The 201,891-nt window shown below is 68.6% G+C and carries 177 protein-coding genes, 7 tRNA genes and 1 pseudogene; 73 read left to right on the top strand and 112 right to left on the bottom strand.

Annotated elements, in window-relative coordinates:
• Nucleotides 1-151: 151 nt before the first annotated feature.
• The 5 genes from era to J2X34_RS20520 all read right to left on the bottom strand — a co-directional run bounded on the left by era (nucleotide 152) and on the right by J2X34_RS20520 (nucleotide 4,886).
• Nucleotides 152-1,069, bottom strand: coding sequence for a GTPase Era (gene era / locus J2X34_RS20540; protein WP_114719099.1), 918 nt, complete (start codon nucleotides 1,067-1,069; stop codon nucleotides 152-154).
• Between the two features lie 2 nt (nucleotides 1,070-1,071).
• Entirely contained in the window at nucleotides 1,072-2,397 is a 1,326-nt protein-coding gene (locus tag J2X34_RS20535) for a hemolysin family protein (RefSeq protein WP_174911300.1), read from the bottom strand.
• A gap of 24 nt (nucleotides 2,398-2,421) precedes the next feature.
• Nucleotides 2,422-2,964 carry an rRNA maturation RNase YbeY gene (gene ybeY, locus J2X34_RS20530; protein WP_429519459.1) on the bottom strand — a complete coding sequence of 181 codons (543 nt, stop codon included), beginning with the start codon at nucleotides 2,962-2,964 and terminating at the stop codon, nucleotides 2,422-2,424.
• A gap of 59 nt (nucleotides 2,965-3,023) precedes the next feature.
• Nucleotides 3,024-4,115 (bottom strand): PhoH family protein, encoded by a 1,092-nt coding sequence (locus J2X34_RS20525; protein ID WP_114719096.1) that lies wholly within the window; start codon nucleotides 4,113-4,115, stop codon nucleotides 3,024-3,026.
• Nucleotides 4,116-4,211: 96 nt separating this feature from the next.
• Nucleotides 4,212-4,886 (bottom strand): TetR/AcrR family transcriptional regulator, encoded by a 675-nt coding sequence (locus J2X34_RS20520; protein WP_114719395.1) that lies wholly within the window; start codon nucleotides 4,884-4,886, stop codon nucleotides 4,212-4,214.
• A gap of 185 nt (nucleotides 4,887-5,071) precedes the next feature.
• On the opposite strand from J2X34_RS20520, the gene J2X34_RS20515 reads away from it, so the two are divergent.
• The 4 genes from J2X34_RS20515 (at nucleotide 5,072) to J2X34_RS20500 (ending at nucleotide 9,379) form a co-directional block, all read left to right on the top strand.
• A complete protein-coding gene (locus J2X34_RS20515; RefSeq protein WP_429519456.1) occupies nucleotides 5,072-6,691 on the top strand; it encodes an MFS transporter in 1,620 nt (539 codons plus the stop codon).
• 173 nt (nucleotides 6,692-6,864) lie between these two features.
• Nucleotides 6,865-7,515 carry a DMP19 family protein gene (locus tag J2X34_RS20510; protein ID WP_429519454.1) on the top strand — a complete coding sequence of 217 codons (651 nt, stop codon included), beginning with the start codon at nucleotides 6,865-6,867 and terminating at the stop codon, nucleotides 7,513-7,515.
• A complete protein-coding gene (locus tag J2X34_RS20505; protein WP_114719093.1) occupies nucleotides 7,512-7,772 on the top strand; it encodes a hypothetical protein in 261 nt (86 codons plus the stop codon). Before J2X34_RS20510 ends, J2X34_RS20505 begins: the two co-directional genes overlap by 4 nt.
• Complete coding sequence (locus J2X34_RS20500; RefSeq protein WP_429519452.1) at nucleotides 7,769-9,379, top strand: hypothetical protein; 1,611 nt, start codon at nucleotides 7,769-7,771, stop codon at nucleotides 9,377-9,379. Before J2X34_RS20505 ends, J2X34_RS20500 begins: the two co-directional genes overlap by 4 nt.
• Nucleotides 9,380-9,413: 34 nt before the next feature.
• Here J2X34_RS20500 and J2X34_RS20495 read toward each other — a convergent pair whose 3' ends face one another.
• The 4 genes from J2X34_RS20495 to hrcA all read right to left on the bottom strand — a co-directional run bounded on the left by J2X34_RS20495 (nucleotide 9,414) and on the right by hrcA (nucleotide 13,267).
• Nucleotides 9,414-10,193, bottom strand: coding sequence for an alpha/beta hydrolase family protein (locus J2X34_RS20495; protein ID WP_174911318.1), 780 nt, complete (start codon nucleotides 10,191-10,193; stop codon nucleotides 9,414-9,416).
• Nucleotides 10,194-10,195: 2 nt separating this feature from the next.
• Complete coding sequence (locus J2X34_RS20490) at nucleotides 10,196-10,957, bottom strand: 16S rRNA (uracil(1498)-N(3))-methyltransferase (protein WP_429519451.1); 762 nt, start codon at nucleotides 10,955-10,957, stop codon at nucleotides 10,196-10,198.
• An 18-nt stretch (nucleotides 10,958-10,975) separates the two neighbouring features.
• Nucleotides 10,976-12,127: a molecular chaperone DnaJ gene (gene dnaJ, locus J2X34_RS20485; RefSeq protein ID WP_114719089.1), complete on the bottom strand. Its 1,152-nt coding sequence runs from the start codon at nucleotides 12,125-12,127 to the stop codon at nucleotides 10,976-10,978.
• 96 nt (nucleotides 12,128-12,223) lie between these two features.
• The gene (gene hrcA / locus J2X34_RS20480) at nucleotides 12,224-13,267 is read right to left on the bottom strand and encodes a heat-inducible transcriptional repressor HrcA (protein WP_114719393.1); all 1,044 of its coding nucleotides are present in this window, start codon (nucleotides 13,265-13,267) and stop codon (nucleotides 12,224-12,226) included.
• A 241-nt stretch (nucleotides 13,268-13,508) separates the two neighbouring features.
• Here hrcA and J2X34_RS20475 point away from each other — a divergent pair, with 241 nt between their 5' ends.
• A complete protein-coding gene (locus tag J2X34_RS20475; protein ID WP_031938276.1) occupies nucleotides 13,509-13,820 on the top strand; it encodes a type II toxin-antitoxin system VapB family antitoxin in 312 nt (103 codons plus the stop codon).
• An 18-nt stretch (nucleotides 13,821-13,838) separates the two neighbouring features.
• Here the strand turns inward: J2X34_RS20475 and hemW are convergent, their stop codons facing one another.
• Nucleotides 13,839-15,047, bottom strand: a complete 1,209-nt coding sequence (gene hemW / locus J2X34_RS20470) for a radical SAM family heme chaperone HemW (protein ID WP_258557639.1) — start codon at nucleotides 15,045-15,047, stop codon at nucleotides 13,839-13,841.
• Nucleotides 15,048-15,167: 120 nt separating this feature from the next.
• Between hemW and J2X34_RS20465 the strand changes: the two genes are divergently transcribed.
• The 6 genes from J2X34_RS20465 to J2X34_RS20440 all read left to right on the top strand — a co-directional run bounded on the left by J2X34_RS20465 (nucleotide 15,168) and on the right by J2X34_RS20440 (nucleotide 20,908).
• Complete coding sequence (locus J2X34_RS20465) at nucleotides 15,168-15,266, top strand: Ms4527A family Cys-rich leader peptide (RefSeq protein ID WP_397484320.1); 99 nt, start codon at nucleotides 15,168-15,170, stop codon at nucleotides 15,264-15,266.
• 169 nt (nucleotides 15,267-15,435) lie between these two features.
• Nucleotides 15,436-17,151: a nitrite/sulfite reductase gene (locus J2X34_RS20460; RefSeq protein ID WP_114719087.1), complete on the top strand. Its 1,716-nt coding sequence runs from the start codon at nucleotides 15,436-15,438 to the stop codon at nucleotides 17,149-17,151.
• Nucleotides 17,148-17,891 carry a phosphoadenylyl-sulfate reductase gene (locus J2X34_RS20455; protein ID WP_114719086.1) on the top strand — a complete coding sequence of 248 codons (744 nt, stop codon included), beginning with the start codon at nucleotides 17,148-17,150 and terminating at the stop codon, nucleotides 17,889-17,891. Before J2X34_RS20460 ends, J2X34_RS20455 begins: the two co-directional genes overlap by 4 nt.
• On the top strand, nucleotides 17,888-18,829 hold the full coding sequence (gene cysD / locus J2X34_RS20450) for a sulfate adenylyltransferase subunit CysD (protein WP_114719085.1): 942 nt from the start codon (nucleotides 17,888-17,890) through the stop codon (nucleotides 18,827-18,829). Before J2X34_RS20455 ends, cysD begins: the two co-directional genes overlap by 4 nt.
• A 2-nt stretch (nucleotides 18,830-18,831) precedes the next feature.
• Nucleotides 18,832-20,127, top strand: coding sequence for a sulfate adenylyltransferase subunit 1 (locus tag J2X34_RS20445; RefSeq protein ID WP_114719084.1), 1,296 nt, complete (start codon nucleotides 18,832-18,834; stop codon nucleotides 20,125-20,127).
• 28 nt (nucleotides 20,128-20,155) lie between these two features.
• The gene (locus tag J2X34_RS20440; RefSeq protein WP_429519467.1) at nucleotides 20,156-20,908 is read left to right on the top strand and encodes a sirohydrochlorin chelatase; all 753 of its coding nucleotides are present in this window, start codon (nucleotides 20,156-20,158) and stop codon (nucleotides 20,906-20,908) included.
• A gap of 38 nt (nucleotides 20,909-20,946) precedes the next feature.
• Here the strand turns inward: J2X34_RS20440 and J2X34_RS20435 are convergent, their stop codons facing one another.
• Nucleotides 20,947-21,219 (bottom strand): hypothetical protein, encoded by a 273-nt coding sequence (locus tag J2X34_RS20435; RefSeq protein WP_429519445.1) that lies wholly within the window; start codon nucleotides 21,217-21,219, stop codon nucleotides 20,947-20,949.
• Nucleotides 21,220-21,304: 85 nt separating this feature from the next.
• Nucleotides 21,305-21,556, bottom strand: coding sequence for a hypothetical protein (locus tag J2X34_RS20430; RefSeq protein ID WP_254622571.1), 252 nt, complete (start codon nucleotides 21,554-21,556; stop codon nucleotides 21,305-21,307).
• A 122-nt stretch (nucleotides 21,557-21,678) separates the two neighbouring features.
• On the opposite strand from J2X34_RS20430, the gene J2X34_RS20425 reads away from it, so the two are divergent.
• Together J2X34_RS20425 and J2X34_RS20420 are read left to right on the top strand one after the other, a co-directional pair.
• Nucleotides 21,679-22,194 (top strand): flavin reductase family protein, encoded by a 516-nt coding sequence (locus tag J2X34_RS20425; RefSeq protein ID WP_114719082.1) that lies wholly within the window; start codon nucleotides 21,679-21,681, stop codon nucleotides 22,192-22,194.
• Nucleotides 22,195-22,260: 66 nt separating this feature from the next.
• Nucleotides 22,261-23,574: a serine hydrolase domain-containing protein gene (locus J2X34_RS20420; RefSeq protein ID WP_114719081.1), complete on the top strand. Its 1,314-nt coding sequence runs from the start codon at nucleotides 22,261-22,263 to the stop codon at nucleotides 23,572-23,574.
• A 61-nt stretch (nucleotides 23,575-23,635) separates the two neighbouring features.
• On the opposite strand, the gene J2X34_RS20415 is transcribed toward J2X34_RS20420, so the two are convergent.
• The 8 genes from J2X34_RS20415 to J2X34_RS20380 all read right to left on the bottom strand — a co-directional run bounded on the left by J2X34_RS20415 (nucleotide 23,636) and on the right by J2X34_RS20380 (nucleotide 29,416).
• Nucleotides 23,636-24,583: a sulfate/molybdate ABC transporter ATP-binding protein gene (locus tag J2X34_RS20415; RefSeq protein ID WP_114719080.1), complete on the bottom strand. Its 948-nt coding sequence runs from the start codon at nucleotides 24,581-24,583 to the stop codon at nucleotides 23,636-23,638.
• Entirely contained in the window at nucleotides 24,580-25,386 is an 807-nt protein-coding gene (cysW, locus tag J2X34_RS20410; protein WP_429519442.1) for a sulfate ABC transporter permease subunit CysW, read from the bottom strand. Before cysW ends, J2X34_RS20415 begins: the two co-directional genes overlap by 4 nt.
• Entirely contained in the window at nucleotides 25,383-26,267 is an 885-nt protein-coding gene (gene cysT / locus J2X34_RS20405) for a sulfate ABC transporter permease subunit CysT (RefSeq protein WP_397484317.1), read from the bottom strand. The genes cysW and cysT overlap by 4 nt, the downstream gene beginning before the upstream one ends.
• Complete coding sequence (locus J2X34_RS20400; RefSeq protein WP_114719077.1) at nucleotides 26,267-27,298, bottom strand: sulfate ABC transporter substrate-binding protein; 1,032 nt, start codon at nucleotides 27,296-27,298, stop codon at nucleotides 26,267-26,269. Before J2X34_RS20400 ends, cysT begins: the two co-directional genes overlap by 1 nt.
• 200 nt (nucleotides 27,299-27,498) lie before the next feature.
• Nucleotides 27,499-27,588 (bottom strand): Ms4533A family Cys-rich leader peptide, encoded by a 90-nt coding sequence (locus J2X34_RS20395; protein ID WP_397484315.1) that lies wholly within the window; start codon nucleotides 27,586-27,588, stop codon nucleotides 27,499-27,501.
• 140 nt (nucleotides 27,589-27,728) lie between these two features.
• A complete protein-coding gene (locus J2X34_RS20390) occupies nucleotides 27,729-27,953 on the bottom strand; it encodes a hypothetical protein (RefSeq protein ID WP_114719075.1) in 225 nt (74 codons plus the stop codon).
• A 92-nt stretch (nucleotides 27,954-28,045) separates the two neighbouring features.
• Complete coding sequence (locus J2X34_RS20385) at nucleotides 28,046-29,077, bottom strand: sulfate ABC transporter substrate-binding protein (RefSeq protein WP_114719074.1); 1,032 nt, start codon at nucleotides 29,075-29,077, stop codon at nucleotides 28,046-28,048.
• A 249-nt stretch (nucleotides 29,078-29,326) separates the two neighbouring features.
• On the bottom strand, nucleotides 29,327-29,416 hold the full coding sequence (locus J2X34_RS20380) for an Ms4533A family Cys-rich leader peptide (protein WP_368077022.1): 90 nt from the start codon (nucleotides 29,414-29,416) through the stop codon (nucleotides 29,327-29,329).
• A gap of 129 nt (nucleotides 29,417-29,545) precedes the next feature.
• Here J2X34_RS20380 and J2X34_RS20375 point away from each other — a divergent pair, with 129 nt between their 5' ends.
• Both J2X34_RS20375 and J2X34_RS20370 read left to right on the top strand, forming a co-directional pair.
• A complete protein-coding gene (locus J2X34_RS20375) occupies nucleotides 29,546-31,516 on the top strand; it encodes a glycoside hydrolase family 15 protein (protein ID WP_114719388.1) in 1,971 nt (656 codons plus the stop codon).
• Between the two features lie 49 nt (nucleotides 31,517-31,565).
• Nucleotides 31,566-31,940, top strand: a complete 375-nt coding sequence (locus tag J2X34_RS20370; RefSeq protein WP_114719073.1) for a VOC family protein — start codon at nucleotides 31,566-31,568, stop codon at nucleotides 31,938-31,940.
• A 10-nt stretch (nucleotides 31,941-31,950) separates the two neighbouring features.
• On the opposite strand, the gene J2X34_RS20365 is transcribed toward J2X34_RS20370, so the two are convergent.
• From J2X34_RS20365 to J2X34_RS20355, 3 genes are read right to left on the bottom strand one after another with little or no spacing between them, the layout of a single operon-like run.
• Nucleotides 31,951-32,883, bottom strand: a complete 933-nt coding sequence (locus tag J2X34_RS20365; protein ID WP_429519438.1) for an NAD(P)H-dependent flavin oxidoreductase — start codon at nucleotides 32,881-32,883, stop codon at nucleotides 31,951-31,953.
• A gap of 11 nt (nucleotides 32,884-32,894) precedes the next feature.
• On the bottom strand, nucleotides 32,895-34,757 hold the full coding sequence (lepA, locus tag J2X34_RS20360) for a translation elongation factor 4 (RefSeq protein ID WP_114719071.1): 1,863 nt from the start codon (nucleotides 34,755-34,757) through the stop codon (nucleotides 32,895-32,897).
• Nucleotides 34,758-34,785: 28 nt separating this feature from the next.
• Nucleotides 34,786-35,184, bottom strand: coding sequence for a tyrosine-type recombinase/integrase (locus J2X34_RS20355; RefSeq protein ID WP_114719070.1), 399 nt, complete (start codon nucleotides 35,182-35,184; stop codon nucleotides 34,786-34,788).
• Between J2X34_RS20355 and J2X34_RS20350 the strand changes: the two genes are divergently transcribed.
• Nucleotides 35,075-35,452 (top strand): hypothetical protein, encoded by a 378-nt coding sequence (locus J2X34_RS20350; protein ID WP_429519435.1) that lies wholly within the window; start codon nucleotides 35,075-35,077, stop codon nucleotides 35,450-35,452. The genes J2X34_RS20355 and J2X34_RS20350 overlap by 110 nt on opposite strands.
• Before the next feature lie 48 nt (nucleotides 35,453-35,500).
• Nucleotides 35,501-35,791 (top strand): hypothetical protein, encoded by a 291-nt coding sequence (locus tag J2X34_RS20345; RefSeq protein ID WP_429519433.1) that lies wholly within the window; start codon nucleotides 35,501-35,503, stop codon nucleotides 35,789-35,791.
• Nucleotides 35,792-36,137: 346 nt separating this feature from the next.
• Here the strand turns inward: J2X34_RS20345 and J2X34_RS20340 are convergent, their stop codons facing one another.
• Nucleotides 36,138-36,644 carry a PH domain-containing protein gene (locus J2X34_RS20340; protein ID WP_429519432.1) on the bottom strand — a complete coding sequence of 169 codons (507 nt, stop codon included), beginning with the start codon at nucleotides 36,642-36,644 and terminating at the stop codon, nucleotides 36,138-36,140.
• A gap of 310 nt (nucleotides 36,645-36,954) precedes the next feature.
• Between J2X34_RS20340 and J2X34_RS20335 the strand changes: the two genes are divergently transcribed.
• The gene (locus J2X34_RS20335) at nucleotides 36,955-37,512 is read left to right on the top strand and encodes a type II toxin-antitoxin system PemK/MazF family toxin (protein WP_114719067.1); all 558 of its coding nucleotides are present in this window, start codon (nucleotides 36,955-36,957) and stop codon (nucleotides 37,510-37,512) included.
• Between the two features lie 69 nt (nucleotides 37,513-37,581).
• Here the strand turns inward: J2X34_RS20335 and J2X34_RS20330 are convergent, their stop codons facing one another.
• On the bottom strand, nucleotides 37,582-38,415 hold the full coding sequence (locus tag J2X34_RS20330) for an aquaporin (RefSeq protein ID WP_114719066.1): 834 nt from the start codon (nucleotides 38,413-38,415) through the stop codon (nucleotides 37,582-37,584).
• A gap of 252 nt (nucleotides 38,416-38,667) precedes the next feature.
• On the opposite strand from J2X34_RS20330, the gene rpsT reads away from it, so the two are divergent.
• A complete protein-coding gene (gene rpsT, locus J2X34_RS20325) occupies nucleotides 38,668-38,928 on the top strand; it encodes a 30S ribosomal protein S20 (RefSeq protein ID WP_114719065.1) in 261 nt (86 codons plus the stop codon).
• A 171-nt stretch (nucleotides 38,929-39,099) separates the two neighbouring features.
• Here rpsT and holA read toward each other — a convergent pair whose 3' ends face one another.
• From holA to J2X34_RS20270, 11 genes are all read right to left on the bottom strand, one after another.
• Nucleotides 39,100-40,077, bottom strand: a complete 978-nt coding sequence (gene holA, locus J2X34_RS20320; RefSeq protein WP_114719064.1) for a DNA polymerase III subunit delta — start codon at nucleotides 40,075-40,077, stop codon at nucleotides 39,100-39,102.
• Nucleotides 40,074-42,464 (bottom strand): ComEC/Rec2 family competence protein, encoded by a 2,391-nt coding sequence (locus tag J2X34_RS20315; protein ID WP_429519429.1) that lies wholly within the window; start codon nucleotides 42,462-42,464, stop codon nucleotides 40,074-40,076. Before J2X34_RS20315 ends, holA begins: the two co-directional genes overlap by 4 nt.
• Nucleotides 42,461-43,384, bottom strand: coding sequence for a ComEA family DNA-binding protein (locus J2X34_RS20310; protein ID WP_114719062.1), 924 nt, complete (start codon nucleotides 43,382-43,384; stop codon nucleotides 42,461-42,463). Before J2X34_RS20310 ends, J2X34_RS20315 begins: the two co-directional genes overlap by 4 nt.
• Before the next feature lie 69 nt (nucleotides 43,385-43,453).
• Nucleotides 43,454-44,332, bottom strand: a complete 879-nt coding sequence (locus tag J2X34_RS20305) for a DegV family protein (RefSeq protein WP_114719061.1) — start codon at nucleotides 44,330-44,332, stop codon at nucleotides 43,454-43,456.
• A gap of 4 nt (nucleotides 44,333-44,336) precedes the next feature.
• The gene (gene octT, locus J2X34_RS20300) at nucleotides 44,337-45,113 is read right to left on the bottom strand and encodes a diglucosylglycerate octanoyltransferase (RefSeq protein ID WP_114719060.1); all 777 of its coding nucleotides are present in this window, start codon (nucleotides 45,111-45,113) and stop codon (nucleotides 44,337-44,339) included.
• A gap of 13 nt (nucleotides 45,114-45,126) precedes the next feature.
• Nucleotides 45,127-45,792 (bottom strand): histidine phosphatase family protein, encoded by a 666-nt coding sequence (locus tag J2X34_RS20295; protein ID WP_114719059.1) that lies wholly within the window; start codon nucleotides 45,790-45,792, stop codon nucleotides 45,127-45,129.
• Nucleotides 45,789-46,208, bottom strand: a complete 420-nt coding sequence (gene rsfS / locus J2X34_RS20290; RefSeq protein ID WP_114719058.1) for a ribosome silencing factor — start codon at nucleotides 46,206-46,208, stop codon at nucleotides 45,789-45,791. Before rsfS ends, J2X34_RS20295 begins: the two co-directional genes overlap by 4 nt.
• Entirely contained in the window at nucleotides 46,209-46,916 is a 708-nt protein-coding gene (gene nadD, locus J2X34_RS20285; protein WP_254623011.1) for a nicotinate-nucleotide adenylyltransferase, read from the bottom strand. It abuts the gene before it with no gap.
• An 81-nt stretch (nucleotides 46,917-46,997) separates the two neighbouring features.
• Entirely contained in the window at nucleotides 46,998-48,443 is a 1,446-nt protein-coding gene (locus J2X34_RS20280; RefSeq protein ID WP_429519426.1) for a vWA domain-containing protein, read from the bottom strand.
• A gap of 13 nt (nucleotides 48,444-48,456) precedes the next feature.
• A complete protein-coding gene (locus J2X34_RS20275) occupies nucleotides 48,457-49,338 on the bottom strand; it encodes an AAA family ATPase (RefSeq protein WP_114719055.1) in 882 nt (293 codons plus the stop codon).
• Nucleotides 49,339-49,357: 19 nt separating this feature from the next.
• Nucleotides 49,358-50,641: a glutamate-5-semialdehyde dehydrogenase gene (locus tag J2X34_RS20270; protein WP_114719054.1), complete on the bottom strand. Its 1,284-nt coding sequence runs from the start codon at nucleotides 50,639-50,641 to the stop codon at nucleotides 49,358-49,360.
• A gap of 65 nt (nucleotides 50,642-50,706) precedes the next feature.
• Between J2X34_RS20270 and J2X34_RS20265 the strand changes: the two genes are divergently transcribed.
• A complete protein-coding gene (locus J2X34_RS20265) occupies nucleotides 50,707-52,098 on the top strand; it encodes an amino acid permease (RefSeq protein WP_114719053.1) in 1,392 nt (463 codons plus the stop codon).
• An 87-nt stretch (nucleotides 52,099-52,185) separates the two neighbouring features.
• Here J2X34_RS20265 and J2X34_RS20260 read toward each other — a convergent pair whose 3' ends face one another.
• Nucleotides 52,186-53,376 (bottom strand): Cmx/CmrA family chloramphenicol efflux MFS transporter, encoded by a 1,191-nt coding sequence (locus J2X34_RS20260; protein ID WP_429519423.1) that lies wholly within the window; start codon nucleotides 53,374-53,376, stop codon nucleotides 52,186-52,188.
• A gap of 150 nt (nucleotides 53,377-53,526) precedes the next feature.
• Here J2X34_RS20260 and J2X34_RS20255 point away from each other — a divergent pair, with 150 nt between their 5' ends.
• The 7 genes from J2X34_RS20255 to J2X34_RS20225 all read left to right on the top strand — a co-directional run bounded on the left by J2X34_RS20255 (nucleotide 53,527) and on the right by J2X34_RS20225 (nucleotide 60,137).
• A complete protein-coding gene (locus tag J2X34_RS20255) occupies nucleotides 53,527-54,117 on the top strand; it encodes a TetR/AcrR family transcriptional regulator (protein WP_174911395.1) in 591 nt (196 codons plus the stop codon).
• Nucleotides 54,118-54,206: 89 nt separating this feature from the next.
• A complete protein-coding gene (locus J2X34_RS20250; protein ID WP_429519421.1) occupies nucleotides 54,207-55,079 on the top strand; it encodes a ribokinase in 873 nt (290 codons plus the stop codon).
• A 47-nt stretch (nucleotides 55,080-55,126) separates the two neighbouring features.
• Complete coding sequence (locus J2X34_RS20245) at nucleotides 55,127-55,609, top strand: GNAT family N-acetyltransferase (RefSeq protein ID WP_429519419.1); 483 nt, start codon at nucleotides 55,127-55,129, stop codon at nucleotides 55,607-55,609.
• 48 nt (nucleotides 55,610-55,657) lie between these two features.
• Complete coding sequence (locus tag J2X34_RS20240; protein WP_429519417.1) at nucleotides 55,658-57,757, top strand: RecQ family ATP-dependent DNA helicase; 2,100 nt, start codon at nucleotides 55,658-55,660, stop codon at nucleotides 57,755-57,757.
• 118 nt (nucleotides 57,758-57,875) lie between these two features.
• Nucleotides 57,876-58,403 carry a diaminobutyrate acetyltransferase gene (ectA, locus tag J2X34_RS20235; RefSeq protein WP_114719048.1) on the top strand — a complete coding sequence of 176 codons (528 nt, stop codon included), beginning with the start codon at nucleotides 57,876-57,878 and terminating at the stop codon, nucleotides 58,401-58,403.
• A 17-nt stretch (nucleotides 58,404-58,420) separates the two neighbouring features.
• Nucleotides 58,421-59,680, top strand: coding sequence for a diaminobutyrate--2-oxoglutarate transaminase (gene ectB / locus J2X34_RS20230; protein ID WP_114719047.1), 1,260 nt, complete (start codon nucleotides 58,421-58,423; stop codon nucleotides 59,678-59,680).
• Nucleotides 59,681-59,720: 40 nt separating this feature from the next.
• Nucleotides 59,721-60,137 (top strand): ectoine synthase, encoded by a 417-nt coding sequence (locus tag J2X34_RS20225; RefSeq protein WP_114719046.1) that lies wholly within the window; start codon nucleotides 59,721-59,723, stop codon nucleotides 60,135-60,137.
• A 94-nt stretch (nucleotides 60,138-60,231) separates the two neighbouring features.
• Here the strand turns inward: J2X34_RS20225 and J2X34_RS20220 are convergent, their stop codons facing one another.
• Nucleotides 60,232-62,136: a YhgE/Pip domain-containing protein gene (locus J2X34_RS20220; protein WP_114719382.1), complete on the bottom strand. Its 1,905-nt coding sequence runs from the start codon at nucleotides 62,134-62,136 to the stop codon at nucleotides 60,232-60,234.
• A gap of 145 nt (nucleotides 62,137-62,281) precedes the next feature.
• Nucleotides 62,282-62,755, bottom strand: a complete 474-nt coding sequence (locus tag J2X34_RS20215; protein WP_114719045.1) for a VOC family protein — start codon at nucleotides 62,753-62,755, stop codon at nucleotides 62,282-62,284.
• A 70-nt stretch (nucleotides 62,756-62,825) separates the two neighbouring features.
• Between J2X34_RS20215 and J2X34_RS20210 the strand changes: the two genes are divergently transcribed.
• Complete coding sequence (locus tag J2X34_RS20210) at nucleotides 62,826-63,644, top strand: NAD-dependent protein deacetylase (protein WP_429519403.1); 819 nt, start codon at nucleotides 62,826-62,828, stop codon at nucleotides 63,642-63,644.
• Nucleotides 63,645-63,653: 9 nt separating this feature from the next.
• Here the strand turns inward: J2X34_RS20210 and proB are convergent, their stop codons facing one another.
• The 12 genes from proB to J2X34_RS20150 form a co-directional block, all read right to left on the bottom strand.
• Nucleotides 63,654-64,754: a glutamate 5-kinase gene (gene proB / locus J2X34_RS20205; protein ID WP_114719043.1), complete on the bottom strand. Its 1,101-nt coding sequence runs from the start codon at nucleotides 64,752-64,754 to the stop codon at nucleotides 63,654-63,656.
• On the bottom strand, nucleotides 64,751-66,211 hold the full coding sequence (obgE, locus tag J2X34_RS20200) for a GTPase ObgE (RefSeq protein ID WP_114719042.1): 1,461 nt from the start codon (nucleotides 66,209-66,211) through the stop codon (nucleotides 64,751-64,753). Before obgE ends, proB begins: the two co-directional genes overlap by 4 nt.
• A 179-nt stretch (nucleotides 66,212-66,390) precedes the next feature.
• Nucleotides 66,391-66,654 carry a 50S ribosomal protein L27 gene (gene rpmA / locus J2X34_RS20195; protein WP_013416501.1) on the bottom strand — a complete coding sequence of 88 codons (264 nt, stop codon included), beginning with the start codon at nucleotides 66,652-66,654 and terminating at the stop codon, nucleotides 66,391-66,393.
• A 35-nt stretch (nucleotides 66,655-66,689) separates the two neighbouring features.
• Nucleotides 66,690-67,001 (bottom strand): 50S ribosomal protein L21, encoded by a 312-nt coding sequence (gene rplU / locus J2X34_RS20190; RefSeq protein ID WP_005512259.1) that lies wholly within the window; start codon nucleotides 66,999-67,001, stop codon nucleotides 66,690-66,692.
• Between the two features lie 267 nt (nucleotides 67,002-67,268).
• Nucleotides 67,269-70,535: a translation initiation factor IF-2 N-terminal domain-containing protein gene (locus J2X34_RS20185; RefSeq protein WP_429519388.1), complete on the bottom strand. Its 3,267-nt coding sequence runs from the start codon at nucleotides 70,533-70,535 to the stop codon at nucleotides 67,269-67,271.
• A gap of 454 nt (nucleotides 70,536-70,989) precedes the next feature.
• The gene (gene ndk, locus J2X34_RS20180; protein WP_114719040.1) at nucleotides 70,990-71,409 is read right to left on the bottom strand and encodes a nucleoside-diphosphate kinase; all 420 of its coding nucleotides are present in this window, start codon (nucleotides 71,407-71,409) and stop codon (nucleotides 70,990-70,992) included.
• Nucleotides 71,410-71,427: 18 nt separating this feature from the next.
• The gene (locus tag J2X34_RS20175; RefSeq protein WP_114719039.1) at nucleotides 71,428-71,829 is read right to left on the bottom strand and encodes a DUF4233 domain-containing protein; all 402 of its coding nucleotides are present in this window, start codon (nucleotides 71,827-71,829) and stop codon (nucleotides 71,428-71,430) included.
• Nucleotides 71,826-73,256 (bottom strand): bifunctional tetrahydrofolate synthase/dihydrofolate synthase, encoded by a 1,431-nt coding sequence (folC, locus tag J2X34_RS20170; RefSeq protein ID WP_114719038.1) that lies wholly within the window; start codon nucleotides 73,254-73,256, stop codon nucleotides 71,826-71,828. Before folC ends, J2X34_RS20175 begins: the two co-directional genes overlap by 4 nt.
• The gene (locus tag J2X34_RS20165; RefSeq protein WP_114719037.1) at nucleotides 73,253-75,913 is read right to left on the bottom strand and encodes a valine--tRNA ligase; all 2,661 of its coding nucleotides are present in this window, start codon (nucleotides 75,911-75,913) and stop codon (nucleotides 73,253-73,255) included. Before J2X34_RS20165 ends, folC begins: the two co-directional genes overlap by 4 nt.
• 141 nt (nucleotides 75,914-76,054) lie before the next feature.
• A complete protein-coding gene (locus tag J2X34_RS20160) occupies nucleotides 76,055-78,031 on the bottom strand; it encodes an alpha/beta fold hydrolase (RefSeq protein ID WP_429519464.1) in 1,977 nt (658 codons plus the stop codon).
• A gap of 135 nt (nucleotides 78,032-78,166) precedes the next feature.
• Nucleotides 78,167-78,775, bottom strand: coding sequence for a GNAT family N-acetyltransferase (locus tag J2X34_RS20155; protein ID WP_174911433.1), 609 nt, complete (start codon nucleotides 78,773-78,775; stop codon nucleotides 78,167-78,169).
• 22 nt (nucleotides 78,776-78,797) lie between these two features.
• Nucleotides 78,798-79,793: an iron-siderophore ABC transporter substrate-binding protein gene (locus J2X34_RS20150; protein ID WP_429519377.1), complete on the bottom strand. Its 996-nt coding sequence runs from the start codon at nucleotides 79,791-79,793 to the stop codon at nucleotides 78,798-78,800.
• A gap of 171 nt (nucleotides 79,794-79,964) precedes the next feature.
• Between J2X34_RS20150 and J2X34_RS20145 the strand changes: the two genes are divergently transcribed.
• Both J2X34_RS20145 and fdhD read left to right on the top strand, forming a co-directional pair.
• Nucleotides 79,965-82,277 carry an FdhF/YdeP family oxidoreductase gene (locus J2X34_RS20145; RefSeq protein WP_429519375.1) on the top strand — a complete coding sequence of 771 codons (2,313 nt, stop codon included), beginning with the start codon at nucleotides 79,965-79,967 and terminating at the stop codon, nucleotides 82,275-82,277.
• Entirely contained in the window at nucleotides 82,277-83,101 is an 825-nt protein-coding gene (gene fdhD, locus J2X34_RS20140; protein ID WP_114719032.1) for a formate dehydrogenase accessory sulfurtransferase FdhD, read from the top strand. The genes J2X34_RS20145 and fdhD overlap by 1 nt, the downstream gene beginning before the upstream one ends.
• A 158-nt stretch (nucleotides 83,102-83,259) precedes the next feature.
• On the opposite strand, the pseudogene J2X34_RS20135 reads toward fdhD, so the two are convergent.
• Nucleotides 83,260-84,390, bottom strand: a pseudogene (locus J2X34_RS20135) (alpha/beta hydrolase family protein).
• Nucleotides 84,391-84,563: 173 nt separating this feature from the next.
• Here J2X34_RS20135 and J2X34_RS20130 point away from each other — a divergent pair.
• Nucleotides 84,564-85,196, top strand: coding sequence for a TetR/AcrR family transcriptional regulator (locus J2X34_RS20130; RefSeq protein ID WP_114719030.1), 633 nt, complete (start codon nucleotides 84,564-84,566; stop codon nucleotides 85,194-85,196).
• 207 nt (nucleotides 85,197-85,403) lie between these two features.
• On the opposite strand, the gene clpX is transcribed toward J2X34_RS20130, so the two are convergent.
• The 5 genes from clpX to J2X34_RS20105 all read right to left on the bottom strand — a co-directional run bounded on the left by clpX (nucleotide 85,404) and on the right by J2X34_RS20105 (nucleotide 89,979).
• Entirely contained in the window at nucleotides 85,404-86,681 is a 1,278-nt protein-coding gene (clpX, locus tag J2X34_RS20125) for an ATP-dependent Clp protease ATP-binding subunit ClpX (protein WP_114719029.1), read from the bottom strand.
• 294 nt (nucleotides 86,682-86,975) lie between these two features.
• Nucleotides 86,976-87,647 (bottom strand): ATP-dependent Clp protease proteolytic subunit, encoded by a 672-nt coding sequence (locus J2X34_RS20120; protein ID WP_114719028.1) that lies wholly within the window; start codon nucleotides 87,645-87,647, stop codon nucleotides 86,976-86,978.
• Between the two features lie 45 nt (nucleotides 87,648-87,692).
• Nucleotides 87,693-88,301 (bottom strand): ATP-dependent Clp protease proteolytic subunit, encoded by a 609-nt coding sequence (locus J2X34_RS20115; protein WP_407983947.1) that lies wholly within the window; start codon nucleotides 88,299-88,301, stop codon nucleotides 87,693-87,695.
• Between the two features lie 146 nt (nucleotides 88,302-88,447).
• Nucleotides 88,448-89,812, bottom strand: coding sequence for a trigger factor (gene tig, locus J2X34_RS20110; RefSeq protein WP_429519371.1), 1,365 nt, complete (start codon nucleotides 89,810-89,812; stop codon nucleotides 88,448-88,450).
• A 90-nt stretch (nucleotides 89,813-89,902) separates the two neighbouring features.
• Nucleotides 89,903-89,979 (bottom strand) — tRNA-Pro (locus J2X34_RS20105).
• Nucleotides 89,980-90,118: 139 nt separating this feature from the next.
• On the opposite strand from J2X34_RS20105, the gene J2X34_RS20100 reads away from it, so the two are divergent.
• Both J2X34_RS20100 and J2X34_RS20095 read left to right on the top strand, forming a co-directional pair.
• A tRNA-Gly gene (locus J2X34_RS20100) sits at nucleotides 90,119-90,192 on the top strand.
• Nucleotides 90,193-90,462: 270 nt separating this feature from the next.
• Nucleotides 90,463-91,596, top strand: coding sequence for a nitronate monooxygenase (locus tag J2X34_RS20095; protein ID WP_429519369.1), 1,134 nt, complete (start codon nucleotides 90,463-90,465; stop codon nucleotides 91,594-91,596).
• A 12-nt stretch (nucleotides 91,597-91,608) separates the two neighbouring features.
• Here J2X34_RS20095 and dinB read toward each other — a convergent pair whose 3' ends face one another.
• Nucleotides 91,609-92,859, bottom strand: a complete 1,251-nt coding sequence (dinB, locus tag J2X34_RS20090) for a DNA polymerase IV (RefSeq protein ID WP_429519368.1) — start codon at nucleotides 92,857-92,859, stop codon at nucleotides 91,609-91,611.
• Nucleotides 92,860-92,960: 101 nt separating this feature from the next.
• Here dinB and J2X34_RS20085 point away from each other — a divergent pair, with 101 nt between their 5' ends.
• Nucleotides 92,961-93,800: a DUF1542 domain-containing protein gene (locus J2X34_RS20085; protein WP_429519366.1), complete on the top strand. Its 840-nt coding sequence runs from the start codon at nucleotides 92,961-92,963 to the stop codon at nucleotides 93,798-93,800.
• Here J2X34_RS20085 and J2X34_RS20080 read toward each other — a convergent pair.
• From J2X34_RS20080 to J2X34_RS20065, 4 genes are all read right to left on the bottom strand, one after another.
• Nucleotides 93,797-94,594, bottom strand: coding sequence for an Fpg/Nei family DNA glycosylase (locus tag J2X34_RS20080; RefSeq protein ID WP_429519364.1), 798 nt, complete (start codon nucleotides 94,592-94,594; stop codon nucleotides 93,797-93,799). The two genes, J2X34_RS20085 and J2X34_RS20080, sit on opposite strands and share 4 nt — an antisense overlap.
• 19 nt (nucleotides 94,595-94,613) lie before the next feature.
• Nucleotides 94,614-95,096 (bottom strand): ribose-5-phosphate isomerase, encoded by a 483-nt coding sequence (locus J2X34_RS20075; protein WP_031936551.1) that lies wholly within the window; start codon nucleotides 95,094-95,096, stop codon nucleotides 94,614-94,616.
• A 72-nt stretch (nucleotides 95,097-95,168) separates the two neighbouring features.
• A complete protein-coding gene (locus J2X34_RS20070) occupies nucleotides 95,169-95,750 on the bottom strand; it encodes an aspartate/glutamate racemase family protein (protein ID WP_429519463.1) in 582 nt (193 codons plus the stop codon).
• Nucleotides 95,751-95,791: 41 nt separating this feature from the next.
• Nucleotides 95,792-96,433, bottom strand: coding sequence for a DsbA family oxidoreductase (locus J2X34_RS20065; protein WP_174911468.1), 642 nt, complete (start codon nucleotides 96,431-96,433; stop codon nucleotides 95,792-95,794).
• A 154-nt stretch (nucleotides 96,434-96,587) separates the two neighbouring features.
• On the opposite strand from J2X34_RS20065, the gene J2X34_RS20060 reads away from it, so the two are divergent.
• The gene (locus J2X34_RS20060) at nucleotides 96,588-97,829 is read left to right on the top strand and encodes an NAD(P)/FAD-dependent oxidoreductase (RefSeq protein WP_429519361.1); all 1,242 of its coding nucleotides are present in this window, start codon (nucleotides 96,588-96,590) and stop codon (nucleotides 97,827-97,829) included.
• A gap of 132 nt (nucleotides 97,830-97,961) precedes the next feature.
• Entirely contained in the window at nucleotides 97,962-100,544 is a 2,583-nt protein-coding gene (gene pepN, locus J2X34_RS20055) for an aminopeptidase N (RefSeq protein ID WP_429519359.1), read from the top strand.
• Nucleotides 100,545-100,652: 108 nt separating this feature from the next.
• Here pepN and J2X34_RS20050 read toward each other — a convergent pair whose 3' ends face one another.
• The 3 genes from J2X34_RS20050 to J2X34_RS20040 form a co-directional block, all read right to left on the bottom strand.
• Complete coding sequence (locus J2X34_RS20050) at nucleotides 100,653-101,132, bottom strand: DUF5130 domain-containing protein (RefSeq protein ID WP_114719018.1); 480 nt, start codon at nucleotides 101,130-101,132, stop codon at nucleotides 100,653-100,655.
• Nucleotides 101,119-101,367 carry an aa3-type cytochrome oxidase subunit CtaJ gene (ctaJ, locus tag J2X34_RS20045; RefSeq protein WP_114719017.1) on the bottom strand — a complete coding sequence of 83 codons (249 nt, stop codon included), beginning with the start codon at nucleotides 101,365-101,367 and terminating at the stop codon, nucleotides 101,119-101,121. Before ctaJ ends, J2X34_RS20050 begins: the two co-directional genes overlap by 14 nt.
• Before the next feature lie 84 nt (nucleotides 101,368-101,451).
• Entirely contained in the window at nucleotides 101,452-102,117 is a 666-nt protein-coding gene (locus J2X34_RS20040) for an HNH endonuclease (RefSeq protein ID WP_114719016.1), read from the bottom strand.
• Between the two features lie 176 nt (nucleotides 102,118-102,293).
• On the opposite strand from J2X34_RS20040, the gene J2X34_RS20035 reads away from it, so the two are divergent.
• From J2X34_RS20035 to J2X34_RS20010, 6 genes are all read left to right on the top strand, one after another.
• Entirely contained in the window at nucleotides 102,294-102,701 is a 408-nt protein-coding gene (locus tag J2X34_RS20035) for a globin (protein ID WP_174911480.1), read from the top strand.
• A 52-nt stretch (nucleotides 102,702-102,753) separates the two neighbouring features.
• Entirely contained in the window at nucleotides 102,754-104,364 is a 1,611-nt protein-coding gene (locus tag J2X34_RS20030) for a glycoside hydrolase family 13 protein (protein WP_429519355.1), read from the top strand.
• A gap of 133 nt (nucleotides 104,365-104,497) precedes the next feature.
• Nucleotides 104,498-106,189, top strand: a complete 1,692-nt coding sequence (locus J2X34_RS20025) for an FAD-binding protein (protein ID WP_429519353.1) — start codon at nucleotides 104,498-104,500, stop codon at nucleotides 106,187-106,189.
• A gap of 29 nt (nucleotides 106,190-106,218) precedes the next feature.
• Nucleotides 106,219-106,995, top strand: coding sequence for an SDR family oxidoreductase (locus J2X34_RS20020; protein WP_429519351.1), 777 nt, complete (start codon nucleotides 106,219-106,221; stop codon nucleotides 106,993-106,995).
• A 121-nt stretch (nucleotides 106,996-107,116) separates the two neighbouring features.
• Nucleotides 107,117-108,355: a cytochrome P450 gene (locus tag J2X34_RS20015; RefSeq protein WP_429519349.1), complete on the top strand. Its 1,239-nt coding sequence runs from the start codon at nucleotides 107,117-107,119 to the stop codon at nucleotides 108,353-108,355.
• Complete coding sequence (locus J2X34_RS20010) at nucleotides 108,352-108,972, top strand: TetR/AcrR family transcriptional regulator (RefSeq protein ID WP_114719011.1); 621 nt, start codon at nucleotides 108,352-108,354, stop codon at nucleotides 108,970-108,972. The genes J2X34_RS20015 and J2X34_RS20010 overlap by 4 nt, the downstream gene beginning before the upstream one ends.
• Here J2X34_RS20010 and J2X34_RS20005 read toward each other — a convergent pair.
• The 17 genes from J2X34_RS20005 to J2X34_RS19925 form a co-directional block, all read right to left on the bottom strand.
• Nucleotides 108,962-109,648 (bottom strand): hypothetical protein, encoded by a 687-nt coding sequence (locus J2X34_RS20005; RefSeq protein ID WP_114719010.1) that lies wholly within the window; start codon nucleotides 109,646-109,648, stop codon nucleotides 108,962-108,964. The genes J2X34_RS20010 and J2X34_RS20005 overlap by 11 nt on opposite strands.
• Nucleotides 109,641-110,105, bottom strand: coding sequence for an acyl-CoA thioesterase (locus J2X34_RS20000; protein ID WP_258557666.1), 465 nt, complete (start codon nucleotides 110,103-110,105; stop codon nucleotides 109,641-109,643). The genes J2X34_RS20005 and J2X34_RS20000 overlap by 8 nt, the downstream gene beginning before the upstream one ends.
• 20 nt (nucleotides 110,106-110,125) lie before the next feature.
• Nucleotides 110,126-115,006, bottom strand: a complete 4,881-nt coding sequence (locus J2X34_RS19995; RefSeq protein WP_429519347.1) for an NAD-glutamate dehydrogenase — start codon at nucleotides 115,004-115,006, stop codon at nucleotides 110,126-110,128.
• A 119-nt stretch (nucleotides 115,007-115,125) separates the two neighbouring features.
• A complete protein-coding gene (locus J2X34_RS19990; protein ID WP_114719008.1) occupies nucleotides 115,126-115,554 on the bottom strand; it encodes an acyl-CoA thioesterase in 429 nt (142 codons plus the stop codon).
• A 4-nt stretch (nucleotides 115,555-115,558) separates the two neighbouring features.
• Nucleotides 115,559-117,238 (bottom strand): energy-dependent translational throttle protein EttA, encoded by a 1,680-nt coding sequence (ettA, locus tag J2X34_RS19985; RefSeq protein ID WP_114719374.1) that lies wholly within the window; start codon nucleotides 117,236-117,238, stop codon nucleotides 115,559-115,561.
• Nucleotides 117,239-117,381: 143 nt separating this feature from the next.
• Entirely contained in the window at nucleotides 117,382-118,524 is a 1,143-nt protein-coding gene (locus J2X34_RS19980) for an alpha/beta hydrolase family protein (protein WP_429519344.1), read from the bottom strand.
• 101 nt (nucleotides 118,525-118,625) lie between these two features.
• Complete coding sequence (ssb, locus tag J2X34_RS19975) at nucleotides 118,626-119,111, bottom strand: single-stranded DNA-binding protein (RefSeq protein ID WP_114724114.1); 486 nt, start codon at nucleotides 119,109-119,111, stop codon at nucleotides 118,626-118,628.
• 197 nt (nucleotides 119,112-119,308) lie between these two features.
• On the bottom strand, nucleotides 119,309-121,339 hold the full coding sequence (locus J2X34_RS19970; protein ID WP_114724104.1) for a cytochrome c oxidase assembly protein: 2,031 nt from the start codon (nucleotides 121,337-121,339) through the stop codon (nucleotides 119,309-119,311).
• A 36-nt stretch (nucleotides 121,340-121,375) separates the two neighbouring features.
• Nucleotides 121,376-122,614, bottom strand: coding sequence for a vWA domain-containing protein (locus J2X34_RS19965; RefSeq protein ID WP_429519342.1), 1,239 nt, complete (start codon nucleotides 122,612-122,614; stop codon nucleotides 121,376-121,378).
• Nucleotides 122,611-123,249 carry an SRPBCC family protein gene (locus tag J2X34_RS19960; RefSeq protein ID WP_114724102.1) on the bottom strand — a complete coding sequence of 213 codons (639 nt, stop codon included), beginning with the start codon at nucleotides 123,247-123,249 and terminating at the stop codon, nucleotides 122,611-122,613. Before J2X34_RS19960 ends, J2X34_RS19965 begins: the two co-directional genes overlap by 4 nt.
• 46 nt (nucleotides 123,250-123,295) lie before the next feature.
• Complete coding sequence (locus J2X34_RS19955; RefSeq protein ID WP_429519339.1) at nucleotides 123,296-124,195, bottom strand: AAA family ATPase; 900 nt, start codon at nucleotides 124,193-124,195, stop codon at nucleotides 123,296-123,298.
• The gene (locus tag J2X34_RS19950; RefSeq protein WP_114724101.1) at nucleotides 124,192-124,782 is read right to left on the bottom strand and encodes a nucleotidyltransferase family protein; all 591 of its coding nucleotides are present in this window, start codon (nucleotides 124,780-124,782) and stop codon (nucleotides 124,192-124,194) included. Before J2X34_RS19950 ends, J2X34_RS19955 begins: the two co-directional genes overlap by 4 nt.
• Nucleotides 124,773-125,678 carry an XdhC family protein gene (locus tag J2X34_RS19945; protein WP_114724100.1) on the bottom strand — a complete coding sequence of 302 codons (906 nt, stop codon included), beginning with the start codon at nucleotides 125,676-125,678 and terminating at the stop codon, nucleotides 124,773-124,775. Before J2X34_RS19945 ends, J2X34_RS19950 begins: the two co-directional genes overlap by 10 nt.
• 12 nt (nucleotides 125,679-125,690) lie before the next feature.
• Nucleotides 125,691-128,090, bottom strand: a complete 2,400-nt coding sequence (locus J2X34_RS19940; RefSeq protein WP_114724099.1) for an aerobic carbon-monoxide dehydrogenase large subunit — start codon at nucleotides 128,088-128,090, stop codon at nucleotides 125,691-125,693.
• The gene (locus J2X34_RS19935; protein WP_114724098.1) at nucleotides 128,087-128,584 is read right to left on the bottom strand and encodes a (2Fe-2S)-binding protein; all 498 of its coding nucleotides are present in this window, start codon (nucleotides 128,582-128,584) and stop codon (nucleotides 128,087-128,089) included. The genes J2X34_RS19940 and J2X34_RS19935 overlap by 4 nt, the downstream gene beginning before the upstream one ends.
• Before the next feature lies 1 nt (nucleotide 128,585).
• Nucleotides 128,586-129,476, bottom strand: a complete 891-nt coding sequence (locus J2X34_RS19930) for an FAD binding domain-containing protein (protein WP_429519336.1) — start codon at nucleotides 129,474-129,476, stop codon at nucleotides 128,586-128,588.
• Nucleotides 129,477-129,585: 109 nt separating this feature from the next.
• Nucleotides 129,586-130,713: an XdhC family protein gene (locus J2X34_RS19925; RefSeq protein ID WP_114724096.1), complete on the bottom strand. Its 1,128-nt coding sequence runs from the start codon at nucleotides 130,711-130,713 to the stop codon at nucleotides 129,586-129,588.
• Nucleotides 130,714-130,801: 88 nt separating this feature from the next.
• On the opposite strand from J2X34_RS19925, the gene J2X34_RS19920 reads away from it, so the two are divergent.
• Both J2X34_RS19920 and J2X34_RS19915 read left to right on the top strand, forming a co-directional pair.
• Nucleotides 130,802-131,758 carry a LysR family transcriptional regulator gene (locus J2X34_RS19920; RefSeq protein ID WP_429519334.1) on the top strand — a complete coding sequence of 319 codons (957 nt, stop codon included), beginning with the start codon at nucleotides 130,802-130,804 and terminating at the stop codon, nucleotides 131,756-131,758.
• Nucleotides 131,759-131,805: 47 nt separating this feature from the next.
• Nucleotides 131,806-131,882, top strand: a tRNA-Arg gene (locus tag J2X34_RS19915).
• A 19-nt stretch (nucleotides 131,883-131,901) separates the two neighbouring features.
• Here the strand turns inward: J2X34_RS19915 and J2X34_RS19910 are convergent.
• Together J2X34_RS19910 and J2X34_RS19905 are read right to left on the bottom strand one after the other, a co-directional pair.
• On the bottom strand, nucleotides 131,902-132,864 hold the full coding sequence (locus J2X34_RS19910; protein ID WP_174911512.1) for an esterase/lipase family protein: 963 nt from the start codon (nucleotides 132,862-132,864) through the stop codon (nucleotides 131,902-131,904).
• A 199-nt stretch (nucleotides 132,865-133,063) separates the two neighbouring features.
• A complete protein-coding gene (locus J2X34_RS19905; RefSeq protein WP_429519332.1) occupies nucleotides 133,064-134,440 on the bottom strand; it encodes a DUF4185 domain-containing protein in 1,377 nt (458 codons plus the stop codon).
• A 425-nt stretch (nucleotides 134,441-134,865) separates the two neighbouring features.
• On the opposite strand from J2X34_RS19905, the gene gdhA reads away from it, so the two are divergent.
• A complete protein-coding gene (gene gdhA / locus J2X34_RS19900) occupies nucleotides 134,866-136,209 on the top strand; it encodes an NADP-specific glutamate dehydrogenase (protein ID WP_114724112.1) in 1,344 nt (447 codons plus the stop codon).
• Nucleotides 136,210-136,275: 66 nt separating this feature from the next.
• On the opposite strand, the gene J2X34_RS19895 is transcribed toward gdhA, so the two are convergent.
• The 3 genes from J2X34_RS19895 to J2X34_RS19885 are packed head-to-tail and all read right to left on the bottom strand — an operon-like array spanning nucleotide 136,276 to nucleotide 138,843.
• The gene (locus J2X34_RS19895) at nucleotides 136,276-136,506 is read right to left on the bottom strand and encodes a hypothetical protein (RefSeq protein WP_114724092.1); all 231 of its coding nucleotides are present in this window, start codon (nucleotides 136,504-136,506) and stop codon (nucleotides 136,276-136,278) included.
• Nucleotides 136,507-136,520: 14 nt separating this feature from the next.
• Nucleotides 136,521-137,708 carry a fatty acid desaturase family protein gene (locus tag J2X34_RS19890; protein WP_114724091.1) on the bottom strand — a complete coding sequence of 396 codons (1,188 nt, stop codon included), beginning with the start codon at nucleotides 137,706-137,708 and terminating at the stop codon, nucleotides 136,521-136,523.
• A gap of 34 nt (nucleotides 137,709-137,742) precedes the next feature.
• Complete coding sequence (locus J2X34_RS19885; RefSeq protein WP_429519329.1) at nucleotides 137,743-138,843, bottom strand: ferredoxin reductase; 1,101 nt, start codon at nucleotides 138,841-138,843, stop codon at nucleotides 137,743-137,745.
• A 173-nt stretch (nucleotides 138,844-139,016) separates the two neighbouring features.
• Between J2X34_RS19885 and J2X34_RS19880 the strand changes: the two genes are divergently transcribed.
• Entirely contained in the window at nucleotides 139,017-139,646 is a 630-nt protein-coding gene (locus J2X34_RS19880; protein WP_114724090.1) for a TetR family transcriptional regulator, read from the top strand.
• 22 nt (nucleotides 139,647-139,668) lie between these two features.
• Nucleotides 139,669-140,514 (top strand): alpha/beta fold hydrolase, encoded by an 846-nt coding sequence (locus J2X34_RS19875; protein WP_429519327.1) that lies wholly within the window; start codon nucleotides 139,669-139,671, stop codon nucleotides 140,512-140,514.
• A gap of 11 nt (nucleotides 140,515-140,525) precedes the next feature.
• On the opposite strand, the gene J2X34_RS19870 is transcribed toward J2X34_RS19875, so the two are convergent.
• Complete coding sequence (locus J2X34_RS19870; protein WP_114724088.1) at nucleotides 140,526-141,095, bottom strand: TetR/AcrR family transcriptional regulator; 570 nt, start codon at nucleotides 141,093-141,095, stop codon at nucleotides 140,526-140,528.
• Nucleotides 141,096-141,186: 91 nt separating this feature from the next.
• Between J2X34_RS19870 and J2X34_RS19865 the strand changes: the two genes are divergently transcribed.
• Nucleotides 141,187-142,017: an acyl-CoA thioesterase gene (locus tag J2X34_RS19865; protein WP_114724087.1), complete on the top strand. Its 831-nt coding sequence runs from the start codon at nucleotides 141,187-141,189 to the stop codon at nucleotides 142,015-142,017.
• 33 nt (nucleotides 142,018-142,050) lie between these two features.
• On the opposite strand, the gene J2X34_RS19860 is transcribed toward J2X34_RS19865, so the two are convergent.
• Complete coding sequence (locus tag J2X34_RS19860; RefSeq protein ID WP_429519324.1) at nucleotides 142,051-143,421, bottom strand: MFS transporter; 1,371 nt, start codon at nucleotides 143,419-143,421, stop codon at nucleotides 142,051-142,053.
• An 835-nt stretch (nucleotides 143,422-144,256) separates the two neighbouring features.
• On the opposite strand from J2X34_RS19860, the gene J2X34_RS19855 reads away from it, so the two are divergent.
• The 7 genes from J2X34_RS19855 to J2X34_RS19825 all read left to right on the top strand — a co-directional run bounded on the left by J2X34_RS19855 (nucleotide 144,257) and on the right by J2X34_RS19825 (nucleotide 152,033).
• On the top strand, nucleotides 144,257-145,570 hold the full coding sequence (locus J2X34_RS19855) for a sodium:solute symporter family transporter (protein ID WP_429519322.1): 1,314 nt from the start codon (nucleotides 144,257-144,259) through the stop codon (nucleotides 145,568-145,570).
• A 63-nt stretch (nucleotides 145,571-145,633) separates the two neighbouring features.
• Nucleotides 145,634-145,765: a putative transporter small subunit gene (locus J2X34_RS19850; protein ID WP_217487143.1), complete on the top strand. Its 132-nt coding sequence runs from the start codon at nucleotides 145,634-145,636 to the stop codon at nucleotides 145,763-145,765.
• Nucleotides 145,766-145,873: 108 nt separating this feature from the next.
• Complete coding sequence (locus J2X34_RS19845) at nucleotides 145,874-146,437, top strand: PadR family transcriptional regulator (protein WP_114724085.1); 564 nt, start codon at nucleotides 145,874-145,876, stop codon at nucleotides 146,435-146,437.
• A gap of 19 nt (nucleotides 146,438-146,456) precedes the next feature.
• Nucleotides 146,457-148,487, top strand: a complete 2,031-nt coding sequence (locus tag J2X34_RS19840) for an NADPH-dependent 2,4-dienoyl-CoA reductase (RefSeq protein WP_114724084.1) — start codon at nucleotides 146,457-146,459, stop codon at nucleotides 148,485-148,487.
• Between the two features lie 45 nt (nucleotides 148,488-148,532).
• Nucleotides 148,533-149,336, top strand: coding sequence for a mycolate reductase (gene cmrA, locus J2X34_RS19835; RefSeq protein WP_114724083.1), 804 nt, complete (start codon nucleotides 148,533-148,535; stop codon nucleotides 149,334-149,336).
• Nucleotides 149,337-149,477: 141 nt separating this feature from the next.
• Nucleotides 149,478-150,821, top strand: a complete 1,344-nt coding sequence (gene lysA / locus J2X34_RS19830) for a diaminopimelate decarboxylase (protein ID WP_429519319.1) — start codon at nucleotides 149,478-149,480, stop codon at nucleotides 150,819-150,821.
• 93 nt (nucleotides 150,822-150,914) lie between these two features.
• Complete coding sequence (locus J2X34_RS19825) at nucleotides 150,915-152,033, top strand: NDMA-dependent alcohol dehydrogenase (RefSeq protein WP_114724081.1); 1,119 nt, start codon at nucleotides 150,915-150,917, stop codon at nucleotides 152,031-152,033.
• A 24-nt stretch (nucleotides 152,034-152,057) separates the two neighbouring features.
• Here J2X34_RS19825 and J2X34_RS19820 read toward each other — a convergent pair whose 3' ends face one another.
• Complete coding sequence (locus tag J2X34_RS19820; protein ID WP_429519316.1) at nucleotides 152,058-153,800, bottom strand: helicase HerA-like domain-containing protein; 1,743 nt, start codon at nucleotides 153,798-153,800, stop codon at nucleotides 152,058-152,060.
• A gap of 84 nt (nucleotides 153,801-153,884) precedes the next feature.
• On the opposite strand from J2X34_RS19820, the gene orn reads away from it, so the two are divergent.
• The 3 genes from orn (at nucleotide 153,885) to J2X34_RS19805 (ending at nucleotide 155,121) form a co-directional block, all read left to right on the top strand.
• Complete coding sequence (gene orn, locus J2X34_RS19815) at nucleotides 153,885-154,484, top strand: oligoribonuclease (protein ID WP_114724110.1); 600 nt, start codon at nucleotides 153,885-153,887, stop codon at nucleotides 154,482-154,484.
• 83 nt (nucleotides 154,485-154,567) lie between these two features.
• Nucleotides 154,568-154,640, top strand: a tRNA-His gene (locus tag J2X34_RS19810).
• Nucleotides 154,641-154,980: 340 nt separating this feature from the next.
• Nucleotides 154,981-155,121 (top strand): hypothetical protein, encoded by a 141-nt coding sequence (locus J2X34_RS19805; protein ID WP_429519314.1) that lies wholly within the window; start codon nucleotides 154,981-154,983, stop codon nucleotides 155,119-155,121.
• 85 nt (nucleotides 155,122-155,206) lie between these two features.
• Here J2X34_RS19805 and J2X34_RS19800 read toward each other — a convergent pair whose 3' ends face one another.
• Entirely contained in the window at nucleotides 155,207-155,440 is a 234-nt protein-coding gene (locus J2X34_RS19800) for a hypothetical protein (RefSeq protein WP_114724079.1), read from the bottom strand.
• A 46-nt stretch (nucleotides 155,441-155,486) separates the two neighbouring features.
• Complete coding sequence (locus J2X34_RS19795; RefSeq protein WP_429519312.1) at nucleotides 155,487-156,731, bottom strand: L,D-transpeptidase; 1,245 nt, start codon at nucleotides 156,729-156,731, stop codon at nucleotides 155,487-155,489.
• 274 nt (nucleotides 156,732-157,005) lie between these two features.
• Between J2X34_RS19795 and J2X34_RS19790 the strand changes: the two genes are divergently transcribed.
• Nucleotides 157,006-157,078: transfer RNA gene (locus J2X34_RS19790), tRNA-Lys, on the top strand.
• A gap of 41 nt (nucleotides 157,079-157,119) precedes the next feature.
• Nucleotides 157,120-157,192: transfer RNA gene (locus J2X34_RS19785), tRNA-Lys, on the top strand.
• Nucleotides 157,193-157,350: 158 nt separating this feature from the next.
• On the opposite strand, the gene J2X34_RS19780 is transcribed toward J2X34_RS19785, so the two are convergent.
• A complete protein-coding gene (locus J2X34_RS19780) occupies nucleotides 157,351-157,572 on the bottom strand; it encodes a DUF3618 domain-containing protein (RefSeq protein WP_031936604.1) in 222 nt (73 codons plus the stop codon).
• Nucleotides 157,573-157,758: 186 nt separating this feature from the next.
• Between J2X34_RS19780 and bcp the strand changes: the two genes are divergently transcribed.
• Nucleotides 157,759-158,229 (top strand): thioredoxin-dependent thiol peroxidase, encoded by a 471-nt coding sequence (gene bcp / locus J2X34_RS19775; protein ID WP_114724077.1) that lies wholly within the window; start codon nucleotides 157,759-157,761, stop codon nucleotides 158,227-158,229.
• Nucleotides 158,230-158,239: 10 nt separating this feature from the next.
• On the opposite strand, the gene J2X34_RS19770 is transcribed toward bcp, so the two are convergent.
• Together J2X34_RS19770 and J2X34_RS19765 are read right to left on the bottom strand one after the other, a co-directional pair.
• Nucleotides 158,240-159,598, bottom strand: coding sequence for a dipeptidase (locus tag J2X34_RS19770; protein ID WP_429519310.1), 1,359 nt, complete (start codon nucleotides 159,596-159,598; stop codon nucleotides 158,240-158,242).
• A gap of 73 nt (nucleotides 159,599-159,671) precedes the next feature.
• Nucleotides 159,672-160,400: a TetR/AcrR family transcriptional regulator gene (locus tag J2X34_RS19765; RefSeq protein WP_114724075.1), complete on the bottom strand. Its 729-nt coding sequence runs from the start codon at nucleotides 160,398-160,400 to the stop codon at nucleotides 159,672-159,674.
• A gap of 104 nt (nucleotides 160,401-160,504) precedes the next feature.
• Between J2X34_RS19765 and J2X34_RS19760 the strand changes: the two genes are divergently transcribed.
• The 3 genes from J2X34_RS19760 to J2X34_RS19750 all read left to right on the top strand — a co-directional run bounded on the left by J2X34_RS19760 (nucleotide 160,505) and on the right by J2X34_RS19750 (nucleotide 163,014).
• On the top strand, nucleotides 160,505-161,458 hold the full coding sequence (locus J2X34_RS19760; protein WP_429519307.1) for an ATP-binding cassette domain-containing protein: 954 nt from the start codon (nucleotides 160,505-160,507) through the stop codon (nucleotides 161,456-161,458).
• Nucleotides 161,455-162,255, top strand: a complete 801-nt coding sequence (locus tag J2X34_RS19755; protein WP_429519305.1) for an ABC transporter permease — start codon at nucleotides 161,455-161,457, stop codon at nucleotides 162,253-162,255. The genes J2X34_RS19760 and J2X34_RS19755 overlap by 4 nt, the downstream gene beginning before the upstream one ends.
• Nucleotides 162,256-162,360: 105 nt before the next feature.
• Complete coding sequence (locus tag J2X34_RS19750) at nucleotides 162,361-163,014, top strand: TetR/AcrR family transcriptional regulator (protein WP_397484756.1); 654 nt, start codon at nucleotides 162,361-162,363, stop codon at nucleotides 163,012-163,014.
• Nucleotides 163,015-163,036: 22 nt separating this feature from the next.
• Here the strand turns inward: J2X34_RS19750 and J2X34_RS19745 are convergent, their stop codons facing one another.
• Nucleotides 163,037-164,629, bottom strand: a complete 1,593-nt coding sequence (locus J2X34_RS19745) for an MFS transporter (protein WP_429519304.1) — start codon at nucleotides 164,627-164,629, stop codon at nucleotides 163,037-163,039.
• A 7-nt stretch (nucleotides 164,630-164,636) separates the two neighbouring features.
• Nucleotides 164,637-165,071, bottom strand: coding sequence for a hypothetical protein (locus J2X34_RS19740; RefSeq protein WP_114724072.1), 435 nt, complete (start codon nucleotides 165,069-165,071; stop codon nucleotides 164,637-164,639).
• Between J2X34_RS19740 and J2X34_RS19735 the strand changes: the two genes are divergently transcribed.
• Nucleotides 165,070-165,207 carry a hypothetical protein gene (locus J2X34_RS19735; protein WP_174911557.1) on the top strand — a complete coding sequence of 46 codons (138 nt, stop codon included), beginning with the start codon at nucleotides 165,070-165,072 and terminating at the stop codon, nucleotides 165,205-165,207. The two genes, J2X34_RS19740 and J2X34_RS19735, sit on opposite strands and share 2 nt — an antisense overlap.
• Nucleotides 165,208-165,422: 215 nt before the next feature.
• On the opposite strand, the gene acpS is transcribed toward J2X34_RS19735, so the two are convergent.
• Both acpS and J2X34_RS19725 read right to left on the bottom strand, forming a co-directional pair.
• Nucleotides 165,423-165,824, bottom strand: a complete 402-nt coding sequence (gene acpS / locus J2X34_RS19730) for a holo-ACP synthase AcpS (protein ID WP_114724071.1) — start codon at nucleotides 165,822-165,824, stop codon at nucleotides 165,423-165,425.
• Nucleotides 165,824-175,138 (bottom strand): fatty acid synthase subunit beta domain-containing protein, encoded by a 9,315-nt coding sequence (locus tag J2X34_RS19725; RefSeq protein WP_429519301.1) that lies wholly within the window; start codon nucleotides 175,136-175,138, stop codon nucleotides 165,824-165,826. Before J2X34_RS19725 ends, acpS begins: the two co-directional genes overlap by 1 nt.
• Nucleotides 175,139-175,582: 444 nt before the next feature.
• Here J2X34_RS19725 and J2X34_RS19720 point away from each other — a divergent pair, with 444 nt between their 5' ends.
• Together J2X34_RS19720 and J2X34_RS19715 are read left to right on the top strand one after the other, a co-directional pair.
• Entirely contained in the window at nucleotides 175,583-176,233 is a 651-nt protein-coding gene (locus tag J2X34_RS19720; protein WP_429519299.1) for a hypothetical protein, read from the top strand.
• Between the two features lie 143 nt (nucleotides 176,234-176,376).
• A tRNA-Leu gene (locus J2X34_RS19715) sits at nucleotides 176,377-176,458 on the top strand.
• Nucleotides 176,459-176,526: 68 nt separating this feature from the next.
• On the opposite strand, the gene J2X34_RS19710 is transcribed toward J2X34_RS19715, so the two are convergent.
• Together J2X34_RS19710 and J2X34_RS19705 are read right to left on the bottom strand one after the other, a co-directional pair.
• On the bottom strand, nucleotides 176,527-177,792 hold the full coding sequence (locus J2X34_RS19710; protein WP_114724068.1) for a glycosyltransferase: 1,266 nt from the start codon (nucleotides 177,790-177,792) through the stop codon (nucleotides 176,527-176,529).
• Entirely contained in the window at nucleotides 177,789-178,502 is a 714-nt protein-coding gene (locus J2X34_RS19705) for a TetR/AcrR family transcriptional regulator (RefSeq protein ID WP_429519297.1), read from the bottom strand. Before J2X34_RS19705 ends, J2X34_RS19710 begins: the two co-directional genes overlap by 4 nt.
• Before the next feature lie 393 nt (nucleotides 178,503-178,895).
• Here J2X34_RS19705 and J2X34_RS19700 point away from each other — a divergent pair, with 393 nt between their 5' ends.
• Nucleotides 178,896-179,891, top strand: coding sequence for an ester cyclase (locus J2X34_RS19700; protein ID WP_429519295.1), 996 nt, complete (start codon nucleotides 178,896-178,898; stop codon nucleotides 179,889-179,891).
• A 182-nt stretch (nucleotides 179,892-180,073) separates the two neighbouring features.
• On the opposite strand, the gene J2X34_RS19695 is transcribed toward J2X34_RS19700, so the two are convergent.
• The 10 genes from J2X34_RS19695 to J2X34_RS19650 form a co-directional block, all read right to left on the bottom strand.
• Nucleotides 180,074-181,159: an amidohydrolase family protein gene (locus J2X34_RS19695; protein WP_429519293.1), complete on the bottom strand. Its 1,086-nt coding sequence runs from the start codon at nucleotides 181,157-181,159 to the stop codon at nucleotides 180,074-180,076.
• Between the two features lie 8 nt (nucleotides 181,160-181,167).
• Nucleotides 181,168-182,748, bottom strand: coding sequence for a signal recognition particle protein (gene ffh, locus J2X34_RS19690; RefSeq protein WP_114724065.1), 1,581 nt, complete (start codon nucleotides 182,746-182,748; stop codon nucleotides 181,168-181,170).
• A 190-nt stretch (nucleotides 182,749-182,938) separates the two neighbouring features.
• Complete coding sequence (locus J2X34_RS19685; protein ID WP_429519291.1) at nucleotides 182,939-185,476, bottom strand: [protein-PII] uridylyltransferase; 2,538 nt, start codon at nucleotides 185,474-185,476, stop codon at nucleotides 182,939-182,941.
• Complete coding sequence (locus J2X34_RS19680) at nucleotides 185,466-185,804, bottom strand: P-II family nitrogen regulator (RefSeq protein WP_114724063.1); 339 nt, start codon at nucleotides 185,802-185,804, stop codon at nucleotides 185,466-185,468. Before J2X34_RS19680 ends, J2X34_RS19685 begins: the two co-directional genes overlap by 11 nt.
• A gap of 58 nt (nucleotides 185,805-185,862) precedes the next feature.
• Nucleotides 185,863-187,122, bottom strand: a complete 1,260-nt coding sequence (locus J2X34_RS19675) for an ammonium transporter (RefSeq protein WP_114724106.1) — start codon at nucleotides 187,120-187,122, stop codon at nucleotides 185,863-185,865.
• Between the two features lie 205 nt (nucleotides 187,123-187,327).
• Complete coding sequence (locus J2X34_RS19670) at nucleotides 187,328-188,488, bottom strand: phosphodiester glycosidase family protein (protein ID WP_181818935.1); 1,161 nt, start codon at nucleotides 188,486-188,488, stop codon at nucleotides 187,328-187,330.
• A gap of 195 nt (nucleotides 188,489-188,683) precedes the next feature.
• Nucleotides 188,684-190,189: a signal recognition particle-docking protein FtsY gene (ftsY, locus tag J2X34_RS19665; RefSeq protein WP_114724061.1), complete on the bottom strand. Its 1,506-nt coding sequence runs from the start codon at nucleotides 190,187-190,189 to the stop codon at nucleotides 188,684-188,686.
• 128 nt (nucleotides 190,190-190,317) lie between these two features.
• Entirely contained in the window at nucleotides 190,318-190,851 is a 534-nt protein-coding gene (locus J2X34_RS19660) for a glutathione peroxidase (protein WP_114724105.1), read from the bottom strand.
• An 80-nt stretch (nucleotides 190,852-190,931) separates the two neighbouring features.
• The gene (gene smc, locus J2X34_RS19655) at nucleotides 190,932-194,537 is read right to left on the bottom strand and encodes a chromosome segregation protein SMC (protein WP_429519287.1); all 3,606 of its coding nucleotides are present in this window, start codon (nucleotides 194,535-194,537) and stop codon (nucleotides 190,932-190,934) included.
• Between the two features lie 22 nt (nucleotides 194,538-194,559).
• Nucleotides 194,560-194,841, bottom strand: a complete 282-nt coding sequence (locus J2X34_RS19650; RefSeq protein ID WP_114724059.1) for an acylphosphatase — start codon at nucleotides 194,839-194,841, stop codon at nucleotides 194,560-194,562.
• Between the two features lie 269 nt (nucleotides 194,842-195,110).
• On the opposite strand from J2X34_RS19650, the gene J2X34_RS19645 reads away from it, so the two are divergent.
• Nucleotides 195,111-196,460 carry a lipase family protein gene (locus J2X34_RS19645; protein ID WP_114724058.1) on the top strand — a complete coding sequence of 450 codons (1,350 nt, stop codon included), beginning with the start codon at nucleotides 195,111-195,113 and terminating at the stop codon, nucleotides 196,458-196,460.
• 495 nt (nucleotides 196,461-196,955) lie between these two features.
• Nucleotides 196,956-197,894 carry a hypothetical protein gene (locus J2X34_RS19640; RefSeq protein ID WP_114724586.1) on the top strand — a complete coding sequence of 313 codons (939 nt, stop codon included), beginning with the start codon at nucleotides 196,956-196,958 and terminating at the stop codon, nucleotides 197,892-197,894.
• 376 nt (nucleotides 197,895-198,270) lie between these two features.
• Here the strand turns inward: J2X34_RS19640 and J2X34_RS19635 are convergent, their stop codons facing one another.
• Nucleotides 198,271-198,639: a leucine-rich repeat domain-containing protein gene (locus J2X34_RS19635; RefSeq protein WP_429519284.1), complete on the bottom strand. Its 369-nt coding sequence runs from the start codon at nucleotides 198,637-198,639 to the stop codon at nucleotides 198,271-198,273.
• A gap of 1,132 nt (nucleotides 198,640-199,771) precedes the next feature.
• Here J2X34_RS19635 and J2X34_RS19630 point away from each other — a divergent pair.
• From J2X34_RS19630 to J2X34_RS19620, 3 genes are all read left to right on the top strand, one after another.
• Complete coding sequence (locus J2X34_RS19630) at nucleotides 199,772-200,101, top strand: hypothetical protein (RefSeq protein ID WP_114724584.1); 330 nt, start codon at nucleotides 199,772-199,774, stop codon at nucleotides 200,099-200,101.
• Nucleotides 200,102-200,376: 275 nt separating this feature from the next.
• A complete protein-coding gene (locus J2X34_RS19625) occupies nucleotides 200,377-201,030 on the top strand; it encodes a hypothetical protein (RefSeq protein ID WP_114724583.1) in 654 nt (217 codons plus the stop codon).
• A 289-nt stretch (nucleotides 201,031-201,319) separates the two neighbouring features.
• Nucleotides 201,320-201,891 (top strand): DUF222 domain-containing protein (locus tag J2X34_RS19620; protein ID WP_429519282.1); only part of this gene is annotated, 572 nt, incomplete at its 3' end.

Raw genomic sequence — 201,891 nt, 5'->3', positions numbered from 1 at the left:
TTTGTCCCAAACTTTCCACCGCGCACCCCCCCCGGGGCGGGCGGGGTTGTTGTCCACCGGCCCCCCCGGCCGGGGGGGGCCCGCGCCCCACCCCGGGGCCCCCCCCCCCCCCCGGGGGGCGCGCCACGACGAAAACCGGAGCGGCGGATCGCTAGAAGCCGAGACGGCCCAACTGCTTGGGGTCGCGCTGCCAGTCCTTGGCGACCTTCACATGCAGTTCCAGGAAGATCTTGGTGCCGAGCAGCTTCTCGATCTGCTTGCGGGCGGTGGTGCCGACCTCGCGCAGGCGGGCGCCGCCCTTGCCGATGACGATGCCCTTCTGACTGGGACGCTCGACGTACAGCAGCGCGTGCACGTCCAGCAGTTCGCCCTGCTTCTCGGTGCGGCCCTCACGCGGGATGACCTCTTCGATGACGACGGCCAGCGAGTGCGGCAGTTCGTCGCCCAGGCCCTCGAGTGCCGCCTCGCGGATCAGCTCCGCCATCAGGGTTTCCTCGGGCTCGTCGGTGAGCTCGCCGTCCGGGTAGAAGGCCGGCCCCTCCGGCATCGCCTTCGCCAGCACCTCGACGAGCAGCTCCACCTGCTCGCCCGACTGGGCCGACACCGGAATCACCTCGGTGTCCGGTCCGAGCACCTTCGACAGCGCCAGCAACTGCTCGGCGACGCGGTCCTTGCTGACCTTGTCGATCTTGGTGACGATGCCGATCAGCTTGGTCTTCGGCGCCATCTGCCGGACCTGGTCCAGGATCCACCGGTCACCGGGGCCGATCTTCTCGTCCGCCGGGATACACAGGCAGATGACGTCGACCTCGGAGTACGTGTCGCGCACCAGGTCGTTGAGGCGCTGCCCCAGCAGCGTGCGCGGACGGTGCAGACCCGGCGTGTCGACCAGGATCAACTGGGCGAAGTCGCGGTGCACGATGCCGCGGATCGTGTGTCGGGTGGTCTGCGGCCGCGACGACGTGATCGCGATCTTGCTGCCCACCAGCGCATTCGTCAGCGTCGACTTGCCCGTGTTGGGCCGTCCGACGAAACAGACGAAGCCGGAACGGAATTCGTTATCGGTCATGGTCACTCCTGGCTCACGTTTCCGTCTTCGTCCACATGGTCGTTCTCGGTATGTTCTTCGGTCGCCACGCGCTCGACGTGAACGGTGCTGATCCGCACGCGCCCGCGTACGTCGGCTCCGCCCTCGCCGCGCAGTCGCAGGCCCGCGGTCTCGACCTGCGAACCGGGCAGCGGCACGCGGCCGAGCTCGTAGCCGAGCAGTCCGCCGACCGTCTCGACCTCGTCGTTCTCGATCTCGATGTCGAACAGCTCGCCCAGGTCCTCGACGGGCAACCGCGCCGACACCCGGTAGGTGCCGTCACCGAGGTCCTCGATGGGCGGGGTCTCGTCGGTGTCGTACTCGTCGGCGATCTCACCGACGATCTCCTCGATCACATCCTCGATGGTGACCAGGCCCGCGATGCCGCCGTACTCGTCGACCAGCACCGCCATGTGGTTGCGGTCGCGCTGCATCTCGGCGAGGAGGCTGTCCAGCGGCTTCGAATCCGGCACGAACACGGCGGGGCGCATCACCTGCGCCACCGTGACGCTGCGGCCACCGTCGGACGAGTAGTACGTCTGCTGCACCAGGTCCTTGAGGTACACCACGCCCAGCACGTCGTCGACGTTTTCGCCGACCACGGGGATCCGCGAGTGCCCGGAGCGCACCGCAAGCGACGTGGCCTGGCCGGCACTCTTGTCCGCCTCGATCCACACCATCTCGGTCCGCGGCACCATCACCTCGCGGGCGGAGGTGTCGCCGAGTTCGAACACCGACTGGATCATCCGGCGTTCCTCGTCGGCCACCACGCCGCGTTCCTGTGCCAGATCCACCAGCTCGCGCAGTTCGATCTCCGACGCGAACGGGCCCGCCCGGAACCCCTTACCGGGGGTGAGCGCGTTGCCGACGACGATCAGCAGCCTGCTGACCGGGCTGAGCAACGTGCCCAGCGCGACCAGCGGAACCGCCGACGCCAGGGCGAGCGGATACGCGCGCTGCCGACCCAGGGTGCGGGGGCCGACACCGATGGCCACGTAGTCGACGAGCACCATCACCACGATCGTGACCACCATGCCCCATACGGCTCCGAGCAGATCGATCAGCGCGCCCGCGAGCAGGACGGCGGCCGCGATCTCGCAGAGGATCCGCAGCAGGACCATGAGATTGACGTAGCGGGGACGGTCGGAGACGATCCGCACCAGCCGCGCCGCGCCCGGACGGTCGTCCTTGGCCAACTCGTCCACCCGCGCCGGGGAGAGCGTGTTCAGCGCCGAATCGACGGCAGCGAACAGACCACCGAGCGGGACCAGGACGACGGCGAGAACGATCAGGACGACGGCGTCACTCACCGGCCGATCACCGTCCGCCGGACATCACTGTTCGGGGCCATCGAAGAACCCGGCCTTGCCCAGCAACCGCTGGTCCCGGGCGGCGAGTTCGGCCTCACGTTCGGCGCGGCGCAGATCCTCGTACCATTCGGCCAGCAGCTGATTCTGCAGCCCGAACATCTCCTTCTCCTCCTCCGGCTCGGCATGGTCGTAGCCGAGGAGGTGAAGGACACCGTGGACGGTCAGCAGCGCCAGCTCGTGATCGAGCGAATGGCCCGCGTTCTGCGCCTGGTCGGCGGCGAAGGACGGGCACAGCACGATGTCACCGAGCATCGACGGACCCGGCTCCGGCGCGTCCGGGCGACCGCCGGGCTCGAGCTCGTCCATCGGGAACGACATCACGTCGGTGGGGCCGGGCAGGTCCATCCAGCGCATGTGCAGATCGGCCATCGTGGCCGAATCCACGAGCACCATCGACAGTTCCGCCGCGGGATGGACGTCCATCCGGGCGATCACGAAGCGCGCGACGCTGATCAGGTCCTCGTCGGAGGCTTCCATCCCCGATTCGTTGGAGATCTCGATACTCATTTACGTCGCTCTTTCGTCGTCCGCGGGCGCGCGGTAGCCGTGCTGGGGCGGAAACAACCCTACCGCCGCTGCGAGCGCGACTGGACCGCTCGTCGGTGCGCACGGTTCCCCAGCGGCATGTCGGCCGCGCGGGTCGACTCGAAGCGGTCGTACGCGTCGACGATGTCGGAGACCAGGCGGTGCCGGACCACGTCGCTGCTGTCGAGAATCGCGAAGTGAATGCCGTCGATGTCGTCGAGGATCTCGGTGGCCGCCCGCAGGCCCGACCGCGCCCCACCCGGCAGGTCGACCTGCGTGACGTCGCCGGTGACGACGATCTTGGAGCCGAACCCGAGTCGGGTGAGGAACATCTTCATCTGCTCGGCCGTGGTGTTCTGCGCCTCGTCGAGGATGATGAACGCGTCGTTGAGGGTGCGGCCACGCATGTACGCGAGCGGCGCGACCTCGATGACGCCGGCCTGCATGAGCTTCGGGATCGCCTCGGGATCCATCATGTCGTGCAGCGCGTCGTGCAACGGACGCAGATACGGGTCGATCTTCTCGTGCAGCGTGCCCGGCAGGAAGCCCAGGCGCTCGCCGGCCTCGACGGCTGGACGGGTCAGGATGATCCGCGTCACCTGCTTGCTCTGCAGCGCCTGCACGGCCTTCGCCATCGCGAGGTACGTCTTGCCGGTACCGGCCGGGCCGACACCGAACACGATGGTGTTCTCGTCGATCGCGTCGACGTAGCGCTTCTGGTTGAGCGTCTTCGGCCGGATCGTCTTGCCGCGCCGCGACAAGATGTCCAGGCTCAGCACGTCGGCCGGCGACTCGGACAGACCCTGCGTGAGCATGCCGACCGTCCGGCGCACCGTGTCCGGCGTGATGGGCTGATTGCGGCGGACCAACGCGGCGAGCTGCTCGAGCACCCGCTCGGCGAGCGCGACGTCGGCGGGGGTGCCGGTGAGGGTGACCGCATTACCGCGGACATGGATGTCGGCGTCGAGGACCTGTTCGAGAGCGGTCAGGTTCTCATCGGAAGACCCGAGCAGGGGCGGCACCACCTCGGGCGGGAGTTCCATGCTCGAGCGCACGGTGCGCTCGGCCGGCTGCGTGGGATCCTGCGGGGAGTCGCTGTAACGCGACCTGCCGTTCTCGACTTGTTCACTCACGTGAGGGCTATGGCCTACTTCCAGGTCCGATCCGTCCACGACGGGCTGTCGTGTGTGCCCAAAGTCTAGCGCCCGACAGTGATCACGCCCACCGAGTTACCCCTCGGACCTACCGCCCGGTTCGCCCGGATCCCGCAACCAGCGCGCCGCCTCCGCCACGATGTCGGCCGCACGCTCGGGCGGCAGACCCAGCAGTACCAGACTCGCGGTCGCGAAGGTCTCGCCGCGGTCGTTGATCACACCCTGATTGGCGCGCTCGAGCAGCGTCAACGTCATACCCTCGTCCATCGCGACCAGAAGGTCGGCGGGCAGGTACGACGAGAACACCCCGTCCCGTTGGCCGCGCTCGACATTGCCGACCGTGGTCGCCCGCAGCGGGTCGAGCAGGTCGTGGATTCGGTCCTCCCCCAGTTCGCGACGAGCGAACGAGAGCAGAACCCGGAAGCGGTCGCCGATCGGCCACGTACGCAGCGCCAGCACCGCGAGCGCCAGGTCGGGTCGTTCGGGCAGGGGCGGGCCGGTGACGAGGCTCACCGCGATCGCGGCGGACGCCTCGGCGACCAGCCCTTCGATCAGCGCGTCCCGGTTCGGGAAATGCGAGTACACGGTCCGGCGCACCACCCCCGCCGCACGGGCCACCTCGTCCATGCTGGAGTCCGGATCGGCCGCGAACGCCGTGATCGCCGCCTCGAGAATGCGGGCACGGTTCGCCCGCGCCTGCGGCCGCTGTTGCGGCGGTGGCGAGGGGGACGTCGAGGACTCGGAACTCACGAAGCCATCCTCCCCCACCCGCCCGCCCGCCGATCGAACGTCGGATACCGGCAGGCGTGTTCGATCCGCGACCACGTGGCCTCCATCACACCCTTCTTGCACACTCGTGTGCAGATAACTAACTTGCACATCAGTGTGCAATGTTCTCGGCGCGGAGGACGCCCGGGGGTAGGGAGGGAACGACGATGACGGTCACGTTGACGCGATTGCCGGGGCTGGCCACCACACCGGTGGACCGCATGACGGAGCCGTATCGGCGACGATGGGCGGCACTGGGAGTGCTCTGTCTGAGCCTGCTGATCGTGGTGATGGCGAACACCGCCCTCATCGTCGCAGCGCCGGACATGACCCGCGACCTGCAGCTGACGAGTTCGGACCTGCAGTGGGTCATCGACGGGTACACCGTCCCCTACGCGGCGCTGATGCTGCTGTTCGGGGTCATCGGCGACAAGTACAGCCGCCGCGGCGCCCTGTTCGCCGGCCTGCTCGTCTTCGGCGGCGGCGCCGTGTTCGGCAGCCTCGCCGACAGCACGACGTCGGTGATCGCTGCCCGGATGATCATGGGCGTGGGTGCCGCGATCATCATGCCGGCGACCCTGTCCCTGCTGGTTGCGACGTTCCCCGCCGCGGAACGCGCCCGGGCGATCGCCGCGTGGGCCGCGACGTCGGGGCTGGCGATCGCGCTCGGCCCGCTGCTCGCGGGCTGGCTGCTCGAAAGCCGCTCGTGGCACTCGACCTTCCTCATCAATGTGCCGATCGCCGCGTTCGCGATCGTCGCCGCACTCGTGCTGGTCCCGCCGTCGAAGGCGCACGGCCTGGGCCGGATCGACTGGATCGGCGGGCTGCTGTCGGTGGTGACGATCGGCGCGCTCGTGTTCGCGATCATCGACGGATTCCACTTCGGCTGGACCTCGCGAGCGGTTGCCGCGGCCGTCGTCTCTGCTGTCGGACTCGCCGCGTTCGTGCTCTGGGAACTGCGGCACGAACAGCCCCTCCTCAACGTGCGCAAACTCGGCGAACGCAAGGTCGGCGGCGCGGCGCTCGCGGTGCTGCTGGTGTTCCTCGCCGCGTTCGGCGCGATGTTCTTCGTCGCCCAGCAGTTCCAGTTCGTGCTGGGCTTCGGCCCGCTCGCGACCGGCGTCCGGTTGCTGCCGCTCGCGGTGGCGGTCTCGGTCGGCGCCGCGGCCAGCGCCCGCCTGGTCCCTCGGATCGGCACCCGCGCCGCCGTCGCCGGAGGGATGGCGGTGGCCGCGATCGGCGTGTTGCTGCTCGTCCGCGTCGACGCCGCGTCCGGGTACGCCGACTTCGTCCCGACGCTGGTGCTGCTCGGAATCGGTGTCGGGCTGTCGGTCTCACCCGCCACCGATGCGCTCATGGGCAGCTTCCCCGACAGCGACCTCGGTGCGGCCGGCGGACTCAACGACACCGCGATCGAACTCGGCGGATCGCTCGGCATCGCCATCCTCGGCTCGGTCCTCGCCTCGGCCTACAAGGACGGCATCTCCGGATTCCTCGCTGCGCTCCCGATCCCGAAACTCACGGGGCCACAGGCGGATCTGGTGGCGCAGGGACTCGAGGCCTCCGGCGAGTCGGTGGGCGGAGCCGCGATCGTCGCCGAGGAGATGTCGCAGAACATGCTCGCGCAGGCGCAGGCACAGCCGCTGATGGAGGCCGCCACCGCGGCATTCGCCGATGCGATCTCGCAGGCCAGTCTCGTGGGCGGCCTCGCGCTCGCGGTCGGCGCGGTGGTGGTCGCGGGCATCTTGCCCGGTCGGGCCGTCGACCGTGTCGGCATGGACAACTAAGGTACGGCGTCGGCCGATCATGCTGCTTGCGCGGTCGCACCAGCCAGTTTGCGGCCCGCGGGAAGCGAGAGGAGCGGCATCATGACGGAGGACGCGTCGTCGGGTGGTTTCCCGGACCTACAACGGGCTGCCCTACATCGGCCTGATCGAGGACGTGCGAGAGAGGTCGCCCGATGACTGACTGCCGAATCGCCGAGGTCGGGTTCACTGACACACACATCGTGCTGACGCTCACGAACGGCGACGTGCTGACGACCCCGATCGTGCGGTACATCCGCGTCGAGAAGGCGACACCCGCCGAGCGCGCCCGCTGGGTGCTCGCCGACGACGGGCACGGTGTGAACTGGCCGGAGCTGTGGAAACCCGACGACGAGGGCATGGTGAGCGTCTGGGAGATCCTCCAGGACCGGCTCTACGAGGCCGCGCTCGGTCGCTTGCAGCAGGCCGGCTGGGACGTGGATACCGTGTCGCAGCGCGACCACGAGCTGGTCGCCCTGTGGCGCCTGGAGGCCGACGTCAACAACGGCGGGTTCTTGCAGTTCTTCGGAAACTGGGGCGAGCGAAACCATCTCACCGCTGTCGCCGCGCTCGACCTGATCGGTGCACGCAGGGCCGCAGAGCTCGTCCGCGGGATGTACGCGGTGATCGAGCCGTACGCCGACGAGGTCGTCTCACTCGCCGATCTTCCGGGTCTGCTCACCGACGCCGACCACGACCGGCTGCAGGAGCTCGACGAGGCGTTCTGGGAGTACCCAGACCGGCTCGCGCGGCTCGTCGTGCAGCACTACGGCGTCGACACACACGACGACGGTGGCACACGATGATCACGACCGAAGAGATCGAACGCCGCACCGACGGCGACCGGCTGCCGCTTCTGACGCTGTCCGAGTTCTTCGACGGAAACACCCAGGAGGATTCCTTAGCGCCGAACCAGTGGGGCTACGGTCGTTCGCCGCTCGCGGAGATCGCCACGCGACTACGTGTACTCGAGGCGTCCTCCGACATCGCCTGGGTGCGTGTCGAGTTGCACCCCGACACCGGCGACGGCGTGATCGAGGCACCGCACGGAGGCGCGCCATGACCGAATCTGAATCACGTGCATTCGTCCCGACGGTGGGGGATGTTCTCGTGTTTCCCATCGAGCGGATCGACCGGTACGGGGCGTGTCAGGTCGTCGCGGCCGACGAGACCGAGCGGCTGGCAACGGTCGCGGTGCTCGCGTGGACGGGCGCAGCGGTGCCGGACGTCACCGCGTTGGCCGGCGTGCCACGGATGGTGAAGGACTTCATGTTCTGGCGCCCCGAGGAGGTCGTGATGGAGGTGGCGCTCCCGGTGCCCGAGTCGTATCGGCGGATCGGGAGTCTGCCCGTGACCGGCGAGACCGTCTCGCGGTCCTCCGGGTCATGGGATTTCGAGCACGACATCGCGCGCCAGCATCGGTGGGACGTCACGCCGACCGAAACGACCTCGGCGTTCAAGGCGGCCCTGGACAGCGAGGAGATCGCGACAACTCCGGGCCTCGTCTACGCGCGCAACGGTGACCCGTACGAGGCGCGCTTGGCCGCGGCGCGCAGCTTCAGAGACGACGCCGGGTACCGGGTCGGCGACGATTTCCGCATGGAGTCGCTGCGGGCCTGGCCCGCGCTGTACCAGGTCACACTCCACTCCTGGCGCGATGACCTCGTGCCGTTCCTGGAATCGTCCCCGCTGGTCAACGAGTTGACCCTCACCGGGCACGGCCGGCGTGAACTCGACCTCTCCCGCACGAGCCTGGACCGACTGTCGGTGGACATCACGGGGCTGGAACGACTCGTACTCCCGCCGAGCCTGGACCTTCTGCTCCTGCACGGCGCGGGTGCGGTGAATCGCTTCGACTCGCGCGACGGTCTGCTCGACGGCCCGAGCGCCGAGACACCCGAGGCGCTCGCGATGCTGCAGGTCGTCACCGATCAGGACGGCCGCTGGATCTCGGTGCAACTCACCGGGACGGTGCCGCCGGTGCGCGGACTCGACCGCGTGCAGGGACTGCGGATCGGAGCCATCGACGACCTGGACATCTCCGATGTCGCCGAGTGCTTCCCGAACACTTCCTGGCTGCACCTGTTCGGTGCGCCCGGTCTGCTCCGCGGACTGTCCGAGTTGCCGGCGCTGCCGACCTTGGAGACGCTGTGGCTGTGCGACCTGTTCGGCTACGAGCCCGGCGACTTCCCGGGGCCGGGCGAGCTGCCGGCGCTCACGAGCCTCGACCTCGACAGCATCCCGACCGACGTCGCCACCCGCGTGCGCGCGATGTACAAGAAGGCGTCGCACGTCTCGCTGAGCGTGCGCAGGCCCCGCAAACCCGAGTGGCTGGCCGAGAACTTCGAGAACCCGCTGCGGCACTGGGACGGACGCGACGGCATCCCGGCAGCAACAGCGAAGAAGGCCCGCACCGCATTCGTCACGGCGCTGCGGCAGGTGCGCGACGCCGACGCGTCCCGCACCGACGAGACCGGCTACGCGAAGACCGTGACAGCCTCGGTCACCGAATTCCTCGACGTCATCTCGGGCCTCAACCGCAAGCGCCAGTTCCTGTACACCCTGGAACGCGACGAGGTGATCGACGCCGTCGACACCCTGACCACCGGTCTCCCGCCCGAGGCCAACCGCACTCTCGAACCGCTCATCGAGGAGGCACTCGACGACTGAACACGCCGGGTCCTCGAACGGGAGCCAGTGACCGCTATGCCTCGCCACCGACGGACCAAGGAGCCGGATCCAGGGCCGCGCGCAGCGACAGTTCCCAGGACCGCGAGCCGCGGTCGAGGAAATCGTTGTGACCCTCCCCAGGCACCTCCCACAGCACCGCCCGATCCCCCGCCGCGACGGCCCTCTCCACGTACACGCGGCTGCCCGAGGCCGGGATACGCAGGTCCTCGGCACCGTGGAGGCACACCGTCGGGATCCCGGTCGGGACCCGGTGCAGTGGGGAGGCGTCGAGATAGATCTGCGGATCGCTCGCGTGGTCCACCCCGAACAGATCTTCGAGGACGACGCCGCCACGCCGGGTCGCGGACCGCGAGGCCAGGTCCAGGGCCCCGGCCTGGGACACCACCCGCTCGGGTCGGACGAGCGAATCTCGTTGCCCGGCAACCCAGACCGCGAGTTGCGCACCGGCCGAATGGCCGACGATCCGGACGTTGCCGAGATCCAGCGGAATCGGCGAGTGCTCCGGCAACAGCGTCGCGGTCGCGGCGAGCGCGGCAGCGATGTCCGCGCTCGTCTCGGCCCAGCGGCCGCCGGCACCGACACGGCGGTACTCGACGTTCCATGCCGCGACACCACGCCGGGCGAGCTCGACCGCAAACGCGGTCGCCAGATTCAGGTGGAAGTCGGCACTCCAATAGCCACCGTGGATCAGCATCACCACCGGCACCGGCACCGGCGCCTGCGCGCCGTTCGGAAGGTAGAGATGCCCGAACTGCTGTGGTTCGGGGCCGTACTCGATCTTCGTTCTGCTCATGACTATTGGAGCGGTGCCGTCGTCCAGCGATCCGTCAGCACACCGATCGCACCCAACGCGACGGCCGCGGCCGTCGACGTCCGCAGCACCGTCGGACCCAGCAGGACCGCGGTCGCGCCGGCCGCGGTGAGCGCGGCGACCTCGTCGTCGGATAGCCCGCCCTCGGGGCCGACGACCAGCATCACCTCGGGGGCGTCCCGCAGTGGGAGCGACGCGAGCGGAAACTGCGCCGACTCGTGCAGCACGGCGACGACGCCACCGCGTCCGACCACGTCGCGCACCCGCTCGAGCACCTGCGGGGTGTGATGGAGTTCGGCGACCTCGGGGACCAACGCACGGCGCGCCTGCTTGGCCGCGGCCACCGCGGCGTTCCGCCAGCGCGTGACACCCTTCTGAGTCTTGGCGCCCTCCCAGCGGGCCACGCACCGCGACGACTGCCACGGCACCACCGCGTCGATCCCGGCCTCGGTGGCCAGCTCGACGGCCAACTCGGAGCGTTCCGCCTTGGGCAGCGCCTGCACCAGCGTCACCGCCGGCGACGGCGGCCGCTGATCGCGGCGCGCGGTCACCTCGAGGTCGAGCCGGTCCTTTGCAGCGGCCGTGACCGTCGCGTCGGCGATCCCACCGCGACCGTCCGCGAGGAGCAGTCGCTCCCCCGGCTTGATGCGCCGCACCGTCGCGGCGTGACGGCCCTCGGGCCCGTCGAGCACGGCAAGCTGCCCGACGTCGGGCAGCGGATCGAGATAGAAGACGGTGGCGGCCATCAGCGGACCCCGCGTCGGTCAGCGTCCACTGAACGCATCACGCAGGCGGGAGAACAGGCCCCCGCTGTTCTGCGAACCGGTGGACACGACCTCTGCGTGGTCGCGGTCGCGGTGGTTCTTGAACTCCTGCAGCAGCTTGCTCTGCTTGCCGTCGAGGCGCGACGGGATCACCACCTCGAGGTGGGCGTGCACGTCGCCGCGGACACCCGAGCGCAGCTTCGGCATCCCGTGGCCGCGCAGGATCGACACCGATCCGGGCTGGGTGCCGGGGTCGACGGTGATCTCGGTGGGTCCGTCGATGATGGTGTCGAGCGTGACCGAGGTGCCGAGCGCGGCGTCGACCATGGGGACGCGGATGGTGCAGTGCAGGTCGTCGCCGTCGCGGACGAACACGTCGTGCGGCTGCTCGATCACCTCGACGTACAGGTCGCCGGGGTGGCCGCCGCCGGGGCCGACCTCACCCTGCGCGGCGAGCCGGATACGCATGCCGTTGCTGACACCGGCGGGCACCTTGACGGAGATGTCGCGGCGGGCGCGGACGCGGCCGTCGCCGCCGCACTTGTGGCAGGGGTCCGGGATGGTCTCACCGGCGCCACGGCACGTCGGACACGGACGCGACGTCATCACCTGGCCGAGGAACGACCGCTGCACGGACTGGACCTCACCCGCGCCGCCACACGTCTCGCAGCGGACCGGCTGCGAATCGCCGTGCGTGCCCGAGCCGGTGCAGCTGTCGCACAGGATCGCGGTGTCGACGGTGATGTGCTTGGTGACACCGGTGGCGCACTCGTCGAGGGTCAGCTTGGTGCGCAGCAGCGAATCGGCGCCCGGCTGCACGCGCCCCTTGGGCCCGCGACCGCCGCCACCGCCGCCACCGAAGAACGCCTCGAAGACGTCACCGAGACCACCGAAACCGGCTCCACCGAAGCCACCGGCACCCGCGCCACCGCCGGACTCCATCGGATCGCCGCCGAGATCGACGATGCGCCGCTTCTCCGGATCCGTGAGCACCTCGTACGCAGTGGAGACCTCACGGAACCGCGCCTGCGCCGACTCGTCCGGGTTGACGTCGGGGTGCAGCTCGCGGGCGAGCTTCCGGTATGCGCGCTTGATCTCCTGGTCGGTCGCGTTCGGCCCGACGCCGAGCGTGCCGTAGTAATCCCGTGCCACTTTGGGTATCTCGTCCTTCTCTACTTCGTTCGCATCACACGGTGAGCAGCTCCGGTGCCGGAAGTTCCGGGACCGGTGCGGGTGCCCGGCCGCACGCTATCGCTCGGCGAGTACCTCGCCGATGTACCTGGCAACGGCAGCCACCGAGGCAATTGTTCCCGGATAGTCCATCCGAGTCGGTCCGAGGACCCCCACACCGCCGAGGACGGTGCCGGCGGCCCCGTAACCGGTGGAGACCACCGACGTGCCGCGCATCTCCGCGACCTGGGTCTCCTCGCCGATCCGCACGGTCACGCGACCGGCATCCTGGGTGGCGGCCAACAGCTTGAGCACCACCACCTGCTCTTCGAGCGCCTCGAGCACCGAACGCAGCGACCCCGGCAATCCTGCCTGCATCGTGAAGTCGGCCGCATTGCGGGTGAGGTTGGCGGTGCCGCCGAGGACCAGCCGATCCTCGGGATGCTCCACCAGCGTCTCGACCAGCACGGTCGCCGACCGGACCACGGCGTCACGCAGGTTCTCCGGCGCATCCTCCGCGAGTTCGGACACCGCGATGGACGCCGCCGCGAGTCGCTTGCCTTCGAGCGCTCCGCCGAGCAGGGCCCGCAACCGCGACAGGTCCTCCTCGTCGATCACGTCACCGAGCTCGACGATCCGCTGGTCGACGCGCCCCGAGTCGGTGATCAGCACCAGCAGCAGGCGTGCCGGCGTGAGCGCCACCACCTCGAGGTGACGCACCGACGACGCCGACAACGTCGGGTACTGCACGACGGCGACCTGGCGGGTGAGTTGTGCGAGCAATCGCACACCGCGACGCAGGACGTCATCCAGGTCCACACCGGACTCGAGGAACTCGAGGATGGCGCGCCGCTCGGCCGACGACAGCGGCTTGACCTGGGCGATGCGGTCGACGAACTGCCGGTATCCCTTGTCGGTGGGCACCCGGCCCGAGCTGGTGTGCGGCTGCGTGATGTAGCCCTCGGCCTCGAGTACCGCCATGTCGTTCCGGATCGTCGCGCTGGAAACGCCCAGGTTGTGGCGTTCCACCAGCGCCTTCGATCCGATGGGCTCCTGGGTGGCGACATAGTCGGCGACGATCGCCCGGAGAACCTCGAATCTCCGTTCATCCGTACTCGACACCGCTGCACACCTCCACTTCGCCACGAGAACGGGACCCGACGTGGTGGCCCCCGGTACGCGGGCACCGCCGTGCTTCGTGCCCACCTCGCTACCCAGTCTAATGGCCGGGGCGATTCCGAATGCCGCAGGCCGCGCCGGGCATTCGGTACGAACCGAACAGCCGTCGCAGGCCGTAGGGTGACCGTCGGGGTGACCGGCATTGGTGATCCGGTCCACACGAGGAACTCAGGCGGCTAGAGCGATGATCTTCAAGGGTGTCAGGGACGGCAAGCCGTATCCGGAGCACGGGTTGACGCTGCGGGACTGGGCGCAGATCCCCCCGCGCCAGGTGCGGTTGGACGAGATCGTCACCACCACGAGAGTCCTGGAACTCGATCGACTGCTGTCGGAGGACTCCACGTTCTACGGCGACCTGTTCCCGCACGCGGTGCTGTGGGAGGGCAACATCTACCTCGAGGACGGCGTCCACCACGCGGTCCGGTCCGCGCTGCGCAATCGCGTCGTCCTGCACGCCCGGGTCTACGACTACGACGCCGCCCTCGCCGACGACTGATACCCCCGCCCCTCCGGTTCAGTCGAGGACGTCCCGGACCACGGCGTCGGCGAGCAGCCGACCGCGGTCGGTGAGGATCAGGTGGTCGTCGGCGATCGTCGCGAGTCCGTCGGCGACGACCCGCTCGGCGGCCGCACGCTCACCCTCGGACAGGTCCGCCAGCGGCAACCCGGTCCGCAGCCGCACGGTGAGCATCACCCGCTCCACGTGCACGTCCTCGGCACTGAGGGTCTCGCTGCCGCCGACCGGCAGCTCCCCGGCGGACAGGCGGTCCGCGTACCGCGCGGGGTGCTTGACGTTCCACCACCGCACTCCGCCGATGTGACTGTGCGCTCCGGGGCCGGCGCCCCACCAGTCGCCGCCGTCCCAGTAGCCCAGGTTGTGGAAGCAGCGGGCGTCGTCGTCGGCCGCCCAGTTCGACACCTCGTACCAGCGCAGGCCCGCCTCGGCGAGACGCGCGTCGATGCGCTCGTAGCGGGACGCGAGGACGTCGTCGTCGGGAGCAGGCAGCTCGCCGCGCCGGACCTTGCGGGCCAGCGCGGTGCCGTCCTCGACGATGAGCGCGTACGCGGACACGTGGTCGACGCCGGCACCGAGCACCGCGTCGAGCGAGGCGTCCAGGTCGGCGTCGCCCTCTCCGGGCGTGCCGTAGATGAGATCCAGGTTGACGTGGTCGAACCCGGCTGCGCGCGCCTCACGCGCGGCGGCCACGGCCCGCCCCGGCGTGTGGGTGCGGTCGAGGACCTTGAGCACGTGCGGTGCCGCGGACTGCATCCCGAGCGAGATCCGCGTGTAGCCGGCGCCGCGCAGCGCGCCGAAGAACTCGGGTGACGTGGACTCGGGATTCGACTCGGTGGTGACCTCCGCCCCGGGAGCCAGCCCGAAGCTGCCGCGCACGGCCCCGAGAACCTCCGCCAAACCGTCCGCACCGAGCAGCGAGGGCGTGCCCCCACCCACGAAGACGGTGTCGACCGCGGGCCCACCCGTGATGTCGGCGGCCTGCGCCAACTCCCGCTTCAGAGCCTCGAGCCAGGACTGCGGGGACGCGGACGTGCCCAGCTCCCCCGCGGTGTAGGTGTTGAAATCGCAGTAGCCGCACCGCGTGGCGCAGAACGGCACGTGGACGTAGATCCCGAACGGACGCGTCCCCACTCCCACCAGGGCCGAGTCGGGAAGCTCGAAGGGTATCGAGTCGACGGCAGGGGTCGAGGCAGCAGATCCACTCACGTCTCCAGTGTCCCAGCCGCCGTCATCGGCGCCACGTTCCCCCACGAGATCGGGACATTTCCCGAGAATTTGGGGGAAATATGTCCCCAGTGGTCGGCAGACGGCAAATCCCATGGCAGAATGGCCGCCATGACAGATACCGGGGTGCGATTGGTGGCCAGACGCCACGTCGACCTCAAGCGTGTCTGTAGCTGTTGTTGTCTGCCCTGCGGCGTGTAAAGCAGCCCGGCGTCCCCCTGCCCTGAGTGCAGTCGACGCTCGCCTGTGTTCGTCTCCCCGTTTCTGCCCGCTTATCCCGGCCGGCCGAGGACGATCCCCGCGAGGAAACAGCCCTCCTCCCCTGTCTTCGACCGGTGCACCGTGAGATTCACGAAATTCAGGAGCACCCATGACGTCGACCACCGACGCCGAATCCGCTGCGAGCCCGCCCGCGCCGGCTCGCGCCGCCCGCCCGAAGAAGCGCGCCTCCGAGGGCCAGTGGGCCCTCGGCTACCGCGAGCCGCTCAACGCGAACGAGCAGATCAAGAAGGACGACAACCCGCTCAACGTCCGCGCGCGCATCGAGAACATCTACTCGAAGCAGGGTTTCGACAGCATCGACAAGGCCGACCTGCGCGGCCGCATGCGTTGGTGGGGCCTGTACACGCAGCGCGAGGAGGGCTACGACGGCACCTTCACGGGTGACGAGAACATCGACCTGCTCGAGGCGAAGTACTTCATGATGCGGGTACGGTGCGACGCCGGCGCCCTCACCGCCGCGCAGTTGCGCACGATCGGCGAACTCTCGACCGAGTTCGGGCGCGACACCGCCGACCTCTCGGACCGCGAGAACGTCCAGTACCACTGGATCGAGATCGAGAACGTCCCCGAGATCTGGCAGCGGCTCGAGGCCGTCGGCCTCAAGACCACCGAAGCGTGCGGCGACTGCCCCCGCGTCGTGCTCGGATCCCCACTGGCCGGCGAGTCGTTCGACGAGATCCTCGACCCGACCCCGGCGATCGACGAGATCGTCCGCCGCTACATCGGCGATCCCGAGTACTCGAACCTGCCGCGCAAGTTCAAGACCGCGATCTCCGGGCAGCAGGACGTGGTGCACGAGATCAACGACGTCGCGTTCGTGGGCGTGAACCACCCCGAGCACGGTCCGGGCCTGGACCTGTGGGTGGGCGGCGGCCTGTCGACGAATCCGATGCTGGCGCAGCGCGTCGGCGTGTGGGTGCCGCTCGACGAGGTCCCGGACGTGTGGGAGGCGGTGGTCTCGGTCTTCCGCGACTACGGCTACCGCCGGCTGCGCGCGAAGGCGCGGCTGAAGTTCCTGATCAAGGACTGGGGCATCGAAAAGTTCAGGGAGGTACTCGAAACCGAGTACCTGAAGCGCAAGCTGATCGATGGCCCCGCGCCGGAGAAGCCGGAGCGCCCGATCGACCACATCGGCGTCCAGAAGCTGCGCAACGGCCTCAACGCGATCGGGTTCTCCCCCATCGCCGGCCGCGTGTCGGGCACCATCCTGACCAAGGTCGCCGCCGCGGCCGAGGGGGTCGGCTCCGACCGCATCCGCTTCACGCCGTACCAGAAGCTGATCGTGCTCGACGTGCCCGACGACAAGGTCGAGGAGCTGATCGCCGAACTGCAGCCGCTCGGCCTGCACGCCCGGCCGTCGCACTGGCGTCGGAACCTGCTGGCTTGCAGCGGTATCGAATTCTGCAAGCTGTCGTTCGTGGAGACTCGCAAGCGCTCGCAGGTGCTCGCGCCGGAACTCGAGGAGCGGCTCGCGGACATCAATGCCCAGTTGGACGTCCCGATCACGATCAACATCAACGGCTGCCCCAACTCGTGCGGCCGGTCCCAGATCGCGGATATCGGGTTCAAGGGCCAACTGGTCGACGACGGCGAGGGCAACCAGATCGAGGGATTCCAGGTCCATCTGGGCGGCAGCCTGGGCCTCGACAGCGCCTTCGGCCGGAAGCTACGCCAGCACAAGGTGACCAGCACCGAACTCGGCGACTACATCGACCGGGTGGTGCGCAACTTCGTGAAGCACCGCACCGAGGGTGAACGCTTCGCACAGTGGGCAGTTCGAGCAGACGAGGGGGATTTGCGTTGACGATCGACATCACCACGGCAACCCAGGACGAGCTCCGGGCACTTGCCGCGCAGGGCGCAGCGGAGCTGGACGGCGCGTCCGCTCGGGAACTGCTGCAGTGGACCGAGGACACGTTCGGGGCCGGGGCGAGCGAAGCGGCGGGGTACCGCAACAGCTACATCGTGGCGTCGAACATGCAGGACGGTGTGCTGGTTCACCTTGCGGCACAAGTGCATCCCGGCGTGGACGTGCTGTTTCTCGAGACCGGCTACCACTTCGCGGAGACCATCGGGACGCGCGACGCGGTGGAGCAGGTGTACGGCGTCAACGTCATCAACGCACAGGCCGAGGCTTCCGTCGCCGAGCAGGATGCGGCCGAGGGCAAGGACCTGTTTGCCCGCGAGCCCAATCGCTGCTGCGCGCTGCGCAAGGTCGCGCCGCTGAAGGCGACGCTGAAGAACTACCGGGCGTGGGTCACCGGCATCCGCCGGGTCGAGTCCCCCACCCGGGCGAACGCCCCGCTGATCTCCTTCGACGAGGCCTTCGGACTGGTGAAGATCAATCCCATCGCCGCGTGGTCGGACGACGACATGCAGGCGTACATCGACGAGCACTCGATTCTGGTGAATCCGCTCGTCGACGAGGGATATCCGTCCATCGGGTGCGCTCCGTGCACCGCGAAACCTCTCCCCGGCGCCGATCCGCGTAGCGGTCGGTGGGCCGGTTCCGCCAAGACAGAATGCGGGTTGCACGCCTCATGACAATCGACATCTCACTCCCCGAGCCGCGGCTTCAGCTGGACGGCACCAAGTTCGACACCCTCGACGCCCTCGAGTCCGAGGCCATCCACATCTTCCGTGAGGTGGCCGGCGAGTTCGAGCGCCCCGTGATCCTGTTCTCGGGCGGCAAGGACTCGACGGTGCTGCTGCACCTCGCGATCAAGGCCTTCTGGCCGGCGCCACTGCCGTTCGCGCTGCTGCACGTGGACACCGGGCACAACCTGCAGGAGGTGCTCGACTTCCGCGACCACGTCGTCGCGAAGTACAACCTGCGCCTGCACGTGGCCAAGGTCGAGGACTATCTCGCCGACGGCCGGCTCACCGAACGCCCCGACGGCATCCGCAACCCGTTGCAGACGGTCCCGCTGCTGGACGCGATCGCCGAGAACCGCTTCGACGCGGTGTTCGGCGGCGCCCGCCGCGACGAGGAGCGGGCCCGCGCCAAGGAGCGGATCTTCTCGCTGCGCAACGCGTTCGGCCAGTGGGATCCCAAGAAGCAGCGCCCCGAGCTGTGGAACCTGTACAACGGCCGGCACTCCCCCGGCGAGCAGGTGCGCGTGTTCCCGCTCAGCAACTTCACCGAACTCGACATCTGGCGCTACATCGCGCGCGACAACGTCGAGCTGGCCAGCATCTACTACGCGCACCAGCGTCCGGTCTACCAGCGCGACGGCATGTGGATGACGCCGGGCGTGTGGGGCGGACCGGCCGACGGCGAAGAGCTGCAGACGATCTCGGTGCGCTACCGCACCGTCGGCGACGGCTCGACCACCGGCGCGGTCCTGTCCGACGCCGCCGACAACGAGGCGATCCTCGCCGAGGTCGCCGCGTCGCGACTGACCGAGCGCGGCGCCACCCGTGGTGACGACCGAGTTTCCGAAGCGGCCATGGAAGACCGCAAGCGAGAGGGCTACTTCTGATCATGAGCGACCTGTTGCGCCTGGCTACGGCCGGCAGTGTCGACGACGGCAAGTCCACTCTCGTGGGCCGGCTGCTGTACGACACCAAATCCGTTCTGGCCGATCAGATCGACGCCGTCACCCGCGCGTCGGTCGACAAGGGCCTGTCCACTCCCGACCTGTCGCTGCTCGTCGACGGCCTGCGCGCCGAACGCGAGCAGGGCATCACGATCGACGTCGCGTACCGCTACTTCGCGACCCCGCGCCGGTCGTTCGTGCTCGCCGACACCCCCGGGCACGTGCAGTACACCCGTAACACCGTCTCGGGCGCGTCCACCGCACAGTTGGTGATCCTGCTGGTCGACGCGCGCAAGGGTGTCATCTCGCAGACCCGCAAGCATGCCGCGGTGCTGGCACTGCTCGGTGTGCCGCGTCTGGTGTTGGCGGTCAACAAGATCGACCTCGTGGAGGATCCGGCGCAGGTCTTCGCCGACATCTCCGCCGAGTTCCGGTCCCTGACCGGTTCGCTCGGCTGGGCCGCCGAGGACGTCCTGGAGATCCCGGTGTCCGCGCTGCACGGCGACAATGTCGCGGTGCGGTCGGAGAAGACGCCGTACTACGACGGGCCGACGCTGATCGAGCATCTGGAGTCGGTGCCGGTGGACAGCGACAATGAAGGCAAGCACGCTGTGGGCCTGCGCTTCCCGGTGCAGTACGTGATCCGTCCGCGCACCGCCGAGTTCCCGGACTACCGCGGCTACGCCGGACAGGTCGCGGCGGGGTCCGTCGCCCCCGGCGACGAGGTGGTGATCCTGCCGTCCGGAACCCGGACGACGGTCGCCCGGATCGATACCGCCGACGGCGAACTCGACTCCGCGCATGCGGGACGCAGTGTGACGCTGGTGCTCGCCGACGACGTGGACGTCTCGCGTGGCGATACCATCGCCTCGCCGATCTCCGCCCCCGAGCCGATCGACACGTTCGACGCCACCGTGTGCTGGCTGGCCGAGAAGCCGCTGCGGCCGGGTGCGCGTCTGCTGCTCAAGCACGGCACCCGCACCACGCAGGCCATCGTCGGGGCCCTCGTCGAGCGCCTCGACGACCAGGAGCTGACGTCCGAGCTGAGCCCGGAAACCCTCGAGCTCAACGAGATCGGCAAGATCACGGTGCGCGTCGCGGAGCCGATCGTGGCGGACGACTACACCGTCAACCGCCACACCGGCTGCTTCCTGCTGATCGACCCGGCCGGCGGCAACACCCTCGCCGCCGGACTCGTCGGCGATGCGATCGCGGCCGTCGAACTCGGTGAGCGGGTCTGAGACCGTGACGCGGCTGATCACGGCGGCGGTGCCGCCAATGATCGCTGTCGCCCACGGCAGCCGTGACCCCCGATCCGCTCGGGTGGTCTCGGCTGCCGTGGCGGCGATCCGCGCCCGGCGGCCGGAACTCGACGTACGGCTGTGCTTCCTGGACCTGAACGCGCCGTCGGTCGATCAGGTGGTCGATGCGGTTGCTGCAGAGGGACATTCGACGGCCGTCGCCGTCCCGTTGCTGCTCGGCAGCGCATTCCATGCACGGGTGGATCTGCCCGGAATCCTCGCCGCTGCCCGGGCCCGGCATCCGCAGCTGACCGTGCTGCAGTCGGGCGTCCTGGGGCACGACCGCCGACTGATCGACGCGGTGCGCGACCGGATCACCACGGCCGGCGCCACCGCCGACGACGCCGACACCGGGGTCGTGCTCGCGGCGGTCGGATCGTCACACACCGCCGCGAACGACGACACCCGTAGGCTGGCCGCGGTCCTCGCGGAGGGTACGCGGTGGGCCGGCGCTGTCACCTGTTTCGCGACCTCCGCGGAGCCCACCGTCGGTCAGGCAATCTCCCTGCTGCGCTCGCGAGGGGTCGAGCGCATCGTGATCGCCCCGTGGTTCCTCGCACCGGGCCGACTGACCGATCGCGTCGGCGCCGCCGCGCTGTCGGCCGCTCCCGACGCGCTGTTCGCCGACACCATCGGTGCACACCCGCATCTCGCGGATGTCGCGCTCGATCGATACGACGCGGCGCTCGCCGTGGACGCCCGGATCGAACGGTCCGCTTGACGGTTCCTCGGTACTCGTTGCGGCTCAGGTGATGAGGCTTATCCCGGAACAGGTCGGGCGTTGTGTGTCCGTCGCCATGCGCTGACCGCAATCGCCACTGCTGCCACCGACAGGAGATCGGAGACCGTCAGACCGTGTTCCGGGCTCAGGCTCCACAGGACACCGCCCTCCAACGGGCCGTTGGCGAACACCCACACGACCGCAACGGAAACCAGTGCTGTGGCGGCGGGCCGAGTCGGCTTCGCCAGGCACCACGCCGAGAGAACAACCAAGATGTTCATCGTGAGGGCGGGATAGAAGTAGTCAGCCATCGAAAGTCTCCTGGTTCACACCGGCGATTGCGCACCATTCTCCCTTCTGCTCAGCCGGGCGAGCTGTTCGCCCCGTCCCGCTGAATCACGTTCGAAAGGCCATCCCGCGATCACCCAACGCCTCACCGAGGATCCGGATCGCCTTCGGGCCCACGCCGTGCATCGCAAGCAGTTCGGATTCGGTGTGCCGGGCAACGTCCTCGAGTGACGACAGTCCCGCACCGGCGAGCGCCCTGGTTGCGGGCCGACCGATCGCGGGAGGCAGGTCACCGCTGCCGGGCTCGGACACCTCGGGCATCGCCATCGCGGCCTTGCGGAGGTGACGGATCGTCGTCATACGAGGGATCGTAGGTGCCCGGACCGACGGCCGTGGCGTTCGGCACAACCGCTTTACCTCGAGTGAACTTCAGGTTCTAGCGTCGAGGACGACCCCCTGACGCCCCGACGAAGGACCTCGCGTTGACGACCGCCACCCCGATTTCTCAGCTCAACGGCGACTTCCGCCGGGCGTTCCGCGGCCACCCCGCCGGTGTCGCGATCATCACCGCGCAGGGCCACGACGGGCCTGTCGGACTGACGTCGTCGTCGGTGTCGTCCGTCGCGGTGGACCCGCCGATCCTCGGGTTCTCGCTGCAGTCCGATCGGGGCTCGGCCGCCGTCGTCGGATCCGCCGCCAGCTTCCTGGTGCACCTCCTGACCGCCGAGAACGTCGCCCTGGCACGGCTGTTCGCCACACCCGGGACCCGACGCTTCGGCCCCGAGATGTCCTGGTCGCAGCTCGAGACCGGTGAACCCATGATCCACGGAACCGGGCACGTCCTGCGCTGCACGCCCCTGTCGAGCGTGCATGCCGGCCCGGCGACCGTTCTGACCGCCGCCGTGGAGGACATCTACGCACCCGAGCACCTCGGGGCGCCACTGGTATACCAGGACCGGAGCTACCACTGCGTGAGTCCGTGGACGGCACTCCCCTGATCATTCGCTCGTTCGACTCGTCGATAGTCGCGCGAAAATCTTTACCGCAGCTTTATTCTCGTGGCCATGCAGCGAACTCTCCGCCGAGCCCGCCGAGCCCGCCGACGGGTCGGCGCCACGGCGTTCGCCCTCGCCGCCACAGCATCACTCGCACTCACCACCGCCACCGCGCCGGCATCCGCAGCAACTCCGGTGCTCCCGAATCCGGGATCCGCGATCGGTGACCCCTGGGAACTCCAGACGGTCATGCGCGCCGCGGCCGCGGTCGTCGACCACAGCGCACCGGGCATGTCGATCGCGATCGTCAAGCCCGACCCACACCAGCCGGGCGAGTCGATCACCACGACCTATTACTTCGGGTTGGCGGACAAGGAGAACAAACGCAAGGTCAGCCCGCAGACGCAGTTCGAGATCGCATCGGAGACCAAGACGTTCACGGGTGCACTGCTCGCGAAGAGGATCTATCGGGGCCTTGCGGAGCTCGACGACCCCGCCCAGGACTACGAGCAGAACGTCACGTTCCCGACGATGGACGGATCTGCCATCACGCTCGGGGATCTCGTCACCCACCGGTCCGGACTCACCGACGATCCGGGCAATCTGCATGCGGGCTGCCCGGGCGACGACCCCAAATGTGTGGACGCGAAGGCCCTGTACAACCGGACCCTCCTGTGGGAGGGGCTCGAGGCCCCCGGCGCACTCGCGAATCCCCCAGGCTCGACGTGGCTCTACTCGGATTTCGGGTTCGGCGCGCTCGGCACCCTCATGGCGGACGCCTTCGAACCGGGCCGTCCCGAGCCTCGGTTCGCCGACGTCGTCGAGCGTGAGCTGACCGGGCCCCTCGGCATGACGTCGACCGTCCTCGAGACACGAACACCGGACCTGGCCCAGCCGTACAGGAATGGAGCCAAAGCGGACCTCTGGAACAACACCGGCGCCCTCGCAGGCGGCGGTGGACTGATCAGCACCGTGTCCGACATGGCGAAATGGACCGCCGCGACCCTCGGCTTCGGCGACAGCCCGCTCGTTCCGGTGCTGCAGTCGATGCTCCGTCCCGTTCCGGGCGTTGCACCGCAATCCGATCCGACCATGCAGATGGGCATGGCCTGGCAGCTGTACCCGGCACAGAAGGGCATCGCGTATCCCTACGCGTTCAAGGACGGCGCCTCGAACGGCAGCACCAGCGCCACCTACCTCCTGCCCTCCGAGGGTTGGGGCGTGACCGTGCTCGCGAACGGTAAGAACGTGCTTCCCGACGGCCAGGAGAACCCGACGACCGATCTCGCCGCACTCGAGCTGATGCGTGAACTGGCTCCCGCCGGCCCGCTGTCGGGGGGAAGCAGCAGCGGATCACTGTCCTTCGGTTCCCTCGGCTCCTGAACCGGTACCGGATACACGAAGGCCCGGCCCCGTGCGGGACCGGGCCTTCGTTCTTCCCGCGCTACCCGGTGATGTCTGTGGGCCGGACGTACACCGTCTCGCCCTCCCGCAAGCCGAGCATCTCGGCGTCGCTGCGGGTGATCTGGGCCGAGAGTTCCTGCGCGCCGGTCTTGGGCTGCAACTCCACCCGCACCTCGAACCCGAGGTGCACGACGCGGGAGACTGTGGCCGCGAACGACTGCGGGATCTGGGTGCGCTCGAGCCGCAGATCGTGCGGGCGCACCAGCTGCCCGTTGAGCCGCGCCACGGGCCCGAGGAACGACATCACGAAGTCGTTGGCCGGGGTGTCGTACAGCTCCTGTGGGGTACCGACCTGCTCGATCCGCCCCTTGTTGAGGACCGCGATCCGGTCGGCGACGTCGAGCGCCTCCTCCTGGTCGTGGGTGACCAGGACCGTGGTCACGTGCACCTCGTCGTGCAGGCGCCGCAGCCACGTGCGCAGGTCGTCGCGCACCTTGGCGTCGAGCGCGCCGAACGGCTCGTCGAGCAGCAGCACCTGCGGGTCCACGGCGAGGGCGCGGGCCAGCGCCATGCGCTGACGCTGACCACCGGACAGCTGCGCCGGGTAGCGGTGCTGGAAACCGTCGAGTCCGACGATCGCGAGCAGGTCGTCGACCTTCTTGGCGATCTCGGCCTTGGGACGCTTGCGGATCTTGAGGCCGAACGCGACGTTGTCGCGCACCGTCATGTGCTTGAACGCCGCGTAGTGCTGGAACACGAAGCCGATGTCGCGCTTCTGCGGCGGTACCCCGGTGACGTCCTTCCCGGCGATCGTGATGGTGCCCGAGTCGGGCTGCTCGAGGCCGGCGATGGACCGCAGCAGCGTCGACTTGCCCGAACCGCTGGGCCCGAGCAGCGCCGTGAGCGAGCCCGACGGGATGTCGAGGGTGACGTCGTCGAGCGCGGCGAAATCGCCGTAGTTCTTGCGTGCCCCGGTCACGGTAATCATGTCGTGCTCCTCTTACGGTCGAGCAGAGTCATCAGCAGGAGGGTCACCACAGCGATCGACATCAGCAGTGTCGCCGCGGCGTAGGCCCCGAAGGTGTTGTGGTCATCGATGTAACGGGAGTGCACGAGCAGGGTCAGGGTCTGCGACTGGCCGGGAATGCCCGACGAGACCATGATGACGGCACCGAACTCGCCGAGAGCGCGGGCGACGGTGAGGACGATGCCGTACGTCAGGCCCCAGCGGATCGCCGGAAGGGTGATCCGGGAGAACGTCTGCCACTTGGACGCCCCGAGCGTGGCCGCGGCCTGCTCCTGCTCGTCCCCGATCTCGTGCAGCACGGGTTCCACCTCGCGCACCACGAACGGCAGGGTCACGAAGATCGTGGCGATCACCATGCCGGGCAACCCGAAGATCACCTTGAAGCCGAGCGACTCGACGCCGCCGAACCACCCGTTCGCACCCCACAGCAGGATCAGCGAGACGCCGACAACGATCGGCGACACCGCGAACGGAAGGTCGACGACGGACTGGAGCAGCCCGCGGCCGGGAAAACGACCCCGCACGAGGGCCAGCGCGGTGACGATGCCGAAGATGACGTTGATCGGCACCACGATCGCGACGATCAGCAGCGACAGGTTGAGCGCCGAGATCGCGGCCGGGGTGCTGATCGCGTGGTAGAAGGCGACGAATCCGTGCTCGAAGGTGCGGTACAGGATCACGCCGATCGGCACGATCAGGAGTACGAACAGGTAGCCGAGGACGATGGTGCGCAGGCTTATCCGCGCCCAGGGTGAGATCTTCACTGCGCCTGCTCCTCTCGGCGCTGGTTGCGCGCGGCGAAGATACGCAGCACGAACAACGTCGCGAAGGCGATTGCCAGCAGGGTCACCGACACCGCCGCCGCACTGACGGGACGGTCGATCTCGATCTGCTGCTGGATGTACTGCGAGGCCACCTGGGTCTCGCGCGGGATGTTGCCGCCGATCAGCACCACCGAGCCGTACTCGCCGATCGCGCGGGCGAAGGCGAGCCCGGCGCCACTGATGATCGCGGGTGCGAGCGTCGGCAGCACCACTCGACGGAAGATCGTCCAGTTGTTCGCGCCGAGCGATGCCGCGGCCTGCTCCACCTCGCGGTCGGCCTCCATCAGCACCGGCTGCACCGACCGGACCACGAACGGCAGGGTGACGAACGCGAGCGCCACGATCAGGCCGGGCTGAGTCGCATTGAGATGCACGTCGATCGGGCTCTGCGGCCCGTACAGCGACAGCAGCACGATGCTGGCGACGATGGTCGGCAACGCGAACGGAAGATCGATCAGCGACCCCACGATCCGCTTGCCCGGGAACTCGTCCCGCACCAGCACCCACGCGATCATCGTGCCCATCACCACGTTGATCAGGGCAACGATCACCGACACCACGATCGTCACACGGAGCGCCGCCAGGGCGCCGGGCGCGGTGACCGCGTCCCAGAACCCGGACCACCCGTCCTCGAACGATGTCACTGTCAGCGCCGCCAGGGGCAGCAACACGATGATGCTGAGCCACAACGCCGCGATCCCGATCCCCAACGGACCGACCGCGCCGGTGACGGCGAACCGGCGCCGGAAGCGTCCCTTCGGTTTCCGCGGTGGTGCGGCCGGCACGGTCGGCTGTGGCGCCTGAGTCGTCACTGTCGTCATCACTTCGTCGCGTTCTCGTAGATAGCGGCGATCCGGCCCGAGTCCTGCTCGAACAGATCCTTGTCGACGGTGTCCCAGCCACCGAGGTCGGCGACGGTCCACAGCTGCTGCGGTTCCGGGAAGTCGGCGGCGTACTCGGCCATGACGGCCGGGTCGACGGGCCGGAAGCCGGCCTCCGCCCACTGCCGTTGCGCCGCGGGGGTATACAGGAAATCACGGAACGTGACCGCGGTGGATGCGTTCCGACCGGTCGAGACCACCGCCACCGGGTTCTCGACCTTGAAGGTCACCGGCGGGGTCACGTGCTCCACCGGATCACCCTTGCGTTCGGTGAACAGCGCCTCGTTCTCGTAGCTGAGCAGCACGTCACCGGTCCCCTGCAGGAACATCTCGGTCGCCTCGCGGCCGGACTTCGGCTGCACCTTCACGTGCTCACCGATCAGCTTGCCGAGATAGTCGAGACCGGCCTTCGGATTCCGCCCGCCGTCGCTCGCGGCCGCATAGGGAGCCAGCAGGTTCCACTTCGCCGACCCGGAGCTGAACGGGTTCGGGGTCACGACCTCGACGCCCGGCCGGAGCAGGTCGTCCCAGTCGCCGATGTTCTTCGGATTGCCCTCGCGGACGACGAGCGTCACCACGGACCCGAACGGGACACCGCCGTAGGTGTCCTTGTTCCAGCTGTCGTCGACCAGCCCCTCCTCGACGAGGCGCGTGATCTCCGGCTCGACGGAGAAGCTGACGAGGTCCGCCTGGGCACCGTCCTTCACCTTCCGCGACTGGTCGCCGGACGCCCCGTACGACGGGTTGAACCGCACCCCCGCGCCCTCGCCGGTCTGGGCGAACGCGGCGGTCACCTTGTCGTAGCCGGGCTTCGGGACTCCGTAGGCGAACATGTTGATCGTGCCGCCGCTGCCGTCCGCACCGACGTCGACTCCGCCCATGACATCGCTCGAGCCGCCGCTACACCCGGCAAGAGCGACTGCTCCGACCGCGACGAGCGCAGTCAGGAACGAGCGGGACCGATGCTTCATACGGATTTACCTTCCTACAGTGCCGGCAGATGCAGAAGAGCTCGCGCCGAAGACCCCCGACCGGACGGTCGGTCGGTTCGAATGAGGCCTGGATGCGGGGAGGTGTTCGCGGTGCACGTCACCGCTTGAGCGGAACGGGAGGAGAGAGCGCGTTCGGATCGAACGCGCGTGTCACGACAGAGCGAACACCGAGACAGGAATCAACAACAGTCGATGTCGGCGACTGCGAGTCGGCCGACAGCGATCAACGCCAGTTCATGGCGGACCTGGTGCGCGACGACTACAGACACGCGGCAGACTTTAGCAGAGCACGGAACCGACGTCCGAATGGCGCGATCCGCCGGCACGGACGGTCAGCGGGTGAAGTACCAGGCGATGACGACCAGGACGATCAGCGCGATCAGCGCCAAGGTCACGCGTGAGCGCGGCATCAGGAACCCTCCACCTTCGTGTGTGCGTCCACCCGGACGTCGGAATCGGCCGGATCGGGGCGACCGACCGCCGCAAACAGCGCGGACAGCACGCGGTCGAGCGCCCAGGCGATCCCGAAGCAGGCAGGAATCATCACCGCGATCACCAGGACGACCTGGGGGATGAACGGCAGGCCGGCGACCCACAGTTCGGCGCCGTCCCACCAGTTCGCGAGTTGATCCACCCGACCACCCTAGCCGCTGACGAAACGGTGACCGAACACGGCGCATCAGTCGCCATGTTCGGTCACCGGCGGCACGGGAACCCGCGCGGTCCCTACTTCGTCGCGTTCTCGTAGATGACGGCGATACTGCCCGTCCCCTGCTTGAAGAGTTCCGCGTCGACGGCGGACCAGCCGCCGAGGTCCGCGATGGTCCACAACTGCTGCGGCTGCGGGAAGTCGGCCGCGAACTCCTTCGCGACAGCCGGATCGACAGGCCGGAAACCGGCCTCCGCCCACAGCTTCTGTGCCTCCGACGTGTACAGGTAGTCACGGAATGCGGTCGCCTGGGCAATGTTCGGACTGTTCGAGATCACCGCCACCGGGTTCTCGATCTTGAAGGTGGTCGGCGGGGTCACGTGCTCGACCGGATCACCGTTCCGTTCGGTGAAGAGCGCCTCGTTCTCGTAGCTGAGCAGCACGTCACCGGTCCCCTGCAGGAACGTCTCGGTGGCCTCGCGGCCGGACTTCGGCTGCACCTTGACGTGCTCGCCGACCAGCTTGCCGAGGTAGTCGAGACCGGCCTGCGGGTTCTTGCCACCGTCGCTCTTCGCGGCATAGGGGGCCAACAGATTCCACTTCGCCGAGCCGGAGCTGAACGGGTTCGGGGTCACGACCTCGATACCGGGCCGGAGCAGGTCGTCCCAGTCCTGGATGTTCTTCGGGTTGCCCTCACGGACGACGATCGTCACGACCGACCCGAACGGAATCCCCTTGTAGGCGTCGTTGTTCCAGTCCTCGTCGACGAGGCCGGCATCGACGAGGCGAGTGATGTCGGGTTCGACCGAGAAGTTCACGAAGTCGGCCTGCGCGCCGTCCTTGACCTTCCGCGACTGGTCACCCGAGGCCCCGTAGGACGGGTTGAATCGCACCCCCTTGCCCTCCTCGGTCTCGGCAAATGCGGCGGTGACCTTGTCGAATCCCGGCTTGGGAACCGCGTATGCGAACAAATTGATCGTGCCGCCGCTGCCGTCGGCGCCGGTATCGGCGCCACCGACGACGTCACTCGAGCCGCCGCCGCACGCGGTCAGCGCGACTGCGCCGATCGCGGCGAGTGCGGTCAGGAACGAACGGGAACGGTGCCTCATGGATTGCCTTCCTACCAGGCTCACAGGTGCTGTGGATGCCGTACGAGAACCGACCCGGCACATGCCGGGTCGAGAAGAGCGGAACGGAAAACGGAACACTGAAGTCGGAACTCGGACAGATGTCCTGGAGTTGACGGCGTTCGGCACGAGCCGCGCACGGGAAGTTCCCCGCGGCCGGCGGGGAACTGGGGTTACGACAGAGGTGCGGTCGAGACCGGATCTACGCGCAAGCGAACGCCGAGACCCGCATCAGCAACAGTGAATATCCGCAACTGCAAGCCCGCCGACGGCAATCAACGCCAGTTCATGGCGGATGCGGTGAGCGGCGGCAGCAGACACGTCGCCGACGATAGCAGACGTCCGTCCGTAATCGAACAGTCGGAACGATGCCGAAGAACCCGAACAACCCTGCCGGAGACCTCCGCCGAACTGTGGACGCTGACCGACGCACGGGTCGATGATGAGGGGATGACGTCGCAGGCCGAGCAGTCCGTGACCACGCCGATCAGAGATTCCGACGAGGTCGCACCGAGGCGTCGCAGCGTCTTCCCGCCGATCGACGACTACGCCTTCCTCTCCGACTGCGAGACGAACTGCCTGGTCGCACGCAACGGCGCGGTCGAGTGGATGTGCGTCCCGCGCCCCGACTCCCCCAGTGTGTTCGGCGCGATCCTCGACCGTAGCGCCGGACACTTCCAGATCGGACCGTACGGCCAGAACGTGCCGTCTGCGCGGCGCTACCTGCCGGGTGGGCTGATCCTCGAGACCACGTGGCAGACCCAGACCGGCTGGCTGATCGTGCGTGACGCACTCGTGATGGGCCCGTGGCACGCCAACGAACAGCGCTCCCCCACGCGCCGTCGGACACCGTCGGACTGGGACGCCGAACACATCCTGTTGCGGACCGTCAAGTGCGTGAGCGGCACCGTCGAGTTGGAGATGAGTTGTGAGCCGGCGTTCGACTACCACCGCGCCCCGGCGCACTGGGAGTACACCGGAAACGTGTACGAGGAGGCCACCGCCACGTGCCGCACCGCCGCCCCGGGCGAGCAGCCGACGCTGCGGCTGACGTCGAATCTGCGGCTCGGACTCGAGGGGCGCGAGGCCCGCGCGCGCACCCGCATGGTGGAGGGCGACAACGCGTTCGTGGCCTTGTCGTGGTCGGAGCCGACGGCCCCGCAGACCTTCGAGGAAGCCGCCGACAAGATGTGGCAGACCACCGAGTGCTGGAGACAATGGGTGACGATCGGGCGTTTCCCCGACCATCCGTGGCGGAGCCACCTGCAGAGCAGCGCACTGACTCTCAAGGGCCTGACCTACGCACCGACCGGCGCCCTGCTCGCCGCACCCACCACGTCACTGCCGGAAACCCCCGGTGGCGAACGTAACTGGGACTACCGGTACGCATGGGTGCGGGATTCGACGTTCGCGCTCTGGGGCCTCTACACCCTCGGGCTCGATCGTGAAGCCAACGACTTCTTCTCGTTCATCTTCGACGCTGCGCAGTCGGACGACGGCGATCCGGCCCCACTGCAGGTGATGTACGGGGTCGGCGGCGAGCACACCCTCGTCGAAGAGGAGCTCAGTCACCTGAAGGGGTACGACGGGGCCCTGCCCGTGCGGATCGGCAACGACGCCTACAACCAGAACCAGCACGACATCTGGGGAACCCTGCTCGACTCGGTGTACCTGCACGTCCGGTCCCGCGACCAGGTCCCCGAGACGTTGTGGCCGCTGCTCGAGCGGCAGGTCCAGGAGGTCATCGAACACTGGCGTGAGCCGGACCGCGGGATCTGGGAGGTGCGCGGCGAGCCGCAGCACTTCACATCGTCGAAGATCATGTGCTGGGTGGCGCTCGACCGCGGCGTCAAGCTCGCCAACCTGCACGGCGAGAAGGCCTACGCGGCGCGGTGGTCCGAGATCGCCGACGAAGTCAAGGCCGACATCCTCGAGCACGGCGTCGACGAACGCGGGGTATTCACGCAGCGCTACGGGCACCCGTCCCTCGACGCCTCACTGCTGCTGGCACCACTGCTGCGGTTCCTGCCCGCCGACGATCCCCGGATCCGGGCGACGGTCCTGGCGATCGCGGACGAACTCACCGAGGACGGACTCGTGCTCCGCTACCGCGTCGAGTCCACCGACGACGGCCTGTCCGGCAAGGAGGGCACGTTCACGATCTGCTCGTTCCTGCTCGTGTCCGCGCTCGTCGAGATCGGGGAGGTGCAGCGGGCCAGGGACCTGTGTGAACGGCTGCTTTCGTTCGCGAGCCCGCTCAAGCTCTACGGCGAGGAGATCGACCCCAAGAGTGGCCGACACCTGGGCAACTTCCCGCAGGCGTTCACCCACCTGGCCCTCATCAATGCCGTCGTCCACGTCATCCGCGCCGAGGAAACCGGCCACACCGGGACGTTCCAGCCCGCGCACGGCCCTTCGTGATCGTTGCGGAACGGCCGCGAATGTCGGTGGCCTGTGTGACGATCGACGCATGCTGGATCACCTCGGAATCCAATGTGCCGACCCCGCAGCCGGTGCAGCCTTCTACGACGCGGTGCTCGCTCCGCTCGGCGGTGTTCGAATCAAGGAGTACGGACCCGTCATCGGGTACGGCGTCCCGCCGCATCCAGACTTCTGGATCAGCCCGCGGGTACCCGCCGACGCCGGGTTCCGCGAGTCGCACATCGCGTTCGTGGCCGAGTCTCGCGCCGCGGTCGACGCGTTCTTCGCCGCGGCGGTCGAGTCAGGGGCGGAGGTGCTGCACAAGCCGCGTATCTGGCCGGAGTACCACCCGGACTACTACGGCGCATTCGTGCGCGACCCCGACGGCAACAACGTCGAGGCGGTCTGCCACCGCCCGGAGTAGCTGCGCCGACTCAGAACGTCCGGCGGAGCAGACTCTCCGCGTCGGCCGCGATCGCGCGCACCACATCGCCCGCCGGTCGTTCCGACGTCACGAGCCCGGCCGCCTCCCCCGCGTACACAACACCCTGATTGCTGTCCGCCGGATCGTAAGCGGCGGCGAGGGTTTCGTTGTCCGCACCCTTCGCGTGCCACTTCGCGGTGTAGTCGTTGGACAGCGCGCGACCACCCCAGCGGGCCGGCCACGGCTGATCGCGGGCCTGGTCGAAGATCGACGTGTAGACGGTGTCGGCGCTGCCGGCCTCGATCAGCTTCCGCCGCGCATACTCCGGGCCGATCGTCTCGGGGCTCGCGAGCAGAGCGGTGCCGATCATCGCGCCCACCGCACCTGCGGCGATCACCGCCGCCAGGCCGCGGCCGGTGCCGATGCCGCCGGCCGCGAGCACGGGCAGGCTCGTGGCGTCGAGTACCTCCTGCAGCAGCGGCAGCGTGCCGATCCGTCCGGTATGCCCGCCGGCCTCGCCGCCCTGCGCGATCACGAGGTCGACGCCCGCCCGCTCCACCACACGGAGATCCTCGACGGTGTTGACCTGCGAGACCGCCAATGCGCCGGCTGCGTGCACCCGGTCGACGTAGGGTGCCGGATCACCGAACGACAGCGACACGACACGCGGCTTCTCGGCGAGCGCCGCCTCGAGCAGCGAGGCGTCGGCGTCGAGCGACCACGTCATGAGGCCGATGCCGAGTGGCCCGCCACCGATCTCGCGGGCGACCGCCGACTCCGCCGCGATCCACTCCGGCGTCGAATAGCGCGCCGCACCGAGCAGCCCCAGCCCGCCCGCCCGAGTGACCTGACCGGCCAGTTCGCCGCCGGCCCGTCCGCCCATCGGGGCACCGAAGATCGGCACCTCCAGCCCGAGCTCACGGGTCAACCAGGTGCCGATCATCGCGTCCCCTCCTACTTGCCCTTGGGCTTGTCCGCCACCGACTCGTTCGACAGCGCCGCGACGAAGGCTTCCTGCGGGACCTCGACGCGACCGATGGTCTTCATCCGCTTCTTGCCCTCCTTCTGCTTCTCGAGCAGCTTGCGCTTACGGCTGATGTCGCCGCCGTAGCACTTCGCGAGCACGTCCTTGCGGATCGCGCGAATGTTCTCGCGCGCAATGATCTTCGAGCCGATCGCGGCCTGGATCGGCACCTCGAACTGCTGACGCGGGATCAGCTCGCGCAGCTTGGTGGTCATCTTGTTGCCGTAGGCGAACGCGGCGTCCTTGTGCACGATCGCGCTGAACGCGTCGACGGTCTCGCCCTGCAGCAGGATGTCCACCTTCACCAGCGCCGCCTGCTGCTCACCCGACTCCTCGTAGTCGAGGCTCGCGTAGCCCTTGGTCCGCGACTTGAGGGCGTCGAAGAAGTCGAACATGATCTCGCCCATCGGCAGCGTGTAGCGCAGCTCGACGCGGGTCTCCGAGAGGTAGTCCATGCCACCGAGCTCACCGCGTCGGGACTGACACAGCTCCATGATCGCGCCGGTGTACTCGCTCGGCGCGATCACGGTGCACTTGGCCATCGGCTCGTACACCTCGCGCACCTTGCCCTCCGGCCAGTACGACGGGTTGGTCACCTCGTGCTCGGCGCCGTCCTCCATCACGACTCGGTAGACCACGTTCGGCGCGGTGGAGATGAGGTCGAGGCCGAACTCGCGCTCGAGTCGGTCCCGGGTGATCTCCATGTGCAGCAGGCCGAGGAACCCACAACGGAAGCCGAAACCGAGGGCCACCGAGGTTTCCGGCTCGTAGGCGAGCGCCGCGTCGTTGAGCCGCAGCTTGTCGAGCGCGTCACGCAGCACCGGGTAGTCGGAACCGTCCATCGGGTACAGGCCCGAGTAGACCATCGGCTTGGGGTCGCGGTAACCGGTCAACGGCTCGGACGCGCCGTTGCGGAAGGTGGTGACCGTGTCGCCGACCCTCGACTGCCGCACGTCCTTCACACCGGTGATCAGATAGCCGACCTCCCCGACGCCCAGGCCGACGGTGGCCTTGGGCTCGGGCGAGATGATTCCCACCTCGAGCAGTTCGTGCGTGGTGCCGGTCGACATCATCGTGATCTTCTCGCGGGGACGGATCTTGCCGTCCACCACACGCACGTAGGTGACGACGCCGCGGTACGCGTCGTACACGGAGTCGAAGATCATCGCGCGCGCCGGACCGTCCGCGTCGCCGACCGGGGCGGGCACCTGCTTGACGACCTCGTCGAGCAGTTCCTTCACACCGACACCGGTCTTGCCGGAGACCCGCAGCACGTCCTCGGGTTCACAGCCGACGATGTGCGCGATCTCCGCGGCGTACCGGTCGGGATCGGCGGCCGGCAGGTCGATCTTGTTGAGCACCGGGATGATGGTGAGGTCCTTCTCCATCGCCAGGTACAGGTTGGCCAGAGTCTGCGCCTCGATGCCCTGGGCGGCATCGACGAGCAGCACCGCACCCTCACACGCCTCGAGCGCGCGAGAGACCTCGTAGGTGAAGTCGACGTGGCCCGGCGTGTCGATGAGGTGCAGGACGATCTCTTCGGTCGTGCCGTCCTCGTTCTCGACCGTCCATGGCAGCCGCACGTTCTGCGCCTTGATCGTGATGCCGCGCTCACGCTCGATATCCATGCGGTCCAGGTACTGGGCGCGCATCGCGCGCTCCTCGACGACCCCGGTCAGCTGCAGCATCCGGTCCGCCAGCGTCGACTTGCCGTGGTCGATGTGCGCGATGATGCAGAAGTTCCGGATCTTCGCGGGATCCGTGAATGTTTTCTCTGCGAAGTTGCTGGTCAAGCCCTATTCCCTCGTCTCACTCGCGCACCTACATCGACCCGGTCCGGTTGCCTGTCCCGCACTGGTCCCGCACCAGAACCATATCCACCGCGTCCCGTGCCCGTTCATCATCTCCCGGCCACAGGTGCGCATAGACGTCCAGTGTGACAGCTGGCGACTTATGTCCTAAATACTGAGCCACCATCGGGACCGACGCACCCGCGAAAATCAGCGTCGACGCGAAGAGGTGCCGGAGGTCGTGGAAGCTCTTCCCGTCAGGCAGACCGCAGTCCCGGCGCACGATGACGCGTTGACGGAGAAGGCAGATCCTGGGCCTGATGGGAAGTGATGGTTCGATCGCGATCGGACGCAACGCGGCAATGACGTCCCCGTCAGGAACGGGCCATGTGGTGATTGGCTCCGGGGCAACGGTGACTGTTCCCGTCATAGGGAACGGCTCTGTCGCGATTCGACTCAACTCATCTGCGGGAGCCACCGCGGCAGCAGTCGGCTGCTCTGCTCAGGCGGCAGACAATGCCACTGCTGTCGGATATACGGCAAAAGCGACCGGAACCTACGACACCGCTTTCGGCTTCAGCACCACCGCCAGTGGCGGGTTCGGCGTGGCTCTTGGGCGGAATGCCGCAACGTCTGGCGGCCAGAATGGCACGGCCATTGGATCTGGCGCGAAGTCAACCCACGCGAACTGGTCGTGAAGATCGGCGGCACCGACATCGTCATCGCAACCCAGCCATAGGAGCACCATGCAAATCACCTTCGAACTACCCGACGAACGCATGCCCCGCGCATACCGAGTCGCCGGCTACAGCCTCGGTGGACACGATCCCGACACCTGCGCCGACCAGGCTGTGCACCTGCAACGGTTCGCACAGAAAATGGCGCTCGAACACGTCGCCTTCACCGAACGCCGGATGGCGGAACAGGAAGCCGTCGATGCACTCGAACCACTGGCATGCCAATGGCCCCCACCCTCACCCGAGGAGTGGGGGCCATTTCTGCGTTCACAGGAACGGTTTCGCGTGCCGGTCAGCTAGCGGCGCTCAGTGCACCGGCGATGCCGAGGATAACGAGACCTCCGAAAGCCCAGCTGACAATGCCGGCAATGTTTTCGACCAGCGTGAACTCGGAGAACGAACCCATAGCTAACTCCTTCAAGTGATAGTGGCTGTACGGCAAATTCTGCCGGATGCCGAAAAACTAGCCGCTTGTGCTGGCTGTGTCACGTTGTGGTGTCGGGAGGGTATAGGTGAAATCGGCAAATTGACAGCCTCCCGAAGGTATGGCTGGGCGCCCCACTCAAAGGGGGGGTGAGGCGCCCGGGACGGCTGCCGCCAGCTTCCCTCCGTCCACATCGCGCAACCTACGCGCCGGGTCCGACAATCACATCCGAGCCAGCAGCTCCGCCTTCTTCGTCGCGAACTCGTCCTCACCGAGCACGCCCATATCCGGCAGCTCCGCGAGCTTCTTGATCTGGTCGGCAATATCCGGCGCCGCGGCGGCCTGCATCACGATCGGGGCGGGAGCTGACGGAGCCGACGCATCGACCTTCACCTTCCTGAACGCCTGGATGAACGTCTCAGCGCGGCCGTGCGCAACCTGCTTGATCTCTGCCGAACGGCCCGAAATCGAGATGCTGATGACCTCGCCGCCCATCTTCTTCGCGTGACCCAGTGACCCGATGGCTGAGAACTCGAACTCTTCAACCTGCGCGCCGAGGAGCGACTTGTCGAAGAAGAACAGGCGCTGCGTGGTCAGGACGAGCATGCCCTGCTTGCCGCCATAGACGCCCTGGGCGGGCTCGACGACGCGCTCATCGGTGTGGACGCACGGAGTGAGGGCTGAGGCCTCCTGGAATCCGAAGAACCGGCCCATCTTCACTGGTCCCACACCAGCGTCGAAAGCGGGCAGGTTCAGCCGACTCAACCGAACCTATAAAACAGCTTGACCTGCAGTAATGCGATCAGCCCAGGTGGTGGGACTCGCCGTGCACGATGTGCGCGATGATGCAGGAGTTCCGGATCTTCGCGGGATCCGTGAACGTCTTGTCGGCGAAGCTGCTGATTTCCGGGCCCCTTACCTGGACTGGTACCGGCCCGTTGGCGGGCCACTGTCACGGCACAAGGATGGTCCAATCACACGCAACGCCGATTTCTCGGTGCACGGTCGGCGGCACCGGACACAACTAAGCTCGGGCACCATGGCGAGCACGTGGGGCAGCATCGGCAGAAAGCTGGGAGACTTCGCCGTCGCGCAGGGCCCGAAGCTGCTGAAGCAATTACAGAACTCCGGGACCGTCAAACGCGCGACCGAGGCGATCAGTGGATCCGGACACCCGGGGGTCAAGCCCGGCCGCCCCGTCGCACACTCCTCGGCGCCCACCGCGCACCGCGCCCGCCGGATCGAATACTCCCCCAGCCTCGACGGGCAGGCCGATCCGGGCGAGGTCGTCTGGACGTGGGTCGCTTACGAAGAGGACCCGCGTCAGGGCAAGGACCGTCCGGTCCTCGTCGTCGGGCGGGACGGCCACACATTGCTGGGGTTGATGCTGTCGTCGAACCGCGAGCGGGACGACGACCGCAACTGGTTGGCCCTGGGCACCGGCACGTGGGATTCGGAGCACCGCCCCAGCTGGGTTCGCCTCGATCGCGTCCTGGACGTCCCGGAGGCGGGCATCCGTCGCGAGGGCGCCATTCTCGATCGCCCCCGCTTCGAGGCGATCGCCGCGCGCCTGCGGTCGGACTACAGCTGGAGCTGAGTTCTCGAACAAACGAAAGGAAGGGTCCGCCGCATCCCGTGCGGCGAACCCTTCCGTCACTTATTGCGGTCAGTCGTTGAGACGATCGAATCGACCGAACAGCGCGCGATAGATGACTGCACCGAGCGCGCCGCCGATCAGCGGGAAGACGATGAACAACCACACCTGACCCATTGCACCGTCCTGGAACGGAGCAACCGCGAAGCTGCGGGCCGGGTTGACGGACGTGTTGTCGATCGGGATCGAGATGAGGTGGATCACCGCGAGGGTGAAGCCGATGGAAACACCCGCGAGGGGCACATCCGAAAGCTGATCGGTCGAGGCGAGGACGACGAACACGAGCAGTGCCGTCAGCAGGATCTCGATCGTCATCGCCGCACCGATGCCGTAGCCGGGCTCGATGAGCTTGCCCAGCGGTCCGCTCTCCGCCGACGGACTGTGGATGCCCCAGCCGTTCGCGGCGAGTCCGTCGGTCTTTCGGTCGTAGGTCGGCAGGCTCTGCGCGATCGCATACACCGCCAACCCGGCGAAAAGACCACCGATCACCTGCGCGAGCGCGTACAGGCCGGCCTTGGCTGCGGAGATGCGGCCGAGGATGAAGTGGCCCAACGTCACCGCGGGGTTCACGTGGCATCCCGAGATCGGGCCGATCGAGTAGACGAGGAACATCAGCGTCAGACCGAACGCAAGCGCGATACCGAGCTGACCCACCTTGGCCCCCGCGAAAACTGCAGTACCGATTGCGGAGAAGACGAGCACGAAGGTCCCTACGCCCTCGGCCAGGTACTTCTTCAGATCGGAGATCGGCTCCTTCTCCGCAATCTCCTGTGCCGTGCCCTCAGCCCGGTACTTCTTCAGGCCGGAATTCGACCCCTCGTCCGCAATATCCTTGGCTGTCGACATACACCCACCTCTCGAACCGCGTTGCCTGCGTTGTCGATCGGGACTTTACGTACAAGAAGGTCGGTTTCCCGGGATTTCGGATAGGCCCGAGTCCGAATCGGTATGCGGGAGCGCCGGTTCCGCCACGAAAACGCGAACCGGACGACCGTCGGTTTGAGATCGCCGTGCCGATGCTGGTAGTGTCGTCGGTCGGCGCACCCATGCGCTCAGAGCTTTTCGACAGTAACCAGCAAAGACGACAGGATTTTACGCGTGGCCAATATCAAGTCCCAGGTGAAGCGGATCCGCACCAACGAGCGCAACCGACTCCGCAACCAGTCGGTCAAGTCCTCGCTGCGTACGGCGATCCGTTCCTTCCGCGAGGCCGCGGCAGCCGGTGACAAGGACAAGGCCAACGAGCTCCTCGTCGCCACCAGCCGCAAGCTCGACAAGGCAGCCAGCAAGGGCGTCATTCACGCCAACCAGGCTGCCAACAAGAAGTCGGCGCTTGCGCAGGTCGCCAACTCTCTCTGACAAGTTTCTGACGGTTCCGCCGTCGCAAGCTCTGTAGAAAAGAGCCCCCGATCATCGATCGGGGGCTCTTTTCCGTGCGCGGACGAGGCGGTGTGGAACTCGGACTGGCGGGAGGCGGATCCGGCCGGGACACGACCCCGACCCCGCCCGAATCCGGCCGGTCGGCGCCCGTCAGCGGCCGCCGTGGAGCGCCACGACCCGCTGGACCGCCCACTCGACGGCGAAGTCCGCGTCGGCGGCCTGGCCCTTCACGTCGGCATTGAGCTTGGCGACCACCTGCAGCGCCTCACCGATCGATGCCGGGTCCCATCCGCGCGCCTGTCCCTGCGCTTTCTTGATCTTCCACGGCGGCATTCCCAGCTCCGACGCCATCCGGAACGGGTCGCCCCGGCCGGCCGAGCCGACCCGCGCGATGGTGTGGACCGCGTCGGCGAGGGCATCGGCGAGGAGGACATGCGGGACACCGCGATGCATGGCCCACCGTAGGGCCTCCATGGCGCCACGCCGATCGCCGGCGACCGCCTTGTCGGCGACATCGAAGCCCGACACCTCTGCCTTGCCGGAGTAGTACCGCTGGACCGCGACGGCGTCGATCTTGCCACCGGTATCGGCCACCAGCTGCGAACACGCGGCGGCCAGTTCACGCAGGTCCGATCCCACGGATTCGACGACCAACTCGATTACCTCGGGCGAGACTCGCACGCCCGCGGCACGGAACTCTCCCCGGACGAACTCCACCCGCTCACCGGGCTTGAGCTTGGCGCACTGGTGCACGGTGGCACCCGACTTCTGGAGCACACCTGCCATCGCCTTCGCCCGGCCGGCGCCGGAGTGGAGCACGACCAGCACCACGCCCTCGGGGAGGTCCGCGGCCGCGTCCTGCACGAGGGCCACCGCGTCCTTGCCGGCCTCGGCCGCGGCCTCGAGCACGAGCACCCGATCCTCCGCGAACAGGGAGGGGCTGAGCAGTTCCGCCAACTCCGGAGCACTGGTGTCCCCCGCGCGCAACCGCGAGACCGGAACGTCCTCCGCCGCCGAACCGGCCGCGGCGCGGACGGCGGCGATGACCGAGGCGACCGCCCGCTCGACCAACAACTCCTCGTCACCGAGAACGAGGTGGAGCGATTCGGGCCGCGTAGAGGTGCTCACCGGACGATGGTGCCATGAGAGCGCCCCACCACCGCAAGTGCCCCGGACCCGGACCGAACCACCGCGACGTCGCCGTCGCGGTCGGTTCGCATCGTCACCGCGCCGAGTGCGCCGACCTTCGCGACGATGCCGGGATTGGGATGCCCGAACAGGTTGTCGGCGCCCACGCTCACGACCGCGACCCGGGGCCGGACCGCGGCGAGGAATTCCGGTGCGGTGGTGCGGGATCCGTGGTGCGGCAACTTCAGGACGTCCGCGCGCAGCGACACCCCCGAGCGCAGCAACGCCCGCTGGCCGGACTCCTCCACGTCGCCGGTCAGCAGGATGCGGCCGGCGGGAGTCTCGGCCATGATCACCAGCGAGCCGTCGTTGGCGGCGTCGTCGGCGGCCGCGGGGTCACGCGGCGTCGGGACCAGAGGACCCAGCACCGTCATCCGCAGGTCGGCCACCGTCAGTTCGCGCCCCGGTTCGAGCCGCAGCAGCCCGGCTCCGGCCCGTGAGGCGGCGGCCGACACGAAGCGGAAGCCGCCCCGGGGAAGGTCGGCCGGACCGATCGCCACCGCGCCGACTGCCCGGTCGCCGAGGACGCCGTCGAGTCCGCCGTAATGGTCGGCGTGTAGGTGGGTGATGATCACGAGCGCGATCTCGTCCACACCGAGACGGCGCAGGCACTGGTCCATTGCCCGCGGCTCGGGTCCCGCATCGACGACGACGGCCCGACCGTCGCCCGCCGCCAGGACCAGACCGTCGCCCTGACCGGCGTCGCACGCGACGAACCGCCAACCGGCCGCGGGCCATCCCGGCGAGTACAGCCGCGTCGGTACCCATATCGTCGCGACACCGATGCCGAGCGCCAGCAGCATGCGGCGCGAAGATCGGTACCGCATCGCCAACCCCGCCAGCACGACGCCGACCGACACGATCACCGCTCCGGTCAGCCCACCGGCGACGACCACCGTCCCTCCCGGCACCGCCGCGGCCCGGTCCGCCACCTCGAGGAGCCACCACAGCGGCGGGCCCGCGATCCGGACGACGAGGGCGGCCGCCGGGAGCCACACGGACGCCAGGATCGCCGTCACCGCCCCGACGATCGTGATCGGTGCGACCACCGGCGCGACGAGGACGTTCGCGACGATCGACACCACGCTCACCGTGCCCGACATCGCGGCCACGAGCGGTGCGGTCACGACGAACGCCGCCACCGCGACCGCCCACGTCTCGGCGAGCCAACGCGGCCAGCCCCGCGCCCGGAGCCGTTCCACCAACACCGGAGACACCAGCACCAGTCCGGCGGTCGCGGCCGCCGACAGCGCGAACCCGAAATCGACAGCGAGCGCCGGGAACAGCGCGAGCAGCACGATCACCGAGCCGGCGAGTGCGGGGATCGCCTGCTTTCGCCGTCCGGTCGTCAACGCCAACAGTGCGATACAGCCCATCGCCGCGGCGCGCAGCACACTCGGGGAGGGCCGGGCGACCACGACGAAGGCCGCCAGCGCCACGCCCGCCAACAGCGCCCCGGCGCGCGGGCCGACCCCGATCCCCCGCACCACCAACAGGACTGCACCGAGGACGATCGAAATGTTCGCGCCGGACACGGCCGTCAGGTGCGAGAGCCCGGCCGCGGTGAACTCGTCCTTCACCTCCTGCGGCAGCGCGGAGACATCGCCGACGACGAGTCCGGGCAACAACCCGGCCTGATCCGCCGGGAGTGCCGCGGCGGTCGCCGTCGCCAGCCGATCACGGATCGCCCCCGCCCAGCGCTGGATCACGGGCGGTGGGCCGACGCCGGACGGCGGACCGGTGGCCCGCACCACGGCGACGGTGAGGTCACTGCGCTGCGGTGTGTCGAGACGGCCCCGCAGTGTGAGCCGCTGTCCGGGAAGCAGGGCAGCCCATTCGGGCCCCTCCGCGAACACCAGAACCGCGCCGCCCGCGCGGATCTCCGTTCCGCGGTCGGTGACCGCGCGCAACGACGCCCGGATCATCAGCTGACGCCCGCCCCCGAACCCTGCGCTCCGCAGCGGCTTCGGATCGTCGTCGACGATCACGGACAGGGTTGCCGAACCACCGGCCTCGGCGCGCTCGGCGAGGGGATGGGCTTCCACGGCGTGGGTGCGCACCGCGATCGCCACCGCAAACCCGGATCCGATCAGCGTGGCCGCCAAGAGACCCGCCGCGATCATCGCCCACCGCGATCCGCGCGCGTCGGCGCCGGTCCGACGGCGCACGAGAATCGGAACGGCCAGCACCGTCCCGACGCACGCGAGGACCACCGCCACCACCACCGCGCAGCGCCACCCGGCGTGCAGTCCCAGGAGCATGACACCCCAACTCACGAGCGCGGCCGGAACCAGTCTGAGATCGAGCTGGTGCTCCCGCTCCGTCACAGCACCACCAGTTCGCGCAGCTTCGCCAGCCGCGCCGGACCGATACCGTCCACCTCCCCCAGTTGCGCGATGTCGGTGAACTTGCCGTTGGTCTGGCGCCACGCCACGATCGCGGCGGCGGTGACCGGGCCCACCCCCGGCAGCGCGTCCAGCTCCGCCTCCCCGGCGGTGTTCAGGTTGACCTTGGCGACGGCCTTCGCGGTCGCGCCGGGTGTGGCCGCCGCCGCGCTCGCCCCCGAGCTCACGCGGGCGCTGCCGACCGTGACCGGCGCGCCCTCGGCCGGGGCGACCCCCACCAGTATCTGGTCGCCATCGTCGACACGCTCGGCCATGTTGAGCCCCAACACATCCGCGCCGGGTCGCGGGCCGCCGGCCGCGGCGAGCGCGTCGGCGATCCTCGACCCCGGTGGCAGCAGCACCAGACCCGCCTGATTGACCAAGCCCACGACACTCACCACCACCTGGGCAGCCGGTTCCGGGGGTGCGGGCAGCGCCGCCTGTGGGGAGACGCTCTCGGCAACTTCGGTGTCTCCGGCCCCGACGTCCCGGACCTCCACGGCAGGCAGCGGCGGAACCACCTGTGCGGTGGGCCTGTCCCGCCACACCGTCACCGCCGCGATTCCCGCCGCCACCAGCGCGACGACGACGAGCGCCGCGGCACCACGACGACCGGGACTCAGCCGGGCGCCGGGCCAGCGCGGAGACGGACGTTCGGGGCCCGGTTCGGCGGAGAAATCGTCCGCCTCGGTTGCCTCGGCCAGCCACTCGGGAGCCCAGGCGCGTGGGTGCGCCTCCCCCACAGCGTTATCGGAGTCGTCGTCGTGGTCGCGGCCGCTCGACCCGACACGAGCCGACGGCGGCAGCACGGCAGCCGAGGCGAGCCGTCGCCGCACCCGCGCACGATCCTGATCGGTACCCATGACGCCGACGGTAGGGTCCCGCCGCGACGGCGGAACCCCGGAGAGCCCGCCGGAAAGAAATCCTGTGGATCAGAGATCGGCTGTGGATGACGGCCCGGAATCGTGTTCCGGCAGCGCCGCGTCGGCGCCCCCGGGACAGACGACGATGCCGATCGCACCCGGTCCGACGTGCGCGCCGAGCACGGACCCGATCTCGGTGACGATCAGTTCGCTGACATCCGGGATCCGTTCCTTCAGCTGCGCGGCGATCTCCTCGGCACGCTCGGGCGCCTGCGAATGATGCACCGCGATCGCCGCGCGCTCCGCGCCCGCCTGCTCCACGGCCGCATCGACCAGTTTCGCGAGCGCCTTCGTCGAGGTCCGTGTCTTCTCGCGCAGCACCAGCTTGCCGTCGACCAGGTGCAGGACCGGCTTCATCGCCAACGCGGTGCCGAGCAGCGCCGCAGCGGTTCCGATCCGGCCACCGCGTCGCAGATGGTCCAGGCGGTCGACGACGATCGACGTCCGTCCGCGCGCCGCGACCTCGACGGCTCTCTGATACACCGACTTGAGGCTGCCTCCCGCGCGCGCGACCCGCGCCGCGGCCAGCGCCGGGTAACCCAGACCCATCCCCGTCGACTCCGAGTCGACGATGCGGACCATCTCCCCCAGCTTGTGCGCCGCCTGCCGGCCCGCCTCCCACGTGCCCGACAGCTGCCGCGAGATGTGGACGGCCACCACCCCGTCGCCGCAGCTGTCGGCCAACGCCGCCGCATACGCGTCGCCGAGTTCTCCCGGAGACGCGCCCGAGGTGGTCACGCCCGACAGATCGTCCGGGACGTCGTCGATGCCGTCACGCAGATCCGTGCCACCGCTGAGCAGATGCAGCGGGACGACCCGAATGCCGTACCGGTCCACCAGTTCGGGCGACAGACAGGCGGAGGAGTCGGTGACTACGACGACAGGCACGCCACTACCCTATTTCGATCTCGTCGGAGGTGTTCGAGCGACGGACGTTCTTGATCGCGTCGATCATCGCGGCCGCCACCTCCTCGTGCGCGTCCCAGCCCCAATGGATTCCGTCCGGATTCGCACGATCCGAGAAGACGTTCTCCCGCACCGCGGCCGCGAGATCCACCATCGGCACACCCTTGTCCGACGACCATGCCTCGAGGGCACGGACCGCGGGGGCACGCCCGGTGTGCACACGACCGTAGGCATCGCAGCGATGCACGGACGGATAGGTGCCGATCACCGGCAGGTCCGGGCGGATCGCTGCCAACGCGTCGCGGCAGCTCTCCAGGTACTCCACCGACAGCTTGGGCGGCAACGCCACCGGACGTCCCAGCTTCGACAGCCGTGGCTGCAGCCATTGGTAACCGGACCGGACGACGCGCCGCAACGCCGGCGGCCGGATGTAGCGCAGCTGTTCACGCAGCGCCGTCGGCAGCGGTGACGGCAGCGAATCCATGCCGCCGACCGCGAAGACGACGGCACCGGCCTGCGGCACCGCGGCCCACACCCGCGGGTCCTGTGTGATCGCCCACCACGCGTCACGGCTGGTCCAGCCGATGCGCGCGACGAGTTCCACCCGCCAGCCCAGTTCCTTCGCGACCAGGGTCGGCCAGATCCGCGGATGGTCGGCCGGCAGCCCGCCCTTCGGCCCGTAGTAGGCCAACGAGTCGGCGACGACCAGCAGCACCGGCTGCCCCGAGCTGCCACCGACGGCGGGGCCGTCAGAGGACGTCACGACGGCGGGGCCGTCAGAGGACGTCACTGGCCACGCTCGCTGACGCGTTCCACACATCCAATCGCCATACCGGATCTGTCCCCTCCCCGTGTCCGCTGAGCTGCACCCAGCTGGTGTTTCCTAGTCCACCGAGCACCGGCCACCGATCCACCGGCAGGTCGAGCAGTCGCGCCGTGAGCGCGGCGATGAGGCCGCCGTGTGCGACCAACACCAACGGATCCGAACCCCAGGATTCGTACCGTTCGAGCTGATCGAGCACGACGGGCAGGCTGCGGGCCGCGACGTCGATCCGGCTCTCACCGGCGGGCGGCGCCCATTCGGCGTCGGTGCGCCACCGTGCGCGCGCACCGGGCGAGATGACGTCGACGTCGGTGTGGGTGAGGCCCTGCCAGTCCCCCAGGTGGGTCTCCCGGAGCCGGGCATCGGTCTCCACCGGCAACCCGATGTGGTCGCCGAGCGCGAGCGCGGTGTCGTGCGCGCGGCGCAGATCCGACGACACGATCGCGAACGGACGCTTGTCGGCGAGCGCCTGCGCCGCCGTCTTCGCCTGCGCGCGGCCCAGATCGGACAGGTCGGTGTCGAGCTGTCCCTGCATCCGGTCCGACGCGTTGTATTCCGTCTGACCGTGCCGCAGCAGGATCAGACGTTTGACCGCGGGCACCGCCGCGGCCGAGGTCACTGCTCCGGCTCCCCGGCGTCGTCCGCCGGATCGGGCTCGATCGACAGCTGCCGCGGCTCGACACCCTCGACCGGGATCTCCGGGCAGTCCTTCCACAGCCGATCCAGCGCATAGAAGTTGCGCTCGTCGGTGTGCTGGACGTGGACGACGATGTCGACGTAGTCGAGCAGCGCCCAGCGGCCCTCACGGGTGCCCTCGCGTCGCACGGGCTTGTGCCCGGCCTCGCGCAGCTTGTCCTCGACGTTCTCGACGATCGCGTTGACCTGACGCTCGTTGGGGGCGGAGGCGATGACGAAACAGTCCGTGATCACCAACTGCTCCGAGACGTCGAGCACCACCACGTCCGAGGCCAACTTCTCGTCGGCCGCCAGTGCCGCGATGCGTGCCATCTCCATGGCGTCGTTCGATGCGCTCACTCAGTGTTCTCCCGGTTCTGCTTGTACTGAAGATTGTGAAGGGTCTGCGGGTGCTTCGCCGGGCGACTGTCGCGCCGGAACCGGCTCGGACATCGTGACCGCACCGTCCAGGCGTGCCACACCGCTCGGCTGGTACAGGTTGCGCTTGCTGATGTACTGGACCACGCCGTCCGGCACGAGGTACCAGACGGGCCGGTGTTCGCTGGCCCGCAGTCGGCACTCCGTCGACGAGATCGCCAGGGCCGGAATCTCGATCAGGGTCACCGCGTCGCGCGGCAGCCGCTCGAGGTGCGACGAGAGGTGCTCGGTGTGCAGCTCGTAGCCGGGCCGCGAGACGCCGACGAACTTGGCGAGCGCGAACAGTTCCTCCCAGTCCTGCCACGACAGGATGCTCTCGAGCGCGTCGGCGCCCGTGATGAAGAACAGTTCGGCGTCGGGATGCTGCGTTCGCAGGTCCCGCAGCGTGTCCACCGTGTAGGTGACCTTGGCTCGGTCCACGTCGACGCGGCTCACCGAGAACCGCGGATTCGACGCCGTGGCGATCACCGTCATCAGGTAGCGGTCCTCGGCGGGGCTGACCTCGCGATCGTCCTTCTGCCACGGCTGACCGGTGGGGACGAAGATCACCTCGTCGAGGTCGAATCGATCCGCGACCTCACTGGCCGCCACGAGGTGCCCGTGGTGGATCGGATCGAAGGTGCCACCCATCACGCCCAGGCGGCGCCGTCGGGTGATCGCTGTCGGCTGCTGCACGATGATCCAGCTTACGGGTTGACGCAGCTCACGAATTCACACAGGCAGCAAACCGGCAACCACCGCGGCCAGTTGCTGCGCGGATCGGCACTCGTGCATGTCGATCACCTCGTTGTAGACCAGCGCCGCCGAGTCACCCGTACCCCACTGACCACGCGGTTCCGGGTTGAGCCAGTGCGCGTGCTTGGCGACCGACACCAGGTGTTCGAGCGCGGGAAGACCGGGATCGCGGTAGTTGTTGCGCCCGTCACCCAGGACCAGCAGCGAGCTGCGGCTGGTGATGGATTGCGCGTACCGCTCCGCGAACACCCCGAGCGCGTGACCGTAGTCCGAGTGTCCGTCGTACGTGATCAGGTCGGCTTCCCGGACCATCCGCGACATCGCGACGCCCAGGTCGGAGCCCGTGTCGAAGAACCGGGTGACCTCGTCGGTGGTGTCGATGAACGCGAACACCCGCACCCGCGAGAACTGCTCACGCAGAGCATGCACCAACAGCAACGTGAAATGGGAGAACCCGGCCACCGAGCCGGAGACGTCACACAGCAGCACCAACTCGGGCCGGGCCGGGCGCGGCTTACGCTGCACCAGATCGATCGGGACGCCGCCGGTGGACATGGACTTGCGCAGCGTTCGACGCAGGTCGATCGCGCCCGCCCGCGCCCGACTGCGACGCACCGCCAGCCGGCTCGCCAGCAGCCGCGCCAGTGGGGTGACGCTGCGCCGCAGGGCCGTCAGCTCCGCGTCCGACGCACGCAGGAAGTCGACCTCCTCGGCGAGCTTGGGCACGCCGTAGCTCGCGACCCTCTCCTTGCCGATCTGTTCCGCGGACCTCCGCCGGGTCTCCGACTCGACCATCTTGCGGAAGTCCGTGATCCGCTGCACCGCGGCGCGCTTGGCCACCTCGGAGGCGTAGTCCCCCGCAGGTCGTTCGCCGTCCTGCTGATTGCCGAGCAACCCGGAGAGGATCTTCTCGATCAGCCTGTCGGGGGCGACGTTGCGCAGCGCCTGGTACGCCGAGAACGACGGCCCGTTGGACGATTCGTACCGGCCGAGTTCGTCGACCATCTGCGCGACCAGCACCTCGAGCTGTTCGAGGGCCTCGGGCGAGTCGTCGGAGAGGAGTTCGGCCAACAGCTCCCGCAGCGCGTCGAGGTCGACCTCGCCGTCGGGCGACCGTGGCAGCGACTGGTCGATGCCACTGTCATCGCGCGCACCGACTCCGACGGGGAACCACAGGTCGAACAGCGCGTCGAAGGTCGCGCGGTGCGTCGGGCGGCGCAGCAGCGAGCAGGCGAGCCCCTCGCGCAGCGCCTCGCGGTCCAGGAGATCGAGAACCGACATCACCTGGCCGGCGTCGACGGTCTCGGACGGGCCGACCGAGATCCCGCGGCGCCGCAGCGCCTCGACGAAGTCGACGAGATGACCCGGAATTCCGTGCGGCGCCGGCGGACCTCCACGGCGGTGTGCTGGCGACGTGGCCATCGGCTCGATCCCCTCAGTTGAGGCGCAGCTCGGCGGCGGCGCGCTGCTGATCGGCCCGATGCTTGAGCACGACACCCATCGTGGCGCGGACCGCGTCGTCGTCGAGAGTGTCGAGACCGAGCGCGAGCAGCGTGCGACCCCAGTCGATGGTCTCCGACACCGACGGCACCTTCTTGAGCTGCATGCCGCGCAGCACGTTGACGGTGCGCACGAGTTGCTCGGCGATGGCCTCCGGCAGTTCCGGGACGCGGCTCGCGAGGATCCGGCGCTCGAGCTCGGCGTCGGGGAACTCGAGGTGCAGGAACAGGCAGCGACGCTTGAGCGCCTCCGACAGCTCCCGTGTCGCGTTGGAGGTGAGCACCGCGAAGGGCTTGCGCGTCGCGGTGATCGTGCCGAGCTCGGGAATGGTGACCGCGAAGTCGCTGAGGACCTCGAGCAGCAGGCCCTCGATCTCGACGTCCGCCTTGTCGACCTCGTCGATCAGCAGCACGGTCGGGTCCTCGCGGCGGATCGCGGTCAGCAGCGGGCGCGACAGCAGGAACTCCTCGGAGAACACGTCCTGCTTGGTGGCGTCCCAGCTGTGATCGCTGCCGGCCTGGATCCTGAGGATCTGCTTCGCGTGGTTCCACTCGTACAACGCGCGAGACTCGTCGACGCCCTCGTAGCACTGCAGGCGCACCAGTTCCGCGCCCGACGTCTGCGCGACGGCGCGGGCCAGTTCGGTCTTGCCGACGCCGGCGGGGCCCTCGATCAGGAGCGGCTTGCCCAATCGGTCAGCGAGGAACACCGCGGTGGCGGTCGCCTTGTCGGAGAGGTAGCCGGTCTCGGCGAGTCGCGCGATGACGTCGTCGACGCTCGCGAACAGCGGCGGTGCAGTCGGCAGGGCCCGGTCCACACTCGCTCCTTTCGGGCCGTCAGGCCGGTCGGGTATGACCGTCTCCCCAGACAGTCCACTTGGTCGAGGTGAGCTCGCCCAGGCCCATGGGGCCGCGGGCGTGGAGCTTCTGCGTGGAGATCCCGATCTCTGCGCCGAACCCGAACTGTTCACCGTCGGTGAATGCGGTCGAGGCGTTGACCATAACCGCGGCGGCGTCGACGCGGGCGGTGAACTCGCGCGCGGCGGACAAATCGGACGTCACGATGGCCTCGGTGTGGCCGGTGCCGTACCGGTCGATGTGCTCGACGGCCGCGTCGAGGCCGTCGACGACCTTGAGCGCGATGTCGAGAGTCAGGTACTCCTCGGACCAGTCCTCCTCGGTGGCCGGGACCAGTCCGGGCAGGTCGCCGTGCACGGTGACGCTCTGCATCTGCAGGGCCTGCAGCAGCTGCGGCACCGCGGTGTCGGCGATCGCGGCGTCGACCAGCAGCGTCTCCGCGGTGTTGCACACGCTGGGACGCCGGGTCTTGGCGTTGAGGACGATCTTCTCGGCCATGTCCAGGTCGGCCGCGGAGTGGATGTAGACGTGGCAGTTGCCGACACCGGTCTCGATGGTGGGCACGGTGGCGTCGCGCACCACCGCGTTGATCAGCCCGGCGCCACCGCGCGGGATGACGACGTCGACCAGACCGCGGGCCTGGATCAGGTGGGTGACACTCGAGCGGTCCGCGCTGGGCAGCAGCTGCACGGCGTCCTCGGGCAGTCCCTCCGTCGCGAGGGCGGCGCGCAGCACCTTCACGAGCGCGGCGTTGGACTCGGCCGCCGACGACGATCCGCGCAGCAGCGCCGCGTTGCCGGACTTGAGCGCGAGGCCGAACGCATCGACCGTGACGTTGGGGCGGGCCTCGTAGACCATGCCGACCACACCGAGCGGGACGCGGACCTGGCGGATCTCGAGCCCGTTGGGCAGCGTGGAACCGCGGACGATCTCGCCGACCGGATCCTGCAGGCCCGCGACCTGACGCAGGCCGGACGCGATGCCCTCGACCCGATCGGCGGTCAGCCGCAGCCGGTCGAGCAGCGATTCCTCGGTACCGGCCGCACGCGCGGCCTCGATGTCCTCGGCATTGGCGGCCAGGACGGCGTCGGTCGCGGCGAGAACGGCATCCGCGGCCGCATGCAGGGCGGCGTCCTTCTGCGCGGTGGTCAGCAGCGCCAGCACACGGGACGCGACACGCGCGCGGCGAGCGGCGCCGTGCACCGCCTCCCGAGTGTCCCCGGCTTCGCCGGCTGCGGGTGAAGTATGCGTCGCGGCAGTCATCTCTACAGATTAGCGACCGCGCCGGGCGCATAATCTATCTGCCCACGCGCCGTCTGCGTAAGGAAATGTCATTGTCACGACACGAGACGATCCCCGAAGCGCCCTCGGAGGGGTACAGCCGCGGACTGAACTCGCGCACCATCCAGATGATCGCCCTCGGCGGCGCGATCGGCACCGGGTTGTTCTACGGCGCCGGCGGTGCGATCGAGGAGGCCGGACCGTCACTGATCCTGGTCTACCTCGCGGCCGGTCTCGTGATCTTCGTCATCATGCGGGCGCTCGGCGAACTCCTCACCTACCGGCCGATCTCGGGCAGCTTCGCCGAGTACGCCGAGGAGTTCCTGGGCCGGTTCTTCGGGTTCGCGACCGGCTGGGCGTACTGGGCGGTGTGGGCCGCGACCTGTATGGCCGAGATCACCGTCGCCGGCAAGTACGTCGAGTACTGGTGGCCGAGTGTGCCCACGTGGCTGACTGCACTGGTGGTGCTGCTCGTGTTGTTCGGCGCCAATCTCATCTCGGTGAAGCTCTTCGGTGAGGCCGAGTTCTGGTTCTCGGCCATCAAGATCACCGCGATCCTGGGCATGATCCTCATCGGCATCGGGGTGCTCACGATCGGCTTCGGTCACGCGACCAACCCGACCGTGACGAACCTGTGGGCCGACGGCGGTGTGTTCCCGAACGGATTCGGCAGCGCACTGATGAGCCTGCAAGTGGTGATGTTCGCGTACGTCGGCGTGGAACTGGTCGGTGTGACGGCGGGCGAGGCCGAGAATCCCAAACAGACGTTGCGCAAGGCGATCAACACCCTGCCGTTCCGCATCGGGCTGTTCTATGTCGGTTCTCTCATCGTCATCCTGTCGGTCGCGAGCTGGCGGGACTTCGAGGCCGGCAAGAGCCCGTTCGTGGAGGTGTTCGAGCAGATCGGCATCCCGGCAGCCGCCGGCATCATGAACTTCGTGCTCCTCACCGCGGCACTGTCGTCGTGCAACTCCGGCATCTACTCGACGGGGCGGATGCTGCGGAGCCTCTCGCTGCGCCGCCAGGCGCCTGCGGCGTTGAGCCGGCTCAGCAGCCGGCAGGTTCCGTACGCGGGTCTCACCATGTCGGCCGGCGCAATGGTCATCGGCGTCATCGTGAACGTCCTGTCTCCCGATCGCGCCTTCGTCTACATCACGTCGGTGTCGACGATCGGGATCATCTTCGTGTGGGGCGTGATCCTCATGTGCCACCTCCGCTACCGCCGATTCGTCAACAGCGGCGCGCTGCCGGCGTCCGACTACCGACTGCCCGGCGCGCCCTACACGAACTGGATCGCACTCACATTCCTGGCGTTCGTCGTCGTGCTGCTCTTCTTCACCGAGACCGGCCGGATCGCGCTCGCCGTCGGCGCCGTGTTCGGCGCGTTGGTCGTCGGCGGCTACTACGCCCTCCTCGGGCGCGCTTCCTCTCGCTACTGAGGGCACGGTCACCGACGACGCCGCCGTCGAGCGTGCCGTCGGGGCCACGGTGCTCGGAAATGCCATCGACTAGTTCTGCGCCTACGCCTACCTCACGACCACGATCGGCAAGGCCTTCGTCCCGGACGTCGGCGCTCGTCGTTCTCGTCCGAGGGCGAGCGTCTCGGCCTCTAGGAGGACGAGCGCGACCAGGGCGAGGGCTGCGCCGATCCAGCCGACACTGGGGTACCCGAATCCGGCAGTGAGTGCGAGTCCACCGAGCCAGGGGCCGACGCTGATGCCGACGTTGAACGAGGCGGTACTGCCTGCCGCGACGAGCGCCGGTGCCGCCGGAGCGATTCCGAAGACCCGCGCGTTGAGCGCGGGGTTGGCACCGAACCCTGTCGCTCCGAGGAGGAACACCAGGATCACCATCGGAAGAACCGATTCGGCGGTCAGCGCGATCAAGGCCGAGCAGACGAGCAATCCGGCGAACCCGACCCCGAGGACCCGAACGGGCCACCTGTCGAAAGCCCGACCCCCGACCGCGATGCCCAGCAGCGCCCCGACGCCATAGACCGACAGCACCGCGGGAACCCACGCCGGCGCAAGCCCGGTGGTGTCGATCAGCAAGACACCCAGGTAGGAGAACGTGACGAGCAGCGCCGCCGTCGAAGCCGCGGTCATTGCATAGGACAGCCACAGACGGGGCCGCGCCATCGCTCGAAGCTCATCACGAACCCGCGGCGACTCACTCGGCGTCAGGGCGGGCACGCGCGCCGCGACACCGGCCATCGCCGGCACCGACAGGACGACCACCGCCCAGAATGCGGCACGCCAACCGAAATTCTGCCCGATCCAGGTACCGGCGGGCAGCCCGATCACCGTCGCCACGGTGAGTCCACCGGCGACGATGCTCATCGCGCGGCCGCGCCGGTGACCGGGAACCAGTTCCATCGCGGTGCTCGCGGCGACGGCCCAGAACCCCGCGTACACGAACGCACCGATGAACCGGCTTGCGAACAGCGCCTCGAAGCTCGAGCTCGTGGCCCCCACCACGTGTGCGAAGACGAAAACCCCGATGAACAGCAGCAGAGCGCGCCGACGGGGCCACCGCAAGGTCGCGATCGTGAGGACTGGGGCTCCGATGACCATCCCGAGCCCGAAACCCGAGATCAACAGGCCCGCCTGCGGGACCGAAACGCCCAGGTCGACAGCAATATCGGGAACCAGCCCGGCCAGCATCAGTTCGCTGGTGCCCTGGGCGAAGATCGCGAAACCGAGGACGAAAACTGTCATCGGCATCAGAGCATCACCCCGCCGCCGACGCCTATCCACTGTTCCTCAGCCGTAGCCCGCCGATCCATGTACCCGACTCCATTTCTTTAGTGACCGTTACAGAAAGCAGACCCTAGCACCTTGTGTAGCGTTTGCTCTAAAATGCGACCCATGGTGACAACGCTTCGCGGACGCCCGCGCTCGTTCGATCGAGATGCGGCGTTGGACAAGGCGATCCGGCTGTTCTGGCGCCAGGGCTACGAGGCCACCTCGGTGCGCGATCTCACCGAGGAACTCGGTATCGGGGCCCCGAGCCTGTACAACGCGTTCGGCGACAAGCAGCAACTCTTCGCCGAGGCGCTTCAGGTGTACGTCGAGCGCTACGGCGGCTTCATCGACCGCGCGCTGGCCGAGGAGCCGACCGCGAAGGCGGCAGCAGCCCGGGTCTTCCGCGACGGCCCGCTGCGCTACACCCGCCCAGACCTTCCGGCCGGCTGCCTCGTCGTCGATGGCGACGCGGGCACATCCAACGCCGAGGTCGCAGCGTTGCTGACCGAACTCCGCACGAGCAACGTCACGGCGTTCGCCGCAAAGATCCGGACCGATATCCACGCGCACGTTCTGCCGGCCGACACGGACGCCGTCACACTGAGCCGCTACACATTGACGGTGCTGAACGGCTTGGCCCACGCCGCCCGCCAGGGGGCCGGCCGGGTCCAACTCGAGGGCGTCGCCGAGCTTGCGCTGCGCGCCTGGCCCTGAGTGGCCGCCACCGCAACCCCGATCGTCGGACGAACGCCGACCCGCGGCCAGACCCGGCGCGCCGACCTCGGCGCGCCTAGGGTCGGGGGATGTCCGCGAACAGAGTGGTCGTAGTCGGCAGCATCAACATGGACCTGGTGGCCCGGACACCTCGGATGCCCGCGCCGGGCGAGACGATCCTGGGCACAACCTTCGCGACCACCCCGGGCGGCAAGGGTGCCAACCAGGCGATCGCGGCCGCCAGGGCGGGCGCGGACGTCGCCTTCGTCGGCGCGGTGGGCGACGACACCTTCGCGCTCGACCTCCGCCAGGCTCTCGTCGACGCCGAGGTCGACGCCGAGCGACTGCGGGAGGTGTCGGGACCCAGCGGGGTCGCCGTGATCACTGTCGACGACGACGGGCAGAACTCGATCGTCGTGCTCCCCGGCGCCAACTCGCGCGTCCTCGACCTCACCGACGAGGAGCTGAGGCCGGTCGCCGACGCCGACGTCCTGTTGTGCCAGTTGGAGATTCCGGTCGAGACGGTGACCGCGGCGGCCCGGCACGGCTCCGCGCACGACACCGTCGTGATGCTCAATCCCTCTCCGGCACGGCCCCTTCCGGACGAATTGATCGCTTCGGTCGATGTCCTCGTCGTCAACGAGACCGAGGAGCAGCAGCTCGGCGGGGACACCCTCGCGCGGGTGGCGCACGTCGTGACGACCCTCGGCGCAGACGGCGCGCGCTACCGCGGCCCGCAGGGCGACCGGGTGCAGGTCGGCTCCCCCGACGTCGATGCCGTCGACACCACGGGAGCCGGCGACGCCTTCACCGGCGCACTCGCGTTCGCGTGGGACCGCGGCCCGCGCGACGCCCTGACCTTCGCCTGCGCGGCGGGCGCGCTGGCCACCACCCGCCCGGGCGCGAGCGCCGCGTCGCCGACGCGCGCGGAGATCGAGGCGCTCCTGTCCGAGAACACCTGATACCGAATTCACTTGGCACGCTCGGCTTCCGTCCGTACGATCCCCCTGTGAACACACCGATCGCACCCGCGCTGCGCCCGTGCCTCGGGCCTCGGGAGTGGCCCGCCCTCGTGCGCATCTGGCGCAGCGCCGTCGAGGCCACCCACGACTTCCTGACACCGGACGACGTCGACTACTACGAGTCGCGGATGCTCGGCGACTACCTCCCCGCCGTCGAGGTGACGGTCGCGACGATCGACGGGCTACCGGCCGGATTCTCGGGGCTGGCCGGAAGCTCCCTCGAGATGCTCTTCGTCGACGGCGCACGCCTCGGTCGCGGCCTCGGATCCGCACTCCTGCGCCGAGCGGTAGCCGAGCATCCCGATCTGCACCTGGATGTGAACGAACAGAATCCCCGCGCGGTCGACTTCTACCGGCACCACGGCTTCGTCACGACGGGTCGCTCGGCCACCGATGCCGACGGGCGCCCGTTCCCGATCCTGCACATGGCACGCGCGACACACCCCAGCGACGGGGGTTCCCGCCGCTGATCCGACCGTCGTCGCCGACCTGTCGGCCCCCTCGGGCACGATGGACCCATGACGACCGCGACCACTGCAGATCTCCGTGACGATGCCGAACGGTTGCTCCGGGAGCTGGCCGGCCCGCAGGCCACGCTCCGCGAGGACCAGTGGACCGCGATCGAGGCGCTGGTCGTCGGACGACGGCGCGCGCTGGTGGTGCAGCGCACCGGCTGGGGCAAGTCGGCGGTGTACTTCATCGCTGCGAAGCTCCTGCGGGCGCACGGGCACGGGCCGACCGTCATCGTCTCGCCGCTGCTCGCCCTGATGCGCAACCAGGTGGCCTCGGCCGAACGCGCCGGCGTGCGCGCGGCGACGATCAACTCCGGCAATATGACGGAGTGGGACGAGATCCACCAGCGCGTCGCGGCCCGGGAACTGGACGTGCTGCTGGTCAGCCCCGAGCGTCTCAACAATCCCGACTTCCGGGACCAGGTGCTGCCGTCGCTCGCCGCCGACGCCGGTCTGGTCGTGGTCGACGAGGCGCACTGCGTCTCGGACTGGGGTCACGACTTCCGGCCCGACTACCGCCGGATCCGCACCCTCGTGGAGGAACTGGGCGAGGGGATTCCCGTCCTCGCGACGACCGCGACCGCCAACGACCGCGTCGTCGCGGACGTCTCGGCGCAGCTGGGTGTCGGCGGCGCCGAGACCCTCGTGTTGCGCGGCGGCCTCGAGCGCGAGTCGCTGCACATGTCGGTGGTCCGGATCGCGAACGCCACCCAGCGCGCCGCGTGGCTCGCCGAGCACCTCGACGAACTGCCCGGATCCGGGATCATCTACACCCTGACCGTGTCCGCGGCGCGGGACCTGGCGAGCCTGCTGGCCGACCGCGGCCACCGCGTCGCCGCGTACACCGGGCAGACCGACGCCGCCGAGCGGGAGGCACTCGAGACCGACCTGCTGAACAACGACGTCAAGGCGCTGGTCGCCACGTCGGCGCTGGGGATGGGCTTCGACAAGCCGGATCTGGGTTTCGTGGTGCACCTTGGCGCACCCTCGTCCCCGATCTCGTACTACCAGCAGGTGGGCCGCGCCGGCCGATCGACCGACAGCGCCGAGGTGGTGCTGCTGCCCGGCAGCGAGGACCAGCAGATCTGGAGCTACTTCGCGTCGGTGTCGTTCCCCCGCGAACACATCGTCCGGAAGGTGATCGACGTCCTCGACACCGAACGTCCGCAGTCCACGCAGGCCCTCGAACCGCTCGTCGAACTCAACCGGACGCGACTCGAACTGGTCCTCAAGGTCCTCGACGTCGACGGCGCGGTGCGTCGGGTCCGTGGCGGCTGGGTCGCCACGGGGCAGCCCTGGACGTACGACGCGGAACGCTACGGCCGCCTCGAGGTGGCACGCCAGGCCGAGCAGGAAGCCATGCTCGAGTACGAGCGCACCGACGAGTGCCGCATGACGTTCCTGCGCCGCCAGCTCGACGACCCCGGGCTGGGCGACGGGGACGGGCGCTGCGGCCGCTGCGACAACTGCGCGGGCCCCAAGTACAGCGCCACGGTCAGCGAGGCGGCGGTCGCCGACACCAGACAGCGGCTCGAACGGCCCGGCATCGACCTGCTCCCCCGCAAGCAGTGGCCCACCGGCATGGCGAAGCTCGGAATCAGCCTGTCCGGCAAGATCACCGACGGCCCCGACACCGGCCGCGTCCTGGGCCGACTGTCCGACCTCGGCTGGGGACAGCGCCTGCGGACGCTGCTCGACGGCCCCGACGTGCCCGTGCCCGACGCCGTCGTCGATGCGTGCATCAAGGTCCTGGCGGCCTGGGATTGGGCGGAGCGGCCCGCCGCCGTCATGTGCCTCGAGTCCACCACCCACCCGGTGCTCATGCGGTCCCTGACCGCCCGGCTCGCCGAGGTGGGTCGCCTCACCGACCTGGGAGTGCTGCACGAGCGGCCGGACCATCCGCCCGTCTCGGCGGCCAACTCGGCCTACCGTGTCGCGGGTCTCGACGGCGCGTGGGAGGTGCCCGATCTCACCGGAATCGACCGCCCGGTGCTGCTGCTCGACGCCGTCACCGACACGGGTTGGACGCTGACAATGGCGGCGCGGATCCTCCGCCGGGCAGGAGCTCCCTCCGTCCTTCCTTTCGCGCTCGCCACCCCCAAGTGATACCGAACGTGACCAGGCTCACATTGAGTGCCCCACCTGCACGACTGCGGGGTCTCATCTGCCCGATTTCCGGGGATCCGTGAAATCGTGACGCAGGGTTGTTACGTTCGATTCATCAATGACGCCAATACAAACGCGAGTTACCCCGACCACCGTGCCGGACGCGGTGGAGTTCCGTAAGCCACAGATCTCAGACGGAGTCCGGCTCTGGGAGATCGCCAAGGATTCACAGACGCTCGACGTCAACTCGAGCTACTCATACCTGTTGTGGTGTAGAGACTTTCAAGACACGTCGATCGTCTCCACCGTCGACGGCCGGGTGACCGGATTCGTCACCGGATACATTCGCCCCGAGGCCCCGGACACCCTGTTCGTGTGGCAGGTGGCCGTCGATGCCGCCCAGCGAGGCCGGGGACTGGCCGGACGCATGCTGAACGATCTCCTCGACCGCGTTGCGCTGCAAGGCGTCTGGAATCTGGAGACCACGATCAGCCCGGACAATGTCGCGTCGATCGCGCTGTTCACGTCCGTCGCCCATCGCAGAGGTTCGACGATCACCGACCGGAAGCTGTTTTCCCCGAACGACTTTCCCGACGCGCATGCAGCCGAGGACCTCTACACGATCTCGCCGCAGCACGCTTCCTGAGGAAGGAACACTCACTCATGACCACTGTCGAGACCAGCATTTTCGAATCCCTCGAGTCCGAGGTGCGGAGCTACAGCCGGAACTGGCCGACCGTCTTCGAGTCAGCGTCCGGAGCCTGGATCCGCGACGAGACCGGCCGCGACTACCTGGACTTCTTCGCCGGGGCGGGCGCCCTCAACTACGGGCACAACAACCCCGTCATGAAACAGGCCCTGATCGACTACATCGCGAGCGACGGCATCACCCACGGCCTGGACATGTCGACCGTGGCCAAACGCGACTTCCTGAAGAGCTTCCAGCGCAACATCCTCGAGCCCCGCGGGCTCGACTACAAGGTCCAGTTCCCCGGTCCCACCGGAACGAACTCGGTGGAGGCCGCGCTGAAACTGGCCCGCAAGGCCACCGGCCGCGAGTCGGTCATCAACTTCACCAACGCTTTTCACGGTATGACGTTGGGTGCACTGTCGGTCACCGGCAACTCCATGAAACGTGCCGGCGCAGGTGTGCCGTTGGTGCACGCGACGCCGATGCCGTTCGACAACTACTTCGGTGGAGTCATGGAGGACTTCCACTGGTTCGAGCGCGTCCTGGACGACTCGGGTAGTGGACTCAACCGCCCGGCCGCGGTGATCGTCGAGACCGTGCAGGGCGAGGGCGGCGTCAACGTTGCCCGGCCGGAATGGCTGCGCGCCCTCTCCGAGCTGTGCACCCGCCGCGACATCCTGCTGATCGTCGACGACGTGCAGATGGGGTGCGGGCGCACCGGCCCGTTCTTCTCGTTCGAGGTCGCGGGCATCACCCCGGACATCGTCACGCTGTCGAAGTCGATCGGCGGTTACGGCCTGCCGATGGCGCTGACCCTCTTCAAGCCGGAGCTGGACCTGTGGGCGCCGGGCGAGCACAACGGCACGTTCCGCGGCAACAACCCCGCGTTCGTGACCGCGACGGCCGCCCTGGACCACTACTGGTCGGACGACGCACTGCATCGGGCCACGCTCGCCAAGGGCGCGCGGATCAACCAGATCTTCTCGAACCTGGCTGTCACCTTCGACGGCGTGAGCACGCGCGGCCGCGGCATGGTCCAGGGTCTCGTGTTCGACGATCCCGGGATGGCCGTGAAGGTGTGCGGCATCGCATTCGACGAGGGACTGCTGGCCGAGACGTCCGGCCCGTCGGACGAGGTGGTCAAGCTGCTGCCGCCGCTCACCATCACCGACGCCGAACTCGATCACGGGCTGAGCATCCTGGCCGAGGCCACCGCCAAGGTCTTCGCCTGACCGCGCCCACGCCCACACTTCAGCGACGAGAGGAACTCTCATGATCGTTCGCACGACCGACGACATCACCGACACCGACCGCGACATCACGAGCGACGACGGCAACTGGCGCAGCAAGCGCATCGTCCTCGCCGGCGACGGCGTGGGATTCTCGTTCCACGAGACCACGATTCGCGCCGGATCGGTCAACGAATTCCACTACGCCAACCACATCGAGGCGGTCTGGCTGGTCGAGGGCGACGGCATCCTCACCGACCTCGACAGCGGCGAGGTGTACCAGTTGCGGCCCGGGTCGATGTACCTGTTGAACGGCCACGAACGGCACCGCGTGGAGCCCGTCACCCAGATGCGCATGCTGTGCGTGTTCAACCCCCCGGTGACCGGTCGCGAGGTGCACGACGAGAACGGCGTCTACCCGCTCGTCTCCCTCGACGAGACCGAGGCCGCGGCGTCGTAGGTTCCGCCGACAGCGCGCGAAGACACGTGGTGGCCGGGTCGATTCGTCGACCCGGCCACCACCGTCGTCAGTTCCGGCCCGCCGGCCGCAGGGATCAGCCGATCCGCTGCATCTCGATGGTCGGATCCTCCATCGGGGGAATCTCGTCCGCCGCCGGTTCCTGCCGGCGGCGCCACCAGATGGTGAAGGCCACCGCCACGACGACGAGCGCGGCGAGTGCGGCGACCGCGATCCAGAAGCGCGGCCCGTAGTAGCCGACGAGCACCATGCGGATTGCGTTGCGGGCCCACGTCAGCGGCATCAGCGCGTGCAGCCACTGCACCGGCGTCGGCATCTGCTCGATCGGATAGACCGCGCCGAACGCGAAGATCTGGATCATCAACGCGCCGAGCGCGATGAAGGTGCCGTTGACCGCACCGAAGACGACGGTGAACAGCCGACCGGACGCGACCGCCGCCGCGCCGACCAGGATCATCACCGCGATCATCGCGACCACGCTCGGCGGGTCCACATCGGCCACCACGAACGCCACCACCGACAGCGTCAGGGCCGCGACGAGGGTCACCAGCGCCGGGATCCGGTAGCGGCGCAGGCCCTCCCGGACGACGCCCGCGTGGACGCGCTGCGGGCGGCCCGGCCGCGGTCGGACCACGAACCACATCAGGATGCCGCAGAGGAACAGCAGCACGGACATCACCGCGGGCACGGCGCCCGGACCGAACCCGGCGGCCGGGTTGGGGTTGCGTTCGGCAACCGCGACCGGCGAGGACAGCAGGTTCGCGGTGGTGGCGCGCTCCTGCTCGCTGAACTGCGGCACCTGCTTGGCGCCGTCGGACAGTCCGGTCGCGAGCTGGGTGCTGCCTTCGTCGAGCTGGCCGACGCCCTTCGAGAGTTCGCCGAGGCCGTCACGCAGCTGGACACTGCCGGGGGCGAGCTGCCCGAGCCCGGCCGACAGTTCGTTCGCACCGGTCGCGAGCTGGTGCGCGCCCTGCGAGAGCTGGCCGAGCCCCGAGTTCAGCTCGCCCGCGCCCGCCGTGGCCGCCATCAGGCCGCCGCGGTAGTCGGCCGTCGGGTCGGTGAGCTGACGCGCGAGTTCGCGTGCCCCGTCCCGCAGTTCCGCGAGCTGACCGCCGATCTCGCCCGACTCACCGACGATGGCCAGCACGGGGCCGGTCACCATGTCGACGATCTCGCTGATCTGCTTGGCGCCGGCACCGAGCTCGTCGGTGCCACCGACGAGCTGGTTCAACCCGGCGCTGAGTTCACCAGATCCGGCGGCCGCTTCGTCGGCGCCCGTCGCGAGCTGGCCCGCGCCGGTGGCGAGTTCCCTGCCTCCCGCGTTCGCCTGCCCGAGTCCGGTCGCGAGCTCCTGACTGCCCGCGTACAGCTGGTTGGTGCCGGCCAGGGCCTCTCCGGTGCCGTCGGAGAGCTGCTGCGCGCCGGCGGCCGCCTCACCCATCCCCTTGCCCACGTCGCCGAGTCCGACGAGGACCTGGTCGACGGACTGCTCACCGATCGACTCGGAGACCGCGGACCGCACCTGTGCCATCACGCTCTCGCCGACAGGAGTCGCGACGAGGCTGTTGTAGTCGTTGTAGACGACGTCGAGCTGGGCCTTGCGCCCGTTCCCCGTCGCGGCACTCGCGACGTCGGCGCTGAACGTCTCCGGGATGACGACGGAGAAGTAGTAGGTGCCATCGTCGACACCGGTCTGTGCTTCCTGCGGCGAGACCACCTTCCACGAGACGTCGCCACTCTCGACGAGGGCGGCCACTACCTCGTCTCCGGCGACGATGCGAGTGCCGTCGACGTCGGCGCCCGCATCGGAGTTCACGATCGCGACGGGCATCCGGTTCACGGTGTCGCCCGGATCCCACAGGGCCCACATGTAGAACGCCGCGAAGGACAGCGGCGCGATCACGACGATCGCGAGGATCGTGCGAATCACGTGAGCGCGGCGAGCCGACGGGCCTGCGGCACTGCTCTGGGTTGGCACCATGAAGGGCTCTCTCTCGTGGTCCGAGGCGCGCCGGACGAACGTGTGGCCGCCGACGACGCTGGACATACGTCCAAATCGGACACGATAGAGAGTGCCGGACCTCGGGGTGGGCGCTTTCACGAAATTGCCCACCCCGATCGGCCGATCAGCTCACGGGGTCGGGGAAGAACAGCTCCCGCGCCCGGCGGGCCACCTCCTCCGGTGGGACGTCCTCGACCCGGGTGCAGACGGCCCAGCGGTGGCCGAACGGGTCGAGGAACACCCCGTGCCGGTCACCCGAGAAGGTGTCCGCCACGGCCGTGATCAGGTGCGCGCCCGCACGCACGGCGGCGTCGACGAACGCGTCGGTGTCCTCGACGTACACGACGAGCGACGAATGCACCCAACCCTGCTCGGGCGCCTTCAGCCCGAAGTCCGGCATCTCCTGGGAGAGTTGGAGCATCGAGTCGCCGATCCGGATCTCGGCGTGCATCACGGTGCCGTCCGGGGCGTCCATCCGGTCGACGATCACCGCGCCCAGACCGCGGACGTAGAAGTTCAGGGCGGCGTCCCCGTCGGGGACGGCCAGGTACGGCGTCAGGGTTCGGTATCCGTCGGGGATCGGTTTCACTGTGGTCATGGCGACAATTCTCGAACGCCGACGGCGGTCGTGGATTGAACGGATCGGACACGCGCCTACCCTGGATCGGGTGATCGACCGAATGCTCGACCTGCTCCGCGGCCGTCGCGTGTGCGTACTGACCGGCGCGGGCATCTCCACCGATTCCGGGATCCCGGACTACCGCGGACCCGACTCTCCCCCGCGCAACCCGATGACCTACCAGCAGTTCGTCGGCGACCCGTCGTTCCGGCGGCACTACTGGGCCCGCAATCACCTCGGGTGGCGGCACATGGATGCGGCCCGGCCCAACGCGGGCCACCGCGCGCTCGCGGCACTCGAGAACGCCGGCGTCGTGCACGGCGTGATCACCCAGAACGTCGACCTGCTGCATACCAAGGCCGGCAGCCGGCACGTCATCGATCTGCACGGCAGCTATGCGCAGGTCCGTTGCCTCGACTGCGGCAACCGGATGTCGCGGATGACGCTCGCCGAGCGCCTCGACGCCGCCAACCCCGGCTTCGCCGAGACCGTCGCCGCCACAAGCGGTGTGGAGATCGCCCCCGATGCCGACGCTGTCGTCGAGAGCACCGAGCACTTCCGGATGGTCGACTGCGCCGCGTGCGGAGGCATGCTCAAACCGGACATCGTGTACTTCGGCGAGAGTGTCCCGAAACCGCGGGTCGCGGCGTCGTTCCAGATAGTCACCGACGCCGACGCCCTGCTGGTCGTCGGCTCGTCGCTCACCGTCATGTCCGGGCTGCGATTCGTGCGCCGCGCCGCCCGCGACCGCATCCCGATCGTCATCGTCAACCGCGGTACCACCCGCGGCGACGAGTTCGCCGCCCTCAAACTCGAGCAGGGCAGCTCCGAGGTCCTGCAGTCCCTCGTCGCCGCCCTGCCAGGCTGATCGGGCTCGCTACAGCGGCACCAGATCGTCGGCGTGGACCACCGGGCGGTGCATGTCCGCCGGCAGATCCGTGGTCGAGCGCCCCAGCATCTCCTCGATCTCGGTCGAGTCGTACGCCACCACGCCGCGTGCCACCGGACGTTCCTCCGGGCCGATCAGCGAGACCACGTCGCCGCCGTAGAAGCGGCCGCCGACCGCGGTGATGCCGGCCGGCAGCAGCGATCGCCGACGCTCCACGACTGCCCGTACCGCGCCGGCGTCCAGGTGCAGCGCGCCCTGGGTGTCGGCCGCATGACGCACCCAGAACTTGCGCGCCGACATGCGATGCGGCCGAGCCGCGAAGACCGTGCCGACATCGGCGGTGGTGAGGGCGGTCGCCGCGTCGGAGGCCGCGGTCAGCAGCACCGGGACACCCGAATCGGCGGCCAGACGCGCGGCGGAGAGCTTGGACGCCATCCCGCCGGTGCCGAGCGCGCCCCCGGAGCCGGCCACCACACCGTCGAGATCCTCGGGGCTGTTGACCTCGGGAATCAGTGTGGCCCCGCCCTTTCGGGGATCACCGTCGTACAGTCCGTCGACATCGGAGAGCAGCACCAGCGCGTCCGCACCCACCAGGTGCGCGACCAGCGCAGCGAGCCGGTCGTTGTCACCGAACCGCAGTTCGGTGGTCGCGACGGTGTCGTTCTCGTTGACGATCGCGACCGCATGTAGCGCCCGCAACCGGTCGAGAGTGCGCTGCGCGTTGCGGTGCTGCGTGCGACGGGCGATGTCGTCGGCGGTGAGCAGCACCTGACCGACGGTGCGGCCGTACCGCGCGAACGACGTACCCCACGCGTGGGCCAGCGCCAGCTGACCCACGCTCGCCGCAGCCTGCTTGGTCGCGAGATCCCTTGGGCGGTGGGTCAACCCGAGCGGCGCCAGGCCCGCGCCGACCGCGCCGGACGAGACGACGACCACGTCGGACCCGGCCCGCATCCGCGCCTCGAGCGCGTCCGCCAGCAGGTTGAGCCGGCCCACATCCAGTCCGCCGATCAGGCTGGTGATCGCCGACGACCCGATCTTGACGACGATGCTGCGCGCCGACGCGATGGAGGCTCTGGTCTCACTCACTTGTCTTTGGGATCCTCACTCGGCAGTCCGCGCCGCGCCCGCTGCGCATGCTTACGTTCGGCGGCTCCGATGCGGTCGACCTGGTCCAGTCGCGCGTCGGTGCCGCGGCCGGTGCGGACGATGTCCACGCCCGCCGCCGTCTGCGGCTCCCATTCGAAGCCGACGTCGCCGATGGTCACGAACGCGCCGGGCTCGGCGCCCTGCTTGACCAACTCGTCCTCGACGCCGAGGCGGGCCAGGCGGTCCGCCAGGTAGCCCACGGCCTCGTCGTTGTCGAACGCCGTCTGTCGCACCCACCGCTCGGGCTGGGTGCCGCGGACGATGAAGCCGCCCGGGTTCTCCGGGTCGGCAATGACGCTGAATCCGGTCTCCTTCGCGGCGATCGGACGGATCACCTGCCGCTTCGGCTCCGCCTTGGGATGCGCCTCGCGGTAGTCGTCAACCATCTTCGCGAGCGCGAAGGTCATGGGCCGCAATCCGTCTCGGCTCACCGCGGAGATCGTGAACACCGGCCAGCCGCGGGCCTCGAAGTCCGGGGTCACCATCTCGGCGAGCTCGGCGGCCTCGGGCACGTCGGCCTTGTTGAGGATCACGATGCGCGGCCGGTCGGCGAGGTCACCGAGGCCGGCGTCGCCCTGGAGCGCGGGCTGGTACGCCGCCAACTCGGCCTCGAGCGCGTCGACGTCGGAGATGGGGTCCCGACCCGGCTCGAGGGTCGCGCAGTCCACGACGTGCGCGAGCACCGCGCACCGCTCGAGATGCCGCAGGAAGTCCAGGCCGAGGCCACGACCCTGGCTGGCCCCCGGGATCAGCCCCGGCACGTCGGCCACCGTGAACGTCGTGTCACCACTCGACACCACACCGAGGTTCGGCTGGAGCGTCGTGAACGGGTAGTCGCCGATCTTCGGCTTGGCAGCGGACAGGACGGACACCAGCGACGACTTGCCGGCGGACGGGAAGCCCACCAGCCCGACGTCGGCGACGGACTTGAGCTCGAGGACCAGGTCCCCTTCCTCGCCGTCCTCGCCGAGCAGCGCGAAGCCCGGGGCCTTGCGCGCCTTGGACGCCAGCGAGGCGTTGCCGAGGCCACCGCGACCGCCACGGGCTGCGACGAATCGGGTACCGACCCCGACGAGGTCGGCCAGGATGTTGCCCGCCTTGTCGAGGACGACGGTGCCGTCGGGCACCCTGAGGGTCAGATCGGAGCCGTTGGCACCCTCACGGTTGCCACCCATCCCCTGGGTGCCGTTGGTCGCCTTCGCGCGGGGATGGAAGTGGAAGTCGAGAAGGGTGTGGACGTTGCCGTCCACCTCGAGCACGACATCCCCGCCGCGACCACCGTTTCCACCATCGGGGCCGCCGAGCGGCTTGAACTTCTCGCGGTGGACGGAGGCGCAACCATTGCCGCCTTTTCCGGCGCTGACGTGCAGCACCACGCGGTCAATGAATCGGGACATGACTGCCGGATCCTTCCTCAGTCAAAGATCTTGCGGTTGATGCAGTGTGACGGAGACGACGCACTGCGGTGAAAACGACAGTAGGGGCGGGCAGGGTTTGAGACCCTGGCCCGCCCCTACTGGGAGATCGGAACGGAATCGGACTCGTCACCGAGTCCGAACCGTAAGTGGCAGCAGACCTAGGCCTCTGCCGCGACCGGAACGATGTTCACGGTCTTGCGCCCGCGCTTGGTGCCGAACTCGACGGCGCCCGCAGCGAGAGCGAACAGGGTGTCGTCACCGCCACGACCGACGTTGACGCCGGGGTGGAAGTGGGTGCCACGCTGGCGCACGAGGATCTCACCGGCGCTGACGGACTGGCCGCCGAAGCGCTTGACGCCGAGTCGCTGTGCGTTTGAATCGCGACCGTTACGGGAGCTGGATGCGCCCTTCTTATGTGCCATGTCGAATCCCTCCAGGAATCGGTGAAAAGCTCGAGCTACTTGATGCCGGTGACCTTGAGGACCGTCAGCTTCTGACGGTGACCCTGGCGCTTGTGGTAGCCGGTCTTGTTCTTGAACTTGTGGATCCGGATCTTCGGGCCCTTGGTGTGCTCGACGACCTCACCGGTCACGGAGATCTTCGCCAGCTTGTCGGCGTCGGTGGTCAGCTCGGACCCATCGACCACGAGGACCGGGGCAAGCGAGACAGCGGTGCCGGGCTCACCCTCGATCTTCTCGACCTTGACGAGGTCACCAACAGCGACCTTGTACTGCTTTCCGCCGGTCTTGACGATCGCGTACGTTGCCATCGGACGGCTACCCCTTGCTACTTCGAACGTGCTCGCGCCGCTGCCCTAAAGGCTTTCAGTGCTGCGCGACTGGTCTGGTGTGGCGGCTACCCCTTGCGCGCCCGTGGTATGCCCAAATCGGGCGCAGCAGAGCGGTATCGCCGGGTAGCGACCGGTCAAGATTACGGGACGGCGACCGTCAGGGTCAAACTGGCCGGTCGACCGGTCCCGATGTGGCACTCCGCCGCCCCGTGTCACATACGGAGCGGCGGCCTACCACGGTATTCGTCAGGCCTCGGCATCCACCGGCGGGCCCGCGGGACGTGCAGCGGCACGACGGCGGCGCGGACGACGTGCCGGGGGCACCTCACCGTCCGACGACTCCGAGGGCCCTGCTGCCTCCACTGACGCCTCTGCGACCGCAGGAGCCGCCTCTTTGGACGCCTCGGGGGCAGCGGACGGCACCGACTCGGGCTCCGGAGCGGACTCGGGCTCCGTGACCGGAATCACGAACACCGTTCCCGTGTCGGAGGTCTCACCGACCGGGGCGGCTGCCGCACGGGACACCCGCCGGCTGCGGCGGCGTCCCCGGGGGGCCGCCTCCTTCTCCGTGTCGGCGTCGGACGCCGCGGGCGTCTCGGGTTCGGGCTTCGTCTCGGGTTCGGGCTTCGGCTCGGACTTCGCCTGGGGTTCGAGTTCGACCCCGGCCTCGTGCGACGCGTGCTCGTCCGGATGCGACTCGTGCTCGCCGTGATGCGAGGCCATCGCGAGCGCCACCGGATGCGCCCGCTTCACGGTCGCGTCCGCAGCCGACTCTTCCGGACTCGGGTGCGGATGCGCCTGCTGCCCGTCTGCCACGGGTTCCGGCGCAGCCGCGGCGGCGCGGTCACGACCGCGCTTCTTGCGGCCACCCGACTCCTTGGACTGGCCCCGGCCACCGTCGTCGGTCGACTTCACCTCGACGGGTTCGCTGTGCACGATGATCCCGCGACCGTGGCAGTGCTCACACGTCGTCGAGAATGCCTCGACCAGTCCGGTGCCCAGCTTCTTGCGGGTCATCTGGACCAGGCCGAGCGACGTGACCTCGGATACCTGGTGCCGCGTGCGGTCCCGACCGAGTGCCTCGGTGAGTCGACGCAGGACGAGATCGCGGTTGGACTCGAGCACCATGTCGATGAAGTCGACGACGATCATGCCGCCGATGTCGCGCAGGCGCATCTGCCGCACGATCTCCTCGGCCGCTTCGAGGTTGTTACGGGTGACCGTCTCCTCGAGATTGCCGCCGGCACCGGTGAACTTGCCGGTGTTGACGTCCACGACGGTCATCGCCTCGGTGCGGTCGATCACCAGCGTGCCACCCGAGGGCAGCCACACCTTGCGGTCGAGCGCCTTGGCGAGCTGCTCGTCGATGCGATGCGTCTCGAAGACGTCCGGGGTGCCGGACTCCACGACGTGCCGCTCCACCCGCGGCAGCAGATCCGGTGCGACGGTCTTGATGTAGGTCTCGACCGTGCTCCAGGCCTTCTCGCCCTCGATCACGAGCTTCGAGAAATCCTCGTTGAACAGGTCGCGGACGACCTTCACAAGCAGATCGGGCTCCTCGTACAGCGCCTGCGGCGTGCCCGACTTGCCCTCCTTCGCCTTCGCGGCCTGTTCCTCGATGGTCGCCCACTGCGTCTGCAGTCGGGTGACGTCGCGCGACAACTCTTCCTCGCTGACGCCCTCGGACGCCGTGCGAATGATCACACCGGCGTCGGCCGGGACGATCTCGCGGAGGATCTCCTTGAGGCGCTTGCGCTCGGTGTCGGGCAGCTTGCGGCTGATACCGGTCGACGTGCCACCCGGCACGTACACCAGGAATCGTCCGGCCAGGCTGATCTGCGTCGTCAGGCGCGCGCCCTTGTGACCGACCGGATCCTTGCTGACCTGGACCAGCACCTGGTCGCCGGGCCGCAGGGCCTGTTCGATCTTGCGGGAATTGCCGCCGAGACCGGCCGCCTCCCAGTTGACCTCACCGGCGTAAAGCACGCCGTTGCGGCCACGCCCGATGTCGATGAACGCGGCCTCCATGCTGGGCAGCACGTTCTGGACGCGACCGAGGTAGACGTTGCCGACCATCGACGACGAGGACGACCCCGTGACGAAGTGCTCCACCAGAACGCCGTCCTCGAGGACCGCGACCTGCGTGGATGCCGCCGGGTTGGTGCCGCCGACCTTCTCGCGGACAACCATGACCCGGTCGACCGCCTCGCGGCGTGCCAGGAACTCGGACTCGCTCAGGATCGGGGGACGGCGACGGCCGGCGTCGCGGCCGTCACGACGGCGCTGACGCTTGGCCTCGAGCCGCGTCGAGCCGCTGATGCCCTGGACCTCGTCCTTGACGGCGCGGGCCTTGTTGCGCGGTTCACGCTCGTGGACGACGGTGTTCGGCGGATCGTCCTCGGACGAGACCTCCCCGTCGCTGCCGCCCTTGCGCCGACGGCGGCGGCGACGACGACGGCTGCTGTCGCCGGACTCGTCCGACTCGGCGTGCTCGTCCTCGGCGGACTCGGGAGCCTCGGCCGCTTCCACGGCGTCGTCCTCGGAAGCCGTCGCCTTGTCGGCCTCGTGAGTCTTCTCGGCGTTGTCGGCCTTGTCGGCCTCGTCTGTGTCGTCCGACTCGGCGCCGTCGGCCTGCTGCTCTCCACGGCCGCGACCGCGGCCACGGCGTCCACGACGACGGCGGCGCTGCTGCTCGCCGCCCTCGCTCTCCCCGCCGTCGGCGCTCTCGGCGCTCTCGGCGCCCGCGGCGGTTTCGGTGTCTTCGGTGCTCTCCGTGTCTTCCCGGGCACCGGAGGTCGCCTCCGCGTCCTCGGCGACGGCGGCCGGCGCGGCTTCGTCGGCCGCGGTCTGCGACTCGTCGGTCACCTCGGGGGCGGCGGCCGCGCGACGGCTGCGACGACGACGCGGTGCGGTCTCGGCGGCGGCCGCTTCGGGCTGGAGGAACAGCGGGGCCTGCACCACCGCGGGTGCGGCGGCCGACTCGTGCTCGGTGCCGAGTTCGACGTTGGTGAAGAGCCCGGTGAAGTCGTCGCCGGAGCGGGCCGACTCGACGGGCGTGGCCTCGGCGGGGGCTTCGGTCTCGGTGGCGGCCTCGATCACCGGCTCTGCGGCGACCTCGACCTTCGGGGCGGCCTTCTTGCGCGCCCGCTTGCGGGGCGCGGGCTTCTCGGCGGGCGCGGGCTCCGCGGCGGGCTCGGGCTCGACCGGGGCAGCCTCGGCGGAGGCGGTCTCCACGACAGGCTCGGCGGCAGGCTCCGCCGGAGCGGTCTGCGCGGCACCGGACACGGTGGCGTGGATGCGCTCGGCGATATCGCGCTGGAGGCTGGACTGCGCGCTGCGCAACTCGGTGCCCAGCGCTGCGGCCTCCGCGAGCACCTGCTTGCTCGTGACACCGAGCAGCTTGGCGAGCGCGTGCACGCGGATCTTCTCGGGGAGCACCGGGGTGGTACTCGGGTCGACCGACGCTTCCGCGATCGGTTCCTGAACAGTTTCGGGCGGCGCTTGATCGGCCACGTATTCTCCTCGAGCCCCCGGGCGCGTCCACCCGTCTTTCATCGGATGTGACGCGGCCGCGCGGGGGCGATGGTTGTGTACTCGCACCGGGGGTACGAGATTGTATGGTCTCGCTCCACGTGGTTCACAGTGTCCGTTAATCACTGCGGAATCGCGCGGTGCCTGGCTGGATGGCGGCGATCCACGGCGCGAGCGCCTGACCGTTCACGACGTGAGCGCCTGATCATCCAGCGTGCCGCACGGAACAGGGATTACCTGCGCCGGTAGGGCAGCGATGACGGGCTTCGCACCGTGGTGTCATCCGATCGGATCCGCGTGGAGCAAAATTGCGGTCCGACCGATTTCAGTATCCCACACCTGGGCCGGGTGTCCTCTCATCGGCGCACCGGTAGGTGGCAAAACAAAGGGACGCTCCGCGGGCACGACGGCCCGGGAGCGTCCCGAGTTGTGGGCCTCAGGCCCGAGCGAGCTGGGGAAACCAGAGCGCGATCTCACGCTCGGCCGACTCGACGGAGTCGGATCCGTGGACCAGATTCTGTCCGCCGTCGAGGGCCAGGTCGGCACGGATGGTGCCGGGGACCGCCTTCTCGACCGGGTCGGTACCGCCGGCGATCTGACGGAACGCGGCGATCGCGCGCGGGCCTTCGAGCACAGCGGCCACGAGCGGCCCGGAGGTGATGAAGTCGAGCAGCCCCGGGTAGAACGGCTTGCCTTCGTGTTCGGCGTAATGCGTCGCGGCGACATCGCCGGGCGCCGTCCGCAGTTCCATCGCCGCAATGGTCAGACCCTTGCGTTCGATGCGGGAGAGGATCTCGCCGACATAGCCACGGGCCACGCCGTCGGGCTTGATCAGTACCAGGGTGCGCTCAGTCACGGCGAACAGCCTAGACGGTCAGTCTCGTTGCCCCGGCAGCAGACCCCGCTCGATCCGGCGCGCGATGTCCTTGCGCAGGTACACGATGTACAGCCACACCGCACCGAACAGAAGACCGATCACGCCGAGCGCGGTGTCGATGAAGAAGCCGAGGATCGTGAGAACCTGCAGCGCGAGGTTGAACTTCATCGCCCACGGTCGTCCCTGCACTCCGGCGCCCAGGATCATCAGCAGCGCCAGCACACAGATGTACAGGCCCGACGCCCACGTCAGGCCCTTCGAGTTGACGACGGCAACGACGGGCAGCGCCAACAGCACCACGATCGCCTCGAGGATGAGGGTTCCCGCCATCACACCGCGGAAGCCCTTCCACGGATCCTTCGCCGGCGGCTGGAACTGGGGTTCTGGGGTGTCGCTCACGCGGGGTCCTTTCCGAACAGGGAGCGGGCAACGCCCGCGGTGACGACCGAACCGGTGACGACGACGCCCGCCCCCGAGACTGCCTCACCGGGCTCGGCGACCTCCTCGGCCAGCCCGATCGCGGTCTCGAGCGCGTCGGCCAGGGTGGGCGCGACGACGACCCGCTCGTCGCCGAACCGTGCCACGGCACGGTTCGCGAGGTCCTCGACATCCATCGCCCGAGGCGATCCGTTGTGCGTGACGACGAGCTCGTCGAATACAGGCTCGAGTGCGTCGAGGATGCCGTCGACGTCCTTGTCCCCCATGACGCTGACGACACCGACGAGCTTGCGGAAGTCGAACTCGGCAACCAGCGCGGCCGCCAGGGCCTGCGCCCCGTGCGGGTTGTGCGCGGCATCGAGGAACACGGTCGGCGCGCTGCGGACCCGTTCGAGACGGCCCGGGTTGACGACGGACGCGAAGCCCGCACGGATCGCATCCGCGTCGAGCTGCCGGTCGGGTCCGGCGCCGAAGAACGCCTCGACCGCGGCGAGCGCGAGCGACGCGTTGCGCGCCTGGTGCTCGCCGTGCAGCGGCAGGAAGATGTCCTCGTACACGCCGCCGAGGCCCTGCAGCTCGAGCTGCTGGCCGCCGATCGCGATCTGCCGACGCAGCACCCGGAACTCCGAGCCCTCACGCGCCACCGCTGCGTCCGCCTCGACGGCCCGGCGCAGCAGCACGTCCATCACCTCGGGGCTCTGCTCGGCGATGATCGCGACGGTGTCGATCGGGGCGACGCCCTCGACTCCGCTCTCGCGACCCTTCTTGATGATCCCGGCCTTCTCCCCCGCGATCGACTCGAGGTCGGGGCCCAGGTACTCGACGTGGTCGAGCCCGATCGGCGTGATCACCGCGACCTGGGCGTCGATGACGTTGGTGGCATCCCACTTGCCGCCCAGACCGGTCTCGACGACCGCGACGTCGACCGGCGCCTCCGCGAAGGCGGCGTAGGCCATCGCCGTGGTGACCTCGAACTTGCTCATCGCGGGACCACCGGCAGCCTCGGACTGCCGGTCGATCATCGCGATGTACGGCTCGAGCTCGCGGTACGTGTCGATGTAGGTGCGCACCGGGATCGGCGCGCCGTCGATGCTGATCCGCTCGGTCGCCAGCTGCAGGTGCGGACTGGTGGTCCGGCCGGTCCGCCGATGCAGGTGGGTGAGCAGGGCGTCGATCATCCGCGTCACCGACGTCTTGCCGTTGGTGCCGGCGACATGGATGGCCGGGTAGCTGAGCTGCGGCGAGCCGAGCAGATCCATCAACGCGGAGATCCGGGTCAGCGACGGCTCGATCTTGGTCTCGGGCCAGCGCTTGTCCAGTTCCGCCTCGACGAGCGCGAGTTCGGCGAGGTCGACCGGGGTGGGATCTCCCGGGCGTTCGGTGCTCACGCTCCGCCCAGCTCCTTCAGACGTGCGGACATGCGGGCGATCTCCTCCTGCGCCACCTGCTGACGGGCGCGGATCTTGTCGACGACCGCGTCGGGGGCCTTCGCGAGGAACGCCTCGTTGGACAGCTTCGCGGTGGTGCCCGCAAGCTCCTTCTCGGCGGCCGCGAGGTCCTTCTCCAGACGCTTCTTCTCGGCGCCCAGGTCGACGGTGCCCGACGTGTCGAGTTCCACGGTCACGGTGGCCTTGCTCAGGCGCACCTCGACCGAGGCGGTCGCGGAGAAGCCGTCGGCGGGCTCGGTGAGCTTGGCGAGTGCCGCCACCGAGGCGAGCTGGCCCTCGACGTCGGCGTCGGCCGCACCGGACAGGCGCGCGGCCACCTTCTGCGACGGCTTGAGGCCCTGGTCGCTGCGGAAACGACGCACCTCGGTGACGAGGCGCTGCATGTCCTCGATCCGCTGCGCGGCAACGGGATCCGCGGCAACGCCGGTGGCGGTCGGCCAGTCGGCGATCACGACGGACTCGCCACCGGTGAGCACCTTCCACAGCGTCTCGGTGACGAACGGGATCACCGGGTGCAGCATCCGCAGCAGCGTGTCGAGGACGTTTCCGAGGACCGCCTTGGTGCCCTCGGCGTGGTCGGAGCCCTCCGCCAGCTGCACCTTGGCGAGCTCGAGGTACCAGTCGCACACCTCGTCCCACGCGAAGTGGTAGAGCGCCTCGCACGCCTTGGAGAACTCGAACTTCTCGAATGCCTCGTCGACCTCGGTACGGACCTGCTCGAGCCGGTCCAGGATCCAGCGGTCGGCGTCGGTGAGCTGATCGCGCGCCGGCAGGTCCGCGACGACGGCACCGTTCATCAGCGCGAACTTGGTGGCGTTGAACAGCTTGTTCGCGAAGTTCCGCGACGACTGCGCATGGTCCTCACCGACGGCGAGGTCGCTGCCCGGGTTGGCGCCGCGGGCGAGCGTGAAGCGCAGCGCGTCGGCGCCGAAGCGGTCGACCCAGTCGAGCGGGTCGATGCCGTTGCCGCGCGACTTCGACATCTTCTTGCCGAACTGGTCGCGGACCAGGCCGTGCAGGAACAGGTCCTGGAACGGCACCTTGCCGCCGCCCACCGCGTCGTCGCCGGCCACGTACGTGCCGAACATCATCATCCGGGCCACCCAGAAGAACAGGATGTCGTAGCCGGTGACGAGAACGCTGGTGGGGTAGAACTTCTCGATCTCGGGGGTCTTGTCGGGCCAGCCCATCGTGGAGAACGGCCACAGGCCCGACGAGAACCACGTGTCGAGGACGTCGGGGTCCTGCTCCCAGCCCTCGGGTGCGGTCTCGTCCGGGCCGAAGCACTGCACCTCGCCGTTCGGTCCGTACCAGATCGGGATGCGGTGGCCCCACCACAGCTGGCGCGAGATGCACCAGTCGTGCATGTTGTCGACCCATGCGAACCAGCGCGGCTCCTGGCTGGCAGGGTGAATGACGGTGTCGCCGTTGCGAACCGCGTCACCGGCGGCCTTGGCGAGCGCATCGACCTTGACCCACCACTGCATCGACAGCCGCGGCTCGATGGTCTCGCCCGAACGCTCGGAGTGGCCGACGCTGTGCACGTACGGGCGCTTCTCGGCGACGACGCGGCCCTGCTCGGCGAGCGCCTCGCGGACCTTCACGCGGGCCTCGAAGCGGTCCATGCCGTCGAACTGCGTTCCGGTGTCGGCGATCTTGCCGGTCTTGTCCATGATGGTGGGCATCGGCAGGCTGTGCCGGACGCCCATCTCGAAGTCGTTGGGGTCGTGCGCGGGCGTGATCTTCACGGCGCCGGTGCCGAACGCGGGGTCGACGTAGTCGTCGGCGATGATCGGGATCTGCCGGCCGGTGAAGGGGTGCTCGAGCGTGGTGCCGACGAGGTGCTTGTAGCGCTCGTCCTCGGGGTGGACGGCGACCGCGGTGTCACCGAGCATCGTCTCGACACGGGTGGTCGCGACGATGACGTGCGGCTCGTCGTCGTTCAGCGAGCCGTAGCGCAGCGAGACGAGCTCGCCCTCGACCTCCTCGAACTTCACCTCGATGTCCGAGATCGCGGTCTGCAGCACCGGCGACCAGTTGACGAGGCGCTCGGCGCGGTAGATGAGGCCGTCGTCGTACAGGCGCTTGAAGATGGTCTGGACGGCGCGCGAGAGGCCCTCGTCCATCGTGAAGCGGTCGCGGGACCAGTCGACGCCGTCGCCGATGCGACGCATCTGGCCCTGGATGGTGCCGCCGGACTCGCGCTTCCAGTCCCAGACCTTCTCGATGAACTGCTCGCGGCCGAAGTCTTCCTTCTTCTTGCCGTCCGCGGCCAACTGCTTCTCGACGATCGTCTGCGTCGCGATGCCGGCGTGATCCATGCCGGGCAGCCACAGCACCTCGAAGCCCTGCATGCGCTTGCGGCGGCACAGCGCGTCCATCAGGGTGTGGTCGAGCGCATGGCCCATGTGGAGGCTGCCGGTGACGTTCGGCGGCGGCAGCACGATCGAGTAGCCGGGATTGTCGCTCGACGGGTCGGCCGTGAAGTAACCGGCGTCTACCCAGCCCTGATACAAGTCGGCCTCTACCGCACTGGGATCCCAGCTCTTGGGGAGGGCGTCTGCGGGGTTCTGGGGAGTCTCTGGCGCACTGGTCACCCCCCAATCGTAGTCAGTGCCGCCGAATCGTCCGGACCCGGCTCGGCGCCCCCATCGCCCCCGCCCCTCCCCCTCGCGTTTTGCGCACTTATCGGTCCCGGCTCGGCCCGTCCAGGAACGACAAGTGCGCAAATCGGCGGATCAGGATCCCAGTACGTCGGGCAGCGGGACGTCCTCCTCGAGCACGTGCTCGGCGAGGAACGACTCCACCACCTGGTACCAGATCTTGGCGTGCTGGGGGCTGAGCACCCAGTGGTTCTCGTCGGGGAAGTACAGGAACCGGTGGTCGGTCTCCCCCTGGGCGTCGGCGGGCAGCCCCGACTCGGACAGCAGTTCGTACCAGAGGCGCAGTCCCTCACCGATCGGCACGCGGTAGTCCTTGTCGCCGTGGATCACCAGCATCGGGGTGACGATGTCGGCGACGTACAGGTGCGGGGAGTTCTCGAACGCCATCTCGGGCGTCATCTCGCGCTGCCAGTACCAGGCGGCGTCGGTGGTGGGACCGAACTGGTCCAGCGCCCACAGGCTCGCGTGCGTGACGATCGCCTTGAAGCGGTCGGTGTGGCCGGCGATCCAGTTCGCCATGTAGCCGCCGAACGAGCCGCCCATCGCGGCCGTTCGCTTCGCGTCGATCTCCGGCAGCGCCTCCGCGGCGTCGGTGATCGCCATCAGATCGGTGTAGGGCGCCTTGCCCCACTGTCCCCAGCCGCGTTGGACGAAGTCCTGACCGTATCCGGTGGACAGCGCGGGATCCGGCAGCAGCACCGCGTACCCCTTGGCGACCAGCAGCCACGGGTTCCAGCGCCACGACCAGGTGTTCCACGAATTCAGCGGGCCGCCGTGCACCCACAGCAGCAGCGGCGCCGGGCGTTCCGCCGACGCCGAGTCGGGCAGTGCCAGCCACGAGCGCAGCGGGGTGCCGTCGGCGGCCTGCCCCACTACCTCGGTGAGGCGGCCGGGCAGCCGGGGCGACACCGACGGGGCACGCAGTTCCGTGACGGAGCCGACGTCGCCGACGAGGGCGATCCGCACCGGGTGCGGCGGCCGCGCGTACGAGGCGCGCATCGCGTACACCGCGGAGCCGTCCGGGGCCGGACGCAGATCGGTGTAGGCGGCGTCGTCGGCCGTGAGCGCCGCCGGTGTACCGCCGCGCAGCAGGAAGATCGGGCCGCGACCGCGGTCGTCGGCGGTGACGAGCAGGCCGTCACCGCCCGGCAGCCACGCGACGGCCGTCGGCCAACGATCCCAGCCCGGGGCGAGATCCTCGACGACCCCGCTCGCGAAGGTGATGCGGTGCAGCGTGATTCGTGGCGCCTGCTCCGGATCCCCGTGGGATTCACGCAGGTACACGACCTGCGTGCCGTCGGGCGAGATCGCCGGATGCAACACGTCCGCCGTGTCGTCGTCGACGAGCGTGGTGCGCTCCCCCGTCGCCACGTCGATCCGCACCAGGATAGTGCGCATCGTGCCGAGAACACCCGGGACCGACCAGGTGCTGACGACGAACGATCCGTCGTCGGCGAGCGCGTAGTCGGCGTCGCGCAGCGCGACGCCCGGCATCGGCGTCAGGTCGTCGAGCACGATTTCCTCGGCGGCACCGCCGCTGGTGGCACCTGCCAGCAGGTGCGGGACGTCGGGGCCGAGGTCGTGGTCCCAGTGCCGCACCGGGTATCCGGTGTGCAGGACGGCCGAGACCTTCTTGTCCTTGCGCTCGCCGCGGATCCGCTCGTCGTCCTCGACCGTCCCGGAGGCCCCGAGGACACCGGTGCTCACCACGACGCGCGCCGCCGACCGCGCGGCACGCACGCCCGCGATCCCGCCACCGCGTCCGGCCACCCGGCAGGCCTCGCCACCGGCGGCGGGCAGGCGCCACAGTGACGCCGCCGTGTCGTCGGAGTCGTCGGGCGAGGGCCGCGTCGACGTGAACAGCAGATCGCCGTCGTGGGTGAACGCGGCGCCGGATTCGCCCTTCGATCCCCACGTGAGCCGCCGCGCGGGGCCCGCACCGGCCGGATCGATCTCCCACAGCGCGGACACGTACTTGGTGGCCGTGTCGTCGAGCACCGCCTGCGCGACGACGAGCCGGGTGCCGTCCGGGGACAGCTCGAGGCCCGACATGCGAGGCAGGGCGAGGTAGTCGTCCAGGTCCTGGAAGGGGATGCCGAGAGAGTGCTGCGGGGTCGAGGTCACCCCTGATTGGTACCACGCCGAGACGGCCCGTGACGGCCGTCACGGTGCACGTTCACGATGCGATCACCGCGGATTGCGCCACATCTTCCACAGTGTCGGACCACCGTTCGGGATCACGATCTCTCCGGTGACCTCGAACCCGAAGCGTTCGTAGTAGGGGATGTTCGCGTGCTTGCTGGATTCGAGGTAGGCCGGCGCCGCCTCGGCATCGCAGCGGGACAGGCGCGAGTTCAGCAGTGCCTTGCCGTAACCGCCACCGCGGCCTGCCGAGGAGGTGCCGATGGTCGCCAGATACCAGTGCGGTTCGGTGGGATGTGCCGACTCGAGCGCATGCGAGACCTCGGCACCGACGCGCAGGTACCGGCCCAGTGCGCGCGCCACGGTCGGCAGGCTCAGGAAGGAATCGAACGCCGACTGCTTCCACCGGCCCGGCGGATCCCACAGCGCACCGCCGACGATGGTGCCGTCGGCCGACTCGGCCAGCTCCGCACCCCCGCCGGAGAGATGGTGGTAGCGGATCTCCGCCGCGAACAACCGGGCCAGGCCGGCCGGCCGCTTCGAGGCGTCGGGCAACATCCAGCTCATCACGGGATCGTCGTCGAACGCCTCGGCCAGCGCACGTGAGAGCGCGGGAATGTCCGGTCGGGTCACGGGTCGCACGACGGCTGCCATAACCGCGAGAGTACCGGCCGGGTCAGCCCAGCAGCGGTGCGATTCGGGGCGGGATCTGCTGCAACGCGTACGGCAGGCTCAGCACGGTGCTCCACGTCATGGCCTCCGCCGCCTCGTCGTCGAGGATGACCGCGCGCCCGTCCTCGACGACGTCGAGTGTCCGATAGATCGGCGTCTTCGCGAGCTCGGCGCGGAGATCGTCGCCGAACCCGCCCCCCGCGTACCAGACGAGGAGGTCGACGTTCGCGAGCGACAGCTGCTCGGTACTGATCTCGGCAAAGTTCGTCTTGCGGATCTGCTCGGCCACAGGCGGATTCACGAATCCGAGTTCGGTGAAGAAGCGAACCTTGGGGTCCTCCGGTCCGTACACCCCGAACTGGCCGGGCCCCTTCAGCGCCCCGACGAGCACCGTCTTGCCGGCGAACACCGGGTTGGCGAGCGCGACATCGGTCAACTGCTGCTGCACCCCCGACACCAGTTCGGCGGCTCGGTCCTGCCGCCCCAGTGCCTCCCCCAGGATCATGGTCTGGTCCTGCCAGCGCACGCCGTAGTCCGCGACCCCGGCCGGTTGCGCCACCGTCGGGGCGATCGCGGAGAGCTTGTCGTACTGGCCCTGCGTGAGGCCCGAATACGTACCCACGATGAGGTCGGGGGCGACGCCCGCCACCTTCTCGATATCGATGCCGGTGCTCGCGCTGCCGATGACCGGCAGTTCCGCCTCACCCAATTCGTCCTGCGCCCACGGCCACACCGCGCTCGGGTAGTCGCCGTACCAGTCGAACACCCCGACCGGCACCGTCCCGAGAGCCAGCAGTGCGTCCTGGTCGTTGTAGCCGACGCTCACCACCCGCTTGGGCTGGGCGGGCACCGTGGTCTGCCCGTACTTGTGGGCCACGGTCGCGCCGGGGGCGTCGTCGGAATCGCCGCCACCGGATTCCGCGCCGGCGCATGCCGCCGCGAACGCGAGCAGCGCACCGGTGCCACCGATCAGGAACCCCCTCCGCGAGAGGGCACCCATGTCCCGGCGTCCGACCGTCCCGAAGCCGTGTCCAGGTCCGCAATCCCCCATAGGTAGACCCTCCGTTCGCGACCACAGCCAGCACTCGAGTAGGTAAGGCTCACCGACCCTACCCCGCGGTTCGGTGCGTCGGACCGTGCATCGCGGGAATTCCGGGGCCAGTATGGGTCCATGACGCGTAAGGGTCCCCGGGAAGACATCGACGAGAACGACCTCGTCGTCAGCCACACGAAGGACTACGCGGCCGGCGTGCCGGCCGTGCTCGTATCGATGGAGCGCGCCGTGGAGCAGATGGGCATCGCCCGCACCGCGCGCACCCTCACCCGCCTCAACCAACGCCACGGGTTCGACTGCCCCGGCTGCGCCTGGCCCGAGACGCCCGGACACCGCAAGCCCGCCGAGTTCTGCGAGAACGGCGCCAAGGCGGTCGCCGAGGAGGCCACGCTCCGGACCGTCACCCCCGAGTTCTTCGCCGCGCACCGGATCTCCGAGCTGGATGAGCACACCGACTACTGGTTGGGCCAGCAGGGCCGGCTCGCGCACCCGATGGTGCTGCGCCCCGGCAGCGAGCACTACGAACCGATCGGGTGGGACGACGCCTACCGACTGATCGGCGACCACCTGCGCGGGCTCGGCAGCCCCGACGAGGCCGTGTTCTACACGTCCGGCCGCACCAGCAACGAGGCGGCGTTCCTCTACCAGTTGATGATTCGCAGCTTCGGCACCAACAACATGCCGGACTGCTCCAACATGTGCCACGAGTCGTCGGGCAGCGCGCTCACCGAGGCGATCGGCATCGGCAAGGGCTCGGTGTCGGTACCCGACCTCGAGCAGGCCGATCTCATTCTCATCGCGGGACAGAACCCGGGCACCAACCACCCGCGCATGCTGTCCACCCTCGAGAAGGCGAAGGCCAACGGCGCCAGGATCATTGCGATCAACCCGTTGCCGGAGGCAGGCCTGCGCCGGTTCAAGGACCCCCAGAAGGTCGGCGGCGTCCTCGGCCGCGGAGTCGACATCGCCGACGACTTCCTGCAGATCCGACTCGGCGGGGACATGGCGCTCTTCCAGGGCCTGGGCCGACTGCTGCTCGAGGCCGAGGACCGCGCACCGGGCACCGTCGTCGACCGCGCGTTCGTCGATCGGCACTGCGCCGGGTTCGAGGAGTACGCCGACCACGTGCGCGCCGTCGACCTGGACACCGTCGTGGAGGCGACCGGCCTGACGATGCAGCAACTCGAGGACACCGCCCGCGCGCTGGCCGAATCCGACCGCACCGTCACGTGCTGGGCGATGGGACTCACCCAGCAGGCGCACGCGGTCGCCACCATCCAGGAGGCCGTGAACCTGTTGCTCATGCGCGGCATGATCGGCAAACCGGGCGCCGGCGTGTGCCCGGTCCGCGGCCACTCCAACGTTCAGGGCGACCGCACCATGGGCATCTGGGAGAAGATGCCGGAGGAGTTCCTGGCCGCCCTGGACACCGAGTTCTCGATCGAGAGCCCGCGGCGGCACGGGTGGGACACCGTCGACGCGATCCGGGCGATGCGCGACGGCCGCGCCCGGGTGTTCATGGCAATGGGCGGCAACTTCGTCGCCGCCACCCCGGACACCGCGGCCACCGAGCAGGCGCTGCGGAACTGCGAACTGACCGTGCAGGTTTCGACCAAGCTCAACCGCAGCCACGTCGTGCACGGGCGCACCGCGCTGATCCTGCCCACCCTCGGCCGCACCGACCTCGACGTCCAGGCCACCGGCAAGCAGTTGGTATCGGTGGAGGATTCGATGTCGATGGTGCATCTGTCCCGCGGACGGCTGAAGCCGGTGAGTGAGCACCTGCGCAGCGAGGTCGCGATCGTCTGCCGGCTCGCACGCGAACTGCTCGGGTCCGAGCATTCGGTGCCGTGGGCCGAGTTCGAGGGCGACTACGACCTGATCCGGGATTCGATTTCCCGCGTCGTGCCGGGCTGCGAGGACTACAACACCCGGGTGCGCCAACCCGACGGCTTCCAGCTACCGCATCCGCCGCGAGACGCACGCGAGTTCCGGACCCACACCGGCAGGGCCAATTTCGCGGTCAACGCGCTCGAGTGGGTGCCGACCCCGCCCGGACGGTTGATCCTGCAGACGATGCGCAGCCACGACCAGTACAACACCACGATCTACGGCCTCGACGACCGCTACCGCGGTGTCAAGGGTGGGCGGAAAGTGGTCTTCGTCAGCGCCGCCGACATCGCCGAGATGGGTCTGTCCGACGGGCAATCGGTGGACGTGGTCTCCGAGTGGACCACCGCGGACGACACGGTCGAGGAGCGTCGCGTCCACGACTTCCGGATCGTCGAGTACAGCACGCCCCGCGGCAACGCGGCCGCCTACTACCCCGAGACGAATCCGCTGGTTCCCCTGGATCACGTTGCCGCCAAGTCGAATACACCCGTGTCCAAGGCTATCGTCGTCCGGCTCGAACCGGCCAGGGCCGGCTGATGGGACGCGTCACCGCCCGGCGGCCCGTCCTGCGCATCACCCCGGACGGGACCCGGCACCGCCCGGACACCCTGGCCGTCGAGGAACCTCTCGAGATCCGCCTCGGCGGGCGGTCCCTCACCGTCACGATGCGCACGCCCGGCAACGACATCGACCTGGTCCACGGGTTCCTGCTGGCCGAGGGCATCATCGGCAGCGTCCAGGACGTCTCGGTGATCCGGTACTGCGACGGCGTCGACGACGACGGCGCCAACACCTACAACGTCCTCGACGTCGAACTCGGGCCCGACGTTCCGGATCCGGGCACCCGGGGTCGACGCGAGTTCCTCACCACGTCGGCGTGCGGGGTGTGCGGGAAGGCATCGCTCGACGAGGTCGCGACCCGCAGCCGCTTCACACTGTCCGACAGCACAATCGAGGTCACCGCAGCCGCGCTGTCCTCGATGCCACCCACTCTGCGTCGGGGCCAACGGGTGTTCGAGGCCACCGGCGGGCTGCACGCCGCCGGGTTGTTCACGACCGACGGCGCGCTCCTCGCGCTGCGTGAGGATGTCGGTCGCCACAACGCGGTCGACAAGGTCGTCGGCTGGGCGCTGACCGGGCGCCGGATCCCCCTGTCCGATGCCGTCCTGATCGTCAGTGGCCGGGCCTCGTTCGAACTCGTGCAGAAGGCCGCGATGGCCGGCATCCCACTGCTCGGCGCCGTGTCGGCGCCGTCGTCACTGGCGGTCGACCTGGCCCGGGACCAGGGGATGACACTCGTCGGGTTCCTCCGCGGCGAGAGTATGAACGTCTACACCGGCGAGCACCGCATCAAGCGGTGACGGCACGTCCCGCCCGGGGATCTACGTGCCGACTACCACGTCACCGCGCAGTGCGGCGACGACGATGGTGTCGTCGAACTCGTCGACACCGTCGCCACCCTCCCCACCGGTGAACTCGTGGGCAATCCCCCGCGCTACTCGCAGCTGTTCGGACCGTTCTAGCAGGTGCCCGCGGGTGTCCCCCCCGCCTGCAACTGCTGGAAGAACTGCTCGGCGTCGCCGAAGGAGTCCGCAACCGCGGCGCGATGATCGGCGCCCTCGTAGGTCTTGTAGCCGACCGTCGACCCGCTGTCGCACAACGCCTTCGCCAACGCGTTCGATCCCGGCTCGGCGACCAGCGTGTCGGCGGTGCCCTGCAGGATCATCGTCGGAACCGAGAGCTTCAGCTGCGCCGGCTCCTGCTTCTTCAGGTAGCCGATCAACTTGTCCATATCCGCGCCGGGCGCGAACGCCTGGTCGACGGGCACCGACGGGATCACGTCGCGGATCTGCGCGACGCAGCCGTTGCGGGCCGCGGTCAGCAACGCCTTGGAGGTCGGTGTGACGTACGAATCCGCGTCGATCGACGGATCGGCCGCCTCCGCGCCGAGCAGGATCAGCGGCAGGAACGCGAGGGCCGGTGCCACTGCGGGGTTTCCGGAGGCCAGGTACGCCGGCGTCTGGCTCGTGCCGTTGCCCGGCGCGATCGCGACCGCGCCCCGCAGATCCAGCTCCGGTGCCCGCTCCGCACCCTGCGCGGCGGTGAACAGCGTGGCGTGCCCACCCTGGCTGTGCCCCATCGCGTACCACTGGTTGCTGATCGAATCGTCGAGTTCGCGGCTCGCGCGCACGATGTCGACGACGGCGTTGGCTTCCGTCCCACCGTCCATGTACGGGTGCCCGCCCGGCGTGCCCATGCCGACGTAGTCGGTCTGCACGACGACGTACCCGTCGGCGACGTAGCGATCGAGGGTCTCGTCGACCACGCCGAGGTAGTCGTGCGCGAGGCCGTCGTCCGAATCGGCGGACGGCGCGCAGATGTCGGAGACACCCGTGGTGCCGTGGGCCCAGCTGAGGACGGGCCACCCGCCGTCGGGTGCGGATGTCTTCGGAATCGACAGCGTGCCCGACACGACCACGGGATCGCCCTGCGCGTTCTGCGAGACGTACACGATGAGCTCGCTGCGGGCCGCGCTGGGCAGGACCGGGGCGCCCCGCAATTACTGACTCGACAGCAGCTGACCCGGTTCCAGCGTCGCCGCACCGTCGGCCTCGGCCGAGCTGTTACTGCTGCATCCCGCCGCCACCAGCGCGACCTACGTGGCCGCCACGAGCGCGACCTACGTGGCCGCCACGAGCGTGAAGAGTCCCACGCCCCGTGTGCGGCCGCTCCCGGCCTTCGTCAGTGTGTTCACGAACAACCTCCAGATTAAGAAACGCGTCTTAGCTCGATGAAGTTAGCTCATTCAGTACGCTGTCGGCTATGAATTCGCCGAACGCTCGCGACACGATCCTCGAAGTCGCCGAACGTCTCATCGCCGAACGAGGCATGCACGGGGTGTCCGCGAGGGAGATCGTGAGAACCGCGGGGCAGCGCAACAATTCGGCACTCACCTACCATTTCGGCTCGTGGGACGGCCTGCTCGAAGCGATCTGGCTCGAGCACATGGGCTCCATCAACGCGCTCCGCGCCGACATGCTCGCGAACTCCGGCGACTCCGACCGCCTCGCCCATCTGGTCGCTTGCTACATCCACCCCTTCGTCGCGGAGGTCGCGGCCCGCGAGCCGTCCTACTGGGCACGGTTCAACGAACAGTGGCTCACCGGGGTCCACCTGGACTTCGTCTCGACACCGACATCGCTGGTCCCCGCCGATCCCAGGTACCCCCGGATCGGCGGGATGAAACTACTCCAGGAACTGTTCGCCGGCATCACCGACGAACTCACCCACCTGACTCCCGACGCCCGCGCACGGAGGGTGGCCATGATGGCCCGATTCGTCGTGTCGGCGATGGCCACCTGGGAGCGAGAAGCCACCGCCGGGACGACTCGCGACCTCGAGGCGTTCGAAACCGAGCTGACCTCGCTCGCGATCGCAGTTCTGCGCGCCACCTGAGACGGCCGGATGCTGGTGCACCACATCGGAATCGGAGGGACACTGCCCCGCACGCGCCGCGGGTGCGACGAGGGCCCTGAGCCGACACCGGAACCCGGTCGGCGCACAGCAACGTGCGCCCGGCCGATTCGGACCTGATCCGAATCAACCGGGCGCACGAGGCGTGGTGGAACTGGCGGAGAGTCCTTGTTCAGGACCACCCGGTACCTATGCCGACTTGTCGCGACGCTCCCGCTCCGGCTTGCGCGGCACGATCGTCGGCAGGACGTTGTCGTTGACGGTCTCCGCGGTGACGACCACCTTCGCGACATCGTCACGACTGGGGATGTCGTACATCACCGGGAGCAGGACTTCCTCCATGATCGCGCGCAGCCCACGGGCACCCGTGCCACGGTGGATCGCCTGATCCGCGATCGCCTCCAGCGCGTCCACCGTGAACTCGAGTTCGACGCCGTCCATGTCGAACAGGCGGGTGTACTGCTTGACGAGCGCGTTCTTCGGCTCGGAGAGGATCTTGACCAGAGATTCCTTGTCGAGATTGGTCACCGACGCCACGACCGGAAGCCGGCCGATGAACTCGGGAATAAGACCGAACTTGATCAGGTCCTCGGGCATGACCTCCGCGAAGTGGTCCTGCGTGTCGATCTCGGCCTTCGAGCGGACCTCGGCGCCGAAGCCGATGCCGCGCTTGCCGACCCGATCGGAGACGATCTTTTCGAGACCGGCGAACGCACCCGCCACGATGAAGAGCACGTTGGTGGTGTCGATCTGGATGAACTCCTGGTGCGGGTGCTTGCGCCCACCCTGCGGCGGCACACTCGCCTGCGTGCCCTCGAGGATCTTCAGCAGCGCCTGCTGCACACCCTCACCGGACACGTCCCGCGTGATCGACGGGTTCTCGCTCTTGCGGGCGATCTTGTCGACCTCGTCGATGTAGATGATGCCGGTCTCGGCGCGCTTGACGTCGTAGTCGGCGGCCTGGATCAGCTTCAGCAGGATGTTCTCGACATCCTCACCGACGTATCCGGCCTCGGTCAGTGCCGTCGCGTCCGCGATCGCGAAGGGCACGTTGAGCATCTTCGCCAGCGTCTGCGCGAGGTAGGTCTTGCCGCAGCCGGTGGGGCCGAGCATGAGGATGTTCGACTTCGCCAACTCGACGGTCTCACCGCGCGCGTCCCGACTGCGGTCGCCCGCCTGGATGCGCTTGTAATGGTTGTAGACCGCCACCGCCAACGTCCGCTTCGCAGCGTCCTGACCGATCACATAGTTCTCGAGGAAGTCGCGGATCTCCGCGGGCTTGGGCAGCTCGTCGAGCTTGACCTCACTGGACTCCGCCAGCTCTTCCTCGATGATCTCGTTGCACAGATCGATGCATTCGTCGCAGATGTAGACCCCGGGTCCCGCAATGAGCTTCTTGACCTGCTTCTGGCTCTTACCGCAGAACGAGCACTTGAGCAGATCGCCGCCGTCACCGATGCGTGCCATCTCGTAAGGTCCCTACTTCCTTGTCTACGTGCGAGCACCCTCACCCGAATCCCCGCGGATCGCTGTTCAGCGATCGCGTGCCCTCGGCTCAGGATCGAAGGCCCATGGTGTGACCGTACCCGCAGATCGGGAACGAGGTCGACCAAAAGCCGGTGATTCCCACACGGCGAACACGATTCCGACACATGAATCACATCCGCGTGAAGAACGCGGAATGCCCCAGCTTGACGGGTGTGCACCCCGGTCCGCCGCAATCCGATCACTCGGCGTGTCGGCGAACCGGGATGCCCCACATCACTTCTGGGCGGACAGCTTCCGGTACTGGAGGACGTCGTCGATGATGCCGTACTCCTTCGCCTCTTCCGCCGTCAGAATCTTGTCGCGGTCGGTGTCCTTGCGGATGACGTCCGGATCCCGGCCGGTGTGCTTCGAGAGCGTGGTCTCCATCAGTCGGCGCATGCGCTCGATCTCCGCGGCCTGGATCTCCAGATCGGAGACCTGACCCTGGATGCCACCGGTCGCGGGCTGATGGATCAGCACACGGGCGTTCGGCAGCGCGAGGCGCTTGCCGGGCGTGCCGGCAGCGAGCAGGACGGCCGCGGCCGACGCGGCCTGGCCGAGGCAGACCGTCGTGATGTCGGCCCGCACGTACTGCATCGTGTCGTAGATCGCCATCAGCGACGTGAACGAGCCGCCCGGCGAGTTGATGTACATGGTGATGTCGCGGTCCGGGTCGAGCGACTCGAGCACCAGCAGCTGCGCCATGACGTCGTTCGCCGACGCGTCGTCCACCTGCACGCCGAGGAAGATGATGCGCTCCTCGAACAGCTTGTTGTAGGGGTTGGACTCCTTGACGCCGTAGCTGGAGTGCTCGATGAACGAGGGCAGGATGTAGCGCGACTGGGCGCCGGCCGGAGCCTGGCCGCCGAGCGCGTGGGCGGCACGGGGATCGAAGAGGTTGGTCATCAGTTCTCCAAGATGGTGTGGGCGGAAGGTCGGATGCGTTGCGGGCTAGTTGCCTGCGCCGCCGGCCTGCCGCGCGCGGGTGATGACGTGGTCGACGAAGCCGTACTCGAGCGCTTCCTTCGCGGTGAACCAGCGGTCACGGTCCGAGTCCGCAGTGATCTGCTCGACGGTCTGGCCGGTGTGCTCCGCGATGAGCTCGGCCATCTCGCGCTTGGTGTGCGCGAACTGCTCCGCCATGATCGCGATGTCGGACGCGGTGCCACCGATGCCGGCCGACGGCTGGTGCATCATGATCCGCGCGTGCGGCAGGGCGTACCGCTTGCCCTTGGTGCCGGCCGACAGGAGGAACTGCCCCATCGAGGCGGCCAGGCCCATGCCGAAGGTCGCGACGTCGCACTCGGCGAACTGCATGGTGTCGAAGATCGCCATGCCGGCCGTGACCGAGCCGCCGGGCGAGTTGATGTACAGGGAGATGTCCCGGGTGGGGTCCTCTGCCGACAGCAGCAGGATCTGGGCGCACAGCTTGTTCGCGATGTCGTCGTCCACCTGCGTACCGAGGAAGATGATGCGCTCGCGAAGCAGGCGTTCGTACACCGAGTCGCTGAGATTCAGACCGGAGGTGGCTGAAGTCATGGCGGGATTCTGGTAAGTCACGGTACCTGCCTTCTCGATAAGTCGTTGGTTCCTGACACTGACACTAACGAAGTAGGGCGGCACCGGAGTCCCGGTGCCGCCCTACTTCGCTGAAAGCGGAAATACTCGCGCCCACCGGGGGTGGCAGGCGTCATTCCGCCGGGGTGCTACTTGTCGTCGCCCTCGGCCTCGGCCTCGTCGGCCTCCGCCTCTGCGGTGCCGAACATCTCGGCGGTGTCGATCGTTGCACCGGCGGTGTCGGTGACGGTCGCGGCGTCGACGACACCGGCAAGCGCCTTGCCACGTCGGACGTCCGCGAAGACGGCGCCGAGCTGGTTGGCCTGCTGGATCTGCTGGATGAACTGCTCCGGAGCCATGCCGTAGCGCTGCGCCTGGAACAGGATGCGCTCGGTGAGCTCGTCCTGGCCGACGGTGGTGCCCGCGGCGTCGGCGATGGCGTCGAGCAGCAGCTGGGTCTTCACCGAGCGCTCGGCAGCCTCCTTGGCGTCCGCGTCGAACTGCTCACGCGTGGTGCCCTGCGACTCGAGGAGCTCGTTCAGCTTCTCCTCGTTGTGGTCCAGACCGTGGATCGCGTCGTGCAGCGCGGCGTCGACCTCGGCCTTGACGACGGCCTCGGGCAGCGGGACCTCGACGGTCTCGAGCAGAGCCTCGAGCACCTTGTCGCGGATCTGGCCGGCCTGCTCGACCTTGCGGACGCGTGCGACGCGCTCACGCAGGTCGGCCTCGAGCTCTTCGAGGGTGTCGAACTCGCTTGCCATCTGGGCGAACTCGTCGTCGGCCTCGGGCAGCTCGCGCTCCTTGACGGAACCGACGGTGACGGTGATGACCGCCTCCTGGCCCGCGAACTCGCCGGCGACCAGCTTGGAGGTGAAGTCCTTCGACTCACCGGCCTTGACGCCGACGATGGCCTCGTCGAGGCCCTCGATCAGCTGTCCCGAGCCGACCTCGTGGGACAGACCCGACGCGGTGGCCTCCGGAACGGCCTGGCCGTCGACGGTGGCGGACAGGTCGATCGACACGAAGTCGCCGTCCTGAACCTCACGCTCGACACCCTTCAGGGTGCCGAAGCGCTGACGCAGCGACAGCAGCTGCTCGGCGACTGCCTCGTCGGTGACCTCGATCGGGTCGACCGTGACGGCGACGGTGGAGAAGTCCGGCAGGGTGATCTCGGGGCGGACGTCGACCTCGGCGGTGAACGTGAGCTCCTGGCCGTCCTCGAGCTTGGTGATCTCGATCTCCGGCTGGCCGATGACCTTCACCTCGGAGGCGTTGACGGCCTCGGAGTAGCGGGACGGGAGGGCGTCGTTGACGACCTGCTCGAGCACCGCGCCACGACCGACACGAGCCTCGAGCAGCTTGGCCGGAGCCTTGCCCGGACGGAAGCCGGGGAGACGGATCTGCTGCGCGAGCGCCTTGTAGGCCTTGTCGAAATCAGGCTTGAGCTCCTCGAAGGGCACCTCAACGTTGATACGGACTCGCGTCGGGCTGAGCTGCTCGACGGTGCTCTTCACGGATCTGGCTCCTTCGTGTGGTGGTGCTCTTTGATTCGATATCTCGTGTCTCTTCGTGGCAGGACCGGATTGTCGGCCCTGCCACGCGTCTGGTCGGGGTGACAGGATTTGAACCTGCGACCCTCCGCTCCCAAAGCGGATGCGCTACCAAGCTGCGCCACACCCCGTCAGAACAGGCCTCCGCCAACCTCGCGAGGACCCGAGGCAGAATCCTACGGCCCCCCGATTATGAAATCCAAAGCGAGGTTGGGTACAGTCTCATCTCGCAGACGACATCGCTGGCGATCCCACAAATGTCGTATGCACGGGGATGTAGCTCAATGGTAGAGCCTCAGTCTTCCAAACTGATTACGCGGGTTCGATTCCCGTCATCCCCTCCACACGGAGGAAACCCCCACCGTTCGGATATATGTCCGAACGGTGGGGGTTTTTCTTGTTTCCGCCCCTTCGGAACCCATCACCCATCCGACCCCGCGCCGCCCCCGCCGAGCGCACGCGAATCTGCCGCCCGACCAGACCACCGTCGAGTGACTCTTGTCACATTACTCGGAGCTTCGGCCGCTTCGTGATTCCCGCCGCACACCAGGGATGCCTGACCTAAGTTGGAACCTGTTACAGATTTCCGACTTCCACCCCCGAAGGAGTGCCGGATGCACACCCCACTTTGCGACGATCTCGGAATCGAGTTCCCGATCTTCGCCTTCACCCATTGCCGCGACGTCGTGGTCGCCGTCAGCAAGGCCGGCGGATTCGGCGTTCTCGGCGCCGTGGGGTTCACACCCGAGGAACTCGAGATCGAGCTGAAGTGGATCGACGAGCACATCGGCGACCACCCCTACGGCGTCGACATCGTGATCCCGAACAAGTACGAGGGCATGGACTCGAATCTGTCCGCCGACGAACTGACCAAGATGCTGCAGTCGATGGTGCCGCAGGAGACGCTCGACTTCGCTCGCGGCATCCTCACCGATCACGGTGTCCCCACGCCGGCCGACGGCCGCGAGAACGCGCTGCAGCTGCTCGGCTGGACCGAGGCCACCGCCACCCCGCAGGTCGAGGTGGCACTCCAGCACCCGAAGGTCACGCTGATCGCCAATGCCCTCGGCACCCCGCCCGCGGACATGATCGAGCACATCCACGCGTCGGGCCGGAAGGTCGCGGCGCTGTGCGGATCGCCCTACCAGGCCCGCAAGCACGCGGACGCCGGCGTCGACATCATCATCGCGCAGGGCGGCGAGGGCGGCGGCCACTGCGGCGAGGTCGGCTCGATCGTGCTGTGGCCGCAGGTCGTCAAGGAGGTTGCCCCGATTCCCGTGCTGGCGGCGGGTGGCATCGGCAGCGGCCAGCAGATCGCGGCCGCGCTCGCCATGGGCGCCCAGGGCGCGTGGTCGGGTTCGCAGTGGCTCATGGTCGAGGAGGCCGAGAACACCGCCGTCCAGCAGGCCGCCTACGCGAATGCCAGCAGTCGCGACACGGTGCGCAGCCGCTCGTTCACCGGCAAGCCCTGCCGGATGCTGCGCAACGACTGGACCGAGGCGTGGGAGAAGGCAGGCAACCCGGAGCCCCTCGGCATGCCGCTGCAGTACATGGTGTCCGGCATGGCCGTGGCCGCCACCCACAAGTACCCCGACGAGACCGTCGACGTCGCGTTCAACCCCGTGGGTCAGGTCGTCGGCCAGTTCACCAAGGTGGAGAAGACCGCGGCGGTCATCGAACGTTGGGTGCAGGAGTACCTCGAGGCCACCGGAACCCTGGAGCGTCTGAACGAGGCCGCCAACGCCTGACCGGCACTCGCACTAGTCGGGCAGGAGCGGGACGCTGTCACCACCGTCGCGACCGAGCAGCGCGGCGCGGGTGACCGCGACCGATCCGAATTTCGCCCGCACCGCGTCGAGCGCGCCGTCGAGGCGGACACCGTCGGACTCCTTCGACGAGCTCCCGGTGTCCGGCTCGAACGGCAGCGCGAGCTGTTCGGCGCCTTCCGCGTCCAGGTTCGACAGCGCGACACCGATCAGCGTCAGTCCCCGCTCGGCGATCAACGGCCGCGAATGCTCCAGCAACGATCGCACCGCACCGAGAATGGTCTCGGTTCGTGCCGAGGCCTCGCCGAGGGTCACCGAGCGGGTGGCACGCCCGAAGTCCGCGAACCTCATCCGGATCACCACCGTGCGGCACACCCGTCCGGCCGCCCGCAGACGCCTCGCCACACGGTCCACCAGCGCGGCGGCGATCGTCTCGATCTCGGCGAAGCTTCGCACGCGACGCCCGAGGGCACTCTGCGCCCCGATCGACCGACGCCGTCGCCCCGTCTCGACCCGCCGCGGATCGCGCGCCCACGCCAGCGCGTGCAGGTGCCGGGCGGATCCCGATCCGACCACGGTGGACAGTTCGCGCTCGGACAGCGCCGCGAGTTCCGCGACGGTCCGAACGCCGTATCCGTGCAGCTTCGCGGAGGTCACGGCCCCGACACCCCACAGTCGTTCGATCGGCAGTGGATGCAGGAACTCGAGCTCGCGATCCGGCGGCACCAGCAGCAGCCCGTCGGGTTTCCCCACTGCACTGGCGACCTTGGCCAGGAACTTCGTCCGCGCGATGCCGACCGTGATCGGCAGCCCCACCTGTTCGCGCACGTCTCGGCGCAACCGCTCCGCGATCTGTCGCGGACTGCCGCTGATCCGGCTCAACCCGCCGACGTCGAGGAATGCCTCGTCGATCGAGATGCCCTCGACCAGGGGTGTCGTGTTCCGGAAGACGTCGAACACCTCGCGGCTGGCCCGCGCATACGCGGACATCCGGGGCGGGACGACGATCGCGTGCGGGCATCGCCGCCGCGCCTCCGATCCGCTGCTCGCGGTGCGCACCCCGAACGCCTTCGCCTCGTAGCTGGCCGCGAGGACCACTCCCCCGCCCACGATCACCGGCCACCCCCGCAGGCCCGGATCGTCGCGCTGCTCCACCGAGGCGTAGAACGCGTCCAGATCGGCGTGCAGGATCGTCGCCTCGGCACGCGGCGGCGGGGAACGATCGACGACGTCGGACACGAACATATGTTCGCATCGACCACCGACAGGATTCGAGACACGATCACGCCACGCCCGCCCCCGGTATCCTTGACAATGTCCGATTTGACACCTCCGGAAGGTCCCCCGTGGAACTCCTCCTCATCGTCGCCGTGATCGGCGCCGTCGTCTTTCTGGTGATGAAGAGCCAGAACAAGAACAAGGGCCACTCGGCGAACCAACTCGAAGACGCCAAGGCGGATGCCCGCCAGTCGATCGAGCGCCTGGGTGGCCAGGTCTACAACCTCGTCGGCAGCGACGACGCCTCCAAGCAGGCTCTCGCCGACGCCTCCGAGCGGTACACCGCCGCCGGTTCGCAGATCGAACAGGCCACGACGCCCGTGCAGGCGCGTCTGGCGAAGCAGACCGCACTCGAGGGTCTGTACTACATCCGCGCCGCGCGCTCCGCGATGGGCATGGATCCGGGTCCCGAGATCCCGAGCATCGACGGCCAGAAGTCGGCCGGCTCGGTCACCGAGGACCGCGACATCGAGTTCGAGGGCCGTCAGGTCTCGGCGTCACCCAATCCGTCGGCTCGCACACCCAACTACTACCCCGGCGGCCGCGTCGCCGGACGTCCGGTCCCCGCAGGCTGGTACTCCGAGCCGTGGTGGAAGCCCGCGCTCGTCGCCGGCGCGTGGGGTGTCGGTTCGATGTTCCTGTTCTCTGCGATGTTCTCCGGGATGTCCGGGGTGGGATACGACGCGCAGGGGTTCGCCGACGGCTACGGCGACGGCTACCAGGACGGCATGGACGCAGCCGACGGTGACGGCGGCGATGCCGGCACTGACGGCGGAGACGGCGGAGACGGCGGAGACGCTGGCGGCGATGTCGACTACGGCGCCGCGGGCGACGGCGGCGGCGACTACGGCGGAGACTGGGGCGGCGGAGATTTCGGCGGAGGCGATTTCGGGGGCTTCGACTTCTAGTCGGCCTGACAACCGGGGCACCAGAACAGGTTGCGCCCCTTCATAACCGAGTGAGAGATCGGCGTGCTGCAGATGCGGCACGCCGATCCTGCTCTGCGGTAGGTGTAGGTCCGCGGCCGGTCCTTCGCGTACGACGGCTCGCCGTGGTCGTCCTCGGGCCGCACGACGTGCATCCTGCCGCGGCGGACCCCGACCTTCATCAGTTCGACGAGGTCGTCCCACATCGCGTCGAACTCGGCGCGGCTGACGCGCTTGCCGGGCCGCTCCGGGTGGATCCCGTGCCGGAACAGGACCTCGGCACGGTAGACGTTGCCGACGCCGGCCAACACGGCCTGATCCATCAGCATCGCGCCGATCGGTGTCTGCGACTTCGAGATCCGCGCCCACGCCCGGTCCGGGTCGGCGTCCTTGCGCAGCGGATCGGGACCCAGGCGGGCCTCGATCGCGGCGACCTGCGGCGGATGCAGCACCTCACAGGCGGTGGGACCGCGCAGGTCGGTGCCGAACTCGGCGCCGATCATGCGCATCCGGACCTGCCCGACGGGCGCCTCGAGCGGGAGCGCGGACTCGGTGAACTTGCCGTACAACCCCAGGTGGACGTGCACCACGAGACCGTTCTCGTAGTGGTGCCACAGGTGCTTGCCCCACGCGTCGGAACGCACGAGGGCGCGGCCGTCGATCAGGGCCGCGTCCTCGGCAAATCTGCCCTGCGGGCTCGACACGTACACCGGCGATCCCGCGAAACGCTGCTGATGCAGGCGCGCGAGACGGTGGAGAGTGTGGCCCTCGGGCACGTTCTGCTTACCTGTTCGTTCAGGCTTCGGGGGCCGCGGGCACGGCCGGCGCCACACCCGTCTTCTCGTACTCGGCGAGGATGTCGATGCGACGCTGGTGACGCTCCTCGTCGGACCACTCGGTGGCGAGGAAGGCGTCGACGATCGCGAGGGTCTCCTCGAGGGAGTGCATGCGGCCGCCGATGCCGATGAGCTGCGCGTTGTTGTGCTGGCGGGCCAGCTGCGCGGTCTCGACGCTCCACGCGAGGGCGCAGCGGGCGCCAGGAACCTTGTTCGCGGCGATCTGCTCACCGTTGCCGCTGCCACCGAGGACCAGGCCCAGGCTGCCCGGATCGGCGACGACGCGGCGGGCCGCCTCGATGCAGAAGGCCGGGTAGTCGTCGACGGCGTCGTAGACGTGTGCACCGCAGTCGATGGCCTCATGGCCGTTCGCGGTGAGGTGTTCGATGATCTGGTTCTTGCGTTCGAAGCCGGCGTGGTCGGCACCCAGGTATACGCGCATGACCTCAATTCTGACAGGTCACGTCGCCGCGGCGATCGTGGGGACTCGAGGAGGAGAAACCCGCGCGTCGAGTCACCCGGTACCGGCGCCGGGAGCGCCGGCCCGTCGAAACGTCGATCCACGCCAGGTGGGCATGGGCCGCTTTCCCACCGCGACCTCGAGCGCCGCGCGTCCGGAGAGCCGCGTGGAATCCAGAATCGGCAGTGGCGAGTGCTCGGGCCGCACGAGCAGAGGAATCTCGGTACACACCAACGCAACCGCGTCGCAGCCGGCGGAAGCGAGCCTCTCGATGAGTGCGACGAACGACGCCCGCGTCTGTGGCCGGAAATCCCCGTGGACCAGTTCGTCGAAGACTGCCGAGCGGACCATGGCCTGATCGGCGGTATCCGGAACGACGGCGTCGATGCCCCGTGCGGCCAGTTCTCGGGGGTACAGCGGTCCCTGCATCGTGAAGCGCGTTCCCAGGATGCCGACGCGGGCGTGCCCGGCCTGCTGGGCAGCATCCGCGACGATGTCGACCAGATGCAGCCCGGGCAGGGCGAGGTGATCACCGTCGGCCTCGAGAGCGAGATGCGCCGTGTTGTCCGGGCAGACGAAGAAGTCGCACCCGGCTCGCGCGAGGCGTTCGACACTGGTGGCGAGCACCGCACGCACCCTCTCTCTCGCCCCCGGAACGGTCACTCGGCGACCGGACCTCAGTCGAACTGGGGATCCTCGGTGCGGGTCCGCTTGAGCTCGAAGAAGTGCGGGTACGACGCCAGGGCGACGGTGCCGTCCCACACCTTGCCGGCATCCTCACCGCGCGGGATGCGCGAGAGGACCGGGCCGAAGAACGCGGTGCCGTTGACGTGGATGGTGGGGGTACCGACGTCGTCGCCGACCTTGTCCATGCCGGCGTGGTGGCTGCGGCGCAGTTCGGCGTCGAACTCGTCGGTGTCGGCGGCCGCCGCCAGCTCGGCGGGCAGGCCCAGTTCGGCGAGGGACTCGACGACGACGTTCGTCAGATCCTGGTCGCCGCCGTTGTGGATCCGCGTGCCCATCGCCGTGTAGAGCGGCAGCAGGATGTCGTCGCCGCGCTGCTGGGCCGCCGCGATGAGAACCCGCACCGGGCCCCAGGCCTTGCCCATCTTCTCGCGGTACTCCTCGGGAAGCTCGCGTCCCTCGTTGAGGACGGCGAGGCTCATGACGTGGAATTTGGCCTCGATGTCGCGGACCTCGGTCACCTCGAGGATCCAGCGCGACGTGATCCAGCACCAGGGGCACAGCGGGTCGAACCAGAAGTCGACGGTGTCCTTCTTGCCGGTCTTGCCGGAGTTTGTCTGTGCTTCCGCGCTCACGCGTGTCTCCCTCGTTCTGCGGTGCGACAGATCCACGTCACACCTCTCGATTGATAGACAACCATGCGCGTGCGGGAATGCTTCCCGCACACCTCGGAGCAACGTTACTGTCGATGGAGGACAGCCAGTAGCCACACTGGAACGGAGCCTCCCCGTGACATCCCACGAGTCATCGAATCGCACGTTCGTCATCGTCGGCGGCGGCCTGGCCGGCGCCAAGATCGCAGAATCGTTGAGAGACAGAGATTTCGACGGGTCCATCGTCCTCCTCAGCCAGGAGGACCATCTCCCCTACGAGCGACCACCACTTTCCAAGGAACATGTCGCCGGCAAGAAGGAGCTGCCCGATTTCACCGTCCAGCACGGGGACTGGTACCGAGACCACCACGTGGACCTGCGTCTGGGCACCACCGCGACGGCGCTCGATCGCGACCGCAAGTGCGTGGTGCTGCCGGACGGTTCGACACTCGGCTACGACCGACTCGCGCTCGCGACCGGATCCCGTTCGCGTCGCCCACCGATCCCCGGCGCCGACGCGGCGGGCGTGCACTACCTGCGCACCATCGACGAATCCGACGCCCTGATCGCGGCGCTCTCCCCGGGAGCCCGACTGGTGATCGTCGGCGCGGGCTGGATCGGACTCGAGATCGCGTCGGGGGCGCGCGGTCGCGATGTCGCGGTCACGATCGTGGAGTCGGCCGAATTGCCGCTGCTCGCAGCGCTGGGCAGGGAGATGGGTGCCGTGTTCGCCGATCTGCACCGCGAACACGGCATCGACTTCCGTTTCGGGTCCAAGGTCGAGGAGATCACCGTCACCGACGGGCGTGCGGACGGCGTCCGACTGGGCGACGGGACGGTGCTGCCCGCCGACGCGGTGCTGGTCGCTGTCGGCGCGCAACCCAACATCGAGATCGCCGAGGCCGCCGGGCTTTCGGTCGACGGTGGCATCCTCGTGGACGGCACGCTCACCACGAGCGACCCGGACATCGTCGCGGTCGGCGACATCGCCGCCCAGCAACATCCGCTGCTGGCGGCCCGCGTCCGCGTCGAACACTGGGCCAACGCGCTGAACCAGCCCGCGATCGCGGCCGCGACCATGCTCGGCCACCCGGTCGAGTACACCAACCTGCCGTACTTCTTCACCGACCAGTACGACCTGGGCATGGAATATGTGGGCTGGGCACCGAAGTACTCGAAGGTGGTGACCCGCGGCGACGTCGGAGCACGAGAGTTCCTGGCGTTCTGGCTCGACGAGGAGAACCGGGTGCTCGCCGGCATGAACGTCAACATCTGGGATGTCACCGACGACATCAAGGCGCTCGTCGCGTTCTCCGGTCCTGTCGACCCCACCCGGCTCGCCGACCCCGCCGTCCCCCTCACCGAACTCGCCACCTGACCCCGCGATTTGCGCACTTCTCGGTGCCGCGGGTGCCCGCGTCGCAACGATAAGTGCGCAAATCGCGAGAGGAGGGCGGCGCGTGATGGGATAGCGGGGAGTCGATTGTCCATCCGTGATGAGGAGATCTTTGTGGCCCCACCGAATCTGACCCGCGAACAGGCCGCCGAACGCTCGGCGCTGCTGACCGTCGACAACTATCGCATCGAACTCGATCTCACCGACGGCGACGGCCGACCGGGCGAGAGCACCTTCCGCTCCCGCACCACCGTCACGTTCGCGGCGACGGCCGGAGCGTCGACGTTCATCGACATCATCGCCGACACAGTGCATTCGGCGGTCCTCAACGGCACCCCGGTCGACGTGTCGTCGTACGACGAGGCCACCGGGGTCACGCTGAGCGGCCTCGCGGACAGCAATGAGCTCGTCGTCGAGGCCGACTGCCTCTACACCAACACCGGCGAGGGACTGCACCGCTTCGTCGACCCCACCGACAATGCGGTGTACCTGTACTCGCAGTTCGAAACCGCCGACGCCAAGCGGATGTTCGCGTGCTTCGACCAGCCGGATCTCAAGGCCACCTTCGACATCTCCGTCGTCGCGGCGGAGGACTGGAAGGTCATCTCCAACGCCGAGACCGTCGAGCCGCTGGCGGCCGCTCCGGGCCGCCACGTCTTCCGCACGACCCCGCGCATGAGTACGTACCTGGTGGCACTGATCGCCGGCCCGTACGCGCAGTGGACCGACAGCTATTCCGACGAGCACGGACACATCCCGCTCGGCATCTACTGCCGTGCATCGCTCGCCGAGTACATGGATGCCGAACGTCTGTTCACCGAAACCAAGCAGGGCTTCGGCTTCTACCACCGCAACTTCGGTGTGCCGTACGCGTTCGGCAAGTACGACCAGCTGTTCGTGCCGGAGTTCAATGCGGGCGCGATGGAGAACGCCGGCGCAGTGACCTTCCTCGAGGACTACGTGTTCCGCTCCAAGGTCACCCGCTACTCGTACGAGCGGCGCGCCGAGACGGTGCTGCACGAGATGGCCCACATGTGGTTCGGCGATCTGGTCACGATGCGCTGGTGGGACGACCTGTGGCTCAACGAGTCGTTCGCGACGTTCGCGTCGGTGCTGTGCCAGACCGAGGCCACCGAGTACACCAACGCATGGACCACCTTCGCCAACGTGGAGAAGTCCTGGGCGTACCGGCAGGACCAGCTGCCGTCGACGCATCCGATCGCCGCGGACATCCCCGACCTCGCGGCCGTCGAGGTGAACTTCGACGGCATCACGTACGCCAAGGGCGCCAGCGTGCTCAAGCAGCTCGTCGCATACGTCGGGCTCGAGCCGTTCCTGTCGGGTCTGCGGGACTACTTCGCCGAGCATGCGTTCGCCAACGCGACGTTCGACGACCTGCTACGGGCGCTGGAGAAGGCGTCGGGCCGCGACCTGTCGGGGTGGGGTGCGCAGTGGCTCAAGACGACGGGCCTCAACATCCTGCGCCCCGACTTCCAGATCGAGCCCGACGGCACGTTCTCCCGGTTCGCGGTGTTGCAGGAGGGCGCCGCTCCGGGCGCCGGCGAGACCCGTGTGCACCGTCTCGCGGTCGGCATCTACGACGACGACCCTGCCACCGGCAAGCTGGTCCGTACGCACCGCGTCGAGCTCGACGTCGAGGGCGCGAGCACCGACGTGCCCGAGCTGGTCGGGGTGCCGCGCGGCAAGCTGATCCTCGTCAACGACGACGATCTCACCTACTGCTCGCTGCGGCTGGACCGCGATTCGCTCGACACCCTCGTCGGCCGGATCGGCGACATCGCCGAGCCGCTCCCCCGCACCCTCGCATGGTCGGCGGCGTGGGAGATGACCCGGCAGGCGGAGATGCGGGCACGCGATTTCGTGAGCCTCGTCCAGCGCGGCATCGGCGCCGAGACCGAGGTGGGTGTCGTCCAGCGACTGCTGCTCCAGGCACAGACGGCGCTGTCGGCGTACGCCGAGCCCGGCTGGGCGGACGCATTCGGCTGGCCCGCGTTCGCGGACCGGCTGCTCGAGCTGGCCCGCGAGGCCGAGCCCGGCTCCGACCACCAGTTGGCGTTCGTCAACGCGCTCACCGGGTCGCAGCTGTCGGCATGGCACACCGAGGTGCTGCAGGAGCTGCTCGACGCCGACCCCGCGAAGCTCGGACTGTCCGGGCTGGTCGTGGACACCGACCTGCGCTGGCGGCTCGTCCACGCGCTGGCCGCGGCCGGTCAGGTGGACACGGACGGTACCGAGACGCCGTTCATCGACGCGGAGGCGGAGCGCGACCCCACCGCCGCGGGTGCCCGTCAGGCGGCGTCGGCGGCGGCGGCCCGGCCCCAGGCCGCGGTCAAGGAGCAGGCCTGGACGACCGTGTTCGACGACGACACCGTCCCGAACATCACCGCCCGCGCGATCATCGGCGGCATCGTCGCGCCCGGCCAATCCGAACTACTCGAGCCGTACGTGGCCCGATACTTCGCGGAGATCCCGGCGGTGTGGGAGCGCCGGTCGAGCGAGGTGGCGCAGACCGTGGTGGTCGGCCTGTACCCGTCCTGGTCGATCAGCGAGGCGTCCGTGGCCGCGGCCGACGAGTTCCTGTCGGGTGAGCACCCGCCGGCGCTGCGCCGCCTCGTCGTCGAGGGCAAGGCAGGCATCGTCCGGTCGCTGAAGGCCCGGGCGTTCGACGCGACCTGACCGACAGCGTCCGATCCCCGGAACGCCGATGACCCGATGTCACAGCGGTTCAGTTCGACTGAACGCATGTGACATCGGGTCACCGGGGTGAAGCGGAAAGTGCAGGGACTACTTCGGGGCGATCGCGGCGCTCATCACGCGCAGCGCCGAGACGAGACCGTCGATGAGGTCGCCCTCGCCGAAGGACGCGACGGCGGCGGTGACACCGAGCTGCGTGATCCGGTCGGTGACACGGTTCTCGACGCCGCGGCCACCACGGATCTCGACGACACGCTGGTTCGGCGACACGGCGATCAGGATCGATCGCTCGGCCTCCGGGGTGTTCGGGAAGACCGCGTCCGCACCGGCGGCCGGGTTCTCGCCCAGGTCACCGACGTAGATGTTGAAGCGCACCTTCGTGGCGCGCGTCGCGTCCGTGAGGGCGTCATCGAGGGCCACCAGCTGGTCGGTGGTGAAAGGCAGCAGGTCGTCGAAGGACTCGCCGATGCGGTGCACACCGGAGATGCGACCGCCGGAGGTCACGACGGTGCCCACCGGCAGATCCGCCGCCGCTACCGCCGAGGACTGGAGAACGTCACCACTTGCCACTTGCCGAACCTCCGATCAGATCTGCACCGGCAGCGTGTCCGGCGTGGTGACCATGCGAGGTCACCTCGTCGACAGCGCTCCACAGGACCGGCTGATGGGTCCAGCGCTGACCGAGGCGGTACTCGGTCGGAACGAAGCCGGGCGACTTCTTGGTCATGAAGGACAGTCCCGCGACGATCGCGATCACCAAGACGGGAATCCCTACGAATATCAGCACTGTCTCGAGAATGCTCACGACGCAAACCGTAGCCGAGTCCTGCCGAAATGGAAGCGTCGGGGCCGAATCATGCCTCGGCTCGCGTGGTGACACATAAATGCATCAGGCCGCACCCTCGCCCAGATAGGGCAGCCAGGTCGGATGCACCTCGGTGGTAGTCGACAGCAGCCGCCAGTGCGGACCGGACGGGGGCACCAGCGCGGTCCTGAGCGTCCACCCCAGTTCGGTGAGCAGTTTGTCCGCTTTGCGGTGATTACACGGCGCGCAGCACGCGACGCAGTTCTCCCACGAATGCCCGCCGCCGCGGCTGCGCGGCACGACATGATCGATGGTCTCGGCCTTGTCCCCGCAGTATCCGCAGCGGAAGCGGTCGCGGTGCATGAGCGCGGCGCGGGTCATCGGGACACGGGTCCGGTACGGAACCCGAACGTAGTTGCGGAGCCGGATGACGAAGGGCACCTGGAGGGAGTAGCCCTCCGAGTGGATCACGGGGCCGAGCGGGTCCTCGTGGACCGGGTCGGCTTTGTCGCAGACCATCAGCACGACGGCGCGTCGCGCGGGCAGAGCGGTGAGAGGTTCGAACGTGGCATTGAGCAGCAGCACCCGACGTTTGTTCCAGGAGGTCACGGTGCCGAGACCCGGCAGACCGAGCCCGGACGATCCGGGCTCGGGGATGACGTGCAGCGGAAAAGCCCCCGACGTGCAGTTTCCCCGCACATCAGTGGGCACGAGTTGTCGATGCGCTCGCGCGCTCTGTCGATGTGTCATGCGACCTCCGCGAAGACTGACCCCAGTTGACCACGGATGATCGGCTCCCGCACACCCATTTCCGCGAAAAATTTGCCGCACGGGCGGTGAACGAACGGTGCCGTGCACCACACCCGGACCGGCTCAGGCATCCTCGAGGCATGCTCGACTCGAAACCGGGCACAATGGGACGGGACATGACTGAAACGAACCCCACCACGCAGCAGACCTTCTACGAGGCAGTGGGCGGAGCCGAGACGTTCCGCAAGCTCACTGCGCGCTTCTACGAGGAGGTGGCGACGGACGAGGTGGTCCGGCCGCTGTATCCCGAGGAGGACCTCGGGCCGGCCGAGCGCCGCATGCGTATGTTCCTCGAGCAGTACTGGGGCGGGCCACGCACCTACTCCGAGGAGCGCGGACATCCCCGCCTGCGGATGCGCCACAATCCGTTCCGGATCGGCCCGATCGAACGGGACGCGTGGCTGCGCTGCATGCACACCGCGATCGCCTCGATCGATGAGCAGACGCTGGACGAACCGCACCGCCGCGCCCTGATCGACTACATGGACATGGCGGCCGCGTCGATGGTCAACTCGCCGGTGTAGCAGCCACAGTTTCCGGACGGATCGTTCGAAGGTCCTCGATGCGGCACTATGAATGACTGTGACGCCCCGCGAGGACCAGCCGACCAGCCGCATCACCGGCGACGCCCGTTCGTGGTGGTCCGACGCCATTTTCTACCAGGTCTATCCGCGGTCGTTCTCCGACTCGAACGGCGACGGCATCGGCGATCTGGGCGGCGTGATCGACCGCCTCGGCTACCTCGAACTGCTTGGCGTCGACGCGCTCTGGCTCAGCCCCGTGATGCGGTCGCCGATGGCCGATCACGGCTACGACGTCTCCGATCCGCGGGACATCGACCCCCTGTTCGGCGACCTCGCGACGATGGACGAGCTGATCGTCGAGGCGCACGCGCGCGGCATCCGGGTCACGATGGACCTTGTTCCCAACCACACGTCCAGTGAGCATCCCTGGTTCCGGGAGGCCCTCGCCGACGGTCCGGGCAGCAGCACCCGAGACCGCTACATCTTCCGCGACGGCCGCGGCCCGGACGGCGCGCAGCCGCCCAACAACTGGCCGAGTGTCTTCGGCGGGCCCGCGTGGACGCGGATCACCGAGCCCGACGGCACCCCGGGCCAGTGGTACCTGCACATCTTCGCGCGCGAGCAGCCCGACCTGAACTGGGACAACCCCGAGGTGTTCGCCGACCTCGAGAAGACCCTGCGGTTCTGGTTGCACCGCGGCATCGACGGGTTCCGCATCGACGTCGCCCACGGCATGGCCAAACCGGAGGGGCTCCCCGACCACGACTGGAACACCAACGAGCTCCTGAAGAACGACGACGACGATCCGCGGTTCAACAACCCGGCGGTGCACGAGATCCATCGGGGGATCCGCCGGGTCATGAACGAGTACCCGCACGCGATGGCGGTCGGCGAGATCTGGGTGCGCGACAACGAGCGGTTCGGCGAGTACGTCCGCCCCGACGAACTGCACCTCGGCTTCAATTTCCGGCTCGCCGAGACGGCGTTCGACGCCGACGCGGTGCGCGCCGCGATCGAGAACTCGCTCGACGCCGTGGCGCATGTCGGTGGCACCCCCACGTGGACACTGTCGAACCACGACGTGGAACGCGAGGTGACCCGGTACGGCGGCGGCACCCGCGGCGTGACCCGCGCCCGCGCGATGGCACTGGTGGAGCTCGCGTTGCCGGGCGCGGCGTTCATCTACAACGGCGCCGAGCTCGGCCTCCCCAACGTCGATCTCCCCGACGCAGCCCTCCAGGACCCGACGTGGGAGCGATCCGGCCACACCGAGCGCGGGCGCGACGGGTGCCGGGTCCCAGTGCCGTGGGAGGGCGACCGACCGCCCTTCGGCTTCTCGACGTCGCCCGACACGTGGCTGCCGATCCCGCCGGCGTGGACTCCACTGACTGTGGAGTCCCAGCTCGAGGACGTCGACTCGACCCTGTCGCTGTACCGCGCAGCACTCGAGATGCGAGCCAACCTCCCGGAATGCTCCGGGCCCGGAATCGATTGGTACGGAAGCCCTCCCGGCTGCTTCGCGTTCCGTCGCAGCGGCGGCCTCATCTGTGTGTTGAACACGACGGACGCCCCGATCCAGCTGCCTCCGGGCACGGTGCTGCTCGCGAGTGCACCCCTCGCCGACGGGCTGCTGCCGGCCGATTCGGCGGCCTGGCTGGTCTGATTCGCGGGTCTCCCGCCCAGCGGGAGATTCGATTTCGGACCCCTCCGAGCGCTCCCTAGTGTCGTGGACGCGACGTGACGTGCCACACAGGCACTGTGTGCCGCGTCCCCCAGGCACCCCGAGGAGACCCGCGATGTCCGCGACCGATTCGATCCAGACCGACCAGTCCGCCGAGCCCACCTGGGATCACGAGGTGGATCTGCTGGTGGTCGGCAGCGGCGCAGGCGGTTTCACCGCCGCGCTGGCCGGCGCCGCCGAACGACTGGACACCCTGCTCATCGAGAAGGCGGGTGTCTACGGTGGCGCCACGGCATTGTCCGGCGGCGGTGTGTGGGTACCGAACAACCCGCTGCTGATCCGCGAGGGCCTGGCCGACTCCCGCGAGGACGTCCGCCGCTACCTCGATGCGGTCCTCGGCGACCGGGTTCCGTCGGCGAACCTCGATGCCTTCATCGACGAGGGCCCCAAGACGCTCGCGTTCCTGGAGACGTCGAGCCGCCACATGCGATTCCAGTGGTGCACGGGCTACTCCGACTACCACCCCGAGCAGCCCGGCGGCCGTCCTGCGGGACGCACCATCGAGCCGCTGCCGGTCGACCTCAAGGAACTGGGCGCCGACCAGGATCTGCTGCGCCCGGCCGCGCTCGCGACCCCGCCCGGACTGTTCATCACGTCCAAGGACTTCGTGCAGCTCAACATGGTGATGCGGACGTGGAAGGCCCGGCGCACCGCGCTCAAGACCGGGTTCAATGCCGTCAAGGCGATCCTGCTGCGGCGCCATATGGACACCCTCGGCCGTGCCCTGATCGCCCGGCTCCGCCTGGCGCTCAAAGACGCCGGGGTGCCGCTGTGGCTGAACACGCCCATGCAATCCCTCGTGACGGATTCCTCGGGTGCCGTCATCGGACTGGTCGCCGAGCGCGGCGGCCGACCGGTGCGAATCCGGGCCCGCCACGGCGTGCTGCTCGCGACCGGCGGGTTCGAGTTCAACGACGACATGCGCAAGGCGAACCTGCCGGAAGGCGGCCGCGACAACTTCAGTGCCGCGTCGTCCGACAACACCGGCGACGGCATCATCGCGGGCCGGAACGTCGGCGCTGCAGTCGATCTCATGGACGACGCGTGGTGGATGCCGTCGTTCCAGCGGCCCGACGGCATCGTCCAGGTGATGGTCGCCGAGCGGTCCGTCCCGCGGTCGATCATCGTGGATCAGCACGGCAAGCGGTTCACCAACGAGGCCGCCCCGTACGTGACGTTCGTGCACGATCAGCTGGCCGGCGGTCACGAACCCACGTGGTTCGTCTTCGACGAGCGCGCCAAGAAGCGCTACCCGATCGGTGGCATCATGCCGGGCCGGAAGTTCCCCAAGGCGTGGATCGACGGCGGCCTGATCGCCGTCGCCGACACGATCGAGGAGCTGGCCCGCAAGATCGATGTCCCGGTCGCCGGACTCACCGAAACCCTCTCGCGTTTCAACGGATTCGCTCGAAACGGACGGGACGGCGACTTCCACCGCGGCGAGAGCGCGTACGACAACTACTACGGCGACCCGAGCCTGCCGCACCCCACGCTCGACGTCATCGACACCGCCCCGTACTACGCACTGCGGATGCGGGCCGGAGACCTGGGAACCAAGGGCGGACTCATGTACAACGAGAACGGTCAGGTCCTGCGCGCGGACGGCAGCGTCATCGACGGCCTGTACGCGACCGGCAACACGTCCGCCTCGGTCATGGGCAACGACTACGCCGGCGCGGGTGCCACCATCGGTCCCGCGATGGTGTTCGGCTACATCGGTGCCCGCCACGCCTCCCGCGGCAAGTGACGTCGCGTCTCGGAAAGAAGGTTGAACCCATGAGTGAGGATTCGAATATGCTGTCCGACAAGGTCGTTCTCGTCACCGGCGGCGCCCGCGGCCTCGGCGCGGCATTCGCCCGCCAGATCGTCGAAACCGGCGGCAAGGTGGTGATCGCAGACGTCCTCGACGACGACGGCCGCGCCACGGCCGCCGACCTCGGCGACGCCGCACGTTACGTCCACCTCGACGTCACGGATGCCGAAGGGTGGCGTGCTGCAGTCGAATTCACGCTCACCGAGTTCGGAACGCTGAACGGCCTGGTCAACAATGCGGGCATCTCCACGGGCCAGTACATCGAGCACGAACCGCTCGAGCACTTCCGGAAGGTCCTCGACATCAACCTGGTCGGCGTCTTCAACGGAATCCAGGCGGTCGTCGCGCCGATGCGCGCGGCCGGCGGCGGATCGATCGTGAACATCTCGTCCGCCGCCGGGCTCATGGGATTGGCCCTCACGGCCGGCTACGGCGCCTCCAAGTGGGGCGTGCGCGGGCTGTCGAAGATCGCCGCCGTCGAACTCGGGACGGACCGCATCCGCGTCAACTCGGTGCACCCCGGCATGACGTACACGCCGATGACCGCCGACATCGGGATCCAGCCGGGTGAGGGCAACTTCCCCAACACCCCGATGGGGCGCGTGGGCGAGGCCGACGAGATCGCGGGCGCGGTGACGTATCTGCTCTCCGATGGGGCGTCGTACGTCACCGGCGCAGAGATCGCGGTGGACGGCGGCTGGACCACCGGTCCGACCGTGAATCGCGTCATGGGTCAATAGCGCCGTTCGGCAGAACCCCGGCCGTGGGTGCCCGCTTCGGGCAGCTAGCCCAGCCCACGGCCGGGGTTCGCCGCATCTCGGAACCCTTGACAAACTTGGTGATCTGTCTCACTGTCGAAACATGACGACGACGATGTCCGGCCAAGCGTCCTACGTCCCCCGCTCGGGTGAGTCCTGGCGCGACCCGTGGGGGATGTATGCGGCCCTGCGCGACCACGATCCCGTGCACAACGTCGTGCCGGCCGACTCGCCCACGGACGATTTCTGGGTGCTCACCCGCCACGAGGACGTGTACGCGGCATCGCGGGACGCCGAGACCTTCTCGTCCGCCGAGGGGCTGACCATGACCTACGGCGAGCTCGACAAGATCGGGCTGCGGGACAATCCCCCGCTGGTGATGCTCGATCCGCCGGTGCACACCAACTTCCGCCGGCTGGTGGCGCGTGGCTTCACCCCGCGTCAGGTGGAGGCCGTCGAACCCGAGGTCCGCAGGTTCGTCGTCGAGCGACTCGAGGAACTGCGCGCCGCCGGCGAGGGCGACATCGTCACGGCCCTGTTCAAGCCGCTGCCCAGCATGGTGGTCGCCCACTACCTGGGTGTGCCGGCGGAGGATCGCGGCCAGTTCGACGGCTGGACCGACGCGATCGTCGCGGCCAACGCCACCGGCGATCCGCTCGAGGCGGCAACCGCGGTCGGCGACCTCATGGGCTACTTCGGCGGCCTCATCGAGCGCCGCCGAGCCGAGGCCGACGCAGGCAATTCCGGCGACGACACCATCTCGCATCTCGTCGCGGCCGGGATGGGCTCCGACGGCGACTTCGCGGGCATCCTGTCGATCCTCGGATTCGCGTTCACGATGGTCACCGGCGGCAATGACACCACCACCGGAATGCTCGGCGGCGCAGTGCAACTGCTCACGCAGCGCCGGGACCAGCGTCAGCTGCTGCTGGACGATCCGTCGCGCATCAACGTCGCCATCGAGGAACTCCTGCGACTGACGTCCCCCGTGCAGGGCCTGGCCCGCACCACCACCCGCGACGTCACCATCGACGACGTCCCCATTCCCGCGGGACGCAAGGTGCTGTTGGTGTACGGCTCCGCGAACCGTGATCCCCGCGTGTACGGCCCGGATTCCGAGGAACTCGACGTGCTGTGTAACCCGCGGCAGATCATGACCTTCAGCAACGGCAGCCACCACTGCCTCGGTGCGGCGGCCGCCCGCATGCAGGCGCGGGTGGCGCTCGAGGAACTGCTCGCCCGATGCCCGGACTTCGAGGTCGACATCGACGGTGTCGAGTACGCCGCCGGCAACTACGTCCGCCGGCCCACCCACGTCCCGTTCCGAGCCGTCGGACGATGACCTCCGAAACCGTCGGGGCGCCCGGCACTTCCGGATCCTGGCTGCAGGACGAACGCAACGAGGCGGCGGCCGGGAAGATCCTCGACGCCGCCGCCGAGTTGTTCGTCGAACGCGGTGTCTCGGCAACGGGAATGGCCGAGGTCGCCAAGGCCGCCGGGTGTTCGCGCGCCACGCTGTACCGCTACTTCGAGAACCGTCGCGCGCTGCACCGGGCGTACGTCCACCGGGAGGCACGTCGACTCGGTGAGCAGATCGCCGCGAGGGTCGCACCCATCGACGACGCCCGGGCGCGGGTGACCGAGGCCGTCCTGCTGGCGATCGACGAGGTTCGCTCCACCCCGACACTGGCGGCGTGGTTCGGCCTCGGCGACGCCGGCCTCGCATCGGAACTGGCGAGCACGTCCGAGGTGATCGAAGTGATCGGCACCGCATTCCTCGCCGATGTCTGGCACAGCGATCACGCCGAAACCGTCCGCCGCGCACGCTGGTTGGTACGCGCCATCGTCTCGCTGCTGACGGTGCCCGGTGCCGACGCCGCGGACGAGCGGACGATGGTCGAGCAGTTCCTGGTGCCGGTGCTGATCGCCCCCGGGACGGCCGACCGTCCTACGCCGTGAAGAGCGGGATCGCGCCCGCACGGCGCGCGTAGACCGACCCGAACCGGGCGTCCAGGCGCACCCACGACGGGTGGGCGCGCACCCGGACCAGTTCGTCCTCGGCGATGCGGTCCAGTTCGGTGTCGGCGGTCGCGGCACCGCCGTCGGCCAGCGGCACGAATCCCATTCCGGTGAGCGCGAACACGGTGCGCATCGAGACGTCGACCCGGGCATCCCCGCCCTCGACCTCGAGAACCTTCTGCTCGAGCAGCGACGTGGGCGGGCCCTGCGCGCTGCCGTGCTCCTTCGCCAGCGCGGCGCCGCGCTGCGCCAGCCCGAGCAGGACCCGGGCGGGCACGTCGTCCACGTGCACGAATCCCGACTCGGGCGGCAACGCGCCGCGCCACGCCGAATCCATCGCGAAACCCGGGTCGATCTCCGCGCCTGCACCGGGCTCCGACAGCGCCCGCAGCAGGACGTCGGCACCCGCCGTCGTGTCCTGCGGACGAATCCCACCGGCCACGACTCGCGCCGCGATGGCATCGAATCCTGTTGCCGCCCAGACAGACAGCCTGCCGTCCGACCGCTGCCGCAACCGCACCACCGCGGCCTCGTCGAGACGCAGGGCGCGCCCAACGAACACCGCCAGATCGGCGCGATCCGCGGGGCCCGGAACCGTCAGAACGCGCTCACGCACGCTTCCAGCTCTCCAGGTACTCGCGCTCGGGGGCCGTCAGCCGACGCAGCCGCTGGGTGCCGATGTCGAAGGCCGCGATCTGGGTGGACGCGACGATCGCCGGCGGCGTCGTGGGCGCGGCGCCCCCGGGCCGGACCTCGTACGCGATCGTGAAGTCGACGGCGCGGACCTGCTCGATCCACATCAACACGTCGAGCGGGCTGTCGTCGTGCCGGAGCTGTCCGCGGTAGCGCACGTGCAGGTCGGCGATCACCGCGCCGTCGCGCAGCGTCACCGTCGGCGAGTTGTCCTCGAACAGCCACGGGATCCGCGCCTCCTCGAGCAGCGTCACCATCCGCGCGTGGTTGATGTGCTGGAACGCGTCCATGTCGGACCAGCGCACGACCACCTTCGTGTGGAATCCGACGTGCGTGCCGACGACCGCGCCGTTCGATCCCGCTTCCTGCGAAACGCTCAGTAATGACTCTCGCGACCCGCTCAACGTCCAACCTCCGATCGGGTGCCCACTCCCCGCACCATGCTGCGTACCTGACGCGCCGCCACCGAGAGCGTCGCGAGGTCCAGCGTTCCAGACTCGAAGATCTCCGCGAGCGCGGACCTCGCCCGCGCCAGTCGCGACGCGTTGGTCGACTCCCAGTAGTCGATCTTCTCCTGCGACGTCTCCGTCGGTTCACCGCCGACCAGCACCTCCAGCGTCAGCGAGCGCAGCGACCCGTACAGGTCGTCCCGCAGCGCGAGCCGCGCCAGCGAATGCCAGCGGTCGCCGCGCGCCAGATCGGAGACCGCCGTGAGCAACCAGTCGATGCCCAGGTGCGCGTCGAGCGAGTAGTACAGCTCGGCTACCTCCTCGCCGTCCCGCTCGCAGATGTCGGCGACGTCCATGATGTCCAACAGCGGATACAGGTCCAGCAGGCGGTACACCTCGAGTGCGAGATCCCGTGGTGCGCCGTCCGCGATGGCCGCCCGCGACCGCTTCTCGAGGTCCGTCACATGGTGTCCGCGCAGCCAACCGGGAACCTTCGGCGCCAGCCGTCGGTACCCGGTGGAGTAGCGGCTGATCTCGGCGCCGACCGCGATCGGCTGCGGCCGGCTCGACAGGAACCACCGCGATGCCCGGTCGAGCACCCGGCGCGACTGCAGCATCAGCACGTCCGAGACGGCCGACGGCATGTCGGCGACGCGGACCCGCTCCCACACGTCGTGCAGGCCGAAGATCTCGGTGGCCGCCGCGTAGGCGCGGATCGCGTCCGTGCTCGACGCGCCGGCGTCCTCCGCGAGCCGGTAGGCGTAGGTGATGCCGCCGTTGTCGATCGCCTCGTTCGCGAGCATCGTCGCGACGATCTGCCGCCGGAGCGGGTGTGCGCGGATCGCCGAGTTGAACCGCTCACGCAGGGGCAGCGGGAAGTAGCCGGGCAGCCTGGACGCGAAGAAGTCGCTGTCCGGCAGTTCGGTCCCGAGCAGGTCCTGTTCGAACGCCAGCTTCACGTGCGCCATCACGGTCGCCAGCTCGGGTGACGTCAGGCCGGCGCCGGCCTGAGCCCGACGGTTGAACTCCGCCTCGGTGGGCAGCGCCTCGAGCTTCCGGTCGAGGCCGTGGTGCGAGATCAGGGTCGCGATCAGTCGACGGTGCACGCCGAGCGTCTGCGACGCACTGGCGCGGGACATACCCAGCTGGTTGTTCTGGGCGATGTTGTCCGCCAACACCAGTCGCGCCACGTCGTCGGTCATCGACTCGAGCAGAGGATCACGGTCGTCCTGCCCGAGAGCCCCGCTGCTGACCAGCGAGTCGAGCAGGATCTTGATGTTGACCTCGTGATCGGAGCAGTCGACCCCGGCCGAGTTGTCGATCGCGTCGGTATTGATCTTGCCGCCGTGCAAGGCGTACTCGATCCGACCGAGTTGCGTGACACCGAGATTGCCGCCCTCCCCGACCACGCGGGCCCGCAGGTCGGCTCCGTGCACCCGCACGGCGTCGTTGCTCTTGTCGCCCACGGCCGCGTCCGACTCGGACGCCGCCTTGACGTAGGTGCCGATACCGCCGTTCCACAGCAGATCCACCGGCGCGGTCAGAATCGCCTTCACCAGGTCGGGCGGTGCCATCGTGGTCACGTCGGCGTCGAGTCCGAGCGCCTCGCGCACCTGGGCACTGACGGGCACCGACTTCGCGGTGCGGGCGTAGACGCCACCGCCCTCGCTGATGAGAGCGGAATCGTAATCCGCCCACGACGACCGCGGCAGCGCGAACATCCGGCGCCGCTCGGCGAACGAGCGGGCCGCGTCCGGATCGGGATCGAGGAAGATGTGGCGGTGGTCGAACGCGGCCACCAGTCGGATGTGTTCGCTCAGCAGCATGCCGTTGCCGAACACGTCGCCGCTCATGTCACCGATCCCGACCACCGTGAAATCGTCTGCCGCAACGTCGAGTCCGAGTTCCCGGAAGTGCCGCTTGACGCTCTCCCACGCGCCGCGGGCGGTGATGCCCATCTCCTTGTGGTCGTAGCCGGCCGAGCCTCCCGACGCGAACGCGTCGCCGAGCCAGAAGCCGTAGCTCGCCGCAACGTCGTTGGCGATGTCGGAGAACGTGGCCGTCCCCTTGTCGGCCGCGACCACGAGGTACGTGTCGTCCTCGTCGCGCCGGACCACCCGCTGCGGCGGCACGACGGCGCCGCTCACGCGGTCGACGTTGTCGGTGACATCGAGCAGGCCCGAGATGAACGTCCGGTAGCAGGCGATGCCCTGATCGCGCACGGCCTGCCGGTCGACACCCGGATCACCCGTCGGCGCAACGGGTTGCTTGACGACGAACCCACCCTTCGCGCCGACGGGCACGATCACCGCGTTCTTGACCGCCTGGGCCTTGGCGAGGCCCAGGATCTCGGTGCGGAAGTCGTCTCGCCGGTCCGACCAGCGCAGGCCGCCGCGCGCGACGGGACCGAACCGCAGGTGGACGCCCTCGACCTCGGGCGAGTACACGAACACCTCGAATCGCGGCCTCGGCTTGGGCAGTTCCGAGATCCGACTCGGCTCGAACTTCAGGGACAGGAAGTCCCGCGGTGCGCCGTCGTCGCCGCGCACGAAGTGGTTGGTGCGCAGTGTCGCCTGCACCAGACCGAACAGCGCGCGCAGGATGCGGTCCACATCGAGGCTCACCACCTCGCCGATCGTGGCCCGCAGGTCGCGCTCGAGGGCCCTGGCCTGCTTCGGGGATGCGGCCTCCGGGTCGAACAGGGCCTCGAACAGGTCGATCAACGACCGGGCGATCTCCGGGTGCGCCAGCACCACCGACTCGATGTGCACCTGGCTGTACGCGAACCCGGCCTGCCTCAGGTACTTCACGTACGCCCGCAGGACCGACACCTGATGCCAGTCGAGACCCGCCCGCAACACCAACTCGTTGAACCGATCCGCCTCACAGAGCCCGTGCCACACCGCGGTGAACGCCGCCGTGAAGCGGGACCGCAGCAGCTCCCCCGGGCCACCGTCACGGAGATCCTCGATCGAGTCGCGCAGCAACTCCGGAGGCACGGACAAGCCGAAGTCGTATATCCAGCAGTGCATCCCGTCCGGCCGCACGATCAGGTACGGCCGCTCGTCGAGGACCTCCACCCCGAGGCTGTGCAGCACCGGGAGCACGTGCGAGAGCGAGATGCCCTCGCCCGCGAGGTACAGCGCGAACTGCCACTGCCCCTCCGGCGCCGAACTGTCGTGATAGAGCCGCAGAGCGATCGCGTCGGGCTGCAGGGCGCAGAGCCGGCCGATATCGGCGATCGCTCGTCCCGCGTCGAAGTCCTCCTTGTAGCTCTCCGGAAGGATCGCGGCATACTGTTGCGCCAGAACAGGGTCCACCGACGGATCATCGGCGACCGCATCCGCGAAATGGTCGTCCCAGCTGCGGCTCGCCGCGGCCAGCAGGTTCTGGATCCGCAGCCGGTTCGCCTCCGACGTATCGACCGGCGCGTGCGGGCGCCCGACCGGTTTGCGAATCGTCACGTGCAACAGGGCCAGATCGCCCTCGGTGACACGCGCGGTGTATTCGAGCGAGCCACCGCCCAGCTCGTCGAGCAGGATCTGTTGCATCGCCAGCCGCACCCGCGTCGTGTAGCGATCCCGCGGGAGATAGACGAGACACGAGACGAACCGGCCGAATCCGTCCTCCCGCATGAACAACCGGACCTGACGGCGAAGCCCGATGTTGAGCACCGCGGTGATCGTGTCGAGGAGCGTGTCGGTGTCGATCGAGAACAGTTCGGTGCGGGGGAACGACTGGACCACCTCGAGCATCGCCTGCCCCGAGAACGACCCCAGGTCGAACCCGGCCCGTTCGATCGCCGTCCGCACGCGCCGCGCGATCACCGGGATCTCGAGGACGTTCTCGTGCATCGCGGTCACCGTGAACACCCCCAGGAAGCGGTGTTCACCGACGATCGCGCCGTCGTCGGCGAGGATGCTGACCCCCACGAAGTACGGATACACCGAGCGGTGCACGGTCGCCGGCGCCGATCCCTGCGTCAGCACCAGCAATGGCCGATCCGGAATATCAGCCGCGAGAGGAAGATTGACGCGCTCGTCGGCGAGAACGTCCGACCGCAGCACGCCCAGGCCGCTGTCCGGCACCGACCGCTGGGCCCGTCCGCCGGCCGTGTCCCGCTCGCCCAGCTCGTAGCGCCGATACCCGAGCACCGCGTAGTGACCGTCGGCCAGCCAGCGCAACAGGTTCGCGCAGTCCTTCAGCTCGTCGGCCGACCGCCCGGGCGGTGGGTCGCCCGCACGGACGTCGAGTTCGGTCGCGAGCACCAGCTGCAGGGCCCGCATCGATTCGGTGTCGGCCACCACCTGACTCACGTCCGAGAGGACGTCGCCGATGGACGCCTCGAGTGCGTCGAGCACCGCGCCCTCGGTCGCCGGATGCAGCTGCACATGCATCCACGACTCTTCCAGGCAGCCGGGAGACGGATCGTGGATCGACGCGGCCGGCAGAACCGCCTCCAGATCGCCGGCGGCGTCGCGGCGCACCGCGAAGATCGGGTGCACCACCTCGCTGATGGCCGCGTCGAGGCGGCCGACGAGGGCGGTGACGGACTCGACGAGCAGCGGCATGTCGTCGGTGACGATCTGCAGCGCCGCGCCGAGCCCGGTGCCGTCCGACGGGCGGTGGACCCGAGTCACGGCCCACCCCGGTTTCCGGTGGCGGGCGAGCGTGACGTGCTCGCGCAGAATGGCGTCCGAACGACCGTTCAGGACGCTGTCGCCTTCACCGGCCGACGTGTGGCGGAAGTAGGCGGCAGCGAGATCCGGCAGACAGGCCCGCAACTCGGCGGGCAGTTCGAGAGACCAGTCGGAATCGGCAGAATCCGTCATTACGACGCTCCATCCCTGTTCGAGGTCACCGCGGGTGGCTCACTGGCGAGCCTAACCGCGGTGACCCCGAGCGGGGTGGATCTCCCGTCCGACCGGGGTGTGCGAGGTCTTCGGTGCCGCTACGCGGGCGCCGCCGCCGGCAGGTAGCGACCCAGAACCGCGCGCTCGGGCTCGGTGAGCGGTCGCGACCGCTCGGCCCGGACATCGAACGCCACCATCAGGGCGTCACCGGATGCACACACGTTGCCGTCCGCGTCCTCGATGACGTGGCGCAGGGTGAACGACGACGTCCCCAGGTGCACCACCGACACCGTCACCCGGACCGTGCCGGAGGTGGCGGTGATGGGACGGAGGAACTCGGCGTCCATCTTGCGGACGACGGCCGCCCCGGGTGCGGCGTCCACGGACGCCGCACCCTCGGCCAGGAAGAGCGAACGCGCCTCCTGCAGGTACTCCACTATGCGGGTGTTGTTGACATGTCCGAGCCTGTCGGAGTCACCCCACCGCACCTGGATCTCGCAGCTGTAGACCAGGGACGGAGCGGACACGGGATCAGTCCCGGGTGAGCTTGCGGTGCGTGACGCGATGCGGACGGGCCGCGTCGGCGCCGAGGCGCGCAACCTTGTTCTCCTCGTATGCCTCGAAGTTGCCCTCGAACCAGTACCAGGCGGCCTCGTTGTCGCCGAAGGCACCTTCCCACGCCAGGATGTGCGTGCAGGTCCGGTCCAGGAACCAACGGTCGTGGGAGATCACGACGGCACAGCCGGGGAACTCCTGCAGCGCGTTCTCGAGCGAGCTCAGGGTCTCGACGTCGAGGTCGTTGGTCGGCTCGTCGAGCAGGATCAGGTTGCCGCCCTCCTTGAGGGTCAGCGCCAGGTTCAGGCGGTTGCGCTCACCACCGGAGAGCACGCCCGCCGGCTTCTGCTGGTCCGGGCCCTTGAAACCGAACGCGCTGACGTAGGCACGCGACGGCATCTCGTTCTGGCCGACCTCGATGAAGTCGAGTCCGTCGGAGACGACCTCCCACACGTTCTTCGTCGGGTCGATGTTGGCGCGATTCTGGTCGACGTAGCTGAGCTTGACCGTCTCGCCGACCTTCACGGTGCCGGAATCCGGCTGCTCGAGCCCGACGATGGTCTTGAACAGCGTGGTCTTGCCGACGCCGTTGGGGCCGATCACACCGACGATGCCGTTGCGCGGCAGCGTGAACGAGAGGTCCTTGATGAGCAGACGGCCGTCGAAGCCCTTGTCGAGGTTCTCGACCTCGACCACCACGTTGCCGAGGCGCGGCGGGGTCGGGATCTGGATCTCCTCGAAGTCCAGCTTGCGGTGCTTCTCGGCCTCCGTGACCATCTCGTCGTAGCGGTCGAGGCGCGCCTTGTTCTTCGCCTGACGGGCCTTGGCGCCCGAGCGGACCCACGCGAGCTCGTCCTTGAGGCGCTTCTGCAGCTTCTGGTCCTTCTTGCCCTGGACCTCGAGACGGGCGGCCTTCTGCTCCAGGTAGGTGGAGTAGTTGCCCTCGTAACCGTGCAGGCGTCCGCGGTCGACCTCACAGATCCACTGCGCGACGTGATCGAGGAAGTAGCGATCGTGGGTGACCGCCAGGATGGCGCCGGGGTAGGCGGCCAGGTGCTGCTCGAGCCACAGGACCGACTCGGCGTCGAGGTGGTTGGTGGGCTCGTCGAGGAGCAGCAGGTCGGGCTTGCTCAGCAGCAGCTTGCACAGCGCGACGCGGCGCTTCTCACCACCGGAGAGGTGGGTGACGGGCTCGTCCGGCGGCGGGCAGCGCAGCGCGTCCATCGCCTGCTCGAGCTGCGAGTCGATCTCCCACGCGTTGGCATGGTCGAGCTTCTCCTGAAGGGTGCCCATTTCCTCCATCAGCTCGTCCGAGTAGTCGGTGGCCATCAGCTCGGCGATCTCGTTGTACCGCTTGAGCTGCACCATCGTTTCGCCGAGACCCTCCTCGACGTTCTCGCGGACCGTCTTGGTCTCGTCGAGGTGCGGCTCCTGCATCAGGATGCCGACCGATGCGCCGGGCGCGAGGAAGGCCTCGCCGTTGCCCGGCTGGTCCAGCCCGGCCATGATCTTGAGGATGCTCGACTTACCGGCGCCGTTCGGGCCCACCACACCGATCTTGGCGCCCGGGTAGAAGCTCATGGTGACGTCATCGAGGATGACCTTGTCGCCATGCGCCTTGCGCACCTTTTTCATCGTGTAAATGAACTCAGCCACCCAAAGGCTCCAATCTGGAACGGAAATGCGCAGCTCACCGGCTGCGAGAACGTACGACTCGACCGCCAGCCTACCGCGCCCGCCCCGCGCCTCTCCCCGCGCGAGCGGTTTCGCGCGGGGAGAGCGGTACAGCCCTTCCCTGGTCAGAGCCGCTGGCGCACGAACGGCGTCGAATCGGGCAGCGACGCAGCCATCGTCCCGTCGTGGTTGGTCGGGTAGGTCATGTACGTCGCGTCGACACCGGCGAGTCGCAGATCGGCGATGAGCTTGAACGACAGCGGTGCCGGGACCACCGTGTCGAGCAGGCCCTGCGCGATGAACAGTGATCGGTCGTACCCGGTGGTCGGTACCGCGAGATACTCGGTGAGGGCCGCCCGGAACTCGGGGTCGCCGAGGGGACGGCTCAGCAGTGCTCCGGCGGATATTCCCTTCACCTTCTCGGCCTGCGCCTCGTAGCAGAGGTTCTCGGCAGCATCCACGATCTCTCGTCCCGCCGGAGTCAGGTAGCTGTTCACGTCGGCCTCCGGCATGGTCGCGCGCATACCGGCGAGGATGTAGCTCGTGAACACCGTCAGCCCGTCGAGCCCGAGATCCGGGATCCACGGCCCGCCGAACGGGAAGACATTCTCGAGGTTCGACGGCGCACCCGTGGTGACCGCGCCTCGGTAGTCGAGTTCGGGCGCGTAGCGGGTCGCCTGGTTCGCGGTGAACAGTGCGGCGTGGCCGCCCTGGGACTGACCGATCGCCATCCACCGCGACGACAGTTCGGGCACCACCGCGCGGCCGGCGCGGACCATGTCGATCACGGCGGTCGCCTCGGAGTCGCCCTCGAGGTACGGGTGCACACCGGGCGTGCCGAGCCCGATGTAGTCCGTGGCGACGATCGCATACCCCTGGGAGAGCCAATGCCCCAGATAGTTCGCGTCGCGGGCCGACCGCGGATTCCGCGACGGCGCGCACGCGTCCCCCAGACCGACGGTGCCGTGCGCCCACGAGAGCACCGGCCAGCCGCCCGCCGGTGCCGCACCCGCCGGCACGAAGACCACCCCGGAACTCGGCGCGGGATGCCCCGCGGCGTCCCGCGTCGAGTAGGTGATCCGGTAGGCGGCCGAGGTGCCGGGCAGCCCGAGCTCGGGCGGCAGCGCCTCCACCGTCTGCACGCTCCCGGGCTCCTGTCCGGCGGGCAGACCGCCGGCGGATGCTGTGGTCGGAGCAAACGTCACCGCGGCCACCACCGCGAGCAACGCCAACGTTCGGCCTGGCTTCCCCCGTGTCCTGCAGCCCATCGAACCCTCCCGTGTGGTCGCCGTCACTCGATACCGATCCGCAATCACCTTCGCAGACAACGACACCCGACCACCCCCGAACCGCGCGATTCCCACGTCCGCTATCCGGCGAGCGCGGGTACCGCATCGTCGACGTCGCGCTGCCCGTCGTCCGGGACCTCCTCCGCCTCGTCGGGCTGCGCGGTCGACTCGTCGGCCCCGCCGGACCCTGCCGGACCGCGCGAGCGCCACGACCGGTCGAGCTTGGCGGTGCAGCGGGCCAGGTCCGGTCCGATCGAGGTGGCGCGCATCTCGAGGTCGGAGCGCGGCTCCCCGTCCCGCGTCTTGTACTCGTTGGTGCGCAGCTCGCCGTGCGCGATGATCGGGTCGCCCTTCATGAGCGACGCCCCCACCCCCTGCACGAGCCTGCGCCAACAGCTCACAGTCAAGTACAGCGTCCCGCCGTCGGTCCATTCCCCCGTCTCGCGGTCACGCCGGCGAACGTTGCTCGCCATCCGGAAGCTCATGACCTCTTCACCGGACGTGGTCTCCCGCTTGACCGGGTCGGTGATCACGGTGCCCACCACCGTGCCGTGTGTCTCGTACATCGATTTCCCCCTCGCGAATCCGTCCTCGTCGCGTCCCCGAAACGGCGAACGCACCGCCCGATCGGGACGGTGCGTTCGACGATGCCGTGGATTCGAGCCCTGATCCGGGTCGGGGCGAATCTGTGGACGAACCGAAGTCGTGTCCACAACCCGGCGCGGGAGCGGCCTTCGCCGGCTGTTCGTGTCGTGCCGGTGTGCTACAGACCGGCCTCCCGGTCACGGCGGGCCAATTCGGCGAACATCGCGTTGTGCGCGGCCAGGTCGGCGTCGTCGTCGCGGTCGGCGGCCCGGTCGACGCGCTTGGCGGTCTTCTGATCGCTGCGCGACCACTGCACCAGCAGCGCGAGCATGACGAGCACCAGCGGGACCTCGCCGGTGGCCCACGCGATGGAACCGCCCAGCTGCTGATCCTTGAGCAGGTCGGCGTTCCAGCCGAGACCCAGCGAGCGGTAGAACGTCGCACCCATGACCTCGCCCATGCTCATCAGTGCGATGCCGAAGAACGCGTGGAACGGCAGCGATCCGAACACCATCGCCAGCTTGGTGATGGGCTGCAGCTGCCGCGGCGACGGATCGACGCCGATGACGACCCAGTAGAACAGGTACCCGCTGAGGATGAAGTGCACGTTCATCAGCAGGTGCGCGGTGTGGCTGTCGACGTTCGCACCGAAGATGCCACCGAGGTACAGCGCGTAGAAGCCGCCGACGAACAGCACCGACGCGATGATCGGCTGGGTGAGGAACCGCGAGATCGGGCTGTGCAGGAACGCGAGCAGCCACTCCCGGGGCCCCGGCACGCCGTCCTTGCCGGCCGGTCGCATCGCCCGCAGCGCGAGGGTGAACGGGCCACCGAGCACCAGCAGGACGGGCGCGAGCATCGACAGTGCCATGTGCGCGCCCATGTGGACGCTGAACATCGCGGGGGCGTACCGCCCGACACCGGACGAGGTCCCGATCAGCAGCACGGCGCAGCCGCACATCCACGCGATCGTGCGACCGACGGGCCAGCTGTCGCCGCGCTTGCGCAGCGTGCGCAGCCCGACGATGTAGAGCACCGCGAGGATGATCGCGGCGGTGCCGAAGACCAGGTCGAAGCGCCAGTCCAGGACGAATCGCGCGAAGGTCGGCGGGCCGTCGAGGTTGTAACCGATCTCCACCTCGGTGAGCGTCGGCAGAGAGGCCGGCGGCGGCGGCGGGGTGCGGCCCAGGCCGACCGCGATGCCGATCGTCGCGGCGAACACGAGTGCCTCGGCGCCCGCGAACCGGATGAGCGCGCCGCGGGATTCCGGGTCGGCGGCGAGCGCCGGCAGGGCCCGTCGTCGCTGCATCCACCCGAACACGCCGAGCAGGACCAGCGCGACGACCTTGGCGACGATGAGGCGGCCGTACGTGGTGGTGAACAGGTCGTCGATGGGCAGACGCACGAGCGCGTTGATCACACCGCTCAGTGCCATCGCGACGAAGCAGATGGTCGCCACGAACGAGAACCGGCGCGCCGCGACGTCGGTGTAGGCCCCGCGCCGACGGGCGTGCGCAAGGAGCGCGAACAGGCCGCCGGCCCAGAACGCCGCCCCGACGAGGTGCCAGATCAGGCTGTTGGTCGCGACGTCGTGCGAACCGCCGGACGACGAGTGTCCGGTGAGTGCCAGCGGCATCATCGTCGCGACGCTGAGCGCCAACAGGAAGGGCGTCCACGACCAGCGCAGCACGATCCGCGACAGCACCGCCAGCACGACGGCGAGGATCGCGGTCCACTGCCACGCGACGGCGGTCTCGACCTGCCCGATCGCGGAGAACAGGTTGGCCGGCTTCACCGCCTCCGAGAACGGCTGGCCGGACGTGTCCGACAGGGTCAGCGGCACCAGGATCGCGGAGCACAGCGCCCACACGAATGCCGCGGCCGAGGCGGTCCGGACCGCGCGGTAGCCGTCGACGTCGAGGACGCCCGACTTCTGGGGCGGCACCATGAACGCCGCGAACAGCAGCGATCCGACCGCGATGACGGCCGCGACCTCGCTGGCCGCGCGCAGCGCGGGTAGGCCGTACGTGGTGAACGGTCCCGGGTCGGGGATGCCCATCAATACCAGCGCCTGGGACGCGGACAGCGCCACGACCAGCGCGGCGACGACCCCGGCGAGGACACCGCTGACCGCGTAGATGACGCTGGATCCTGCTCGGGGGTGACTGACGGGAGCGTGGTCGGACTGCTCGCGCAGGGGTGTTGCCATACCGACAAGGGTAGGACCTACGACAATCTGTCGGACTTACCCCTCACCCGAGTCGCGGGCGCGCGCGACTCCGGCGCTCCGGGCGACGGTCGTCAACATTTCCCCGAGCGTGGCGATCGTGTGCGCCGAGAGGAAGTGGTCGCAATGTGGCAACGCCGCCGCCATCGGGCCTGCGGCCGGCTCGAATCCTGGTGCCGCCGCACGAGGATTGAGCCACACCACCCGGTGGGCCCGCCGCCGGATCCGGGCGACGGCCCGGGCCAGATCGGCAGGCTCGTCGCTGTCCCAGCCGTCCGACGCGACGATCACGACGGCACCGCGCAGCGCACTTCCGTGTGGCGAGGACAACAGTGCCGCGAGGCTGCCGGCGATGTGTGTTCCCCCGAACCTGTCGACGACGCGCTCGCTGGCACGCGCGACGGCCACGTCCGCGCTGCGGTGCGCGAGGACGGGCGTCAGCCGGGTCAGGTGGGTGGAGAACGCGAACACCTCCGCGTTGCCCCGCACCACCGCGGCCCGCATCAGGTGCACGTACACGTCGGCGTAGCCGTGCATCGATCGGCTCACGTCGCACAGCAGGACGATCCGCCTGGGTCGCTCGCGCGGTCGGCACCGGACCAGGCGGACGGGCTCGAAGCCGGTGCCGCGGGCCCGGCGGATCGTGGCGCGCAGATCGACCCGGCCGTGCCGGTGCGGTTCGCGGCGGCGGCTCGGCCGGCGGGGCCAGTTCGGCGCGGTCTGTTCGAGCCAACGCCCCAGCAGTCGCAGATCGTCGTCGCGCAGCTGTCCGAACGGTTCGTCGGCGATCGCCTCGAGCGGGCTCGGCAGCCGCAGCGTCACCGCCGTCGCCCCGTCGTCCGCGCTCCGATCCGGCACCGGGGCGGCGGCGTCGTCGAGGGTCGCCCACGGCGGCGCGGCACGCCGTCGGGGCCCGGCCGACGCTCCCCCGTCGCCGGACCTTCTGTCGGCGCGCGTCCGGCTCGTGTTCGAGACCGACGCCCGCGCGGCCGGGTCGAGCGCGAGTACCGCGTCGTCGAACACCGCCGCGAACACCGCGTCGAACCGCTCGATGTCGCTGTGCCGGCCGACCAGGCTGACCCGTGCGGTCCAGTACAGCCGGCGCCGGTCGGTGGGCGGCAGCACCCGCAGCGCCTCGGTGAACCGGGCGGCGCCGCTCGCCGAGACGTCGACGCCGGCGCGGCGGGCGCGGGTGACGAGCGCGACGGCGAACGCGGCCAGATCGATGCCGCGCAGCAGTGCCGCCGACCCGGTCACGTCCGTCGTGATCGCAGGATCGTGAAGACCACGACGGCTGCGACGACCGCGACGATCCACGGCAGCGCGCGCCGGGCCGTCGACCCGCCGGCCAGCTCGATCAGGTCGATGGGCTGCACCTCCGGTGGCGCTGCCGAACCGACCGGCATCGGTATCGGCACGACGTCGTTCGGGGCGGCCGGCTCCGCGCTGTCGGATGCGAGCTTGTCCTCGAGCGACGCCGCGAACTGCCCCATCAGCTTCTCCGACACCTGCGCGATCATGCCGCTGCCGAACTGGGCCAGCTTGCCGACGATCTTCATGTCGGTGTCGACGGTGACGCGGGTGGCGCCGCCGTCCTCGTGGAGGCGGGCCGTGATCGTCGCCGCCGCGTTGCCGCTGCCGCGCTTCTCCCTGCCGCGCGCATCGATCACCGCGGTGTGCGACTGCTCGTCCTTCGAGGCGAACGACGCCCGCCCGGCGAACTCGCTCGTCACCGGACCGACCTTGATCTTCACGGTGCCCAGGTAGTCGTCGCCCTCCCGTCCGGTCATCGTCGCGCCGGGCAGCAGCGGCGCGATGCCCTCGAGATCGGTGAGGACCTCCCACGCCCGGTCGATCGGTGCATCGACGGTGAACTCGTCTGCGATCTTCATGCTGGTCCTCTCGGTCCTGTCGGTCCTGTCGGTGCTGTCGGTGCTGTCACTGGGTTGTCCGGCCGGCCACGTACTCGCCGACCGCCTCGGCCAGCGCGACGCGGTCGTCGGGGGTCTTCGCGATCGCCCCGAGACTCGCGAGGGCGGCGGTCGGCGCCAGGTCGGCCGCCCCGAGCGCCGCGAGCGCGGACACCCAGTCGATGGCCTCCGCGATCCCGGGCGCCTTGTCGAGGTCGAGGGACCGGGCCGACGCCACGAAATCGGTGACGTCGGCGATCAGAGCGGTGTCGGCGCCCGGCACGGTGCGGCGCAGGATCGCGGCGGCCCGCGCGGGCGCCGGGTAGTCGATCCAGTGATAGAGACAGCGGCGGCGCAGCGCGTCGTGCAGGTCTCGACTGCGGTTGGACGTCAGGACCACGGTGGGCGACTGCTCGGCGACGAACGTACCCAGTTCGGGGACGGTGACCGAGGATTCGCCGAGAAACTCGAGCAGCAGCGCCTCGAATTCGTCGTCGGCACGGTCGATCTCGTCGATCAGCAGGACCGGCGGGAGCGGACCGCGGTGTCGGACGCACCGCAGGATCGGACGCTCCTGCAGGAACTGCTCGGTGAACAGGTCCGCCTCCTGCAGCCGCTCCCCGTGCGCCTCCGACAGCCGCACCGCGAGCAACTGACGCTGGTAGTTCCAGTCGTACAGGGCCTCGTCGGCACCGAGACCCTCGTAGCACTGGAGCCGCACCAGCGGGGTGCCCAGCGCGGCGGCGAGCGCCTTGGCCGCCGTCGTCTTACCGACCCCCGGCTCGCCCTCGAGCAGCAGCGGTCGACCCAGGCGCAGCGCGAGGTACAGCGCCGTCGCGGTGCCCTCGTCGAGCAGGTAGTCCTGCGCGTCGAACCGCCGCGTCAGATCCTCGATGTCCGCGAATCCGGGGGCGGCTGCAGCGATCACGACGCGTCCCGGTCCTGGTCGAGCAGTGCGCGGTAGCCGTCCCACGTGTCAACGTCGAGGGGGATCCTGCCCTCGGCCGGGATCTCGAACGTGTCGGCAGCTTCCCGGTCGAAGAGCTTCCACACAGCCTTGTCGCCGTACAGCTCGGCGATGTCACCGAACACGCTGCGCCCCAACCACAGTGGATGACCCGGGCCATCGGAGTAGCGGCACATGCCGAGGTTCTCGAGCCGCCCCTGCGCCACCAGCGCGCACACGGTCGCCGGCGTGACACCGGGCTGATCGCCGAGCATCAGCACGATCCCGGACGCCAGCGGCTCGACCTCCGTCAGGGCCGCCTTCACCGATGCCGAGCATCCACTGCCCGAGTCGGGGCAGTGCACGATCGTGCAGCCGCGCAGGTCGACGAGGTCCTCGATCGCGTCCGCCGAGCCGGGCACGGTCACCAGCAACTGCTGGAACCGGCACGCGCGCGCGACGGCGAGAGTGGCGTCGAGCAGCGTCGCGCCGCGGTACGGCAGCAGTTGCTTCGGCCGCCCCAGACGCCGCGACCCGCCGGCCGCCAGGACGAGTCCGGTCACGAACATCGCGCACGCTCCTTCTCATAGGTGCGGCGGCAGCCGGGCGCACAGAACCAGTAGTCCTCGCCGTCGATCTGCAGGTGCGGCGTGTCGTCGACGACGGTGACGGTCATGCCGCACACCGGGTCGATCACGGTCAACGCGGCCCCGATCTCCCCCGCGACCGTCTCCTCTGCCTCGTAACGACTTCCGATGGGAAGCTGCTCGACGCGGATCGCCCGCACCAGCTCGGCGAGAATCGACAGTGCGATCTCGCCGGCAGTGCGGGCACCGATCGGCAGCCCCGCGGGCGTGTGCACGACGGCACGTTGCTCGGGATCCAGGTCCAGTTCGGCGACGACCGCGGCGCCCCGCACCCGGCCGGCAACGAGCCCGATGTACCCGGCACCGGCGTCGAGCGCCTCCCGGATCGCCGTCGGCTCGTCCCCGCCGAGGCTCGCCACGATCACTGCGGTCTCGTCCTCGACGGGCTCGGCGCCGCGTCGGACGTCCAGGTCGAGGCGGCCGGCCAGGTCCGCGACGGCGTCGGCCACCGGTGTCGCGCCGACCACCCGCACGATCGGGGCGGGCAGGCACGGCTCGAGGAAGATCTCCATCGCGCCACCGGACAGGCACGGATTGACGACGACACTCGCGCCGGGCGCCTCCGGGTAGTCGACCCCGCCGTCGGGCAGGATCCGCAGCAGCAGGCACTCGCCCGATTCGAGGACGTCGGCCGCCGCACCGCGCACCGAGTTCTGGGCGCAGTGCCCGCCGACGAAGCCCTCGATCGTGCCGTCCCCCAACACGATCGCACGGTCACCCGGCGACGCCGACGTCGGCTGCTGCGCGCGGACCACCGTCGCGCGCACGAACGGACGCCGCTCGCCCGTCAGCTGCGCGGCGCGCGCACTCAGGTCCATCGCACTCTCCTGTCAGATCGGCGGGGTCGCTCGACCCTGCATCGCCTCCCACACCCGCGACGGTGTCAGCGGCATGTCGGCGTGCCGCACCCCGAACGGCTTCAACGCGTCGACGACGGCATTGACGACGGCCGGCGGCGACCCCACGGTCGCGCTCTCCCCGATCCCCTTGGCCCCGATCGGGTGGTGCGGCGACGGGGTGACGGTGAAGCCGGTCTCGAGGTGCGGCACCTCCAGCGCGGTGGGGATGAGGTAGTCCATCAGCGAGCCGCCCAGGCAGTTGCCGTCCTCGTCGAACGCGATGATCTCCATCAGTGCCATGCCGATCCCGTCGGTGATGCCGCCGTGCACCTGCCCCTCGATGATCATCGGGTTGATGCGGGTGCCGCAGTCGTCGACCGCGAGGAAGCGGCGCACCTTCACCACGCCGGTGCCCGGATCGATGTCGACCACGCAGAAGTACGCGCCGTACGGGTAGGTGAGATTCTCCGGGTTGTAACAGATCTGGGCCTCGAGACCGCCCTCGACGCCGTCCGGCAGATCCCCCGCGCCGTACGAGCGCATCGCGATGTCCTGGATCGTCACGGCCGCCGAGGGATCGCCCTTGACGTGGAAGTTGCCCTTCTCCCATTCGAGGTCCGAGACGGACACCTCGAGCATGCCCGACGCGATGATCCGCGCCTTGTCGCGCACCTTGCGCGACACCAGCGCGGCCGCGGCGCCGGACACCGGGGTGGACCGACTGCCGTACGTGCCGAGCCCGAACGGGGTGTTGTCGGTGTCGCCGTGCACCACGTCGACGTCCTCGGGCGGGATGCCGAGCTCCTCGGCGACGATCTGCGCGAACGTGGTTTCGTGCCCCTGCCCCTGGGTCTGCACCGAGATCCGGACCACGGCCTTCCCCGTCGGGTGGACGGTGAGCTCGCAGCCGTCGGCCATGCCCAGTCCGAGGATGTCCATGTCCTTGCGCGGGCCCGCACCGACGGCCTCGGTGAAGAATGACATCCCGATGCCCATCAGCTCACCGCGCTCACGCCGCTCCGCCTGCTCTCGGCGCAGGGCGTCGTAGCCGATCATGTCCATGGCCTTGCGCATCGTGGTCGCGTAGTCGCCGGAGTCGTACTGCCACCCGGTCTTCGACGTGTACGGAAACTGCTCCGGCCGCAGCAGATTCCGCAGCCGCAGCTCCGCCGGATCCATGTCGAGGTCGTATGCGAGGCAGTCGACCAGGCGCTCCACCAGGTACACCGCCTCGGTGATCCGGAACGAGCACGCGTAGGCCACCCCGCCCGGCGCCTTGTTGGTGTAGACCGCCGTCATCGTGCAGTACGCGGCCTCGAGGTCGTAGCTGCCGGTGAACACCCCGAAGAAGCCGGCCGGGTACTTCACCGGCGCCGCGGTGCCGTTGAACGCGCCGTGGTCGGCGAGGACGTCGGTGCGGATCGCGAGGATCTTGCCCTCGCTCGTCGCGGCGATCTCCCCGACCATGATGTAGTCGCGGGCGAAGCCGGTGCTGGTGAGGTTCTCGCTGCGGTCCTCCATCCACTTGACGGGCTTGCCGGTGAGCAGCGACCCGACGATCGCGCACACGTATCCCGGATAGATCGGAACCTTGTTGCCGAACCCGCCGCCGATGTCGGGGGAGATGACGCGGATCTTGTGTTCGGGCAGCCCCGCCACCAGCGCGTACAGCGTGCGGTGCGCGTGCGGCGCCTGGCTCGTGGACCACAGCGTCAGCTTGCCGTCCACCGCGTCGTAGTCGGCGACGGCGCCGCACGTCTCCATCGGGGCCGGATGGACCCGCGGGTAGACGATCTCCTGGCGCACCACGACGTCTGCCTTCGCGAACGCCGCCTCGGTGGCGTCCGCGTCCCCTGTTTCCCAATCGAAACAGTGGTTGTCGGTCTTGCCGTCGAGGTCGGTGCGGATCACCGGAGCGTCGGGCTCGAGGGCGCGCCGCGCGTCGATCACCGGATCGAGAATCTCGTACTCGACGTCGATCAACTCCAGCGCGTCGCGGGCGGAGTAGCGGTCCTCGGCGACGACGAACGCCACCTCCTGGCCCTGGAACCGGACCTTGTCGGTGGCGAGGACGGCCTGCACGTCGTTCGACAGCGTCGGCATCCACGCCAGGCTCTTCTCGGCGAGGTCCGCACCGGTCACCACCGCCGCCACCTTCGGGTGCGCCTGCGCCGCGGTCGTGTCGATGCGCACGACGCGGGCGTGCGCGACCGGCGAGCGAAGGATCGCCAGATGCAGCATGCCGGGCAGTTGGACGTCGTCGACGTAGTGGCCCCGGCCCCGGATGAACCGCGGATCCTCCTTGCGGAGCATCCGGCCGTGCCCGCACGGCTTCTCGTCGTTCGCGACGCGGTCCGGGTCCAACTCGGCCGGTTCGTCCAGCGTGGTCACGACGCGCCTCCCGTCGTCACGGTGTCGGTCGTCGTCCCGCCGTGCTCGGCCGCCCACCGGACCGACCGGACGATGGTCGTGTAGCCGGTGCAGCGGCAGATCTGGCCGGAGATGGCCTCGCGGATGGTCGCCTCGTCGGGGTCCGGATCGCGGTCGAGCAGGGCGCGGGCGGTGATCATCATGCCGGGGGTGCAGAATCCGCACTGCAGTCCGTGGCACTGCATGAACCCCTCCTGCACGGGATCGAGCACCCCGTCGTTCGCGAGACCCTCGACGGTGCGGACGTCCCGGCCGCCGGCCATCACGGCGAGCATCGTGCACGACTTCACCGGCTCGCCGTCGACCGAGACCACGCACGTGCCGCAGTTGCTGGTGTCGCAGCCCCAGTGGGTTCCGGTGAGCCCCAGGCGGTCCCGTAGGAAATGGACCAGGAGCATCCGCGGCTCGATGTCCTCGGCGACCTCGGTGCCGTTGACCGTCATCGTCACCTGCATTTCACGACTCCGTTCCGTCGAGTGTGCCCGCGGCGCGTTGAGCGGCCGTGCGCAGCGCGCGGACGGTCAGTTCCCCGGCGAGGTGGCGCTTGTAGGCGGCGGTCCCGCGCGGGTCGGTCACCGGATCGCACGCCTGCCCGGCGAGGACTCCGGCCTCGATGAACACGTCCTCGGACCGTGCCAGTCCGCCGAGGTACTCCCCGATCGCGGCGACGCGGTCGGCATCGGGTTGCACCGCGGTGAGCCCCACCCGGGCGCCGCCGATCCGGTCGCCGTCCAGCCACATCGACGCGCCCGCGGCAGCGATGGCCCAGTCCCCCACCCGCCGTTCCACTTTCGCGTAGGCGCTCCCGCCGGCATGCTCCCGCGGGATGCGCACCTCGACGAGGATCTCGTTGCCGCGCACCGCGGTCTCGTAGGGTCCGACGAGGAAGTCGGCCATCGGCACCTCACGCACGCCCGTCGGCCCGCGGATCACGCACACGGCCCCGACCACCGAGCACACCGTCGTCAGGTCCTCGGCGGGGTCGGCCTGACACAGCGACCCGCCGATCGTGCCGCGGTTGCGGACGACCGGGTCGGCGATCACCCGTTCGGCGTCCCGGAAGATCGGGAACAACGCGGCAAGGTCGTCGGACTCGAGGATCTGCCGGTGGCGCACCATCGCACCGATCCGCACGGCGCCGGGTTCGACGGTGATGTCCCCCAGTTCGGCGACCAGATCGTTGATGTCGATCAGATACTCGGGGTTGGCGAGGCGCAGCTTCATCATCGGCAGCAGGCTGTGCCCGCCGGCCACGACACGCGCCTCGTCGCCGAGTCGGTCGAGCAGCGCGATCGCGTGCTCGACGTCAGTCGCTCGTTCGTATTCGAACAGTCCCGGAACCTGCATGTGATACCCCTCACACCGCCGGATGTCCTTCCAGCCTGTGCCCGGCCGGGGTCGCCGTCAAGCACGATTCAGCGATCACTTGATCACGCCGGCACCGGCCCTGTCGTGATCATCCGGATTGCTCGTGGTGGATTCGTCCGTGCAGGTCACGCAGTGGAAGCCCGCCTCCGCCCCACCGGCGGGCGATGATCTCGGCCGCGATCGACACCGCCGTCTCCTCCGGCGTCCGGGCCCCGAGATCCAGACCGATCGGGCTCGACAGCCGGGCCAGTTCCTCGTCGGCCAGCCCCGCCTCACGCAGGCGCGCGACCCGGTCGAGATGCGTGCGCTCGGACCCCATCGCCCCCACGTACCCCACCTCCGGCAGCCGCAGCGCCACCTCGAGCAGCGGGACGTCGAACTTGGGATCGTGCGTGAGGACGCAGACCACGGTGCGGCCGTCGATCCGGCCCGCCGCGGCCTCGGCGGCCAGGTAGCGGTGCGGCCAGTCGACCACCACCTCGTCGGCCGTCGGGAATCGACTCGCGGTCGCGAACACCTCGCGGGCGTCGCACACCGTGACGCGGTACCCGAGGAACGCACCCTGCCGAGCCACCGCGGCAGCGAAGTCGATCGCCCCGAAAACCAGCATCCGCGGCGGTGGGGCGTAGCTCGCGACGAACACGCGCATCCCCTCGCCGCGGCGCTGGCCGTCCGGCCCGTACTCGAGCACCGCCGTCCGCCCCGCCGCGAGCAGGCCGCGTCCGTCGTCGGCGACGGCCTCGTCGGCGCGCGGGGAGCCGACCGAACCGGTGACGGTGTCAGGGCGGATGACGAGGTGCCGGCCGACACGCGCCCGGTCCTCGTGGTCGACCACCGTGGCGACGGCCACGGGCCGACGGGCCTCGATGTCGGCGGCGATCTCCGCGAGATCCGGGAACGTGCGCGGTGAGACGGGCTCGACGAACACGTCGAGGATGCCACCGCACGTGAGCCCGACCGCGAACGCGTCGTCGTCGCTCACGCCGTAGCGCTCGAGCACCGGCTCGCCGGTAGCGACCACCTCCGACGCCAGCTCGTACACGGCGCCCTCGACGCACCCACCGGACACGGATCCGGCGACGACACCGTCGGACGCGACCACCATCGCGGCGCCCGGGGCACGCGGCGCGGACCGGAACGTGGCGACGACGGTGGCCAATCCGGCGGTGTCCCCGGCCCGCCAGATTTCGAGCAGATCGGACAACACGTCACGCATCGAGTCGGCCTCCAGCCCCGGCCGTCGACGCAGGTCCGACGGGCCGAATCGCGGATGTCGATCTTTGCCGGGACGTACCCTCGAATCCGTGACACCCGCCCAACTGCGAGCCTATTCCGCGGTGGTGCGGCTCGGATCGGTTCGAGCGGCCGCCCGCGAATTGGGCATGACGGATTCGGGCGTGTCCATGCATATCGCCCAACTCCGCAAGGAACTCGACGATCCGCTGTACTGCCGCCGACCGTCCGGTCTCGCGTTCACCCCCGGCGGGCTGCGCCTCGCGAGCCGGGCCGTGGAGATCCTGGGGCTCCAGCAGCAGACGGCGCTCGAGGTGAGCCAGGCCGGGCAGGGACGACGCCTCCTGCGGCTCGCGGCGTCACCGCTGTTCGCCGAGCACGCCGCCCCCGGGTTGATCGACATGTTCGCCGGGCGGGCGAAGGACCTGGCGGTGGAGCTGAGCGTCCACCCGGTCCGCCAGTTCGCGAGCCTGATCTCGTCGCGCGCGGTCGACGTCGCTCTCGGACCCCGCATCGTCGGCAGCGGCGAACCGCTGTGCGTGCACCCCTTCCTGCACTACGAGGTACTCACCGTCTGCGCACCCGATCACCCACTCGCCCACACACACCCGTCGCGGTCCCGACTGCGCGAGCAACAGTGGTTCCTCGGCCCGTCCGCGGCCGGAGGCGACGGCGCGATGCGGCACCTGCTGCGCGCCCTCGACATTCCCCGGGACCGGCAGCGGATCTTCCAGAGCGACGCCGCCGCCGCCGAGGCCGTCCGGCGCTCGTCCGCGCTCACGCTGGCCCTGGGCTTCACCGTCGGCGACGAACTGTCCGACGGGTCGCTCGCCCGGGTCGACGGCCCCGACCTGCGCGCCACCGGCGAATGGTGCGCCACCACACTGCACCACCAGCATCTACAGCCCGCGGCATCCGAACTGCTGCGCTTCGTCAGCACACCCAGATGCATCCAGGCCATGATCCGTGGCACCGGCGTCGAGGTGACGCACTTCAAGCCGAAGGTGCACGTGACGCTCTGGAGCTGACCCGGATGCACGGATCATCCCCATTCAGCGGGTATGCTTTTCCGCGCGCCTCCGTAGCTCAGTTGGATAGAGCAAGAGCCTTCTAATCTCTAGGTCGCAGGTTCGATTCCTGCCGGGGGCACCACAACCGCAGGTCGAATCGTTCACCCGACCGGTGAGCCGGTGAGCGGCGAGATCACCATGCACGGCACCGGACGCGGGTGCTCCGGATCGAGCGCATTGAGCACGTGCGCGGCCGCGATCGGCGACGCCCCGAGCGCGGCGTGCTCGGAGTAGTCCTGCGGGCACTGGTCCTGCACCACGATGTTGGTCGTGTCGGGTCCGGGCACCAGTCCGCTGGTGTACGGCACCACCAGTTCGTCGTAGCGGGTGGCGATGTTCGTGTAGGTGACGCCCGGTGCGTAGGGGCTTCCACCTTCGTTGATCTTGTCGACGAAATCGGCGCCCGGTGCCATGTCGAGACACGAGGCGCAGAGTTGGCCGAACGTCTGTTCCTGCAACGGCATCAGCCCGTTCTGCTTGGCGAAGGCGGTGATCTCACCGGCCCAGAAGGCGCCGGCCCCGCCCCACAGTGGCGCCAACGAGACGTACTTGTCCACCTTCGCGGCGCCGCCGAGGAACTTCACGTAGTAGTTCGGCATCAGGGTGCCCTGCGAGTGCCCCACGATGTCGACTTCGGTTGCACCGGTGGCCGCGAGAACCTCGTCCACGAAGTCGGAGAGTTGCCCGGCGCTCTGGTCCAGAGGTGTCAGCGCGCCGAAGGCACTCGCCGGCCACGTCGCACCCGGTCGCGTGCCGTAGGTGGGAGCGAAGACGCAATAGCCCTCGTTCTTCAGCAGCGGAACATAAGTGGCCCAGTTGGTTTGCCGGTTGGCGCCGGTGCCGTGAACCAGGACTACCGGCTCGGGGTGTTCCGGAGTCGGCCTGCAGGTCCAGTCGTTCGATCCGGGAATCGACCCGCCGGGATTGGCGGCCTCCAGCCCGATCCCGTCGTAGAAGTTGTGCGGGACCGGCATCGGGTCGGCCGCAGCCGTCGGCTGTAGTGCCGCCGGACCGAATCCGGCTATCGCCGCAAGCGCGAGCACGGCAATGAACGACGTGCGCATCTGGTTCCCCCTGAGTCGTCGCTCTGACGTCCCCGACCGGTCGAAACCTAACACCCGGAGGGCAATCCGGACCCAGAATTCCCCGCTGTGCGCACTTATCGTTCCACGGCCCCGCCCTCGAACACCGATACGTGCGCAAAACGCGGGCGGCCCGCCCCCGGATGCCGGGGACGGGCCGCACTTCACGAAGCCGGCGAACTCACTCGCCGTCGACGGTCTCGACGAATCCCTCGGGAGTCTGGAAGCCCTCGAGCTTCTGCTCGCCGGTGGCCGCCGGGTCGGGGCTGTCCGCCGGAACCGCAGTCCGGAGGTTCATACCGCCCAGGTCGGTCTTCATGTAGATCACGTTGTACCGATCCCAGGTCGTCAGCACGAAGTACAGATCCTTGCCGGTCGACCAGGGATGCATGAAGCCGCCGTACAGCGACGGAAGAGTCGTTCCGCTGATGAGGGTCTGCTTGCCGACCCACGGGCCCTCGGGGCTGTCGGCCACGCGGATCACGAGACCGTTGAGGTCGGTGTACATGGCCACGTACTTCTGGAGGTAATCGTTCCACTGCACCGACAGCTCGCTGACCTTCCCACCGATGACCGGGACCGCGTCTGCGATGTTCGAACTCCACGCCGAACCGTTCCAGTACTCGTAGGCACCCAGGTTTCGGATGTCCGCCTTGGGCACACGAGCGAGGCGCGCCTCCCCGGATCGGCCGGAGGGCGTGCCGAACTCATAGACGTAGCCGTCACCCTGAGCCGGCACGAACGCACTCATCTGCCAGTTCTTGTTGCGTGGCGAGAAGGCCGGGATCTGATCGACGCCGGGGATCGGGATCGGCGTATCGAAGACCCCTTCGCGATTGACACGCACGGTCGCCGGGTCCGTCTGCCAGTGGTCTCCGTTGTCAGTGGAGTAGGCGAGCCCGGAGTAGTTGGTGGTCCACTCGCCCGGCGTGTCCCACGAACGGACGGACATCCACCGCACGTACTGCACACCGTCGACAGCGACGCCGCCGGTCGGGATCACCGTGAACTCGGGGAAACCGCCCGGCTTCTCAGAGAGCAGACCCTGGATGACCTGCCTGGAGAAGTTCGGCGGCGCCGCCGCGAGCGGCGAGTCGTCGATCCGCATGCCGTCGGTCAGGTTGGCGTCCGTGCTGCGGAACAGGACGTTGCTGCGCCACTGATCGCCCTCGATGCCACAGTCGCCGACAGTGTCACCGAACAGCATCATGACGCCGTGGTCCGCGTCTCCGCTGTCCCACATGATCCCGAGGTCGGTACCGGAGACGCTGTACTTCTCGATGCTCTTGTTCGGGCTACCCGGTCCGGTAACCATTTCGATGGCCTTGGTCTTGCCCGACAACACCGGCAGCGCACCGTTGGGCGCGCCGGTGATCCACGGGAGCGAGTTGATGAGCGAACCCGTCGCGCTGCCGAGGCTGCCCGAAGCCAGGCTGCCGAGACTGCCGGAGCTCCCCGCGCCGCCGGCACTTCCCGAGCTACCCGAACTTCCTGCGCTACCGAGACTTCCGCCGTTCTGCCCGCACGGACCCCCGACCGCGTTCGCAGGTGTCGCCATTGCAACCGAGAGTCCGACAGTGACTGTCGCAGCGGACAGTGCCGCCGTCCATCTTCTCTTCGTTGCTCTCACAGACCGTTTTCCTTCCAGTGGTCGGGGAGGCAATGTGTGCGCGGCCCAACCGCTGTATCCCCCCGGAGACGTGCATCGATCAATGAGCAAACCATGAAACGCCCAAGATCCGGGTGTTACTCATGGGATTTCTGTGGAAATTGAGACGTGAATAGGGTAATCGTGCCCGGTCCCCGCCGCGAACACCGTCCGGGTTCAGGTGACGCCGAACCGATCTCGCCAATCCTGCGTAACACGATGTTTACACGTGGCCAATCTCACTTTCCCCAGGTAACCGTCGAAGTGTAGGCCAGCTACGGACTATCGTGTAACGGAAAGATTAATAAGTTCTCACGGAATCAGGTAGGTGAATGTTGTCTGTACGCGACCGCGTTGAGGAGATCTACGAGCAGGTCCTGCTGCGCAATGCCGGCGAGCCCGAATTTCACCAGGCAGCAGCCGAGGTCTTCGAATCTCTGCATGTGGTCCTCGAGCGTCACCCTCGCTACGCCGATTCCGGCCTGATCGAGCGGCTCTGCGAGCCCGAGCGTCAGATCATCTTCCGCGTGCCGTGGACCGACGACAACGGCAACGTGCACGTCAACCGCGGTTTCCGTGTTCAGTACAACAGCGTGCTCGGCCCCTACAAGGGCGGCCTGCGCTTCCACCCCAGCGTCAACCTGGGCATCGTCAAGTTCCTCGGTTTCGAGCAGATCTTCAAGAACGCGCTCACCGGCCTGCCCATCGGGGGCGGCAAGGGTGGCTCGGACTTCGATCCCAAGGGTCGCTCCGAGGCCGAGATCATGCGCTTCTGCCAGTCGTTCATGACCGAGCTGCAGCGCCACATCGGTGAGTACACCGACGTGCCCGCCGGCGACATCGGCGTCGGCGGCCGCGAGATCGGCTACCTGTTCGGCCAGTACAAGCGCCTCACCAACTCGTTCGAGTCGGGCGTCCTCACCGGCAAGGGCCTCAACTGGGGCGGCTCGATGGTCCGCACCGAGGCCACCGGATACGGTGTCGCCTACTTCACCGCCGAGATGATGGCCGCCAAGGGCGAGAGCCTCGAGGGCAAGAAGGTCGTCGTGTCGGGCTCCGGCAACGTCGCGATCTACGCCATCGAGAAGGTCCACCAGCTCGGTGGCACCGTCGTGGCCTGCTCCGACTCCGCCGGCTACGTCGTCGACCCCAAGGGCATCGACCTCGAGCTGCTCAAGGAGATCAAGGAGATCAAGCGCGCCCGCATCAGCGAGTACGCCGACCAGGTCCCCCACGCCACCTACGTCGAGGGCGGCTCCATCTGGGACGTCGAGTGCGAGATTGCACTCCCCTGCGCCACCCAGAACGAGCTGGACGAGGTCGCCGCCAAGAAGCTCGTCGCATGCGGCGTGCAGGCTGTGGCCGAGGGCGCGAACATGCCCACCACCGCTCAGGGCATCAAGGTCTTCCGTGACGCGGGCGTCGCGTTCGCACCCGGCAAGGCCGCCAACGCCGGTGGTGTCGCCACCTCCGCACTCGAGATGCAGCAGAACGCCTCGCGCGATTCCTGGAGCTTCGAGTACACCGACGAGCGCCTGTCGAAGATCATGCGCGGCATCCACGAGCGTTGCATCACCACCGCTGCCGAGTACGGCCAGCCGGGTGACTACGTGCACGGCGCCAACATCGCCGGCTTCGTGAAGGTCGCCGACGCGATGTTCGCCATGGGCGTCATCTAGTCCTCACGCACCACAAACGGCTCGGGCCCGGCATCGACTTCGATGCCGGGCCCGAGCCGTTTCGTACTACCGATCGGGTCGGTCCTCGTCCGGATCCGTCCGCGCCTCCTCCGAATCCTCCCGCGCCTTGCGCGCCGCCTCCCGCATCTCGATGCCGTCGGTGATCCAGTCCCCGATCTCGCGGGTGACGTCCCGGACCGCGCCGGTGATGATCACGGCGATCCTGCCGACGTGGGTGGCCGCCGATTCGGTGATGTCCTGCACCGTGTCCTTGCCCCGCTCGAACTTCCCCACCATGTTCGACGCACCTCTCATGCAGCGGTCTTCCGACGCTCGACGATAACACCGCGCACCGGAGCGGGGCCGACCAGCGACGGCGGCAGCGCGAGCCGGAAGATCTTGGCCCACACCGAGCCGATCTGCCGGAAGAATCCGCCGGTGTTGTACGGCAACCCGTACTGTTCGCACAGTTCCCGCACCCGCGGGGCCATCTGCGGGTAGCGGTGCGCCGGAATGTCCGGGAACAGGTGGTGCTCGATCTGGTGTGACAGGTTGCCCGACATGATGTGGAACAGCGGGCTGCCACTGATGTTCGCGCTCCCCAGCATCTGCCGCAGGTACCACTGGCCGCGGGTCTCGTCGGCCGTCTCCTGCTCGGTGAAACTCTGTACGCCCGAGGGGAAGTGGCCGCAGAAGATGATCGAGTACGCCCACACGTTGCGGACCACGTTGGCGGTCGCGTTCCCGAGCAGCGTCGAGACGAACAGCGGCCCCGACAGCGCCGGAAACACCACGTAGTCCTTGAGTACCTGACGGCCCGCCTTCCGCCACCAGCCCTCCATCAGCGGTTTCACATCCGCCCAGCTGCGCTTGCCCTGGACCACGTTCTCAGCCTCGAGGTCGTGCAGCATCACACCCCACTCGAACAGGAACATCAGCCCCGTCGCATACACGGGATTGCCGAGGTAGTAGGGGTTCCAGCGCTGCGCGTCGTCCATCCGCAGGACGCCGTATCCGATGTCGCGGTCCCGGCCGACGATGTTCGTGTACGTGTGGTGCATGTAGTTGTGCGAGTGTTTCCACTGGTCAGCAGGGCACACGGTGTCCCATTCGAACACCCGCGAGTTCAGGCCGGGTTCGCGCATCCAGTCGTACTGGCCGTGCATGACGTTGTGGCCGATCTCCATGTTGTCGAGGATCTTCGAGATCGACAGCGCCCCGACGCCGGCGAGCCAGAACGGCGGCAGGAACCCGAGGTACATCAGACCACGGCCCGCGACCTCGAAACCCCTCTGCGCCTTGATGATCCGATAGATGTACTCCCGGTCTGCCTGACCGAGGTCCGCGACGGTCTCGGCGCGCAGGGCATCGAGTTCGCGGCCGAGATCCTCGACGGCGTCGTAGCTCAGGACGGCGATCTCGCCGGCCTTCTCCGGCTCCGGTTCACGCTCCCAGAACCTCAGGAAGCCGGGCACACCCGGCAGACTGACTCCCAACATCGTGTTCTCCTGTCCAGTCGTGCGATCGGGTCGCTCAGATGTCGATGTCGACGTCACCGAGCGGCGCGGAGATGCAGAGTTGGATCGGTTGATCCGGGTCGTCGTGGGTATCGCCGGTACGGACGTTGCGGGTCCGGCCGGATCGCTTGAGCGCGGTGCACGAGAAACAGATCCCCATCCGGCAGCCGTACTCGGGCGCCAGCCCGGCGGCCTCGGCCTGCTCGAGGATGCTCGCCCCCGAGTTCTCGACGGTGACGCCGCTGCGCGCGAACGACACCGTCCCACCCGCCGCGTCGACCGGACCGGTCGAGCCGATCACGAACCGTTCGGTGTGCATCTGTTCACCGAACCCGTCGGCATCGAGCAGGTGCCGCACGGCCGCCGTGAGCGCGTCCGGTCCACACACGAACACCTCGGTGCCGACCCCGAAACCGGGGGCCACCCGCTGCAGGTGTGCGCCGCAGAAGCGCCCGCCGGGCACGGTCTCGACCAGGTCGATCGTGACGTTGTCGTGCGCGGCGTCGATCGCGCGCAACTCGGCGCGGTCTGCGATGTCGGCGACGGTCCGCACATAGTGCAGGAACGCGATCCGGCCGGAGTAACCCTCGTCGATGAGCGTGCGCAGCATCGACAGCACCGGCGTGATGCCGCTGCCGCCGCTGACGAGCAGCACCGAATCGGGCCGCGGGTCCGGCAGCCGGAACTCACCGGCGGCCGGAGCCAGGTCGACGACCAAACCCTCCTCGGCGTGGTCGTACAGGTATTGCGACACCAGCCCGCCCGGGTGGGCCTTCACGGTGAGCCGGATCGGATCGCCCGCGCGGTGCTGCGAACCGGTCGGCGAGTAGCAACGGACATGGCGGACCCCGTCGATCACGATGCCCACCTGCACGAACTGTCCGGCGGCGAATCCGCGCCACTGCCGGGTGGGCCGCAACTCGAGGCATACCGAACCCGCCGTGGGCCGCGACACCGACACCACGCGGGCACGCATGTCGCGCACGGTCGCCATCGGATCGACCAGTTCGAGGTAGCGGTCCACGGCGTGCGGGGTGGCCATCGACTCCAGCAGCGCGAGCAGCGGGCGCCGTATGCGGCCGGTGGAACTCACGGAAGGTTCAGATCTCACAGCCATGGTCTCTCCTCGTCGGAGCGCCGATTCGATGTCGGCCATACGGTTTCAGTGCACAGTCGTACACTAATTAGTGTGAACGCAGTTACCCCACGCCTGTCAATCCCGGACATCAGTGACGCCGGTCACGCTCCGGATGCGGCGGGTGCGGGATCTCGGTGAATACACTCGACGCCGTGACGGAGCCGGTGGAGACGCGAGCGCAGCGCAAGGAGCGCACCCGCCAGGCACTGCTCGATCGCACGCTCGACCTCCTGGCGGACCGCAGTTTCGCGAGCGTCAGCCTGCGCGAAGTCGCGCGCGCGGCCGGGATCGTGCCGACCGCCTTCTACCGCCACTTCGCGTCGATGGACGAACTGGGCGTGGTCCTCGCCGAGGACAGCATGCGGGTGTTGCGGCGGATGCTGCGCGACGCCCGACGCACACCCAGCACCAAGAACGCGACGGCCTCGCTCGACATTCTCGTCCGCCAGGTGCGCGCGCACGAGGCGGAGTTCCGCTTCATCGCCCGCGAGCGGTACGGCGGCGTCACCGAGGTCCGACGCGCGATCGCCACCGAACTGCGCCTGTTCGTCAGCGAACTCACGATCGACCTGTCCCGCATGCCGGGGCTCACCGACTGGGACGTCGAGGATCTCGAGATGGCCGCCGACCTCATCGTGCAGGCGATGCTCGCCGCGGTGATCGACCTGCTCGAGGTGGACCGTCCGGGGTCGGCCGACGAACGCGCGGTGATCGAGCGGGCCGAGAAGCAGTTGCGGCTCATCATGCTCGGCATCGGGAGCTGGAAGCCCACGCGCGCGTAGCGGTTCGGCTACCGTGGCCACCATGACAGCCGACGCGCGCCATGACCGAGTTCGCCTGGGCGACCTGACTTTCGACGTCACCGTCACCGGCCCGGACGACGGTGTGCCGATCGTTGCGCTCCACGGCTTCCCGGAGAGCGCAGCGTCGTGGCGGCCGATCACGCCGCGACTCGTCCGCGCCGGATTCCGGGTGATCGCGCCGAATCAGCGGGGATACTCCCCCGGCGCTCGCCCCGAGGCGGTCGAGGACTACCGGTTCGACCACCTCGTCGCCGACGTCGTCGGACTGCTCGACGCGTACGACCTCGACTCGGCCCACCTGGTGGGTCACGACTGGGGTGCGGCCGTCGCGTGGCAGGTGGCGGGCCGGCACCCGGAGCGGATCCGCAGCCTCACGGCGGTGTCGGTGCCGCACGCGGCGGCCTTCGGATGGGCGCTGCGCAATGACGCCGACCAGCAGCGGCGGTCCGGCTACATGAGACAGTTCCGCACCGAGAGCAACTCCGAAGCCGTTCTGCTCGAGGAGAACTCACGGCGCCTACGGGCGGTCTTCGGCGACGGCAACAACCCCGATCTGGTCGAGGAACACGTCCGGCTGCTGTCGGAGCCGGGCGCCCTGACGGCCGCGATGAACTGGTACCGGGCGTTGGTCCACGAGTTCGGCGACCTGCCGCCGGTGCGGGTCCCCACCACGTACGTGTGGAGCACCGCGGACCCCGCCATCGGCCCGGCGTGCGCGGAGCGCTGCAGCGACTTCGTCGACGCGCCGTACCGTTTCGTCGTGCTCGAGGGCGGTAGTCACTGGATCCCCGAGGAGAACGCCGACGCGCTGGCCGACGCGATCCTCGCCCGGGCAGCCCAGAGCTGACGGCCCGGCCGTCACCCGCCGAGGAACACCTCGAGTTCGTCCACCACCGCATCGAGCGGCGCCGACGTGCCCTGCGCCTGCGCCATCACCAGCGCGCCCTCGAGCGCGCTCACCACGAGCACCGCCAACGACGCCGACCGTTCCTGCGCGACGCCGTCGTCGACAAGCGACCCGGCGATCAGGTCGCACCATTCGGAGAACGTCGCGCCCGCCACCTCGCGTGCGCCGTGTTCGGTGCCGAGCGCGGCCGCGACGATCGGACACCCGGCGGCGAAGTCGGTGGCCTCGAGCCCACGACGCCACAGGTCCACCAGCGCGCGCAGCGCCGAGACGGTGTCACCGGCCTCGAGAACGCGGGCGACGCCCCGACCCAGGTAGGACGCGGCGGATCGGGTCGCCTCCTCCACCAGCTGGGACTTCCCGTTCGGGAAGTGGTGGTAGATCGAGCCGCGCGGGGCACCGCTGTGGGCGAGGACGTCGGCGAATGACGTCGCGGCCACACCCTGCTCGCGGATGAGCGCGACGGCGCTGTCGATCATGGCCGCGCGCGGACCGTTCACGGGATCGCTTCGCCTCGCCATGTCGTCGCCCTTCCGTCGATCACACTGTTGCCGTCCAGTTCTATGTATGTTGTCATACCTAGAACCGGATCGTCACCCACCAGGAGCAGCCGTGACCCAGATCGTCGCACCCCCGCACCCGTTCGACGCGGCCGTCGAACTCAGCGCGTTCGACGCAGGCCGGTCGCACGGTCACACCGACCCGGCCTACGCGAACATGGTGGGCCCGTTCGGCGGCATCACCGCTGCAACCCTGCTCCGCGCGGCGCAGCAGCACCCCGAGCGTCTGGGCGAGCCACTCTCCCTCACGGTGAACTTCGCCGGCCCGATCGCCGACGGCCCGTTCGAGGTCACCGCCCGCCCCACCCGCACCAACCGCTCCACCCAGCACTGGAACATCGAGCTGACCCAGGACGGCGTCGTCACCACCACCGCCACCGCGGTGTTCGGCATCCGCCGCGAGACATGGACCTCCACGGACATCACGCCACCCGCCGTTCCCGCGGCCGATGCCGTTGCGGTCCAGGGGTTCCCCGACTTCATCGCGTGGGCCCGCAACTACGAGATGCGGTTCGTCGAGGGCGCGATCCCCGACGTCGCGGACGACACCGCCGGCGAGCAGTCCGACTCGACGACGACGTTGTGGGTCCGCGACAACCCGCCCCGCGCACTGGACTTCCCCGCCCTGGCATCGCTGTGCGACGTGTTCTACCCGCGCGTGTTCCTGCGCCTGGGCCGGATGCTGCCGGCCGGAACGGTATCGCTGACCGTGTACTTCCACGCCGATGCGGCGATGCTCGCCGCGCAGGCCGACGAGGCCGTCCTCGGCACCGCCCGCGCCCAGAACTTCGGCAACGGCTACTTCGACCAGTCCGGCGAGATCTGGGGACGCGACGGCGTCCTGCTCGCCACCACCCACCAGTTGGTCTACTTCAAGTCCTGACGCCCCGTCCTTCTGGCCGAATGTCACACGCGTTCAGTCGGACTGAACCGATGTGAAATTCGGCCCGGTGCGCGGCCCGGGGTCCCGCTCGGGCGGGCGGACCATCAACAGCGCCGCCAGGCCGATACCGAGGACCACGAGCAGACCGACGATGCCGGCCCGATCGGCGCCGAACCACCACGCGAAGAAGCCGAACAGCGTCGGCGCGAGGAACGAGACCGCGCGGCCGGTGGTTGCGTACAGCCCGAACAGCTGCCCCTCGCGTCCGGGCGGGGTGATCCTCGCGAGGAACGTACGCGACGACGACTGCGCCGGTCCGACGAACAGGCACAGCAGCAGGCCGAAGATCCAGAACATCAACGTGCCTGAGACGGCGAGCAATACGGTGCCGACCACCAGCATCGCGATCAGCGAACCGGCGATCACCACCTTGGGGCCGATCCGGTCGTCGAACCGTCCGGCCACGATGGCGCCGAGGGCGGCGACGACGTTGGCGGCGACACCGAACAGCAGCACACTGTCCGACGCCATTCCGTACACGTTGACGGCCAGCACCGCGCCGAAGGTGAAGACGCCGGCCAGGCCGTCGCGGAACAGCGCGCTCGCCACGAGGAACCAGACGGTGCGCCGGTCGGCGGCCCACAGTTCCTTCAGATCGCGCCACAGCACCCGGTACGACTCGACGAAGCCCGCCTTCGCGGCACCGGGGTCGGCCGCGGTGCGCGGCACCTCGGGGACCGCGAGCAGCACCGGGATCGCGAACACGAGGAACCACACCGCCGCAAGCAGTGCGACGAGCCGGATGTTGAGGCCGCCGTCGGTGCTCAGCCCCAGGAGACCGCGGGTGTCGCCGTCGCCGGCGATGAACCCGAAGTAGCAGACCAGCAGCAGCACGATGCCGCCGAAATAGCCCATGGCCCAGCCGAACCCGGATACCCGGCCGATGTTCTCGGGAGTGGACACCTGCCGCATCATGGCGTTGTACGGCACGCCGGCGAGTTCGAAGATCACCGATCCGACGCCGAGCAGCACCAGTCCCAGCCACAGGTAGTGGTAGTCGTCGACGACGAAGAACATGCCCGCCATCGCGGCGACCGTGAAGAACGTCAGCACCGCCAGGGAGCGTTTGCGCCGACCGGCGGCGTCGAACCGCTGGCCGCTCACGGGCGCGAGGACGGCGATGAAGAAGCCGGCGATACCGAGCGACCACCCGAGCCACGTGCTCGCGGATATCGATCCGGGCAGATCGTCGCCGACGGCGTCGGTGAGATAGACCGAGAAGACGAAGGTGACGACGACGGCGTTGAACGCTGCCGAGCCCCAGTCCCACAAGCCCCACGCGGCGACCTGACGACGGGTCGCCGCCTGCCCGATGCCGGCGCCCCCAACCACTTCGGTGCTCATGGCGGCGAGCCTACGTAGTCGGACGTGCCCTGCACGGTGACACACCCGCACGCCGGTCGAATTCGAAACAAACACGAGGTGGACATCGAAATCCATACTTCTATCAAATCTCTCGGATCAATTCAATTTCGCGACTCGAAAACCGCCCCGACAATTCTTGCGTGTTACACTGCCTGGCGACTGATGGGAATGCGTCGACGAACCCGCGCACAACTGCGTGGACGCCCGATCCGGAACACGTCGACCCTCGTGAACGAACGGCGAATACTCGCGTTTCGTGCACACCGCACGACCGTCGACGCGGGAAACTCCCGCGCCGCCGGCGTCGCGTGCCGCCACCGGCCCCGTCGGTCCACGAGCCGTGTCGAGGGACACGACCCGCTCGCGCGGAACAGTTTTCGCGTTCACCCGGAGCGGACATCGCTGCGCCGCGGCGCCGGTACGACGACGCAGATGCGCCCGTCGACCAGTACAGACACCCCTCGGTCTCGCCTGCTCGCATCAAAGATTCGCGAGCCGCATTCTCGCGAAGAAATGTCAAGGAGGTAACGAATGGACGTACCCGAACTCGTCCAATTCAGCGCCGTGGCGATTATTCTGCTACTAGTGTTCTTCTACGGCGGAACATTTCTCATCTCCCTCCGCATCGGCCGGAAGAGGGAAAACGCCGACAACTTCATGACGGCCGGAAACCAGGTCGGTTTCGGCATCTCCGCGGCCAGCATGACGGCCACCTGGATCTGGGCATCGTCGATGTACGCATCGGCGACTGGCGCCCCGGGCCCACACCCTCGCGGAGATCATGTACGCCCGGCACGGGCGATCGAGCCAGCTCATGCTGGCCGGATCCAACGTCGTCGGCAGCCTCATCAGCCTGATGTCGAACTTCATCGCGGGCGGCGTACTGATCTCCCTGCTGTCACCGCTCAACTTCATCCAGGGTGCGCTCGTCATCGCGGGCGGTGTGCTGCTGTACACGTTGTGGTCGGGATTCCGGGCCTCCGTGTTGACCGACGTGATCCAGTTACTGGGCATGCTCGGCGCCGTCGCCATCCTGATCCCGATCGTCTTCTTCGCCGCGGGATTCCCGGCAGCGTTCGAGACGGGTGCCGCGAATCTGACTCCCGCCCAGGGCAACTTCTTCTCGAGTGAGGCGTTCTTCAATCAGGGCGCCCCCTACATCGCCGCCGTCCTCGCCTACGCGATCGGAAACCAGACCATCGCGCAGCGACTGTTCGCGGTCCGCGAGGACCTCATCAAACCGACGTTCATCACCGCCGCGGTCGGATACGGCGCCACGGTGATCGGCATCGGCATGTTCGGCGTCCTCGCGTTGTACCTGGGCAGCGATCCGCTGGACGGGGACGTCAACAACCTCATTCCGCAGATGGCGGGCACCTACCTGCCGGCGGTACTGGTCGCACTGTTCTTCCTGCTCATCCTCGGAGCCTTGTCGTCCACCGCGGACTCCGATCTGGCGGCGCTGTCGTCGATCGTCATGACCGACGGGTACGGCCACACCGTCGCCGTCCGAGCGGCCGCCGATCCACGCCGGATGCTGCTGATCGGCCGCGCCACCATGGTCGTCGCGACCGCGCTGGCCGTGGCGTTCGCGAGCATGCGACTCAACATTCTCGATCTCCTGGTGTTCGTCGGCGCCCTGTGGGGCGCGCTGGTCTTCCCGGTGATCGCGAGCTTCTACTGGAACAAGGTCTCCAACAAGGCGTTCACGATCTCGACCCTCGCCGCAGTGGCCACGTTCCTGCCGGTGCGCTTCGGTTGGTTCCCCACCGACGGGGCGAGTGGGTTCCTCATCGATGTCGTGTCCGTCGTCGGCGTCGGTGTGGTGCTCGCCCTGATGGCCTTCGGGTTCTTCGGACTCCGCGTCGCGAAGATCGTCGGCGCGGTCGCGATCCTCGTGGTCGCGCCCTTCGGCATCGGCTTCCTGCACGACTACGCCACCCTGAGCGGCTCACTCGTCGCGTACGCCGTGAGCACGGTGGTCTGTTACGTGATGTCGGTGCGCAACCCCGAATCGTTCGACTTCGCGACGATCAAGGAACGGGTCGGCGACTTCGACAGCGAGCCTGGGTCCACCGACATCGACGACGACCGTCCGTCGCTGGGGGAAGCGGCCGTCCGGGACTGACCGCTCCGAACCGGCCCCGGCTCGATCCGACTGCAGACTCGATCCGATTACAGAGGAGTACCTGTGAACACCGTGTTCCTGACCGTCTACGTCCTGATATGGCCGATCGTCGTCGCCGCGACACTGTTCGTCATCACCCGCGGCGCCGTCCGCGAGTGGGCCGCCGCCCGCAGGAAGGGCGAGCGCCTCGTCTGACCCGACGCGCGTGACCACGGGGTGTCCCGGACCGAACAAGGTCCGGGGCACCCCGTACGCGTTATACGCACAGTTGCATATTCACCTCGTTGCATACAGACTGGGGACGTGGCACTCGAACACGCGATCCTCGTCTCCCTCAGCGAGCAGTCCGGCTCCGGATACGAACTCGCGCGCCGATTCGACAAGTCGATCGGCTTCTTCTGGAGTGCCACCCACCAGCAGATCTACCGCGTACTCAAGCGGATGGACGACGCCGGCTGGGTCACGGGAGAGGCGATCGCACAGGACGGCCGCCCGGACAAGAAGGTGTACCGCGTATCCAGCGCGGGCCGGGCCGAGCTGGCCCGCTGGATCGCCGAGCCCACCGAGCCCGGCCACCTGCGCAACGAACTCGCCGTGAAGATCCGCGGCGCCGCGTACGGCGACATGGCGTCGCTCATCGCAGAGGTGCGCCGGCACCGCGACGAGCACGTCGCACGCCTGGACCTGTACCGCAGGATCCAGGACCACGACTTTCCCGAATCCCGCCGTCGCGCTGGGTCCGTCCTGCACCAGTACCTCGTCCTGCGCGGCGGCATCCGCGTCGAGGAAGGGTTCGTCGGCTGGTGCACCGAGGTGCTCGCCGCCCTCGAATCCGAACAGCATCCCGATTCTTCTTCACAGCCCTGACCTGACCGAAAGGCCCGGCATGACTTCCCAGTTCCCGCATCTGCTCTCGCCACTCGACCTCGGATTCACGACGCTGAGGAATCGCGTGATCATGGGGTCGATGCACACCGGCCTCGAGGACCGCGCGAAGAACACCGCCCGTCTGGCCGAGTTCTACGCCGAACGCGCCCGCGGCGGCGTCGGCCTCATCGTCACCGGCGGCTACGCCCCCAACCGGACGGGCTGGCTGCTGCCCTTCGGCGCGAAGCTCACCAACCGGTTCGAGGCCCGTCGGCACCGCGTCATCACCCACGCCGTCCACGACGAGGGCGGCAAGATCGCGCTGCAGATCCTGCACGCCGGCCGGTACAGCTACCAGCCGCTGAGTGTGTCCGCGTCGTCGATCAAGGCGCCCATCAACCCGTTCCGGCCGCGGCGCCTGACGAGCCGTGGCGTGCGCTGGCAGATCCGCAACTTCGTCCGCTGTGCCCGTCTGGCCCGTTCGGCCGGGTACGACGGCGTCGAGATCATGGGCGGCGAGGGCTACTTGATCAACCAGTTCCTGTCCGAGCGCACCAACCGTCGCACCGACGAGTGGGGCGGCACCCCCGAGAAGCGTCGCCGGATGGCTGTCGAGATCGTGCGCCGCACCCGCGCCGCCGTGGGCCCGCACTTCATCATCCTGTTCCGGCTGTCGATGGCCGACCTCGTCGAGCGTGGACAGAGCTGGGACGAGATCGTCGCGCTCGCACAGGAAGTCGAGGCCGCCGGCGCCACCATCATCAACACCGACATCGGCTGGCACGAGTCGCGGGTGCCGACGATCGTGACGTCGGTACCGCGCGCAGCGTTCGCCGACATCACCGACAAACTCGCGAAGCACGTGTCCATCCCGGTCGCGGCGTCCAACCGCATCAACATGCCCGAGACCGCCGAGGAGATCCTCACCCGCGGCGACGCCCGGCTGATCTCGATGGCCCGGCCGATGCTCGCCGACCCCATGTGGGTCCGCAAGGCCGAGGCCGGCGCACCCGACGAGATCAACACCTGCATCGCCTGCAACCAGGCGTGCCTCGACCACGCGTTCGTCAACAAGCACGTCTCGTGCCTGCTCAATCCGCGTGCGGGGCGCGAGACCGAGCTGGTCCTGCTGCCGACGCGACGAAAGAAGACCCTCGCGGTCGTCGGCGCCGGACCGGCCGGACTGTCGGCGGCACTCAACCTCGCGCAACGCGGCCACACCGTCACCCTGTTCGAGGCACGTGACGACATCGGCGGCCAGTTCGGTATCGCGCAGAGGATCCCCGGCAAGGAGGAGTTCGCGGAGACCATCCGCTACTACCGCCGCCAACTCGACCTCGCGGGTGTCGACGTCCGGCTCGGCACCCGCGTCACCGCCGCCGACCTGATCGCCTCCGGCTACGACGAGGTGGTCCTCGCGACCGGCGTGACCCCGCGCGTCCCGAACATCCCTGGCGTCGACCACCCGAAGGTGCTGTCGTACGCCGAGGTTGTGCGGGACAGGAAGCCGGTCGGCAGGACGGTCGCGGTGATCGGCGCCGGCGGCATCGGCGTCGACGTAAGCGAGTTCCTCACCCACGAGCACTCCCCCACTCTGGACCTGAAGGAGTGGAAGCAGGAGTGGGGCGTCACCGATCCCGAGTCCGCTCCCGGTGCGCTGACGACGCCGCGGCCGTCACCGTCGCCGCGGGAGGTGTACCTGCTGCAACGCAAGCCCGGGCGCATCGGTGCCGGGCTCGCGAAGACCACCGGCTGGGTGCACCGCGCCGCGCTGAAGGCGAAGGGCGTGCACGAACTGTCGGGCGTCAACTACGAGCGCATCGACGACGCCGGTCTGCACATCACGTTCGGCGAGAAGCACGAGCGTCCTCGGACGCTCGACGTGGACACCGTCGTGATCTGCGCGGGGCAGGAGTCGGTGCGCGACCTCGTCGACGAACTGACGGTCGCCGGTGTGACCACGCACATCATCGGCGGCGCCGACGTCGCCGCCGAACTCGATGCCAAACGCGCGATCGAGCAGGGCACCCGGCTGGCGGCGAGCATCTGAGCGCATGACCACCACGAATCCGGGCACCGACTACGCTGCATTCTCGTGAGCCTGCCGAACCCCACCCCAGACGCCCGCGCGGTCGTGACCGGCGCCTCCTCCGGCATCGGCGAGGCCCTCGCCGCCGAACTGGCCGCGCGCGGACACTCGCTGATCCTCGTCGCCCGCCGAGGCGACGTCATGGAGAAGCTCGCCGCCCAGCTGCGCGAGAAGTACGGCGTCGAGGTCGAGGTCCGCGCCGTGGACCTGTCCGACCGCGAGGGCCGCGCCCCGCTGGTGACCGAGCTGTCCGAGCGCGAGATCTCGATCCTGTGCAACAACGCCGGTATCGCGACGTTCGGTCCCGTGAGCGAGCTCGATCCGTCGTACGAGCGCGACCAGGTCGAGCTCAACTCCGTCGCCGTGCACGACCTCACCCTCGCGGTCCTGCCGGGCATGGTGGCGCGCAAGTCGGGCGCGATCCTGATGGTGGGCTCGGCGGCCGGCAACATGCCGATCCCCAACAACGCCACCTACGCCGCCACCAAGGCGTTCGTGAACACGTTCTCCGAGTCGCTGCGCGGCGAACTCAAGGGCAGCGGCGTCAACGTCACGCTGCTCGCGCCGGGCCCGGTGCGCACCGAGACCCCCGACCCCGCCGAGGCGTCGATCGTCGACAAGCTGGTCCCCGACTTCCTGTGGATCTCGAGCGAGTACGTCGCGAAGGTCTCGCTGGACGCGCTGGCCGAGAACAAGATGCGGATCGTGCCGGGCATCCTGAGCAAGGGCATGTCGGTGGCCGGCCAGTACAGCCCGCGCGCCGTCGTCGCCCCGATCGTCGGCACGTTCTACCGGAAACTGGGCGGCTGACGCACCTCGCGTCAACCGCGCGTCAGGGCTCGGGCGGGCGCCGTCAAGCACCCGTCAAGAACCGACCGATGAGCACGGGACCGGCGTAGTCCTGAAGGTGACCCCGCTCCACCCGGATGCGGGCACCCTCAGGAGACGCCGGTGACCCTGCTCGATCTCTTTCCGTCCCTTCGCACGACGATGACGCCGCGACTGGATCCGGCGCTGTGGCCGACCACCACCGACCACGACGACCGGGGCCGGATCCGGGTCGGCGGAGTCGCGCTCGACGACATCGCCGACCAGTTCGGCACACCCACCTACGTCCTCGACGAGACCGACGTGCGGCACCGTTGCCGCGCATACCGCGCCGCGTTCCCCGAGGCCGAGATCGCCTACGCGGGCAAGGCCCTGATGATCCGCGCGGTCGCGGACTGGGTGACCCGCGAGGGGCTGTCGATCGACGTGTGCTCGGCCGGCGAACTCGCGATCGCGCTGTCCGCGGGCGTCGATCCGGCTCGGATCATTCTGCACGGCAACGCCAAGACCGCGACGGAACTGCGGGCCGCGGTGGACGCCGGAGTGGGCCGGATCGTGGTGGACTCTCTCACCGAGATCCGCCTCCTCTCCGCGATCGCGAACCGGCGCGTCCAGGTGCTGGTGCGGGTCACGCCCGGCATCGACATCCACGGCCATCGCGCGGTGGCGACCGGGGTCGACGACCAGAAGTTCGGATTCCCGTTGTCCCACGATCAGGCGGGCGATGCCGCGCGACTGGTCCTCGAGCAGCCGAACCTCGAACTCGTCGGCCTCCATTGCCATCTCGGGTCCCAGATCGCCGACGCCGAGTGCTTCCGGTCCGCCGTCGCCCGGCTGGTCGGGCAGATGGCGCAGATCCGCAGCGATCACGGCATCATCCTCACCACCCTCGACCTGGGCGGCGGACACGCCGTGCCCTATCGCCCCGGCGACCCGGAGTGTGATCCGGCGGTCCTGGCCGCCGTCGTCGACGACGCCCTCGACGACGCCTGCGCGCGCAACCGCTTCCCCCGCCCACAGATCGTGCTCGAACCGGGACGGGCGATCGTCGCCCGGGCCGGGGTCACCCTGTACCGCATCGTGTCGACGAAGACTCATGCCGGCGGACGCACCTTCGTCGCCGTCGACGGCGGCATGAGCGACAACCCCCGGGTCGCGCTGTACGGCGCCCGGTACGACGTCGTGATCGCCAACCGGCATCCACTGGGCCGCCACACCACGGTGACCGTGGTGGGACGGCACTGCGAGGCCGGCGACGTCGTCGCCGAGGACGTCTCACTCCCCGTCGACCTGCATCCCGGGGACGTCCTCGCCGTGCCGTGCACCGGCGCCTACCACCACAGCCTCGCGTCGACGTACAACGGCGTCGGCCGGCCACCGGTAGTCGCGGTGCGGGACGGGCACATTCGCGAGCTGATCCGCCGCGAGACCGTCGCCGACCTCATGGCGCGCGAATCCGACGCCTGACCGATTCCAGTGAGTGGGATCACATCCGCCACGCGGACCCGCCGGAACTGATAGTGATGCACAACACACTGTTATGTCCACTGGGAGGAACCTGTGAAGACCCGCGGCGCCGTCATCACCGAAGCACCTGGGACCTACAAGGTCGTCGAGCTCGAACTCGCCGGCCCACGACAGAACGAGATCATGGTCAAGATGGTCGCGTCCGGCCTGTGCCACTCGGACGATCACCTCGCCAAGGGCGACCACGCTTACAGCCACCTGCCGATCTGCGGCGGTCACGAAGGCTCCGGCATCGTCGTCGAGGTCGGACCGCACACCGACGGCTGGGAGGTCGGCGACCACGTCATCTTCTCGTTCCTCGCGGGCTGCGGGCGGTGCCGCTGGTGCGCGAAGGGGCTGCAGAACCTCTGCGACCGCGGCGCCACCATCATGAGCGGAAGCCGCCCGGACGATCCGGAGAGCTTCCGGCTCTCGATGGACGGCACCCCCGTGGCGCAGATGTGCGGGCTCGGCACCTTCAGCGAGTACTCCACCGTGCACGTCGATTCCGCGGTCAAGGTCGACAAGGACCTCCCGCTGGACAAGCTCTGTCTCCTAGGGTGCGGTGTCGGTACCGGCTGGGGTGCAGCCGTCAATTCCGCCGAGGTCTATCCCGGCCACACGGTCATCGTGATGGGTATCGGCGGGATCGGCATCAACGCCGTCCAGGGCGCGGCTCACGCCGGCGCGGCGCACATCATCGCCGTCGACCCGGTCGAGTTCAAGCGCACCACCGCCCTCGAACTCGGCGCCACCCACGCGGTCGCGACGATGGAGGAGGCCACCGAGATCGCCCGATCGTTCACCAATGGTCAGGGCGCGGACTCCGCGATCGTGACGGTCGGCGTGACCACTGGTGAGCATGTGGCGCAGGCATTTTCGTCCATCCGCAAGGCGGGCACCGTCGTCGTCACCGGTCTCGGCAAGGGCACCGACATCGGCATCCCGGTCAGCCTGCTCGAGCTCACGCTCTACCAGAAGCGCATCCAGGGTTCGCTGTTCGGCGCGTCCGCGCCGAGCGCCGACATCCCGTGGATGGTCGAGCTGTACCGCAGCGGCAAGCTCGAGCTCGACAAACTGATCACCACCACCTACACGCTCGACAACATCGCCCAGGGGTACATCGACATGCACGAGGGCAAGAACATCCGCGGCGTCGTGCTGTTCGACTGACCGCCACCTCGGTGCCGGGCGCACTCACCTCCGTCGCCTGCGCCCGGTACCGAAGATGCTCCGCGAGATCTCCCGCCCGGCAGCCGACGCCGCCGACCGGAGGAAACTCTTGACCGCCGTGTTGCCGAGGATCTGCTCGGCAACACTCGGCCCCTCGTTCGGGGCGGGCGGCGGCGGCAGATCCGGAAGGTCCGGCAAGGGCGGCACATCCAACGTCGGGTCGAGGTTCGGCGCGCCCGCGACCTTCGCCGTCAGCAATTCGTACGCCGACTCCCGGTCCACGGTGTGCCCGTACTTCGCCTGCAACCCGCTGGCGCCGGACGCCGCCCGGATCCCGTCGTCGCCGATCGTGTCCATCAGCGACCGCGGCGGCCGGATCCTCGTCCACGCCACCGGAGTCGGAGCGCCCTTCTCCGAGAGCACGGTGACGATCGCCTCACCGGTCCCCAGCGAGGTGAGCGCCTTCTCGAGGTCGTAGTGCGCGGTCTTCGGATACGTACGGACCGTCTTGGTCAGTGCCTGCTGGTCGTCCGGGGTGAAGGCGCGCAGCGCGTGCTGGACCCGCGCACCGAGCTGCGAGAGCACCGCATTGGGGACATCGGTGGGCAACTGGGTGCAGAAGAAGACGCCGACGCCCTTCGACCGGATCAGCTTGACCGTCTGCTCCACCTGCGCCAGGAACGCCTTGGACGCGTCCTTGAAGAGCAGGTGCGCCTCGTCGAGGACGAAGACCAGCTTCGGCTTGTCGAGGTCGCCTTCCTCCGGCAGCGTCTGGAACAGGTCGGCCAGCACCCACATCAGGAACGTCGAGAACATCGCCGGACGCGCGGCCTGCGCGCCGAGTTCGAACAGCGTCACCACCCCGCGCCCGTCGGCGCCGACCCGCAGCAGATCCTCGGTCTCGAACTCGGGCTCACCGAAGAAGGTGTCACCGCCGTCGGCCTCGAGATTGACCAGCGCGCGCAGGATCACACCCGCGGTGGCCGCCGACACGCCCCCGATGCCCTTGAGGTCGGCCTTGCCCTCGTCGGACGTGAGATGCGCGATCACCGCGCGCAGGTCCTTCAGATCCAGCAGGGCGAGCCCCCGGGTGTCGGCCCAGTGAAAGATCAGCCCCAGCGTCGACTCCTGGGTCTCGTTGAGTCCGAGGACCTTGCTGAGCAGGATCGGCCCGAAACTCGTGACGGTGGCACGCACCGGGATCCCGATGCCCTCGGTTCCCAGCGACACGAACTCGACCGGGTAGCCGGTGGGCACCCAGTCCGGGTCCCCGGTCTCCGCGGCTCGACCGGTGATCTTGTCGTTCGATTCCCCCGGCGCGGACAGCCCGGACAGGTCGCCCTTGACGTCCGCCATCACGACGGGAACACCTGCCGCCGAGAGCTGTTCGGCGATGCCCTGCAGTGTCTTCGTCTTGCCCGTGCCAGTGGCGCCGGCGATCAGTCCGTGGCGGTTGACGGTCGCCAGCGGAATCCGCACGCGGGCAGCCGCATCCACTGCACCGTCGACGACGACCGTCCCGAGCTCGAGGGCCGCTCCCTCCGACGCGTATCCGGACGCGATCTCGGCGGCGGCGCCGAACCCCTCGGCCGAACCCCCGTTGTCCGGACCGGCCTTCGCGCCTTCACACTCCGCCCGCTCCGCGTCGGCCGCCTCACGCTCGGCCGCTTCCGCAGCCGCTGCCGCTTCCGCGGCGACGCGAGCCGCCTCCTCGGCGGCCGCTTTCGCGATCCGAGCCTTCTCCGCCGGCGTCGGGTCAACCGTCATGTGGTGTCCTCCTCGAGCAGAAAGCGTGCGGGAAGTTCTCCACCGTGGACAATATCCCGCCCGGGCGTGACTACTGTGTTTCTCGTGCAGGACAAATTGGTATGGATCGATTGTGAAATGACGGGCCTTCGGCTCGGTACGGACAAGCTCATCGAGATCGCTGCATTGGTGACCGACAGCGACCTCAACATCCTGGGTGAAGGCGTGGACATCGTGATCCACGCCGACGACGACGCTCTGGCGGACATGCCCGACGTCGTGACCCAGATGCACGCCAAGTCCGGACTGACCGAAGAGGTACGCGCGTCGACGGTGACCGTCGCCGAGGCGGAACAGATGGTGCTCGCCTACATCCGCGAGCACGTGCCCGTCGCCGGCACCGTGCCGCTGGCAGGCAACTCCATCGCGACCGACCGCGGCTTCATCGCCCGGGACATGCCCGAACTGGACGGGCACCTGCACTACCGCATGATCGACGTCAGCTCGATCAAGGAGCTGTGCCGCCGCTGGTACCCGCGGATCTACTTCGGCCAGCCGGAGAAGGGCCTCTCGCACCGGGCCCTCGCGGACATCAAGGAATCGATCCGCGAACTGCAGTACTACCGGCGCACCGCGTTCGTGGCGGATCCGGGCCCCTCCACCACCGAGATCGCGGCCGTCGCGAAGGAGTTGGGACCGGCCTGACCAGCCGATTGGCACTTTCCTCGATCGACAGGCTAATATTCATCTCGCTGCAGCAACCGGTTCCGCCGGAAGCGACAGCGATGGTGACTGTAGTTCAGTTGGTAGAGCACCAGGTTGTGATCCTGGCTGTCGCGGGTTCGAGTCCCGTCAGTCACCCCGAAGAAAAGCCCCCGGCATCGCCGGGGGCTTTTCTCGTTCTCAGGCCCCGAGCCGCCCTCCCCCGCGCTTTGCGCACTTATCGATGCCTGCAAACCCCCCGAAGACACCGATAAGTGCGCAAAAGGCGAGATAGCAACGCCGGCGTGATGCAGTTCACTTTTCAAGTACCCGGCGACACACACAAATCGCCCTGAACAGGAAGAACTCACAAGTCCCACTCAGTGGGACCTCCAATTAACCGTTTGTTCATCCGGCCCCTACTGTGACGCACAGCATCATCGATGCCCGGGCGTGAATGCCGTCATGCCTGCACCCTTTCACGACAGGAGTCTCCCTCATGGGTTCCCTCGACACGAAGACCATCGCCGATCTCGGCAACATCCAGAAGGTCATCACCGCAGGCGGCGGCGTCATTGCCGGCCTCGGTGCAGTCATGGGCCTCGTGCTTGCACTGGCCGCCTTCGCCCCGGCAGCCTGATCAGCCCGGCCTTCAAACGACTCCGGCCCGCCTACCGACGATCTAGTCGGCAGGCGGGCCGGAGTCGTTCTGCTATTTGCTGCTGTCAGTCGAACAGCGTCGGCGAGTCGCCGCTGTCCGCGTCGTCTACCGAACGTGCGGCGCGCGCACCTGGTTCAGCCTTACGCACCACGGTCAGCGTCGTCGTCCGACGCGAGAGCCGGTGCCCATCCGCGTGTTCGAGCAACGCCATGCCATGCCGGACCTCGAGAACAGTCCACGGGCCCGCATGGCCCGCCGCCTGAACGAGATCCCCGACTCCCACCGCTACCACGCTCAGCTCCCGTTCCTTCGGACGATTCGGTCACACCCAGAATAATCGCCCGCTACGCGTTGCCGGCCCGCCAGGTCTCCCAGGGGATGTTCCAGTCCCCGAGTCCGTCGGTGCCCGACAGGGTGCCGCCCACCGTGTTCTTGACCAGGACGATGTCGCCACGCTTGGTGTTGTCGTAGATCCACTTCGCGTTGGAGGGGCTCATGTTCAGGCAGCCGTGACTGGTGTTGGTGTTGCCCTGCTCGCCGAGGGACCACGGCGCGGAGTGGAAGAAGATGCCGCTGTACGACATTCGCGTGGCCCAGTCGACCGGCGTCTTGTAGCCGTCCGGCGAATTCACCGGGACACCGTAGGTCGACGAATCCATCACCAGGTGATCGAACCGGTCTCCGACGATGTAGACCCCGTTGTCCGTGGGGGTGCTGTTCTTGCCCATCGACGTCGGCATCGTCTTGACGTCGCGACCGGACACGTTGACGGTGACCTGCTTGGTGTCGTCGTCGGCGGTGATGACCACGGCGTCGCCGATCGTGAACGACGAGTGCACGTCCTCCTGCCCGAACAATCCCTTGCCGAGATCTCGGCCGTACGCCTTGACGTCGACGGTGACCGTGGTGCCCGGCGCCCAGTAGTTCTGCGGCCGCCAGCGCACCTCACGATTGTTGAGCCAGTAGAAGGCGCCCTCGACCGGCGGCGCGGTGACGATCTCGATCGCGCCCTCCGCAGCCTTGCGGTCGGGGATGTTCTCGTCGAACTGGATCGCGACGGGCTGGCCGATACCGACGACGCTGCCGTCGCCGGGCATCACGTACGGCTTGGTGAGGTTCCCGGGGGCACTGGTCGTGAACGACAGAGTGGTCGATGTCGAGCCACCGAGTCCGTACGCGTCAGCCTGGAGCGTGTACTTGCGGTTGTATCCGAGTGGTTCGGTGTTGGTCCACGACAGCCCGTCCGGAGCCACCGCTCCGGCGACCGTCTTGCCGTCCGGGTTGCGCAGCGCCACGTTCGCCAACCGGCCGTCGGCCACCCGGACCGAGACCGGGTCGCCGGGCGAGAAGCCCACGGCGCCGTCCACGACGGTGGTGGTGAGCTTCGGCTGGATCAATGCGACGAGCGGATTGGAGTCGACCGGCCCGGTATCGGAAGTGGAGGCGCCGGCCGCACCGGTCGAGATGGTGCACCCCGTGACGAGCATCACCATCCCCAGAGCCGCTGCGACCACTGCCGCGGCGGCAGGCAGCCTCGATCTCGTCGCTCCACCCCCGCGCCGACGACCCTCACCGCGACTGACCTTCATGAAAACCCCACTTCACACTGCACACCTACCGAGGCAAGTCCCTTCGACCCACCCCACCCACGTGCCGACCCGACAATCCCTCCGGCACCCGCGCTCCTGCATGATGCCAGGTTCGCGCAGCCGACTTCCCCGACGTGCCGGACACGTGAGTAACGGTCGAATACCAATCGCCACCTGCGGCTCGAGGGTTACAGGACCACTGATTTGCTTTCGCTCGAAGCCGTCCGCTAATGTTCTCCTCGCACCGAACGGGGGACACCTCGCGACGAGCAATGCGCCTATAGCTCAGTTGGTAGAGCAAGTGACTCTTAATCACTGGGTCCGGGGTTCGAGTCCCTGTGGGCGCACGCTAGTTCACTAGCAGCCGGTTCTCCGGCAAAATGGGCATGCGCCTATAGCTCAGTTGGTAGAGCAAGTGACTCTTAATCACTGGGTCCGGGGTTCGAGTCCCTGTGGGCGCACCGTGAAAGGCCCCCGCACATCATGTGCGGGGGCCTTTCGTCGTTTCCGATCGAAGGCTCGATGCCTCCGAAACGACGAACGGGACGTCAGGTCACACGATCCCGGGGAATGTGTGACCTGACGTCCCGTTCGAGCTGCCGGACCTGGTCCGGTCGCGTCAGCGGAAGATCTTGCGCAGCACCAGCAACCCGACGACAGCACCGGCACCGATGAGCGCCGCCTTCACGGCGGGCTCGTTCAACTTCGCGAGGACACTCTGCTTGGTCGTCTCGACGAGCCGCTTGGGGTTGGTGCGGACGGCGAGCACGTCGAGTGTCTGCGCGAGTTGATTGCGGGCGTTCTCGATGTCCCGCTCGATGCTCTCGGTGTCCCTGGGCACGTGTCCTCCAACTGGTTCGAATCGGTGCGGCTGTGATGCTGCTGTGCCGGTCACGCTACCGGCACAGCTCGACACAACCGTAGAGCAGAAGGGAGTGCGGGGCGTCGTGCGGACCGTCGCTCGTGCCGTCCGCGCCCGTCCGCGGTCGGCCACAGCCGTCGGGGGCCTTCGGTAGCCTCAGTCGCTGTGACCGAGAACAGGCTCGCCCCCGGCGACATCGCACCCGACTTCACCCTGCCCGACGCCGACGGCAACGAGGTGTCGCTCGCCGACTACCGCGGCCGCAAGGTGATCGTGTACTTCTATCCCGCCGCGAGCACGCCGGGCTGCACCAAGCAGGCGTGCGACTTCCGCGACAGCCTCGCCGAACTCAACGAGGCCGGTCTGGACGTCGTCGGCATCTCCCCCGACAAGCCCGCCAAGCTCGCGAAGTTCCGCGACAACGAGGGCCTGACCTTCCCGCTGCTGTCGGATCCCGAGAAGACGACGCTCACCGCATGGGGCGCGTTCGGCGAGAAGAAGATGTACGGCAAGGTCGTCCAGGGCGTCATCCGCTCGACGTTCCTCGTCGACGAGAACGGCAAGATCGAGGTGGCCCAGTACAACGTGCGCGCCACCGGCCACGTCGCCAAGCTCCGCCGCGACCTGTCGGTCTGACGCCGCCCCGTCAGCCGAGGCCCTGTAGGAACAGGGCCTCGGCGACGGCCAGATTCTCGATCTCCGACGGGTCAACGCTCTCGTTGGGCGCGTGGATCAGCGCCCGCGGCTCCTCGACACCCATCAGCACGATCTCGGCGTCCGGGAGCTGTCCGGCCAAGGTGTTGCACAGCGGGATCGTGCCGCCCTGCCCCGCCACCGCCACGTCGGCGCCGAACGCCTCCGCGAGCGCGGACGTCAGAGCGGTGTAGCCGGGCCCGGACGTCTTCGCCCGGAACGGCGACCCGACCGCCTCACGTTCCACCGTCACGTGGGCGCCCCACGGCGCCGCTTTCTCGAGATGCGCGATGAGCGCGTCCTGCGCCTTGTGCGGATCCATCCCCGCCGGCACTCGCAGATTGAGCCGGGCCGACGCCCGCGGCTGGATCGCCGCCGCGGACCCGACGACCGGCGGAGCGTCGATCCCGAGGATCGTCAGCGCCGGACGCGCCCACACCGCGTCCGCGACCGAGCCCGAACCGGTGAGCCGGACCCCGTCCAACACGCCGGCATCCGCCCGGAACTGGTCCTCCGGATAGTCCACACCGTCCCAGTCCTGCGCGGTGTCGAGCCCGTCGACGACGGTGTTGCCGCCGTGGTCCCGCAACGTGGAGAGCATCTGGACGAGCGCGGCCAGAGCGTCCGGCGCGGAACCGCCGTACATGCCCGAATGCAGTTCGCCCGCGAGGGTTTCCACATGCACCACGACGTTCACGATTCCCCGCAGACTCGTCGTGAGGGTGGGCCGGCCGACTGCGACATTGCCGGTGTCCGCGATCACGACCACGTCCGCGGCGAACAGTTCGGGCCGCTGCTCGACCAGATCCTCGAGCCCCCCGCCGCCCATCTCCTCGGAGCCCTCCGACACGATCCGGATCCCCACGGGCAGCGGCTCCCCTGCTCCCGCGAGCGCCCGCAGCGCGAGCAGGTGCATGACGACATTGCCCTTGCAGTCCGCGGCACCGCGCCCGTACCACCGGCCCTCGCGCTCGGTGAGTTCGAACGGCGGCGTCGCCCACAGCGCCTCGTCGCCCGCAGGCTGGACGTCGTAGTGGCTGTAGAGCAGCACCGTCGGCGCACCCTCGGGTCCCGGCTGATGCCCGACGACCGCGCGGGAACCGTCGGACGTCCCGATCAGTTCGACGTGGCCGATCCCGGCCGCCCGGAAGGCGTCGGCGACCCAGTTCGCGGCGGCGGCGCACTGCTCGGGCGGGGCCTGCCTCGGATCCGCGATGGACCGCAATGCCACGAGCGCGGCGAGTTCGTCACGCGCGGTCGGCATCAGCTCCCGAACCCGGGCCCGAATCTCGTCCGACTTCTGCACCACCACGGCCACCTCCAGCATTCTCGACGCGTCGCATCCGAGCCTACGAGCCGGAGACGGCCGACGTGGCGTACTGCCGCTAGGTGTCGTACTGCGCCACGAGACGTTCGACGCCATCGAGGAGCAGCGACAGCGCGAACCGGAAATCGGCGTCCTGCCAATCGACGTCGTCCTCCGCGAACGCACCGCTGTCCAGCGCCGACATCAGGGCCGGAAACTGCGCCGGGTCGAGGACCCTCGGCAGGATGCTGGCGTAGTTGTCCGCTTCCACGTCGGGGACCAGATCGATGGTGAACCGGGCCCGGCCGATGACGTGTACCGAGACGTTCAGCGCAACCTGCACCTTGAGCGGCTCGGGCAGCGCCGTCGATGCCAGAGTTCCGAGAGCAGCCTCGAGCCACGCGATGTTGTTCGGCCCGAGAGGGGCCCCGCTGATCGGCAGGTGCAGCCACCACCGGTGGCGCATGAGCGTGTCGTACTCGGCGCGCGCCCACACCTCGAGCCCCTCCCGCCACGACAGCTCCGGCGGAATCGTCGGCGGCGGGCCGATGACGCGATCGGAGATCAACTCGAGCAGTTCGTCCTTGCTCTCGACGTACCGGTACAGCGACATCGTGGTGAAGCCCAGACGCTTGGCGACCCGCGCCATCGACAGCGCCGCCACGCCCTCGTCGTCGGCGAGTTCGATGGCGGCATCGAGGATCTCGCTCACGCTCAGGCCCCGCTTGGGTCCACGGCTGCCGGCTTCGCCCAGTCCCCAGGCGAGTTCGACGATCCGAGGCAGCGCCGCGCCCTCAGTGGTCTCCATCCGCGTCACCGCTCCTCTCTCGAGCCGACTCTTGCGCTCATCCTAAAACTGCGTATGTTGTAAACAGTTGTGTATCACGTACGCAGTTTTGGGGAGGACGGCTCATGAACCGACCACAGACGACGCACGCCATCTCGGCGACCGGGTTACGGAAGACCTTCGGCGACCGCACGGTGCTGGACGACGTGGATCTCCACGTGCCCACGGGCAGCGTGTTCGCGCTGCTCGGCGCCAACGGCGCCGGCAAGACCACCACGGTCCGCATCCTGTCGACCTTGCTGCCGTTCGACGCCGGGCAGGTCGAGGTCGCGGGACACCACCTGCCGTCACAGGCGCGTGCGGTCCGCGCCGACATCAGCGTCACCGGCCAGTACGCGTCGGTCGACACACTGCTCACCGGCCGCGAGAACCTCACCCTCATCGGCGACCTGCATCACCTCGGTCGCCGTGAATCACGGCGCCGCGCAGACGAACTCCTCGAGCAGTTCGACCTCACCGACGCCGCGAACCAGCGTGCCGACACCTACTCCGGTGGAATGCGACGACGCCTCGACCTCGCGATGAGCCTGGTCGCGCGGCCGCGGGTGCTGTTCCTCGACGAACCGACGACCGGGCTCGACCCCCGGAGCCGTCGAGACATGTGGGCGATGGTGCGCGAACTGGTCCGCGACGGCACCACGATCCTGCTCACCACGCAGTACCTCGACGAGGCCGACGAGCTCGCCGACCGGATCGCCGTCCTCGACGCCGGAAGGATCGTCGCCGAAGGCACCGCGGACGAGCTCAAACAGCTGGTACCGGGCGGGCACGTGGAGATCGCCGTCCACGACCCGGCCCAGCTCGCGCGGGCGAGCGCAGCGCTGTCCGACGCCGTCGTCGACCTCGACGCCTCGACGCTGCAGATCCCGACCGACGGCAGCATCCGCTCCCTCAAGGCGCTCCTCGACCGCATCGACGACCCGACGCTGTCCGTCGATCGGTTCACCCTGCACACCCCCGATCTCGACGACGTGTTCTTCGCCCTCACCGGTGGAGCCCGCAAGGAGGAAGTCCGATGACCGTGCCATCTACGACATCGACCCTGACCGTGAACGAATCCGTGTTCGCACTGTCCGACTCCTGGACGATGTTGTGGCGGAACCTCACCCACATCTCGCGCAGCCCGGACACGATGCTCACGGCCCTCGCCCTGCCGATCATGTTGATGGTGATGTTCGTCTACGTGTTCGGTGGCGCGATCGACACCGGCGGCGCCTACATCGATTACGTCGTGCCGGGCATCATCCTGTTGTGCGCGGCCTTCGGCGCGTCCACGACGGCGGTGAGCGTCTCCAGCGACATGACCGACGGCATCATCGACCGGTTCCGCACATTGCCCATCGCACGGTCCGCGGTCCTGAACGGACACGTGCTGGCGAGCGTCGTGCGGAACATGATCACGACCGCGATCGTCGTCGCATTCGCGCTGCTGATCGGGTTCCGCCCGACGGCAGACCCCGTGCGGTGGCTCGGGGCGATCGGGATCATCGCGTTGTTCGTGTTCGCGCTGTCGTACCTGTCGACCGCGCTCGGGTTGCTCGCGAAGAACCCGGAAGCCGCGAGCGGCTTCACGTTCGTCATCCTGTTCCTGCCCTACGTCAGCAGCGCGTTCGTGCCGGCTGCCACGATGCCGAGTTGGCTGCAGTGGTTCGCCGCGAACCAGCCGGTCACCCCCGTCATCGAGACGGTTCGGGGGCTGCTGATGGGCACGCCGATCGGCGACAGCGCCGTGCTGGCCGTCCTGTGGTGTGCCGCCGTCACCGTCGTCGGATTCGTCGGCGCCACGGTGCTGTACCGCAGGCGGACGACGCGTTAGCGGTACCGCGGGAAACACCAGAACGGGCAGGTCGTCGAATCTGACGGCAAAGACCGATAATCTGTGCTCGTGGAGTCCACTACCAGCCGCCGTCCCCCTCGCAGGGTGGACCCCGCGCTGGAGGTCCAGAGCGACCCCCAGGAACTCATGCCCCGGCGGCGCCCGACGCAGGAGCGCAGCCGCCGCAAATTCGACGCCCTACTGGCCTCGTCGCGGGAACTGCTGGTCGACGTCGGCTTCGAATCGTTCACGTGCGAGGAGGTGGCGGCCAGGGCGGATGTGCCGATCGGCACGCTGTACCAGTTCTTCGCGAACAAGTACGTGATCGTGTGCGAGCTCAACCGCCAGGATCTCGTGGGCGTGCAGCAGGAGTTGGAGGCGTTCAACGGCGAGGTACCGTCGCTCGACTGGCTCCGGTTCCTCAACAAGTTCGTCGATCACATGGCGGGGCTGTGGACGTCGGATCCGTCGCGGCGTGAGGTGTGGCTGGCGATGCAGTCGACGCCGTCGACCCGGGCCACCGGCGTGATCCACGAGAAACAGTTCGCCGAGCAGGTCTCGCGAATGCTGGCGCCGCTCACCCCGCACACGCCCCGCGAGCGCCGCAAGATGATGGCCGAGGTCCTGGTCCACGTCGTCTACTCGATGTTGAATTTCTCGGTACAGGACGGCCAGAGCCACGCCGACGCCGTCGCCGAACTCAAACGGCTCATGGTCGCGTATCTGCTGGTGGCCGAGAAGGAATCACGCTCGACCTGAGGTCCACCGCACCCGACCGGGGTCAGCGGGCCTCCACCTCCGCCACACCGTCGTAGCCACCGCTGGTCCTGCCACGCACCCGCACTGCTGCGACGACCGTGATGGCGGCCGCGACGAAGATCATGCTCGCGGAGACCAGCAGCGCCGTGTCGAGGCCGGCATGGAACGCCGCGTACGTCGCGTCGATGACCTGGTCGACGATCGGACCGTAGGCCGACGACGCCTCCTCACTTCCGCCGGCCGGCACGGCCCCGGTCTTGATCGCGTCGATGACGATGGACTGGAAGTTGGCGGGAATGTCCAGATCGTTGAGCCTGCCGGTGAGGTCCTCCGTCAGGTGGGAGTTGACCAGCGCGCCGAGCGCCGCGACCCCCACTACGGCCCCGATCTGACGCATCGTGTTGGTGGCCGCAGCCGCCATCCCCGAGTGCGCGGCGGGCACCCCGGACAGGACGGCAGACGTCAACGGCACCACCGCGATCCCGAACCCGAGACCCGCGACGGTGAGCGCGCCGGCCAACGGAACGAAGGACGGGTCGCCGCTCAGTGCCGCTCGGGTGAGCAGGATGCCCACCGCCGCCAGAATGCACCCCACGATCATGGGCACCGCGGCCGAACTGCGGGCCACCCAGAATCCGCACAGCGCGGAGCCGACCACGATCGCGACCGCCATCGGCGTGAACATCGCCGCGGCGTGCAGTCCCGAATAGGCGTAGACCTCCTCGAGATACAGCGCGGTGAAGAAGAAGATGGAGAACACCCCGAAGTAGACGGCGAACGCGACGATCAGCGCGCTGCGCACCATCGGCGGGTGCAGGTACCGGAAGTCGAGCATCGGGTTGCGGACCCGCAGCTCGACGATCACGAAGGCGACCAACGAGATTCCGCCGACGACGAACAGTGTGATCACCGACGGTGCGTCGTAGCCGACGTTCTCCCCCGAGATGCCCGCAAAGATGACGCATCCGAGGAAGGTGGAACCCAACACGAACCCCGCCAGGTCCAGTCGCCCCGGCTGCGGATCGGAACTCTCGGGAACGAATCGAACAGCCGCGACGAACAACACGGCGCCGAGGACGAGGTTGAACCAGAACACCGCGCGCCAGTCGTACGTGCCGACCAGCAGACCGCCGACCACCGGGCCCAGCGCGAGCGCCAGACCGGACACACCGGCCCACGCACCGAGCGCCTTGGCACGGTCGCTCCGATCAGGGAACACGTGGCGGATCACCGACAGCGTGCCCGGCTCGGATGCGGCCGCTCCCACGCCCATCACCGCGCGCCCCACGATGAGCACCGCGACGGTCGACGCGACCGCCGACACCGCCGAACCGACGCAGAAGATCACGATGCCCGCGACCATGACCCGCTTGCGTCCCCACCGGTCGCCGAGCGAACCCGCCGTCAGCATCAGAGACGCGAACACCAGCGTGTAGGCGTTCACGACCCATTGCAGCGACACCACACCCGCATGCAGGTCCGACTGCACGCTGCCGAGCGTGACACTGACGATCGTGGTGTCGAGGAACGTCAGGAACAGCACCGCGCAGACAGTCGCGAGCGCGGCGCGCGGTTGCGCCGTCGCGCCGATCGGCGCGACGACACCGCGGCTCATGTCGAACTCAGCTCGGTGTCGCCGCCGATGTCGTCGGCTGTCCGCACACCGGCGGCGGGTTTCCCTCGAGGGTCAGCAGGTCGCAGAACGTGCCCTGTGCGACCTTCCACTGGCCGTCCTGCTCGACGGCCTCACCGATCCGGTCGGCCAGCACGGGTTGACCGTTCATCTCGATCGTGTACGTGACGGTCGCGTGGCCGGGGGCGTCCATGTCCACGTTCGTCACGGTCGCCGTGGTGCCCTTCGCCATCGGCGATTCGGCCTGCGCGTTGATGGTGTCGGCGAACGCCTCGCCGTTCTGCACCAGCAGGATCTTCTGGCCTCCCGATGTCTCCCCGGAGAAGAATGCGACGAAGGCGTCGTTCACGTCCTTCGACGCCCCGGTCATCGGCATCGCCGTCCCCGTCCCGCTCGGGGAGGTCATCCCCGTCCCGAATGTCATGGACGCGGATGTCATGGAGGCGCTGGTCGAACCGGACGAGTTGTCGTCGTTCGACGAGCACCCGGTCACGGCCAGCAGTGCCGCGAACCCCACCGCGGTCACCGCCCGGATCGTGCCGGGCCTGCGGAAAATCTGATCGTTCTGTGTCGAGTGGAACACGGTTTAGCCCTTCCGTCTCGGATCACCCCGGAACAGGTTCGGAACAGCCTCGCCTCCGTTTCTACGCCGATTACCGTCCCTCGACCCCCTGTTCGGCGGCAATCCGGCGCGATTTCCGCCCGCGGTCCGGCAGAAACGACGAGACCGGCCGACGGATTTCTCCGTCGGCCGGTCTCGTTCGTCCGGGTCCGGTCAGGCGATCGGGTCCGGCTCCTCGATCACGACCATCGCTCCCGCCACGTCCCCGTCGTGGGTGAGCGACAGGTGGATCTTCGCGGACGGCAGGAACTGCGCGGCCTCGTCGTGCAGCTTGATCGTCGGGCGCCCCCAGGCGTCGTTGACGACCTCGACCTGCACGTAGGCGTTGTCGCCGACGGCCGGCGGCCGGGCGAACCGGGAGGCCGCCCACGCCTTGATCACGGCCTCCTTCGCCGCCCAGCGCACCGCGTAGTGCCGGGCCGGTTCACTCTTGGCCTCGCAGTAGCGCCGCTCCCCCGGACGGAAGCTCGACTTCATCGCCGTACCGGGACGCTTCAGCTGCTCCTCGAACTCCGAGATCGTGACGACGTCGAAGCCGATTCCGAGAATGGCCATCACTGGCACCCCGGCTTCCCGAGGCGGTACACGTGATCGCTGCCCAGGCGCGCATCCTCGGCGAGGAGCATGTCGGCCTCGAGCTGCCGGGATGCCTTGGCGGGCACCGAGTCCCCGCCGAAGCGACGGTCCGCCGGACGCTCGTACAGGCTGTCGCCACCGCACATCGCCGCGGCCAGACGGCGCTGACCGTCGATCGTGCGCTGCTGTGCCTGCGCCAGGTAGGCCTCGCGCTGATCCGCCGGGATCGACTCGACGAACGCCTGCGGGTGAACCACCGCGATCAGGCCCGACACGTGACCGAAGCCGAGGCTGGTCAGCAGGCCCGCCTTGAGCGCGAACTGGTCGCCGAAGCGCAGCGGGGTCCGCGGCCACACCAGGTGCGAGAACTCCGCCATCTTGTCGTCGACGCAGTCGAGGCTGCGGTTCGGCGGGATGACGCCCTGGCCGAGGACCTGGCACAGGCCGATCAGCTGGAACGCCGCCGCACCACCCTTGGCATGACCGGTGAGGGTCTTCTGCGAGATCACGAACAGCGGGGCACCCTCGCTGCGGCCCAGGGCCGCGGCCAGACGCTCGTGCAGTTCGGCCTCGTTCGGGTCGTTCGCCGCGGTCGAGGTGTCGTGCTTGGAGACCACCGAGATGTCGTCGGCGGTGACACCGAGCGCATTGAGCGACAGCGCGAGCTGCGAGTCCTGTCCCCCGCGTCCGGCGCCGAGGGCACCGATGCCGGGGGCCGGGATCGACGTGTGGACACCGTCGGCGAACGAACCCGCCCACGCGACCACACCGAGGACCGGCAGGCCCATCTCCAGGGCCAGGTCGCCCCGGGCCAGCAGGATCGTGCCGCCACCGGCCGACTCGACGAATCCGCCGCGACGGCGGTCGTTGGCCCGCGAGAAGCGACGATCGCTGATGCCCTTGGCGGTCATCTCGTCCGACTTCGCGGTCGCCGACATGTCACCGAAGCCGATGATGCCCTCGATACCGAGGTCGTCGAAGCCACCGGAGACGACCAGCTTGGCCTTGCCGAGCCGGATCTTGTCGACGCCCTCCTCGACGGAGACCGCAGCCGTGGCGCACGCCGCAACCGGATGCACCATCGCGCCGTAGCCACCGACGTACGACTGGACGACATGCGCCGCAATCACATTCGGCAGGGCTTCCTGCAGGATGTCGTTCGCGCGGGACTCACCGAGCAGCGTGTCGATGTACAGCGAGCGCATCGACGTCATGCCGCCCATACCGGTGCCCTGGGTGTTGGCAACGAACGCCGGGTGCACCCAACGGAGCAGTTCGGACGGGGTGAAGCCGCCGGTGAGGAACGCGTCGACGGTCGAGACGATGTTCCACAGGCCCACACGGTCCACGGATCCGGCCATGTCGGCGGGGATGCCCCACTTGGTGACGTCGAACCCGGTCGGGATCTGGCCGCCGACCGTGCGGGTCAGCTTCGCCTTGCGCGGCACGCGGATCTCGGTGCCGGCCTTGCGGGTGACGGTCCAGTCGCCGCTCTCCGCGTCGACCGCGGCGGTCGTGTTCTCCGGATCGGAGTCGACGAACGCCCGGGCCTCGGCCTCGGAGCCGACCACGAACGACAGGTCCTTGTCGATGAACACCGACGTCAGCAGCGGCGCCGTGTTGTCGACCATCGCGCCCTCGTCACCGTAGGTGCGGATACCGCACCGCTCGACGACGGCGTCGTGGTAGCGGTCGGCGATCTCCGCCTCCGGCACCAGGTCTCCGGTCTCGGCGTCGTACCAGCCGGCGACGGGATCGTTCTCCCACGTCACCAGGCCGGTGTTCCATGCCAGCTCGAGTACGCCGGCCGCCGAGAGCTGCTCGTCGACCTCCATCTCGAAGCGGGTCCGGGACGAACCGTACGGGCCGAGCTCACCGGCGCCGACGATCACGACCAGATCGGCAGGATCGACGTCCAGCTCGGGCCAGGACCCGACGGCCGGCAGTTCGACCGCCCGCGGCGGAGCAGGCAGCGCCGCAATGGAATTCGCATCGACACCGGCCTCGTCGGCCTTCTTGCCGGCGTTCTCGGCCGCCTCGGCGGCCTCCTTCGCCAGCGCGGGCAGATCCAGGTCGACCTCGGCGAGTCCGCCGGTCAGGTCGACCACACGCGGTGCATCCGCAGCAGCACGCCGGACGTCCGCCGTGCACGAGCCCAGCAGTTCGGTGGTCATCTCGTCGGTGGACCAGGTGCGCACGCCCTTGGCCTCGACGGCCTCGACCATCGGGTCGTTGCCGCCCATCAGGCCGGTGCCGCGCACCCACCCGATCAGCGCGTGGACGATCGTGACCCGCTCGGCCCACGTGCGCTCGGCCGACCAGCGTCCGACGACCGCGTCGAGCGCGGCCTTGGACTCGCCGTACGCGCCGTCGCCGCCGAACAGGCCGCGGTTCGGGGAACCGGGCAGCACCACGTGCAGGTGGGTGTCGACGTCGCTGTCGTAGCCGATCTTCGACAGGCCGCCGATCAGTCGCTCCACCGACCACAGCAGGACCCGCATCTCCATCTCGGCGCGGGCGCCGGCGTCGGAGAGCTCACCGGCCACGCGAGGTGCGGCGAACGGGAACAGCATCGTCGGAGTCATCGCCTCCTTGATCAGCTTCTTCGCGCCACCCGCGGTCTCCGTCTGGACCGTGCCGACCCAGTCGATGAGCGCGTCGACGTCCGCGTAGGACGCCATGTTCGCGGGGACCACCCACAGGGCGGCACCGGCGCGGGCGTTGTCGGCGTAGAGCTTGCGGTAGAAGCCCAGCCGCGCGTCGTCGAGGCGCGAAGTGGTCACGACCACCGTCGCACCGCCGCCGAGCAGCTTGCCCGCCACCGAAGAGGCGATCGAGCCCTTGCTCGCACCGGTGACGACCGCGATCTCACCGGACCACTGGCCGGCCTCGTCGATCGGGGCGATCGCGACCTGCGCGATGCGGCCGTAGATCTCGGCGAGCGTGGTGCGGCCGGTGTCGGTGGCGCGCTGCTGCCACCACTGGGCGTGGGCGGCCACGGCAGCACCGGCACCGTCGAAACGCTCGACGGTCAGCTCGGTCTCGCCGATCCAGGCCCGGGCCAGGTCCTCGCGAGCGGTGGCCCAGCGGTCGTCGATCAGGACGGCCTTCTTGGCGTCGAACGCGGGGGCGACCAGGCGCGGCCAGTCCGAACCCAGCTCGGCCGACACCAGGTCGACGAGCGCGGTGTCCTCGGTTGCGACCGCGGCCGCCGCCGCATCGCTGAAGCCGAGCTGCTCGAGCACCAGACGGGCAGCAGAGGCGAGAACGCCGTTGCGACCGGTGATGTGCTCGGTGAACTCGCCGAGCGCGGCAGCGTCGACGGTTCCGCCTGCACCGCCACCGGCGGCCGGCAAGGAAACTACGAGACCGCGTCGCGAGGCGACCGACTGCACGGCCGCGTCGACGAGCGCGTCGACCGCTGCGCCGTCGGCGATCGCACCCTCGTGCAGACCGCCCATCGCGCCACCGCGGACGCTGGAGCCGTCACGGGTGCCGAGTGCGACCTCGGCGGTCACGTGGTGGGCCCAGCCGTCGCCGAGCTCCCAGACCTTCTTGACGCGGTCCGCGATCGCGGCGGGGCGGCGACCGGACGGGCCGAACACCTTCCGCAGGTGATCGTTGATCGAGTCGGACAGCACCGGGCCGAACGGCTTGTAGGTGCGCGCCAGGCGGTCGACCGTCACTGCGAGCGAGCCCATGTCGGCATCCGCGGCGCCGTCGATCGCGCCGAGCGACAGCTCGGCGCCGAGGTCGACGAGCAGCTGGTTGCGGCGCGAGGACACGCCGTCGCACAGCGCCTCGATGGTGTCGGCGGGACCGATCTGGTCCGGGCGCAGCTTGGTCCACAGGGCGATGAGCACCTTGGTGGCGTCGGCGGCCTTGAACGCGATGTCGTCCGGGCGCGGACCACCGGCCGGCGCGGCCGGGGCCGCGGCGGGCGCGGCGACAGCCGGAGCGGCTGCCGCTGCGGGAGCGGCACTTTCGATGGGCTCGTCATCCTCCACCGGCGCCGGATCGACATCGGTGCTGTAGACGACGGACGCCTCACGCTCGATGTTGAGGACCTCGACCGTGCTGTTCGCATGCTCGGGCAGCTTCATCGTCTGCGAGGCGAGGTTCGCGACGGTCGGGGTGGCACCCAGACCGATCTCGACGAACCGCTCCACCCCGAGGCCGCCGTCGGCCTCGTCGGTGAACAGCAGGTCCTGCGTCTCGATCCAGCGGACCGGGCTCGCGAACTGCCAGGCCAGCAGCTCGACGAGGATGACGCGGGTCAGCGCGACGGGGCGCTCGCTCCAGCTGTCGAAGTCGGCGAGCACGGCCTGCAACTGCTGCGACGGCACCAGGTCGGCGATCTCCTGGACGAAGTCGCGGCGCAGGTTGAACAGCTTCGGCACCAGGTTCGGGATGTAGCGGCCGACCAGCACCGACGGATCGATGTCCTGCGGCAGCAGCTCGTCGAGCTTGGCGCGGAAGTCGTCGACACCGCCCCGCAGCACGGTCGAGTGGAACGGCACGTCGATGCCGGGCACCACGATGAACGCGCGCTTGCCGCCGAAAGCCTCACGGCGGATGTCGATCTCACGCTCGAGCGCGGCGAGACCCTTGACCGTGCCGGCGATCGCGTACTGCGAACCCTTCAGGTTGAGGTTCACGATCTGCAGGAATTCACCCGTCGCGTCCGCGACGCCTCCGACGAAGGCCTGCAGCTCGTCGTCGGCGACACCGATCTGCGACGGACGGATCGCGGCCATGCGGTAGTCGCTGCGGCCGGCCGCGTCGCGCGGGACCAGCTCGTGCATCGCCGAACCGCGCTGGAACACGACCTCGAGCAGCGCCTCGAGCGGCAGCACACCGGCGACCGCGGCGAGCGCGTTGTACTCACCGACCGAGTGGCCGGCCAGGTACGAACCCTCCACGTAGGCACCGGATTCGCGCAGCTCCGCGACCTGGGCCACGCCGAGGGTGGCCATCGCGACCTGCGTGAACTGGGTCAGGTGCAGCACGCCGTCCGGGTGGCGATGCTCGACGCCCCGCGCCTTGACCAGCGTCGGGTTGTCACGGACCACGGCCAGGATCGAGAAGCCGAGGGCCTCACGGGTGTGCTTGTCGGCGCGCTCCCACACCTCGCGGGCGGCCTTGCTGCGGGCGCGGGCGTCGAGGCCCATGCCCGGGCGCTGGATGCCCTGACCGGGGAACGCGTACACCGTCTTCGGCGTGGCGGTGCGGCCGGTGGCGACCATCACCAGGTCGCCGTCGACACGGCAGCCCACCTCGACGATCTCGGCACCGCGGTCGGTCGCGACACGGTCGACGCGGACGTCGATCTCGGCGCCGGGACGGACCATCCCGAGGAAGCGGGCGGTCCACGCGGTGAGACGACGAGCCGGAGTCTTCGACTGCGGATCGACGGCGGTGACGGCCTGCTGTGCCGCGGCGGACAGCCACATGCCGTGCACGATCGGGCTGCCGAGCCCGGCCAGCAGTGCGGCCGCGTCGGACGTGTGGATCGGGTTGTGGTCACCGGAGACGCGGGCGAACGCCGCCATGTTCCGCGGCGCCACCATCTTCAGGTCGCGGCGACGGCGACGCGGGGTCTCGGCGACGTCGTCGCCGAGCGAACCGCCGGCGCGGGCCGGATCGGCCAGCTCACCCTTGCCGGTGCGACCGCGGATCGCGAAGCGCTCGGTGAGCGTCGCGACGGCCGGGGCGTCGAGGCCCTCGCCGAGCATCGCGCCGACCTCGACGCGGACCTCGACGACGCGACCCATGTCGGTGTCGACGATCTCGCCGGCCTCGGCACGGACCACGAGAATGCTGGTCTCCGTGGGCAGTTCACCCACCAGGTGCACGGCGTGGTCGAGGTGGACCAGGTCGAGCATGCCCTCGATGACGTGGACGCCCGCCGTGGTGGTCGCGGCACCCAGAGCGGCGAACACGGCCGGCCAGCAGGCGCCGACGACGACGTCGGGCACCGCATTGCCGCTGGTGCTCACGGTCTCCGGCAGGCCGACGCCGGTGACACCGGCGTGGTCGGCGACCAGGTCCGGGGTCCACGCGAGGTTGATGTGCGCGACACCACCCTTGACCGCCGGAAGCTCCTGTCCGGCAGCGACGCCGAGCAGTGCGGACATCGACGCCTCGGCGTCGGCCTCGGTGACGACCGGGGCACCGCCGTCGCGGACCGCGGCCGGGACGGTGATCCGGATCTCGACGGCCTTGCCCAGCGCGAGCGGGACCGTGAGGTCGACGTGCTCGGCGCCGGCGACGACCAGGCGGGCGCCGGTCTTGTCGTGGCTCGCGACGGTGTCGGACTCGATGGTCCACTCGGCGACCTCGCCGAGGCGACGGACCGGGTTCTGCGTCAGGCGCGCGGCCCACAGCACGTCGGGCGCGGTGAGGACGGCGTCGAGCAGACCCGTGCCGAAGCCACCGTGGCGACGACCCGCGACCTGGGCCGGGGTGACACCGGTCGCGACGAGCTCGTCGGCCGTGGCCTTCTCGAAGCGGTCGAGCAGATCGCCCACCGGCTCGTCGACGCGGGTGATGCCGGCGACCGCGACGGTGCCGGGGATGACGCACACCTGGTCGGCGCCGTAACGCGGATCGTGAGCCTGCCACAGCGAGTCCGAGCGCCACCAGCGACGGACGTCGCCGTCGACGACGGGCACGAAGTTGACGGGCTTACCGGGCGTCTTGCACAGCGCGGTGAAGAACGGGACATCGGCCGGGTGCAGCACCGTGGTGGCGTAGTCCGGGTATGCGGCCTCGAGCGCGCACAGCGCGGCGAACGGCTGGTCGAGCGTGGCCGAATCCGCGAACAGGGTCTCGATCGGTCCGCGGTCGTTGCGGTGCAGGCGGGCCTCGGCACGCTGGAGCATCTCACCGAAACGGGCACGCCACGAGACGTCCAGCCATACCGACTGCGTGGCCTCCGCGATCGCGTCCTGCACGTCGCCGCCGCAGTCGAACGCCTGCGGGGAGTCGACGCCGACGGCGAGCTCGAGGTAGCGGCGCAGCCACTGCTGGTAGGTCATGGCCGCGACGTCACCGAAGTACGGCTTGGCGGTCACGTCCAGCGCGGCGATGATCTCGTCGCGGCGGGCAGCGACGGCCTCGGCGTCACCGGCGACCTCGTCGAGCAGACGACCGGTGCGCGATGCGGCGTTGTCGATCTCGTGGATGTCGGCGCCGAGCTGGCTGCGGCCGGAGGCCATGCCGCCCTCGGCGGTGCCCGCACCGACCCAGTCGGGGGTGCCGGGGGTGTCGACCAGCAGCTGCTTGACCTCGGGCGAGGTGGTGGCCTCGAGGGCTGCCATCGCGGCGGTGCCGACGAGGATGCCGTCGAGAGGCATTGCCGGGAAGCCGTATTCGGTGGACCAACGGCCGGTCAGGTAGTCGGCGGCCCGCTCCGGGGTTCCGATGCCGCCGCCGACGCAGAGCACCAGGTTCTCCCGGGTGCGCAGCTCGGCGTAGGTGTCGAGCAGCAGGTCGTCGAGGTCCTCCCACGAGTGGTGACCACCGGCGCGGCCGCCCTCGATGTGGACGATGACGGGGTACGTCGGGACCTCGTTGGCGATACGGATCACCGAACGGATCTGCGCGACGGTGCCCGGCTTGAACGCAACGTAGCTGAAGCCGGCCTCGGTGAGCTCCTCGATGATCGAGACGGCTTCCTCGAGCTCGGGGATGCCTGCGGTGACGACGACGCCGTCGAACGGGGCGCCCGCGGCCCGGGCGCGCGGCACGAGGCGCTTGCCGCCCACGTGCAGCTTCCACAGGTACGGATCCAGGAACATCGAGTTGAACTGCACGGCGCGCCCCGGCTCGAGCAGGCCCTTCAGTTCCTCGACGTGGTCGGCGAAGATCTGCTCCGTGACCTGGCCGCCGCCGGCGAGCTCGGCCCAGTGACCGGCGTTGGCCGCGGCGGCGACGATCTTCGGATCGACCGTCGTGGGGGTCATGCCGGCGAGCAGAATCGGCGAGCGACCGGTGAGCTTGGTGAACGCGGTCTCGACGGCGACGCGGCCGTCCGGCAGCTGAACTGCCTTGGGCGCGAACTCGGTCCACGCGCGCGGCACCTCGGGTGCGGCGCCCGGAGTGAGCAGGTTGCGGTGACCGCCGCGGGTGGACGCGGCGATGATGCCGACGCCGTGGCCGCGCAGGCCCGCAGAGGTCATGCGGGTGAGCAGGTCGCCGGGGCCCAGGTCCAGGATCCACGCGGCACCGGACTCGACGGCGCCGTCGACCGCGTCGACCCAGTCGACCGGATCGACCAGCACGGCCTGCGCGAGGGCGCGCACCTGCTCGGCGTCGAGGCCGCAGCGGGTGGCCCAGCCACCGATGATGTCGACGGCCTCGTTCAGGGCCGGGTGATGGAAGCCGACCTCGACGGACAGCGACTCGAAGACCGGCGAGAACACGGCGCCGCCGCGAGTCTTGGCGTCACGGGCGCGGGTCTCGTCGGCCGCGATCTGCTCGCAGCGCTGCTGCACGCGGGCCAGCTGGGCCGGCGGACCGGACAGCACGACACGACGGCGGCCGTTACGGATCGCCATGACGGCGGCGCGCTCAGGCTCCTGGCCCTCGGCGAGCTCGGCGACGATTGCCTCGAGACGATCGGGGTCGACGTTCGAGACGGCCAGCATCGGCGCGCGGTCGGCGGTGGCGATGATGCCGCGGCGACGGCCGACGAGACCGGCTCCGGCGCCGATGAGCTGGGCGGTGGCGAGCAGCGCACCATCAGCGGCACCGCCACCCTCCACGGCGGCGGCAGCGATGAGGCCCTGCGAGTGGCCGATCGTCGCGACCGGGGCTGTCTCCGCCGGATCGAGGCCCTGCTGCTGCAGCGCACGCAGCGCCGCGAGCTGGGTCAGGAAGACGCCGGGCAGCGACACTGCGGCGGAGGTGAGTGCGGCCGCGGACGGGCCGGCGGGCGCGCCGGCAGTGTCTTCATCGTCCGCGAGTTCCTGCTCGAGGATCCACGCGATCGGATCGAAACCGACCGGGCGAACCACCAGAAGGTCCTGCGCGACCGGCGCGAGGAGCGCGGCAGCCTCGTTCACCAGCTCGGTGAGCGTCGGCTCCAGGCCGCTGTCACGTGCGAGCTCCGCGAGGGCGCTCAGCCACGGCGCGCCCTGGCCACCGAAAGCCAGTGCGTACGGCTCGCCTGCCCGCAACCGGTCCACGAGCGGACCCTGCGCGGAGGACCGGGCAGAACCCCGATCCGATCCGAACTGGCTGCTCTCCCTCGAGGTTCGTCCGTTTCCTGCAGTGTCGTCGATCGTCACTGAAGTTAAGTCCTCTCCTGGTTCCCTGACGGGAGGTAGGTCGTGGTCGGCCGCCCTCGGCAGAGCTGTCGCGGCGATGTCGCGGCACCCCTCGAACACGCTTCGAAATCCAGCGAATCCGGGCGCGTCAAGGTTGGCACAAAATCATGAGGGAAGCCTCACGTTTGCCACCGACCCCCTTCCCTACCAGCGAGTATCAAGTGACATTGCGCACAGGATCGCGCGAAAGTGACCCGCCAGTAGACCGCGTAACTGCGGGTCACAGGCCATGCATGGACGTCCACAAACCTGAGGGAACCCTCACGTTGATTGTTATCAATTCGTGACCTCCTTGACGGCGGGCCTCGAACGTGCGGTCGGTTCGAAATCGGGAGTCGCGGTCGCGTCGGAGTCTGTCGGGGTGCCCGGATAGCGTCCGCCGGACAACCGACACCAGGGGGGAACATGGATACACCGGAGGTTCACGGACTCGCCGATGCATTCGTAGATGATGCATTCGTCGATGCACTCGTCGAACACATCGCCGCGGCACTGCCGAGCGAGCGGTCGCAGTGGCCGCCGGCCTGGCCGGAGGAGGCCGAGGCCGCCCTGCTCGACGCCGTCTTCTCGGCACGGGCAACGTACGGCACACCGCGCACCGGTGTCCGACGCGTGATCGAGAGCTGGCGCTGTCATCGCGGCACGCGACTCGACGACATCAGCGCGCTGGCGGACTTCGCCGACACCCCGGACCGACTCGCCGAGATCCTGGGCAACCGGCAACGCGTTCCGGGCAACTACACCACCAAGGCCGAGGCGACCGCTCTCGCCGCCGCAGGCCTCGTGCACGCCGGCATCGACACCTCCCGGAAACTGGCCGACGGGCAGGGCGCCTGGTCCGTCATCACCGCCATCCCCGGACTCGGCACCACAACATGGGAGACGTTCGTGTTGCGCCTCGGGCTCATCGGCCCTCGAACGCTCGAACGCTCGAGGCTCTGTGCATGTTCGTCACGGAGGCAACCGGATCGGCGCAACCGGTCACCGAGTCCCATGCCCTGGAGTTGCTGGCCGGCGCCGCGGAGACGGCCGACCTCGATCCGGCAGCGCTGCTGAACGCGGTACGGCGGCACCAGCGAGCACAGGCCGGCAGGCGGGCACCGAAGCCGTTGTCCGCGTAGACGAACAGCCGTACTCCGACCGTCGGCCGGTCCTGACGATGGAGACCGGTCGACGGTGGCGTAGTCTGACAGGCGCTCGCGCGAGTGGCGGAATTGGCAGACGCGCTGGATTTAGGTTCCAGTGTCTCAGGACGTGGGGGTTCAAGTCCCCCCTCGCGCACTCAAATCAAACGACATGACCCCCGACTCGGTTTCATGAATCTCGGGTCGGGTGTCATTGCCTGTTCGTCAGTGGCTCTCATGCATGCCCCTGCGGGCGAGGTCGAGGATCGCTGCAGCACTGTTCACGGCGCCGACTGGCTGCGCCAGCGGCTGCACCGTACGGGCGGCGTGCCGGAGACTCTCGTCGTGCAGCAGGCGCTCCACGATATGGGGCAGTCTTCCGCGACGGATGTCCCGCGGGGTGAACCGGAGGGCGTTGCCGTACCGGGCGCACTCGTCGAGGTTGATTCGCTGTTCCGGCTGCAGGCCGATCCCCGCGAAGGGCGCTCCGGATGCGCAGGCGGTCTGCACGGTGCCCTCGCCACCGTGAATGATCGAGGCGTCGATCATCCCCGCCAGCAGGTGCGCGGGCAGGAAGTCGTACACCTGCACGTTCTCGGGGAGGGCCGCGCAGTCGTCCTCGGTGACGTATCGCCCCGCGCTCGACACGATGTCGATGTCCATCCGGGAGAGCTGTTTCAGCACCTCGAGCACGAGTCGTCGTCCCGCGGACGACCCCATACCGATGTACACGGCGGGTCGCTTCCTTTCCGCAAGAGACGCTACGCGATGCGGAAGCTCGCCAGCGCTCTGAGCGAAGAGGGGGCCGACCGCGATCTCCCGGGCCGCGAGGGGCCGCTGGTCGGCGAACGGAAACAATGACGCGATCAGATTGAGGTCTGCGTCGAGCGCTGCCAGCGTGCGCTCGGGCAGGTGGACGGCATGCTCGGCGGCAACGCGGCGGAAGGAGCCAGGTTTCCACCGGGCCTTGGTAGCGGCCTGGCGCAAGAACCATGCGGCTGCACGGTTCACGTCAGCGGCCGCCGCACCCTGGCCGGCCGTCAGCGGGAACATGGTCATCCGGGTCAGGTGACCATGGCTCATCGCATAGGGACGGACATACACGAGAGGAACCCGCGCCGCCCTCGCCGAGATGAACAGCGTCAGCGTGGTGCCGATCACGATGCAATCGGGCCGCCACCGTTCGATCAACGCGAGTTCACTCGCAACCCGCGTTCGCACCATGGAGTCGGTGAACGGGTGCCGCAGCGCGCGCCCCTGATCCACCGCGATGAGCTGCTCCGCTTCCCGTTCGCTCAGTTCAGGGTCGAGAAGCTCGAGCGCGAACCCTGCCCCCCGGACATAACCGGCGAAGCGTCGCGAGTATCCCATGAAGAGCACGTCATGCCCGTCGGCCCGTACCTCCTTCGCGACCTCGACCGCACGGGAGGTCTCGCCGAGATTGAACGTTTCCGGCGCGAACAGGACCCGCAGGCGCCGGGTACCGCTCATCCCTCCTGCCCTTCCGGGAAGTACGCAGCGACGGATCGAAGCATGAGGTCACGAACGTGACGAGCGCTCGACAGGGATGCTGGTTCCCCGTCGCTTCCAGTCCGAGACAGGCCAGCGAGATGGGGGTACCGCTCGCCGGACAACCGCCGGCCTGCACGCACGGCGGATTCCAGCAGAAAATCAAGATCATCGACAGGATCGCCCGCTGCCTTTCGTCGGCGAGCCTCGAACCGGATGTTCTCGGTTATCAGCAGCACCGTGCTCAAGCGCTCACTCGATGGAAGCAGACTCTCATCGAACAGGCTCAGTGCCCTGTCGATCCACGCGAGATTCTGCGGAGTCACGCCGTTCACGTCCGTCGGCAGTTCGAGTAGCCAAGGGTCGGACGCATAGATACCGAGCAGGGCATCCCACAGTGCCGTAAACCGTTCTCGCCAAGAGCCGTTCAGCTGCGGTGGTTCACCGAGAGCTCGGTCGAGCATGGCGGAAAGTAGATCGTCCCGGTCGCTGACGTGGCGGTACAACGCCATCTTCGCGCACAGTGCGGTTTCGGCCACGCGCGCCATCGTGACCGCCGCCAACCCGTCGGTCCGGGCGAGCGTGATCGAGGCATCGACAATTTCGGTGAGCGACAGCCTCGGCTTCGGACCCGGGCGGAGCACCGAAGGAGTGCCCCAGAGTCGCGAGAGCGCCAAGCCCGGTTCAGTCATGCACCCCTCCGGTAAAGATTGCTCAGACATCCACAATAGCGTCCTATGGACGCAGATAACGTTCCGGGCCCGAGTGTCACGCGACGACGAGCTCCGCCGAAAGCGACACCCCTTACCGGGTGACAACGGAACGAGACAGCGGCGGAACGAACCGGCAGAACGCGCCTACGCGTCCTCCGGCGCGAGGAGAGTCAGCGCGAGGAGTACCGGCCAGTTCGCATCCTCGCTCGCACACCACACCGGTCGGGCACATCGCGAGTGTCTGTGTTGCAAACATCTGCGGATCCGGGTCCATGAGCACCCCCCTCCCGACTAGCGTCGGTTCTCACCGCCCGTCCCGTGCACGGCGCGGCGGTCCACCGAGGCAGCTCTCCACCACGACGGGAGGCCGGGATGTCCACTCGAACGCTCTCCGACTCGACCTTCACCCACATCATCGATGTGCAGGCAGACAAGGTCGACATCGCCGAATGGCTGTTCACGCTTCCCGAAGCGGAGTTCCAGCAATGTTGCCCCCCGGACCACGTCACGGTGGGCGTCGGCACCGGGGCGGGTGGTAGGCCGATGTCCATCGGCGTGGAGCAGATCGGCAAGACACTGCTGATCCACCACTACATCGGTGAGGTAGTCGCGCCACACCACTGCCGGATGGTGTCCACGTCCGACGCCGTCACCCCCGACGGACGCACGACCGTCCAGGCCACGTGGGAACTGCGTGCGGAGGCCACCGACGACGGACGCTGCACCATCACCAACCGTCTCATGCTCACGCCGACCGGCGACTACTTCGCGTTCCTCGACGGGCACGGCATCACCTACGAGGACGCCGCCGACACCGCCACCGCCGCGGCGGCCGACCACAACCGACGCGAGACACCGGGCTTCGCGGCAAGCATCGCCCGCCGCGCATCGACGCCGAACGGGCGACACGCGATGGATTCCGTTCCGGCAGCGAAGATTCGGAACGGCGATTCCGCGGCCGGACCCGACGGCGAGGCCGCCAAGGCCGTGGTCCGCCGGAACACCGAGGAGGTGCAGGGCGGCGGCGATTACGCGGTGTTCGACGAACTGTTCGCCGACGACTTCGTCGACCACACCCCGCAGCCCGGTCGATCGCCGGACAAGGACGGCGCCCGCCTGCTGTACCACGCGCTGCGTGCGGCCTTCCCGGACTTCCACGCCGAAATCCATTGGCAGACAGTGGATGGGGACGTGGTGACGACGTACAAGACGTACCACGGCACACACCGAGGCGCGTTCATGGACATCGCGCCGACCGGCCGGGAGGTCGCGTTCGAGACCGTCGACGCGATGCGGGTGCACGACGGCCGGATCGTCGAGCACTGGGGTGTGGCCAACCTGTACTCACTGATGAAGCAACTCGGCTGAGTCGACGCGACCACCCTCCACCGGAGCAACGTCGCCGACATGGTGTCGCACACCCGGTGCCGTTGTCGCAGGGGTATTCAGTGCTGAGAAGCTCTGCGACACCGACACAAGGCATGCGACGACCGCTCGTCGGACGTGGGTCCCGCCGACCTCATCGGCCGGCTCCGCCAACAGAATCGGGGTCAGCCCCGCGTCGTGACGACCTGTCCCCCGACCATCACGAGCGACGGCTCCGCGAGAACTTGCGGCCCGGTGCGCGGATCCTGTTCGTACACAATGAGATCAGCCGGGGCGCCCGGCTCGAGTCCGCCACCGCCGAGCCATGTCTGCGCATTCCAGCACGCGGCGCCGAGAGCCTCGGTGGGCGTCATGCCGACCTTGCCGAGCGAGGCGACCTCGTCGGCGATCCGCCCGTGCTTCACGTGTCCTCCGGCGTCGGTGCCCGCGTAGATCGGGATGCCGGCATCGCGGGCGGCGCCGATGGTGTCGTTCACCCGCGCGTGCAGGTCGCGCATGTGCGCGGCGTACACGGGGAATCGCGTCGCGCCGTCGGCGATCTCCGGGAAGTTGTCGATGTTGATCAGCGTCGGCACCAGCGCGGTGCCGCGTTCGGCCATCATCGCGATGGTGGTGTCGGTCAGGCCGGTGCCGTGCTCGATGCAGTCGATCCCGGCGTTGATCAGACCGGGCAGCGCGTCTTCGCCGAACACGTGGGCGGTGACCCGGGCGCCCTCTCGGTGCGCCGCCTCGATCGCTTCGACGAGGATGCCGTCGCTCCACAGCGGTGCCAGGTCACCGACCTCGCGGTCGATCCAGTCGCCCACGAGCTTGACCCAGCCGTCACCGGCGCGAGCCTGCCGCACCACCTCGTCAGGCAACTGGGACTCGTCCTCGAGATCCACCGGCAGCCCGCGGATATACCGCTTCGGGGCGGCGATGTGCCGTCCGGCGCGGATGATCCGCGGCAGCCCCGCGACGTCGTCGAGCGAGCGGGTGTCCACCGGCGATCCGGCGTCGCGGATCAGCAGGACGCCGGCGTCACGCTCGGTGCGGGCCTGTGCCAGCGCACCGTCCAGGTCCTCCGCACCGCCGCCGTACCGGATCCCGACGTGGCAGTGCGCGTCGACGAGACCCGGCAGGATCCAGCCGTCCGTGCACAGCGTCCGCGCGCCGGGCACCGGCTCGGCCGAGAACACGCCGTCGCGCACCCACAGGTCGAACGGTTGCTCGTCGGGCAGTCCGGTGCCCCGCAGGTGGAACGAGCTCACGGATGTGCTTACTTCTTGGGGAGCTTGAGCTGCGACAGATCGATGCCCTCGAGTCCCGGCGGCAACTGGTCGAGACCCTTGGGCATGTTCGACAGGTCCGGCATGCCGGCGGGCATGCCACCCATGCCCGGCATTCCGGCGGGGAAGCCGCCCGGGAAACCGCCCCGGATCTTGGGCTGCGTCGGGCCCTTGCCGCCCTTCTTCCCCTTCTTCCCCTTCTTGCCCTTCATCTGCTTTCGCGCACCGGGCATGCCCATGCGTCCGGCCATCGCGGCCATCATCTTGCGGGCCTCGAAGAAGCGCTCGACGAGCTGATTGACGTCGGAGACCTTGACGCCCGAGCCGTTCGCGATCCGCAGTCGACGCGAACCGTTGATGATCTTCGGGTTCTCGCGCTCCTCCGGGGTCATGCCTCGGATGATCGCCTGGATCCGGTCGAGCTGCTTCTCGTCGACGTTGGCGAGCGCGTCCTTCATCTGCCCCGCGCCGGGCAGCATGCCCAGCAGGTTGCCGATGGGGCCCATCTTGCGCACGGCCATCATCTGGTCGAGGAAGTCCTCGAGCGTCAGCTGGCCGGAGCCGATCTTGTGCGCGGTCTCCTCAGCCTGCTGCGCATCGAACACCTGCTCGGCCTGCTCGATGAGGCTGAGCACGTCGCCCATGCCGAGAATGCGGCTGGCCATACGGTCCGGGTGGAAGACGTCGAAGTCTTCGAGCTTCTCGCCGGTCGACGCGAACAGAATCGGCTCGCCGGTGACCTCGCGGACGCTCAGCGCGGCGCCGCCGCGGGCGTCGCCGTCGAGCTTGGTGAGCACGACGCCGGTGAAGCCGACGCCCTCACGGAACGCCTCGGCGGTGCTGACCGCGTCCTGACCGATCATCGAGTCGAGCACGAAGATCGTCTCGTCGGGCTGGACGGCGTCGCGGATCCCGGCGGCCTGCGCCATCAGGTCCGCATCGATGCCGAGACGTCCGGCGGTATCGACGATCACGACGTCGTACTGCTTGTTGCGGGCTTCCTCGACACCGGCCTTGGCGACCTCGACGGGGTCGGCGGCCGAGACACCGAGCGCGTTGTCGCCACCACCGATCGACGTGCCGGGATGCGGCGCGAACACCGCGGCACCCGCGCGCTCACCAACGATCTGCAGCTGGCTGACGGCGCCGGGACGCTGGAGGTCACACGCGACGAGCAGCGGGGTGTGGCCCTGGTCCTTGAGCCACTTCGCGAGCTTGCCGGCGAGGGTGGTCTTACCGGAACCCTGCAGACCGGCCAGCATGATCACCGTCGGCGGCGTCTTCGCGAACTGCAGACGACGCGTCTCGCCGCCCAGGATGCCGACGAGTTCCTCGTTGACGATCTTGACGACCTGCTGCGCCGGGTTGAGCGCGCCGGAGACCTCAGCGCCCTTCGCGCGTTCCTTGATCTTGGCGATGAAGGAGCGGACGACGGGCAGCGCGACGTCAGCCTCGAGGAGTGCGAGACGGATCTCGCGGCACGTGGCGTCGATGTCGGCTCCGGAGAGTCGACCCTTGCCACGCAGATCCTTGAGGGCTCCGGTCAACCTGTCGGAAAGGGATTCGAACACCGAGTGCGCTCCTGAGCTCTGAGAGAAGGCCGTGAATATTCTCGCAACCAGGGTAACCGCTCGACGCGGTCGGACCGCGCGGCAACCCTGTACCCGGCACCGATGAACCGGCGAACGGCGCCGCGGGCGGTTCCTGCGACAACGCCCGAGAGCGCAGCGCAGCAACCGCCCGATGTCGACCGCGCCGGGCTCAGGTGGACTCGGAGTCCGGCTCCTTCTCGGGTTCCGGCGCCGGGACGACGGACAGGATCGCACGCTCGAGCCGCTCGCGCCCGGCCCTGGTGTCGGACTCCGACAGCCGGATACAGAACGCGTCCACCACCGACGAGCCCAGCGTGCTCACCCGCGCCCAGCGCACGTCGGCGCCGTTTCGCTCGAGTACCCGTGCCAACCGGCTGAGCAGGCCCAACCGGTCCTCCGCACGCAGTTCCACGATCACCTGACCCGATTCGTCGGCTCCCTCGGTTTCGAACCAGATCACCCGAGGCGGAGCCTGCGCGTACTGCACCGGAACGGCCGCCGCGGTCCGATCCTCGAGCGGCTGCGTCCCGCGCGACTCCAGCTCCCGCGCGTCCAGTTGCTCGAGGACGTCCACCTCCCCCGCCATCGCCCGGATCAGCTCCTGCCGCAGCAGGCCGGCCTGGGGCGGGGCCCCGAACCGCGGCGCGACGACGAACGAGTTGATCGCCGAGGTGCCGTGGCTGCCCAGCGACGCCGACAGCACACGCAGCGAGTTGAGGGCCAGCACGCCCGCCTCGTGGGACAGCAGTCCGGGCGTGTCGGGCGCGACGACGGTGACCACGAACGTGTGCGCGGCAGACCCGGGATGGAGGGACACATGCACCCCGCCGCGGGCCGCCAGGTCGATCAGCGCAGGATCGATCGGATCCGGCACCGGCAGCTTCTCCCCCGCCATCGCGAGGCGGCAGCGCCGCACCAGCTCACCGATCAGGGACGACTTCCAGTCGCCCCACACACCCGGTCCGGTCGCCAGCGAGTCGGCCTCGGCGAGCGCGTGGAGCAACTCGAGCAGCACCGGGTCGCCGCCCAGCTTGTCCACCACCATCTGCACGGTCCCCGGATCGTCCAGGTCCCGGCGGGTAGCCGTCTGCGCCAGCAGCAGATGGTGCCGCACCATCGCGGTCAGCAGCCCGATGTCCGACGGCCACAGCCCCAGCCGGGTCCCGATCTGCGTGGCCAGTTCGGCCCCGACCTCGCTGTGGTCGCCGCCGCGCCCCTTGCCGATGTCGTGCAGCAGCGCGCCGAGCATCAGCAGGTCGGGGCGCGCGACGCGGGTGGTGAGCGCGCCCGCCTGCGCGACGGCCTCCACCAGGTGCCGGTCGACGGTCCACGTGTGGACGGCGTCGCGCGGCGGCAGGTCGCGCACCGCGCCCCATTCCGGCAGCAGCCGTCCCCACAGCCCGGTCCGGTCCAGGGCCTCGATCGTCGGGATCGCCCGCGTGCCCGACCCCAACAGCACCAGTAGGTCGCCGAGTGCGCCCTTTGGCCACGGCTCCCGCAGTTCGGGGGCGCTGTCGGAGAGCCGACTCAGCGTCGACGCGGAGATGGGCATCCCGGTCGCCGCCGACGCGGCCGCGACCCGCACCACCAGGCCGGGGTCCCGCTTGGGCCGCGCGTCACGCGCCAGCACCACCTCGCCGGCATGCTCGACGACGCCCTCGTCGATCGGCCGTCGCACGGGAATCCCACGGAGCTTCGAAAGACCGCGCCGCGGAAGCGAATTGTTCGCCGTCCGCAGCCCGACATCCACCGAATAGCTGATGGTTCTGGCGCAGTCGCTGAGCGTGCGGGCCAGATCGAACCGATCGCCGATGCGCAGCGCCGCACCGATCTCGTCGGCGTCCTGCGCCCGCAACTGATCCCGCGAGCGGCCCGCAACCCGGTGCAGTTCGGTGCGCACGTCCAGCAGGCGCCGGTGTGCGAGCGCCAGCCCGCCACCCGGCGCGTCCGGCCCGAGACCGGGCATCCCGTCGGTGAGCTGCGCGATCGACAGTGCGTTGAGCAACTGGACGTCCCGCAGTCCGCCGCGTCCGTTCTTGAGATCCGGCTCGGCGCGGTGCGCGATCTCGCCGCTGCGCGCCCACCGGGTACGCGACTGCTCGACGAGTTCGTCGAAGCGCGAACGAATCCCGGTGCGCCACTGTCGCCGAACGCCACCGATGAGCAGGTGGCTCAGCTCGACGTCGCCGGCGATGTGGCGGGCCTCGAGCATGCCGAGCGTCGCGGTCAGGTCGGCTGTCGCGACCTGCAGGGCCTGCGGGACGGTTCGCACACTGTGATCGAGCTTGATGTGCGCGTCCCACAGCGGATACCACAACTGGTCGGCGACCTGCGAGACCACCGCGGGGTCGACGTCGTCGTGCAGCAGGATGAGGTCCAGGTCGGAGTAGGGCAGCATCTCGCGGCGCCCCAGTCCGCCGACCGCGACGATCGCGAACCCCGAGTCCGGGCGGATGCCCAGTTCGTTTCCTTTTGTGGTGAGCCAGAATTCGTGCAGATCGACCAGGGCGTGGCGCAGCGAGGGGGCGTCGAGACGGTGGTGACGGGAACCGCCCGTCAGCAATTGTTCCCGTGCCCGGGCAAGGTCCCGGGCCTCGTCCGGATGTCCCGACTCCGCACCGCGAGACGCGGACGGCCCCGACCCGGCCGCCGTGGCGGCGACGGGATCAGGGCCGTCGAATCCGGACCCGTGAGGGTCAGAGCGCATCCGAACCTCGTTCCCCGGTTCGCACTCGGACAACCGATTCGACCGGTGTGACCCAGACCTTGCCGTCACCGATCTTGCCGGTGCGGGAGGCCTCGACGATGACCTCGACGACCTTGTCGACCGCGGCGTCGTCGACGACCACCTCGACGCGAACCTTGGGCACGAAGTCGACCGAGTACTCAGCTCCGCGGTAGACCTCCGTATGGCCCTTCTGCCGCCCGTAGCCCTGCACCTCGCTGACCGTCATCCCGAGCACACCGGCCTGTTCGAGGCCGGTCTTGACGTCCTCGAGTGTGAACGGTTTGACAATCGCCGTGATCAGCTTCATCTCTGTATCCCTTCGAAAAGTCTCATGTGCCCGATGTTCACTTTCCTTCAGTATCGCGTCAGGCGAAGTCGTATGCAGTTTCTGCGTGCTCACCCTCGTCGATTCCGCGTGCTTCCTTCTCCTTCGACACCCGCCATCCGAGGGGCTTGAGTGCGAAGGCGATGACCGCGGTGAGAACTGCGGTGAAGGTCAGCGCACAGGCGGCGATCACGATCTGGATCACCAGCTGCTTGTAGTCGCCGCCGTAGAAGAGCCCGGTCTTGGTCGCGAAGAATCCGATCGCGACCGTGCCCCACAGGCCGGAGACCAGGTGGACACCGACGACGTCGAGCGAGTCGTCGTAGCCGAACTTGTACTTCAGGCCCACCGCGAGGGCGGACAGGATGCCGGCGATGGCGCCGAGCACGAGCGAACCGACCGGGCTCAGAGAACCTGCCGCCGGCGTGATCGCGACCAGACCGGCCACGGCGCCCGATGCCGCACCCAGGCTCGTCGCCTTGCCGTCGCGGATCCGCTCGGTGGCGAGCCAGCCGAGGATCGCGGCCGCGGTGGCCGAGGTGGTGTTGACCCAGGCGAGACCGGCAGCACCGTCGGCGGCGAAGGCCGAACCGGCGTTGAATCCGAACCACCCGAACCACAGCAGCGCGGCGCCGAGCATCACGAGCGGCAGGTTGTGCGGACGGAACGCGGTCTTGCCGAAGCCGATCCGCTTGCCGACGATGACCGCGAGCACGAATGCGGCCATGCCGGCGTTGATGTGGACCACGGTGCCGCCGGCGAAGTCGATCGGTGCGACCTGCGCGACCAGACCGCCCTCACCGTCGTCCATGGTTCCGAAGATCTTGGCGGCCAGTCCGTTCTCGGAGCCGGAGAGCAGCCCGCCGCCCCACACCATGTGTGCCAGCGGGAAGTAGACCACCGTCACCCAGCACGCGGAGAACGCCATCCACGTGCCGAACTTGACGCGCTCGGCCAGTGCGCCGCTGATGAGCGCGGTGGTGATGATCGCGAACGTCACCTGGAACGCGATATCGATGACATTCGGGTAACCCCATGCGCCGGCGATGAAGTTGCCGTCGGCGTCGGTGATGCTGTCCTTGAGGCCGAAGAACTCGAACGGGTTCGCGAAGACCCCGCCGATGTCCTCGGTCCCGTAGGACATCGACCAGCCCCACAGCACGTAGATGACGCCGATCACGGCCATGGACCCGAACGACATCATCATCATGTTCAGGACCGATTTGGACCGCGACATCCCGCCGTAGAAGAACGCGACGCCGGGTGTCATCAACAGCACCAGCGACGCGGCCATCAGCATCCATGCGGCGTTGCCGGAGCTCGCCAACACTTCCTCGGGACTCACTAGAACCTCCCTCTCGCGCGCCGGGCAGCACGTCGTCATGGAGAAGAGTGGTCACGCGGTGTTTCCGGCAGGGCTCTCGGCTGTTTCGCGTAGGTGAACGCATGGCCAGACTATGTTGCGGGCACGTTTCATCAGGGAGTTTTCGCGAGGATCCTGCCCGTTACGAGCCCAACTGCTCGCGCATATCGACGCCCAACCACCCCGGAACCGGACGCTTCGGACCCGGCGAACAGTACGCATCCGGGGCCTCCGGACAGGAGCCGAGCGGGGCGATTCCGGCATTGATTCCCTGTCCTGCCCAAGGGATTCCCGCCGCCTTGTTCACCACGAGGGCGGACGATCCACCGCCGTCGAGCCCCACGGCCAGGTCGGCGCCGAGCGCCCGGTACAGATCCTGCACGTTCCCGAGGGTGAAACCGTCCGGCTCGTTCGATCCGCCTTGCAGGATGTACAACTGGTCGCGAGCAGTGTTGTAGCCGATGGCGGTTCGGGCCGCGCGTCGGATCGGGTTGTCGACGAACTGGAACTCCCCGGCCGGCCCACGCAGCTTGATGCCCGCGAACGCCGTGAACTCGCGCCCGCCTAACTCCAACTGGTCGACCCGCCGTCTGGTCTCCTCGTTGCTGAACGGGCCTTCGGCGTCGTGCAGCTCGAACGACACCGGCATCGGCAGTCCCGCGACGTTGTCGTCGACGACGAAGAACGTCGACAGCGGCGACCACACCTGCCCGGCACCGTCGCTCAGGCCCTCGGACCCGACGAAGTACCGGTCCCAGAACTTCGAGAAATCCAGGCTCCGCGTCGCCAGGTGAGTGTCGTAGTACGTCCCGAGCGGCGACGAGCACCCGCTGCGTGCCCAACTCGTGCCTTCGGACTGCGGGCGCACATCGAAGAAGTTGGTGTTGATCGCAATTGCGGGCTGCCCCATGCGGTTCCACGCATCGACGGGCGGGTACAGCTCCGACGTCTGCTGGATCCCACCGGCGACCGCGGTGGGCGTCGCCTCACATCGCAACGAGTCACCGGCCTTGCGATCCACGAGCAACTCCGACGTGAGCGGTGACCGCGAGGCCCCCGGGATCACGATCAGCCGGCTGTCGGTGCCCATGTCGTAGACGCTGCCGTCCGCACGCTGCATCGGCAGCCGGAAGTCGGGGCCGAACTGGTAGACGACGGGGCTGCCCCCGGCTGCCGCGACGGCGCCGTCGAGCCGCGCCCGGGCATCGGTGAACGGGTCGGCCGACGCGGGGGCGGTGCCCACGAATCCGGCCAGGAGAACGGCCCCTGCCGCGGCGGTCAGAAAGGTCCGGACGGTTCGCACTACGCGCCTCCCCCAGCGTGAACTCGTGACCGAGCAACGCGGATGCGCTCGACTCCCCCGACACGTCACGAACAACGGGCCCCAGTAGATCGCTCTACCGAGGCCCGTTGTCCGAGTGCATGTCATCCGTTACGTCGTCGTGACCCCCGTCCGGACAACGCGGACGGAAGGGATCGGCGCACCGGACGAAACCGGCTATCCGAGAAGTGCGTCGACGAACGCCCCCGGCTCGAACGGCGCCAGATCGTCGGCACCCTCGCCGAGGCCGACGAGCTTGACCGGAACGCCCAGCTCGTGCTGGACCTGGAACACGATGCCACCCTTCGCGGTGCCGTCCAGCTTGGTCAGCACGACGCCGGTGATGTCGACGACCTCCGCGAAGACCCGGGCCTGCATCAGGCCGTTCTGCCCGACGGTGGCGTCGAGGACCAGCAGGACGTCGTCGACGGCCGCCTTCTTCTCGACCACACGCTTGACCTTGCCGAGCTCGTCCATGAGGCCTGTCTTGGTGTGCAGGCGGCCGGCGGTGTCGATCAGGACGACGTCGACGCCGTCCTCGATGCCCTTGGCAACCGAGTCGAACGCGATCGCGGCCGGGTCGCCGCCCTCCTTGCCGCGCACCACCTCGGCGCCGACCCGCTCGGCCCACGTCTGCAGCTGATCCGCTGCCGCGGCACGGAACGTGTCGGCGGCACCGAGCAGGACACGGCGGCCGTCGGCGACCAGCACGCGGGCGAGCTTGCCGGTCGTGGTGGTCTTGCCGGTGCCGTTGACACCGACCACGAGCAGCACCGCGGGATGATCACCGTGCGGCAAGGCATGGATGGAGCGATCCATCTCGGGGCGCAGTTCCTCGACGAGCACCTCGCGCAGGAGCGCGCGGGCATCGGCCTCGCTGCGCACGCCGCGGGCCGCCATCTGCTCACGCAGACGTTCCACGACCTTGGTCGTCGTTGCGGTGCCGAGGTCCGCGATCAGCAGGGTGTCCTCGACCTCCTCCCACGAATCCTCGTCGAGGTCACCACCACCGAGCAGGCCGAGCAGGCTCTTGCCGACCGCGTTCTGCGACCGCGACAGACGACCGCGCAAGCGGTCCAGACGGCCCTCGGTGGGTTCGATCTCCTCGATCGCCGGCGCGGGGGCGGCCTCGACAACAGGTTCGGGCTCGACGACCGGCTCTGGCTCCGCGACCGGCGCGACAGCCGGCTTCTCCTCGACAGCCGGCTTCTCCTCGACAATCGGCTCGGGCTCCGCGACCGGCGCGACGACCGGCTTCTCCTCGACGACCGGCTCCGCCGCGGGGGCGGGCTCGGGCTCGACGACGGGTTCCGGCTCCGCGACGGGCTCGGGGGCGGGCGGCGGCGTGGGCTCCGGGGCAGGTGCGGGCGCGGCCGGCGGGACGGGGGGCGCCGTCGGAGGAACGGGCGGCGCGGCCGGCGGCACCGGGGGTGCTGCCGGCGGCGTCTTCGGCGCGGCCGGGGGCACCTTCGGCGGCGCGGTGGCCGTCGGCCCCTGGCTGAAGTTGAATCCGCCACCGGCTTGATACCCGCCCGAACGGTCCTTCGGCTGCTCCGTCAGCTCCGGCTTTTCGGGCGCGGTCAGGCTGATGCGGCGACGTCGGGCCATGGTGAGGCCGACGACGAGCGCAACGACAAGGACGGCCAGTACGGCCGCTATTGCTATCCAGGCTCCGGTAGTCACCCCAACATCCTGTCAGGCTGCTCGCGGCTGTGACGTGTCCGGGCAAGAGAGGCGACGCGGGGCGGCGATCCGCACGTGACACCCGAGGATCCGATCCCCGGGTGTCACGTGCCGCCGCGGCGCGCCTTCTACAGCAGTCCGGCGATCTCCTCGGCGATCTGTTCGGGGGTGACGGTCGGCTCGAAGCGGCGAACGACCTCGCCGTCGCGGTCGACGAGGAACTTCGTGAAGTTCCACTTCACCTCGTCGGTGCCGATCGCCTCGGGACGGGTCTTGCTGACGTGCTCGTAGAGGAATCCGTGGTCCGGTCCGAAGTCGCCCGGGGCGGCGGCGCGCAGGTACGTGAACAGCGGGTGCGCGTCGTCGCCGTTGACCTCGAGCTTGGCGTACACCGGGAAGGTGACGTTGTAGTTGACGCTGCAGAACTGCTGGATCTCGGCGTCGTCGCCGGGTTCCTGGTCCCCGAACTGATTGCACGGGAACCCGACGACCTGAAGCCCGCGATCCTTGTTCGCCCCGTAGAGCGCCTCGAGCCCCTCGTACTGCGGGGTCAGTCCGCACTTGCTGGCCACGTTGACGATCAGCAGCAACCGGCCCTTGTAGGTACTCAGATCCTCGGTTGTTCCGTCCGCGGTCTTCACCGGGAAATCGTGGGCGTTCATCGGTTCTCCCATTCGTCTACTCATCGAGTGTTATCGAGTGCGGACACGCGGTCGCGTGCACGTGGATGAAGGTTCCGGCGTCACCCGGCGACCAGGTCCTGACCGCGCAGCCTCTGCGAGATCACGGTGGTGATGCCGTCGCCGCGCATGCTCACGCCGTACAGCGCGTCGGCCACCTCCATCGTCGGCTTCTGGTGCGTGATGACGATCAGCTGCGACTTCTCCCGCAACTGCTCGAACAGACCGATCAGTCGACGCAGGTTGGTGTCGTCGAGTGCGGCCTCCACCTCGTCCATGACGTAGAACGGCGACGGCCGGGCCCGGAAGATCGCGACGAGCATCGCGACCGCGGTGAGCGACTTCTCGCCACCGGACAGCAGCGACAGCCGCTTGACCTTCTTGCCGGGTGGCCGGGCCTCGACCTCGATGCCGGTGGTGAGCATGTCTGACGGGTCGGTGAGCACCAGGCGGCCCTCGCCGCCGGGGAACAGCTTCGCGAACACCTCGACGAACTCGCGCTCGACGTCGGCGTAGGCCTCGGTGAACAGCTCGAGGATGCGGGTGTCGACATCGGCGACGACGCCGAGGAGATCCTTGCGCGCGTTCTTCACGTCCTCGAGCTGGGTGGACAGGAAGTTGTAGCGCTCCTCGAGCGCCGCGAACTCCTCCAGCGCCAGCGGGTTGACCTTGCCGAGCGTCGCGAGGTCCTTCTCGGCCCGCTTCGCGCGACGTTCCTGCGTCGCGCGGTCGTACGGTATCGGCGCGGGCCTGGTGACCTGCTCCCCGCGCTCGCGGGCCTGCTCGTACTCGACGATCTCGAGCTCGGTGGGCGGCAGTGGGACGTCGGGCCCGTACTCGGCGATCAGGTCGTCGAGTGCGATGGCGTACTGCTCGAGGATCGTCTGCTCGAGCTGTTCGATCCGCAGCGCGGCCTGCGCGCGGGCCACCTCGTCGCGGTGGACCGCGTCGGTGAGCGACGCCATCTGCGCGGTGAGCTGCCGGACCTGTTCCCGGACGGCCTCGACCTGTTCGGTGTGAGCGGCGCGCAGGCGGGCGAGTTCGTCCCGATGGGCGGCGGCCGCTGCGACCACCCGTTCGAGTCGTCCCGCGATCCGTCCACCGGCGTCGGCCACGGCGGCCGCGACAGCGGCCGCGGTCTGCCGGGCCTGCAACGCCCGTTCCGCGCGGGCTCGGGCCTCACGCTCGACCTGGGCCGCCCGGCGGAGCGAATCTGCCTTGCCGCGAACGGATTCCGCACGTTCCTCGGCGGTGCGGACCGCGAGTCGTGCCTCCACCTCGACCGCGCGCACCTCGGTCAGAGCCGCGGCGGCTGCTTCACGCTCGAGGGTGGTGGCGTCGGGACCGTCGGCATCGGCCGGATCCCCACCCGACTGCTCCTCCTCGGCCCGCCGCAACCGTCCCTCGAGTTCCGCGAGCGACGCCAGGGTCTCGTCCCGGCCGGTCTCCGCCTTCAGCCGCTGCGCGACGAGCCGCTCGGATTCGGCGTGCGCGGCCCGGACAACCTGCCCCAGCCTCCCCAACTGCTCGTAGACCGCGGACAGCGCGGCGTCGGACTCGTGCAGCGCGGCCAGGGCCTGCTCGGTGACCTCGGCCCGATCGGCCTGTTCGGCGACCGCGCCGGCGAGCGCCGCCGTCAACTCCTCGGCACGCCGCTCGGCGGCCTCGAGGCCGGCGACGGAGGTGTCGATCGCGGCCTGCACCTCGAGCGTGCTGGGCCGACGGTCCGAGCCGCCGGTGATCCAGCCGGCCCCGACGAGGTCGCCGTCGCGGGTCACCACACGCACCGACGGCATCGCCCGCACCAGTTCGGTGGCGTCGTCGAGCGAGTCGACAACCGCGACGCCCGCGAGGAGCGCCGTGATCCCGGAGCGCACCGACTCGGGACACTCGACGACGTCCGCAACCCACTTCGCCGTCCCCGTCAGCGTGGGACGTGTTGTACTACCGCGGTTTTCGATCGTGAAGACGATTGCGGCCCGTCCGCCGTCCGCGGCCTTGAGCTCCTGCACCGCACTCGCGGCGGCAGCGGCGGACTCCGCGACGATCGCGTCGGCCGCGGGGCCCATGACGGCGGCGACGGCAGCCTCGAAACCCGCGTCGACGCGGATCAACTCGGCCACCACACCCGTCAGGCCCAGGTCAGCGTGATGCTCGAGCAGCCACGCGCCACCGTCCTGGCGTTCGAGACCCATCGACAGGGCGTCGATCCGAGCCTTCAGCGACGCCACTTCCTGGCCCGCGGCACGCTCGGCCGCCTGCAGTTCGGTGACCCGGTCGGTCACGAGAGTCAGTGCCGCGACGGCACGTTCGTGGTGGCCGTCCAGACCCACCTCGCCGGCGTCGAGGTCGTCGACCGTGGCCTCGACGGCGTCGAACTCGGTCTGCGCCGCGTCCCCGCGCTGTCGGGCCTCGTCGATCGCGACGTCGAGGCGGGCGACCTCAGCGTCCACGGATTCTGCCCGGGTCCGCAATGTGTCGACCTGCCCCGACAGCCGGGCCAGTCCTTCACGTCGGTCCGCGATCGCCCGCACCGCCGCGAGGTGGGCGCGCTCGGCGTCGGCAGCGGCCTCCTCACGTTCGGCGAGTTGCTCGCGGGCCGCCTCCAGGGTGGCGCGCGCGATCTCGACCGCCGCGACGAGTTCGGCCTCCTCCTGCGCGATCCGCTCGGCGCGGGCCTCCATCTCGTCCGGATCCTGTCCGCGACCGGCGTCCGGCTCGGCGTCGAGATGACGCGCCCGCTCCTGCGCGATCCGGATCGTGGCACTCACCCGTTCGGCCAGCGCCGACAGCTGGAACCATGTCTGGCCCGCGGCCTCGGCCTGCGGTGTCAGGCGGGCGAGGGCCTGCTCGTGCCCACCGAGTTCGGCGGTGGCCGCCTCGAGCGCGGCCTGCACCGCTTCCTGCTGCTGCCGGGCGAGCTTCTCGTCGTGCGTCTGGCTGGCGAGTTCGGTGCGCCGCGTGACGAGGTCGTCGGCGGCCAGTCTCAGGCGCGCGTCGCGCAGGTCCGCCTGCACGCTCTGCGCTCGCCGGGCCACCTCGGCCTGCCGGCCGAGCGGCTTGAGCTGTCGACGCAACTCCGCGGTGAGGTCAGTGAGCCGCGCGAGGTTGGCCTGCATCGCATCGAGCTTGCGGACGGCCTTTTCCTTGCGCTTGCGGTGCTTGAGGACACCCGCGGCCTCCTCGATGAACGCCCGCCGGTCCTCCGGACGGGATTCGAGGATCGCGGACAACCGCCCCTGACCGACGATGACGTGCATCTCGCGGCCGATGCCGGAGTCACTGAGCAGTTCCTGCACGTCCATCAGCCGACACGAGTTGCCGTTGATCTCGTACTCGCCGGCGCCATCGCGGAACATGCGCCGCGTGATGGATACCTCGGAGTACTCGATCGGCAGCGCGCCGTCGGAGTTGTCGATCGTCAGCGTCACCTCGGCGCGACCCAGCGGCGCGCGGCCGGCGGTACCGGCGAAGATGACGTCCTGCATCTTGCCGCCGCGCAGCGCCTTCGCGCCCTGCTCGCCCATCACCCAGGTGAGAGCGTCGACCACGTTGGACTTGCCCGAACCATTGGGGCCGACGACGCACGTGATGCCGGGCTCGAACCGCAGAGTCGTGGCAGACGCGAAGGATTTGAAGCCCTTCAACGTCAGACTCTTCAGGTGCATGACGGTGGACTCTACCGGCGGATCAGCGCTCGACGAACCCGGAAAGGCCCCCGCGTGCCGCGCCGAAGTGCTCGACGACGAGCGTCACACTGCCCGGCGTCTGCCCCGACCGCAGCAGCGCCAGGAGCCGCTCGAGCGCATCGCGCGGCCCCTCGGCGATCACGAGCACCCGGCCGTCGACGTGATTGGTCGCATGGCCGGACAGACCCAGTTCGAGGGCGCGCGCCCGGGTCCACCACCGGAATCCGACACCCTGGACATATCCGTGGACCCAGGCGGTGAGGCGTTCGGTGTCGGGACTCATGACGGCAATTATCCGACGGGCGCCGTGAGCCTGCGGACGTGCGGGCCATCGGCTCGGCCGCGCCCCATCCCGAGAACCCCCATGCCGGCCACCGGTCCGCAGTGCCCGTCGTCTGCAATGCCGGATCAGTCCTACCGGACCCGCGGAGCGTTGCGATGCGAAGTGATCACAGTGGTCGATTCACGCCACGCTACTGATCAGCAAATATATCGTGGTCGTCATGTCGCGGCCACATGGTCAGACGTGGCCCATTCCAGTGGGGGTTGAGCATGTCGCCAAGGGGCCTGTCACGCACCGCCGTAGCGCTACTCGCTGTTGCACTGACGTGTGCTGCGGCGCCGGCCGCCCTCGCAGAACCAACGGGCGACCCCTTCTACCGATATGACGGCACCGCACCATTGGCGTCCTACGAGCCTGGTGCGGTTCTCAAGACACGCAGCGTGCCGTACCACGTGGTCAACGTCCCGACACCGGTGCAGGCAGTGCAGGTGCTCTACCGATCGACCGACGCCCTCGGGCAGCCGTCCGCAAATGTGACCTCGATCCTGCGACCGGAGAATGCCCAGCCGAACAGAGTCGTTTCCTACCAGTCCTTCTACGACTCGCTGAACCCTGAGGACGGCCCGTCGAGAGCAATCGCCGGCGACATCACGATCGGTGGTGTGACCCCCAGCGGGCGCAACCCCAACATCGGCGGCACACTCCCCTCCGTCGAAACGGCCGTGTTCGGCCCATTGTTCGCGGCGGGCTACACGATCGTCGTCGCCGATACCGAGGGTCCGGATGCGCACTTCGCTGCCGGACCCGAGTACGGCATGATGACCCTCGATTCCCTACGCGCCGCCCGCAACGTTCCCGAAACCGGAATCACCGACGACGCCAAGATCGGCCTGATGGGGTATTCCGGTGGTGCGATCGCCACCAACTGGGCATCGATCCTCGCGCCCGAATATGCACCGGATATCAACGACGATCTGATCGGTGCCGCCCAGGGCGGCGTGCTCGTCAATCCGGTCAACAATCTCCGATACGCCAGCGGAAGCATCGGATGGGGCGGTGTTGTCGGAATGGGCGTGGTCGGTGTGGCCCGTTCGTACGACATCGACTTCAGCCCGTATCTCAGCGACCGGGGACGTGAGGTCATGGCTCGACTGGACGACGCGTCGATCAGCAATGTGATCGGGCAATATCCCGGCCTGACCTGGCAGGATCTCGTCAAACCGGAGTACGCGGATCCCAACTCGATTCCCGAGTACGTCGATGCCGTCAACCGGATCAACATGGGTACCGCGCCGATACCCACGATCCCGATGTTCATCGCTCAGGCAGCCAACGGAACCCTCGAGGGCACCCAACCGGGTGGCCCCGGTATCGGAGCGGGTGACGGCATCATGGTCACGGGAGATGTCCGTAGCCTCGCCATCAGATACTGCGACGCCGGACTGCCTGTTCAGTACGACCAGTACGACACCATCAGCCATTCCCCCGGCGGCGCGCTCTGGCTACCGGGCGCCCTCGTCTGGATCAACGACCGATTCGACGGTAAGCCCGCCCCGTCCAACTGCGCGAGCATCGCACCCGGGAATTCCCTTGCGCCACAAGAACACGCCAACCCCTGACCTGTCGCATCACATCCGCAGAACAGCGGGGTCGCACTCGACGTCGTCAGAGACCTCCGATACGCCGACCACCAACCCGAGCAGCCTCCGTCAGATATCGAATGCGATGACGTCCGGCCGCCGGTCGGCCACTACACGAGCATCGACTCGGAGGACGACTCGAAGGCCGGCCCAGCGAATTCGAACTTGGGACCGAACAGGTCGTTCAGCGGTCTTCAGGATGAGGGTGTTCGGTGCTCGGAATCTCGGTGACACGCCACCCTGCGAAGAATCGACGGGCGTTCACGAGATAGTTCCTCAGATGCCGGAAGAGCGCCGATACCTCCCAAAACTGCATGTTCATACCCAATGGCCTCATACCGAGAGTGCAGTCATATCAGTCCGCTTCCGGTAACGCAGCCGCCTTGCGAACCGGGTAGGGACACCCCCCACTAGGTCGTGTCTGACAAAGCCTTTGTCCAGTCGATGACCGCCCGTGCTCGATACAGTGATCGAATGCTCATTTCCGCTGACGTGATCGACGTCCTGGACCCGATGTCGGGTCTCGTTTTTGCCGGCGAGGCGGGTGGGCGTCTGACTTTCGCGCTGTGGCGAGACGGTGCAGTGCGTCTTCTCGACGACAGACTCGCCGAGAACTCGCAGCGAGAGCTCCCTCTGGAGGATGACGTCTGCGTCCTTGCGGCGTCCAGCCTCGATCTGCTCATACTCGCCTCCGCCGGCGGGCTCGTCATCGCCGGAGAGGAAGTGGTCACGGTGCCCGGAATACCCGCCGACGCGGCTGCGCTCCTGGGCGGTCTACTTGTCGTCGCTGTCCCGGACGGCGAGAGGCACCGGCTGCTCGCGCTCGATTCCGCGACCGGGGCGATCCTCGACGACCAGGCGATCGACGCCGACGATGCTCGCGCCTTCCTGTATCCGCATCCTGCCGAAGATACGGCGATTCTCGAGCTCGCCATGGGGCAGGATGGCGTTCTCGCGTTCCGCGTCGATGTCGAGGGATCACGCCTACATCTGACCGAGATCCTCGCAGGAGATGATCCCGTGATCGCGGGCTTCAGTCCGTCGGGCGCGAGGCTACTTGTCACCCCGTATCCAAGCGATCCGCAGACCGTACGGATGCTGTCGTGGCCTGATCTGAAGGAGATCTCACGGCTCGACGCGAGTGACGTCGACGCCGCGTACGGTTTCGGGCTCGCCGGGTGCTGGATCAACGACGACCGAGCCGCCGTGTACGCGACCGAGGACGCATTGATCGTCGCCGACGAGAACTTCGACTCGTCCGAACGCATCGCACTGCCGATCGACTTCGGCGACGAGGGAGAGATCGAAAGCCTCACGCATCTGGGTTCGGGGAACGTCGCCGTCGGCGCGTGGACGCCAGCCGGTCGACTCACCCTCGTCGTGCGCCTCAACGAAGGAAAGGACTGTGACTGACAACTCCTATGTACAGGCGACGACGGCGTTGAGGACGACCGCTGTGAACTGCCAACGAAGTTGGCAAATCCCGGAGCCCTGACCTGCGGTGTGACAACTAGCGTGTCAACGCCAGGGTGCGATCGTGGTCATCGAAGTTGGCAATAGTTCTGTCTGATTCCCAAGGCGGCCTTGGATCTCGTCGGATGCGGTCCACGGCCGACGGCCAGGCTGACCCGCGAGACATTGTCGTCAGCCCGCGCACTCCGTCGACGTCTCAGAGCTCGATGTCTGCCAGGTGTAGCTGTTCAACGGCCTACCCGAAATCTGACTGGTCCATGACAAGGAGACGGCACGAGCGGCTTGCACTGGCGCACCTAGTCGTCCTTCCGTCCACTCACCCGTCGATGATGGTCAGGTTGGCCATGCTGCGCAGTGATGAAACATCTGTGACGTCTGATCCGGAGAGTTCGAGCATTCCCAGATGCGGCAAGCCGGCCAGTGGCGAGACGTCCGTGATCGAGGTCCCCTCGAGGTCGAGCCAGGTCAGGCCCGTCAGGCCCGCCAGCGCAGCCACGTCGACTACCTCGGTCTCCGCGAGTTTGAGGCAGGTGAGGCCGCTCAGGCCCCCCAGGGGGTCGACGTCCCGGAGTGGCGTCCAGCGCAGATCCAGAAACTCCAGTCCGGTCAGACCGGCAAGCGGGGATACATCACTGACTTGCGTTGCGCTGAGGTAGAGGTGGGTGAGACCGTTCAGGCCCGCCAACGGGGACACCTCCCGCACAGGCGACCAGCGCAGGTCGAGCCTCTGCAACGCGGTCAGCGTCGACAGCGGGCGAAGATTCGATCACTACCTCCCCGTGCAATCGCAGTTCGGTCAGGTTCGACAGTTCGGACAACGGGGCCAAGTCCGCCACGGGCAGCTGATCAAGCTCGAGAAACTCAGTCCGGGCGATGGCTTCAGCATCCAGAGGTGTCGAGATCGGACGGCCCAGCTGCGCGTTCACCGCAGCAACCACACCAGCCGCCCCACGACGCACGCTACGTCTCGGGCTCATCGTTCCGATCCTTCGCTTGTTCGGGACATGGTCCGGCGGGTCACGCCACCCTGGTTTTCGGGGCCGATGACCTCCGTGAGGAACTGCACCCGCGGGATCGGGGTTCGTGCCGCTTTGACAACTACCTGTCAAATTGCCAACTACGGTGTCAACTGTGACAACTAGCTGTCAAATTGCCAACTACGGTGTCCGTTCACAACCGCGGTGCGGTAGATGACTGCATGCTTGTCGTATCTCGTATCTCGTATCTCGTATCTCGTATCTCGTATCTCGTATCTCGTATCTCGTATCTCGTATCCAGTAGCGAGGCCGCGCCATCGCTTGATCTGGTTTCAGTTTCCTCGCCGAAGCCCCCCGAGGTTCGCCATCTCGGTGTTCGCCACCCACACCGCGATCACTCGACCAGTGTGGACGCGTACGTTGCTGCTGCGCCCGGCGACAAATCTCGGCGCACGATAACTGTCTTGCGTCAAGAATCTGGCCGGCGATCACCACTGGGCCAAGTACGCACCCTCCGCCACAGCCTGCCTCTTCGCAGCACGCCCCGCCATGCCACCCCCGCGAGCGCGACTTCATAGCCGCCGATATCGCGATCGGCCGGGAGTCGGGGCAGACGAGCTCTCGGCCAACGCCCGTATGTGATCTGCCACGAGAACCGCCACAAACCGGACCGATTTGTCGGCTTCGTCTGCTACCCATAGACCCATGAGACGCACGCTACTGGTAGGAATCGCAGCAACCGCCCTTCTCGTCGCCGGCTGCAGTTCGAACGATTCGGACACGAGCGCTTCCCCCACATCGACTGCCTCTAAGCAACCCGCCGCATCCACCTCGAGCGCAGTGGCCGAGGCAACTTCCTCCGGGAAGGCCCCCTCCGGGCAGGCCCTCTACGACGAAACATGCGAGGACATTGCTGAGTCATTCGCCTCGCTTCGTGAGTTCGCAGAGAGCACGGGAGAGTCGTGGGATGCACAGAAGGCTGCCGACGACTTCATGGCGACCATGAAGGATCAGACTGGCTGGACTGTGCAGTTTGGGGCGGAGAGCGTCACGGTCACCGGAGGCGACCCGAGTCAGGGCATTCGCGTTGATGACTGGGACGACTTGAGCAAGTCCGATCAGGAACAGATCCGAAAGGCCGTCGAGGCCGCCGCAAAGGGCGAATGCTAGGACCAGCACTAACTTGCTGGTGACGACATCGGCCTGTATGGCCAATACCAGCCGCCGGAGACGTAGAACAACGAAAGACGCCCCACCCGTCGACGTATGACGAGGTGGGGCGCCTTTCATTTCAGCCGGCGTCTCCCCGCCGCCGCACGAAACGGCTGTCTTGCGTCAAGAATCTGGCATGATTACAGCCGCCCGCAACTGCGTCTCCGGCCGTTCGTGTGCCGGCTCGAATCCCAACAGAATCGCGGTGTCAGCGACCAGAGTGGAAGCAAACAATGCACAACACCTCGCACGTGCTCGACGCGATTCGCTTAGCACGCGACGGATTCTGCGTGACGCGGAGCGAGTTTCCTGAGGACCTGCGCGCCGCGCTTATCGCAGACGCGGGCCGACACACTTTCACGACACCTCACGCTCACGTCGGTGGCGCCTTCGCCATGACCTCACTCGAACACCAGGACCGCGCGCCGGGCCGAGCGAGCGGATGGATCGGCGACGCTGCGAGCGCTGCAGGCCTCGGCGCCTTCGCTCCGAACGAGGCGAGCTACCAACGCTACCTACCAGGCGGCAACGGGATTCCACCCCATCGCGACCAGCGTTACTACGCGTCGTACATCGCGATCATCACCCTGCAGGGCACCGCTACGTTCGCGATCCATGCGTCCCGCAATCACAGAGATGTCGTCGAGCAGTGGACCACCCAACCCGGCGAGGTGATATTCCTGCGGGGTTGGCAACCCGGACAGCCCCACGACCCTCGGCCCTACCACCGAATCGACCCACCAGTCGACGTGCCGCGCCTGATGTTCCAACTCCGCCACAACCTCGCCGCGAGCACTCCCCCATCCCCGCTCCTCGCCGAGCTCACCGACACGGAAGTGCTGCAAGCAGCTGAACTCGCCGCTACCCGGCCCGCTCAACGAACATGACGTCCGCCGTAGAGGTCTCGACCGCGGTCAATTGCGGCTGATGTTGCCGATGATTCGGCCCACCGGTCGTGGATGCCCGGCGGTGGCCGCATTCGACGTGTGCACTTCTGCGACCAATCCGCTGGCTCCGGACGTCTGTTCGCGCACCTTCTCTACCGTTGCCGACCACGTCCGGCTACCGGTGGCCAGGTGCTGGGCTGGGTGCTAATCGAACGCCGGAACCCTGCCGGAAAGTCTGACGCAGGAGATAACCATTGACTCGAACATCAGTTCGAAATAGACTTGCAGCATGAATCCGGGGGGAATCATCGAACCAGGCGCAGCTGCCTTACCGCTGCACGCCGAGGATGTGCGCCGACTCCCCGAATCCGAACTCCTCGCCGCCGCGGTCGCCATCTCCCGCGAGATCGAACGCCTCGAAACACTCCGCGTCGCCGCTGTCGCCGAAATAGACGAGCGCGCAATCTCGTTCGACACCCTCGGCTTCCGCAGCGTCAAACTCTGGCTCGCATCGACGACCCTCCTCCAAGTACCCGCCGCCGCCCGGATCCTCGCCCTCGGCAAAGCCCTCCGACGCCAACCCGAGATCGCCGACGCCTTCGACGGCGGCCGCATCTCCGCCGACCACGCCGGATTGATCGCCAAATTCTGCGAGCGCCCACCCCGCGGCATGCCCGACGAAGCCCTCGACTCCTGCCGCAACGTGCTGCTCGACTGCGCCACCGGCACCACAGCCACCACCGACACCCTGCGCGGCACCATCGCCAAACTCGAGCGGATCTTCGAATCCGACGAACTGCCCGCCAGCGAAGACACCGACCGCAACGAACTCCACGCCTCCAAAACCCTCAACGGGCGCGT

This window comes from Rhodococcus sp. BE178 (genome assembly GCF_050433545.1).
Classification (GTDB): Bacteria; Actinomycetota; Actinomycetes; order Mycobacteriales; family Mycobacteriaceae; genus Prescottella.
Note: the sequence above shows the minus strand (reverse complement) of the source record. Positions and strands in the feature narration are given on the sequence as shown.

Coding starts and splice junctions, on each gene's coding strand:
- era (WP_114719099.1), bottom strand. CDS start 1,069: ATGACCGATAACGAATTCCGTTCCGGCTTCGTCTGTTTCGTCGGACGG.
- ybeY (WP_429519459.1), bottom strand. CDS start 2,964: ATGAGTATCGAGATCTCCAACGAATCGGGGATGGAAGCCTCCGACGAG.
- J2X34_RS20515 (WP_429519456.1), top strand. CDS start 5,072: ATGACGGTCACGTTGACGCGATTGCCGGGGCTGGCCACCACACCGGTG.
- J2X34_RS20510 (WP_429519454.1), top strand. CDS start 6,865: ATGACTGACTGCCGAATCGCCGAGGTCGGGTTCACTGACACACACATC.
- J2X34_RS20505 (WP_114719093.1), top strand. CDS start 7,512: ATGATCACGACCGAAGAGATCGAACGCCGCACCGACGGCGACCGGCTG.
- J2X34_RS20500 (WP_429519452.1), top strand. CDS start 7,769: ATGACCGAATCTGAATCACGTGCATTCGTCCCGACGGTGGGGGATGTT.
- J2X34_RS20495 (WP_174911318.1), bottom strand. CDS start 10,193: ATGAGCAGAACGAAGATCGAGTACGGCCCCGAACCACAGCAGTTCGGG.
- J2X34_RS20490 (WP_429519451.1), bottom strand. CDS start 10,957: ATGGCCGCCACCGTCTTCTATCTCGATCCGCTGCCCGACGTCGGGCAG.
- J2X34_RS20475 (WP_031938276.1), top strand. CDS start 13,509: ATGATCTTCAAGGGTGTCAGGGACGGCAAGCCGTATCCGGAGCACGGG.
- J2X34_RS20465 (WP_397484320.1), top strand. CDS start 15,168: ATGGCCGCCATGACAGATACCGGGGTGCGATTGGTGGCCAGACGCCAC.
- J2X34_RS20460 (WP_114719087.1), top strand. CDS start 15,436: ATGACGTCGACCACCGACGCCGAATCCGCTGCGAGCCCGCCCGCGCCG.
- cysD (WP_114719085.1), top strand. CDS start 17,888: ATGACAATCGACATCTCACTCCCCGAGCCGCGGCTTCAGCTGGACGGC.
- J2X34_RS20445 (WP_114719084.1), top strand. CDS start 18,832: ATGAGCGACCTGTTGCGCCTGGCTACGGCCGGCAGTGTCGACGACGGC.
- J2X34_RS20435 (WP_429519445.1), bottom strand. CDS start 21,219: ATGGCTGACTACTTCTATCCCGCCCTCACGATGAACATCTTGGTTGTT.
- J2X34_RS20430 (WP_254622571.1), bottom strand. CDS start 21,556: ATGACGACGATCCGTCACCTCCGCAAGGCCGCGATGGCGATGCCCGAG.
- J2X34_RS20420 (WP_114719081.1), top strand. CDS start 22,261: ATGCAGCGAACTCTCCGCCGAGCCCGCCGAGCCCGCCGACGGGTCGGC.
- J2X34_RS20415 (WP_114719080.1), bottom strand. CDS start 24,583: ATGATTACCGTGACCGGGGCACGCAAGAACTACGGCGATTTCGCCGCG.
- cysT (WP_397484317.1), bottom strand. CDS start 26,267: ATGACGACAGTGACGACTCAGGCGCCACAGCCGACCGTGCCGGCCGCA.
- J2X34_RS20400 (WP_114719077.1), bottom strand. CDS start 27,298: ATGAAGCATCGGTCCCGCTCGTTCCTGACTGCGCTCGTCGCGGTCGGA.
- J2X34_RS20385 (WP_114719074.1), bottom strand. CDS start 29,077: ATGAGGCACCGTTCCCGTTCGTTCCTGACCGCACTCGCCGCGATCGGC.
- J2X34_RS20375 (WP_114719388.1), top strand. CDS start 29,546: ATGACGTCGCAGGCCGAGCAGTCCGTGACCACGCCGATCAGAGATTCC.
- J2X34_RS20370 (WP_114719073.1), top strand. CDS start 31,566: ATGCTGGATCACCTCGGAATCCAATGTGCCGACCCCGCAGCCGGTGCA.
- J2X34_RS20365 (WP_429519438.1), bottom strand. CDS start 32,883: ATGATCGGCACCTGGTTGACCCGTGAGCTCGGGCTGGAGGTGCCGATC.
- J2X34_RS20350 (WP_429519435.1), top strand. CDS start 35,075: ATGGGAAGTGATGGTTCGATCGCGATCGGACGCAACGCGGCAATGACG.
- J2X34_RS20355 (WP_114719070.1), bottom strand. CDS start 35,184: ATGACGGGAACAGTCACCGTTGCCCCGGAGCCAATCACCACATGGCCC.
- J2X34_RS20345 (WP_429519433.1), top strand. CDS start 35,501: ATGCAAATCACCTTCGAACTACCCGACGAACGCATGCCCCGCGCATAC.
- J2X34_RS20335 (WP_114719067.1), top strand. CDS start 36,955: ATGGCGAGCACGTGGGGCAGCATCGGCAGAAAGCTGGGAGACTTCGCC.
- J2X34_RS20330 (WP_114719066.1), bottom strand. CDS start 38,415: ATGTCGACAGCCAAGGATATTGCGGACGAGGGGTCGAATTCCGGCCTG.
- J2X34_RS20310 (WP_114719062.1), bottom strand. CDS start 43,384: ATGGGTACCGATCAGGATCGTGCGCGGGTGCGGCGACGGCTCGCCTCG.
- nadD (WP_254623011.1), bottom strand. CDS start 46,916: ATGGGTGGCACCTTCGATCCGATCCACCACGGGCACCTCGTGGCGGCC.
- J2X34_RS20280 (WP_429519426.1), bottom strand. CDS start 48,443: ATGGCCACGTCGCCAGCACACCGCCGTGGAGGTCCGCCGGCGCCGCAC.
- J2X34_RS20270 (WP_114719054.1), bottom strand. CDS start 50,641: ATGACTGCCGCGACGCATACTTCACCCGCAGCCGGCGAAGCCGGGGAC.
- J2X34_RS20265 (WP_114719053.1), top strand. CDS start 50,707: ATGTCATTGTCACGACACGAGACGATCCCCGAAGCGCCCTCGGAGGGG.
- J2X34_RS20260 (WP_429519423.1), bottom strand. CDS start 53,376: ATGACAGTTTTCGTCCTCGGTTTCGCGATCTTCGCCCAGGGCACCAGC.
- J2X34_RS20255 (WP_174911395.1), top strand. CDS start 53,527: ATGGTGACAACGCTTCGCGGACGCCCGCGCTCGTTCGATCGAGATGCG.
- J2X34_RS20250 (WP_429519421.1), top strand. CDS start 54,207: ATGTCCGCGAACAGAGTGGTCGTAGTCGGCAGCATCAACATGGACCTG.
- J2X34_RS20240 (WP_429519417.1), top strand. CDS start 55,658: ATGACGACCGCGACCACTGCAGATCTCCGTGACGATGCCGAACGGTTG.
- ectA (WP_114719048.1), top strand. CDS start 57,876: ATGACGCCAATACAAACGCGAGTTACCCCGACCACCGTGCCGGACGCG.
- ectB (WP_114719047.1), top strand. CDS start 58,421: ATGACCACTGTCGAGACCAGCATTTTCGAATCCCTCGAGTCCGAGGTG.
- J2X34_RS20225 (WP_114719046.1), top strand. CDS start 59,721: ATGATCGTTCGCACGACCGACGACATCACCGACACCGACCGCGACATC.
- J2X34_RS20220 (WP_114719382.1), bottom strand. CDS start 62,136: ATGGTGCCAACCCAGAGCAGTGCCGCAGGCCCGTCGGCTCGCCGCGCT.
- J2X34_RS20215 (WP_114719045.1), bottom strand. CDS start 62,755: ATGACCACAGTGAAACCGATCCCCGACGGATACCGAACCCTGACGCCG.
- obgE (WP_114719042.1), bottom strand. CDS start 66,211: ATGTCCCGATTCATTGACCGCGTGGTGCTGCACGTCAGCGCCGGAAAA.
- rpmA (WP_013416501.1), bottom strand. CDS start 66,654: ATGGCACATAAGAAGGGCGCATCCAGCTCCCGTAACGGTCGCGATTCA.
- rplU (WP_005512259.1), bottom strand. CDS start 67,001: ATGGCAACGTACGCGATCGTCAAGACCGGCGGAAAGCAGTACAAGGTC.
- J2X34_RS20160 (WP_429519464.1), bottom strand. CDS start 78,031: ATGTCGGGCCTCGAGCTGTCCCCGGACGGCACCCGGCTCGTCGTCGCG.
- J2X34_RS20155 (WP_174911433.1), bottom strand. CDS start 78,775: ATGGCAGCCGTCGTGCGACCCGTGACCCGACCGGACATTCCCGCGCTC.
- J2X34_RS20150 (WP_429519377.1), bottom strand. CDS start 79,793: ATGGGTGCCCTCTCGCGGAGGGGGTTCCTGATCGGTGGCACCGGTGCG.
- J2X34_RS20145 (WP_429519375.1), top strand. CDS start 79,965: ATGACGCGTAAGGGTCCCCGGGAAGACATCGACGAGAACGACCTCGTC.
- fdhD (WP_114719032.1), top strand. CDS start 82,277: ATGGGACGCGTCACCGCCCGGCGGCCCGTCCTGCGCATCACCCCGGAC.
- J2X34_RS20130 (WP_114719030.1), top strand. CDS start 84,564: ATGAATTCGCCGAACGCTCGCGACACGATCCTCGAAGTCGCCGAACGT.
- clpX (WP_114719029.1), bottom strand. CDS start 86,681: ATGGCACGCATCGGTGACGGCGGCGATCTGCTCAAGTGCTCGTTCTGC.
- J2X34_RS20120 (WP_114719028.1), bottom strand. CDS start 87,647: ATGACCAACCTCTTCGATCCCCGTGCCGCCCACGCGCTCGGCGGCCAG.
- J2X34_RS20095 (WP_429519369.1), top strand. CDS start 90,463: ATGCACACCCCACTTTGCGACGATCTCGGAATCGAGTTCCCGATCTTC.
- dinB (WP_429519368.1), bottom strand. CDS start 92,859: ATGTTCGTGTCCGACGTCGTCGATCGTTCCCCGCCGCCGCGTGCCGAG.
- J2X34_RS20075 (WP_031936551.1), bottom strand. CDS start 95,096: ATGCGCGTATACCTGGGTGCCGACCACGCCGGCTTCGAACGCAAGAAC.
- J2X34_RS20040 (WP_114719016.1), bottom strand. CDS start 102,117: ATGACACATCGACAGAGCGCGCGAGCGCATCGACAACTCGTGCCCACT.
- J2X34_RS20035 (WP_174911480.1), top strand. CDS start 102,294: ATGACTGAAACGAACCCCACCACGCAGCAGACCTTCTACGAGGCAGTG.
- J2X34_RS20030 (WP_429519355.1), top strand. CDS start 102,754: ATGACTGTGACGCCCCGCGAGGACCAGCCGACCAGCCGCATCACCGGC.
- J2X34_RS20025 (WP_429519353.1), top strand. CDS start 104,498: ATGTCCGCGACCGATTCGATCCAGACCGACCAGTCCGCCGAGCCCACC.
- J2X34_RS20020 (WP_429519351.1), top strand. CDS start 106,219: ATGAGTGAGGATTCGAATATGCTGTCCGACAAGGTCGTTCTCGTCACC.
- J2X34_RS20015 (WP_429519349.1), top strand. CDS start 107,117: ATGACGACGACGATGTCCGGCCAAGCGTCCTACGTCCCCCGCTCGGGT.
- J2X34_RS20010 (WP_114719011.1), top strand. CDS start 108,352: ATGACCTCCGAAACCGTCGGGGCGCCCGGCACTTCCGGATCCTGGCTG.
- J2X34_RS19995 (WP_429519347.1), bottom strand. CDS start 115,006: ATGACGGATTCTGCCGATTCCGACTGGTCTCTCGAACTGCCCGCCGAG.
- J2X34_RS19980 (WP_429519344.1), bottom strand. CDS start 118,524: ATGGGCTGCAGGACACGGGGGAAGCCAGGCCGAACGTTGGCGTTGCTC.
- ssb (WP_114724114.1), bottom strand. CDS start 119,111: ATGTACGAGACACACGGCACGGTGGTGGGCACCGTGATCACCGACCCG.
- J2X34_RS19970 (WP_114724104.1), bottom strand. CDS start 121,339: ATGGCAACACCCCTGCGCGAGCAGTCCGACCACGCTCCCGTCAGTCAC.
- J2X34_RS19960 (WP_114724102.1), bottom strand. CDS start 123,249: ATGAAGATCGCAGACGAGTTCACCGTCGATGCACCGATCGACCGGGCG.
- J2X34_RS19950 (WP_114724101.1), bottom strand. CDS start 124,782: ATGTTCGTGACCGGACTCGTCCTGGCGGCCGGCGGGTCGCGGCGTCTG.
- J2X34_RS19945 (WP_114724100.1), bottom strand. CDS start 125,678: ATGGACCTGAGTGCGCGCGCCGCGCAGCTGACGGGCGAGCGGCGTCCG.
- J2X34_RS19935 (WP_114724098.1), bottom strand. CDS start 128,584: ATGCAGGTGACGATGACGGTCAACGGCACCGAGGTCGCCGAGGACATC.
- J2X34_RS19930 (WP_429519336.1), bottom strand. CDS start 129,476: ATGCAGGTTCCGGGACTGTTCGAATACGAACGAGCGACTGACGTCGAG.
- J2X34_RS19925 (WP_114724096.1), bottom strand. CDS start 130,713: ATGCGTGACGTGTTGTCCGATCTGCTCGAAATCTGGCGGGCCGGGGAC.
- J2X34_RS19910 (WP_174911512.1), bottom strand. CDS start 132,864: ATGCGCACGTCGTTCATTGCCGTGCTCGCGCTTGCGGCGATAGCCGGA.
- J2X34_RS19905 (WP_429519332.1), bottom strand. CDS start 134,440: ATGGCGACACCTGCGAACGCGGTCGGGGGTCCGTGCGGGCAGAACGGC.
- J2X34_RS19895 (WP_114724092.1), bottom strand. CDS start 136,506: ATGGTGGGGAAGTTCGAGCGGGGCAAGGACACGGTGCAGGACATCACC.
- J2X34_RS19890 (WP_114724091.1), bottom strand. CDS start 137,708: ATGTTGGGAGTCAGTCTGCCGGGTGTGCCCGGCTTCCTGAGGTTCTGG.
- J2X34_RS19885 (WP_429519329.1), bottom strand. CDS start 138,843: ATGGCTGTGAGATCTGAACCTTCCGTGAGTTCCACCGGCCGCATACGG.
- J2X34_RS19875 (WP_429519327.1), top strand. CDS start 139,669: ATGACAGCCGACGCGCGCCATGACCGAGTTCGCCTGGGCGACCTGACT.
- J2X34_RS19870 (WP_114724088.1), bottom strand. CDS start 141,095: ATGGCGAGGCGAAGCGATCCCGTGAACGGTCCGCGCGCGGCCATGATC.
- J2X34_RS19860 (WP_429519324.1), bottom strand. CDS start 143,421: ATGAGCACCGAAGTGGTTGGGGGCGCCGGCATCGGGCAGGCGGCGACC.
- J2X34_RS19855 (WP_429519322.1), top strand. CDS start 144,257: ATGCTGGCCGGATCCAACGTCGTCGGCAGCCTCATCAGCCTGATGTCG.
- J2X34_RS19840 (WP_114724084.1), top strand. CDS start 146,457: ATGACTTCCCAGTTCCCGCATCTGCTCTCGCCACTCGACCTCGGATTC.
- J2X34_RS19820 (WP_429519316.1), bottom strand. CDS start 153,800: ATGACGGTTGACCCGACGCCGGCGGAGAAGGCTCGGATCGCGAAAGCG.
- J2X34_RS19805 (WP_429519314.1), top strand. CDS start 154,981: ATGGGTTCCCTCGACACGAAGACCATCGCCGATCTCGGCAACATCCAG.
- J2X34_RS19795 (WP_429519312.1), bottom strand. CDS start 156,731: ATGAAGGTCAGTCGCGGTGAGGGTCGTCGGCGCGGGGGTGGAGCGACG.
- J2X34_RS19765 (WP_114724075.1), bottom strand. CDS start 160,400: ATGGAGACCACTGAGGGCGCGGCGCTGCCTCGGATCGTCGAACTCGCC.
- J2X34_RS19760 (WP_429519307.1), top strand. CDS start 160,505: ATGAACCGACCACAGACGACGCACGCCATCTCGGCGACCGGGTTACGG.
- J2X34_RS19755 (WP_429519305.1), top strand. CDS start 161,455: ATGACCGTGCCATCTACGACATCGACCCTGACCGTGAACGAATCCGTG.
- J2X34_RS19745 (WP_429519304.1), bottom strand. CDS start 164,629: ATGAGCCGCGGTGTCGTCGCGCCGATCGGCGCGACGGCGCAACCGCGC.
- J2X34_RS19735 (WP_174911557.1), top strand. CDS start 165,070: ATGGACGCGGATGTCATGGAGGCGCTGGTCGAACCGGACGAGTTGTCG.
- J2X34_RS19740 (WP_114724072.1), bottom strand. CDS start 165,071: ATGACATTCGGGACGGGGATGACCTCCCCGAGCGGGACGGGGACGGCG.
- acpS (WP_114724071.1), bottom strand. CDS start 165,824: ATGGCCATTCTCGGAATCGGCTTCGACGTCGTCACGATCTCGGAGTTC.
- J2X34_RS19720 (WP_429519299.1), top strand. CDS start 175,583: ATGGATACACCGGAGGTTCACGGACTCGCCGATGCATTCGTAGATGAT.
- J2X34_RS19710 (WP_114724068.1), bottom strand. CDS start 177,792: ATGAGCGGTACCCGGCGCCTGCGGGTCCTGTTCGCGCCGGAAACGTTC.
- J2X34_RS19705 (WP_429519297.1), bottom strand. CDS start 178,502: ATGACTGAACCGGGCTTGGCGCTCTCGCGACTCTGGGGCACTCCTTCG.
- J2X34_RS19700 (WP_429519295.1), top strand. CDS start 178,896: ATGTCCACTCGAACGCTCTCCGACTCGACCTTCACCCACATCATCGAT.
- J2X34_RS19685 (WP_429519291.1), bottom strand. CDS start 185,476: ATGCGCTCTGACCCTCACGGGTCCGGATTCGACGGCCCTGATCCCGTC.
- J2X34_RS19680 (WP_114724063.1), bottom strand. CDS start 185,804: ATGAAGCTGATCACGGCGATTGTCAAACCGTTCACACTCGAGGACGTC.
- J2X34_RS19675 (WP_114724106.1), bottom strand. CDS start 187,122: ATGCTGATGGCCGCGTCGCTGGTGCTGTTGATGACACCCGGCGTCGCG.
- J2X34_RS19660 (WP_114724105.1), bottom strand. CDS start 190,851: ATGAACGCCCACGATTTCCCGGTGAAGACCGCGGACGGAACAACCGAG.
- smc (WP_429519287.1), bottom strand. CDS start 194,537: ATGCACCTGAAGAGTCTGACGTTGAAGGGCTTCAAATCCTTCGCGTCT.
- J2X34_RS19650 (WP_114724059.1), bottom strand. CDS start 194,841: ATGAGTCCCGACACCGAACGCCTCACCGCCTGGGTCCACGGATATGTC.
- J2X34_RS19645 (WP_114724058.1), top strand. CDS start 195,111: ATGTCGCCAAGGGGCCTGTCACGCACCGCCGTAGCGCTACTCGCTGTT.
- J2X34_RS19640 (WP_114724586.1), top strand. CDS start 196,956: ATGCTCATTTCCGCTGACGTGATCGACGTCCTGGACCCGATGTCGGGT.
- J2X34_RS19625 (WP_114724583.1), top strand. CDS start 200,377: ATGCACAACACCTCGCACGTGCTCGACGCGATTCGCTTAGCACGCGAC.